A 227,560-nucleotide genomic window follows, 5' to 3' on the forward strand; every position below is an offset into this window, starting at 1 on the left:
CCGCCCTCGTCAGTGAGTGGGCTTATAATCCTCACACACCGAAACAGTCAACACCACCAATCCAACTTTTTTGACATTTTTGTAACAGGTTGATTCGGCAGCGAATTTTATACGCCGACATTATCCACAGGTGCCTTTCCGAGGCGAGATCCCCGGAAAATCTTTTACCGGGCGATAAAAAACCGAATGGAGCAGCGCCCAAAAAGGCCGAAAGACCACGAAAAAACAGTCTCTTGGTCAATTTTATGGTTAACGCAGGATAAATGAAGCCCCTGTGTCCGCTGTCAAACTACCGTCACATCCAATTATCGGGAGAAGCGCGGAACCTAACGCGCTCTTTGGTGTTTTCTTCCCCATTGAAGGAAAGGAGACAGATATGGCCGCCAATACCGACGATCTCAGAACTTCCGTCAGCAAGGACATCGCCGCACTCCAGCAGGAGGTTTCCCGCCTGCAGAAGATGATTTCAGCACAGGGCGCCGAAGCCTATTATGAAGTGCGAGACCGAGCCGGCAAGGCTTACGAAGATGCGCTCCCGCGTGCCAAGAGCGCCGTTGCGCAGATCAGGGCAGAAGGAGCCGCAGTCGCAGGCACGGCTCGCGAACACCCCGCGGCAACGACGACTGCACTTCTGATCGCCGGCGCGATCGGCTTCCTGGCAGGTTATATGTTGTCGGGCGCCTCCCAGCCTGAGCCGCGTCACTGGTGGCGTTGAACCACAAGCTTCCGCTCCTGTATTTACGCATCCTGCAGATCCAATTTTTGCAGGATGCGTAGACACTTATGTCTTAGAAAAACCAATTTTTAGTGTGATCGATAGGAGTATAAAAATGAAGGGAGGACATTATGGACAACAAGAGAGAGAAGCTGATCGTTGAAGTCAGCGTCGACGCCAGCGATGGACGTCGCGCAGTCGGCATCATGAACATGCGCCAGGCGCTCGATCTGCCCGAAATGCCGAGCCTCTCCTATACTCATCCGGACCCTGCCAAGGCTGCAGCCGGCATTATGATGAACCGGCAGGAACTCGCCGGTTTCATGGCCTGCGCTTGAGGCGTTAGAAAAACTCTCCTACCCACTACGCTTTTCCCAAAGCGTCGATGGTTTGTTTTGGCATCCGACCCCCCTACTCCCCAGAATTTCGAGCACCATTGCTGGCATCCATGCGTCGTTCATGCAAAGAACGGTTCTCGCAATCGCATCAGGGATAGCGAAGTGAAAGGCCGGCGATCACCGCAAAAGACACCCGAACGCAGCAGACCCCAGGCCGAACCGGCCGGCAAGCGGGTCACGCTTCCACGTGCGCTCTCCAAACTTGGCTATTGTTCCCGCACCCAGGCAGAACGACTGATCGCGGAGGGCCGCGTCAAGGTCGGTGATCGCATCGTCACGGATCCATCGGCGTGGGTCGATCTTTCGACCGCTCTTATAAAGGTCGATAGCAAAGAGATCGTCGCCGAGACCCGGATCTACCTGATGCTCAACAAACCACGCGGCCTTGTGACCACTCGTCATGATCCGGAAGGCCGCCCGACCGTCTATGACTGCCTGGCCGATTTCGATGTTCCGCATCTCTCTCCCGTCGGTCGGCTCGACAAGGCGAGCGAGGGGTTGCTGCTTTTTACGAACGACACGGAATTCGCCCAGGCACTGCTCGATCCAATCACCCACGTCTCGAAATCCTATCATGTGCAGATAGACCGGATCGCCGATGACGACATGCTGGCGGCAATGATGACAGGTCTTCGGCATGACGGCGAACTGCTGCGCGCTACCGCTGCCCGCAGGCTGCGCGAGGGCGATCGCAATTCCTGGATCGAAGTGGAATTGCAGGAGGGTCGCAACCGGCAGATCCGCCGGATGCTGGAAGCGCTCGATATCGCCTGCCTGCGGCTCGTGCGTGTCGCGATCGGTGGGCTGGGACTTGGCGACCTGCCGAAGGGATCGGTCAGGGCCTTGACTGAATCCGAGCTGAAGGACCTTCGCCGGAAGCTCGGTAACGGCAAGGCAATACGGGATTGAGAATGAACGAGATGAAGCCTCATGATTTCTGGCAGGAGATCCATCCGCCGGGCAGCTTTGAAACAGGCGGCGATTTCACCTCATTCTTTATAGCGGAATTGGAGGATGGCAGGCAATTGCGGCTGCCGATCCGGGTACTCTCTGATGGTGAACACGCGCTGGCCTCGCTGATTGTCAATCAGGCAAGCTTTGCAGTATTGGACGCGCTCGCCGAAAACCTTGCAGCAAAGATAGAACCATCAGGCATCGATGTGGTTGCCGGTCTGCCGACACTTGGCCTGACACTCGCGGCGGCTGTCGCGCAGAAGCTCGGCCACAGCCGCTATGTGCCACTCGGCACCTCCCGCAAATTCTGGTATCGCGACGAACTGTCAGTCTCACTCTCATCGATCACCACGCCGGAACAACAGAAACGGCTCTATATAGATCCGCGCATGCTGCCTCTCCTGGAAGGACGCCGTGTCGCGCTGATCGATGACGTCATATCGAGCGGAACTTCGATCGTCGCAGGCCTTGATCTGCTCGGGAGCTGCAACGTCGAACCCATCGTCATTGGTGCGGCCATGCTGCAATCGGACCGCTGGCGTGCCAAGCTCGACGCCGCAGCCCCGCAATGGCAGGCGCGCACGAAAGGCGTTTTCACCACGCCCATCCTGGAGCGGACAGCCGAAGGAAAATGGCGCAGACCTGCCTGAGCGGCATCGAGCTCACATGTGAAGACCGATCATTCTTTCGTCTGAACGGGCTATACAGCACGAGACGAAGAGCTACATTCGGCGTGTGATCGAAGACAGGAACCGCCGATGACGCTTGAGCAAGCAGCCCTCCTGATCCTGCTGGTGGCAATGCTCTTCCTGTTCTCCCTCGACCGCCTGCGCATGGAAGTTATCTCGATCGGCGGATTGCTTGCTGGATACGTGCTCGGTCTTTATCCCGCCGATGGCATCTTTGCCGGTTTCGCAAACCCTGTCGTCATCACCGTGGTCGAAATCCTCCTGATCGTCCAGGTACTGGCGCGCACCAAACTCTTTGACAGGCTCGCCGAGCGCTTCGTGGCATCAGGTTTCTCGCATTTCGGGGTCATCACAGCTGTGTCCGCGCTGACCGGCATCATCTCTGTCTTCATGAACAACATCGGCGCCTTTGCGATCACCTTGCCATTGGCGCTCCGGCTCAGCACGCTCATGAGCATTCCGCGCCGGCAGTTCGTGATGCCGATCTCCTTCGCCGCCCTTCTCGGCGGTCTTGTCTCTTTGATCGGCACTCCCGCCAATCTTCTCGTCAGCGACGCGCTTGAAAAAGCCACCGGCAAGGGTTTCCGCTTCTTCGACTTCGCCTATGTCGGGCTGCCGGTCGCCATAGCAGGCATCATGCTGATCGCGCTGATCGTGCAGCGGTTGTTTGCAGAGCCGGACGAGACCGCGGAAACGCCAACTCCACCGATCCGCCGCATTGTCGTCGAACGCAGCATCCCCGAACATTCCTCGCTTATCGGCGCGACACTGGCCCAATGTCCCGAGCGCTTCGGCATCCAGCCGCACGCCCTGATCCGCGGCGGGACTTTCGTCTTTGGACCGCTCGAACAATCTGTCATCCAGCCAGGCGATATCCTGCTGGCACAGGGCGCGGATTCGGCCTTCGCGGATCTGGCCGCCTCGCAGGCGCTTGTGCCAGACGCCCATCCACACGGACTGCAGCCGGATTTCACAAGCATCGAAGCCGTCGTCATGCCGGAAAGCACTGTCGTCGGCTCGCGCATCGCATCGCTGGAAGTCTTCCGCAATCGCGGGGTCACTGTTTCAGCATTGTCGATGCGGTCTCCTCGCATCGAGGGGCGTTTTGCGGATCTGCAGCTTTCGATCGGCGACATATTGGTACTGGATGGCCCGAAAGCGGCGGTCGCGGAAGCGCTTGAGGAGTGCGAATGCCTTCCGCTTGCCTCAACAGCGCCTCCTCCTGCCTCAACAGCCTCGTGGCGACCCTTTGCTATTTTTGCCTGCGGCGTTGCTGCCTCCGCTTTGGGTCTACGCCCCGACATCGCTCTTGCCTTCGTGCTCCTGGCACTTGCTCTCCCCGGCTATTTGAACATTCGCCATGCGATGGCGGATCTCAACTGGCCGATCATCATCATGTTGGCGGCAATGATTCCGATCGGTCAGGCAGTTGCCACGACAGGCATGGCCGAGACCATTGCAACCTGGCTGAGCCTTGTATTCCCCATCGTAAATCCATTGTGGGGCATCGCACTCGTTCTGTTTCTAGCCATGGCGCTGACGCCCTTCGTCAACAACGCGACGGTGGCGATCGTGCTTACACCAATTGCGCTGGAATTTGCGCGCGCCGGTGAGCAACCACCGCAGGCCTACCTGATCGCGGTGGCAGCTGGAGCATCGCAGGATTTCCTCACCCCCTTCGGCCACCACAACAATACTTTGTCGATGAGCATCGGCAGCTACCGCTTCCGCGATTTCCAACGCGCCGGCTGGCCGCTGACCCTCGCTGGCTATATACTCACACTCATTCTCATCACCGTCTTCTGGCTTTGAACGAGCCTTTGCTTGACTTCCACAGCAATGAAACTAGAGCAGGGTCAGAGCATGCGGCGCAAAAGTGTGGAGCGGTTTTGCGATAACGACATGCGTAAAACAAAGACCTGAAGCGTGCGAAGCGGACCCTAATGATCGCGGCACGCTTTAGTCTCAGCCGATAGAAGGATAACCAGGCGTCGTGCGTATTCTCTCCGAAGCCCATTTCCCGGAACTGCCGAACTACTACCGCGGCAAGGTGCGTGAGAATTACGATCTTCCGGATGGCCGACGCATCATCATCAGCACCGATCGGCTGAGCGCTTTCGATCGCATCCTGACCTGCATTCCCTACAAGGGACAGGTGCTGACCGAGACAGCCCGATACTGGTTCGAGGCAACGAAGGACATCTGCCCCAATCACGTCCTCGACTATCCCGACCCGAATGTCGTCATCGGCAAACGGCTCGATATCCTTCCGGTCGAGATCGTCGTACGTGGCTATCTCGCCGGTACGACAGGCACTTCGATCCTGACACTTTATAAGAAGGGCGAGCGCGAGATGTATGGGATGCGCCTGCCCGACGGCATGCGCGACAATCAGATCCTTCCCGAGCCGGTCATCACGCCGACCAGCAAGGAATTCGACGGGGGCCATGACGAGCCGCTCACCCCGGCAGAGATTGTCAGCCGCGGATTGCTGACCAAGGAACAGTGGGAAACGCTGTCGAAATATGCGCTGGCGCTTTTTGCCCGTGGCCAGGAGATGGCGGCAAAGCGTGGCCTCATCCTCGTCGACACCAAATATGAATTCGGTACCGATAAGGACGGCAACATCATTCTCGCCGACGAGATCCACACGCCCGACAGCAGCCGCTATTGGGTGGCGGAAACCTATCCTATCGCTTTCGAAGCGGGCAAGCGGCCGGAAAGCTTCGACAAGGACTTCGTCCGCGCCTGGGTCGCCGAACGCTGCGACCCCTACAAGGATGCGATTCCGGAAATTCCTCTCGAGTTGATCGAGCAGACGTCGGCCGTCTATATCAAAGCCTATGAATGGATCACCGGGGAACGCTTCGTACCCGACGACCGTGGCGAAACGCCCGCGGCACGTGTCCGGGCAAATCTCGCGCCCTATTTTCCCTGAACCTTTGAAGCCGGAGTTGCAGGCCTGTTGCAGGCTTGCAACCAATCGCGCTAGCATCGGAAAAAAGGGGTGCCGGGCCAAGCCCGGCGGGGGACAGATGGCACGCAGGCCCAGACGCAAGGCCGAAGAGACCAGGGAGGATATCCTCTCGATGGCGGATACGCTGTTTCGCCAGCGCGGCTTCGTCGCAGTTTCCATCGCCGATATCGCCTCGTCGCTGCACATGTCGCCAGCCAATGTCTTCAAGCATTTTCATTCGAAGGCGGTGCTCGTCGATGCGATCGCCGAGCGTCATCTCGGCAATGCGACCGAGCGCTTCGCCGCCGTTGACACCAGCCTGCCGCCGAAAGAGCAGTTGCTAAGCTTCGTCCTGCGCCTGCTCGACAGCCATCTGCGGGATATCCAGCAGAACCCTTACATTTTCGAGATGGTGATCTCGACGATCGATGCCAAGCTCGATGCCGGCCAGCGCTATCGCGAACGGATAGAACAGAAGCTCGGCGAGATCATTCGTGAAGGCGTCGCCGAAGGCAACTACCATTGCGACAATACGGACATGGCAGCGCGCACCGTTGCAGATGTTCTGGCCTGTGTTCTGCATCCCATTCTCATTGCCAAGGACGACAAGAACACGCTTGTGCACCGTGCGGAAAAAATCGTGTGTTTCGTGGATGCCGCACTGCAAAATAAACCTTGCTAAGTGACGATTGCTGAATTACGTCACTTCATAAAGCTTTTCTTAATATCGGATAACGGCACCTGTTACCGGATCAATCACCACGTTTATATAGAGCGGCGCCTCCAAGGGCCGGCGATTGAACCGCTACTGCCAACCGCACAGGAAATTCAGCATGACCAGGCGCGCCCTCATCGTAACCTCGACCCTCTTGCTTGCTATCGGTCTCGCCGCCTGCAACGAGGGCGGCAGCAAGCCCGCTGGCAATCCAGGCGCGGGCGGTGCTGCCCAGCAGGCTGCCCCGGTTGGTGTGGTCACGCTGAAAAAGGATACCTATCCGATTACCACGATTCTGCCCGGCCGCGCCGAGGCCTTCCAGGTGGCTGATATCCGCCCGCAGGTAAGCGGCATCATCCGTGAAATCGCGTTCAAGGAAGGCGGAGAAGTCAAGAAGGGCGATCTGCTCTACCAGATCGACGACGCCGCCTACCGCGCAACCGTTGAGCAGGCCCAGGCCGCGATTTCCAAAGCCGAGGCCGGCGTGCCAAGCGCCCAGAGCAATTTCGACCGCTACCAGCGGCTGGTCGGCAGCGGCGCAACGCAGATCGAATTCGAAACCGCCCGAACAGCCCTTGCACAAGCGAATGCAGAAGTCGAAGCCGCAAAGGCGGCGTTGACCGCAGCGCAGATCGATCTCGATCATACGAAGATCACAGCCCCCTTCGACGGCGTCATCGACCAGACCGCCTACAACATCGGCAACGTCGTTGCGGCCAACCAGACGACCGCGCTGACCACCATCCGCCAGCTCGATCCGATCTACATTTCGCTGACGGAATCGAGCACCAACCTGCTGAAATTGCGCGATGCGATCGCTGCCGGCGACGTCAAGGGCGAGGACAACAATGTCGCGTTCCGCCTGATCCTCGAAGACGGCCGCGAGTATAATCAGAAGGGCAAGCTCGACATGTCGAAGCAGGTTGTCAGCGAAACGACCGGTACCTTCATCATCCGTGTAGTTTTCCCGAACCCCGACCGCGTCGTCCTGCCCGGCATGTACGTACGCGCCACAGTCGAACTCGGTAACGAAACCGGGTATTCCCTGCCGCAGCTTGCCACCACCCGTGACGCCAACGGCCGTTTGACCGCGCAGTTCATTTCCGCCGAGGGCAAAGTTGAGACCCGCGTGTTCGAGAATGCCTCGCCTTCCAACAATTCCTGGCTCGTGACCCAGGGCGTGAAGGATGGCGACCAGCTCATCGTCAGCGGTCTGCAGTCGATTGTATCAGGCATGCCGGTAAAACCGGTTCCAATGAAGATCAATGACAACGGCGTGGTTGTCCCTGCCGATCAGCCCGTGGCCGGAGGCGAACAGAAGCCCGCAGCAAAGTAATGCGCAGGCACTCCCGTATCGTCACCGTCCCAGCCGTACAGGAATAACCGATGGCCAAGTTTTTCATCCGACGACCGATCTTTGCCTGGGTCATTGCGATCACCATCATGCTCGCAGGTCTGCTCGCGATCTTCACCCTGTCGATCTCGCAATACCCTGATATTGCGCCGACAACGGTCCGCATCAACACCAGCTATCGCGGCGCGAGCGCCGAAACGGTCGAAAAATCGGTGACCACCATCATCGAAGACGGCATGACTGGTCTCGACGACCTCACTTACATGACCTCGACCTCGTCGACAGGCTCGGCCAGCATTTCGCTGACCTTCGGGACCAGCATCAATCCTGACATCGCGCAGGTACAGGTTCAGAACAAGCTGCAGCTCGTCCAGTCGCAGTTGCCTGGCGACGTCATCGATGCCGGGATCAGCGTCACGCGCTCCACGTCGAGCATTCTTCTCGTCGGCTCGCTGGTCTCGACAGATGGCAAACGCACCTCCGTTGACCTCGGCAACATCATGTCGACCTCGATCGAGGACCAGATCCAGCGCCTGGAAGGCGTAGGCAGCATCAACGTATTTGGCTCCGGCTACGCCATGCGTGTCTGGCTCGACCCGTTCAAACTGCAGAAGTTTCAGCTCACACCAGGCGACGTGACCTCGGCTATCCAGGCCCAGAATACGCAGGTCTCCGTCGGCTCGCTTGGCGCCCAGCCTGCCGTCCCGGGCCAGCAGATCAACGTCACCATCACGGCACAGAGCCAGCTTACCACGGTCGCGGATTTCGAGCACATCATCCTGAAGGTCGAAAAGGACGGTTCTACAGTCCGCCTGAGCGATGTCGCCCGCGTCGAAATCGGGCAGGAGAGCTATGGCGGCAGCTCGCGCTATAATGGTCTGCCGTCGTCTGGTTTCGCCGTCAACCTTGCAATTGGCGCGAACGCCATCGATACCGCCGCCCGTGTCCGCACCGCACTCGAAACGATCGGTCGTGGCCTGCCGGAAGGCGTCGAGATCACCTATCCCTACGACACGACCCCCTTCGTCGAGCTGTCGATCGAGAAGGTCGTGCACACACTGATCGAGGCGATCGTGCTCGTCTTCGTGGTGCTGCTCATCTTCCTGCAGAACCTGCGCGCGACGTTGATCCCGACCATTGCCGTACCCGTCGTGCTTCTCGGCACGTTCGGCGTCCTTGCGGCAACAGGCTATTCGATCAATACGCTGACGATGTTCGCCATGGTGCTGGCAATCGGCCTTCTCGTCGACGACGCCATCGTCGTCGTGGAAAACGTCGAGCGCATCATGTCGGAGGAAAAGCTCTCGCCACTTGAAGCGACCGAGAAGTCGATGGGTGAAATTACCGGCGCCATCGTCGGCATCGCTCTCGTGCTGACCGCCGTTTTCATTCCCATGGCATTCTTCGGTGGCTCGACCGGCATCATCTATCGCCAGTTCTCCATCACCATCGTTTCGGCCATGCTGCTTTCGGCCCTCGTCGCCATCGTGCTGACGCCGGCGCTCTGCGCCACGATGCTGAAGCCGGTCAACGAGCACAAGAAGCATCGCATCGGCGATTGGTTCAACCGCAACTTCACCCGCTCGACCAACGGCTATGTCCGCACCATCGGCTACCTCTTGAAGCGACCGATCCGCGTCATGCTGGTATTCCTGCTGGTCGGCGCCGGCTGCGCCTATCTCTTCGCGCGTCTCCCGAGTTCGTTCCTTCCGCAAGAAGACCAGGGCGTGCTTTTGACCATCGTCACCACGCCCCCTGGCTCGACCACGCAGCAGACGCAGGCTGTCGTTGAAAAAGTCGAAAAATACTTCCGCGAAAACGAGAAGGATGCGGTGGATTCCGTATTCGGCGCGCTCGGCTTCGGCTTTAACGGTTCCGGCCAGAACAGCGCCATCGTCTTCACCAAGCTCAAGGATTTCTCACTGCGCACCGATCACAATCTCAGTGCTCAGTCGGTGGTCAACCGGGCTCTCAAGAACTTCTTCACGATCCGCGAGGCGCAGGTCTTCGCGCTGCTGCCGCCGGCGATCCAGGGTCTTGGCGTCTCGAGCGGCTTCTCCATGTATCTGGTGGACACCGGCGGCCATGGCAATCAAGCCCTGACGGCTGCATCCAAGCGGCTCATCCAGATGGCCGGCGCCACCGGCAAGGTCGTCGCGCTGCGCTCGAACAACAAGGAAGTCGAGCCGCAGATGAAAATCCTGATCGATCAGGAGAAGATCGGCGCCATGGGTGTCGACCTCGCCTCGGTCAACTCCATGCTGTCGATCATCTTCACTGGCCGCGACGTCAACGACTTCACGCTGAACGGCGAAATCAAGCCGGTCTACGTGCAGGGCGACGCTCCCTTCCGCATGCAGCCGACCGATCTGAACCACTGGTATGCCCGCAACAACGCCGGCGAGATGGTGCCGTTCTCCGCCTTCACGACAACCCAATGGGTCGATGGCGCGCCCTCGCTCGCCCGGTTCAATGCTGTCAGCGCCATCCCGCTCGACGGTGCGGCAGCCCCTGGCGTCTCATCGGGTGAAGCCATGAACGAGATGGAAGCCCTGACCGAACAGCTCGGCGGCGGCTACACGGTCGCCTGGCAGGGCATCTCCTATCAGGAGCGGCTCTCGGGCTCGCAGGCCCCGATGCTTTACGCGATTTCGGTTCTCGTCGTCTTCCTCTGCCTGGCTGCCCTCTACGAGAGCTGGTCGATCCCGTTCTCGGTCATCATGGCCGTGCCGGTCGGCGTGCTCGGCGCACTTGCCGCAGCAACGCTCTTCGGGCAGGCGAACGACGTCTATTTCAAGGTGGGCCTGCTCACGACCATCGGCCTTGCCGCCAAGAACGCGATTTTGATCGTGGAATTCGCGAAGGACCGGACGGAGACGGGCTTGGGGCTCTTCGAGGCGACGCTGGAAGCAGCAAGGCTGCGCCTGCGCCCGATCATCATGACATCTCTGGCTTTCATTCTCGGCGTCGTGCCTTTGGCCATCGCTACGGGCGCGGGTTCCGCTGCCCAGAACGCGATCGGTATCGGCGTGCTCGGAGGGATGCTTTCGGCGACGGTACTCGGCATTTTCTTCGTGCCCTCCTTCTTCGTCGTGATCCGCCGCATCTTTGCCACACGGCAAAAAAATGAGGCGGGAGTGTGATATAAATGCACTGTGAGAAAGCTTTCCGGATTGCTACATTGCGCGCGGACTGCTTCGGCATGTGTTTAGCGTAAGGATCGAGGCGCGTCGGGCCGATAGTGAAGCATGACGCTTCGGACAAGAATTGACTTGCTCGAGTTACAGGATGAAATGCATGGTATCTCTTCGTTATGCCACACCGGCGCTATTGTTATTGCTGTCGGGCTGTGTAGTAGGCCCTGATCACGTACCTCCGGAAATGGCGCTTCCTGGAAAATTCAGTGAAGGTGGCAAAAAGAGCATCGGCGACGTCGCTACCACGGCCTGGTGGACCGCCTATAACGACCGCAAACTCGACAGCCTTGTCCAGACCGGCCTTAGCCAGAACCTGACGATCCAACAGGCGCTCGAGCGCATCAATTCCGCATCCGCCAACGTGACCATCGCTGGCGCCGGTTCATTGCCTGCTCTCGATGTTGGCGCTTCTCACACCGTCAGCGGCGAGACCGGCGAGTTGCGTACCCAGTTCAACACCCGCAACACCAGCGCCGGACAGCTTTCCCTGTCCTGGCTGCTCGACATGTTCGGTCTTTTCAGGCGCAGCAAGGAAAGCGCCCTCGCCTCTCTTGATTCCGCCTATGCGGGTGCGGACATCGCCAAGCTGTCCTACATCCAGAACCTTGTTTCAACCTATATTGACCTGCGCTTCTTCCAGCAGCGCCTGGCGCTTTCGAAAGCCAACCTGAAGTCCCGTCAGGAAACCTACGACCTGACCAAGTTCCAGCTCGACGCAGGTGCGGCCTCCCGCCTCGACGTCGTCCAGGCTGAAGGTCTCGTCCAGTCGACACTCGCAGAAATCCCCGGTCTCGAAACCAACATCCGCGTTTCGGCCCATCAAATCGCCACCCTCCTCGGCCAGCCGGCCGGTTCGATGGTCGATGAACTGTTGCGTGGCTCCGGCCAGCCGACTTTCCGCGGCGGCATCAATTCCGGCGTTCCAGCCGACCTGATCCGCAACCGCCCGGACATTCGCCAGGCCGAGCGTAACCTCGCCGCTGCCACCGCCCAGATCGGTGTGTCCGAAGCTCAGCTCTACCCGTCGATCTCGCTGTCCGGTTCGATCTCGCCGAGCTACATCAACCAGCGCGGCATCCACGGCGGCCTGTCGGCATGGTCCTTCGGCCCGACCTTGAACCTGCCGATCCTCGACGGCGGCAGTCTGCGCGCCAATGTCGACGTCTCCAAGTCCAACGCCGTCGCATCCTACCTCGCTTGGAAGCAGACCGTTCTGACGGCAATCCAGCAGGTCGAGGATGCCCTTTCGGCCGTTCGCCGTGACGCCCAGACGGTTGACGCCTTGCGCGCCCAGGTCAGGACGACCCAGGAAACCCTTGAGCTCTCGACGGCATCCTATAAGGACGGCGCTTCCTCGCTGCTCGACGTTCTCGACGCCCAGCGTCAGGTCTCTCTCGCTCAGGCAAGCCTCGCGGCTGCCGTTCAGCAGATGGCAAAGGATTACGCTGCGCTCAACATCGCAACCGGCGGCGGCTTCGCGCCGACTGGCAAGACCACCGGTCCGGCACCGGTCAAGGCTGCCAAGGGCAGCTAAGGTCCTCGCATAGCGTCATTCCGAAGCCCCGTGGTCTCCGCGGGGCTTTTTCTTTGCCTGAATATCTGCCGGAACAGATAATATGCGCACAGGAAGGATTTGGATTCGACAAGCCGTAGTCGCTACGCTATGCAGTTGATTAAACGATTAAGCGCGGCGCTTCAAACAATGGCCTCACAACGCCCGGGACCCAATCTCAGCAGGATAGCAACGTCGCTCGGCGTCTCCGTTGCCACGGTCTCCAATGCGCTCTCCGGCAAAGGCCGGGTTTCCGACGCACTGATCGAAAGAATTCGCACGCATGCCGCCGAACTCGGCTATGTGCCGAGCCAAGCCGGCAGAGCTCTGCGTACTGGCCGGAGCGGCGTGCTAGGCCTTGTCTTGCCCGATATTGCCAATCCCCTCTTTCCGAAGATCGCCCAGGCCATCGAATATGCCGCATCCGTAGCAGGCTACGGCGTGCTGATTGCCGACTCCCGCGGCGATATCACGGCCCAGACGGAAGCGATCAACCGGCTGGTGGAACGTGGCGTCGACGGCATGGTGGTCGTGCCTCGCCGCGCCACCCGCATTTCCGCCGCGAGCTGCCCGGTCGCGGTCATCGATACCGCCTCCACACCGGGCAATACGGTCGCCGCCGATCACTGGCAGGGCGGAAAGGAAATTGCCGCCCACCTCGCGGGCCTCGGCCACAAGCAGATCCTCATCATCGGCAATAATCACGAGTCCAATGTCCAGAACGACAGAGCCGGCGGCATCAGGGCTGGATTGCAGCATGGCATGCGCTCCGAAACACTCTGGATCGAGCGGCTGGAAAACGAGACGGGCGCCGGTTGCAGGCTGGGGCTTGCGGAAAAGGCGCGTCAGGGCTTCACGGCATTTGCGGCCCTTTCCGACCTGCAGGCTCTGCGTGCGCTGACTGAACTGCAGCAGGACGGCATCAGCGTGCCCGCCGATGTCAGCGTCACAGGCTTCGACGATCTCATATGGTCGCCTGTCGTCACCCCGTCGCTGACGACCGTGAGGATGGACATGGACACTATCGCCGAAATTGCCGTTTCGGCACTGGTCGACAGAATAAACGATAGTGGCACACGGGAGGGCGTGCTGGTTACGGCGGACACCGAACGCGTGCCCATGCAGCTGATCATCCGCCAGTCATCCGGGCTCGTGAACCCGGCACCAAAAACCTCAGAGATGGAGAACCTGTAGAATGAAAAAAGCTCTTGTTGCATCAGTGGCGCTAGTTGCGCTTTTCCCTCTCGGTGCAGCGGCACAGGAACGCACGCTGACCATTTCCGTCTATGCCTTTGCGCAGGACGATTACAAGACGATCGTCTATGACCCCTTCGAAGCCAAGTGCGGCTGCAAGCTCGTTGTCGAAACCGGCAACAGCGTCGAGCGCCTCGCCAAGATGGAAGCCAACAAGGCCAATCCGGTCGTCGATCTTGCTGCCGTCTCCATGGCCGATGGCCTTGCGGCTTCCCGCGCCGGCCTGATCGACAAGATCGATACCTCCAAGCTTGAAAATTTCTCCAGGCTCTACGATGTCGCCAAGGATCCGAACGGTGATGGCATGAGCGTCGGCTACACTTTCTATGCCACCTCCATTGCCTACCGCTCGGACAAGATGAAGATCGAGTCCTGGGCCGATCTCCTGAAGCCGGAATATGTCGGTCACGTCGCCTTCCCGAACGTTACGACCAACCAGGGCCCGCCGGCGCTCTACATGCTTGGTCTCGCACTCGGCAAGGACACGCCTGATCTCAAGGCGCCGATCGAAGCGCTCGGCGAAAAGAAGGACGAGATCGTTACCTTCTATGAAAAGTCTTCCCAGCTCGTGCAGCTGATGCAGCAGGAGGAGATCTGGGCCGCTCCGATCGGCCGTTTCTCCTGGGCAGGCTTCACCAAGCTCGACCTTCCCGTTGCCTGGGCAACGCCGAAGGAAGGCCAGACCGGCGGCATGAACGTGTTGGTCATGACCAAGGGTTCGAAGAACCAGGATCTCGCACTGCAGTTCATGGACTTCTGGCTCTCGACCGACGTCCAGACCAAGCTCGCCGAAAAGCTCATCGACAGCCCGGCGAACAAGGAGGTCAAGGTCTCCGACAAGGTCGCCAACAACATCACCTATGGCGAAGACACCGCCAAGAACCTGAAGCTGATCCCGTCCGCAGCCGCACTCGACAACCGCAATGGCTGGCTGAAGGAATGGAACGAAAAGGTCGGCCAGTAAGCCTCCGCTGACATCGGTCCCGGCACCCACCGGGACCGCCCTTCCCCGCTCGAAAGGCGTCTCATGTTCCAGAACCGAGCAGAAGCCCTGGCGCTTGCCCTGCCGGCCGCGATCTTCGCTGCCGTAGTCTTTCTGCTGCCCGTCGCGATCCTGCTGTCCGAAGGCTTTCGCAGCGACGGCGCGTGGACGCTCACCGCCTATACGGATTTCTTCTCGCAAACGCTGAACCGCACCGTTTTCTTCCGCACCTTCCGGCTCGGTCTGGAAGTGACGGCGGTGTCGGCCGTCATCGGTTATGCCGCCGCCTTTGCAATCGTCAATCTTCCGCCGAAGGGCAAGGGCCGCATGATCGGGCTCGTCACTCTGCCGCTGATGATCTCGCCGGTTGCGCGCACCTATGCCTGGATTGTCATTCTCGGCCGCACTGGCATCGTCAATGAAGCGATCACCGGCCTGGGCCTGAGCGCAGAGCCGCTGCGCCTGCTCTTCACTGAGACTGCCGTCTTTATCGGCCTCCTGCAGCTTTTCCTTCCGCTGATGATCCTGTCGCTCATCAGCGCACTCGAGAACATGCCGAAGGATGCCATTCCGGCCGCCCGCGTGCTCGGCGCCAACTGGTTCCAGGTCTTCTGGAAGGTCATTCTGCCGCTCACCAGGGAAGGCCTCGTCGTCGGCGGCACGCTGGTCTTCACCGGCTCGCTGACGGCCTATATCACGCCCGCCATTCTCGGCGGCTCCAAGGTGCTGATGCTGGAGACGCTGATGTACCAGCAGGTTTCCGTCGCCAATAATTTTGTTTCGGCGAGTGTCATCGCCTTCATCCTGATCGTCATGAGCTTTGCCGCCAATATCCTGCTGAAACGCTTTGCGACCGCGAGGAACCGCCGATGAGCATCCGCCTCCTTTCGCCTGTCGTGCTGTTCCTGCTGTTGGTCTTCCTGATCGGCCCCTTTCTGATCATCATCGCGGCTTCGCTTTCCGCCGGCGACACGCTGGCTTTCCCGCCGCAGGGCCTGTCGCTGCGCTGGGTTGCCAAGGTCTTCACCATCGACAGCTTCCGCGACAGCTTTGCCATGTCGATGTTCCTGGCGGTCTTCGGGACGCTGGCAGCCCTCATCCTCGGCATTCCCGCCGCCTATGCGCTAGCGCGCTATCGGCTGCCGGGTTCGGAAACGGTCAGAACCGTCGTCTCGCTGCCGATCATCGTGCCAGGCATCATCGTCGGCCTGGCGCTGCTGCGCTATCTGGTCGTACCTTTCGGGTTCAACATCACACTGGCGCTGTTCTTCGCTCATACCGCCCTGGTGCTGCCCTATGCCGTGCGTGTCGTGTCCGCAAGCCTCGGCAACCTGCGCTCCGATATCGAGGAAGCGGCCGTCCTGCTCGGTTCCTCACGGCTCGGCGCCTTCTTCCGCGTCGTGATGCCGAATATCCGCGGCGGCATTCTGGCTGCCTTCATCCTCGGCTTCGTCACCAGCTTCAATCAGGTTCCGGTCTCCCTCTTCCTCTCCGGCCCCGGCGTGCGCACGCTGCCGATCGACATGCTGGGCTACATGGAAACCACCTACGACCCCTCCATTGCGGCGCTGTCGGCGCTGCTCGCCTTCCTTTCGATCGGCATCGTCTTCCTCGCCGAACGCTTCCTGGGATTCTCTCGCTATGTCTGATGCCTACCTTCAACTCGACAAGCTGACGCTGGCCTATGGCGATACGGTCGCGGTGAAGAACCTCGACCTATCGATCGCCAGGGGCGAGTTGGTGGCGCTTCTCGGCCCTTCCGGCTGCGGCAAGACGACGACGATGCGCGCCATCGCCGGCCTGCTGAATCCGGCCTCCGGCCGCATCAATCTCGATGGAGCCGATATCACCCGCGTCTCCGCCAACAAACGCGCTGTCGGCCTCGTCTTCCAGTCCTACGCGCTTTTCCCGCATCTGACCGTCTACGAAAACGTCGCCTTCGGACTGCGGCTGAAGGGCCTTCGTGGTGATGATCTGGACGGCAAGGTCAATGCCGGCATCAAATCCGTCGGCCTTGCAAAATTCACAGGCCGCAAACCGGGCGAGCTCTCCGGCGGCCAGCAGCAACGTGTGGCGCTCGCGCGCTCCATGGTCATGGAGCCAAAGGTGCTGCTGCTCGACGAGCCGCTTTCCAACCTCGACGCCCGCCTGCGCCTCGAAATGCGCGCCGAGTTGCAGCGTGTCCAGAAGGAGACGGGCGTGACGATGATCTTCGTCACCCACGACCAGGCGGAAGCGCTTGCCCTTGCCGATCGCATCATCGTCATGCTGAACGGCGGCATCGAGCAGATCGGCACGCCCGAAGAGATCTACAACAGACCTGTTTCTTCCTTCGTTGCCGATTTCGTCGGCTTCGAGAATGTCTTTGCGCTGAAGGACGGAAAGCTCGCGACGCCTAGTGGCGCAGTCGCCCTTTCGACCGTAGCGCCCGACGGTGCGGCGGGCCTGGCCTGGCGGCCGCGTGCGGTGATCCTTGGTTCTGGTCCTTTCCAGGGCACCGTGCGCGGCACGTCCTTTGCCGGCAACAGCCGTGAATATCTGCTGGACAGCTCGCTCGGCCCGATCAAGGCCGAAGTGGACGCAGCCCTGCCGCAACACGAACTCGGCAGCACGATCGCCTTCGACCTGCCGGTCGCGGCTTCCGCAAGCCTCAAGCGTTTCGGGTGAGATCATGGGCGTCTGGATCGACACGGACATGGGGTTCGACGATATCGCCGCCATCATGGTGGTGACGAACGCCGAACTCGACATTGACGGCGTCTCGCTGGTCTTCGGCAATACGCCGCTGTCGCAGGTGTGCACCAATGCGGCGGGAGCCGCCAAGGCTTTCGGGTGGACGTTCCCAATCCATATCGGCCGCGAGATGCCCGTTCTCGGCAAGCTCGAGACGGCACAGGCGGTGCTCGGCGAGAGCGGTATCCCGACAACGGGCAGGCACCTGCCGCCGGCCCCGAGCCTGCCGGACAGCGACGCCTTTATCGCCCTTTGCCGCTGGCTTGAACTGGAAGGCCCTCATCGTATCCTGGCGCTCGGGCCGCTGACGAATATCGCCGCACTGGCGCTCGCCCGCCCCGATCTCGCCGCCCGCATCACTGAACTCGTCTGGATGGGCGGCGGCGTCACCACCGGCAACCACACCGCCTCGGCGGAATTCAATGCGCTCGCCGACCCCGAAGCACTGGCAATCGTCATCGCCCACAATCTGCCGCTGCGCATGGTCGATCTCGACCTTTGCCGCAAGGTTCTGGCAAAACCTGAGGACGCCGATCCGGTCCGTACCGCCGGTGGTGTCAATGCCGAGTTGATCGCCGATATGTTTGCCGGCTACATCAGGATCGGCACCAGCCGCGGCCGTCCTGCCATGGCGATCTACGATCCCTCTGCCGCCGTCGCCTTCGTCGCTCCGCAGGTGGTGAGCTTTCGCCATGCCCGCATCGATGCAGAACTGCAGGGGCAATATACGCGCGGTCGCACCGTCGTTGAAACCCGCGCCACTCATGCAACGTTCAACGCTGAGTTCGCCGCTGACATCGATGCCGATATGGCACGTGTCATGATTCTCGCCGCCCTGGTCAATGAGGCCCGCAAATGACTGCAAACCCGCGCCAGGAACCCGCCGATCTCAACGAACCGGCACTACGCGCCCGCGCCGTGGCGGCTGCGCGCGGCGACAGTGCCTTCGATATGCTTGTCACCGGCGGCCGCATCCTCGATGCCGTCACCGGCCTGATCCGTGAGGCTGATATCGGACTCGTCGGTGCGATGATCGCAAGTGTTCATGCACCGGCAAGCCGCACCGATGCCGCGAAAGTGCTCGATGCAACGGGCGCCATCATCTCTCCCGGCCTCATCGATACGCATATGCATATCGAAAGCTCGATGGTTACGCCGGCTGAATATGCCAAAGCTGTGTTGCCGCGCGGCGTGACGACGATCGTCTGGGATCCGCATGAATTCGGCAATGTCCATGGCCTGGACGGCGTGCGCTGGGCGATCGAAGCCTCACGCAATCTGCCGCTGCGCATGATCCTGCTTGCCCCTTCTTGCGTGCCGTCAGCACCCGGACTTGAGCTGGCAGGAGCAGACTTCGACGCCTCTGTTATCGCCGAGCTGCTGCGCTCACCGGCAATCGGCGGCGTGGCAGAGGTCATGAACATGCGGGGCGTCATCGACGGCGATCCGCGCATGACCGATATCGTCAATGCAGGTCTTGCCTCCGGCAAGCTCGTCTGCGGCCATGCCCGCGGGCTTGACGGTGCCGACCTCAACGCCTTCATGGCAGCCGGCATCACCTCCGATCACGAGCTGACATCGGGCGCCGATCTGCTGCAGAAGCTGGCCGCCGGCATGACGATCGAGCTGCGCGGCTCGCACGATCATCTGCTGGAGGAATTCGTCGAGGCATTGAACGACATCGGCCACCTTCCGCCGACGATCACGCTCTGTACCGATGATGTCTTTCCCGACGAACTCTATCAGAATGGCGGCCTTGATGACGTCCTGCGCCGCCTCGTCCGCTACGGCATGCGCCCGGAATGGGCACTGCGCGCCGCCACCTTCAACGCCGCACAGCGCATGAAGCGTACCGACCTCGGGCTCATCGCACCCGGTCGCCGCGCCGATCTCGTACTATTCGAGGACATGACCGATTTTACCGCCCGCGCCGTCATCGCCGGCGGTCGGCTGGTTGCCGAGAACGGCGCGGTCAAGGATCCGATCCAACCGCTCGATGCCACACCGCTCATGCATTCGGTCAAGCTCGCAGCGCTTGCCGAAGACGACTTCCGCATTCCCGCCAACGGCACCAAACTCCGCCTTGCGACGATCGACCGTCCGCGTTTTACGCAATGGGGCGAAGCAGTTGCCGATGTCCGCGACGGCTTCGTTGTGCCGCCGGCCGGCAGCGCCATGATAGCAGTTGCACATCGTCACGGGTTGGCTGACGGCAAGCCCCGCGTCGGCTTTCTGACCGGCTGGGGCGAGTGGCGTGGCGCCTTCTGTACCACCGTCTCGCACGACAGCCATAACCTCACCGTCTTCGGCGGAAATGCGCAAGATATGGCGATTGCGGCAAACGCTGTCATCGAAGCCGGCGGCGGCATGGCCGTCGCAAAGGACGGCCGCATCGAAGCACTGCTGCCCCTGCCGCTCTCCGGCCTCGTAACCGATGCCTCCCTGCAGGTAACCGCCGAAGGCTTCGCCGGCATCCGCAAGGCCATGGAGAAAATCGTCGACTGGCAGCCGCCCTACCTGGTCTTCAAGGCGTGCTTCGGGGCCACGCTTGCCTGCAATATCGGCCCCCACCAGACCGACCGCGGCATTGCCGATGTCACCACTGGCAAGGTACTGGAAAACCCAATTCTGGAAACCTTCTGAGGCGACCTACGCCTCAGCCTTGAGCTCTCGCTCCACCAGTGACACCCAGTAAGCCACACCATATCCCAGCGCCTCGTCGTTGAAGTCGTAGGCCGTATTGTGATGCAGTGCTCCATCGACGGCCGGGCCATTGCCGAGCCAGACATAACAGCCGGGCGCATTTTGTCCGAAGAAAGCGAAATCATCCCCGGCAGTCGACGGCGGAAAGCTGGTACGCACCTTTTCGCCGAACACTGCCTGTGCGGCACCAAGCGCTCGCGCCGCCGCATCCGCATCATTGACGACCGGCGGAATGCGGCGCTCGAATTCATAATCTGCCAAAATGCCGAACATGGCGGCCGTGCCGCGCGCCAGACGGCCGATTTCGGCCTCAAGCTGATCGCGTACTTCGGGCGCATAAGCCCGCGCCGTCCCGCCGATCTCGACAATGTCGGGGATGACGTTCAAGGCCTTCGGGTTGCCGGCCTGGACCGAGCAGGCGCTGACGACGGCTGGCTGAAGCGGATCGACGACGCGCCCGACGATGGTTTGTAGCGACGACAGGAAGGTGCCGGCAGCGGTAATCGGGTCGCGGCCGAGATGCGGCTTTGCGCCATGGGTGCCTGTCCCACGGAAGCGGACGCGCCAGCTGTCCGAAGACGCAAGCTGCGGCCCCTCGACAACGGCAATTTCATCGACCGCGAGCCCCGGCATATTGTGCAGCCCATAGATGGCATCGCAGGGAAACTGCTTGAACAACCCCTCCTCTACCATGCGCTTCGCACCGCCACGGCCCTCTTCGGCCGGTTGGAAGATGAAATGGACAATTCCGGAAAAACCGCGCGCTTCAGCCAGATGCCGTGCCGCGCCAAGCAGCATTACCGTATGCCCGTCATGACCGCAGGCATGCATCTTGCCCGGCACGGTCGACTTGTAAGGGCGATCCGACGTCTCCGGCATGGCGAGCGCATCCATGTCTGCTCTCAGCCCGATCGTGCGCTTGCCATTGCCGATCTGCAGCGTTCCGACGACACCGGTTCCACCGAGGCCGCGGTGCACTTGGATACCCGCCTCTTTGAGGAGCTTGGCAACGATATCGCTGGTGCGCTCCTCCTCGAATCCCAGCTCGGGATGGGCATGCAGATCGCGGCGAAGGGTGGTGAGAAAAGGCAGATCGTTGCTGATCCGGGCGGGGATGCTCATGAGCCTGGATATCCTGTCAAGCGAAACGGGCGCCCGACGGCGCCCGCATCAGATCGTTCTTTTTTCAACAAACGGACCGTCAGCGCAAGCCCTCATGCCTCTTCGACGAAGACCTCTTCGCGCTTGCGCTTGACGCTCGGCAGGAAGACGATGATCAGCACCGCCACCGCAATCGTCAGCAGGATGGCGCTGATCGGCCGTGTGACGAAGGTCGTCGCGTCGCCGCGCGACAGGATCATGGCGCGCCGCAGGTTTTCCTCGAGCAGCGGCCCGAGCACGAAGCCGAGCAGCAACGGCGCCGGCTCGCAGCGGAGTTTTGCGAGCACGTAGCCGATGAGGCCGAAGAAGGCGACGGCATATAGGTCGTAAACGTTGGAATTGACGCTGTAGACCCCGATCGAGCAGAAGGCCATGATGATGGGGAAGAGCACGTAATACGGCACCGTCAGCAGCTTCACCCACAGGCCGATCAGGGGCAGGTTGAGGATGACGAGCATCAGGTTGCCGATCCACATGGAAGCGATGATGCCCCAGAACAGCGCCGGCTGTTCCGTCGCCACGTTCGGTCCCGGCACGATGCCCTGGATGATCATCGCGCCGACCATCAGCGCCATGACAGGGTTTGCCGGAATGCCGAGCGTCAAGAGCGGAATGAACGAGGTCTGCGCGCCCGCATTGTTGGCCGATTCCGGCCCAGCGACGCCCGCAACCGCTCCGTGACCAAATTCCTCCGGTTTCTTGGAAACGCGCTTTTCAACTGTATAGGAAGCGAAAGAAGCGAGGATTGCCCCGCCACCCGGCAGGATGCCAAGCGCCGAGCCGATCACCGTGCCGCGAATGATCGGCGCGATCATCTCCTTGAATTCTTCCTTGGATGGCAACAGCCCCGAGACTTTTGCCATCAGCACGGTGCGGGTCTTCTCCCCTTCCAGATTGCGCAGGATTTCCGCAATGCCGAAGACACCGACAGCAAGCGCCACGAAGTTCAGTCCGTCGGCATATTCGCGAATGCCGAGCGTGAAGCGCGGCGTGCCGGTATAGATATCCGTGCCAACGAGACCGAGCAGCAGCCCGAGCGCCACCATCGCCAGCGCCTTGACGACCGAGCCATGCGCAAGTGCGATGGAAGAAACGAGGCCGACGATCATCAGCGAGAAATATTCCGCCGAGCCGAATTGCAGCGCGATCGCGGTCAGCGGTGGCGCGAAAACCGCCACGAGAAAGGTCGAGACCGAGCCGGCGAAGAAGGAGCCGAGCGCGGCAATTGCGAGCGCCGCGCCGGCCCTGCCCTTCCGCGCCATCTGATAGCCATCGATGGCAGTCACGGCAGAAGAGGATTCGCCCGGCATGTTGATGAGGATCGCCGTCGTCGAGCCGCCGTATTGGGCACCATAATAGATACCGGCCAGCATGATGAGCGAGGAGACCGGCTCAAGCTGGAAGGTGATGGGCAGCAGCATGGCGATCGTTGCCGTCGCACCAATGCCTGGGAGCACGCCGATCAGCGTGCCGAGCAGCACACCGATCAGGCAGAAAAGCAGATTTTCCGGGCTTGCCGCCGTGTAGAAGCCGAGAGCGAGATTGCTGAAAAGTTCCATACCCGCCTCCTAGAACCGAACCCAAGGGCCGAAACGTTCGAAAGGCAGCCCGAGCGCATAGCTGAAGACCGCAACCGAAAAGATCGTCAGCAGCAGCGAAAGAACCAGCGCTAACAGCACATTCATGCGACTGGACGCAAAGCAAGCGATGAAGGCCGTCAGGAAAATTGCCGGAGCAAAACCGAGCCCACGCACCGTCAATCCGAAGAAGACCGGTGCCGGCAGGATGAAGAGCATACCGCGCCAGGCGAATGGTTCGATCGGCTCACCCTGAACCCGCACGGCCTGAACGAGAATGACAAGGCCGAGCAGGACGAGAATGCCCGAGAGAACAAGTGGGAAATAACCCGGGCCCATGCGCAACGCCGTACCGAGATCGAGGTCCAGCGACTGATAGGCAAAGAAGGCACCGGTTGCGGCGAGCAATGCGCCGCAGATGACATTGGTGGTGTCGAAACTGAGGGATTTCATAGTGTCTCCTGGTGTTGGAGATGGAGCGTCGCCGCTGATATCGGACTGCGCAAACACCCTCCTCCCGGCCGGGAGGAGGGTGCGAATGTCGCAGTCAGGCTCAGTCCGCGTATTCGCCGGCTGCTTCGATGACAGGCTTCCAGCGGGCGATTTCGCTCTCGAGCTTCGCCTTCAGTGCAGCCGGCGTTGCTTCGGCGTCCGAAGAGGGAGCCGTGCCGAGTTCGGCGAAGCGGGCAGCGACGTTCGGATCCTTCAGCGCGACCTGCAACGACTTCGACAGGCGCTCGTTGATTTCAGCCGGCGTACCCTTCGGCGTATAGATGCCGTGCCAGATGCCGACTTCGAAGCCCGGCAGGCCGGCTTCGACAGCGGTCGGAATGTCCTTGAGCACATCGAGGCGAGCCGGCGAGGTCACGGCATAGGCCTTGATCGTGCCGCCCTTGATCTGCTTCGTCGTATTGGTCGTCTGGTCGCACATGATATCGACCTGGCCGCCGAGAAGATCGGTCATCGCCGGGCCGGTTCCCTTGTAGGGAACGGTCGTCAGTGGCGTCTGGATGGCACTCATGAACATCATGCCGCAAAGGTGGGATGCGGCGCCGATACCGGCATTGGCGACGGTGACCTTGTCCTTGTTCGCCTTCACATAATCGATCAGGCTCTTGAGATCGGCCGGTTCGAAATCCTTGCGGGCAACGATCGTCATCGGAACATCGGTGACGAGACCGACATAGTCGAACGCTCCAAGCGTATCGTAGGCAAGCTTGCGGTAAAGTGTGGCGCTTGTCGCCATGCCGATGTGATGCAGCAGGATCGTATAGCCATCGGGATCGGCATCGGCAACGCGGCCGGCGCCGAGCGTGCCACCGGCGCCGCCGACATTTTCGACGACGATCTGCTGGCCAAGATCCTTCGACATGGATTCAGCAACGAGGCGCGCAACAGTATCTGTCGGGCCGCCGGCGGCGAAAGGGACAACCATGGTGATTGTGCGCTCAGGATAGGTCTGGGCCGAAGCGGCATACGAAAGAAGCGAAACGGCAGCGGCGGCAGTGGCGCCGAGCATAGCCTTCAGGATTTTCATCGTTTTCCTCCCTGATGAAAATAGGTTCGTCCCGCCGGCGCATCCTCCGCACCGGCCCGGATGACCCATTTGCAGGCCGTGAAGCTGCGCCTGCAATTGCGGCGCGCAGCGACGAATGACGATTTTGCGCTAGTGCGCCGCACCATGGGTCGATTTGGAAACAAATGATTAAAGCGATGGGTGGAAATCCACCCATCGCTTGCCGCTCACCGGTTCGGGGGCAGAACGACCTCGCCCGTTTCGAGCAGCGATTTGAGGTTGGAGAGAATTTGTGGCCACCCGCCAGAGACCGCGCCGATGAACGTGGAGCCCTCGACCGGCATCGAATGCGTCAGCGTCAGCCTTACCGCCTCACCGACCGGCTCGAGTTCGATCACACATTCGGAAAATCCTTCTGCCTTGAGCTCCGGCCTGAACTCGTTATGCCACTTCAGGACGAGCCGCTTGGGCGGATCGAATTCAAGGATTTCGCCTGTATCGGTGACAGTTCCGTCGGAATAGCGCATCTGCCAGGCAGAACCGGCTTTCCAATCGGTTTCGAACTGCACCCCGAGCCAGAATTTCTTCATGAATTCCGTCGTCGTTAGGGCCGACCAGAGCTGATCCGGTGTGGTGCGGATATGGGTAACGTAGTTGAATGCGCTGCCTGCCATGATGATACTCCCTTTTGGCCAAGGCTTGGTCACACCCTCGCCGGCAGGCTGGACGTCTCATTCGTCCTTGCTGCCTTCGAGGCTCTTCTTGAGATCGGAGAGCGCCTCTAATGCACGGCGCTCGAATTTGCTGATCCAGCGGTCCGCGATCTCGTTGATCGGAACCGGATTGATGTAATGCAGCTTCTCGCGCCCCTGCCGGCGCGTGGAGACGAGGTTTGCTTCTTCGAGAATGCCGAGATGCTTCGTCACTGCCTGACGCGTCATCTCCAGCCCTTCACACAATTCGCCGAGCGTCTGGCCGTTGCGCGCATGTAGGCGATCCAGCAGCCGTCGCCGGCTGCCATCCGCCAGAGCTCGAAAAACCGCATCTTCATCCATCTAGATATGTAACCATTTGGTTGCCTATTGCAGTCTTATAGGCAACCAAATGGTTGCCTGTCAAGATAGGAATCACGAAAGACACCTAAACAGGCGCGTTCAGGATCAAGTCTTCACGGGATCAAAGCTCGCGGCGCATCTCGCCGGCCATCTCATTGGCCAGAAGCTTCTTGTCGAGGCCGTATTTCTGCATCTTCTCGTAAAGCGTCTTGCGCGAAATGCCGAGCGATTCATAGACCGGCCTCAGGCTGCCGTTATGCGCGACAAGCGCGCTGGCGATGACGCCGCGCTCGAATTCCGCCACACGCTCGGCAAGTCCCGCAGCTTCAGCCGGCCTGCCGCCGCCATCAAGTCCGAGCACAAAGCGGTCAGCGGCGTTGCGCAATTCACGGACATTGCCTGGCCAGTCACGCTGGGCGACATCCGAAATCACATCCGGCGGCACGGCCATGTCGTCTTTGCCATAACGCGCGGCCGCCTCCCTGACGAGTTGCATGAAGAGCAGCGGAACATCGGCCCGGCGTTGCGAAAGCGACGGCACATGAATGGTCGCAACGTTCAGGCGGTAGAGGAGGTCGGCGCGGAATCGGCCGCAAGCGACTTCCGCTTCCAGATCGACCTTGCTTGTGGCGATGAACCGCACGTCGAGCGGTACGGTTTCATTCGATCCGAGGCGGGAAATCATTCTCTCCTGCAGCACGCGGAGGAACTTCGCCTGCAGATCGAACGGCATGGAGCCGATCTCGTCAAGCAGTATGGTGCCGCCCCGCCCATGCTCGAACTTGCCGTAACGTGGACGCACAGCCCCCGGAAAGGCGCCGGCCTCGTGCCCGAAGAGCTCGCTTTCGATCAGGTTTGCCGGAAGTGCTGCACAGTTGATGGCGATAAAGGGCCGGCTGGCCCGTGCGCTGATATCGTGCATCGCGCGTGCCACAACTTCCTTGCCGACGCCGGTGTCGCCGACCACAAGCGTATCGGCGTCACTCGCCCCGATCGCACGGATACGGTAGCGCAGATCGACCATGATCTGCGTTCGCCCCGGCAGCCTTGCCTCGATATCGTCGCGCTTGCCCGCAACGGCCTTGAGCAACCGGTTCTCCAGCACAAGACTGCGCCGCTCCATGGCACGGCGGATGACGCCGGCGAGCATCTGCGGCGTGAACGGCTTCTCGATGAAGTCATAGGCGCCCTCGCGCATCGCCTTCACGGCAAGCTGCACATCGCCGTGGCCGGTGACGAGAATGACGGGCACCTCGGTATCGAGTTCACGGATCTTCTGCATCAACGTCATGCCGTCCATGCCCGGCATGCGGATATCGGTCACGACGACACCGGGAAAACTGTAGCCGATCAGTTCCAGCACATGATCCGCATTGGAGAAGGTTTCGACGTTGAAGCCCGAAAGTTCCAGTGCCTGTGCCGTCGAGCGGCGCAACTCCTCCTCGTCATCGACGAGCAATATCTTCTGTTCGTTCATTCAGCCGCCTCCGGCATTGAGCCCGCCGCAGCCGAAAGCTCGATGCGAAACACGGCCCCGCCCTCCGGATGGTTGGAGACCGTCAGGCTGCCACCGAAATCCTTGATGATGTTGTAGGAGATGGAGAGCCCGAGGCCGAGCCCCTTGCCGACGCCCTTGGTCGTGAAGAACGGATCGAAGATGCGCTCGGCAATCGCTGCCGGCACACCAGGTCCATGATCGCGAACGGTCAACACCACCTTGCCCGCCTCCTCGATAGCCGAAACCTCTATGCAACGGTTTTCCAGCCCCTCGACGGCATCCGCAGCATTCGAAATCACGTTGACCAACACCTGCTGCAGACGCACCGAGCCGGCCTTGACCACTGGCGGCCGGGCTCCAAGATGCAGCCGCAGATCGGCATCCGCGGCCTTGAGCCGCCAGGCGATGATCTCCAGGGTGTCGCGGATCGCCTCGTCGAGCGGCACGGGGCCGAGCTTCTCATTGGGTTTGCGTGCAAAATTGCGCAGGTGCCGGCTGATCGAAGCCATACGGTCGATCAGCCCGCCGATACGCTGGATATTGTCCTGTGCCTCCTCCGTGCGCCCGCGCTCCAGCAGCACGGCGGCACTGTCGGTATAGGTCTTGGCGGCGGCGAGCGGCTGGTTGAACTCATGCGAAAGCGCCGCCGACATCTGACCGAGGCCGGCAAGTTTCCCGGCCTGGATAAGGTCGGCCTGTGTCTGGCGCAGCTGCTGCTCGGTCAGGCGTCGCTCGGCAATCTCTTCCTCAATGCGGCTGTTGACGCGGGCAAGATCCGCCGTGCGTTCCTCGACACGCCGTTCCAGCTGGTTTCGCGCCTCGGCCTGCAGCTGTAGCCGCTCCGCAAGACGCATCCGGCGCTGCCGAAGAATGGCAAATGTCAGAGCAGCAATGCAGAGAATGAGGAAGATGACAACGAGTGCGGTTCGGGCCTGCGCACGGATGGAACTCGTGTCCATGAGCACGTTTACAGTCCAGTCTTCAGCCGGCATGTAGTGCGAAAGAACGAGATATTCGCTTTGACCGCGATCGCTCGCCAACGTCATCAGATCATGCTCTTCGAATCGATGGCGGATAACCGGCAGTTCGACGAGCCGCGCATTGGCATAGCGCCGCGAGGCCTCGGTGCGTGCCACCCGATCCGAACTCAGCGGCAGGATCGCCCCATAGAGCCAGTCCGGACTATCGGACATGAAGATGATGCCCTCGGGGTCGGAGACGAAGATGCGATATTCACCGCCGCTCCAGGAGGATTCGATGACGTCGATATCAACCTTGAACACGATGACGCCGCGGATCTCGCCATCCACCCGGATCGGCGAGGAGAAATAATAGCCGCGCTTCAGCGAGGTTGTACCAAGGGCATAGAAACGGGCCTGATGCCCGCCGATCGCCTCCTGGAAATAGGGACGGTAGCTGAAATTCTCGCCGACGAAACTGCCCGGGCCATCATAATTGCTGGCGGCGATCGTCTCCCCATCCGGTCGCACCACGTAGATATCGGAGGATTTCAGCAGCCCGTTGATTTCCTTGAGGTAGAGATTGGCGTTGTCCCGTAGAGGACGGTCGTCCGGCCGGCTCACCAGCTCCTTGATATCGTCGTGGTCGGCAATCAGTGCCGGCAGGGCTTCGTAACGGCTGAGATGTCCACTCAGCGCCGAGACAGCGAGCCGGAGCGCCGTACCCGCCTGTGCTGAGGCTTCACCCATATAGGCGCGTGTAGCGACGGCGCTCCCATAATAGAAGAAAGCGAAAATCAGTAGGGGTGCGGCGCAAAGCGCCGCAATGATACGATTGCGCGAAGACAGGGTCTCGCTCCTCCCTTTCCGCCTCCGCTCCCCGTGGAGGCATACCCGGCGGCTTCAACTGTAATGAGCGCGGTGGAGATTTCCAAGAGGTGCCGAAACTTGACACATGTCAGATGCGCATGTCTGATTGCCGCGCCGCAAGGAGACCGCCATGAGCGACGACCAGATTCCCGAAGACAGCAAGCTCACCACCTCCAAACGCCGCTGGGCTGCGGAGGGAAAATTCCTGACCGGCCGTATCAGCCGCCCGGGAACGGAGCGCCTGCCGCCGGGCCAGCATCTGGTCAAGAACTGGCCGGTGCTCGACCTCGGCCAGCAGCCGATCGTTTCCGTCGATAGCTGGAAGCTGGAAGTTCGCGGACTGGTCGAGACGCCGCTCGATCTTTCCTGGGCCGCCTTCCAGGCACTGGAACAAAGCACGATGGTCTCCGACATCCATTGTGTGACGACATGGTCGCGCTACGACAACAAGTGGAAGGGTGTTTCGACCCGGGACCTGCTCGATCTCGCAATGCCGAAGGCGGAAGCCGGTTACGTCATGCTGACAAGCTACGACGGCTATACGACCAACCTGCCGCTTTCCGATTTCGCCGCCGAGGATGCCATTCTCGCCACATCATGGGAGGGTCAGCCGCTTACGCGTGACCACGGCGGACCGATGCGTCTCGTCGTGCCGCATCTCTATTTCTGGAAAAGCGCCAAATGGCTGCGCCGCATCGATCTGCTGCCAGCAGACAAGGCCGGCTTCTGGGAAAAGAACGGCTACCATATGTACGGTGATCCGTGGCGCGAGCAGCGCTATTCCGAGGACTGAGCCCGAAGATGCCGTCTCAGAACAAAGAACCCCGCGACGAGGATCATTGCAAATCCGGTGAGCGAGGCCATGCTCGCCGGATGAAGTGGAATTTCGCTCCAGCGCGGGCGCACGACATCAGCCGTGTTGAAACCCTCACCGCTGAAGCGGCAGGTCACCAGCGAGAGCCCGCGCCTGATCATATCGACATCGACGGCCGACGCGATTTCACCAGCCGCCATAGCCTCCTGAGGCATGCCGCGCATGGCGAGCAGCACCGCCTTGGTCGCTGCCAGGTAGGCATGGGCACATTCGTTGAACGGGCTTTCCTCATCCGTAACGCTGCCCGGCATCCGGCCCCAGAGACAGTAGGAATACTGGATTTCCGCATAGTTCAGCACACGCCGAAATGGCTCGCTTGTATCCACCGCCCGTGAGGCGAGATCCATGATACGGCTGCGATAGCCGGAGATAACCGCCATCTCGCCATGCGAGATCTCGGGCACCGGCAGGCCGGAATGGCTGCCCTCGCCACTGGGGCCATGCGCGAATGCACCGCCCGCAGTGAGCATGGCAAGGCCGAAACAAAAGGCGCGCAACACGTTCTTCATAAAGGGTCTAACTCCGAGCACAAGCCGCTGGCTCGCGAGGAAAGAGGGAGCAGCAAGTCCCCTCTATCGCACCTTATCGATAGGCGGGGCGCAACCCGCTCTTCGCTCCGAGACGCTTCTCAGCCAGCGCGCCGAAAGCAAGACCGAGCACCAACCAGAGGATCATATGCATGCCGAGCGTGGTCATGCGGAAGCGCCATAGAACCGTCGCCGAGAAATTCTCCGGCACTTCATTGATTGGCGGCAGCAGATATTCCACCAGACCGATGAACACGACGAAGAGAACACCCGCAACGATCGCCCCATTCCATGAGCCGTAACGTGCCGCCAGACTGCGGGCAATTGCGACGGCCGCGACCAGCGAAGCAATCGAAACGACGATCATCAGGAAGAACAGCTCGGTGCGCACGCCGATCGTATCCGAGCTGCCGACGGCCGGCGGATTGGCCGGATACTTGATGGCCGGAACGATAACGATGGCGACGAAAGCAGCTGCGGCGATAACGGCTGACGTGCCGCGTGCCGAGAGGCTGCTGAAGCGGCCATGCACGAAGGCGAAGACAAGCGCAAACAGCCCGCCGACGGCAACGCCATAGGCCATGACGCCGACAAGAAGCCCAGGCCCTGCCTGGATGGCGCGACTGACGATTTCAGGCTCGGCAGCGGTACCGGCAGCCTGCGCCGTCGCTTCTTCGAAGGCAATCGCCGCATCGACAAGCGGTTCGCCGAAAAGGCGCGCAAAGGCGAAAATGAGGATGCCGGCAATCGCGCCCGCGATCATGCCGCGAAGCAGAAGATTTCCAACCATGTGAGACACTCCCCTAAAGCATGTCGCGCAAAAGCGTTCATCGGCTTTGCGATGACGGCATGCAAGAAAACAAAAATCTATAACGTATCGGGCGGATCCGGAAGATCGCGACGCGCTTTAGTGGCAGGGGAAGCCGAGAAGGTGGCGAGCATCATGAACGAATTCATGCACATACATGCCGTTGAAGAGCGCCATCGCACCCTCTTCGGTGCCGACGAAATAGATGGCAATCAACATCAGCAGGCCGCCGAAGATCCCCCAGGGCATGATCTGGCCAAGCGGAATCGGTGCGGGGGCTGCGACGGGCGCAAAAGTGGTGTCAGACATGTATTCCTCCTGGAATGACGCGTTCAGTCGAAGATCTTGCGTGCGGTAAGGTCTGACTTCCAACGCGAAGAATTTCGACACGTTGGTCACAGTGGCGCGACCGCGCCGGACTTTCACCGGCTTCCAAACCCGCAACGTCACGGTTATATCTGTTCGTCAAAGATACTGTCAACGAAACTTCATATGCGGGCGGCGGTCATCCCGCCCTATATCCGGAGGGCGCCGAGCAACGTGACCACCCGCCTCACATGGATCTGCCACGGTGCAACGGCGGCAAATCGCACCGCTTCGTTTCCCACGGACGAACCGCTGGAGGAACAGGCGCTGAGCACCGCCATGTTGCCGGCGCCTGGGCGGGCGGACAGGGTATTCGCGAGCCCGGCGCTGCGCGCCCTGCAGACGGCGCAAATGCTGGGCTTCGACGCGACCCGTGCCCCTTCGCTCAGGGATTGCGACTACGGACGCTGGACCGGCAAGCCGCTCATGAGCCTTCACTCCGAAGAACCGGAAAACCTTGCTCTCTGGATGTCTGATCCCGAGGCTTCTCCTCATGAGGGTGAGAGCCTGGAACAGCTTTGCAAGCGCGTAGCCGGCTGGATGAACGAGGAAATGCCGCTCGGCGGCCATGTCGTTGCGGTCACCCACGCAACCGTTATCCGCGCTGCGATCCTGGACGTGCTGAAGGCGCCCTTCGCCTCCTTCTGGACCATCGATGTCCAGCCGCTGGGCATGGTGCGCATGACGCATGACGGTCGCCGCTGGTCACTGCGTTTCTGAACAATCCTCGTAAATTAGTCCAGCCTTACACAAGCAAACACAGTCATACATGTTGAACCCGGAGTTCCGGGCTCTACGTCCTTCCCCGAGGAGACGAAAAATGACCTATGACTGGAGTGGGGAGCGCACGCGGCGTATTCGCATCGTGCGTGTCGCAACTGTTGTCGCCGTTCTCGTCGGCATCATGATCAGCGTACCATTGCTGATCAATGTCGCCTGAACTGTCAGAGTACGTCAAAGGCGAGCGTGCTAAGGCTGCTCGCCTTTCTCTTTGCCGGTTTATTGCGGGATCTGGATGACCGCGAAGAACAGGCCGAGTTGGCGGATCGCGTGAGCGAAATTGTCGTAATCGACCGGCTTGGTAATGTAGACATTGGCGCCGAGATCGTAGCAGCGCTGGATTTCACGCTCATCGTCGGTCGTCGTCAGGATCACCACCGGCAGACGCTTGGTATGCTCGTTGCCCTTGATCTTCTCGAGAATATCGATGCCCGACATATCCGGCAGGTTCAGGTCAAGCAGAACGAGAAGATAGCGGTCGCGGCTCACTTCGCCGCTGCGATCCGCTCCGAGAATAAAATCGAGAGCGCTGGTGCCGTTGGTAAACGGGACGATCTCGTTGTTGACGCCTGCGCGGCGCACGTTCTTCTCGATGAGACGGGCATGCCCCTCATCGTCCTCGATCATGACGATGGTGACTTCTTTGCCGGTAGCTTTCATGTTTCTGCCTTTATAATCGTGCTGAGGTCTGCCGGCAGTACGAGTGTAAATGTACTTCCGACACCTTCGGCCGAATCGACCGTAACATCGCCTCCCAAATTTCGTATTAACGAGCGCACATAGGCAAGCCCGATGCCCTCACCCGCCTGGTCCTGCTCGCCGGCACGTCGGAAAAGCTCGAATACCCGCTCCAGATCCGCCTTTCCAATACCGCGGCCATTGTCTTTGATGTCGACCTGGACACGCCCTTTGCCTGCCGGCACCACCCTCACCCGCAAGTCGAGCGGCCGGGCCGGTGAACGATATTTTACTGCGTTGTCGAAGATATTGCCGAAAATCTGGTCGAGCGAGAAGCGGTCCGTCACAAGCGAAGGCACGCGCACGTCGATTTCCACCGTTCCATCGGAAGCGGCGATCTGATGCTGGACGCTCGCGGCCGCCGTTTCGAGCGACGCTTTGAGATCGATGCGCTCCGGAGCAAGCTTGCGCCGGCCGTCTCGCGAAATCTTCAGGATGGCATTGATCAGCGAGTCCATCTTGCGCGTGGAGGAGCGGATGAAATTCATTGCCTCCGGTAGGTCTTCTTGCACCGCAAGCCGCGCCTCCCTGATTTCCTCTTCGCTCGGCGCTCTGTCATCTGCAACAACATAAGCGGTTACCGCCTTCAGGCTGGTTTCCAGTTCGCTCAGAAAGCCCATGATGTTGACGAGCGGCGCGCGGAGATCGTGCGTGACGATATAAGCGAAACGCTGGATTTCCTGGTTCGCCCGCATAAGATCTTCGGTGCGCTCGCTCACGCGCTCTTCCAGCCCGACATTGAGCACTTCGAGCTCCCTCTGCGCCCGCGAAAGTTCTCGCACGTGCTGGACGATGATGAGGATGGCGCCACCGACGACGATGACAATGGCAATTGCGCCGCCAACCGTGACCCATTGCAGATTGGCGGCCCCATTCAATTGTTCCGTAACGACAACCCGCAGCCGATCGTCTGTCGAAGCGATGAGACCGGTGAGCGTCGAGCGTGCCACCGCCATTGCTGCATTGCCGGCATCGCCGCGGACGATGGCAAGTGCATCCGCCATCTGCCCTTGCGAGGCGAGCGTAATGGTCGATGAAAGCTCCTTGAGCTTGGCGTCGATCGCATTATCAAGAGAAGCCATGCTTCCGCTGTAGCGCAAGGCATCATTGGTGGCTTCCCGCAACCGCTGGCGCCGCTCCGAGAGACTTTCAATCGCTGCATTGTAGGGATCGAGGTATTTCCGGTCCAGCGTCAGCAGAAAGCCGCGCTGGCCGGTCTCGGCGTCCTGCAGCGTCGATAGCAGATCGGCGGCCGCGCTGCGCACCTGACGTATCTGCGCCACCTCATCGGAATAGACGCTGTTTTCACGAACAAGCCAGAGCGAGGTCCCGACAATCAACGTCAGGATCAACACACCGAGCGCAAGCATGATCAGCGCGGAGCGCACGAAAGGGGCATTTGAGGAGGGCATGAAGAGCGATCTTTGAGCTTCTGGTTCTGAAGTACCTGTGACCGAAAAACGCCCTGCGATCAAGCTGATGATCACAGGGCGCCTTCTGCCGGTGCGGCCATGAATGGGCAGATCAGTGCTTGCTGCCCTTGGGGATTGCGGTGTTGGTGACCGAGACTGGATCGCTGGCGGGGAAAGTGCCTTCCAGCCCTTCGTCAAGCTGCTCTTCCATCGTTCCCTGATCACCCGCCGCACGGGCAGTCCGGAGCACGCTGGGGCGAGTGTCCTCGTCGCGGATCTTCGCCGTAGCAAAACGGCTCATCACTTCCCTCGCCTTTTCGACCGCGTTCAACCGGTTCAATTGCTGCCCGCGGTCGTTCTTGATCTGCACGGAGACGACCTCGCCGCCGTCGCCCACGAACTCGACCGTGAAACCGCCCTTGCCGCCATAGGCGGGTATGACTTGAGTGCCGACAAGTTGCATGAGATTGTCCTCTCTCGTGGATGGTCCCGGTCAACGGCTTGGAAGCAACATTGGTTCCGTTCAGGGCGACCGGATGTAGTCGACTTTCAGCTCCAGCCGCAGCCGCACGATCGGAGAGCGGTCACTGTTCTGCACTTCGATGCCCAGCGATCCGCCCGGCCATTGCGGCAAGCCGTCGAGCGCCATTTCCGCCAGCACATGCTTTGCCTCCTCCACGGCGGCGAATAGGTCGGCAAATTCGAATGGCAGGTCTCCGGGTACCGTGCCGTCATTGTCTATAGTCTTGAAATAGAAGAGAGACATCCGCTTGCATCCGTTGCGAAAGCATAAAGCGGCAAGCGGTCAAAGGTTTCAACAAGCAGTAAATTTGGCATCCAGCTTCGTATCTCGAAAGCGTTTTCCCGGCACGAAATGTAGCCTCATTGTCCGCGGATTCGCCGCCGGCTGCTGGCAGAGCCCCGACAATTCGCCTTCAGGTTTCAATAAACATTTCAGAATTTGATGATATTTCCGGCGCCGGGTGGAGATGGAGAAACGGATGCTGGAGTTCTTCAGGAGCAGGGCGGGAAGGCAATGCCTGACGATCATGGCGCTTGGTGCGGCGTTGTGGATTTCGGGTGCCCTGCTTGATGTCGATAGCTGGCTCGTCACCTTCATGAGCCGTTTCGAAAATTACGGTGCAGACAAGTTTGTGCTCGCTCTCGGCATCGCCGGCGGAATGAGCTTCATCTATTCCGTGTTGCGCATCGCCGACCTTCGCAAGGAGATGCAGCTTCGCGATGCCGCCCAGGCGCGCGCCGACTGGACTGCCACCCATGATCATCTGACGAAGCTTCCGAACCGTTACGCCTTCGAGCGCAAGATTTTGCCGAAGCTCTCCGATACACAGGGCAATATTCCAGAAGAATCCAACAGCAATGTCACGATCTTCTCCGTCGACCTCGACGGCTTCAAGAAGGTCAACGATCTTGTCGGCCATAAGGGCGGCGACGTCTTGCTGGTGGAAGTGTCCAAGCGCATCTGTGCACTTGGCAATGCCGATTGCGTCTATCGTTTCGGCGGCGATGAATTCATCATCATTGCCCTCGGCCTTACGGCAGCCCGCGAGGAATGGTTCGCCAAAGTGCTGATCCAGGCGGTTACCCGCCCGATCCTGATCGATGGCTTTGCTGTCGAGGTCGGTGCCAGCGTCGGCTACGATCGCTGGAACGAGGGCGCCGAACCCTTGGAGGATGCTGCCCATCGCGCCGATCTTGCCATGTACGAGGCGAAATCGCGCGGCCCTAACCACAGCCTGATCTTTGAACCATCCATGCAGGACAGGGTGACGGAACGCGCATCGCTGGAAACAAAACTGCGCGGAGCCATTCAAAGCAAGGCCATCAAGATCCACTACCAGCCGCTGATCGACCTTAGAAGCGGCAGGCTCTGCGGCTTCGAGGCGCTTGCGCGGTGGACCGATGAAGACGGCATGAACATCCCGCCGCCTGTCTTCATTGGCATTGCCGAAGAAACCGGCATGATCACCGAACTGTTCGAAAACCTCCTGACCCAGGCATGTCACGATGCACTGGACTGGCCCGACCATGTCAGGCTGTCCTTCAATGTTTCGCCGGTGCAGATGGAAGACAAGCTGCTTACCTCGCGCATTCTCAAGGTGCTGACGGCAAGTCGTCTGCCGGCAAAACGGCTCGAGGTGGAAATTACCGAAAACGCGCTGATCCAGGATCCGGCGATCGCTGCCCATATTCTCGATGAACTGCACGAGGCAGGTGTGCAGATCGCACTCGACGACTTCGGCACGGGCTATTCGAGCCTCGCGCAGCTCGCCCGCTACCGCTTCGACAAAATCAAGATCGACAAGAGCTTCATCGCAACCTGCCGCGAGGACGAAAAGCAGGACAAGATCGTCCGTGCCATGCTCGCACTCGGCAGGAGCCTCAACATCAAGACAACGGCGGAAGGCATCGAGGAGCACGTCCAGCTCGCGTATCTGCTTCAACTCGGCTGCGATATCGGCCAGGGCTATCTCTTCGGCAAGGCGATGCCCGCCGCAGAGGCGGGCATCTTTATCGAAAGTCAAAATGCTGGTCTGGCCTCTACGGCCTGACCAGGCTCAGACCTAGAAAAGCTGACGCAGGATCACGAACAGCAGGAAGGCGATCGCGATTGAGGCCGGCAGCGTCAGCACCCAGGCCATGATCATATTGCGCACGGTCGACCATTGCAGGCCCGACCCATTCGCAGCCATCGTGCCGGCAACGCCCGACGACAGCACATGCGTGGTCGAAACCGGCAGGCCGAGATGGTCCGCCGAGGCGATCGTCACCATGGCGACGACTTCCGCAGCAGCACCCTGTCCGTAGGTTAGATGCGTCTTGCCGATCTTTTCGCCAACGGTGACGACGATGCGCTTCCAGCCGACCATCGTGCCAAGGCCGAGAGCCAGCGCCACCGCGACCTTCACCCACAGCGGAATGAACTTCGTCGCATTGTCGACCGAGGCATGATAGGCGGTGACCGCCTTCAGATCGGTCGCGTCCATCGGCAGCAGCTTCTGCTTGTCGATGAGCTTCAGCGCCTCGCCGATCAGATAGATGTCGTTGCGGATGTTGCCGACAAGATTTGTCGGAACGGCTTCCAGCGTCGGGAAGGCAGCCACTTCAGCGCTTGTCTGATGGATATATTCCTGCAGCGCCGGCGTGGTCGCATCCGTCCAGACCTTGTTCTTGACGGCATTGCTGATCTCGGCCTTGTAATCGCCAACAGTCACACCCGGCTTCACATACTTGCCGAGTGCCGTTTCCACCTGTGCCGAAGCCGACTTGTAGGCTTCGAGATAGTTGACGTCAGGCGTGCGGTTCAGCGCGAAGGCGGTCGGCACGAGACCGATGAGGATGAGCATGATGAGGCCCATGCCCTTCTGGCCGTCATTCGAGCCGTGGGCAAAGCTGACGCCCGTGCAGGTGAAGATCAGGATGGCGCGGATCCACAACGGCGGCGGCTGGTTGCCCTTCGGTTCTTGATAGAGTTCGGGCTTGCGCACGAGGAATTTCAGGACCAGCAGCAGAATGGCGGAGAGACCGAAGCCGATGACCGGCGAGATCAGCAGCGACAGACCGATATTCGTCGCCTGCGACCAGTCCACACCACTGGTAGCGGACCCTGCCGGCGCCAGGAACTGGTTGGCGAGGCCGACGCCGATGATTGAGCCGACCAGCGTGTGCGAACTCGATGACGGCAGGCCGAGATACCAGGTGCCGAGGTTCCAGAGGATCGCCGCGATCAACAGTGCAAAGACCATCGCAAGACCGGACCCGGAACCGACCTGCAGGATGAGCTCGACCGGCAGCAGCGCCAGAATGCCGAAAGCGACGGCGCCGGTCGACGTCAGAACGCCGAGGAAATTGAAGAAACCCGACCAGATGACGGCAAACTCCGCCGGCATGGAGCGCGTGTAGATGACGGTTGCCACCGCATTCGCAGTATCGTGAAAACCGTTGACGAACTCGAAGCCGAGCGCGATCAACAGCGCAAGACCGAGAAGTAACCAGGGAACGGCAACTGCGGCAGTCAGATCACGGGCGAGGGCATAGGCGACATATCCGAGACCGCAAACAACAACGAGCCCGAACACCGGCAGAAACCATTTGCCGGAGGAGTTCGAGTGATGCAGCGGATGGGAAGCGTCGCTATGGCTGGGGGCAATATCGGCCATGGCATAGTTCCTTGTTCCATTTGCAAATTTGCCATTTGTTAATAAATCCGTCGCGTGAAACTCTCATGACGCGGCGATCCGCGCTTGGTCTTGGTCTGGCCCGAAATCGACAACCGAAAATCGCCTGCCCGAAAGGCAAGAGGCTTCCCACTCGGCGCAATGACGCTAAGTTCGCTCAACGTCACGCTTGCCGGGGAGCATCAAGCAACATGCCATCAACCGATCTTCTCCTGACATTCAATGCCGGCTCCTCGACGGTGAAGATCGGCATTTTCGCCATCGAGGATGCGAGGGTGCGGCGGATCGGCAAGGGCGTAATCGATTTTCGCGCCGCGCCGCTGGCCTTCAGCCTGACCGAAGGCCCGAAGACTTTCGACATGCCCCTGAAAGCCGCGCTGACCGACGATCTGCATTCCGTCATCGACGAGACGTTCGAGCTGTTGGCGGACCACTTCGATATCGCCGCTGTCCGTGCGGCAGGCCACCGCGTCGTCCATGGCGGCGACCGCTTTACCGAAGCGATATCGCTCGACGATGCCGCAATCGACGCGATCGACGCACTGATCCCGCTCGCTCCCCTTCACCAGCCGCAGGCGCTACGCTTCATTCGCGCGCTCAGGCACTTGAGGCCGCATCTTGCCCAGACGGCCTCCTTCGATACCGCTTTTCACGCCACTCAGGCCGATCTCGTCCGCCGCTTCGCCATCCCTCGTGCACTTCATGAGGAAGGCATCAAGCGCTACGGTTTTCACGGTCTCTCCTACAAGTTCATTGCCGGTGAAGTGAGCCGCAGGTTGTCGACCAAACCGAGGATCGCCGCCGCCCATCTCGGCAGCGGTGCAAGCCTCTGCGCATTGGAAAAAGGTGTCAGCCGCGACTGCAGCATGGGCTTTTCGACGCTCGACGGCATTCCGATGGCGACACGGCCCGGCTGGCTCGACCCCGGCGTGATCCTGCATCTCCTGCAGCAGAAGAAGCTGTCTGCCGAACAGGTGGAGGATATGCTCTATCATCGCGCCGGCCTGCTCGGCGTCTCCGACATCAATGCCGATACGCGCGATCTTCTCGAGGACGGCCGTCCAGAGGCCCGAGAGGCGCTCGACCTTTTCACGTTGCGCATCGCCGGCGAAATCGGCCGCATGTCTGTGACGCTCGGCGGGCTCGACGCCATCGTCTTTACCGCTGGCATCGGCGAGCACCAGCCCCAGATTCGCGCCGCCGTCCTCCAGCGTCTCGCCTGGCTCGGCGTTACGGTTGATGACAAGGCAAACAGCGCCAACGGCTTCACAATCACGACACCCGCAAGCCGCATAACGGCGCATGTCATTGCCACGGACGAGGAACAGATCATCGCACAGGAGGCGCTCGCAATAGTTCGCTCCGGCTGATCCAGATCAAAGGCACGCGGGCGCTAGCAGCTAGAATTGACGTTGAACAAGTTTAAATGGGAGAATCCATGGAAAAGCATGTCTCGACTCCAGCAGTTCTGTCCGACGCCGAACTCGCTCTCATCGACCGCTACTGGCGCGCAGCCAATTATCTCTCGGTCGGGCAGATCTATCTCCTCTCCAATCCTCTCCTGCGCCAGCCCCTGGAACCAGAACATATCAAGCCCCGCCTGCTCGGCCACTGGGGTACGACGCCAGGTCTCAATTTCATCTATGCACATCTGAACCGCGTTATCTGCGCCCGCGATCTCGACATCATCTATATGTGCGGCCCCGGTCACGGCGGACCGGGCATGGTCGCCAATACCTATCTCGAAGGCATCTACAGCGAGATCTATCCCCATATCGCCGAGACCGAGGATGGCATGCGCAAGCTCTTCCGTCAGTTCTCCTTCCCCGGCGGCATCCCGAGCCACGCAGCACCGGAAACGCCGGGCTCCATTCATGAGGGCGGCGAACTCGGTTATGCACTCGTTCACGCGTATGGCGCCGCCTTCGATAATCCCGATCTGGTCGTCGCCTGCGTTATCGGTGATGGTGAGGCCGAAACCGGCCCGCTTGCAGCAAGCTGGCACTCCAACAAATTCCTGAATCCTGCCCGCGACGGCGCTGTTCTGCCGATCCTGCACCTGAACGGCTACAAGATTGCCAACCCGACCATCCTCGGCCGTGCGAGTGACGATGACCTGGCACATTTGTTCGAGGGCTATGGCTATGAGCCCTTCTTCGTCGAAGGCCATGAGCCTGCAAAGATGCATCAGCAGATGGCGGCAACCTTCGAGAAAGTCTTCGATCGTATCCGCGCCATTCAGAAACAAGCCCGTGACGGTAAGGCGCCACAGGCCTGCCCGCGCTGGCCAATGATCGTACTGCGCAGCCCCAAGGGCTGGACCGGACCGAAAGAGGTGGACGGTAAGAAAGTCGAAGGTTTCTGGCGCGCCCATCAGGTGCCGGTCTCCAATTGCCGCGACGACGACGGGCACCGGAAAATCCTCGAAGACTGGATGCGCAGCTATCATCCGGAAGACCTCTTCGATACTTCCGGTAGACTGAAGCCGGAATTGCGGGCACTCGCCCCGTCAGGCCAGCGTCGCATGGGCGCCAACCCGCACGCCAATGGCGGTATTCTGCGCAAGGAGCTGAATGCTCCCGATATCCGCGCCTATGAAGTAAAAGTGGAAAAGCGCGGTGATAGCATGGTGCAATCCACCGAAATCCTCGGACACTACCTGCGTGACACGCTGAAACTCAACGAAGCCAATGCGAATTTCCGCATCTTCGGCCCTGACGAAACGGAATCGAACCGCCTCGGCAGCGTCTTCGAAGTCACCGATCGTGTATGGATGGAAGAAATCGAACCTTATGACGTCAGCCTCTCCAGGGACGGCCGTGTCATGGAAGTGCTGAGCGAGCATCTTTGCCAGGGATGGCTGGAGGGCTACCTGCTGACCGGCCGGCACGGCCTGTTCTCCTGCTACGAGGCCTTCATCCACATCATAGATTCCATGTTCAACCAGCACGCCAAATGGCTGAAGGTCACCCGCGAACTGGAGTGGAGAAAGCCGATTTCCTCGCTGAACTATCTGCTGACCTCCCATGTCTGGAGGCAGGATCACAACGGCTTTTCGCATCAGGACCCCGGCTTCGTCGACCTCGTCGCCAACAAGAAGGCCGACATCGTCCGTATCTACCTGCCGCCGGATGCCAACACCCTGCTCTGGGTCGGCGACCATTGCCTGAAAACCTATGACCGCATCAACGTCATCGTCGCTGGCAAGCAGCCGGAGCCACAATGGCTGACGATGGACGAGGCGGTAAAACACTGCGAGACCGGCATCGGCATCTGGGATTGGGCAAGTCATGAAGACGATACGGTGGCGCCCGACGTCATCATGGCCTGCGCCGGCGACGTCCCGACCATGGAGACGCTCGCCGCCGTCGATCTGCTGCACCAGCATATTCCGGAGCTTAAGATCCGCACCGTCAACGTCGTAGACCTGCTCGCTCTGCAATCAAAGGATCAGCATCCACACGGCCTGACGGACGAAGCCTTCGACGCGATCTTTACGTCGGACAGGCCGGTGATCTTCGCCTATCACGGTTATCCCTATCTCATCCATCGGCTGACCTATAAGCGCACCAACCATCGCAATATCCATGTGCGCGGTTTCATCGAGGAAGGCACGACCACCACGCCGTTCGACATGACGGTGCTCAACGAACTTGACCGCTTCCACCTTGCCATCGAGGCGATCGAACGTGTGCCGGGCCTGAAGGAGAAAGTGCCAGAAGCGCTGGAGAGCCTGCGAGCCAAGCTCGTCGAGCACCATGCCTATGTCCGGGAATATGGTGAGGACATGCCCTACGTGCGCAACTGGAAATGGCCCGCAGCCTGAGACGAGGTCAGCGGATATGAAGAGGGCCGCGCGGAAACCGCGCAGCCCTTCCCCAGCCGTTGAGCAAGATCACAATTTACTGTCCGTTCTGCGTACCGCTCGGCGTCGTCACGCCCGTCGGACCACCGCCGCTGCCGTCAGGTGTCGGATCGCGGTCTGTGGCTTCCGGCGGCTTGATGGAGCCGGTTGCCGGATTATTGTCGAACGTGCCCTGGCCCGAGGGCTGTGCGTTGATCGGGTCCTGGGTCGTCGATGCGGTCGAAGCCGGTTCATTGGTCGAACCTGGCCAGATGGCAAAACTTGCCGCAGCAATCAGAATGACCAGAATGCCGGCGGCGAGCACGCCCCAGAGCGAGACGCTACGCCGCTCATCGGCAAGCGTTTTTTCCTCTTCATAGGAGGCCTGCCCGAGTGGCATGCCGGTGTTCTCATCCACAATTCGGTTCTTTTCGTCTCCATATTGGGTCATCTCTTGATCCTCCAATCTGTAACGTAGAAACCAAATCGGCGGGAAGTTGTTCCATCGAGCCGGTTTTCTCGATCCGAGCGGCCCGCGATAGACATTTGTTTTCTTGACTGGCCGGCACTTGCCCGACATCATCCATGACGTCAAATCAGGAGTGATCCATGGCATTCGACGGCCGCCTTCTTTCCGGTGTCAGCACGCTTGCCGCGGTGGTCGAAAGTGGCAGCTTCGTCAAAGCGGCGGACGCGCTCGGCCTTTCGGCCTCCGGCGTCAGCCGTGCGATATCGAGGCTGGAGGCACGTGTCGGTGTGCGCCTGCTCGACCGCACCACCCGGTCGGTGAGACTGACGGATGAAGGCGCACGCTTCTACGAACAGGTCGCTCCGCATCTGGATGGCATCGAAGAAGCCGCCACACGTGCCTCCGGCGCCTTGTCGACCGTCCGCGGGCGCCTGCGTGTCGATGTCGATCCAATCTTTTCCCGCATGGTGCTGGCGCCACACCTGAAGCAGTTTATGACCCACTATCCGGCGCTGGAACTCGAATTGATAACCCGCGACCTGATGAGCGATCTTGTCGCCGACGGTATCGATCTCGCCATTCGCTTCGGCCAGCAGGCGAGTTCCTCGCGCATCGCCCGCAAGCTGATGGAAACCCGTGTATTGACGGTCGCAACCCCTGCCTATCTCGCTGAACACGGCACACCAAAGACACCTGCCGAAATCGCCGGCCACCTCTGCATTCAGTTTCGCGATCCGCTGACGGGCCGAACCTTCGGCTGGGAACTGCACAGGGGCAAGAAGATCGTGCCGCTCGACGCCCGTGGTCCGCTTCTGATGAGTGATGCCGGCACCATGCTTGATGCCTGCCTCGCGGGCGCCGGCATCGCCCAGGTTCTCGCCCTCAGCGTCAAGGATCTGCTTGCAGAGGGACGTCTTGTCGAACTCTATCCGGACTGGCCGGGCGAGACTTTCCCGCTTTATGCCGTCCATCCATCCCGGCATCACGTGCCGGCCAAGGTCAACGCTTTTATCGAATTCTGCCTCGAAGTTATCAGCCGTTAGATGCGCGACCTCGAAAGTTGGTGACAACCTTCTGCCCCATATTCCGCACCTCCCGCGACCTACGCTATGAAATTCCCCGACCGGAAACACCGCCGAGGAAAGCCATGAAGGGTTTCGCCGCCAACCTCACTGCCTCCCGCCTGGAGGAAATGCTTGCCTTCTATATGGCCCCGGAGGCTGGCAGCCGCGAAGAAGCCGGCGAGCGCCGTGAAAACAGCGGATCATCCGCAAAGAAGGCCGATTACGTTGCCGAGCGCTCAGCACCCCTTCCCGCGCTGACGGAAAACTGAGTCTCTACTTTACGACCAGAACCGGAATACCGGCCTCGGACAGCACCTCGGACGTCTGGCTGCCGAGCATGAGCCGCGAGATCCCCCGACGGCCATGCGAAGAAATCACGATCAGGCCGCAGCCCTGCTCTGCCGCCGTTTCCAGGATTGCAGCGGCCGGCGACAGGTGCACCTTGCTGACAAAGTCGGCGATGACGCCGGCATTCCTGGCCTTTTCGCCGATGATCTTTTCCAGGTCCTCGATTTCTTTCCGGCGGCCCTCGTTATAGCTGTCCATCGCTTCCGCTTGCACGATCCCCTGCAGCGCAAAACCGGTCAGCGGCACGATGACGCTGATGACCGTCACGGGAAGGTTGAGCGCCTTGGCAAGCGCAAGACCATGATCGACACCCCGGGCGGAAAGTTCCGAACCGTCGGTGGGCAGCAATATGCGATTGTACATGAGAGATCCGTTCTGCTGGCTGAATTCAAATAAGGCAGGAATTCAACCACAATCGTAATCCCGCGCCTTGACGCAGGTCAACGCCGGACTGAGACGGCGGATTTCTAAAGCACCTCACTCAATTCCAGAGGAAGTCCTCGCTTTCAATACGGGAAGCAAGCTTGAGCGTGCCGTCTGGCTGAACGACATAACGCTCGAATTGCCGAAGGCCGAAGTCGCCGAGGAAAGTATGTTTGATCACGGTGCCGGGCTTGTAGGGCGAATGAATAACCTTGCCGCCATAAGTCAGACTACCGGGAATAGGCTGATCCTCCGTCGTCGTACTACAACCGGCGGCGAGGAGAAGCATTGCGACAATAGCGTATTTCATGGTGTATCCCCGGGCAACGATATGCCGTGAGGCACCATTATACCGGTTACGCAACCCGTGCGCATCGACTGTTTTCTGTCGTTGATAAAGATGGTAGCGGGGGGCGGAATTGAACCGCCGACCTCAGGGTTATGAATCCTGCGCTCTCACCAACTGAGCTACCCAGCCATTATTCAAACGAGCCTTTCGCGAAGCGCTCAGCCCGTCGGATGAGCGGCTTATTAAGAGCGTAGCAGCTTTGTGTCAAGCATATGATGGAGAAAAAGGCCGTGCCGCCGCATCGCCTTTCCCCGGGAATTTTACGCGGCCGCCGGCTGGCTCAAAAGCGCCTTCAGCGAGGCCTCTGCATCGGGCTCGCGCTCGGAACGTTCGATGAAGCCGCCGCCGAAGACTCGGGCGTCGTCGCCGGGGGCCGAATAGAGCGCACAGGCCTGGCCCGGCGCAATACCCGCTTCGCCGACCGTCAGGTCGACATAGGTGCCGCTCGCATCCATGTGCAGCACAGCCGGCGCCGGTGCGCGGGTCGAGCGAACCTTGGCATAGCAGGCAAAGCCTTCGCCTGACGTTGCGACCTGAAGCGTCTCGTCGCCCAGCCAGTTGACATCGCGCAGATAGACGCGGTGCGTCTCGAGCGCCTCCTTGGGGCCGACAATGACGCGGCGCGAGCGGGCGTCGAGATAGACGACATAGAGCGGCTCGCCGGTAGCAATGCCGATGCCGCGCCGCTGGCCGATCGTGTAATGCAGGATGCCCTCGTGCTGGCCGAGGATGCGGCCGTCGAGATGGACGATATCGCCGGCCAAAGCCGAATTCGGCTTCAGCTTGGTGATGATGTCGGAATATTTGCCCTGCGGCACGAAACAGATGTCCTGGCTGTCGGCCTTCTTGGCGACGACGAGGCCCATATCTTCGGCCAGCCGACGGGTCTCTGCCTTCGGAAGCCCACCAAGGGGAAAACGCAGATAGTCGATCTGTTCCTGTGTCGTCGCAAAGAGGAAATAGCTCTGGTCGCGATCGGCATCGGCCGGCCGGTAGAGCGCGCGGCGGCCGGGATTGCAGGACGACGGATTTGGACGCGAGCGGATATAATGGCCGGTCGCCAGCGCGTCGGCGCCGAGCTCCTTGGCAGTCGCCAGGAGGTCGGCGAACTTGACGGTCTGGTTGCAGGCAACGCAGGGGATCGGCGTCTCGCCGGCGACATAGCTTTCCGCAAAGGGATTGATGACGGTTTCGCGGAATCGCTTCTCGTAGTCGAGCACGTAATGCGGAATACCGAGCGTTTCGCAGACACGGCGAGCATCGTCGATATCCTGGCCCGCGCAGCAGGAGCCGGCGCGGTGGACCGCAGCGCCATGGTCGTATAGCTGCAGCGTAATACCCAGAACATCATATCCCTGGCGTTTGAGAAGCCCGGCCACGACGGAACTGTCAACGCCGCCAGACATGGCGACGACGACACGGGTGTCTTCCGGCTTCTTGTCAAAATCCAGTGTGTTCACGGGTGCTGCCAAATTCTGTGCTGTTTCGATCCGCCTTTCTCACGTCGGAATATGGCGGATTTCCTGTATTTCCGGCGGGATCGGCCGCCAGCCTGCATGGGCGACGGATATAGAAACTATTGGGCTCCGACGCAAGACCCGGCTTTTCCGGCGCTTCCGATGGCGTCATGCGCGGGTCATGCATTGCAGCTATTCGCAATCAACCTTTGATAGACCGCATTTCATCCCGTAGATGAAACGACCCACCTCTTTAAGATTCGGATAAATGACAGCCGCCTCCACCACGCTTCGTGGCGTCCTAGTCGCATTCGCGGCCTATGCCGTCTTTGCCTTCAGCGATGCATCCATCAAGGCCCTGCACGGTACAGTTCCTTCCTTCCAGGTCGCCTTCACAGGCGCGATCCTCAGCATTGCCGCGCTGCCTTTCATCAAGGGACCGAGCGATTCATGGCTGGACATTTTCAGGACGACGAACCGGCCGCTCTGGATGGTGCGCTTTGCCGCGGGCGCGATCGGCGCGATCGCCTCTATCATTACCTTCACCAAGCTGCCGATGGCCGAGGCCTTCTGCCTGCTCTTCCTGCTTCCCTCCTTCGTCACCATTCTCTCGGTCATCTTCCTGAAAGAGGATGTGCGCTGGCAGCGCTGGGCGGCCGTCATCGTCGGTTTTCTGGGTGTGCTCGTGGTTCTGAGGCCCGGTTTCCGCGAGCTGTCGATTGGCCATCTGGCGGCGACGATCGGCGCGATCAGCGCTGCCATCGCCATCGTTATCCTGCGCAAGCTCGGTCCGGCCGAAAAACGCCTCTCGCTGTTTGGCGCCTCGCTGCTGGGCACCCTTGTCGTCAGCGGCTTGCTCATGCTTTCTGAGGTGGTGGCACCAAGCCCGCAGCAATGGCTGTTTCTCGCAAGCTACGGCCTGCTGGGGGCCGCCGGCAACGTCATGCTGATGACAGCAGCAAGGCTTGCTCCGGCAACCCTGGTGGCGACGCCGCAATATAGCCAGATGATCTGGGCGATTGCCTTCGGCTATCTTTTCTTCAATGACAGCGTCGATCTGCCGATGGCTTTCGGCATCGTGCTCATCATCTGCTCCGGTCTGCTGACACTGATCCGCGAACGCAAGCGCCGTGTGCCCCTGCCAGCCGCCGTCGCTTCGGGCGATGCACAGTCGCCGATCGCCACGACACCGGTAGAAGGCGATGCGGGAGCGCCGAAGCGGTAGATCTATTCCGCCGCTTCTCGCCGATCTCGCACCGGCGGTTCGTTCATGACAGCGCGCATGCGCGGCAAGGCTGCCGGATATTCGCGCTGGATGAAATCGATCAGCTTCTCGCGCACTTCGCAGCGCAGATCGAAGGTGCGGCCGGAATTCGATGCCGAGACGAGAATGCGGATTTCCATCACAGCCTCGCGGAAATCCGTCACAGCAATGTTGACGACACGGCGATCCCATAGCGGCGAGCCCTTCGCGATCTCCTCGACCTTCCTGCGGATCACTTCCAGCGGCACGCTGTAATCCAGATAGATCATGACGGTGCCGATCAGCGCCGAGCTTTCGCGCGTCCAGTTCTGGAACGGGTTCTCGATGAAATAGCTGAGCGGCAGGATCAATCGTCGCCAGTCCCACAATTGCACGACGACGTAAGTGGAGGTGATCTCTTCCACCTTGCCCCATTCTCCTTCGACCAAAAGTGCGTCGTCGATGCGGATTGGCTGGGTGATGGCAAGCTGGATGCCGGCAAACAGGTTTTTCAGCACTGGCTGCAGCGCAAGGCCGATGACGATACCGGCCACGCCGGCAGACGCGAGCAGACTGACGCCATATTGCCGAACGGCATCGAAGGTCATCATGCAGGCCGATATTGCCACCACGACGATGAGGAGATCGGCAATACGCTCCACGATGCGCGTCTGCGTCACATGCTTGCGTGCCAGAAGATTGTCCTCGGCATCGAGCTTGAAGCGTCGGAGGTAGACCGTCATCCAGATATGCTTGACGATCTTCGCCATCCAGGCGACGAGCACGATGAAGAAGATCAAGAGGATATGGCGCACGGTCGCCGACTGCAGATCCGTCAGCGGCGCAATTGTCGCGCCGAAGGAAAGTGCTGCCACCAGCATGGCAAGCCGCACGACCCGTTTCAGGCGCGAGACGAGCGAGCGCCATAGTAGATCCTTGCCCTCGATCAGCCGTGTCAGCAGCCGGAAGAGGAGGCGATGCGCAAAGAGCGTGACCGATATGACCACTGCAAAGATGATGGCGCTTGCAAGCCAGTCCGGCAGCCAGATGCCTTCTGCGCGAATATCGTCGAGGAATTCCGTCATGCGCTCGCAATTAGGGTGCGATGCAGCATGGGAAAGGGAAAGCCATCAAAAAAGACGCAGCCGAAGCTGCGCCTTCAGGTAAGAGGTGGGTGCTATCGGCTCATGTGCCGATCAATTTGTTGCAGGCAAGTGCGATGCCCGGATTGGCGATGATGGCCGTCACGATCGCCAGACCGATCATCGAGAACGTGTATCGTTTCATCTGCATCCTCCTTCTCCAGCCCCGTGGGAGAGTATGCAATGCTGACCAGAATTCTCAAAATAACGAATGATTGAGGCAGTTACATCAGCGCCGGGCTATCAGCTCTCCAGGCTCGGATCGACGAAGAGAGAGCCATTATAGGCGCCGCGGCTCGTGCGGACGACAACGACAACCCAGACAGCAGCAAGGGCTACGACCAGAACCTCCCCGAACACGGTCAGCGCCGGCAATGGGAAAATACTGGAAAGCCGCAGCGTCGCGACGGCATAGACGCCGATCGGGAAAGTATAACCCCACCAGCCGAGATTGAAGGGCAAGCCCTGCCGCAGGTGGTTGAAGGTGATGGCGACCGCCAGGCCGAGCCACCACAGGCCATAGCCCCAAAGCAGGAGAGCACCAAGCAAAGCCGCACCCGAAATTGCCGGAGCTAGCGGACCGAGGCCGCCGGCGACAAGAGCCTGCGCGCCATTGGCAGAAAACAGTGCAAGACCAAGCGCTCCCGTGCCAACGGGGCCTAGGGCCAGAAAGCTCGTCGCTGCCATGCTGGCCGGCGGCAGTTTATGCAGAGCCATCCGCAGAAAGAGGATGACGAGAATGCCGAGCGCCAAAGGCACCGAACAGGACCAGAGCATGAAGCTTACAAAAAGCACCGGAAGCTGCGCGCCTTCGGCAAGATGCGGCAACAATAATCCGCCGCTTGCAGCGGCGACCTCGGAGGCAACGATCGGCAACAGCCAGATGGCGCTCATATGCTCGATTGCATGCTGCTGCCGCGTGAACATGACCAACGGAATGGCAAGGCCCGCCAGAACCGCGAGCGCCGCATCAGCCCACCACAGATGCGCAGCGATGGTAACAGCAGCATCGCCGAACAGGGATGGCCCGAAGATCAGGAAGCCGTTGACGATGGTCGCAAGCCCCATGGGAATGCAGCCAAAGAACATCGAGACGACGGGATGATCGAAGGCCCTGAGCGCAGCACCGGGATGCATTAGCCACTTGCCGGCGTAAACAGAGGTCAGCACTGCAAACAAGGCGATATTTGCATGCCAAAGCGCCTCGCCTGCCGTATGCAGCGCCGGCACGCCGGGAAACTGGGCGAGACAAACAGCAAGAATGCCGGTCCCCATTGTCGTTGCAAACCAGTTGGGCGTGAAGTGGCGCAGAATCCGCCCCCGGGTATGAACGGTCGGCACGGACTGAGAAAACTGAAGGACGGTCATGGCGAATTCCTTTCGTTGACCGCTTTCATATCGCCGCAAAATAATCGCTTCCAACGATTTATCTTTGTCATTCCATTCGATAAAATCGAATAATCGATGGAGGCAACATGACATTGGAACAGCTGAGAATATTCACCGAAGTGGCAGCGCGACAGCACATCACGAAAGCAGCTGCCCATCTGAACATGACCCAGTCGGCCGTCAGCGCGGCGATCACAGCCTTGGAGACAAGACATGGAGTGACACTTTTTGACCGCGTCGGCCGCTCGATCGTTTTGAACAGGACCGGCCAATTGTTTCTGAAGGAAGCGCAGGCCGTCCTCGCCAGTGCCAGAGCAGCGGAAACAGCACTTATGGACCTCTCAGGGCTGATGCACGGCGAACTGTCACTCATGGCGAGCCAGACGATCGGCGGTTATTGGCTCTCGCCACGGCTTGCCGCATTCCGGCGAAACTATCCGGGTATCGAGCTGACGATACGCGTCGGCAACACTGCCGAAGTGTCGGATGCCGTTACACATGGCGAGGTGGAACTCGGCCTCATCGAGTGGCCAAACGAACGGCGGGGCATATCCGCAAGGCAAGTTGCACTGGACGAGATGATCGTCGTCGTTGCTCCAGATCACCCTTGGGCGGACGGCAGACCACTGAGCCCGACCGATTTTCCTCAAGCGCAGTGGGTCTTGCGCGAACGGGGCTCGGGCACCCGCCTTGCCTTCGAAAGCCTTTTGCAAAAAGCCGGTCTCGATATCGATGCGCTTGATGTGGCGATGGTCCTTCCGGAGAACGAACCACTCGTCGGTATTGTCGAAGCCGGCATCGGCGCGACGCTGATGTCGCGCAGCGTCGTTGCGATGAAGCTGGAAAACGGGTTGCTCACCGAGGTGAACATCCCGCCTTTGCCCCGCCCCTTCTTCCTGCTGCGGCACGAGGAGCGCTATCGCAGCAAGGCGGCAGATGCTTTTGACGCAATGATCTCAGGCTGATGCTTTCTTCAACTGACGGCCGTAAATCAGCGCCTCGGCCTCATGCTCAGGCATGGGTCTGCCGAGAAGATATCCCTGCACTTCACCGAAACCTTCGGCCCTGAGCTTTTTAAGCTGTTCCTCGGTTTCGATACCCTCGGCAAGTGTAACCGCGTTGAAGCCGGAGCCGATACCGGCGACGGCCCGCACGATGGCAAGATTGCCGGGGTCGGTCTCTATGCCGGAAACGAAGCTGCGATCGAGCTTGATCTTGTCGAAGGGGAAAGCGCGCAAGTAGCTGAGTGAAGAATAGCCCGTGCCGAAATCGTCGATCGCGATACGAACGCCGAGTTCCTTCAGCGCCCGAAGCAGCGGCAGGCTCTGTACCACGTCAGCCAGGAAGACGGATTCGGTGATCTCGATTTCCAGCCGCTCGGGGCGAAGTCCGGTCTCATCGAGTGCGCCGACAATGCTGGAGAACAGGCTTGCGTGGCGAAACTGGCTAACGGAGAGATTGACCGCAATCTTCAGATGGTCCGGCCATGTGACAGCTACGCGGCACGCCTCGCGCAGGACCCAGTCTCCGATCGGAACGATAAGCCCCGTCTCTTCGGCAAGCGGAATGAATTCCATCGGCGCCACAATGCCACGCACCGGATGCCTCCAGCGGATCAGCGCCTCGAAGCCGCCGATGCCGTCATCCTCGAGCTGGACGATGGGCTGGTAGTAAAGCTCGAACTGTCCGTATTCCAGCGCGTCGCGCAATTCGCCAGTCAAATGATGCCGGCGCTCTGCCTCGAGCCGCATGGCAGGCTCATAGAAGCGGTAGGTTGAGCGCCCGCTTTCCTTGGCGGCATAAAGCGCGAGGTCGGCATGGCGCATCAGCACATCGGCTTCGCCGGCATCGACTGGTGCCAACGCAATGCCGATGCTGCAGGTGACATGCTCCCGTGCGCCGTCGAGATCGAAGGCTTTCGCAAGCGACTTGAGCAGCAGATCGGCAAAACGCTCTGCCCGGCCGGCTTCGACAAGCTGCAGCACGACTGCGAATTCGTCACCGCCGAGACGCGCAACCAGGTCGCCTTCATCGGCCAGCGCCAGCAGACGCTCCGCCACCTGGCACAGCAGAGCATCGCCAGCGGCATGGCCCTTGCTGTCATTGATCGTCTTGAAATGGTCGACATCGATGTAGAGCAGCGCCACCGGCTTTTCGGTGGAAGCGGCAATGGTTTGCTTGCGGATATGCTTGGAGAAGGCGGCGCGGTTCGGCAGGCGCGTCAGCGAGTCATGCGTGGCAAGATGTGCAAGCTTAGCCTCCACCGCACGCTCTTCGGTCACATCGTGAGAAATGCCGAGCAGATAGCGCGGCTCCTTGCCCTCTGGCGCCGGCAGCGCGCGCTTCACGGTGCGAAGGATTCGCTTGCCGCCATCGGCCCGCTCCATCGTCTCCTCGAAGCTGATCGTCGTACCGGCGGCGAACGCCTCGTGATCCTGCTCGCGGAAGACGACAGTCTGCTCAAAGGGGAAGAAATCCCGATCCACCCGTCCAACCACGTCTCCGGCACGAAAGCCCATGATATCGCCGCACGCCTCGTTCAGCAGGATGTAGCGGCCATCCTCTTCCATATCCTTCACGAAGACGCCGACCGGCAGGTTGTCGACGATGCTGTCCAGCAGCGAGCGTGCACTGGTTATCTGGCGCTGTGCGGCATTGACCTCGGTACGATCTTGCACGATCGCCAGGATTGCAGCCTTTCCTTCGAAACGTACTTCCCGGCCGTATGTCAGAACCTCGATGGCTTCGCCATTGGCCTTCAGATGTGTCCAGCGCTCGGCCCTCTCCATGTCGGTACGCTCATGGATGGCGCTAAGCATCCGCTCCCGTTCGGCAGCCGGGCGGATATCGAGCACGGTCATGCCTTCATAGTCCTCTGCGCTGTAGCCATAGAGCACGAGCGCCGCGTCATTGACGATCCGGAAGCGCAGCGTATCCGGATCGTAGACCCACATAGGAGAGGGATGCGTGGCAAACAGCGAACGGAAATCATCAACAAGAGCTTCGGGCTGCCCGGAATTCGTCTGAAACGATGCCATCGAGAAATTCACGCGAAATTAGAACCAATATCGGAAGTGGTGTAGCCGAGAAAACTAAATAAAATCACAATCATAAGAGGCCTAAACTTTGAGCGCACGCATGCAAAATAAGCAGCGAGAGTTTTCAAAAGCCACCGTTTCGCGGCGCGGTTGAAAGTCCTGACAATTGGCTGTGCCAAAGGCCGAACGCATGCGTAACTGTCCGGCGGAACCAAATCATTTTCAGGGCGTTATTTCTGGTTGAAAATACAACCCATCTGGATGGAGGCGATGATGGGCACATCCGCAATGACAGATCACGATAAAATCCGGGAATGGATCGAAGCCCGCGGCGGCCATCCCGCCCGGATGAAAAGTGGCTTGGTCGGTGTTGATTTCGGCAGGCTGGAAAGCACTGTCGAAAATATTTCCTGGGACGAGTTCTTCAGGGTTTTCGACGCGAGCAGAGATACCTTCCTGCATCACGACGCGAAGATCACCCGCCACTAACCGCGGGTCACCAACGACACGCGCTGGACCAAATAAAAAACCGGCACGGAGACCGGGCCGGTTTTTCATGTCTTTCCTTGGGAGGAAAACTCAGTCGACGTTGAAGGCCAACAGCTTTGCCTGGCGGATCGCCGAATTGGCGGTCAACTGGCCCAGCACGAGGTCGTCAACCGCGCCGTCGACATAGAGCAGAGCAATAGCGTCGCCGCCCTGCTTGTCGCGGCCGAGCTGGAAGTTGGCGATGTTGACGCCGGCAGCACCAAGCGTCGTGCCGATGAAGCCGATCATGCCGGGAACGTCGGTATTGGTGATGTAGATCATGTGGCTGCCGACATCGGCGTCGAGGTTGATGCCCTTGATCTGGATGAAGCGTGGCTTGCCGTCGGAGAAGACCGTGCCGGCGATCGAACGCGTCATGGATTCCGTCGTCACCGTCAGCTTGATATAGCCGTCGAAGACACCCGACTTGTCGCGCTTGACCTCGGAGAGGATGATGCCCTTTTCCTTGATCATGACTGGCGCCGAAACCATGTTGACGTCGGCCACTTGCGAGCGGATCAGGCCGGCGAGGACCGCGGAGGTCAGCGCGCGGGTGTTCATGTTGGCCGTGACGCCGTCGTAAAGGATCTCGATTTCCTTGATCGGCTCTTCCGTGACCTGGCCGACGAAGGCGCCGAGAACATCAGCGAGCCTGATGAACGGCTTCAGGATCGGCGCCTCTTCGGCGGTGATCGACGGCATGTTGATGGCGTTCGAAACCGCACCCCTGACGAGGTAATCGGCCATCTGCTCGGCCACCTGCAGAGCGACGTTCTCCTGCGCTTCCGTGGTCGATGCGCCGAGATGCGGCGTGCAGACGACGTTCGGCAGGCCGAAGAGCGGGCTTTCCTTGGCGGGCTCGACTTCGAACACGTCGAAAGCAGCACCCGCAACATGGCCGGACTTGATCGCATCGGCAAGAGCCGCCTCAACGACGAGACCGCCGCGCGCGCAGTTGATGATCCGAACACCGGGCTTGGTCTTGGCGAGCGCTTCTTTGTTCAGGATGCCGCGCGTCTTGTCCGTCATCGGCACGTGCAGCGTGATGAAATCAGCCTGGGCGAGCAACTCGTCGAGCTCGACCTTGGTGACGCCCATTTCCTCGGCGCGCTCCTTGGAAAGGAACGGGTCATAGGCGATGACGTGCATCTTCAAGCCGATGGCACGAGCGCAGACGATGGAGCCGATATTGCCGGCACCGATGACGCCAAGCGTCTTGCCGGTGATCTCGACACCCATGAACTTCGACTTTTCCCATTTGCCGGCCTGCGTCGAGGTGTCGGCGGCCGGAAGTTGGCGCGCAACCGCAAACATCAGGGCGATTGCGTGTTCGGCAGTCGTGATCGAGTTGCCGAACGGCGTGTTCATGACGATGATACCGCGGCGCGATGCAGCAGGGATATCGACGTTGTCGACACCGATACCGGCGCGGCCCACGACCTTGAGGTTCTTGGCGGCTTCGATGATCTTCTCGGTCACCTTGGTGGCGGAACGGATGGCCAGGCCATCATAATTGCCGATGACTTCGAACAGCTTGTCCTTGTCCTTGCCGAGCTGCGGCTGGAAATCGACTTCGACGCCGCGATCACGAAAGATCTGGACGGCGGTTTCCGACAGTTCGTCGGATACGAGAACGCGAGGTGCCATTTGGGCCTCCTTCAAAGAGTTCAGCGATAAACTTGAATTGGGAATGCGGGGCTCCGCCATCAGGCGGAGCCGGATGCGATCACATCAGGCAACAGCCTGGGAAAGCGAAGCCTTCTGCGTCGCAAAAGCCCAGGAAAGCCAGGGCATCAGCTTCTGCATGTCGGCGGTCTCGATTGTGGCGCCAGCCCAGATGCGCAGGCCGGACGGAGCATCGCGGTAAGCGCCGATGTCATAAGCGACGCCTTCCTTCTCGAGGAGAGCGACGAGGCCCTTGGCAAAGTTCGCCTGGCCATCGGCATCCAGAGCGGCAACGTCCTTGTCGACGATCTTCAGGCAGATCGAGGTGTTGGATTCGATTTCCGGCTTGACGGCCAGGTTGGCGATCCAGTCGTTGGCAGCGACGAAATCTGCGATCGTCTTCGCATTCGCATCGGCGCGGCCGATCAAGGCCTTGAGGCCACCGAGCTGCTTGGCCCAGAGAAGCGCATCGATATAATCCTCGACGCAAAGCATCGAGGGCGTGTTGATCGTTTCGCCCTGGAAAATACCCTCAATGAGCTTACCACCAGACGTCAGGCGGAAGATCTTCGGCAGCGGCCATGCCGGCTGATAGGAGACCAGCCGTTCGACGGCACGCGGCGACAGGATGAGAATGCCATGCGCACCCTCACCGCCCAGAACCTTCTGCCAGGAGAAGGTGACGACATCGAGCTTTGCAAAATCGAGGTTCTGCGCGAAGGCGGCCGAGGTCGCATCGCAGATCGTCAGACCCTTACGGCTAGCGGGAATGAAATCGGCGTTCGGAACGCGCACGCCAGAGGTCGTTCCGTTCCAGGTGAAGACCACGTCACGGTCGAAATCGACGGTGGAAAGGTCAGGAAGTTCGCCGTAACCGGCTTCGATCTTGCGAACATCCTTAAGCTTCAGCTGCTTGACGACATCGGTAACCCAGCCGGCACCGAAGCTCTCCCAGGCGACCATGTCGACGCCGCGCTCGCCGAGCAGCGACCAGAGCGCCATTTCGACGGCGCCGGTGTCAGAAGCCGGAACGATGCCGATGCGGTAATCCGCGGGCACTTCCAGAATTTCGCGGGTGAGATCGATCGCCTGCTTCAGCTTGACCTTGCCGACTTTCGCACGGTGCGAACGGCCAAGGGCCGCATCGGAAAGAGCTTCGAGCGTCCAACCAGGACGTTTCGCGCAGGGGCCAGAAGAAAAATGAGTATTTTGCGGACGCACGTCCGGCTTTGCGGTATTTGCCATATTGCTACCCTTCCAGATAGATGGCTCCTCGTTGGGGAGGAGTGTCCCGCCGCCGTGTTTATGGGCGAAGCCCGTCATAGTCAAGCGAGTGATGTCGTTTCTGGAGGCTATTTTGCCGCAGCAGCGATCACATTTCCGGTTATGCTGCGCCGCTCGCCGCGCGACCGGCTACGTTGAAGACATTGCTGCCAATGCGGCGCGCCATCTCAATATGCACGGCACCAGTGCCTGCATCCGAGTCGAGAAGCAGTTCCGAAGTCATCACAGGAGCTCCGCAATAGTCGAAAATTCCATGATCGATCTGCGTCCTGATGGCGCTGAAATAGCCGTGCCGCTCATAGGTGCGCGCATCCGCACCGCCAATACCAACGAGATGGACGGAGAGATGTCCAAGCTTTTTCGCAACCTTGCCGGATATGTCGTCGTAGGCCCAGCCATTGGCAAAAACACGATCGATCCAGCCCTTCATCAAGGCAGGCATGGACCACCAATAGACAGGGTAGACCAACACAAGCGCATCGGCGCGATCGATCCTTGCCTGCTCGACGGCGACATCGGCAGGTGCCTCGGCTTTCCGGCGATGAGCCGCGATATCGGCTTCGTTGAATCTCGGATCGAAAGCCTCTTCCGTCAGGTCCGCAGTTTCGAAGGAGTTACCGGCATCGAACATCGTTATGCCTTCGGCTATCCCTGCGGCAATGGCATGACTGAGAGAGTCGGAATCGGGATGGGCGAGAACGATCAGTGCATGCATGTCGGAGCTCCTGATTGCGATTGCGGGCAAAGCGGATCGCTTATATACTTTTCGTAAGCTACCTTTAGTAAGTTACTTTTCGTAGGTTACAATGTCAAGCGCCGACAACGACCCCGACCACGCCCTTCCCCGCCCGCGTCGCCGGCTTTCGAGAGAAGACCGTCATCGCCAACTCCTGGATGTCTCGTGGCGATTGATCAGGGAAGAAGGCACAGAGGCGCTGACGCTGGGACGACTGGCCGAGCAAGCCGGCGTCGCCAAGCCTGTCGTCTATGATCATTTCGGCACCCGGCCGCGACTGCTTGCGGAACTCTACCGTGAATTCGATGATCGGCAGACGGCGCTGATGGATACTGCGTTGCGCGAAAGCGGGCCGGCGCTGAGCGACAAGGCCAAGGTCATGGCGGCTTCGTATATTGATTGCGTTCTCACGCAGGGGCGTGAAATTCCCGACGTCATTGCCGCTCTGGCAAGTTCACCGGAGCTGGAAAAGGTCAAGCACGAGTGCCAGGTGGTTTTCATGAACCAGTGCAGATCCGTACTTGCTCCTTTCGTCGGCGCAGGGACGATCGCCGCAGCCAGCCTTTGGGCGATGCTGGGCGCTGCCGAAACTCTCTCCTATGCTGCGGCAACCGGCGAGATCACTGCCAGACAGGCTGAAAGCGAACTTTTCGAAATCATTCTGGCAATGGTGGCCAGAAACGTCAGCTGAAACGAAAAAGCCGCCCTTGCGGACGGCTTTCGATAATTCTTGAAATATTGGCCTTACTTGTAGACTGGCTGCTGCAGCGGAATTGCCGGCGGCTCATAGGCGACCGGCTGGGCGCAGCCGCCGAAGAGGTAACGAGCACCGACGCGGGCTTCGTGGACGTTGACGCCACGGTCGCGGCCCGGGCCGCCGTTTTCGTTATAACCGAACATGTTGCCGCCATTGATATGCAGATAGCGGTAACCGACATCGGCCTTGACGTTGCAGGTCACGTCGATCGACGCACCGGCCATGAGGGCGTAGCTGAAGCGCCAGCCACCACGACCGCCATGATCGACTTCGTCATCGCAACCGCTGCCGTCATCGGCGCAGGCGACATTATGAAGATCCTTCCACTTGACGTAGGAACCACCGATACCGGCGCCGACATAGGGCGTGAAGTAGGCGTAGGTGCCGAGATCGACGTAAGCGTTGGCGAGCAGTGTATAGGCCGTCATCGACGATACATCTGTAGACGTACATGCAACCACGCAGGCACCGAAGGCAGCGCCGCCACCAACCGTCGAACCGCGGAAGTCCGACTTTGTGAGGTAGTCAAAGGTCAAATCAGTGCGCAGATAGTTGTTGATCTGATAACCGACACCACCGCCGATCATCCAGGCATCGTCGAGGTCGGCGTCATCGAAATCCGCTTCCAGAGCATTGCTTCCCTGGAAGAACGTCGCACCACGAAGATCGGTAAAGGCATAACCGATATCACCGCGCAGATACCAGCCGGTCGATTCGGTCACCGCGACTTCCGGCGGCTGTTCCGGGACGGGTTCGACCGGAGCAAGATCGGCAGAATAGGCATTCGACGCGATCAACAGCGCGGCGAAGATACCGGACAAAGTTCGTTTCATGGATTCACTCCAGTCGGTTGCGTCGGCGCAGGCCGCCAAAACGGATATGCTTTTTATGGATAATGAATCGGAAACGTTAAAAGCTGCTTAACCATAAGAAGTAATGTGAATATTCGGCGCAGAACGCATCTCGAAAAGTAAATGCCGGCCATCTGCCTGTTTCGACTTCCTGGATCGGAAGGATGCTGAACTAAAACCCCCGCGACCTTCATATTCACGAACGGCAGATGCGCAAAGACCAGCCAAACGCATCACCCATGTTCTTCCGGCATTGAACCCACTAAGACAGATCGAAGATTTTCCCGCAGGATCAGCCAGCAAATGCAGAACAACAGGCAAGCCGCCGACATCATTCCCGACCTCTATGAGCGACACGCTAAGCTCTGGGATAGCAGTCGCGGCAAAACTCTTTTTGAACGAAACTGGCTTGATCGCTTCACAGCACTGATTCCGCAAGGCGGGTCGATCGTCGATATCGGATGCGGTTCCGGCGAACCCCTCGCGCGGCATTTCATCGAAAACGGCTATGCCGTGACCGGCATCGATTCGTCACCGAGCCTGATCGACATGTGCAGGGCGCGCTTTCCAAACGCCGACTGGCAGGTTGCGGACATGCGCCATCTTTCGCTTGGCAGAAATTTCGATGGGCTCATCGCCTGGGACAGCTTCTTCCACCTGACTTTCGAAGGCCAGCGGCGCATGTTCGCGCTGTTTCGCGCGCATTCGAAACCGGGGACGGCGCTGATGTTCACCAGCGGTCCCGCGCATGGCGAAGCGATGGGCGTCTTCGTCGGCGAGCCCCTTTATCACAGCAGCCTCGGCCCGGACGAATATCGGACGCTGCTTGCGGAACACGGCTTTGAGATTGTCGCCCATAAGGCTGAAGACCCGGCCTGCGGCAACCACACGGTCTGGCTGGCTCAACAGCAATAGAACCGCTGCAAACAGACCGGCGGCAACAAAAAAGCCGGCAACGAGGCCGGCTTCTAGCTTTTCCTGCGGCGTCGCTTTCAGGCGGCGTTGCGCACGCTCGAAATCGTGCCGATCAGATCGTTGACGATACGCTCGATCTGCGCGCGGTCGTCGCCTTCCGCCATGACGCGGATCAGCGGCTCGGTGCCGGAGGGGCGGATGACGAGGCGGCCGTTCTTGGAAAGCTCGGCCTCCGCATCGGCAATTGCCTTGACCACCTGCAGATCCTCCAGCGGTTTGCCGCCGGAAATGCGTACATTGCGCAGAAGCTGCGGCACCGGCTCGAACCGGCGGCAGACTTCGCTGACCGTCTTGCCGGTGCGCTTGACCGCGGCAAGGATCTGCAACGCAGCAACGAGACCGTCACCGGTCGTGCCATAGTCGGAAAGCACGATGTGGCCGGACTGCTCGCCGCCGACATTGTAATTGTGCTGACGCATATGCTCGACGACATAGCGGTCGCCGACCTTCGTTCGGGCAAGGCCGAGACCCTTGTCCCCGAGGAAGCGCTCGAGGCCGAGATTGGACATGACGGTCGCAACAATGCCGCTGCCGCGCAGCTGCTGGCTCTCGGCCCAGCTTTCGGCGATGACGGCCATCAACTGATCGCCATCGACGATCGAGCCGTTCTCATCAACGATGATGACACGGTCCGCATCGCCGTCGAGCGCAATGCCGATATCGGCGCGCACTTCGTCAACCTTCTTCTGCAGGGCGACCGGGTTGGTAGAGCCGCAGTTCAGGTTGATGTTCGTGCCGTTCGGATCGTTGCCGATCGTCACCACGTCGGCGCCGAGCTCCCAGAGAACGGCAGGCGCGACCTTGTAGGCTGCACCGTTGGCGCAGTCGACGGCTACGCGCAGACCCTGCAAGGTCACATCGCGCGGCAAGGTGCGTTTGACGTGCTCGAGATAGCGGTAGATATCGCCATCGACGCGCTTGGCTCGGCCGATTTCTTCGGCCTTGGCGAGCTGTCCCGATAGATCCTTGTCGAGCAAGTCCTCGATTTGCGCTTCGATATCATCGGAGAGCTTATAACCATCAGGACCGAAAAGCTTGATACCATTATCCTGGAACGGATTGTGCGAGGCCGAAATCATCACGCCGATATCGCAGCGCAACGAGCGCGTCAGCATGGCAACCGCTGGCGTCGGGATAGGACCGAGCAGGAAGACGTCCAATCCAGCCGCGGTGAAGCCGGCCACGAGGGCGTTCTCCAGCATGTATCCCGAGAGGCGCGTGTCCTTGCCGATCACCACACGATGACGGTGGGCGCCATTGCGAAAAATCGTCCCTGCAGCAATGCCGACCCGCATTGCAAGGTCCGGTGTCATGGGGAAGATGTTGGCTTCGCCTCGAATGCCGTCCGTCCCAAAATAGCGTCTTTTCATATGCACTCCTGCGCTTTCCGCGCGCCGTAGAAGCTCATGCATTCCTCAAGCAAGAACCTGGATCCAAAGATTGGTGTTGGACCTGAAACCTTGATCCAAGTTCGTCTTTAGTCAGCGGAATGCCACAAAACCGCGTACCCGGCACGTAAATTACCAAGAAAACTGATTATATCCTGTTACTAATATTAAAAGGGCCGGATTCCCTGTGGAAATCCGGCCCTTTAGGAAAAATCCTGTTCAATGTCAGTGGGGCTGCGGTTCCAGCCCGCCCTCGGGTTCATCACCCTTGGATGCCGGGCGCACACCGGCCTTCGGAACAGCCGAACCGCGGCTCGGAGGCGAATCATCGCCAAGATCGCGCGCCGGCTTTTCGCCACGGATGAGCGCCTTGATCTCTTCGCCGGTCAGCGTCTCGTATTCGAGCAAGCCTTCGGCAAGAGCCACGAACTCGTCGTGCTTTTCCGTCAGGATGTCCCTGGCCTGACGATAGGCCTGGTCGATCAGACGGCGCACTTCGTTGTCGATCTTCTGCGCGGTCGCTTCAGAAACGTTCTTCGACTGCGAAACCGAATGCCCCAGGAAGACCTCCTGCTGGTTTTCGCCATAGGCAACCTGGCCGAGCTCGTCCGAGAAGCCCCACTGGGTCACCATCGCACGGGCAAGCTTGGTCGCCTGCTCGATGTCGGACGAAGCACCAGACGTGATGTTCTCCTTGCCGAACGTCAGTTCTTCGGCAACGCGACCGCCCATCATGATGCACAGGCGCGAGATCATCCACTTGTAGCTCATCGAGTAGCGGTCGCCCTCGGGAAGCTGCATGACCATGCCAAGTGCACGGCCGCGCGGAATGATCGTTGCCTTGTGCAGCGGATCGGCGACGGCGACGTTCAACGCGGTAATCGCGTGACCGGCCTCGTGATAGGCGGTAAGCTTCTTTTCCGCCTCGGTCATGGCCGAAGAGCGGCGCTCGGCGCCCATCATGATCTTGTCCTTGGCGTCTTCGAATTCCTGCATGGTGACGACACGCTTGTTACGGCGCGCAGCCATCAGGGCAGCTTCGTTGACGAGGTTCATCAGGTCGGCACCGGAGAAACCGGGCGTACCGCGAGCCAGAACCTTGAGATCGACATTCGGCGCCAGCGGAACATTGCGGGCATGAACCTTGAGGATACGCTCACGGCCGACGATGTCTGGGTTCGGAACGACGACCTGGCGGTCGAAACGGCCCGGACGCAAGAGTGCCGGATCGAGAACGTCGGGACGGTTGGTCGCAGCGATCAGGATGATGCCTTCATTGGCTTCGAAGCCGTCCATCTCGACGAGAAGCTGGTTCAGCGTCTGTTCGCGTTCATCGTTACCGCCGCCGAGACCGGCGCCACGATGGCGACCGACAGCATCGATTTCGTCGATGAAGATGATGCAGGGCGCATTCTTCTTGGCCTGCTCGAACATGTCGCGGACGCGGCTTGCACCGACACCGACAAACATTTCAACGAAGTCAGAACCGGAAATGGTGAAGAACGGAACATTGGCTTCGCCGGCGACAGAGCGGGCAAGCAAGGTCTTACCAGTACCCGGAGGGCCGACGAGCAGCACGCCGCGCGGGATCTTGCCGCCTAGACGCTGGAACTTCTGCGGGTCGCGCAGGAATTCGACGATTTCTTCCAGGTCCTGCTTGGCTTCGTCAACACCAGCGACGTCATCAAAGGTTACACGACCATGCGCTTCGGTCAGAAGCTTGGCCTTGGACTTGCCGAAGCCCATCGCGCCGCGCGAACCACCCTGCATCTGCCGCATGAAGAACAGCCAGACGCCGAGGATCAGGAGCATCGGCAGCAACGTTCCCAAATAGCTCAGGAAGCCGGAGGAACCATCGGTTTCCGGGCGCGCAGTGACGGCGACATTCTTCGATTGCAGGCGATCCAGCAGACTATCGTCGATAACGGGCGAATAGGTCTGGAAGGTATTGTTGTTTTCCAGATATGTTCCGGTCAGCCTGTTGCCGGTGACCACGACATCCTTCACGCGACCCGCATCGACCTCACGCAGGAACTGCGAATAAGGGACTTCACGCGAACCCGTCTGCGCCGGAGCCGTCTGGAACATACTGAAGAGGGCGATCAGCAGAAGCGCTATGATCGCCCACAAGGCGAAATTACGTAAGTTAGGGTTCATTGAACTCCCCAGCACTGGAACGGTCGCCTCATGGCGGCCGTCATATTTGGTCTCTAACATAGGGTTGCGCCAAGCCATTGCCAAGGCGATCCACTCTGTCAGATCGTTTTTCCGTCAATACTTCTTAAAGGCGGCTCCGCATAGGGCGCCCTCGAGAAAACTGCCGAAAGCCTGTCGGCAAAGGTGAAGTCAAATCGTGTCAAAAAGCGGTCGAAGGGGGCAAAATGAGGCGTCACCTCGACCAACCTGCCAATTTCCGCCGATAGAGGCACGTTGTGGGCCGATAAGGCCGGCGCTGAAGCCGTGGCTCGCTTCCATGCAGCCTTGGGAAACCGTGTGGAACTGCCTTCGTCGATGTCGATGGCGTGAGCCGCATCGACATGAATGACGTCTGTCGACCCATTGCGAACAAAAAACCGCCCATCCCAGACCCCGGTCTCTCCTGGCTGAAGCTTGAGGGGCAGGATCCCCCGGCTCTCTCGCGCCAGATAAAGCCCGTCACGCCTGAGATCGAATACCACCCTGCCAACGGTCATTCGCCCCGGCTTGCCATTGGCGGCGAATGCAAGAAGCCGCTCCATCTGCACCCTCCCCGGCACGAATGGCTGGCCACCGAAAACTGCCGTCAGACGGCCGAGTGCATAGTCGAAAACGGCAGGATCTTGCCTCAATCCGTCGGGTATCACCTGTCCGAGCAAGCCGCCATGAAGCCGGAAATAGCTGTCCAGCCATTTAACTCCGCTGGACGAATAAGCCAGCCTCCGTTGCGCAGCAGTGTCGACGTCCGTTTCTGCGACCATGTTCAGCGAAAGTTGTCGGCGCGTCTGCACGCGCTCGTATTTCATATCCTCGTTGCTGGGATCGTCTATCCAGTGCACGCCGCGCGTGCTGAGAAAGCGACGGATATCGGCCCGGCTGGAGAAGAGAAGCGGCCGCAGGATCCAGAAGCGCCGGTCAAAGAGCACAGCATCCGCAATGCCGGTCGAAAGTTGCTCGGTTCGCTTGCCCCGCATCTGCAGCGTTTCGCGTTGATCGTCGGCTGTATGTCCGGTGACGATGAGATCGGCTCCAAGCGCTTCCGCCGCCTCGGCCAGCAGGCCGTAGCGCGCCTCACGTGCGGCTGCCATGATGCCGGTCTTCGGTTTTTCGCCTTGCCAGACCACGGTGTTGTGCGGAATGCCAAGTGACCCACAGAGGGCTGCGACGTCGCGCGCCTCATCTGCAGATCCGCTACGCAACGCATGATCGACGGTGGCGGCACAAAGGGATATTCGAGCATTGGGTGTGGCCTTCAGCGCCTCGAAGAGCAGAAGAAGCAGGCCAGTAGAATCGCTGCCCCCTGAGATCGCGACAAGAATGCGCGCGGGCGTCTTCAGCGAAGTGAGGAAACGGCCAATTGCCGCTTCGGGAGACATCAGGTCCTCCGGAAACAAGCCGGAAGACCTTAGCAGGCGAGACGCTTCTGTTCGCTCGCGACCTTGTTTATTACGGCGCGGGACGCCTTCGGGTACCGCTTGCTGACTTCGCGGAGCGTCGCACAGGCAGTATCGGTATTGTCGAGTGCGGCAAGCGACATGCCGAGCTTCAGCAGCATCTCAGGCGCCTTTTCCGATGTGCCATATTTCTGATGGGCGTTCAGGAAGGTCTTCGCAGATTCGTTGAACTTGCCCTGCGAATAAAGCGCCTCGCCGAGCCAGAAATTGGCATCCGCAGCCCGCGAGCTGTTCGGATAACGGGAAATATACTGCGTAAATTCCTGCTCAGCCGTGCCATAGTCGCCGGAAAGCACATGGCCATAGGCAGCCCTGTACTGATCGCCCTCGCTGCCGAGCGAAGCAGTCTGCTGCGGCGCCCCGGCATCCGGCAGCGGCGCGGAACCGACAGTCGCATTCTTGTTCATGGTATTGCCCATAGGATTGCCGTTCTGGTCGAAATCCATGGAGCCGAGCTCACGCGGCGGCTGGCCGAGGCCTTCATTGGCGGGTACGTCGGTGGAGGGAGCCGTTTCGGCTCCCTGTGGGGCTTGAATGACCTTGGCGATATCGTCGCCCCCACCTGATGCCGGAGGAGCAACGTCTGCTTCACTCTTCTTCACCGGCGTCTTGGCCGCACCGCCACCACTTGCACCGCCGCCCGTCTTTTCAAGCTGCTGGAAGCGGAATTCATTGTCTTCCTGCTGCTTGCGGATCGTCTCCTGCATCTGGAGGAGCTGAAAGCTCATTTCCTCGATACGGCCGTTCAGCTGCCGCATCTGGTCTTCCATCTGCTGGATGCGGACTTCCGCTCCGCTGCTCTGCACGTTGACGACCGGCGCTGCCGGCTGGCTCTGTTCTGCGGATTGGCCGCCGATGTGCAAGCCGAAGAACGAAGCGGAATACGCCGCTCGTTCGCTCCCGGTCACGGCCGCAAGGCACAGCATGCCTGCGACGACTAGTTTCTTCATTTGTATCGTCCTGTCCCAGTGATTCTTCGCGCCCCGATGGCACGAACAGGAGATTTTTCCAATTGCTTTCAAAAAGCAACGGAGTCTGGCCAAAGTGTGGTCAAAAAGAAAAGGCGGCCCGCAAGAGGCCGCCTCGTCAAATTCCGGCTTTGGCCGTGAATTACATGCCTGCGCCACCGAGAACGGTGACCGCACGGCGGTTCTGCGACCAGCAGGAAATATCATCGCAGACAGCAACCGGACGTTCCTTGCCGTAGGAGATCGTCTTCAGGCGCTGGGCCGGAACGCCGCGCGAGGCGAGATAATCCTTGGTGGCTGCAGCGCGGCGAGCGCCGAGAGCAAGGTTATATTCGCGCGTACCACGTTCGTCGGCATGACCTTCGACCGTAACCTGGTAGTTCGGATAACGACCGAGCCACTGTGCCTGACGGTCGAGCGTCTGGGCAGCATCGGCGCGGATCGACGTGGAGTCGGTGTCGAAAAAGATGCGGTCGCCGACATTGACCGTGAAGTCCTGAGCGGAGCCCGGCGTTGCTGCGCCGGCACCGAGGCCGAGTTCACCGGCGCTGTTCGGCACGCCATTCTTCTTGTTGGCGCAGCTCGCAAGAGCGAGCCCGGCAACAAGTGCGATCATGACGGGGTTGCGGGCGAAATTCTGCATGCGGCTCATTGCCGGGGTGTGAATTCGGCTCATGGCCGGGTCTCCTTGCGACTTCAATCAGGGTTTCCGGACAGTAACCGCACTCGGTTAACCGGCCATCAAAGATTATGGTTAACGATTCGTTGATTTGTCCCTGCATCGCCCATTTTCAGGACTTTGCGGCGACATGAAGGCGAATTTCCGCTCGTCCACTACTCAAGAAGCGGCGACCAGGCCGGGTCCGAACCATAGGCCGGCGTCTTGATCGCCTGCTCATTGTAGCCCGTCAGATCGATCGAATAGAGCTGCGGGCCGCCCGCACCTGCTGCCTGACGGAAGAACATTATGACGCGACCATTCGGCGCCCAGGTCGGACCTTCATTGTGGAAACCCGTGGTGAGGATACGTTCACCCGAACCATCCGGCTTCATGACGCCGATCGAGAATTTGCCGCCCGACTGCTTGGTGAAAGCGATCAGATCGCCGCGTGGCGACCAGACCGGTGTCGAGTACCTGCCGTCACCGAAGGAGATTCGGGTCTGGCCCGAACCATCGGCATTCATGACGTAGATCTGCGACTGTCCGCCGCGGTCACTTTCGAAGGCGATGCGATTGCCGTCGGGCGAATAGGAGGGCGAAGTGTCGATCGCGGCCGTCGATGTCAGGCGGGTCGTCGTACGCGAACGCAGATCCATCGTGTAGATGTTCGAGTTGCCTTCCTGCTGCAGGCTCATGATGACCTTCTGGCCATCGGGAGAGAAGCGCGGCGAGAAGGTCATGCCCGGGAAGTTGCCGACCACTTCGCGCTGCCCGGTTTCGAGCTGCAGCAGATAGACGCGCGGCTGCTGGTTTGCGAAGGACATGTAGGTCACTTCCTGCCGGCTTGGCGAGAAGCGCGGCGTCAGAACGAGGTCGCTGCCGTCAGTCAGCATGCGCACGTTGAAGCCATCCTGGTCCATGATGGCAAGCTGGCGCTTGCGCTGTTGCTTGGTGCCGGATTCCGAAACGAAAACGACACGGGTATCGAAATACCCCTCTTCGCCGGTGATCTGCTTGTAGATCGCATCTGCGATGATGTGGGCGACACGACGCCAATTCTCCGGCTGCGTGTAGAACTGCTGGCCAGTCATCTGCTGACCGGCGAACGTGTCCCACAGACGGAACTCGGCGCGAAGACGGCCATCCGCCTCCTGGGTAACGCGACCGGTGACCAATGCCTGAGCATTGATGACCTTCCAGTCCTCGAAACGCGGCGAGGCGTCCGGATTGGAAATCTTCTCGATGAAGGCGGATTTGTTAATGGGCGCAAACAAACCGGAGCGCTGGAGATCGGCAGCGATGACCTGCGAGACTTGCGCACCCATATCGCCCTGAAGGAAATCCGTCACGGCAATCGGCAGCGGCTGGATGTTACCCTTGTTGATGTTGATCTCGACACGCGCAGTCGCTGGAGTCGTGAAGGCGGCGACTCCAACTAGGCCGGCAACGACCATCAGGGCGCGAATGAGGGAACACTTGACCATATCAAACAAGCCTTTCAGCATCTTATTGGGTAAGAGCGCTGGTGTCGAAGTTGAAAGCAACTTCCTTCCAGACATCGTATTTATCTTTCGGAAGCATCGTAAAAGGAGCTGCGCGACGAACCGCGCGAAGGGCGGCATCAGTAAGACTTTTCTGCGCACGCTCACTGCCACCGGTGACCTGCACATCAGGGTTGCCTACGACGTGCCCGTCTCTGGCTAGCTTTATGTGGATCATTAAACGCACGCTGCCGATGTCTTTCAGGCGGCTGTCGACAATGAATTGACGTTGGATCGCGTTTACCACCGCCTTAGTTTCAGCCACGCTGAGAACCAGCGAATTTGCGTTGCTGTTTCGGCGATTAGCCGTCTCCGCACTTGCATTGAAGGGAAATGCGAGGCCAAGGATCAACCCTGTCAGCAGCGCGTATATCCCGAAAACCTTCGCGAAATGGAACAGGTTCTTCGACACTTAAATCCCCAAATCGCTGGCATCGAAGTTGAGAACCATCTCGTTCCAGCCGTTTTCTCCCTCATATTTGTCCGCCGGCAAATTTTTGAGAGGGGATGATTTCATGACAGCGCGGTAGACGCTGCTCTTGAGCGCTTGACGTGTTGAATCTGGCCCGCCCGTCGCAATGACCTCTGGATCGCCAACAACGTTACCGGCCTGATCAAGCTGAACACGAACCTGAAGACGAACCTCGCTGGCGCCAGCCAATCCGGAAACAACCGTCCAGTTACCGGAGATTTGACCGCGCACAGCATCAATCTCGCTCTGACTAAGCGAAGTGACGCCGTTGCTCTTCTTTGCGCCTAACGATGCCTCTTGCGTCGAGCGTTTGGCGCCACCGGCGGAAGGGTCGGTCTTGTTCAGCAACGCCGAAATCTCGTCGGCATTGAAGTCGCTCTTCATCGAGGAAGCCGATTTCGCCACTTCCTGCTTCTTGTCAGCCTTCTTCTTGTCCGTCGGCGCTTCCGCGGCTTTCGGCTGGTCCGGGGTCTTCTCCGGCGGCTTTTCGGCCGGCTTCTGCTCCGGCGGCTTCACCTGCGGCTTGACGACAGGCGTCGGCACCTTGTCTGGCAATGCTTCCGCATCCGGCTTTGGCGGCTCTTCAGGCTTCGCCTGCTCTTCCGGCGGCTTCTCCACGGGCTTCGGCGGCGTCACGTCCACCGGCTTGGTCTGGGGAATGGAAGCAACCTCCTTCGGCTGCTCGACGTCAGTCTCTTCCTTGTTGACTTCCTTGACATCGTTCGGCTTGGGATCGATCTGCGGCTGCGGCTTGTCGCTCGAATTGGCGGCGGCAGCCTCGCTGTTGCTCGGCTTTGCGTTCGGAAGGGGCGGCGTCTTCAGATCGACATTGTTGTCACCGGCATTTTCCGCCGGCTGTGGGATCGGTGGCCGCGTCGTCGGCACGGGCGCGGAAGTCTCCTTCTTCGGAGCCTTCTTATCGCCCTGCTGCATCTGCGTGATGGATTCCACCGGCACGAGGTCGACCGGCATTGCCTCGAAATCCTCCACCTTGAAGGATTCCGGAGCGCCCAGCGACACCAGCGCCCAGGTAAGCACCAGCCCGTGCAGAACCGCAGATGTGACGACGCTGGTTTTCATCTTAAGCGTTACTGGTCCTTCTTCTGCTGCGTCACGAGGCCGATGTTCTTGAAGCCTGCGCCCTGGATACGGGCCATGACGTCGGCAATCACGCCGTAGGGCGCAGTCGCATCGCCGCGCACGAAGATGCGCTCGTTGTAACCGGTGGTGGCGATCGCCTCGAGTTTTGCAGCAATCTCTTCAGCCGGGATCGGCGTTTCCTGCAGATAGACTTCACCGCTGTTCTTGACCGAGATCGTGATCGGCTGCGTCTCGGAATTCAGTGCCTTGGCCTGCGTTTCCGGCAGATCGATCGGAACACCAACCGTCATCATCGGGGCCGCCACCATGAAGATGATGAGCAGCACGAGCATGACGTCGACGAGCGGCGTCACGTTGATTTCGGAGATAACTCCCTTGTTGCGGCCACCGCGGCGGCGGCGTCCGCCGCCTCCTCCGCTATTGCCGCCTACAGCCATACCCATGGTCGTCTACTCCGTTACTGCGCAGCCTGGCGCGGCTGCAGCTTCTCGTCGATCTGGCGCGAAAGGATGGCGGAGAATTCATCCGCAAAACCTTCCATGCGACCCGAGAGCTTGCCGGCGTCGGCGGAGAACTTGTTGTAGGCGATAACCGCCGGGATAGCGGCGACGAGACCGATGGCGGTTGCGAGGAGCGCTTCCGCGATACCGGGTGCCACGACCGCAAGGTTGGTCGACTTCGAACCGGCGATGGCCTGGAACGAGGTCATGATACCGACGACCGTACCGAACAGGCCGATGAAGGGACCAGCCGAACCGATCGTCGCAAGCGAGCCGAGGCGCGCCGAGAGATATTCGGATTCACGGGCGAGCGTCACGTCCATGGCGCGGTCGATACGCATTTGCAGACCGATCGGCGAACGCGCGCCGCGCTCGAAGGACTTCTTCCATTCGCGCATCGCCGCGACAAAGATCGCCGCCAGGCCCGTATTGTTGCGCTCGGAAAGCGTCCGGTAGAGTTCTTCCAGCGACTGGCCCGACCAGAAGACCTGCTCGAACTTGTCGAACTGGCGACGGGCACGGCCGTAAGCCAGGTATTTGTCGATGACGATAGCCCAGGTCCACACCGAAGCGGCGATAAGGCCGAGCATGACCAGCTTGACGACGATGCCGGCCTGCATGAAAAGCGACCAGAGGCTGACGTCGGTCGTGGCTGCTGCCAATCCTACTTGTTCCATAGATCCAAAATCCCCGAATCCAAACGCCCGGCGCTTGACCGGGCGGCACGAAGTGATCACGCAAGAATGTCTGGCGGCCGCCGCCCAAAGCCCTGGTCAAGCTTCCAAGCTCTTCATCCGCCTTCTTGCCGTCAAATTTGGTCAAAGGAAGGCGTGCGTCGCACAAACTCCGACTCCACGAGTAAGACACCATTATGGTTAATAGATCGTTAGTGCCAGACTATGACAGCAGGAATATCGCGGGAGATTTTGTTCCTGGATTAACTTGACCGGTACATTGTCCGGTTGCCGAACACAGCGCTATCTTGCAGCGCGGAAATTCCTTCACATAAAATTCAAGTTTTTACAAGCCCTCGATTCGGCCAGTTGGGGGCCGCAAAAATCGCAGGCACGCATCGGTCTTTTCAGGTCTCGGGAATAAGCATCTGTCTGGCCAGCGCCTCCGGCAACCGGCGCGGCCGGCCCTTGGCGTTGATGACGGCAATGATGACCTTGGCGGCTATCAGCAGCGTGTCATCACGACGGATTTCCTGGTTGAGCACCATCTTGGCGCCGCCGGCTTTCTCGGTATGGGTCAGCACGGTCAGAATGTCATCCATGCGGGCGGGGGTCTTGAAGTCGATCTCCATCCGATGAACGACGAAAACGAGCCCTTCCTCATCGGCATTGACGAGTTCACGCTGCTCGACACCGAGACACCGCAGATAGTCGGTGCGACCGCGTTCGAGAAAATGGAGATAACGGGCGTGATAGACCAGACCGGAGAAATCCGTATCTTCGTAGTAGACCCGCTGGACGAGTCGATGACCCGCCTCGACGAGTTCGCCGGAAATAGAAAAGCCGTGTTCCGCCATAATTTTCTCCAAACTTTCCGGCCCTCTTTGACGCAACATCTCTCGACAGGCAAGCATTGAACAATTGTCATATTTCCTAACTATCCCCGTTAGGAAGCAACCGATGAGGAGCCAGTGGAATGAAGATTGCGGTGATGGGCGGAGACGGTTTCATCGGTTGGCCAACCTCACTGCATCTCTCCGATGCCGGCCATGATGTTCACATCCTCGATAATCTCTCCCGCCGTTGGATCGATACGGAACTCGGTGTCCAGTCGCTGACCCCGATGGACTCGATACAAGAGCGCACGCGCATCTGGCATGCAGAAACCGGCCGCCGCATCCATTTCAATCTGATCGACCTTGCCCGCGACTATGAGCTGCTCAAGAAGTGGCTCGCGGAAAACCGGCCCGATGCGATCATCCATTTCGCCGAACAGCGCGCCGCCCCCTACTCGATGAAAAGCGACCGCCACAAGAATTACACTGTTAACAACAATGTCAGCGTCACGCACAATCTCCTGAATGCGTTGGTCGAGCTGCAGCTCGATGCGCATCTCGTCCACCTGGGCACCATGGGGGTCTATGGCTATTCGACAGTCGGCGCAGCCATTCCAGAAGGTTATCTTCCCGTCGGCATCGAAACGATGGATGGCGAAACGGCTTCCCAGGAAATTCTCTATCCGTCCAATCCCGGCTCGATCTACCACATGACGAAGTGCCTGGATCAGCTGCTTTTCCAGTTCTATGCCAAGAATGATGGTCTCAGGATCACGGATCTGCATCAAGGCATCGTCTGGGGCACGCATACCGAACAGACGCGCCGCCATCCGCAGCTCATCAACCGCTTCGATTATGATGGTGACTACGGCACAGTGCTGAACCGCTTCCTCATTCAGGCCGCCATCGGCTATCCGCTGACGGTCCACGGCACCGGAGGCCAGACGCGCGCCTTCATCCATATTCAGGATTCCGTGCGCTGCATCGAGCTGGCGCTGAAGAACCCGCCTGCCCGTGGCTCGCGGGTCGAGATCTTCAACCAGATGACCGAGACCCATCGTGTGCGCGATCTCGCCGAGATGATCGCCAGGATGAGCGGCTCCGAAATCGTCTGGTTGCCGAATCCGCGCAAGGAAGCTGCGGAGAATGATCTGGTCGTCAAGAACGACAAGTTTCTGGGCCTTGGCCTCAACCCGATCACCCTGCAGACCGGCCTGCTGGACGAGATCGTCGACGTCGCCAAGAAATTCGCCTACCGCGTCGACCGCTCCCGCGTCCCGGCCGTCTCCGCCTGGACGAAGGATATCGCCGCGACGATCAATCACGACCCGGAAGGCAAGCGGCTGAAGTCCGTATCATGAGGGGCGCTTTCTCCGCGAAGCAACGGCCCCGCAGGAGCGAAGCCGTTCAGGAAAGCACCCTGCATTCATGACTTCTGCACCTCACTTCGCTTATGTCAGTCTCGTCACCAACGCCGATTACGCCATGGGCGCGACAGCGCTGGCAAAGTCGCTGCGCCGCACTGGCACGGAAGCCGCAATCGTCATCCTGCATACGGGCGGTGTCGATGCGGCTGCCCTCTCATCGCTGGACGCTCTCGGCTGCCGGTTGATCGAAGTCGAGCATCTGCCGCTGTCGGATGCCTTCAACGAGCGCCATGCACGCGGCAATCTCCACGCCGCAGCGCCTTTCACCAAAGGCCGCAAGCCGGCCTTTCATTCGCCGCTCGACAATTTTTGCAAGCTGCGCCTCTGGCAGCTTGTCGAATACGAGCGCTGCGTCTTCATCGATGCCGACGCGATCGTGCTGAAGAACGTCGACAAGCTCTTCGCCTACCCGGAATTCTCCGCGGCGCCCAATGTCTATGAGAGCCTCGCCGACTTCCGTCGCATGAACTCAGGCGTCTTCGTTGCCCGTCCGTCAGAAGAGACATTCAGGAGAATGCTGGAGCTTCTGGATCAGCCCGAGATCTTTTGGCGGCGCACCGATCAGACCTTTCTCGAAACCTTCTTTCCCGATTGGCACGGCCTGCCGGTCTATTTCAACATGCTGCAATATGTCTGGTTCACGATGCCGGCCCTGTGGGATTGGAAGAGCATTTCAATCCTGCACTATCAGTATGAAAAACCTTGGGAAAAGGATCATCCGAAGGCGGCGGAGCTACAACCCTTGATCGATTTGTGGCATTGTTTCCACACTGACAGCCACGTGCCGGAGATTGCATCCCTGGCCAATCCGGATGAGGCGGCATGAAAGTACTGGTATCAGGCGGAACGGGCCTTGTCGGACGTTATATCGTCGAAGAGCTGCTTTCCGCTGGATATCAGGTGATTATCGGCGGACGGCGCGCGCCGCTTCCCCAGGCGTTCTCCCGTCCGGTTGATTTTGCCCCGCTTTCGCTCGATCCGGACGAAGACGATATCGGCGCCTTCGATGATGCCTATTTCTTCGTGCATGCCGCCTTCAGCCACCTCGACGGAAAATATCGCGGCGGCGAAGGCAATGACCCGAAGACATTTCGACGCCTGAACCTCGACGGCACCGTAAAGCTCTTCGAAGAGGCAAAGCGTGCGGGCACCCGCCGCTGTATCTTCATCTCCACCCGTGCGGCCTATGGCGAACAAGCACCGGGTACCGAGCTTTTCGAGACCATGCCCGCCACACCGGAAACTCTTTACGGACAGGTCAAGCTCGACGCGGAGCGGGCGCTCGCCCATCTTTCCGGACCGGGCTTTGCGGGAGCAAGCCTGCGGGTAACCGGCGTTTACGGTGATAATTCTCCAGGCAAATGGGATCGACTGATCGATGACTGTCTGAGTGGCCGGCCTGTTTTACCACGCGCGGGAACCGAAGTGCATGGTCGCGATCTCGGCCGTGCCGTGCGGCTGATGCTGGAAACAGAAAGCGCCCGGATCTCCGGCGAAATCTTCAACGTCTCCGATATCGCTATCGATACGAGGGATGTTCTTGCACAGATCCGGCATCACGCCGAGTGTCCCTTCCCGCTGCCCGAGGCAGCGGACAAGGCAGGCCTTTGCGTCATGAATACGGACAAGATCCGCGCGCTCGGCTGGAAGCCCGGGGGCACGCCCCTTTTCGAGCAGACAATGCGGCAATTGGCCGAGAAACAAACGGTTCCGCGGCCCAGTTCCACGCAAGTCTGATCTGGCAAAGTGCGCCCCAAATGTAATCGGGGGTATATTATGCAGCTCGCAACCGTTTCGGCGTCCATTCTTCTGCGTGGCACCCAGCCGGCACAATCCGGCGTTTCGTCCACGAGTGATGAGCCCGATGCCGGCGTATTGAAGATCCAGCGGCAGTCGCTGGCGCTGGAGCAGGCGCGCAATTCGCTGGCTAGCTCCGCCGACGATGCGAAAAGCCGCGCCCAGCGCAAGCTTGAGGAAGCCAAGCAGGAGCTTCAGGCGCTGAAAACGGCCGGCTTCCCGCCTGAAGTGATTGCGCGACTTGCCGCTGAACTCGCGCGCAAGGTCGGCGCGGCGGCCTCCGAATTCGCCTCAGCCGTTGCAACCGGCGGCTCGTCCGCACCAAGTGCTGCGACCGGCGCGGCAGCCACATCAGCTTCCGCCGCCACCACGACTGATACCACCACGACGGGCACCACCGCGAGTGCAACGGCCGGCGCTGTTGCAAGCGACGCAACGGCTTCTACCGAGACACCGCAGGATGCCGCGACGACCGCTGAAGCAGCCGAAGACGGCACGAACACTGCGGAAATGGATGGCGCTGCTCATGCCCGCAAAGCCTATCAGGAAACCGTCGATGACGGTCCGAAATCATCGACAATTTCCGCCGATGACCGCCAGACGATGGAAGAATTCAAATCCATCGTCCGAGAACTGAAACAGATCCTCGAAAAGGCCATGCGCGATCTGCGCGAGAAGAACCGCGATACTGCCGCCGAAGGTGCGATCGGGGCAGCGCAATCAGCTGTGACCGGCCTGTCGGCTGCGGTACCCACGGCGGCCATTCCTTCAAGCATCGTCGTCTAAGCCTTCGGCGCCGCCGTCTGAGGCAGAAAATGGATCGTTACCTGGTTGACGACCAGCACAAGGCAGGCGGCAAAGACAGTTGCAAATAGCCGGTCCAGCAGTGCTGAGGTCGGCAGGGCATGATCGGCGGTTCCCATCGCCATCATCATCAGCGGCGTCATCACGATCGAATAAGCCAGATAATTCCTGACCCGCAGGAAGGGCCTGGCGCCGCCGAGCACGGCGACGACGAGCACATCAGCCCAGCTAGGCAAGGTTAGAAACGACAGCAACCCCGCGCAGCAGACACCGAAGATAACGCCGATCACTCTTTGCGTCGTCTTCAGCGGTAAACGTTCCGGCCGCCGCTCGATCAACAACACCAACGCCAGTGCCGCCCAGTGAACGTCATGATCGGGAAAGAACAGGTGGATGAGCGAAACGGCGCCCAGGCAGGAAACCAGCCGGACGGGATATTGCCAGCCTGCCGGCTCCCCCAAAGAGCGCCGTAGCCTGTTGAATCTCTGTCTGACGGTTGGTTTGCGTTCATCTTCAACCTGCTCTACCGCATGACCGCGGACATGCGCGACGACCAGGGCCATAGCCAAGTGGAGGACAACAGCGAAAAGCGCCCCACCAATGACAACGGCAAAGATGAGCAACGGATCTGCTGTCGTGGTGGAGACGATGCCACCAACCATCACGAGATAGAAGACATAGCGCATCGAAGCCGCGACCATCGCCCGATCGAACCCGCCGAGGACGCCGGCAAGCCCCGCGATCAGCAACAGGGCGATCTGCAACGCCCCGCCCAACCGCGCGAGTGCACAGGCAAGCCCGGCTGCAAGCATCAAAACCAGCAATGCAGCCCCTGCGCTCGCAGCTTGCGTCCTCAGTCTACCGTGCGCTACCGTTCCGCTCATCGCCATGCCACCGATCAGGCCGAGCCCCGTATGATGGCCTCTCGCGGCAAGCAGAGCCGGAACGGCCATGGCGAGCGCCGAAACGGTGATTTCGATCGCCGTCACTTCCTTTTCAGTCGACCAGCGAAAGGCTCCGGCAAAGTGATTGAGTGTCTTTTCCATCAACCGTCTCTCGAACCAGGGATTGGGCTCGAGCAATATAATACGCAGTGCGTACTATATGTCCAGTAGCAACGACACCCCCGCGACACTCATCCTGCGTTCGGTCCTGCTGCTCGGCCGCCGCCTGCGCGCCGCGCGGTCCGAAAGTCCGCACAGCCTGTCGACCATCGCAATTCTTGGCACTCTTCATCGGTTGGGACCTATGCCCGCCTGGCGTCTCGCGCTCGAGGAGCGCTTGCAACCGCAATCGGTCACCCGCATCATTGCCGCTCTTGAGCGTGACGGACTGATCAGCCGCATGCGGAACGAAGCTGACCGCCGCGAGATCGAATTGTCGATCACCCCTCATGGCCGCAACATACTATCGGAGGACATAGGCATTCGCCGCGCCTGGCTGGAAAAAGCGATGGACGAACGCCTGACTTCACAAGAGCGCAAGACGCTCATCGACGCATCGGAGATTATGCTGAAGCTCGCCTACGCCCATCCCGAGGACGAGGCGCAATCAGGCGAGGAATAGACCCTTTTCACCTGTCGCCACCAGCTGCAAGCAGTTATGTTCGCTGGATAACGAGACCGGATTTGAGATGACGCCCAGGGAATTGAAGGCTCAATTGCGCACCGAACGTCTGGCGGCCCGCGACGCCATTCCGAAGGATCTTCGCGCAGCCAAAAGCCTCGATATGGCAGCCCATGCCGGCGATGCGGTTGCTTTTGCCCGCGGCACCATCATCTCCGGTTTTCTGCCGATCCGTTCGGAAGCCGATCTACAGCCGCTGATGGCACGGTGGCGCGGTCGTGGCGCCCGCCTCTGCGTGCCCGCAATCATCGACAGGCAGACCATTGTCTTTCGCGAGCTTATCCATGGCGCGGCGCTGATCGGCACCGGCTTCGGCACAGTCGGGCCAGGGGAAGATGCTGCTATACTCGACCCGGAAATCATGCTCGTACCACTGTCGGCCTTCGATTCCCGCGGCCACCGCATCGGCTACGGTGCCGGCCATTATGACCGTGCAATCGACCGTCTCAGGCAAAAAGACCTTTCCCCGAAGCTGATCGGCATTGCATTTGACTGCCAGGAAGTGGCAGAGGTACCCGCTGAGCCGCATGACATAAGCCTGGATGCCATCCTGACGGAAAGCGGTCTGCGCCATTTTACCTCACGGATTGGATAGGGAATGCGACTGCTATTTCTGGGTGACATGGTCGGTAAGACGGGACGCACGGCGGTCTGGGATCGTCTGCCCGGTCTGGTGTCCGACCTGAAGCTGGACTTCGTCATCGTCAACGGCGAAAACGCCGCCGGCGGCTTCGGCATCACCGAAGACATCTTTTTGGAAACGATTAATGCCGGCGCCGATGTGGTGACAACCGGCAATCACGTTTGGGACCAGAAGGATGCCGTTGCATTCGCGGGCCGCCATGACCAGTTCCTGCGTCCGGCGAACTACCCGCAGGGTACGCCCGGCCGCGGTTCCGGCCTCTTTTATGCGCGCAACGGCGCGCGCGTGCTCGTCGCCAACATCATGGGACGCGTCTTCATGCATCCCGAGCTTGACGATCCCTTCAAGGCGGCAGAAACGATCCTCGCCGCCTGCCCGCTGAAAGAGCAGGCTGACGCCATCATCTTCGATTTTCATGCGGAGGCGACAAGCGAAAAGCAGTGCTTCGGCCATTTCGTCGACGGCCGTGCCAGCTTCGTCGTCGGCACTCATACCCATGTGCCGACCGCCGACGCACAGATCCTGAACGGTGGCACTGCCTATATGTCCGATGCCGGAATGTGCGGCGATTACGACTCCTCGCTCGGCATGGACAAGGAAGAGCCGCTGAACCGCTTCATCTCCAAGATGCCGAAGGGCCGCATGGAAGCCGCCACTGGTCCCGCCACCATCTGCGGCGTCGGCGTGGAAATCTCGGACGCGACGGGGCTTGCGGAAAAGATCGCTCCGCTGCGCCTTGGTCCGCGGCTTGCCGAAACGATCCCCGAATTCTGGCGCTAGCGCCTCGCAACACGCAATTGTGAGCTTATCCCGTCTGGACCGCTGTGACAGCATGCCGCATCCTCTCGGCGTCGTGAAAGCGCCGGAGGGGTGGCATGAAGCCGCGTTGTCTTGTCCTCGCTATCGCATGTCTTGCAATTTTCACCGTGCCTAACCTTGCCGCAGCCCAGCAAGATCGAGGACCGGTCAGCCAGTGCCAGGCAATCGCTCAGAATATTCCTGAGGCCACTTTCGCGAGTTTCTCCGGCGTGGCGCCGGTAATCCATGCAGTTACCGAGGGTGAAGATGTCAAGTTCACCTATCTCGGCCATTCAACCTTCGAAATCGAGACTCCGGGAGGCATCGTCATCGCCACGGACTACAATGGTTGGTACAGGCCGGCCGTCACACCCGACGTCGTCACCATGAACAAGGCGCACTCGACGCATTTCACCTTGACGCCGGATCCCGGCATCAAGCACGTGCTGCACGGGTGGAGCGACATCCCCGGCGAAAAAGCCAGGATTAGCCTCGTCGTCGGTGACGCCTATATCCGCAATGTGACGACGGATATCCGTTTCAGCTATGGGTTGGGCGGATCACAGCTGGACGGCAATTCAATCTTCATCTTCGAAATCGCCGGCCTCTGTATCGGCCACCTCGGCCATCTGCATTACGAACTGACCGATACTCACTATACGGAAATCGGCCGGCTCGACGTGGTCATGGTGCCGGTCGATGGCGGTCTGACCATGGGAGCCGATAGCATGAGCCGCGTCATCAAGCGGCTGCGCTCGTCGCTGATCCTGCCGATGCACCGTCGCGGCCCGCCGGTCAATGCCTTCATCTCGATGTTCGGCACTGGGTTCGACGTCAATTATGCGCCCGACAACAGCATTACAGTTTCGCTGCGCACGCTCCCGAAAAAGCCGCTGATCTACGTGATGAAGGACGTGCAGTAAAAAGGCCCGGATCGTGCTCGGGCCTTCCCCTTGTCTCACGCAAATTGCAGATGCCGCTTGATGCCGACGTCAGGCATCTTCTCCTCGTCGAAATTGGCCTTGGCAATTTCCCAGCCAAATTTCAGCTTGCTGCCAGTCGAAACCCAGATCTCGGCATCATCGACATGCATGGACAGCATCGTCAGCTTCGGATCCTTCTTGCCCCCTTCATACCAGGCGGCCACGACCGAGTTCCAGAATTCCTCGATTTTCGCAGGATCGGGACGCACGTCGATGACCCCCGACAGGCAGGCATGATAATCGTGGTTCTTGCCGATGACGCAGAAATGCGCGCGGCTGCCCGGTTTGATCATCTGCACGAGTTCGGCATCTGTCTTGGTATAGAACCAGATCGTATTGGTTGTCGGATCAACGTTGGGTGCCATCGGCTGCATATGCATGTCGACGCCTGAAAGGCCGAGCATGCCGGCGTGGATGTCGTTGATCTGGTCCCAGAGCTGACGTGCCGGTTGTTCACGGGCTTCGCTGAAGCTTGCCATAGCCGTTCCTTTCCTGCTGGCGTTGTCGGTTGAAAACGTCATCTCCCCGGCTTTGTTCCGGCGAGAGCCATACCGGCTACGCGGGAGCGAAGGACTGCTTTTTCCTTGAATATCGCCCTTTCCGATCTTATAAGGCGGCCCATTCCGAACAATGAGACGTGAACAGGGGTGCCATGGCTGGCCATTCACAGTTTAAAAACATCATGCACCGCAAGGGCCGTCAGGATTCCGTGCGGTCGAAAATGTTCTCCAAGCTCGCGCGCGAAATCACCGTTGCCGCCAAGGCCGGCCTGCCCGACCCGACAATGAACGCCCGCCTGCGCCTGGCGATCCAGAACGCCAAGGCCCAGTCGATGCCGAAGGACAATATCGATCGCGCCATCAAGAAGGCATCCGGCGCCGATACCGAGAACTATGACGAAGTCCGTTATGAGGGCTACGGCCCGGGCGGCACGGCGATCATCGTCGAGGCACTGACCGACAACCGCAACCGCACCGCCTCCAACGTCCGCTCGGTCTTCACCAAGGCTGGCGGCGCACTCGGCGAAACCGGGTCGGTTTCCTTCTCCTTCGATCATGTCGGCGAGATCACTTACAAGCTATCCGCCGGCGATGCCGACAAGGTCATGGAAGCCGCAATCGAAGCCGGAGCCGACGATGTCGAGACGGACGAGGACGGCCATTACATCACGACCGGCTTCGAAGCGCTCGGCGAAGTCGCCAAGGCGCTCGAAGCCTCGCTCGGTGAAGCCGAGACTGTAAAGGCCATCTGGCGCGCCCAGAACAATGTGCCGGTCGATGAAGAAAGAGCCCAGTCCCTTCTGAAGCTCATTGACTCGCTGGAAGATGACGATGACGTGCAGAATGTCTACTCGAACTTCGAAGTCTCGGAAGAAGTTCTGGCCAAGCTCTCAGCTTAAAGCCATCCACGATATGGAATCGAAAAACCCGGCCATTCCGCCGGGTTTTTGTTTGCAAGGATGCCCTGGCGTCTACGCTGCGGCCCGCATGAAATTGCCGAGCCCGGCAAAGAGCTCCACTGATTTCAAACGCGCCTCGATATCATGGATCGGCATGGAGATGATGACCTCATCCGCTTGCGTTTCCTTGAGGAATTCATTGAGCTGGGCCTCTGCCGTGGCTGGCGAGCCGACGACGGCGTAGCGCAGTGTGTGTTCCACGTTCATCTTTTCCATCGGCGACCAGAAGGCGTCCATGTCTTTGACCGGCCGCGGGAAAGGACCACGCACATTGCGCCTGAGATTGACGAATTGCTGCTGCGCCGAAGTGAAGTGGTACCGCGCTTCCTCGTCCGTCTCGGAAACAGCGCCCATGACACCGACCATCACATAGGGCTTGTCGAGTTCGGACGAGGGCTGGAACCGGTCGCGATAGATCGCGATAGCATCAAGCAGCATGTCAGGCGCAAAATGCGAAGCAAATGCGAAGGGGAGGCCTAGCATGGCCGCGAGCTGGGCGCTGTAGAGGCTGGAGCCGAGCAGCCAGATCGGGATGTGTGAATCATTGCCGGGTACGGCAAGGATCGCCTGGTTTTCGATCGGTGTACCGAGAAGCTGCTGTAGCTCGACGACATCATTGGGAAAACTGTTTGCACCGGCGTCGAGGTTGCGCCGCAGCGCCTGCGCCGTGCGCATGTCCGTTCCCGGCGCGCGGCCGAGGCCGAGATCAACCCGGCCGGGAAACAAGGCTTCCAGCGTACCGAACTGTTCGGCAATGACGAGCGGCGCATGGTTCGGCAGCATGACGCCGCCTGAACCGATGCGGATGGTCTTCGTCACAGCACCGATCTGCCCGAGAATGACCGAGGTTGCAGCACTCGCGACGCCGGGCATGCCGTGATGTTCGGCCATCCAGAAACGCGTATAGCCGAACTCCTCCGCCTTCTGTGCCATGCGCTTCGACGCCGCAAAGGATTGGCCGATGGTCGTGCCGTCTGCCACGGGGGAAAGATCGAGAATGGAAAAGGGAACCATGGAAACCTGCCGCGCAAATTTGGGGTGCGGTCTATGTAGGTTCGCCGTGGCTCTATTCCAAATCGCAGCGCCAATAAAAGCTGCCGCGAAAACTATCCGTCATTCGCCGAAAGCCGGAGAGAATTTCAGCGCACCTGATGGTGGCGATCCCCTGAAGACGATCCGCTGGACGTAGCGCGTATCAAGATCGCCATAGGTCAACTTTCCATCGCTCTCGAAACCGACACCCCGATAGACTGCAGGGTTGCCGATCAGGGCGCAGCCTGTCACATGACGCTCCCTCAGGAGATCGAGCCCGTTCAGGATCAACTCTCTGCCAATCCCCCGCCGCTGCCGCTCCGGCTTTACCGAAATCGGCCCGAGCCCATACCATCCATCCTTGATGTCACCGATTGTGACCGGCGAGAAGGCGACGTGGCCGATGATCTGCCCGCCTTCTTCGGCGACGAGAGATAATGTGAGATCACCCGATGCACGAAGATCCCGTATGATTTGCGCTTCGGTATTATTGCTGTAGGGCATCGGTTCGAACGCCACCCAGGTCAGCTCATGAATGGCATCCGCATCCTCGAGTTTTTCAAGCCGGATCAGCATGACACGATCATGCCCGCTTGCGCTGCAGATGCATGTCGGTGCTATGCTGCTGATATCCTTCGCCAAGCGTAAAGTTGCCGAGCTGGCGGTCCATCTCCACGGCCTCGGTTGCCAGGCGATGGATTGCAGCCGTTGTCTCCTCGACCATCGCCGCATTCTGCTGGGTCATGGAATCGAGCTCGGCGACCGAGCTGTTGATCTGCCGTAGGGTATCGGCCTCTTCACGAGTGGATTCCATGATTTCGTTGATCTGGCCGTCGATGGATTCGACATGACCACCGATGCCCGCGAGCGCAACGCCGGCCCTCTCGACGAGCGCCACGCCGCTTTCAACTTCATGCGTGGATTTCTGCAACAGGCTGGAGATTTCCTTGGCAGCGCTCGAAGAGCGTTGCGCCAATTCGCGTACTTCCATGGCGACGACCGCAAAACCCTTGCCGCTTTCGCCGGCGCGTGCCGCCTCGACGCCGGCATTCAGTGCCAGCAGATTGGTCTGGAAGGCGATATCGTCGATGACGGAAATGATGGTGTTGATCTGCCGCGACGACGCCTGGATCGCTTCCATCGCTGCAATCGTCTCGCGCATGATCTGGCTGGAGCCGACTGTCTCCTTCTTGGCGTCGCGCGCGATACGCGCCGCCTGCTCGGCGCGCTCGATCTGCACGCGCACAGACTGTGTGATGGCGCTGATCGCGTTTGCCGTCTCGGTGATCGAGCTTGCCTGACGCTCCGTGCGGCCGGCCAGTTCATCGGCACCGGTGCGCATCTCTTCGGAGCCGGCACGGACGGCCATGGAATTGCCGCCGATCGCCGTCATCGTTTCGTTGAGTGTCGCCAGCGCCTCGTTGAAGTTCACGCGCAGGCTTTCGAGCTCGCTCGGGAAGCGGGTTTCGATCTGGTAGGCGAGATCGCCGCTTGCCAGATGATGAAGCCCCTCGTCGAGTGCCGTGACGACATCCTGCAGACTGCGGGCCTCCGCCTCGCGCTGGGCCAGATTCTGTTGGCGCTCGCTTTCGGCCCGCATGCGCGTTTGCTCGCTCGCAGCTTCGAGCTGGCGGCCTTCGATCAGCGACTGCTTGAAACGAGCAAGCGCCTTCGCCATCGTGCCGATCTCATCCTTGCGGTTCTGGCTGCCAATCTCGACTTCGAGCTTGCCGTCAGCGACTTCGCTGGTCACGCCGGCAAGACGGGCAAGTGGTGAGAACAGGAAGTTGGTGATGAGCCCCGTGGCAATAGCCATGACAACGAGAACACCGATGCCGATCCAGGTCAGCAGGGTGGCGATCTCGATCGAGCCAGCGTTCAATTCGCTGAGCAGCACGCTTTCGACGACGAGGAAACGATCGCCGCGATAGTCGACGCCGCGCACATAGGCGCGTGCTGTTCCATCGGTGCGATCGAAGTCTGCGACTGTCATCGCCGAGCTCGCAAGCGCATCCTTGATGAATGTGAACGGCGCGGTATCGAGCGTCGCTAGCCGGCCGGATGCATTGAGACCAACTGCCGAACCGTCAGCCGAAATGATCGCCGCCTGCGCCGTACTGCCTGACACAATGCCCTTCGCGAGGATGCCAGTGACGACATCGTCGCGTACCTTGAAGAGCATCAATCCCTTCGCCTGGCCGAGCTTGACGATCGGCACCGCATAGAAGATCGCCGACTTGCCGCTTCCTGCGTCGACGCGCAGACCGGAGAAGGCCGTCGGCGCAGAATCATCAGTGGCCTTTGCGGTATTCTCGATCGCCCTGGCATAGGCGATACCTGCACCGGTCGACTTCCAGGCATCCGACTTCAGGTTTTCAGCGAAGTCGTCATTCTTCTTGTAAGAATAGAGCACGGTGCCGTCGAGATCGACGATCAGGAGGTCGCTGAACGCCGTGTCGGCGAGATCGCGCGCCACTTCGCTCTGCGTCTTTTCATGGTTCGAATAATAGAAACCGCTCGGCCCCTCCGGCTTGGCAAGCTTTTCGCGCTGGTCGGCCGGGTTCGGGTTGTTGGTGATAAAGACTTTCTTCAGCTCCCCGCGGGCATCGCCCGAGCTTTTCTCGATCGTCTTCCAGCCGCTCTTCAGGCTGGTGATCGCCATCTGCAGCGCTTCGATGCGCGCAATGGAGGTCGCCTGGTTCTCGAGCTGCACAAGCTGATCCTGCAGCATATCGCCGCGGAAAATCAGTACGCTCTCCTTGGCCTTCAGCGCCTGCTCGTCGGAAACGCGGCTGCTGGCGAAATAGGCGAGGATATTGATCACAGCGACCGAAAGCGTGGTCAGCAGAATGAAGGTGGCTATCACCTTGAAGGACAGGGACTGAAATCTCTGAGCCATGAAAAACGAACCCTTCCGGAACGGCGCCGCCGGCGGGTGTATCGTCGAGATATCACCCGCCGGTTGAACTGCAAACAGACCATCGGAGGCCTTAAGCTTTGCAAAAGCCGGCCCCTCTCACATTTGATGGATCAGAATTCGTGCATCCGGTTTAATTCGCGGTAAATGCCGCCTGAAAACACGCCATGTTTTCGCTTTGTTCACATATCGATGGCACTTATTCAGCCGTCGCTATAGGGTGAGCCATGCAAAACACGATTCGCATCATCGGTATTGATCCCGGTCTTCGCCGCACCGGATGGGGCATCATCGATACGCTCGGCAATTCGCTGCGCTTCGTTGCCTCGGGAACCGTCACCTCGGATGGCGACATGGACCTGGCTTCGCGGCTCTGCCAGCTGCATGATGGGCTTGCCGACGTTGTCCATTCCTACAAGCCGGAAGAGGCTGCCGTCGAACAGACCTTCGTCAACAAGGACGCCGTCGCCACGTTGAAGCTCGGCCAGGCACGTGGCATCGCCATGCTGGTGCCGGCCCGTGCCGGTCTGCCGGTGTCGGAATATGCGCCGAACGCCGTCAAGAAGACCGTCATAGGCGTCGGTCACGGCGAGAAGCAGCAGATCCACATGATGCTGAAGATCTTGATGCCGAAGGCCGAATTCAAGGGCAATGACGCCGCCGACGCATTGGCGATTGCGATCTGCCATGCTCATCACCGCGGTGCAAACCGCATGCGCCAGGTGGTCGCCAGCGCTTCTGCAACTCATCCCTGACGGAACAAGATCATGATCGGCAAGCTGAAGGGCACCATAGACGAGATCGGCGATGACTATGTGCTCGTCGATGTGCACGGCGTCTGTTACGTCGCCTTTTGCTCGGCACGCACGCTCTCGAAACTCGGCTCCGTCGGAGAGGCCTGCGTGCTTTTTATCGAGACCTATGTACGTGAAGATCAGTTGAAGCTCTTCGGCTTCCAGACCCAGCTCGAACGCGAATGGTTCAACCTGCTCCAGAGCGTGCAGGGCGTCGGCGCGAAAGTGGCGCTCGCCGTACTTTCGACGCTCACACCATCAGAGCTTGCCAATGCCATCGCCCTGCAGGACAAGACTGCCGTTTCGCGTGCTCAGGGCGTCGGCCCCAAGGTCGCGATCCGCATCGTCACCGAACTTAAGAACAAGGCGCCCGCCTTTGCCGGCGAGGCGATCAATATCGGTCTCAAGCAGGAGATCGGCGAAGGCGTGGCCGCAGCCCCCGTTGCCGATGCCGTTTCGGCCCTGACCAATCTTGGCTATTCCCGTGATCAGGCAGCCAATGCGGTTGCCGCCGCCATGAAGACGGCCGGAGAGGATGCCGATAGCGCCAAGCTGATCCGCCTCGGCCTGCGGGAACTCTCCCGCTGATGGCCTCGCGGGGTGTCAATGCGGGCCGCTTGGTGTATGGACTTGAGCAAGCTTCTAACGGAAATACTCAATGACTGATGCCCGCCTGATAGCGCCGGAAAAGCGTGGCGAAGACCTGGATACAACGCTACGTCCGCAGTCTCTGGACGAGTTTACCGGCCAGGCGGAGGCACGCGCCAATCTCAAGATCTTCATCGAAGCGGCCAAAAACCGCGGCGAAGCGCTGGACCATGTTCTCTTCGTCGGCCCGCCCGGCCTCGGCAAGACGACACTGGCGCAGATCATGGCGAAGGAACTCGGCGTCAATTTCCGCTCGACCTCCGGCCCGGTTATCGCCAAGGCCGGCGACCTCGCCGCATTGCTGACCAATCTCGAAGAGCGTGATGTGCTCTTCATCGACGAAATCCATCGCCTCAACCCTGCGGTCGAGGAAATCCTTTATCCGGCGATGGAAGATTTCCAGCTCGACCTCATCATCGGCGAAGGCCCTGCCGCCCGCTCGGTCAAGATCGACTTGTCGAAATTCACGCTCGTCGCCGCCACCACCCGCCTTGGCCTGCTGACGACACCGCTGCGCGACCGTTTCGGCATTCCCGTGCGTCTCTCCTTCTATACGGTGGAGGAATTGGAATTGATCGTTCGCCGTGGCGCCCGCCTGATGGGCCTTGGCATGACCGATGACGGCGCCCGCGAAATCGCAAGGCGTGCGCGCGGGACACCGCGCATCGCCGGCCGCCTGCTCCGCCGCGTGCGCGACTTTGCCGAAGTCGCAGGGGCCGAAGCTGTCACCCGCGAGATCGCCGATGAGGCACTGACCCGCCTGCTGGTCGACAATATGGGTCTCGACCAGCTCGACAAGCGCTACCTCAACATGATCGCCGTCAATTTCGGCGGCGGCCCGGTCGGCATCGAAACCATTGCGGCCGGTCTCTCCGAGCCGCGTGATGCGATCGAGGACATCATCGAGCCCTACATGATCCAGCAGGGTTTCATACAGCGCACACCGCGTGGCCGCGTTCTGACCGCAATCGCGTGGAAACATCTCGGCATGCAGCCGCCAAAGGATATGGAGGCTGCGCAATTCGGGCTGTTCCGGGAGGACGATTGATTGATCAGCCGGCGCGGCTTTCTCAAACTGATGGGTGGCGGCGTCGCCAGCCTTATGGCACTCGGCGGATATGCATTCGCCTATGAACCGCTGGCCCGGCCGGCGATTTCCCGTTATACGCTTACCCCGCCAGGATGGACGCCGGGCCTAAAGCTGCGGCTCGTCGCGCTTGCCGATCTCCATGCCTGCGAACCTTGGATGTCTGCCGCCCGCATCGCGTCGATTTGCGCCTATGCTAACGAGCTTGGCGGCGATATCACGCTCCTGCTCGGTGACTACGCGGCTGGCATGAACATGGTGACGCGCTACGTCCATTCCAGTGAGTGGTCGAAGGCGCTGGCTACGCTCAAGGCCCCGCTCGGCGTGCATGCGATCATGGGCAACCACGATTGGTGGGAAGACAGGACCGCGCAGAAGAATGGCGGAGGCGATACGTTCGGACATAGAGCGCTGGCCAACGCAGGTATCCCCGTCTACAGCAATCGTGCCGTCAGGCTGGAAAAGGAAGGGCACGCGTTCTGGCTGGCGGGTCTGGAGGATCAGCTGGCGCTCCTGCCTGGCAGGAAATGGGGCCGCAGCCGGATGCAGGGGCTCGACGATCTCGACGGGACGCTCGCACAGATTTCCGACGACGCGCCCGTTATCCTGATGGCCCACGAGCCCGATATATTTCCACGTGTACCCGAACGGGTATCGCTCACTCTGTCTGGCCACACGCATGGTGGGCAGATCCGCCTTCTCGGCTATTCGCCGGTCGTGCCCTCACGTTATGGCGATCGTTATGCCTATGGCCATATTGTGGAGGATGGTCGAAACATCATCGTTTCCGGCGGGCTCGGCTGCTCCGTTGCGCCGGTGCGCTTCGGCATTCCGCCGGAGATAGTGGTCATTGACCTCGGATAATATCATGGCCAAGAGAACTGTCGTTCGCCTCAATGCAGGCAGCCAGCGCTTCAACTACCGGATCGCCGGGCTCGGATTTCGCGATGGACACGTCCTTGTCCATCGCGCCGTTCACGAACCTTTCTGGACCTTTCCCGGCGGCCGCGCCGAGATCGGAGAAACCTCTGAGGAAACGCTGAAGCGGGAGATGATGGAGGAACTCGGCGTCGAAGTGACCGTCAGTCGTCTCCTCTGGACCGTCGAGAATTTCTTCCATTACGAGGGCCGTGACTGGCATGAGCTCGGATTCTACTATCTCATGGAAATCCCGCGGGAATTTCCCTTCCGTACGCATGAGATTATTCATCGGGTGGAGGATGGCGACAATCATCTAGAATTCAAATGGGTGCCCGCAACATTCCAAGGTCTGACCGCGCTCGATATTCCGCCCTATTTCATCGCGGGCGAGATCGAAAACCTGCCCGCCTCGCCTCGTCATCTGGTGTGGCGCGACGGCGATCTCGATGACGAGGATTAGAGCACTTCGTGTTTTCGGAAAACCGGAAGCGCTTCAAGGAGGAGATGCGATGTCGAGTTTCGACCCCTGCCGCATGTTTCGAAAGCTCGCCTACAACAATGCCCTGGCAAACAGCCGGCTTCTTGCCGCCTGCGCGACCCTTGAACCCGGCGAATTCGAAGCCACGCGCACAAGCTTTTTCCCGTCGATCAAATCGACGCTGAACCACACGCTTACAGTCGACTGGTTCTATGTCGATGGGCTGGAAGGGGGAACCCTCGGCCTTCGCGCCTTCGACATTGAAGAACCCTTCAATGACCTGCCATCGCTCTCTAAAGAGCAGGCGAAGGTCGACCGGCGCCTAGTTGCAGTCTGCGAAAGACTGACACCCGAGAAGCTTACTTCGACCATCGAGCTTCAGCGCGACGGACGCATTCAGCGAGAACGCATGGAAGATGTGCTGAGCCACCTCTTTCAACATCAGACCCACCATCGCGGACAGGTACATGCCATGCTGGCAGGCAGCAGTGTCGCTCCGCCGCAGCTCGACGAATTCATCGTCGACGACGACGCGAGGTTCCGGGGCGGCGAAGTTGCCGCCCTCGGCTGGAGTGAACAGATGCTGATGCGTTAGCCCTTGAGGCGCGCCTTCAGGCCATCGATGATCGTCTTGGTCAGAAGATCGTAATTTTCGTCAAAGTGATGATCGCCAGGCAGCTCGATCACCTCGCCGCCGACATCCTTGACAGCCGGGCAGGCCACATCATCGTCGTCATCCTTGCCGTAGATGCATTGGACGAGTTTCGGATTGGCGCCCTTGAGATCCTTGATGGGATCGCCGCCGGCCCCTTCGGTCTTCTGGCCGAGCCAGCCCATGACGGAAATGACGTAATCGACCTGGTGCGACAGAGACAGAAGCGAAATCTGCGCTACCGCCCTCTTCTCCTCGGGTTTCAGAAGCTGATAAGTGGCTGGCACGATATCCGCGCCGAAGGAATAGCCGATCAGCAGGACGTGCTTGACCTTCCATTGCTTGCGGTAGAATTCGATGATGCGCGAGAGATCGTCGGCCGTTTCCTGCGGTTTACGCTCGGTCCAGAAATAGCGCAGCGAGTCGATGCCGACGACGGGAATACCCTCTTTCTGAAGCATCCCCCCGACTTCCTTGTCGATGTCACGCCAACCGCCGTCGCCGGAATAGATAACGGCCATCGTATCAAGGTTCGGCTTGGCCTCGAGAACCGCAAGCGGCAGGCCGAGCGGATTGTCGAAGGCACCCGAAGCCGTCACCAGATCATCGAGCGTATCGGCAAAGACGGTTTGTGCATCGTCAGTGGAGTCACGGATTTCGATCGCATCATGCGCCTTTTTCAGATCCTCCACATGAGCACGGCCATCCTTGTCGGCAGCAGGCGTGAACGTGGCGATGATCGGATCCGGCAGGCTACCATCGGTCAGTCCATAGACGCTGCGGTCACCGACGACCTTTTTCTGGGCCGGTGTGCAGAGTTCCTTGCTCAACGGAATGCCGGCATGCGGGTCGACGACAAATGTCTGGCCGATCGTTGCATCGGGCGTCTGTGCGGCAATGGCAAGCGCCAGCGCACCGCCCTCGCCAATGCCGGCGACTATCGGCAGGTGATAGGGGCTGTTGCCTGCGGCGCGTTGTACCTGCTGGCTAAGCGATTCAATATCGGAAACCGTGTAGATGCAGCCGTCGTTAAGGCTGACGTCGTAGCGGTTCAGCGCTTCCATATAGGACGGGAAATCGACGCCGATGACGACGGAACCCTGCGAAACCAGACGGTCTGCCTCAGTCTTCTCACTGTCACCCCAGCCGGCGGCATCGGAAATCAGAAAGACCGCGCCCTTCACCTCGCCCTGCGGCAGGAAGATATGCGGCGAAGGAATAAGCCCCGTCTCGAAGCTCTGGGTGGTCTCGTCCGCAGCATAAGACGGTGCGGCCGCGAACATGCTGACGCATGCCGCAGCAAACAGGTATTTTTTCATCATTTTCTCACTACCCCTTTCAATCCGCCGCCAATCAGCAATGTCGCATCCATCAATGCGATCATCGGATTGCCCCCTCCGGACACCGCAAGATAGCGCGGTTGCCAGTGCGGATGAAACTTGGATTTGAAGGCACGAAGCCCCTTGAAGTTGTAGAAGCGCTCGCCGTGTTCGAAGACCGTACCGCCGATACGGTCCCAGACAGGCGCTACCTCCCGTTTCGACATGCCGGAGAGAGGCGCCATGCCAAGGTTAAAATGCGTAAAGCCCTGAGCGCGCAGATACTCCATGATCTGCACGAACAGGAAGTCCATTGCCCCTTTCGGCGCATCGGGCGAGAAGCGCATCAGGTCGATCGTCCCCTCCTCTCTCGCCGTGGTGACCAGGATATTGGCAAAGGCAACGATTCGGCCGTCCTTCTTGAGAACTCCGACCGGTTGAGACATCACATAATCAGGATCGAAGGCACCGAGCGAGAAACCTTTCTCCTTGGCATTGTGGTGCTCGAGCCACGCGTTGGAAACGGCCGACAGATCGTCGATGACGGCAGGGATATCAACGGGCTCGATAACGGCGAATTCCAGCCCGTCGCGCTGGGCGCGGCTTGCGGTCTGGCGCAGGTTCGCCCATTTGCCGCCCTTCATTTCGAAGGTGCGCAGATCAGCGACCGCCAGTTCACCCAGCTTGAAGGCGCGCAAGCCGGCATCGGCGCAATGCGAAAGCAGCGCCGGCGAGATCTGGTAGAACACAGCGCGGCATCCCGCAGCGCGCGCCGCTTCCACGAAACGCCAGACCAGTTCCGGCACGGCATGACGGTCACCGATCGGATCAAACAGTGCGATCCATGAACGCCCCTGCCGGCCATACATGATGAAAGCGTCGCCCTTTTCCGAGAACATGATGGACTTGTCGCCCATGCGCACGAGGTTGGCGTCCGCACTATCCTGCTTCCCGACGATCTCGACGGCACGGCGAACCGCTTCCTCGTCCGCCGGCTCCGGTTTGAAGGCCGCAGGCCGCAACAGGCTGAAAACGGCAATGGCCGAGGAAATGATGGAGATGCCGAGCACCGCACGCAGGCCGCGCGGCGCTTCTGCGGCAAATTCAAACTGCCACCAGAGCTCGTTGCTGTATTCCACATCGCGATAGACGAAGAGCAGGATGACGACAGCTCCGACAATGATCACGGCAATCGCCGTCAGCCAGGATGTCGTCATCGCCTGGTTGAGAAGCGAAGCATGACGGGTGAAAAGTCGGCGACTGACAAAGAGGCCGAAAACCAGGAAGGCCAGGACAGCCGCTTCGACAAGCGCAATCGCTTTCAGCAGCGAAAGCGTCAGGGCAGCAACGGCGGAAAATACCGCCACCCACCACGCACCATCGAGCCGCTGACCAAGGCCGCGGGCCGCAACGACAAGCGCAAGCCCGAGCAGGCTGGAGAGGAAATGCGCACCTTCGACAATTGGCAGCGGCAGATAGTTGGAGAGAAATTCGAGGTTCTGATCGGGCGTCGGCGTCACGCTGGAAAAGATCAGCATGACGCCCAGAAGCAGCGCCAGTGCCGAAAGAAGCTGCGGCATCAGCCGCCCGCCGATACGCCGCACGCTGGATGCCGCAGGATGATCCACGAAGCGGCGAAGCTCGGTCGCCGACACCGCAAGGATGGCGATCAGCAGCGGCAAGACGTGATAGATCAGGCGATAAAGAACCAGTGAGCCGAGAACGGCATCGATGTTCACCGCGCTGCCGAGCGAGGCGATGATGACAGTTTCAAAAACGCCAAGACCCGCCGGCACGTGGCTCAGCACGCCAAGCCCGACGGCAATCGCGTAGACCGCCAGAAACACCGGCCAACCGATCGCCGTTTGAGGCAGGAGCACGTAGAGCACCGAGGCGGAAGCCGCGATATCGAATGCGGTCACCAGGAACTGGCGCGACCAGGTGCGCGAATCCGGCAGGCGAAGCGCGATCGAACCGATTTCGATCACCCTGCCCTCGCGACCGACAATCATGAGAGAGCCGAGGATCGCCAGGATGACCGCTGCGACGATCCGAAGCCACAGGCCGCTGACATTGATCAGCGGCGCGATCTCATCGGCAATAACGAGAAGCGCGATTGCAGCCACAGCCGCAAGGCCGAGGCCGAAAGACAACGTCACGAAAGCAATGATCCGGCCGATATCCTCAGGCGAAATCCCAAGCCTCGTATAGGCACGGTAACGGATCGCCCCGCCTGACAATGCACCGAAACCGGCAGTATTGCCGACCGCATAGGCGCTGAAGGCGGTGAGCGCGACATGCGGAAAAGGCAGCCGCTTGCCGATATAGTCGATGGCGTTGAGATCGTAGAAAACGAGTGCCAGAAAGCTCAGGGCCGTGAAGAGCAAGGCGAGCAGGATCGAGCTCGGCCGGGTTGCCGCGAGGGCCTCGACGACGTCGTCATAGCGCACCTCATCGGTCAACTGCATGATCGCGTAGCCGACAAGGCAAAAAATGAGGAGCGTGGCAAGAGCCGTCAGAGGCGTGCGATAGCGCCGGAAAACCGCGCCGACGGAAAAACCCTCTTCCGTCTCTGAATTCTCTTCCAACTTGCCGTGACCCGACATTTATTACCTGCTGCAATTGCCAATTTGGCGGGAATCTCTTCCGAGAGACGTAACATACGCAACATGCAAGCTCTATGAACCATGTTGCGGCTACCCACACCCGCGCACTTGCCGCCTCCTTCATCCCCAATTGGGGCAAATTTGCGCAGCGCACAGGCGTGATCGCATTGCAATTTCGTAAGCTCTGCCTTGCATTGGAAGGTCAGGCCGCCGGTTCGCCCCCGGCATGGGCTTGTGCCGCGTAACGCGCCGCAGCGACACTAGCATCAATGTCGCGCTCGCCGGCGACCTGCACCGTCGGAACGGCGAATTCGATGCCGTTTTCCTTGAAGGCATTGCGGATCATCGCCAGCGCATTGCGGCGGATGACGAACTGCTCGCCTGGCTTTGTCATCATCGAGAGCCGGATCTCGATTGCGAATTCGCCGAACTGTTCGACACCCTTCATCTTCAAAGTTTCGATGATATTCGGACCCCACTCCGGGTTATCGAGAAGTTGCTGGCCGATCTGCTTGATGATCTTCTTCGTCTTCACGAGGTCCGTATCATAAGTGACATTCAGGCTGATCTTGTCGATCGTCCAGTCGCGGTTGAGGTTTTTGACGGCCCCGAGTTCGCCGAAAGGCACCGTGGTCAGCGGCCCGCGGTGATGGCGGAGTTTGACGGAACGCAGGCTGAAGGCCTCGACCACGCCCTTGTGGCTGCCGCTTTCGATATATTCACCGACACGAAAAGCATCGTCCCACAGATAGAACATGCCACTGATGACATCCTTGACGATCGTCTGCGCGCCGAAACCAACCGCAACGCCAACAACACCGGCACCCGCAATCAATGGCCCGATCTCAATGCCGAGACCTGAGAGCACCATGAGAACGGCGATCACGACGATGACGACGGCAAGGATGTTACGGAAGATCGGCAGGAGCGTCTGCAGACGGGCACGCTTGACTTTTTCCTCATCGCTGACCGTACCGTCAGCGGGTGAATCCAGAAGCTTGCCGTCGATATAGGCCTTCACCAGATGCCAGAGCAGATCGGCCGCAAGCAGGATGACAATGCCGCCGATCGTGCCGCGCGCCACCCGGTCGATCATCGTCTCGTTTGACGTCATCATCGCAGCGGTTTCGACGCCGAGCATGCGTCCGAGCCAGATCGCGGCAAGGGCGATGATCAGAGCCCTTACGCCGCGATCGAGCAAAACGGTCGCGATATGGCGCTTGGCAAGGAAACCCGCTTCGGCCTGGTGGAAGGATTTGACTGCGAGCGTCGAGACGGCAAGCACCCGTGGCAACAGCATGAGATAGATGCAGACCCAGAGAAGCCAATCGAAGCTCAGGACCCAGATGCCCCAGAGCAGGGCGAAATAGAGGGTCAACAACCAGGTAGCCGCATGACTGCGCCGCGTTTCATTGCCCGGTCGCGACCAGACCGCTTCCGTAGCGATCAGGAATAGGCCGATACCAAGCACATAGCCGACCAGATAGCGTGTAGCCATCGAATAGCCGAGCGGTTCCATCGATTGGAGAACGGCCCAGCCGAAGACGAAATAGATGACGAACAGAATGCAGCGACGAAACCAGAATCGTGCGACGGCCGGATCAACCGCAACCGTCTCTCCCTCGCCGCGCGGCAGGGTGACAAGATCGACGATGACACCGCCGATGGAAACAGCGAAGCGCTGCACGACGACAGCGACCGCAATGGCAATCGCGATATTCAGGCTGATCGGCGGCCAGTTGAAGCTGATCAACGCAAGCCCGGTGGCAAGGCCGAAGACAATGGCCGGAATGACGCGCGCAGCAAGCCGCGTGCCCGTCATTTGCGCCGCCCGCTCCCGCCTTTCGCGCACGGCCCGTCGCACCAGGATTTCGACGACAAAACCGGTGATGAGGATAGCCAGAAATTGTGCGGCCATACGCAGCGAACCCGCGGCTCCCAACTCACCCCAGAAGAGCGATGAGGCCCGCGTGATTTCGGATGGCAATGTCATCGCAGCACCCGAGACCATCGCGATATGCCGGCGGGCGTGCTGGAGGCGGCCCGACAATATCGACATTTCCTCGTTATTGTCGGTCGAGGCTGCAGGCGCCGCCATTTGCGTCGCCATCCATTGCTTGACCTCCGGCGTCTGCATCAGCTCCATCATCTGCCGCACCTGGGCAGGCGGGGCGACGTCGTTGGAAGCTGCCGGCGTCGTTTGTGCGGAAACGGCGCCGAAAAGAGAAAACAGCATCATGATGCTGCAGATGCCGATCGCAGAAATTCGCCGCATGCCCGCCTCCGGTGTTACAGGTCAGGCTTTTATGCAAGTGCCACGACGGAAAAGCCAGACGAACAAACGGTCTAGCTGAATACCGGCAAAAAGAAAGCCGCCTGCCTTTCGGCCGGCGGCTGACGTGAGAGAAATGCGCTTGCTTTACTTATGTGGTTTCTCGGCATGACCGCCGAAGCCGGCACGCATGGCCGAAAGCACCTTGTTGGCGAATTCGTCCTGGTCGCGCGAGGAGAAGCGGCCGTGAAGCGCAGCGCTGAGTACCGGCGTCGGCACGCTTTCATCGATCGCCGCCATGATCGTCCAGCGGCCCTCGCCGGAGTCCGAAACGCGGCCGGCATATTGAGTAAGCACCGGGTCCTTGTGCAGCGCATCGGCCGTCAGATCGAGCAGCCACGAGGTGATGACGCTGCCGCGGCGCCAGACTTCCGCAACTTCCGGCAGATTGAAATCGTACTGGTAGAATTCCGGATGGGAGAGCGGAGCCGTCTCGGCATCGGCCTCATGCGTCAGGGCGCCGACATTGGCGTGCTTCAGGATGTTGAGGCCTTCGGCATAAGCGGCCATCAGACCGTATTCGATGCCGTTATGGACCATCTTGACGAAGTGGCCTGCGCCATGCGGGCCGCAATGAAGGAAGCCCTGCTCGGCGGTGCTGAGAGCTGCGGCTTCCGGCGTGCGGTTCGGTGAGTTTTCCGCCGTGCCCGCACCTGGCGCCAGCGCTGCGAAGATGGGCGTCAGATGCTGCACGATGCCCTTCTCGCCACCGATCATCAGGCAATAGCCGCGCTCGAGGCCGAACACGCCGCCGCTGGTGCCGACGTCGACATAGTGGATGCCCTTGGTGATGAGTTCGGCGCCGCGGCGGATGTCGTCATGATAGTAGGAGTTGCCGCCGTCGATCAGGATATCGCCGTCATGGAGCAGCGGAACGATCGTGGCGATAACTTTGTCGGTGATCGCAGCCGGCAGCATTAGCCAGACTGCACGTGGACGGGCAAGCTTCGAAACGAATTCTTCGAGCGAGCCACTGCCCTCGGCACCGAGCCCAACAAGATCGGCGACGCTTTCCGGCTTGGCGTCATAGACCACACATTCGTGGCCGCCCCGCATCAAGCGCTGGACCATGTAATTGCCCATACGGCCCAAACCTACCATGCCAAGCTGCATCTGAAATCTCCTGGGATTTAATCGATATGATTCCGGAAACTAGCACCGGCATCGTGACAGGCAAGCGAAGTCTCTGTCACAAAGGCGAGTGCGTCTGCTACACCTTGCGCGGGGCTATGCCTTCCGCAGGTAGCAATCTGCCGCCTTTGGAGCGCAATTCCAACCCTCCAACAGAGATATAGCCGCCTCATCGGCGGCTACATGATCCAGCTCGGCATTGGTTTCAGCTGCATCGCCCTAATTGCGGCTGGTCTCCCGTACCAGATGGACGATGCCTGTGGGGTTGAGGATCCAGCCACCGCGAAGATTGGGTGGCAGTGGCTCGATGGGATCGCAGCGCGGGACACCGGCCTTTTCCAGATACTCTGCAGCACGCTCGAAATCCGGAGTCATGAATTCCAGCCAGAGCTCGGCCTGGCTCATGGTCGCCACCCGGTCGATCCAAAGCCGGATCGGCCCAAGCTCGAAGGAAACATCGTCTCCTGCAATTTCTTTCAGCTTCACGATGTCACGATAAAAGGAAACGGTGGCTTCATACTGATGCGGCGGAACCTTCATCGCGACGTCGACGCCGCCATAGATCAAATCGTTCATGACGCTTCCCCTCAACCTTCCTGCGCCTTGGCCTGCTCACCCCGCATCTCGCTGAGGAACATGCCTTCGCGCAGATTGATGCCGTATTCGACAAAGGCCTTCATGCAGCAGAACATCTGCGTCCAGCCCTCGAGATTCTGGTAGGTTCCGCGCCGCCCCGGCTCATCCTCACGCCAGCCATCCTCGGCGATGGTCACCATCGTGCCACCGTCATCAAGCGGCTTGAAATTCATCTCTACGAGGGTCTTGTAAGCCTTCTTCTCCTCGTCCGTGGCGCCATCCCATCGCAGCACGATCTTGCTGTCGGGCACAAGCTCGACCACCTCCACCGGCACGTCTTTCCACCAGGTCACCGTCGTGCCCTCAACCAGGGGCGCGCTCGCCCCGCCCACGGTGGTGAAGTAGCTCGAGAGTTTCTTTGGATTGACGACAGCATCGAAAACATCAGCCACCGGGCGGCCGATGCGGCCCGAGACGCGAATATTGAGGGACATGCGACTTCCTCCTCTTCTCCATTGTGCCTGATCCAATTATGTTATAAAAACATAACATGTCAAGTGAATCGGACGATGACCCCATTTTCAAGGCGCTGGCGCATCGCCGCCGCCGCGATATTCTCGATCTTCTGAAGGAAGAACCGCGCACGACGGGTGCGCTTTGCGAAGCATTCCCGGAGATGGATCGCTGCACGGTAATGCAGCATCTGAAGGTGCTGGAGGAAGCCGATCTGGTGATTGCCAGGAAGGAGGGCCGAGAGCGCTGGAACCATCTGAACAGCCTGCCGATCAAACAGATTCACGACCGCTGGATCAGCGCCTATGCAGGCCATGCACTGTCGATTCTCGACCGGCTGAAGAGCGACCTCGAGGGTCCGTCGCACTAGCTTGCTGCGGCAACTAGAGGGAGAGAGGAACCATGCCGATATCCGGATCTGCCATCCGTCGCATGCGCCAACTGCGTAAGATGAAGCAGGAACATCTGGCGGAATTGCTTGGTGTCAATCAGGCAACCGTCTCCCGCTTGGAGCGCGGCATCCTGCCAGTCACCGTCGCTCAGGCAACACGGCTGGAAAGCATCTTCACAAACAAATCATCCTCCGCCGATGCCGCGTTGAAACGTCTCGTCGAACATTCCCGGAGCAAGGTTCATCTTATCTGCGACCGCACCCACCGGCTTCTCGCAGCCTCCAGTGTACGGCAGAGCGAATGGCGCCTGCCGCTCTCCGATCTCATGGACAGGTCTTTGCTCTCCTATGCGTCGCAGGAAATCGTGAAGACAGAGGGCGAACTCGCCGGCCTCGGCTGGCATGAAGGCCAAATGAATTCGCTGACACTGGAGACGGGCGCAAACGATAATCCGCACCTGCCCATCGTGGCCGGGCAGGTATTGTGGGAGCGCATCTTCCTGGCTGACGGCAGCGCCGCACGATTGGTTACGACACTCGACTGAGCCTGCAGATTTGCTGCATTCCGCTGCATAAATTATACGTTGTCCCGCGAGAGCGGCCTTTGTTAGCGTCCGTCACCAACTGTCCGGAGACGCAGAATGACAATACTGGTGACGGGAAGCACAGGCCATCTGGGCGAAGCGCTGATGCGCACCTTGACGGATCAAGGCCGTCAGGTCCGCGGCATCGATATCAAACCCTCGCCTTTTACCGATATGACCGGATCGATTACCGATCCCGATTTCATCCGCCGTGCGATGACAGGCATCACCGCCATTATCCACGCCGCCACGCTGCACAAGCCGCATGTCGGAACACACGCCAACAAGGATTTCATCGACACCAACGTCGCAGGCACGATGAACCTTCTCGAGCAGGCAGTCGCGGTAGGCGCAACAAGCTTCGTTTTCACCAGCACCACCAGCGCTTTCGGAGCGGCCCTGCGCCCGGCCGCAGGCGAACCGGCCGCTTGGGTCACCGAAGATGTTCTGCCCGTTGCCCGAAATATCTATGGCGTTACGAAGGTCGCAGCCGAAGGCATCTGCGAGCTCTTCGCGCGCACCATGTCACTGCCCCTCATCGTTCTGAGGACCTCGCGATTCTTCCCGGAAGATGACGACGATCTCGATATTCGCAACCGCTATTCCGCCGAAAATGCACAGGCCAACGAGTTGCTTTATCGGCGCGTCGATATCGAGGATGTGGTCGACGCCCATTTGCTGGCACTGGAAAGAGCGCCGTCCATCGGCTTCGGTCGTTATATCATTTCAGCGACGGCCCCCTTCACCGAAGCCGATCTTGCCGACCTGCGTCGTGATGCGGTCGCGACGGTGGAGCGCCTTTTCCCCGACATGGCCGCACTTTACGCGGCGCACGGATGGACGATGTTTCCGAACTTCGACCGTGTCTATGTCAATGCGCTGGCCCGGCAGGAGCTCGGCTGGCACCCGAAGTACGACTTTCGGCACGTGCTCGATTGCCTGCGCGACGGCAGGGAATGGAGAAGTCCGCTCGCTCTTCGCGTCGGCACAAAGGGTTACCACGCCCAGATTTTCGAGGATGGGCCTTACCCGCTCCAGCGCCGCTGATACGGACCGCGAGGCAGGCCGTATGCACAAGAAGAACCGGGGATAATTGCAGACATCGCCGATCTGCCCAAGCTTTAGCCGATAGAGAAACGGGCGCCGAAGCGCCCGTTCTCAAGCTGCCTTATCCCAGGCGGGAGCCAACCCTTCCGGGCTGACGATGCGACCATCGGGGTTCGCCAGCGCATGGATTGCAGACATCTCTTCGGAAGAGAGTTCGAAATCGAAGATCGCCGCATTCTCCCGCGCGCGCTGTTCCGAGACTGTCTTGGAAAGCGCGATCATATCCTGCTGCACGATCCAGCGCAGTACAATCTGCGCTATCGACCTGCCATGCTTGGCGGCAATCGTCTTGAGCGTTGCATCCTCGAACACCTTGCCGTCAGCCATGGCGTAATAGGCCGTCACCGACATATCGAACTGCTTTGCAGCGTGCAGCACCGGCGTTTGATCGATATAGGGATGATACTCCACCTGGTTCGTCACGACTGGCAGACTGCTGAGCTTGACGGCCTCCCGCATCAGATCAGTATTGAAGTTCGACACGCCGATATGGCGCACCTTGCCCGCCTTCGCCACTTCGTTCAGCGCGCCGATCTGCTCGGCGAGCGGTACGGCCTGGTTCGGCCAATGAAGCAGCAGAAGGTCGACATAATCAGTCTTCAACTTCTTCAGGCTCTCGTCGACCGACGCAAGGAAGGCACCGCGCTTGTAGTTCTCGACCCAGACCTTGGTCGTCAGGAAGATATCGCCGCGAGCGACGCCGGAGCGGCGAATGCCTTCGCCGACCTCGGCCTCGTTGCCGTAGATCTGCGCGGTGTCGATGTGGCGATAGCCATTGACGAGCACGCGGGAGACCATGCGTTCGGCGTCGGGTCCCGGCACGCGGAACGTGCCAAAGCCGAGGGCCGGGATGGAGGCGCCATTGGCGCTGACGAATTTCATGCTGTTTCCTTTCAAGTCGGAGAGATCAGGCCGCGCTGCAGGCAGCGGCAGCATTCGGGATGGAGCGGCGGTCGAGCGCACCGCTCCTGATGGTGAGGCCTAGGGCAACGGTGACGAGCGCGGCGGCAACGAAAGGCGTGGCGCCCAGCCCGAAGCGGGATTCGACGACCAGACCGCCGATCCAGGCACCCATGGCGATGCCGAGGTTGAAGGCGGCGATATTGAGCGCCGAGGCAACATCGACGGCGTTCGGCTGCAGCTGGCGTGCAAGCTGCACGACATAGAGCTGCAGGCCGGGCACATTGGCGAAGGACAGGAAGCCGAGGATCGCAAGCGTCGGGATCGTCAGCCAGGGCGAGACAGCTGTGAAGCCGAAGAGCACCAGCACGAGTGCCTGGGCGATGAACAGGAAGGTCAGAGCCTTGACCGGATCACGGTTGGAGATGCGCCCGCCGACGACGTTGCCGACGGCAATCGCCACGCCATAGAGCATCAGGATCAGGCCGACGGCCGAGGAGGCAAAACCGGTAACTTGTTCGAGGATCGGCGCGAGGAAGGTGAAGGCAACAAAGGTACCGCCATAACCGAGTGCCGTCATGGCATAAACGAGAAGCAGCCGCCCCGTGGCAAGTACGCGGATCTGTTCGCCGATGCTGGCCGGCGGGGCCTTCTTGAGGTTCGAGGGCAGCAGGAAGGCAATGGCTGCGAAGGCAACGACACCGAGACCGGCAACGGCAGCAAAGGTGGTGCGCCAGCCGAAAGTCTGGCCAATGAACGTGCCGAGCGGAACGCCGGTGACGATCGCAACCGTCAGGCCCATGAACATCATCGCAATAGCCGACGCCCTTCGGTTCTCCGGCACAAGATCGGCAGCGATGGTGGAACCGACGGAAAAGAAGACGCCGTGCGCAAAGGCCGAGACGACGCGGGCAATCAGCAGCACTTCATAACCGGGGCTGAGCGCCGCGATGATGTGACCGATGATAAAGAGCGCCATCAGCCCAAGCATGAGCGGCTTGCGCTCGATCCGTCCGGTCAACGCCGTCAGGATCGGTGCGCCGAAGGTAACGCCCAGCGCATAGACGCTGACGATGAGGCCGGCGAGCGGCAGGGTGATGTGAAGGTCGGTGGCAACCGTCGGCAGCAGGCCGACGATGACGAATTCCGTCGTGCCGATCGCGTAAGCCGCAATCGTCAATGCAAAGAGAGCGAGTGGCATGAGAGTGACCCGATGATTGGTTCTTGTTCGGGTCGGAATATGGGCGTGGCGCACTTCCTCGATAATTGCCTATAATAGCTCAACAGTTGTGAATTGAATTCAAGATAGGAAACGGATGGATAACCGCATCGGCGAGATGGATGTCTTCGTGCAGGTGGCCGAACTGCAAAGCTTCTCGGCCGCTGGCCGCAAGCTCAAGCTTTCGCCCTCCGCCGTCAGCAAGCTCGTCACCCGGCTCGAGGACCGTCTCGGCACGCGTCTTCTGGTGCGCACGACCCGCGCCCTGCAACTGACGCCAGAGGGCGAAATCTATCTCGAACGCTCCCGACGCATCCTCGCCGACATCGAGGAAACGGAACGCGCCGTCGCAGCAGGCGGCACGACGGTGGCTCGAGGACGCCTGCGCGTGAGCACCTCGGTCGCCTTTGGCGTTCGCTACATAGTGCCGCTGGTGCCCGATTTCCTGAAGCTTTATCCCGAGGTCGACCTCGACCTCGCGCTCAGCGATGGCATTATAGATATCATCGGCGAACGCGCCGATATCGCCATCCGTTCGGGCGCCTTGCGCGATTCCTCACTGAAGGCGCGCAAGCTCCTCGAAAGCCGCCGGGTTATCGTTGCCTCACCCGGCTATCTGAAACGGCAAGGCATCCCGGAAAGCCCTGAGGATCTCGATCGTCACAACTGCCTGACCTTCAGCTTCCGCTCAACCTCGGAGGAATGGCCATTCCGCAATCCCGAAAATGGCGGTCGCTTCTCGAGAACCGTCTTTGGCAACCTCGAAACCAACAACGGACCAACGGCTCGCAGCCTTTGCCTCGCCGGCCTTGGCCTCGCTCGTGTGGGTCAGTTCCATGTACAGCCGGATATCGATGCCGGAACGCTGGTGGCTGTATTGGAAACCTATAATCCTGAAGATATCGAACTCATTCACGCCGTGTATCCCGGTCACGAACATCTTGCCGCACGTATCCGGGCCTTCATCGATTTCCTGGTCGAGAACATTCATTGAGGAAGACCTCCGTCATTCCCCTGTCACGGCTCAACGATAGCGAGCGCTCCATGCCGATAGAAATCCATCCGCCGCGCCAAAGCTGGGCCGACGACTTCGCAAGTTTGAAGCGGGCGATCCGGCGCGCAGCACCCGCCGGTGCCGTAATCCATCACATCGGCTCCACGGCCGTGCCCGGACTTGTCGCAAAGGATATCATCGACATCCAGGTGAGTGTCGATGCTCTTGAACTGGCCGATAGAACAGCGTTCGAACGCGAGGGGTTCGAGAGCCGCTCGATCGTAACCGATCACTGTCCACCAGGTCTCGATCTGGCAGATGGCGAGCTGAGAAAGCTGTATTTCAAAAGCAGGGGCCGGCCCGCGAATATCCATGTTCGTGAAAGGGGCCGCTTCAATCAGCGCTATCCGCTTTTATGCCGGGATTTCCTGCGCGCTCATCCGACGGCGGCAGCAGCCTACGAGCTGATCAAGCAACGCCTCGCCGGCTTTTTCCCTGACAATGCCGAAGCCTATTACGATATCAAGGATCCGGTTTTCGATATCATCATGGAGGGCGCCTACGACTGGGCAAAGCTCACCGGCTGGAGTGAACCACCAGGCGACTGAAAGCGGGACTTGTCGGGAAATATCAGCGCCGGCCAAGAAGAACCCGCCGACGAGAGATAAAGCGCGATCCACACAACCGGTGGAAACTTTCGATCCTGGGCGCCTACGAAAGTAGGTGGGCGCCGTATGTCCAGACCCACGAGCCCGGACAGGGACAGCTCCCTAAGGATCGGGTATGGCCCCGAGGATTCATTGTTCCTGTCGAGAAGCACAGACCGCGTGAGCGAATATAGGGACATTTGCAGCACCGCACCAGTGGGGCAGCACCGCTCTCCCAAATTAATTAAGCTCGGCCGGCGTACGGCCGTTCAGCTTGTCGGCAATGCCCTGAATACGGCTCGTGACCTCCGAAAGCGCCACTGCAATGCCTTCTTCCGTGCGAGCGGTGGCGGCAATTACCGTGTCCCGGTTGCTGCGGAGCGACTCCAACTCCGATTCCAGCCCGGCAACGCGTCGCGTCAGCTCCGAGATCTCGTCCATCACCATGATGCCGGCCATGACGGTGATCCTGAGATCGCCGATTTCGCCGAACTGACCCTTGAGATGGCCGACATAACGGTCGAAACGAACTGCGAGGTCGGTCAGATGATCTTCCTGCCCCTCTTCGCAGGCCATGCGATAGGCCTTGCCGTCGATCGTAACCGTTACCTGCGCCATGTCATCATGTCCTCTTAGCGGTCAAGAACCGCGCGGATCGTTTCCATCGCCGTCACCAGACGCCGCGAAACCTCGCGATTGACCTCTTCCAGCCGGTTCGCGCGGAATTCGGCCTGGTCGAGCTCCTGGGCAAGGCGAGAGCGGTCGGCATGCACGCGGCGGACTTCGCCTTCGATCTCGCCCTGCTCACGCTGGCGCTCGATGCGCATGTCGACAGCATTCTCGAGGCCCGAGATTGCCTGTTTGAGCTCCGTAAGCGCAGCTTCGATGATGTTGCCATTAGGCGTCATGTCTTTTCCGGTTCCCCGCACAAGACCCGCGAATCGGCCTCTGTCGCCGACCCTGTATTTTCAAGAGGATATGCAGCTAGGCTGGAGCGCGTCAATAAAGCCCCTCGGCTACCCCCTGCCCTATTCTGTGGATGAGCGATTTACACAAGCCTGCCACACAAGATTCGTCTTTTGTAAAACTTGACGGTCAAATGTCAAAAATCGTCGCACCCGGCCTCCAAACGGCTTCCATTTTGTTGACTTGGCCGTTCCAACTGGTATGTCTCGACCGCTCTCATTGATGGTCTTGGCAGGCTCGAGGCCATCCTCAAACCCGGAACTAGCGGAAAAGCCATGACCTCACGCGAACAAAACGACCGGATGGCGAATGCGATCCGTTTCCTCTCCATGGATGCTGTCGAAAAGGCGAATTCCGGCCACCCGGGCATGCCGATGGGCATGGCGGATGTGGCAACTGTCCTCTTTACCAAATATCTCCGCTTCGATCCCCAGAAGCCGCACTGGCCGAACCGCGACCGCTTTGTTCTCTCTGCCGGTCATGGCTCGATGCTGCTCTACTCGCTTCTCTATTTGACCGGCTATCCGGACATGTCGGTCGAGGACTTGAAGCAGTTCCGTCAGCTCGGCTCCAAGACCGCCGGCCATCCGGAATATGGCCATGCCACCGGCATCGAAACGACCACTGGCCCGCTCGGCCAGGGCATTGCCAATGCCGTCGGCATGGCGATCGCCGAGCGCAAGCTGCGCGACGAGTTCGGTCCGGAATTGCAGGACCACTACACTTACGTCATCAATGGCGACGGCTGCCTGATGGAAGGCATCAGCCACGAAGCGATCGCGCTTGCCGGCCACCTGAAGCTCAACAAGCTGATCCTCTTCTGGGACAACAACTCGATCACCATCGACGGCGCCGTTTCCCTGTCCGACTCGACCGATCAGGTCGCTCGCTTCAAGGCCGTTCACTGGAACACGATCGAGATCGACGGTCACGACCAGGCCGCCATCGCCGATGCGATCGAAGCCGCCCACAAGTCCGACCGCCCGACCTTCATTGCCTGCAAGACTGTCATCGGCTTCGGTGCCCCGAACAAGCAGGGCACCCACAAGGTACACGGCAACCCGCTCGGCGCCGACGAAATCGCCGCCACCCGCAAGGCGCTGAACTGGGAATACGAGCCCTTCGTCGTTCCCTCCGACGTCCTCGACGCATGGCGCGCCGCCGGCACCCGCTCTGACAATATCGTCAAGGCATGGGAAGAAACGCTGTCCAAGTCGCCGGCCAAGGCCGAGTTCACCCGTCGTTTTGCCGGTGACCTGCCCGAAGGCTTCGACAGGGCTATCGACGACTACAAGAAGAAGCTTGCCGAAACCAAGCCGACGATCGCTTCCCGCAAGGCATCCGAAGATGCGCTCGAAGTCATCAACGGCTTCGTGCCGGAAACGCTCGGCGGCTCCGCTGACCTGACGCCGTCGAACAATACCAAGACCAGCCAGATGCATTCGATCACGCCGACGGATTTCGCCGGCCGCTATATGCACTGGGGCATCCGTGAGCACGGCATGGCCTCTGCCATGAACGGCATCGCACTCCATGGCGGTCTTATTCCTTACGGCGGCGGCTTCATGATCTTCTCGGATTATTGCCGCCCACCGATCCGTCTCGCCTCGCTCATGGGCATCCGTGTCATCCACGTCCTCACCCATGACTCGATCGGCGTCGGCGAGGACGGCCCGACGCACCAGCCTGTCGAACAGATCGCCGGCCTGCGTGCGGTGCCGAACCTGCGTGTCTTCCGCCCGGCCGACGCAGTCGAGACCGCGGAATGCTGGCAGATTGCCATGAAGAGCAAGGACCATCCGTCCGCTCTGGCCCTGACCCGTCAAAACCTGACGACCGTCCGCACCGAGTATAATCAGAAGAACCTCTGCGAACTCGGCGCCTACACGCTCGCCGGCAACGCCGATGCCAAGGTCACGATCTTCGCCTCCGGTTCGGAAGTGGAACTCGCCGTTGCCGCCCGTGCAACGCTTGAAGGCAAGGGTGTCAGCACCCGCGTCGTTTCCGTTCCCTGCACGGAACTCTTCTTCGATCAGCCGGAGGCTTACCGCAAGGAAATCCTCGGCAACTCGCCGGTCAAGATCGCCGTCGAAGCCGCCGTTCGCGAAGGCTGGGATGCCTTTATCGGTCCGGAAGGCACCTTCGTCGGCATGAAGGGCTTCGGCGCGTCCGGCCCGGCCAAGAAGGTGTTCGAGCATTTCGGCATCACGGCTGACGCCGTCGTCGCAGCAGCAGAAGCCAAGCTTTAAGGGAGTGCCTTCGGGCGCTTCCTCATCTATTATCCGCAATCCCAATCTCTAGGGAGTGAATGAACATGACAGTCAAGGTTGCCATCAACGGTTTCGGTCGTATCGGCCGCAACGTTCTTCGCGCCATCGTCGAATCCGGCCGTACGGACATCGAAGTCGTCGCCATCAACGACCTCGGCCCGGTCGAGACCAACGCCCACCTGCTGCGTTACGACTCCATCCACGGTAAGTTCCCGGCCGAAGTGAAGGTCGAAGGCGACACGATCGTCGTCGGCGGCGGCAAGCCTATCAAGGTCACCGCGATCAAGGATCCGGCAACCCTTCCCCACAGGGAATTGGGTGTCGACATCGCGATGGAATGCACGGGCATCTTCACCGCCCGCGACAAGGCCGCGGCTCATCTGACGGCTGGTGCCAAGCGCGTCATCGTTTCGGCTCCTGCCGACGGCGCTGACCTGACCGTCGTCTTCGGCGTCAACCATGACCAGCTCACCAAGGAGCATCTGGTCATCTCCAACGCCTCCTGCACCACCAACTGCCTGGTGCCGGTCGTGAAGATTCTCGACGACGCCGTCGGCATCGACCACGGCTTCATGACCACTATCCACTCCTACACCGGCGACCAGCCGACGCTCGATACGATGCACAAGGATCTGTATCGCGCCCGCGCTGCTGCCCTCTCGATGATCCCGACCTCGACGGGTGCTGCCAAGGCCGTCGGCCTCGTTCTGCCGCACCTCAAGGGCAAGCTCGACGGCACCTCGATCCGCGTTCCGACCCCGAACGTTTCGGTCGTCGATTTCAAGTTCGTTGCCAAGAAGGCCACCACGGTCGGCGAAATCAACGAAGCGATCAAGGCTGCCGCAAACGGCAAGCTGAAGGGCATCCTCGGCTACACCGATGAGCCGCTCGTTTCCCGTGACTTCAACCACGACAGCCACTCCTCGATCTTCGCGACCGACCAGACGAAGGTCATGGAAGGCAACTTCGTGCGCGTCCTGTCCTGGTACGACAACGAGTGGGGCTTCTCCAGCCGCATGTCCGACACGGCTGTTGCCTTCGCCAAGCTCATCTAAGCGTCAGGCATCAAGATCAGGAAGCGGCTCGGGAAACCGGGCCGTTTTCATTTTGGGCGATCGATCAGGAGATGGAAGAGCATGGCGCAACTGACTATTCGCAACGCGACTGTTGATGACGCCGCCGAACTCTGCGGGCTCATCAATGAGATCATCGAAGCGGGCGGCACGACTGCCCTCGAGGATCGCTTTTCGCCCGAACTTTTGGCCGACTGGTTCATATCCGGCGAATTCGCCCTCATCTGCCATGTGGCGCAGGCAGGGTCTGGCCTCGCCGGCTTTCAGTTCCTCAGCCGTTACGGCGATTTGCCGAAGAGGTGGTCCGATATCGGAACTTTCGCGCGCCTGAACCCGAAGATCCCAGGCGTCGGCACTGCCCTGTTTGCCGCAACACGCTCTGCAGCCAAGGAACGCAATATCGAAATCATCAACGCAACCATCCGCGCCGACAACATTGGCGGGCTGGCCTACTACGAGAAGATGGGGTTCAGTACCTATAACACGCTGAAGAAAGTGCCGCTCAAGGACGGTACGCCCATGGACCGAATTCAGAAGCAATTTCAGGTGACGAAAAATGGAAGCGGCCTCTAACGGTCTCATCAACAAAAAGTGTGACGCTCCCTCTGCCTGCCCTGCTCTCGCCTGATTTCCTCATACATTCTTTATAGAGACTTTTTCCAATAGCATTCTTTTCTGGCCCTCACCCCAAGGGCCGTCCAGCAGCATGACGCAGCAATGCAGCCGAGGTTAAGCCGCAAGGCCTACCCTTCTGCTGTTTTTTGCCGTTTACTGAAAGATCGTGCTGGACGTTGGGGGATGGGCGGGGGCGGCTGCGGGATGGCGTGACGAAGCGAAAGGGGTAGGGATGGAAGCGTTTTATATCGTGGTGCTGGTTGCGACGGCGCTCGTGCTTCTTGCGGCCTTCTCGAGCCTGCTTGCGTTCCGCTTCGGCGCTCCTCTCCTGTTGCTGTTTCTGATGATCGGGCTTGCCGCCGGCGTCGATGGTCTCGGCATCGAATTCAGCAACAACTACCTCGCCTATATTCTGGGCTCCATCGCGCTTGCGATTATCCTTTTCGATTCCGGCTTCGGTACACCGATGCAGGCCTTCCGGATTGCCGCGATACCGTCATTGACACTGGCATCGGTAGGCGTGCTCTTGACTGCCGGACTCTTCGCCTTCGCCGCTCGCTGGCTGCTGCATTTCAGCTGGCTGGAAGGCATGCTGCTTGGCTCAATTGTCGCCTCTACCGATGCTGCAGCCGTCTTCTTCCTGCTGCGCATCGGTGGCATCAACATCCGAGACAAGGTGCGCTCCACGCTGGAGGTCGAATCCGGCACCAACGACCCGATGGCGATCTTCCTGACCATCGCCCTGGTCGAGGTTCTCGCCAGCGGCGAACGTTACGCAGGCATCAATATCGGCATGCTTGCCATGTTCATTCAGCAGATGGGCCTTGGCGTCATACTCGGCCTGCTCGGCGGCATGATGATCGTGCTGATCGCCGGGCGGCTGGAAACGGATCGCGGCCTCACGCCAATCTTCGTGCTGGCGCTCGCCTTGCTCGTCTTCTCCTTCACCGGCGCGGTTGGCGGCAGTGGCTTCCTCGCCGTCTATGTCGCTGGCATCTATGCCGGAAACCGAAAGATGCAGGCGATCGGCACCATCAGGCGCTTTCAGGACGGCATGACCTGGCTTGCCCAGATCATTATGTTCCTTGTGCTCGGCCTGTTGGCGACGCCTTCGCAATTCCCTGTCATCATCGTGCCGGCGATCCTGCTCGCTCTCTTCCTGATCTTCGTCGCCCGGCCGCTCGCCGTCTGGCTGTCGCTGCTGCCCTTCGATTATACGCAGCAGGAAATCGGCTTTGTCGCCTGGGTCGGTCTGCGCGGCGCAGTCTCAATCCTGCTTGCCATCATGCCGATCCTCGGCGGCCTGCAGCACAGCCAGATCTACTTCAACACCGCCTTCATCATCGTGCTCGTCTCGCTCCTCGTGCAGGGCTGGACAATCAAGCCGGTCGCCAAGCGCCTCGGCCTCATCATTCCGCCGCGCATCGGCGCGGTCGACAAAGTCGAGGTCGACCTGCCAGGCGCGGCCAATCACGAGTTGCTTTCCTATCGCGTCGTCAAGGACAGCCCGGTTCTGCGTGGCGAGCGCATTCCGCGCTGGGCGGCACCCTCGCTTGTGATCCGCGACGGCAAGTCGATGCGCTACCAATATGCCGGTCGCTTGAGGGAAAACGATCTCGTCTACCTCTTCATCGCTCCCAGCTATTCGCGCCTGCTCGACCGGCTCTTCGCCAGCCGTGCACCTGTTGATGAGGACGACGCGGAATTTTTTGGCGCCTTCGCACTGTCGCCGGCTCGCCCTGCCGCCGATCTCGATGCCGCTTATGGTCCGGGCCTGCTCAATGAATCCGAGAAGGGTTTGACGATCGCCGAACTGATGAAACAGCGCCTCGGCGGCAAGGCGGATTATGCCGATCGCGTCCGTCTAGGCTCGCTCATTCTCATCGTCCGCGACCTCGACGATCAGGATCACATCACCTCTGTCGGCATGTCATTGGAGGCCGTGGAGCCCGCCATAACATTGCCGATCTTCATCAATCTGCGCGAAATTATCCAGCGTACCCGCGACCGTATGAAAGGCCGCAAAAGGCATGAGGTGACGGCTGCGGAAAGTGCTGCCGGACGTGACGAAACCCCACGCTAAAACGGCCGCCGACTGCCTTGCGTCTCCTTCGATCCTTGCTATGGTCGGCGCAACTTTCGCAACCACGAACGGATCCTTCCATGGCAGCTTTCAAGACCCTCGACGACCTCAACGATATCGCCGGCAAGCGTGTTCTCGTCCGCGTCGACCTCAACGTCCCGGTCAAGGACGGCAAGGTTACGGACACGACCCGCATCGAGCGCGTCGCGCCGACGATCCTTGAACTGTCGAAAAAGGGAGCGAAGGTCATCCTGCTCGCCCATTTCGGTCGCCCGAAGGACGGCCCCTCGGCAGAATTATCGCTTTCTCTGATTGCTCCGTCCGTCGAGGCGGTGCTCGACCATGCCGTGCTGACGGCGTCCGACTGCATCGGCCAAGCAGCCGCTTCCGCCGTCGCGAAGATGAACAATGGCGATATCCTGCTTCTGGAAAACACCCGCTTCCACAAGGGAGAGGAAAAGAACGATCCTGAATTCACAAAGGCGCTCGCCGCAAACGGCGATATCTATGTGAACGACGCCTTCTCCGCTGCTCACCGCGCCCACTCCTCCACCGAAGGCCTTGCCCATCACCTGCCGGCCTATGCGGGGCGCACGATGCAGGCAGAACTCGAGGCGCTCGAAAAAGGCCTCGGCAACCCGATCCGTCCGGTCGTCGCCATCGTCGGTGGCGCCAAGGTCTCGACCAAGATCGACCTTCTTATGAACCTCGTGAAGAAGGTCGACGCGCTCGTGATCGGCGGCGGCATGGCCAACACCTTCATCGCCGCCCGAGGCACCAATGTCGGCAAGTCGCTCTGCGAACATGACCTCGCCGATACCGCCAAGCAGATCATGATCGAAGCCGCCACGGCCGGCTGCGCGATCGTTCTGCCGGAAGACGGGGTTATCGCCCGCGAATTCAAGGCAGGAGCGGCCAATGAGATCGTCTCGATCGAAGCCATCCCCGGTGACGCCATGGTCCTCGATGTCGGTCCAAAGTCGGTCGAAGCCGTCAAGGCCTGGATCGAGCGCGCCACGACGCTCGTCTGGAACGGTCCGCTCGGCGCCTTCGAAATCGAGCCTTTCGACGCAGCGACCGTCGCCGCTGCGAAATATGCCGCCGAGCGCACCAAGGCCGGCAAGCTCACGTCAGTTGCAGGCGGCGGCGATACGGTCTCGGCGCTGAACCATGCCGGCGTTGCCGAAGAATTTACCTATGTTTCGACGGCAGGCGGCGCCTTCCTCGAATGGATGGAAGGCAAGGAACTGCCGGGCGTGGCCGTTCTCTCTCGGTAACGGCCGATTGGCGATAAGCCGATTCGGCAGATATTCCAGCAGGATAGGCCGCGGGAATGAACGCTTCCGCGGTCTTTTGCTCAAGAAGAGGAAAAATTCCCGAACTTTCAAACGATTGAAATCATTTCAATCGTTTCAATGACTTAGCGCTCCCATTTTTCTCGCTATAAACTTCTGTTATCCGAGTTCTATATTGTCAATTCTACCGGGTTTCATTGTGGAGAGAACGAGATGAGCGAACGACTGGAAGACATTGCAGTAAAGATGGTTGCTGGCGGTCGGGGCCTGCTTGCCGCCGATGAATCGACCTCCACCATCAAGAAGCGTTTCGATGCGATCAATCTTGAATCGACCGAAACCAGCCGACGCGATTATCGCGAGATGCTCTTCCGCTCGGAAGACGCAATGAAGAAGTACATTTCCGGCGTCATCCTCTACGAGGAAACCCTGTATCAGAAAGCCGCTGACGGCACGTCTTTCGTCGACATCATCAAGGCTGCCGACAGCATTCCGGGCATTAAGGTCGATATCGGCGCCAAGCCGATGGCAAAATATCCGGGTGAAACCGTCACCGAAGGCCTTGATGGCCTCGCAGACCGGCTTGCCAGATATTATGAGGCCGGCGCCCGCTTCGCCAAGTGGCGCGGCGTCATCGCCATCTCGCAGACCCTGCCGAGCCGTGGTTCCGTGCGCGCCAACGCCCAGGCGCTGGCTCGCTATGCCGCGCTCTGCCAGGAAGCCAAGATCGTACCGATCGTCGAGCCGGAATGCCTGATGGACGGAAAGCCGGGCGACCACAATATCGACCGTTGCGCCGAAGTGACCGAATCCACGCTGCGCATCGTGTTCGAGGAACTTGCTGATGCCCGTGTCAGCCTCGAGGGCATGATCCTGAAACCGAACATGGTCATTGACGGCAAGAATGCCCGCAAGGCCTCGGTTGCGGAAGTGGCGGAGCGCACCGTCCAGGTGTTGAAGCGCACGGTTCCGTCATCCGTTCCGGGGATCGCCTTCCTCTCCGGCGGCCAGACCACGGAAGAAGCGACAGCCCATCTCTCCGCCATCAACTCCGGTTATGAGCTGCCCTGGTTTGTCACCTTCTCCTATGGCCGTGCTCTGCAGGACAGTGCACTCAAGGCCTGGAACGGCAAGCAGGAAAACGTCGCTGCCGGCCAGCGCGAATTCGCACACCGCGCCGAGATGAACAGCCTCGCCGCCAAGGGCAACTGGAAGGCCGAACTCGAAAAGGCCGCATGAGCCTTTTGGATGCTTGAGAAAACAGACAGGCGGCGAGCATCCTCGCCGCCTGTCTTTGTTCTTGCCAGTCGCGAAGCCGATTTGTCATGGCGACAAGATAGTCCTTCGCAGCAACAACGAGCCTCGATAATCATGGTGCCACCATTGTTGGAGCCGCCATGAACAGCTTGTCCTACCTCACCGTCGACGTCTTCACCTCCACCCGCTATGAGGGCAATCCGCTCGCGGTCATGAGCGACGCCAGGGGCATCAGCGATGCGGCAATGCAAAAGATTGCCGCCGAGTTCGGCTATTCCGAAGTAACCTTCGTGCTGCCGCCCGAGAACCCCGAAAACACCGCAAAAGTTCGCATCTTCACGCCGACAATGGAGGTGCCGTTCGCGGGGCATCCCAATGTCGGCACTGCCTATGTTCTCGGCCAGCAGAACGAAATCTTCGGTCGCGCCATTGGCGATAGGCTGCGGTTCGAGGAAAAGGCCGGCCTCGTGGAAGTCACCCTGCAGCGCCGTGAAGGCCGAGTCACCGGAGCAACCATCCGTGCTCCACGGCCGCTTGAAATAGGCGACAGAATATCCGAGACCGTCATTGCCGATTGCGTCTCCCTTGATCCCTCCTCGATCCGCAAGAACAAGCATGCCCCAGTCTTTGCCTCGGTGGGACTGAACTTCGCCATCGCAGAACTCGAGAGTCTCGAGGCTCTGGCCGCGGCAAGTCCCAATCTGAACGGCTTCCAGGCGGCGGCTAGGGGCGTGGCCGGCAGCCATGACTTTTCGCTCTTCCTCTATGTACGTCCCGCCGCTACCCCCTGGAACATCCGCGCCCGCATGTTCGCGCCGCTGGACAACGTCATTGAAGATCCGGCGACCGGAAGCGCATCAGCCGCCCTCTCCGCCTATCTCGTCTCGCTGCTGCCGGAGGCGGACGTCAGCCAGCACGTGACGATCGAACAGGGCGTCGAAATGGGCCGGCGCAGCATCATCGAACTCGATGTCGTCAAGACGGTCGGCACGGTCACTGACGTGACGATCTCGGGAAGCTGCGTGCCGATGATGAAAGGCGAGATCATCCTGCAGGACTGACCCCGCCTATTGCACCAGGAAATCACGCGCCAGCAAGGCCACCGCCCAGATGGCAAAGGCAATCAGCGCGATCTTCCAGAAATCCATCCGGCGGCGCAGCCCCGGATAGCCGAGCGGCTTGATGATCTGGATTGCCATGGCAAGGATGAGTAGCAACGCTATCAGCTTTGTCATGGCTTTATTTTTTCCATTTATCAGAATGTCACAGGACGGACATTTTTTCACGCGAACACAGGAATATCTACACGCCGTAAAGGCATTCCGGGACACAATCAACACTCTTATGGACTGGGCAGATTAACGTCGCGCCTTATGTCTTTTTCGAAGCGAACACGCCGAGTCTGGGGATATGACAAGAAATCTGCTGTCCGTCGCTGCGCTGCTCTTTGGCACGCTCTTCCTTTTCATGGGCAACGGACTGCAGGGCATTCTGCTTCCTGTGCGCGGAAACCTCGAAGGTTATGCCACGACCACGCTCGGTCTGCTCGGGACCTCCTGGGCAGCAGGTTTTGTTATTGGCTGCCTGGTTGCACCGAAGATGGTGCGTCGCGTCGGCCATGTACGCGCGTTCTCCGGCTTTATCGCCATCATCGCCATCATCGCGCTTGTCAGCGGCATCATCATCGATCCGGTCTGGTGGGTCATCCTGCGTGCCGTCACCGGTTTCTCCACTGCCGGGACTTCGATGATCATCGAAAGCTGGCTGAACGAACGGGCGAACAATGAGAGCCGCGGCGCGATCTTCTCGCTCTATATCGGCATCACCCTCCTTGGCGTCGTGGGCGGCCAGATGATGATCCCGCTCGAAGACGTGCGCACGCCCGTACTCTTCATGATCTGCGGCATCTTCTACTGCATCGCCATGCTGCCGACGACGCTGTCGACCGCAGCCTCACCGCAGCCGCTGAAAGCAGTCAAACTCGATCTGCCTGCGCTCTATCGCAATTCGCCGGTTTCCTGTCTCGGCATCCTGCTGGTCGGCATTGCCAATGGCGCCTATGGTACGCTCGGTGCCGTCTTCGGTGCGGGTGCGGGTCTTTCCGACACTTCGATTGCAGTGATGATGAGCACCACCATCTTTGCCGGCGCGGTGATGCAGCTTCCGGCCGGACGCCTGTCAGATCGTATCGACCGTCGCTACGTCCTGGCAGCCATGTCAGCCATCGCGGCGCTCGCCGGGCTCCTGATCTTCCTCCTGCATCCGTCCTCCCCAGCCTTCCTGATCGGCCTCGTCATCCTCTACGGTGCGGTCGCCAATACGCTCTATCCGATCGCTGTCGCCCATGCGAACGACTTTGCCTCATCGGAGGATTTCGTAAAGGTTTCCGGCGGCCTGCTGCTGCTCTACGGCATTGGCACCGTTATCGGGCCGACGATCGGAGGTCCGGTCATGTCAGTCGTCAGCCCGCATGCACTCTTCCTGGTGACAGCGCTCGCCCATCTCCTGATCACCGGCTATGCCATCCTCAGAAGCCGCATTCGTGCAGCCATTCCGGCGAGCGACCGCGATGCCTATACGACGATCCCAACAGCAACATCTCCGACGCTCACGCCGCAAAGCATGTCGCTTGCCGATCGCAGTTCCAACAAGTCTCCCGAAAGTGGCGATCCTGCTGTAAAGTTCGGCTGACGGACTGAGGCATGTCGCGCGAAAAATGCGCAGCGATTTTGCGATAGCGACACGCTTGCAACAGAGACTTGAAGCGTGGGGCGAAATCCTAGGGATCGCCACACGGTTCGCAGGAGGAGCGACAATGAGCTTGATGGATGACGATAGGCCGCAGAAGAAGACAGTGCACGAGATCGGCTCCGATCTCTCCATGCTTTCGGTCGACGAGTTGAGAGCGCGCGTGGAACTTTTGAAGACCGAGATCGCACGGCTCGAGGCCGAGGCCGCAAAGAAGGCTTCCGGCCGATTGGCCGCCGAAAATCTTTTCCGGTCATAAGACTGTAAGCGAGCAAATATTGCTTCGTATTTACTTTCGTTAAGTCTTAAATCGGGACGACATTAATAAAAAATTAAGCTTTATAAGGTATTACTGTTGCTGTTCAGATTCTTCTGGACCTCAGACAGTTTTCCAAGCGGTGAATTGGTCTGATTTTTCTCCCTGTTTTACCTTGAGAGCCGCTTTTGCGGCTCTTCTTTTTGCGCTGCCCTAGACCTTTCCACGAAACTGTGGAGATTAACCTTTTCTTAAGAAACGGCTTGCGCATCTAGGTTAAAGATACCATCTTGAAATCACGAAGACCGGCTTGGGAAACTTTTTCCGGGAACCCGGCGTTACCTGATAGTAGATGCGTGCAACAGGGATTCTTTAGATGTCGGAACTTGGATTGAATACAATCAGTTTTGCTGGCCGCGCTGCCGCATCCTCGCAGTTCAAGACGCTGTATGCAGAGGGCATGTCGCTGGTCGAAGAAACCGCATCCTATCTCGACGGCCAGGGCCGCGCAGCCTCCAAGGTGCTGCCGCGCATGGCCTCGGTCCTTTATGCGGCTGAATCAATGCGCCTCACGACCCGCCTGATGCAGATGGCTTCCTGGCTGCTGCTGCAGCGCGCCGTCAACAATGGCGAAATGTCCCGCGATCAGGTCCTGGCCGAGAAAAACAAGGTCCGGCTCGATGGCTTCAACGTCGATCGCAATGCTCCGGGCTGGGGCGACCTGCCGGAATCCTTCCGCGATCTCGTGGAGCGCTCGCTTCGCCTGCAGAACCGCATCGCCCTGCTCGACCGTGAAATCTACCGCCCGGCAGAAGCTGCGATCGTTCCCGATAATCAGAACAGCGTCCAGGCCCAGCTTTCCCTGCTGCAGACGGCCTTCGGCAACAACTGATCTGACATCATAGAATTCACGAAACCGGCTGCGGCGACGCGGCCGGTTTTTTATTTGCTCGCCGGCAAGACCCCAAAACAAAAAGCCCGGCACAAGGCCGGGCTTTTGAATAATCCGCAAAGCGGAAGCGAATTAGAGGCCGAGGCCGCCGAAACGCTTGTTGAACTTCGAAACACGGCCGCCGCGGTCCATGAGCTGCTGGTTGCCGCCAGTCCAGGCCGGGTGCGACTTGGAGTCGATTTCGAGGTTCATGACAGCGCCTTCCGAACCCCAGGTCGAGCGGGTTTCGTACTCGGTGCCATCGGTCATGACTACCTTGATGGTATGGTAGTCGGGATGGATGCCTTCCTTCATGACAATCTTCCTGCGATGCCGAGGTCCAATTTGCCGCAGACAGTTGCGGCGGAAGAACCGATTGAATAAATGAAGCCGCAGTCGTGAAGGCTACGGCTTCCCATTAGGATGCGGTGCCTATACATGAAGGGCGCCGGGATAACAAGGGCCAAGGAGCCGCAATACGCGGTCTTTGAGGGCGATCGGAGACAATTTGGCAGAGCAGGCAGAAGTTGGGGAGAAGAGGTCGCGTTCGCTGAAGCCGCTCGGCAGGTTGACACCTTATGTGGCACGCTACCGTGGCATGGTGGCCGGTGCCCTGATTTCGCTGGCGCTGGCGGCCGTGACTTCGCTTGCCATACCGCTCGCCGTGCGCCGCATGATCGACCACGGCTTCACGCAGGCCGACGGCACCTTCATCAATAGCTATTTCGCCATGATGATGATCATGGCCATCGTGCTCGCGATTGCCAGCGCTCTACGCTACTATTTCGTCATCACCATTGGGGAGCGCATCGTTTCGGATCTGCGCCGCGATGTCTTCTCGCATGTCACGCGACTGTCGCCCTCTTTCTTCGACGTCAACCAGTCGGGCGAGATCGTCTCGCGGCTGACGGCCGATACCACGCAGATCAAATCCGCCGTCGGCGCCACTGCTTCCGTGGCGCTTCGCAACCTGATCCTTTGTATCGGCGCGCTGGGCATGATGATCGTCACCTCGCCAAAGCTTTCCAGCCTCGTCATCGTCGCGATCCCCGTCATCGTCTTTCCGCTTGTTGCCGGCGGCCGTTCGGTGCGCAAGCGCTCCCGCGCCGCACAGGATACGCTGGCAGAAGCTTCCGCCTTCGCCAATGAGACGATCGCCGCAACCCGCACCGTGCAGGCCTTCAACGCCGAAACGATTGCAGCGGACCGCTACGGCTCGGCTGTGGAATCCGCCTATCAGGCCGCACGTTCCGCCGTTTCCTCCCGCGCGCTGCTGACGGGCATCGCCATCACCCTCATTTTCGGCAGCGTGGTCGCCGTTCTCTGGTTTGGCGCCCACAGCGTCCTCGCCGGTACACTTTCGGCCGGCACGCTCGGCCAGTTCCTGCTCTATGCGGTCATCGCAGCCGGCTCGCTCGGTGCACTGTCGGAAGTCTGGGGCGAGCTTTCGCAGGCAGCCGGTGCCGCTGACCGCCTGACCGAGCTTCTCGATGAAGTCTCGCCGATCGCCGCCCCCGCAAACCCGCAGCCACTCCCCTCGCCCGCCCAAGGCCGCGTGGAATTTGACGGCGTGCATTTCGCCTATCCATCCCGTCCCGGCAGGTCAGCTCTGCATGGCTTGGATTTCACGGTTCTGCCGGGCGAAACGGTTGCGATCGTCGGCCCATCCGGCGCCGGCAAGAGCACCGTCTTTTCGCTCTTGCTCCGCTTCTACGATCCGCAACAGGGCAGCGTGAAGATCGATGGCGTCGACGCCTGCCAGGCCGATCCGGACGCCTTGCGCCAGCGCATAGCCATCGTGCCACAGGATGTGACCATCTTCGCCTCCTCGATCCACGATAATATCGCTTTTGGCGTTCATGGCGCGACGCGCGAGCAGGTTCGCGCAGCGGCAATCGCCGCGCAGGCCGATGAATTCATCAACCGACTGGAAAAGTCTTATGAGACGCAGGTCGGCGAACGCGGTGTCACACTGTCCGGCGGCCAGCGCCAGCGCATCGCCATTGCCCGCGCGATCCTGAAAAATGCACCGATCCTTCTGCTGGACGAGGCGACTTCGGCGCTTGATGCAGAGAGCGAAACGCTTGTGCAGAGAGCGCTTGACGGGCTTATGCATGGCCGCACCACTGTTGTCATCGCCCACCGTCTCGCCACTGTTCTCAAGGCCGACCGCATTCTCGTCATGGATCAGGGACGTGTCGTAGAGGAGGGCACGCATCAGAGCCTGATCCGAAACGGCGGCATCTATGCGAAACTCGCCCGCCTGCAATTCGATGCGGCCAACGAGGATGTGCTGGCAGCCGCCAAATAGCTGCCTCATACCCCCATCGCGACTAAAGTCTGATCGCGACAGCCTTCCCACTCGGTTGCCTTTGCTGGAACCTGCCCTAACCTTCCCATGCCCAAGGTAGGGGTCTTTGCTGTTGAAATCGGTGGGAGGAGATTCGAATGGCGCTTTCTGATATTGTCAGTCGCATAAGTGTGGCACTTGGACTTGGCCTGATCGCAGCCGCGACTGGTACGGCCGCATCAGCCCAGACTTTTCCCGATCGTTCCATAACCATGGTCGTGCCGTTCGCCGCCGGAGGCTCGACCGATGTCGTCGCGCGTATCGTCGCGCAGAAAATGTCCGAAGATCTCGGCCAGCAGGTCATCGTGCAGAATGTTGCGGGAGCCGGCGGCAATCTCGGCGCTGATAGCGTCGCGCGCGCCGCGCCGGATGGCTATACGATCCTGATGGGCACCGTCGCGACCCACGCCCTCAATCCGCTGATCCTGAAATCGACGCCCTATGATGCCGAGAAGGATTTCGCGCCGGTTTCATTGCTCGTGGTTGTTCCCAATGTCCTGGTGGTCAATCCGGAGCTGCCCGCAAAGAATGTGCAGGAGCTGATTGCGCTCCTGAAAGCCGATCCGGACAAATACAGTTACGCTTCATCCGGTAACGGCACGCCGCTGCATCTTTCCGGCGAACTTTTTAAAAGCATGGCGGGCGTCGACATGCAGCATATCCCCTACAAGGGTGCGGGGCCCGCATTGAACGACGTCATCGGCAATCAGGTACCGATCATGTTCGACAACCTGCCCTCGTCGTCGAGCCACATCAAGGCCGGTACGCTCCGGGCACTCGCCGTCACGACCGCCGAACGCGCGCCATCCTTCCCTGATATCCCGACTATCGCGGAATCCGGCATTCCAGGATACGAGACCTATACGTGGAACGCACTCTTTGCGCCGGCCAACACACCGGCCGATGTGATTACTCGCCTCAACGCCTCCGCCAACAAGGCGCTGACCGATCCGGCCGTCGCCGGGCGGATGAAGGAATTTAGTGCAACCATCGTCGGCTCGACACCGGAGGAACTCGGCGCCCATGTGAAGGCCGAGCTTGCGAAATGGAAACCGGTCGTCGACGGCGCCCATATCCAGATGGAATGATCTTCGCGAAAGGGACAGCATGCGGCCAGCCCTTCTCTCGCGCCCGATCCAACCGGCGGCAATTGCACGCCATACAATGGAATTCTAATTAAGGTGGTGGAAAAGCTCACAATTCTGGGCTAGCCTTCTGAAAGCTGATGCACGATTTCAGCTTACCAGGAGGGATCCATGTACAGATTTGAAGTTTACAAGGATAAGGCCGGTGAATTCCGCTTCCGCTTCAAGGCGTCGAACGGCGAGACCATGTTCTCGTCCGAAGGCTACAAGGCGAAAGCATCCGCGGTGAACGCCATCGAATCCATCAAGAAGAATTCGCCCGGCGCGGAAGTGGTGGATCAGACAAAGGCGGACGCTTGACCGGAAGCGGAGGCGGCATCAGTCGCCTCCAGCACTTCCCGCTCAGCGCATTTTTCGCACCCATTTCGGTGTGATCGATTTTTTCGGCTGCAATGTCGAAATGAAGACGACTGAGACCTCATTGTTTCGGAACGGCTCGAAGCCGCGCCACCGAAGGATTGCAGCTTGGGCATATTCGGCCTTACATGCTGCTTGCCCGGTTAAACCCATCAGAGGATCAGGAGTTTCCGATGCAATACGCACTTATCATCCGTGAATCTGCAGAAGACTTTGTCCGCCGCAACGACCCCGCCTATCGCGATGGCTGGACGGCCTACACCAAGGCCCTGGTGCAGGCAGGGATCTTGACCGCCGGCGCCGGCCTGACCCCGCCTGAGACCGGCACGATCGTACGTCGGAAAGGCGAGGACCATGATGTGCAGGATGGTCCCTATCCGGAAGGCAAGGAACAGCTTGGCGGCTTCTACGTAATCGAGGTACCAGATCTCGATGCCGCGCTCGAATGGGCCACGCGCGTGCCCGTCTCCGAATGGGGTTCGGTGGAAGTACGGCCGCGGCTGCAATTCGCGTGAGGCCGTTGTGACATCAGATGCGGGCCGTGTCGCCGAAAGGGTGGCACGGCAATCCTATGGCAAGCTCATCGCCTTTCTTGCCGCTCGCTCCCGCGATGTTCCGGCAGCGGAGGATGCCTTGTCTGATGCGCTGGCGGCTGCGTTGCGGGTCTGGCCCGAGCGCGGTATTCCCGACAATCCCGAGGGCTGGCTGCTCACCGCAGCCCGCCGCAACCTCATTCAGGCTGCCCGTCACCGAACCGTACACGATAATGCCAGCGAAACGATCGCGCTGGCCATCGAGGAAGCCGAGGAGCGCTTGAACGATGCACGAAACGCAGACTTTTCCGATGAGCGGCTGAAGCTGCTTTTTGCCTGTACACATCCGGCGATCGATCGGTCCGTTCACACGCCGCTGATGCTTCAGACGGTGCTCGGCATTGACGCGAAGACAATCGCACAAGCCTTCGTAATCTCGCCGGATGCCATGAGCCAGCGCCTGGTGCGGGCCAAGATCAAGATCCGCGACGCCGGCATTCCCTTCGCCATCCCTGAGCGGCAGATCCTGACGGATCGGCTGGCGGGCGTACTCTCGGCAATCTATGCCGCCTATGGGCTCGGCTGGGACGGGCTCGATGGCGAGGAAGACAATCGCACCGGTTTGACCGGCGAGGCGATCTGGCTTGGCCGCGCTCTCATGACGATGCTGCCTGAGCAGCCGGAGGTTATCGGGCTCCTCTCATTGATGCTTTATTGCGAGGCGAGAAGGCGCGCACGGCGTGATGCCGATGGCACCTACATACCCCTTGAGGAGCAGGATACCGGTCTCTGGAACGAAATCATGCTGGCGGAAGCCGATACTTTGCTGCGCAAGGCGGGCACCCTCGACCGTTTCGGTCCGTTCCAGTGCCAGGCGGCGATCCAGTCCGTCCACGCCACGCGTCGCCGGACGGGCACGACGGATTGGAAGGCGCTCATTACCCTCTACCGGGCGCTCATCGAGATGAAACCGACACTGGGCTCAAAGGTCAGTCATGCCGCCGTCATCGGCAGGGTCGATGGCGCGGCTCCGGCCATCGCCCTGTTGGACGGGCTGGAACGACGGGGCGTCACCAGCTACCAGCCTTACTGGGCCGTGCGGGGACATCTGTTGGCAGACCTCGGTGAAAGCGACGCCGCGGCAGAAGCCTACAGGATGGCGATCGGCCTCAGCGACAGTCCCGCCGTCCGCACCTTCCTCGCTGGCAAGCTTCAAGCCGTTATTTCTCGGTCAGCTTGAGTTCGATACGACGGTTGGTGGCACGCGCCTCCGGCGTATCGCCCGGTGCGATCGGCTGGAATTCGCCAAAACCTGCCGCAACGAGCCGGTCTGCGGGCACACCCTGCGCGATCAGGAACTTCACGACCGAAATCGCGCGGGCGGATGAAAGCTCCCAGTTGTCCCGGTAACGACCTGAGCCTGAGAGCGCGACATTGTCCGTATGGCCATCGACGCGCAGCACCCAGTTGATTTCAGGCGGAATTTCCTTGGCAAGGTCAAGCAGCGCGGCGGCAAGCTTTGCCATTTCCGTCTGGCCATCCGGATTGAGGTCGGCGCCGCCGGATGGAAACAGGACTTCAGATTGGAAGACGAAACGGTCGCCGACGACACGGATGTTCTCGCGATCCGACAGGATTTCGCGCAGACGTCCGAAGAAGTCCGACCGGTAGCGGTTGAGCTCCTGCACGCGCGCAGCCAGCGCCACGTTCAGGCGGCGTCCGAGATCGGCGATCTTTGTCTGCGACGTCTGATCCTTCTCTTCGGAAGCCTGCAGTGCAGCCTCGACAGCTGCGATCTGGCTGCGCAATGCCGCAATCTGCTGGTTGAGGAGCTCGACCTGACTGAGGGCACGGTCGCTCACCTGCTTCTGCTCATCAAGCTGCTGCGTCAGCGTTCCAATCTGCTGCTTTGCCGCATCCTGCCCGCCAGCACCAGCGCTGAGTAACGCCTGTAACCGCGTTCGCTCGCCCTCGGCACTCGCAAGTGACGCCTGCAGATTGGCGACGGAATCCTGAAGGTCCTGATTGCTGCCCTTTTCCAGCGCCAGCAACTGCGTGAGCTCGTTGATCTGGCTGTTCAGACGCGTCAGCACTTCGTCCCGACCGCTGATTTCGCGACTGAGAATGAACTGGCCGACAACGAATACCGTGAGAATGAACATGATGGCGATGAGCAGCGTCGAAAGCGCATCGACGAAGCCCGGCCAGTAGTCCACCGCGCGTTGGTGGCGACGGTTGCGGCCAAGAGGCATGGCTTACTTGCCCTCGCTCTTTTCGACCTGGCCGGATCGTTCCCGCGCTCTGTCGCTGCCGCGGTCATGCACGCCAATGCGCTCGGCCAACCGGTCGAGCGTACGCCGCATCGCCTTCGCTTCGTCCTGCTGCACTTCGATCCAGTCGCGCAGCATCTGCTGCTCGTTGCGCATATTCTTGACGAGGCCCTGGATGCCTTCGGCAAGGCTTGCCATGGCGGCAACCGACCGTTGGCTCGTGGGGCCACCGTCTTCGGCAACCTTGCGCAGATATTCCGAAAGCGCCTTCATATCTTCCGACGAGCCAGCGGAGACGCCATCGAGCGCCGGCACCGGAATATCCGAGCCGACATCGGTAACAGAGGAGAGCCAGTTCTCCAGCTCCGTATAGAAACGGTTCTGTGCACGCCCGGCCTGCAGATCGAGGAAACCGAGGATCAGCGAACCCGAAAGACCGAGCAGCGAGGACGAGAAGGCCTGGCCCATGCCGGACAGTGGCGTCGCGAGCCCCTCTTTAAGCGTCGAGAGTACATCGCCCGTGCCGTTCGAACCAGCATCGAGAGACTGGATGACCGAGCTGATCGAGCCGATCGTGCCGATAAGACCCCAGAAGGTACCGAGCAGGCCGAGGAAGACGAGCAGGCCGATCAGATAGCGCGAGACGTCGCGCGATTCGTCGAGACGGTTGGCAATGGAATCCAGAATGGAGCGCAACGCCGTGGTCGACAATGCAACACCCGACTTGCGGTTGCCGATCAGCGCCCTCATCGGCGCGAGCAGCCGCGGATTGCGGTTCACCTTCTCGACGCTGCCTGCGGCGCGGAAGGAATTGAACCAGCGCACTTCCGGACGAAGCGACAGCACGTGATTGAAAACGAGAATGATTCCAACGGCAAGAACGCCGAGGATGAGGCCGTTGAGGCCCGGATTGTGCATGAAGGCGGTTTGGGTCTGGCGGAACAGGATCGCTGCTATGAAGCCGACGATGATAAGGAACAACACCATCGTCCAGAAGAACGACATGGGACTGGAGAGTTTGTAGGCGTAGCCACCGGCCGTCTTCTCAGTGGAGCCGAACTCGGCCGCATTCACATTTTCCATAGGTTCCTCGGCCTCCGGATTCATTGCAGCCGGAGACTAGATCAACATTGTGCCGAATTGAAGTATGCACCGCGGAAAAGCGGGACTTTACAACAGCCTGTTTCCGATACCCGTCAGCGGGTCGGAACCGGTCGCTTGACGACTTCCATCAGCGCCTTCTGGATATGCTCGTTGCCGGCGATGATCGAGCCCGTTTCCAGGATCGAGGCGCCGCCATCCCAGTCGGTCGCAAAACCGCCGGCTTCGCGGATGAGCAGAATGCCGGCTGCCATGTCCCAGGGCGACAGTGCCGTTTCCCAGAAGCCGTCGAAACGGCCGGCGGCCACATAGGCAAGATCGAGCGAGACTGCACCCATGCGGCGAATGCCGGCGACTTCGCCCATGACGTGGCGGAGTTCGATCAGGAACTTGCCGTGATTGCCACGGCCGAGATGCGGCACGCCGCAACCGATGACACTGTCGGAAAGCACCCGGCGGGAGGCGACGCGCAGGCGGCGGTCATTGAGGAACGCGCCGCCGCCACGCTCTGCCGTGTAGAGCTCGTCCGTCGCTGGATTGAAGACCACACCCGCGACGATCTCGCTGTTGCGCTCGAGCGCGATGGAAACGGCAAAGGCCGGGATACCATGCAGGAAGTTGGTGGTGCCGTCGAGCGGGTCGACGATCCAGCGGTGCGCACCGTCGGTGCCCTTGATCTCTTCGCTCTCCTCGCCAAGGAAGCCATAGGTCGGACGAGCCTTGAGAAGCTCCTCCTTGACGATCTTCTCTGCCTTGCGGTCGGCATTCGAGACGAAGTCGCCCGGCCCCTTCACCGATACCTGCAGGTTCTGCACTTCCCCGAAATCACGCCCCAGCGACTTGCCTGCCTTGATGGCAGCCTGAACCATGACATTGAGAAGAGCTGAACGGGCCATGTGGGCATTTTCCTTGGATAATACGGGACGCGCTGTCAGGGGCGGGATATGTCCCTGAACGCCGAAAGCGACAGCGCTGCATAGATTGGCGGCCTCAAGACCACAAAATCAGGAAAATTTCAAGGGGAATGCCGCATGGCGGGGTTGCAACACCAAAGGATAGTTCCCAAATTATTCTGGACAGATCAGTCTGGAAAGATTATTGAGGCGTCATGGCAAGGCATAAGGAATTCGATCGCGACACAGCGCTCAAGGCGGCCATCACCGTGTTCACCGAACACGGCTACGAGGGCACCTCGACGGATGCGTTGCTGTCGGCCATGAAGATCAGCCGGCAAAGCATGTACGATACTTTCGGCGACAAGCGCGGCCTCTATCTGGCAGCGCTCGACCGCTACAATACCGATAGCGTCTCCCAACTCGTGGCCGACCTGGGCCGCGCTGCGACACCATTGGAAGCCTTGGAGGAGACGCTCATCGCCTTTGCCTCCCGCCCCGAGACCGAAGCCGGCCGTGGCTGCCTCGGCGTCAGCGCCGTATGCGAATTCGGACGGACGGACAGTGAAATCTCCGATCTGACCGACCAGGCATCCCGCCGGCTTTCATCCGCCGTGAAGACGATCCTTGAGGAAGGAAAGAAACGGGGCGAGGTCGCAGATGAAGTCGATACCACCGATGCCGTGCAGTTCCTTGGCTCGACCCTCTCAGGCATGAAGGTCAGCGCGCGCAACGGTGCCTCCCCTGAAGCGCTCCGCGGTATAGCCCGTCTCGCCATTCGAAGCCTCCGCTAAAACCGGAAGTCCAAACTCGATTCCGCACGCCCAATTCTAGACTAAACAATCCAGAAAGAAAGGAACTACAATGTCCCAACCACTTGCCGGCAAGATCGCCCTCGTAACCGGTGGCTCGCGTGGTATCGGTGCCGCAATCGTCCGCCGTCTCAGCAGCGACGGCGCGACCGTTGCCTTCACCTATTCCGCCTCCGTCGATAAGGCGAAGGCCATCGTCGCCGAAATCGAGGCGAAGGGCGCGAAAGCACTGGCCATCAAGGCTGACAGCGCCGATCCGAAAGCCGTCCAGAACGCGGTCGATCAGACCGTCTCGGCATTCGGCGGCATCGATATTCTCGTCAATAGCGCGGGAATTCTCATGCTGAATTCAGTAGAGAATTTCCCCCTCGAAGACTTCGACCGCATGTTCGCAGTCAATGTCCGCGCCGTCTTCGCGGGCACGCAGGCAGCCGTGCGCCACATGAAAGCGGGCGGACGCGTCATCACCATCGGCAGCATTGTCGCCGACCGCAGCGGTTTTCCGACCTCGTCGGTCTATGCCATGACCAAGGGGGCGGTAGCTGCCATGACACGTGGCCTTGCCCGCGATCTCGGCCCGCGCGGTATTACCGTGAACAATATCCAGCCAGGCCCGACGGCGACGGACATGAACTCGGACGCGACCGGCCATGAGCGACTGAAGCAGTTGATGGCGCTCGGCCGCATCGGCGAGGATAAGGAAATCGCCAGCTTCGCCGCCTATCTCGCGAGCCCGGAAGCGTCCTTCATCACCGGCGCCAGCCTGACGATCGATGGCGGATATCTCGCCTGATTCCGCAAGAGCGGCGGCGCGATGCGCCGCCGCTCCAGCATTCAGTTCGGAATTCAAGACTTCTGCTGTGTGATCAGCACTTCACGGGCGATCTGGTCGAGCGGCAGGATGCGGTCGACGCCGCCCTTGGCGATCGCTTCCTTCGGCATGCCGAAGACGACCGAACTCGCCTCGTCCTGGGCAACGGTGTAGGCGCCGGCCTGATGCATTTCCAGCATGCCGCGCGCACCATCGTCCCCCATTCCCGTCATGATGATGCCCATCGCGTTCGACCCCGCAGAACGGGCAGCGGAACGGAACAGCACATCAACGGACGGACGGTGGCGGGAAACCAGCGGGCCGGGCTTGACTGATACGTAATAGCGCGCGCCCTGCCGCTCCAGCAGCATGTGCTTGTCGCCCGGCGCGATCAGCACGTGACCGCGCAACACCGGATCGCCATCGACTGCCTCCTTGACCTCGACTTCACAGAGACCGTTCAGACGTTTGGCGAATGCTGCGGTGAACTTCTCCGGCATGTGCTGGACGATGACCATGCCCGGCGCATTGGCCGGCAGCGCTTCAAGAAATTCGCGCAGGGCTTCCGTTCCGCCAGTGGAAGCACCGACGCAGACGACCATTTCAGTTGTCTTCGCCATTGCCCGACCGCTTGGCGGCGGCAGCATCGCATCGGCCGTCAGCTTCTTGGCCGGCCCTTCCGCCGAGGCCGAGCGGACGCTTCCGGCAGTACGGCGCGTATTGGCAAGCCGCGCATGCGAAGCGCTCTTGACCACTTCGCGGATGCGCATGGCATCGTCCGCCAGGCTATCCGCCGCTCCGATCTTCGATTTCAGGATGATATCGACGGCACCCGCCTCAAGCGCCTGCAGCAGAGTTTCCGAACCCGCTTCCGTCAGCGAGGAGCACATGACGACCGGAATCGGTCGTTGCGACATGAGCTTTCGCAGGAAGGTGATGCCATCCATGCGCGGCATCTCGACATCGAGGGTGATGACGTCAGGGATCTCTTCCTGGATCTTGCGCGCCGCCATGAATGGATCGGATGCGACGGCCATGACTTCGATCTCCGGGTCTTCTTCCAGAACCCGTGTCAGCGTCTGCCTGACGCTGGCGGAATCGTCGATGATGAGGACGCGGACTTTTTTGGCCATAGGACCCTCTCAGATGCGCTGGAACACCGTGTTCGAAACCTGCTTCAGGGGAAGGTCGAAGCCGGTGATCGATTCCGAGTGACCGATAAACATGTAACCGCCTTTCGCCAGGCAGCCGCAGAGACGGGTGAGCACACCGGCCTGCGTCTGCTTGTCGAAGTAGATCAGCACGTTGCGGCAAAAGATCAGGTGCATCATGTCACCGACGGGATATTTCTCATCCATCAGGTTCATGCGGGCGAAGCCGACACGGCTGCGCAGCTTCGGCGAGATACGAACTTCACGGCGGCCCTGCTGCTTGGCAACCATAACATATTTCTTCTGCAGGTCGCGCGGCACCGGGGCGACCAGATCTTCGGCATAAATACCCCGGCGCGCGGTCTGCAGGACATCGGTGGAGAGATCCGTCGCCAGCACATTGTAGGACACATCGCTGCGGCCCTCGGCGAATTCGGCCAGCACCATTGCCATCGTGTAGGGTTCGGCACCGGTCGAGCACGCAGAACTCCATGTGCGGATCGTGCGCAGGCCGCTGTCGGCAAGCGTCGGCAGGGCGACGGTCTGCATATATTCGAAATGCTTGGCTTCCCGGAAGAAGTCGGTCTTGTTGGTCGTTACGACATCGATCAGGTAGATGGTCTCCTGATCGAGGCCCCCCTCGTTGAACAGGAAATCGCAATAATCGTCGAAGCTCGCATGCCGCGTGGCGCGCAGGCGCCGGCGCAGCCGACCCTCCAGCATCGTCAGCTTCGTCGGCGGCATCTTGATGCCGCTATAGTCGTAGATGAACCGCGCCAGCTTGTCGAAATTACGCTTGCTGATCCTGTCGCCCGGCAACTGGGCTTCTACCGCTGCCATACTCATAACACGCAACACTCCGGGTAGTCTTGAGGGCCTCAGGCGGCCGATTGCAGGACAGAGGCGTCCTCGCGCGACAGAAGCCGGGCAAGGTCGACGATGACAACGAAGCCGTTCTCACGGCGCACCACGCCTGCAATGTAATCCGATCGCCAGCGTACGCCGATATCGGGCGCAGCTTCGATCTGGTCGCGGCGGAACGGCGTCACTTCGAAAACGCGGTCGGCAACGAGGCCGAGCGTCAGAAGGCGATTTTCCATGGGAACATCCAGAACCAGCACACGCGTATGCGGCGTCGGCACCGTCTTCGACATGCCGAGCTTCAGGCGCAGGTCGATCGTCGGAACGCCTTGGCCGCGCACATCGCGCAGACCGAGCAGATAGTCGGGACCGTTCGGAATCTTGAACGCTTCGGCGTAGTCGAGGATTTCGCGCACCACCTCCACCGGAACGGCGAAGATCTCCTCGCCGAGGCTGAAGGTCACGAATTGAGCTTCCAGAGATGTTGTCGCCATGATCAACCGCTTTCCTTGGATTCGGGCGGCCCCATTATCGGGGACGCCTGTTAATATATTGGAAGGACCTGATACTCAGGCGCTTTCCTTGAACTCGGCATCCCCCTCGTCGGGACCGCCCATCGACATGTCCAGAGCAAAGCCCTTGGCGCGTGCCTGCTGGGCAGAAACCGTGTTGGCGGGCGCGGCCTTCTTGGCGACCGGCTTGCGGGCCGCAGCCGGAGCCGGCGTGCGAACCGTGACCTTGGCAGCCGGAGCGTGCGACAGGCGGTTGCCGGCCATGTCGACCTTGAAGAAGGCGATCGAGGCCTGCAGTTCCTCAGCCTGGGTCGCCAGTTCTTCCGACGTTGCCGACATCTCTTCGGAGGCACCGGCATTCTGCTGGGTCACCTTGTCGAGCTGCTGGATTGCTTCGTTGATCTGGGCTGCGCCAATATCCTGCTCGCGGCAGGCTGCACTGATCTCGGAGACCAGTTCGGCCGTCTTGCGGATATCCGGAACCAGGCGGCCGAGCATGTCGCCGGCCTCCTGCGCGGACTTGACCGTATCGCCGGACATCGCACTGATTTCAGCGGCGGCCGACTGGCTGCGCTCCGCGAGCTTGCGCACTTCCGAAGCGACGACCGCAAAACCCTTGCCATGTTCGCCGGCACGCGCGGCTTCGACGGCAGCGTTTAGAGCAAGCAGGTCGGTCTGACGGGCAATTTCCTGAACGATGCCGATCTTCTCGGCAATCGTGCGCATGGCTTGAACAGCGCGTGAGACCGCTTCACCCGACAGTTCAGCATCCTTGGCCGACTGGCGGGCGATCTTCTCCGTCTGGGCAGCGTTATCGGCATTCTGCTTGATGTTGGAGGCCATCTCCTCCATCGAAGCGGAAGCCTCTTCAGCCGAAGCTGCCTGTTCGGTCGCACCCTGCGACACCTGTTCGGAGCTCGCCGAAAGCTCCTGGCTGCCGGACGAGACGTTTTCGGCCGCAGCAATCGCGTCGGCAACAACACCGCGCAGACGTTCGACCATCTGCTCCAGAGCAATGCCCAGCGTATCCTTCTCCGACAGGGGCTTCGGAGAAACCGTAAGGTCGCCGTTCGAGATCTGGTTGGCAATCTGCGCCGTGTTACGCAGGTTGCCGGTCATCCTCGACATGGAATTGACCAGGTCGCGAATTTCGTCGTTGCTCTTGTGATCGATATTCTGTTCGAGGTCACCAATGCTGACGGCATCTGCAAGCTGAACGGCGCGTTTCAGGCCGCGCGAGATGTTGAGCAGGATCCAGATCGCAGCAGCCGAGGATACGACGATCAGGCCGATCGTCATCAAGATGAGCATGTTGCGTGACTGCGCGTATTGTTCGTTGGTGGCCGCGTCGGTCTCGCCGACATTGCCCGTCACCGTATCGTTCAGCTTCGAGAGGATGGCGAGAAGCTGGTTCGTAACCTGCTGGCCTTCGCCCATCGAAATAGCGCCGGCCTGCGTGTTGGATTCATTGGTATTCTGCCTGGCGAGATCGGCAACACGGTCCTGCAGGGACGTCCATTTGCCGTAGAGATCGCCGAATTCGCTCATGCTGTTGCGGATATCCGGATCAGGCGATGCAGCAAGACGCGCCTGCAGTGTCTTGATCTGATCGCGGCTCTGGGAGATTTCGTCGACGTAGCCGGTGATCTTCGTCGGATCCGTGTTGATGATCGCGTCCTTTTCGGAACGGATCGAGCGCATCACCGCATCGGAGAGATCACCGGAGTCACGCAGGTTGGCGACCGGGCCGGCAACCATGACCGAGATGTCGTCATTGAGCGACGAGAGATTGTAGATCGAAAGACCGGCCATTGCGCAGGTCAGGAGAACGATAAAACTGAACACCAGGCTCAGTTTGAGTTTGATCGTGAAGCGCATTCCAAGACCCCTTCAGGACTGCTGCGGATATCCCGCGAAATGACACATTGTGCCGCCGTAAAAACGCTTCATGCGTTGCCGGCTGGGCCGGTGTGTCCCGACGCGTCCATGCGCCGGCCATAACGGGGCCGCTGTTGCTGCGGCCCCGACGTCTGTCCGCGGGGAAGCGCCTAAGCACTTTCCCGGAAATCATCGTCAGTCGTGTCCGGTCCGCCCATGGACATATCGAGAGCAAAGCCTTTGGCGCGGGCCTGCTGAGCAACAACGCCGTTGGCGGAAGCTGCCTTACGGGCTGCAGACGGCGCCGGGCTGCGCGTAGTCACCTTGGCGGCTGGTACGCGGCCCTGGCGGCCACTCGCCGCCATTGCCTTGCCACCTGCCGTATCCACCTTGAAGAAGGCGATGGAGGTCTGCAGTTCCTCGGCCTGGGCGGCGAGCTCTTCCGACGTCGCAGACATCTGCTCGGAAGCGCCGGCATTCTGCTGGGTTACCTTGTCGAGCTGCTGGATCGCCTCGTTGATCTGCGACGCACCGACATCCTGCTCGCGGCATGCCGAACTGATCTCCGCCACGAGTTCCGCGGTCTTTCTGATATCAGGCACCAGGCGGCCGAGCATATCGCCAGCCTCCTGGGCGGCCGTGACGGTATCGCTCGACATGGCGCTGATTTCCGCTGCTGCCGACTGGCTGCGTTCGGCAAGCTTTCGAACTTCGGAAGCGACGACCGCAAAGCCCTTGCCATGTTCACCGGCACGGGCGGCCTCGACTGCAGCATTGAGGGCGAGAAGATCGGTCTGGCGAGCGATTTCCTGAACGATGCTGATCTTCTGGGCGATCGTGCGCATGGCCTCGACGGCGCGGGAAACGGCGCTCCCGCTCATCTCGGCATCCTTGGCGGATTGACGCGCGATCTTTTCCGTCTGGGCGGCATTGTCAGCGTTCTGTTTGATGTTGGCGGCCATCTCCTCCATTGAGGAGGAGGCTTCCTCGGCCGCAGAGGCCTGCTCGGTGGCGCCCTGCGACACCTGCTCCGAACTCGCCGAAAGCTCCTGGCTGCCGGCCGAAACATTTTCGGCGGCCGCAATTGCATCAGCGACGACGTCGCGCAGGCGCTCCACCATCTGTTCCAGCGCGGTGCCGAGCGTATCCTTGGCCGAGAGCGCCTTCGGAGAGACTGTCAGGTCGCCCCCAGCAATCTGCGTGGCAATTTCGGCTGTGGCGCGAAGGTTGGCGACCATGCTTTGCATCGCGATGCCAAGCGTATCCTTGGCTGAAAGGGGCTTGACCTCGACCGAGAGATCGCCTTCTGCGATCTGGTTGGCAATATCGGCGGTGGCGCGCAGGTTGTTCACCATGCCGAGCATGGCAATGCCGAGCGTATCCTTGTCAGAGAGCGGTTTCGGCGTAACGCTGAGGTCACCATTCGAGATCTCGTTTGCGATGCCCGCGGTATTGCGCAGATTATCCGTCATGACGTTGATCGTGTTCACCAGATCCTTGATCTCGTCATTGCTCTTGATCTCGACCTTCTGGTTCAGATCACCAATGGCGACGGCGTTGGCGACATTCATGATCTTGCGCAGACCGCTGCTGATGCCGAGCGCGATCCACAGCGCGGCAGCGAAAGCGATGACGGAAGCGCCGATGGCAATGCCGATCAGCAGGTTTCTGGTGTTGCCGTAGAGGGTTTCCGTATCGTCGTCGGCCTGGGTCATCGCCTTCTGCTGATGCGTGACAAGCGCGGTGAAGACGTCTTCCAGCTCCGTGACGATGGCGCGAACCTCACCACCGGAATAAGCCGTGGCCCCTGCCCTGTCGCCGCTTTCGTGGATCAAGGCGACTTTGTTGGAACCATCAACGAAACGTTTGCTCAGCTCGATCAGCCTGTCCCATGTCGGCTTGCTATCAGCCGTTGCGATCTGCTGGCCGCCTGTCGCGAAGGCGAGCATTTCATCCATGCTTCTTGCCGAGTTTTCGTAGTGTTTCTTGGCCGTTTCAGGATCCATTTCCAGAAGGGCGTTCTTCTGCCACCTGATGGCATCGAGCTCGGCAGCTTTGGCTTCCAGAGCCAGCTCCAGGCTTTTTGAAGGGCCTGCGATCAGGTTGCCAACGGCATCGTTCAGCGAACTGAGGCTGATAATTCCAAAGACTGCACTACCCATTAGCAGCAGTATGACGAAGCCGAATGCGGCCGCGAGCTTGAGCTTGATCGTGATGCGCATCGCAATACCCCTATTTGAAAGCGACGGAATAAGTGTGGACCGGTGGTTTCCTTGGCGCGGCATCACGCAGCAAAAACATTCCGGCAGGCGAAAACGGTTATCGAAGAAATTGCGATCTTGCCTCCGGCGTTCCTGGGCACCGAAAGCCTGTGTCAGGGGCCGAATGCCGAGCCCCTGACGGCATCAACGTGGCAAGCGCTCAGGCACTTTCCCTGAACTCTGCATCCCCCTCGTCGGGACCACCCATCGACATGTCCAGGGCAAAGCCCTTGGCGCGTGCCTGCTGGGCAGAAACCGTGTTGGCGGGCGCGGCCTTCTTGGCGACCGGCTTGCGGGCTGCAGCCGGAACCGGCGTGCGAACCGTGACCTTGGCAGCAGGAGCGTGCGATAGACGGTTGCCGGCCATGTCGACCTTGAAGAAGGCGATCGAGGCCTGCAGTTCCTCAGCCTGGGTCGCCAGTTCTTCCGACGTTGCCGACATCTCTTCGGAGGCACCGGCATTCTGCTGGGTCACCTTGTCGAGCTGCTGGATTGCTTCGTTGATCTGGGCTGCGCCGATATCCTGCTCGCGGCAGGCCGCGCTGATTTCCGAAACCAGCTCCGCGGTCTTGCGGATATCCGGAACCAGACGGCCGAGCATGTCGCCGGCTTCCTGCGCGGCCTTCACCGTGTCGCTGGACATGGAGGAAATCTCAGCGGCAGCCGACTGGCTGCGCTCCGCGAGCTTGCGCACTTCCGAGGCGACGACCGCAAAACCCTTGCCATGTTCGCCGGCGCGAGCAGCCTCGACGGCGGCGTTTAGAGCAAGCAGGTCGGTTTGACGGGCAATTTCCTGGACGATACCGATTTTCTCGGCAATCGTGCGCATGGCCGCAACAGCGCGGTTGACGGCATCGCCAGAAGTCTCGGCATCCTTGGCGGACTGGCGAGCAATCTTCTCCGTCTGGGCCGCGTTATCGGCGTTCTGTTTGATATTGGCTGCCATCTCTTCCATCGAGGCGGAAGCCTCTTCAGCGGAAGCTGCCTGTTCGGTCGCACCCTGCGAGACCTGTTCGGAACTGGATGATAGTTCCTGGCTGCCCGACGAAACGTTTTCGGCCGCGGCGATAGCGTCGGCGACGACACCGCGCAGACGTTCGACCATCTGTTCGAGCGCAACGCCCAGAACATCCTTGTCGGAAAGCGGCTTCGGGGAAACCGTCAGGTCGCCATTCGAAATCTGACCGGCGATGTGCGCGGTTGCACGCAGATTGGCGATCATATCTTCCATCGCGATACCGAGCGCGTCCTTATCCGAAAGCCGCTTCGCATCGATCGAAAGATCGCCCGCAGCGATGGCATTCGCCACGTCGGCCGTGGAGCGCAGATTGGCTGTCATCACATTCATCGTCGTGACGAGATCCTTGATCTCATCATTGGTGCGCACGTTGATCGTCTGGTTGAGGTCGCCGATGGCAACCGCATTGGCCGCGCTGCGCACTTTGGAAAGACCGGTGATGATGTTGATCGCGATCCAGAGAGCCGCAACGATCGAGAGCACCACGCCGACGCCGGCAATGATCATCAGCGTCGTAAAGGTGCTGCGGAATGCTGCGTCGGCGCTTTCGTCACCTTCGCTGATCGAGGCGCGCGTCAGGCCAGCCAGGGATTCCGTCAGCGCGTCAAGCTTTTCCGAAGCGACATCGCCGTCCGTCTGGTTTACCTCGATTGCGCGGTCGCGCTGGCCATTGAGCGCCAGCTCACGGATGTTATCGTTGAGCTTCGTGTAGTCCAACCAGAAGGCGCTAATCGCTTCCCACTTTTCCTTGAAGCCGTCGCCAGCGCTTTCCTGACCTTCCTTCAGAGCCTGTTCGAATGCTTTGCGCTGCGCTTCCATCTCCGAAACGGCCTGCTGCGTTCTCTGAGGCGTCGTCGCAAGCAGAAGGTCGCTTTCCGCGACATTGAGCGAGTCGAAAGCTCTCGCGAGGTTGGATGCATAGCCGTCCTGGCGAACCGGACCGGTCAGCAGTTCATCTTGCATGGAAGCGACGAGGCTGACGCCACGCATGCCGAAGCCTGCGCAGCAGAGGGTGACGGCAATGAGAAGCCCGAAGGCGATGGCTAACTTTGCCTTGATCGTGAAGCGCATTTGAATACTTCCTTGAAGTAGATCGACAGAGCTGGGGGCATTGCGCGACGTCCGGGCATGGATCGTCATTCTGCCGCTTATGACGGCATGCATGCAGAATATTCGGTTGCAGGAGATCATTGCCGCTCATTCCGCGTGCCCGTCGTCACGGACCCTGCCGGAAATTACGATCGGCTTGCAAAACCGCAGCGCGTCTGACTGCGGAAGGTCCCATCTTGCGGAAGGGAAATCCGATGCTCCGCCTGCCTGTTTAACCTGGCAGGCGGACATCTGCCGATCGATACCGACGCATACACACGTCGGGTCTTCAGTAAGCCGCGGGCAAGAAGTCCGCGGCGATGCTCATATCGGCGAAGCGCTTAAGCGCTTTCGCGGAAATCGTCGTCACCGGCGTCCGGACCGCCCATCGACATATCCAGGGCAAAGCCCTTGGCACGCGCCTGCTGGGAAGCAACGGTATTGCCGTGATTATGCGTATGCGTCGCCGGAGCCGGCTTGCGTGGAGTGGCGGCGGCCGGAGCCTTCACCACCTTTGCAGAAGTCTTTGCGGCGGTCTTCCGTACACCAGCGCGGGTCGCGCCTGCCGTATCAACCTTGAAGAAGGCGATCGAAGCCTGCAGTTCCTCGGCCTGAGCAGCAAGCTCCTCCGAAGTGGCCGACATCTCTTCCGAAGCACCGGCATTCTGTTGGGTCACCTTGTCGAGCTGCTGGATTGCTTCGTTGATCTGTGAGGCACCGATATCCTGTTCGCGGCAGGCAGCACTGATTTCGGAGACCAGTTCGGCCGTCTTGCGGATGTCCGGCACCAGGCGGCCGAGCATTTCGCCGGCGTCGCGGGCAGCCTTGACCGTGTCGCTCGACATGGAGGAAATCTCCGCGGCGGCCGACTGGCTGCGTTCGGCAAGCTTGCGCACTTCCGAAGCGACGACCGCAAAGCCCTTGCCGTGTTCGCCGGCACGTGCGGCTTCGACGGCGGCATTCAGGGCGAGCAGATCGGTCTGGCGGGCGATTTCCTGAACGATGCCGATCTTCTCGGCAATCGTGCGCATCGCATCGACGGCGCGGTTGACGGCGTCGCCGGAAGCTTCCGCGTCCTTGGCGGATTGGCGGGCGATCTTCTCGGTCTGCGCGGCATTATCGGCATTCTGCTTGATGTTCGCAGCCATCTGCTCCATCGAAGCGGAGGCCTCTTCAGCGGAAGCCGCCTGTTCGGTCGCACCCTGCGAGACCTGCTCGGAGCTGGCCGACAGTTCCTGGCTGCCCGAAGAGACATTGTCGGCGGCAGACAGTGCATCGGCGACGACACCGCGAAGGCGTTCGATCATGACGTTGACGTTGCCGAGCAGTTCGCCGATCTCGTCATGCGTGGTGATTTCGGCCATCTTGGTCAGGTCGCCTTCGGCAACTTCACGGACAACAGTGTTGGCGCGGTTGAGACCCTTGCTGATGGTATTTGCGATCCAGAACGCCGTGAGGACAGCGATCAGCAACGCTGCGGCGGCAACCGCGATCATCATCGTGCGTGTCGTGCCGTACTGCTGCTCGGCGCTGTCGTCTGCATCCTGCATGCGCTGTTTTTCGAGCGCCAGAATTTCGTCGAGCGTGGCGTCTATATCGTTGGCCGCCTGGCGAGCCGTCGTGACCGAGATATTGTTGGCGCCGTCCATATTGCCGGCCTTGATGAAATCTCGGATCTGGTCGTCGGCCTGATTGAATGTCGCGGAGAGTTGGGCAACGCGCTCCCAACGCGCCTTGCCTTCCTCGGTGGCGAGTTTCGTCACGGCAGCGAATGCATCGGCGAAGTCCTTGCGGGCCTTGGCGCCCTTTTCGATGGCGCCGGAAGCGTCATCGGCGTTGCGTGCAGTCAGAAGGTTCTTCTGCTGGCGGATGGCTTCAAGCTGGGCGATATTGATCTGTTGCGCCAGGTCGAGGCGCGCAGCAGGACCGGCAAGAAGGTTGCCGATCGTATCGTTCAGCGAGCCGAGGCTGAAGATGCCGTAGGCGGCCGTGCCTATCAGCATGAAAATGATAAAGGTGAACGCTGTCACCAGCTTTGTCTTGATCGTCAATCGCATCGTCTTAACCCCTCAGTGATTGGCCTCCGGCTAGTTGACGGCCCCCGCCGTCTCATGCCTCGATGAGAAAATCGCCTGCAAATTCGGGAGGATGATGAACTCACCACCCCTCTTGACCAGGCAGTTGATATAATCCGCGCGCCACCGCATACCCACGCTCGGCGGCGGCTCGCTGGCGTTTTTCGTCAGCGTCGTCACCTCGTTCACCTTGTCAGTACGGATACCGACGAGTGTCTGCTCCCCCTGCAGATCGACCTCGATGACGATGATGCGGCTGTCTATTGTCGCTTCCGAAGCCTCCATCCCGAAGGCGAGGCGAAGATCGGCAAGCGGAATGACCTTGCCGCGGAAGTTGATGACGCTGGCGACGAAAGGCTGGGCGCCAGGTACCGCAGTCTCGGGAAGCAGATCCAGGATTTCCTGTACGATGACTGCTTCCAGAGCGAAGGTTTCGCCATTGAGATCGAAGGTCAGAACCTCGACTTCCTCAGCGTAATTCCAGTGCTTGTCGAATTTTTCGGCTGTTGCTGTGCTCATCCTGCCACGCGCAATTGCGCCTCCTGTTGCTGACCCGCGGCAACGAGATGCCCGACGTCAAGAATGAGAGCGACGCTGCCGTCGCCGAGAATGGTGGCGCCGGAGAAGGTCGCCACGTCGTTGTGCAGTTTCGACATCGACTTGATGACCGTCTGGTGGTCGCCGATGATCTGGTCGACCACCAGACCGACACGTTCGGTGCCCGTCGAGATGACGACCACTTTCTGGTGGACGTCCGGCTTGGTGCCTGTGCGGAAGAGATCGCGAAGCCTGAGGAACGGAACCAGGCTGTCGCGCAGCGAGATGAAGGAGCGGCCGCGCGAGCGGAGATCTTCTTCCAGCGACAGTTCGAGGCATTCCTCGACCGCCGAGAGCGGGATGACGTAGCGACCGGAACCCACTCGCACCAGCAGACCGTCGATGATGGCGAGCGTCAGCGGAATGCGGAGAGAAACTTCCGAGCCTTGCCCGGGCAGGCTGACGATATCGATCGTGCCGCGCAGCGCCTCGACCGTCTTCTTGACGACGTCCATGCCGACACCGCGACCGGACAGATTGGTGATCGCCGCTGCGGTCGAGAAGCCCGGAGCGAAGATGAGCTGCAGCAACTCCTGATCGGAAAGCGGCTGGCCGGGCGCGATGAGGCCGGAGGATTCCGCTTTGGCGCGAACGCGGTCACGGTTGATGCCACGGCCGTCATCCTTGATGGAGATGATGACCTCGCCGCCAGACTGGTGGGCAGCAAGCGTCACCGTGCCGGCTTCGGTCTTGCCGGCGCCAAGGCGCTCGGCCGGCGGCTCGAGACCGTGGTCTATCGAATTGCGGACGAGGTGGACCAGCGGATCGGCCAGACGCTCGATGACGGTCTTGTCGACTTCGGTGGTCTCACCTTCGGTAACGAGCTCGATCACCTTGCCGGTTTCGCGGGCGAGATCGTGGACGAGACGGCGGAAGCGCGAGAAGAGCGTCCCGACCGGCACCATGCGCAACACCATCATCGTGTCGCGCAGCTCGCCGGAGAGACGTTCGATTTCTTCCGAAACCGAGCGTAGCGCTATATCCGAGCTGGAGCTTGCCAGCTGACTAAGGCGCGACTGGGCAATGACGAGCTCGCCGACACGGTCCATCAGTTCGTCCAGGCGTTCGGCCGGAACGCGGACGTTTTCCTGCGCTTTCGCCTGGGCTGCCGCCTGAACAGGAGCTGCCGCCTCGCGCTTCACCGGAACCGCCTCGACGGGGCGGAATTCCGGAGCAGCGGCGGGCACTGGAGCGACAGCTGCTGCGGCAGCTGCGGCAGGAGTTAGGTCTTTCTTTGCTTCGGCCGTTGCGGTCTGCGGACCGGCGATTTCCTGAACATCGAGCTCCATGTCATCCATGACGAAGATAAAGACGTCGTCGATGGCGGAACGGTCCTGTTCGCTCGTCAGAACGACGTCCCAGGAAACGTGAAGCTCTGTCGGGACCAGATCGTTGAGTAGCGGAATGCCCGATCTGTTTGCGCGGACGGTACATTCGCCAAGATCGCGCAATTCATCCAGAAGGCCGAGCGGGTTGGTGCCGTTGGCCATGGAATTCGCCGGAAGGCTGAAACGGATGCGCCACGTCGTTTTCTTCTTGACGGGAGCGGCGACGACAGGTGCTGCAGCCACAGGCACTGTGGCCTCTTTGGCCTCCGCCTTGCCGCCGACCGCTGCCTGGAGCTGGGCAAGCAGCTTGTGACCGGTATCACCATGATCGGCATCGGGTTGCTCGACAAGGGCGCGCATATGATCCTGCGCCGCAAGAACGGCGGCGACGAGCTCGGCGGTTGCCGGCACCTCGCCCTTGCGAACACGGTCGAAGGCCGTTTCGCAATGATGCGTGAAAGCCGCAAGCGCCTCGAAGCCAAACATGGCACCCGAACCCTTCAACGTATGAAGGCCGCGGAAGACAGCGTCGACGAGATCCCTGTTTTCGAGGTCGTGATTAAGGTCGAGAAGGCCGGCTTCGATCGCCTCGAGGCATTCGGCCGCTTCGGTTCGGAAGACTGCGACTGGATCAAGCGAGCTCATCTGCCGAGAACCTTCTTCACGATCTTAACGAGATTTTCCGGATCGAACGGCTTGGTGAGCCAGCCGGTGGCACCGGCGGCCTTGGCACGGGCCTTGAGGTCCGCGTCGGATTCCGTCGTCAGGAAGATGATCGGCACGCCGGCCTGGGCGGGCAGCTTGCGCAGTTCCTCGATCATCGTCAGCCCATCCATGACGGGCATGTTGAGGTCGGTGACGATCAGGTCGAAATTGCCGCTCTTGGCGGTTGCCAGACCCTCGGCGCCATTGACGGCTTCGGTGACGGTGTAACCTGCATTGGTCAGCGTGACCTTGGTGGTCAGCCGGATGCTGGCGGAATCGTCGACGGTCAGGATGTTTGCGCTCATAATGTCACCTCTTTATGCAACCAGAACTTCTGGTCTTCTTGATCGAAGACTTCCATAAATCCGGCGCGTTCAAGAACCTTGAGAAGCGAACCGCTGGCCGGAGCTGAAAGGGTAAAAGTCTTGCCTTCGGCCTTGGCCTGACGACGGGCAGATTCGATGAGCTGAAGAAAACTCAGATCCGCCTCCGCGTTTTCGGGAAGATTTACGGCAATACTATTATTGTCGCGAAAACGATCAATAATATTCGCATATACTTCCGAAGCATTACGAATGCTCAGAGCTTCCGGAAGGGATATAGATTCGAAATATTTTGCCTGAGTATCCAATGCAGCCTCCATGGTCGGAGAAATACTTAACGACCATAAAAGGACTCTCATGACAGGCTTAACAGCGCGTAAACAGCGGTTGTAGGAAAGTGCAATTGGCGCGAGTCCCGACTCCCTGAATTCTTATCCGGGATAATTTATACTGAAGCTTTCTCATATTATGAAATAACCTGAAAAAACAATATTTTAGACAACACTTTATAGGAAGCTTATAAAATCTTGCCGAATAGTTTTATGGGTTGTTAATCACAACGTTTACGAGTCTGCGGCGTTTACCTGCCGTTTCCATCCTGCCCGTAAAAATAGAGTCAAATTGCCTGTGTTCATAAGTAAAGGTACAAATGTGACAAACGCGACGGCATCGGCACAGACTGCATATTTGGCATCAGGTTCGGATATCAGCCAGACCCTGGAGTCGGCCCGCGCCCAGGTGGAGGAACGCTTCCTCGAAGGTGGTACAGTCCTGCTTTCAGTGATGGATGTCCTCAATCGTCTGTTGACGTCACTGGACCAGATCACCAAGGCGCTGGACAACAATGAGGCGAGTGACACCAGCGCCGATCTCAATGCGACCGTCCAGAACCTGATCGAGCTTCCGGGCTCTGAGGAAAAACGCCAGCAGGCTCTGACGGCACTTGCCCAGACCGGCTCGGAACTGCACCGGCATGTCGCTGATATGCAGGAGACGATGCGCTACCTGCGCACCTTCGCAGTGACGGTAAAGATAACGGGTGCGGGCCTTGCCGAATTTGCAGGCTTCGCTCAGGAAATCCTTGAGCGCATCTATTCGGGAACTGACGAAGTCAACCGCTTCGCCACCCATCTCGACAGCCTGCAGAAGGAGGTCAAGCTCGCCCTCTCCTTCGGCAACAATCTTTCCAAGAGCTACGCCGACACCGTTCCGGCAGTCGCCAGGGCGCTGAAGGATGACGCAAAGAAGATTGCCGACCACCGCCAGAGCCTCGGCACCATCGCCCGCGATGTAGGCGCAATCGCCCGCGGCGTGCAGGGCAAGGTCGCCTCCACTCTTTCGGCGCTGCAGATCGGCGATATCACTCGCCAGCGCATCGAACATGTGCAGAGCACCTTCTCGCTGCTCGAGGATTTCCTCGCAAGCGAAGACGGCGCCAAGCTCAATGCCGATGGACGCAAGCGCCTGCAGAACGTCATTCATCACCTGACAGCCGCGCAGATGGCTGAGATGTGCACTGACTTTCAGCGGGATTCCCGTAATGTCGTAAAGACCATCGCAAGCTTCAGCCAGGATACGCAGGAAATTCTGAGATTGCGCGACCAGATGAGCGGTCAAAGCGACGGCAGCGGTGGGAACTTCATGCGCGCGCTGGAATCGAGCGTCTCCGCCGCTCACGAGATCGTCAAGCAGGTCGATGTGGCAAGCCGTCAAGCCGACCAGGTCAGCCAGTCGACGATCGGCACCGCCGCAACGCTTCTGCAGTCCATCGAGGCGATCCGCGCGGTCAAGATCGATATCCATTACATGGCGCTGAATACCAACCTGCGCTGCAGCCGTCTCGGCGAAGAAGGCAAGTCGATCAACGTCGTCACCGCCGAATTGCGCATTTTTGCCGGCAAGCTGGATGATTCAGCCGATGCCATCGTCAATGGCCTGCCTGCGCTCGAAGCCTCGGCAGGGCGCGTTGCCCCCGCCGCCGGCTCCAGGAACGGCGGCCTTGCCGAAAGCCTCACCTCGGCCGTCGGCACGATCCGCTCCGCGGCCAACCTGATGGAAGACGAACTCAAAGTCCTTGCCGAACATGGCCGCGAGGTCGCGACCAAGATCAACCTGCTGATCGGCAAACTCGATTTCCAGCATGATCTCGGTGACGTGCTTGCCCGCTGCGCCGACGTGCTGGAAACCGTGGCCGGCGACCAGATCGCCGATATTTCCGACATTGCCGAAGCAATTGGCCCGCTCGACCGCAAGATCTTCAAGCTCTACACGATGGTTCAGGAACGCAATGTCCATCGCAACATCATTCCCGCCAACGAGGAAACAACAACAATGGCGCCTGCCGAGCCCGCCAAAGCCCAGAGCGACGAGGACTTGTTCGAGGACGCCCTCTTTTAGAAAGGCCGCAGCTCAATTGATGCGGCGGAACTTGTTCGCCGCTTCGATCGCCGCCTTCTGCTGGTCGTCTTCGATGCCGAGATAGAAATCCTCAAGCGAGGGATCGCTCAGTCCTGCACGCCGTGACAGGACGTACCACTTGGCCGCCTCGACCGGATCGGGCGCCGTGCCGATTGCATTGACGTAAAGATGAGCGAGCTTGTTCTGCGCAGCGACATTGCCCCGGTTGGCCGCAAGCTTCATCCATTCGAAGCCGCGCACGTAATCCTTCGGCCCACCGACGCCGTTGATCAGCCAGATACCCATGTCGAGCTGAGCCGTATCGAAGCCCGCCCGCGCCGCGCGCGCCATCCATTCGCGTGCCAGTTGCTTCTTGTCTTCAGGCAGGTCGGGCACCTGCTGGTAGATCTGCGCTACCGCATATTGCGCGTCTGCGATGCCCTGCTCTGCTGCCTTTTCATAATAAGGCAGGGCAAGCTTCAATCCCTTGTCCCCGGGATTGTCGGCTACGAGCGTTTGGCCCCAGTTGAATTCGGCTGACGAATTTCCGCCATCGGCCGCCTTGCGCATATATTCGTCGGCCTTCGCCTTGTCTCGCGTGACATTGTTGCCCTCCATCAGGAGCAACGCATATTTGAACATGGCGGTCGGATCGCCGCCCTCTGCCGCTTTGCCATACCAGAAGGCAGCGTTTTTCATGTCCCGCTTGACACCGAGGCCCTGCGACAGGATTTCGGCGATCAGCGTCTGGGCCGCCGGATCGCCGAGCTGTGCCCGTGGCAGCGCCTTGTCCATGGCGGTCAGATAGTAGCCACGCTGATAGGCGCCGAACGCTTCGTCGATCGCACCCGTATATGGCTTTTCAGGTGGCAGATCGGGCAGCTTCGCACCCATGCGATCGAAAACCCCGACGCCGTCAGACGGCTCAATACCCTGCGGGGGCTGCGGTCGGTCCGTACGGAATGTCTGGCTTGGCGTTGGCGAGCGCTCGGTAACGGTTTCATTCGCCTGTGCCTGCGCAAACTCCGTCCGAGCCGCCAATAAGGCGGCTATACAAAAGAGAGCGCATCTCGAAAAGCGGGCGGGGATCGGCATAAGCGCGATATCAATCCTCAAACCGTGGCGCTTTTTCGTCAAGCAGGGCATTGATCTGAGCCACGATCGAGGGCGCCTGAGCCGGCTCGGCGAATACGCCCATGCGCATCGCCACGAACTCGGCCCCGGTCTGCGCAACGGCGAGGGCGGAAGCCGGATCAGTGCCGCCCATGACGATGCACGGGATTTCGATCATCGACGCCCACCACTCGGCAAGCGCCAGGTTCTTCGGATGCGCCTCCGGCTTGATGTCGCCGTCGAGCTTGCCGAAGAAGATGTAATCCGGCCGCTCCTCGCCGACTTCCAGCGCCGTATGCCGGTCGGCGGCATTCCCGCCGCCGACGATCAGCTTGTCCGCATAACGATCGATTGCATCGGCAATCTCGCTTGCCGGTCCGGTGATGTGCAGGCCATCGGCCTTCGCGCGACCGACGACGCGGCTGTCGCCGGCAATCAGCGCCGCGGCACCCGCACCCTGAATAATGGGAACGAGCTTTTCCGCATGCTTCTGGAAGGCGCCGTCGTCAAGAGCGTATTGCGGCAGGATAACGGACGCGACATCACCGCCTTTCAGCGCATCGGCGACGATTTTCGCCCGCTCATCGGCATCGGCGATATCGGGCAGAACGAGAACAAGGCGGCAGCGGTTTTCCGGTTCGGTCATGAAGTCTTTCCATCTGCGGCGGTTTTTCCCGCTCTATGGCGGATCCGCACTCGTTTTGAGTGAGTAATTCCGATAGAGGGGGCTTGCAAGGGGAGGAACTTCAAAAGCATGCCGCAAGATCTGTCATTCTACTACGCAGCAATCCCGGCTGTCATTCTCGTCGGGCTTGCTAAAGGCGGGATGGGCGACGCTTTGTCGTTGATCGGCCTTCCCTTTCTCGCCCTCGTCGTCGCTCCCGTGGAAGCCGCCGCGATCCTCCTTCCCATCCTCGTCTTCATGGACATGATCTCGCTGGCGATCTGGCGCCAGCATGGCGACTGGACGACGCTGAAGATCATGCTGCCCGGCGCTATTCTCGGCATCACCTTCGGCTGGGCGACCTCCGCTCTCGTGCCAGGCAGCGTATTGCGCGTTCTCATCGGTGCCGTCACGGTGGCCTTCTGCCTGCGTTACTTCTGGAATAATTTCGGCCCCGGCAAGGGGATAGTCATCCCACCGCGTCCCCAACGCCCGATACTGGCAAGCCTCTGGGGCACGTTTTCCGGCTATGGCAGCTTCGTCGCCCATGCAGGCGGCGCGCCATTCCAGATTTATGCCCTGCCGCTCAAGCTGCCGCCACGCGAATTCACCGGCACCAGCGTACGCTTCTTCGCCATTCTGAACGCCATAAAGCTTGTTCCTTATTTCGCGCTCGGCCAACTCGACACCCGCAATCTTCTGACCTCAGCCACGCTTGTGCCCTTCGCTCCGCTGGCGACAATGGCCGGCGCATGGTGTGTACGTCGCATGAAGCCGCAGATATTCTACCCTTTTATGTATGCTATGGCGCTGATCGCTGCCTTCCTGATCTTGCGCGAAGGCGTGCTTGGATAGGGTTGCATTCCGTTGCGATGCACAATTTCCTTGCTGGAAAGGCCCGTTTGACGTAGCTTTTTGACATGTCGAACACGGACCCCTTCTCTGCGATTGCCGATCCGAACCGGCGGTTCTTGCTGGAGGAATTGCGGCGCGCTCCAAAGACGGTCAATGAGCTTGCCGAGGGTCTGCCGATCAGCCGCCCCGCCGTGTCGCAGCACCTGAAGGCACTGCTCGAAAGCAACCTTGTCTCCGTGACCTCGGAAGGAACGAGGCGCATCTACACGGTCAACAACCGTGGTTTCGACAAGCTCAATCTCTGGCTGGATCAGTTCTGGGCCTGAAGGCGCCCTCTTCTCGCAAAAACGCCAGCCCGATGCCGCATGCAAGGGACTGGCGCTCGATTTCGGTTATTCACCGGGTCTTGCTTGATAGTCGAGAAGATTGGGGAATTTCACCTTTTCTTTCACAAGACTAATGTCCGGCGATAGCCTGGAAAGATCAATGGACGGATGACTTGAGACGCTCGATCTCGTCCTTGATGCGCAGCTTGCGGCGCTTGCATTCGGCAAGTTCAGTATCGGAAATAGAGGGAGATGTTCTCAGGGCATGCAACTCCTCCTCGAGAGCGACATGCTTTTTCTGGAGCGATTCAAGATGAGCTTGAACAGTCATTTGACCCTTCCTTCCTCTTACCCTTCCCCAGCCATCCATTGCCAGGGATCCAAGGTGTCAACCAGCGGACTGTGACACATTTTTGAAGGCTTGTCGAAGGCCAAAAGATGAAGACTAAGCGGCAAATTCATGATCAACACTAACTTCCCGTTACCTCTATTTGGTGATAGGAGCTTGCGGAAATTATCGGCAGACCGGACAAGGTCCGAAGACGATTATGGGGAATGCAAATGGCCGATCAGGAACAGGCGGAAATCAGGCTCATGGCGGCGCGTCTGCGTCAGGAGCACGAGGATTACGACGCCGCGATCAACGCCATGATTGAGACGGGCTGCGACGCCCTCCGCATCCAGCGCATGAAGAAGAAGAAGCTGGTCATCAAGGACAAGCTCTCCAAGCTGGAAGACCAGATCATCCCTGACATCATCGCCTGAAGGAACGATTGTGACGATAACAGACAGACCGCCAGTCGCCATCATCATGGGCAGCCAGTCCGACTGGGAGACCATGAAGAATGCTGCCGATACGCTGGAGGCGCTGGAAATCGAGTATGATGCACGCATCATCTCTGCTCATCGTACACCTGACCGGCTCGTGACGTTCGCCAAGGGCGCGCGCGCCGAGGGCTTCAAGATCATCATCGCGGGCGCTGGCGGCGCGGCTCACCTTCCGGGCATGACAGCATCCATGACGCCGCTGCCGGTTTTCGGTGTGCCTGTGCAGTCCAAGACCATGTCCGGCCAGGACAGCCTGTTGTCCATCGTCCAGATGCCGGGCGGCATCCCCGTCGGCACGCTTGCCATCGGCAAGGCCGGCGCGATCAATGCGGCCCTTCTTGCCGCTGCCGTACTCGCCCTTTCCGACGAGGAGATCGCCGAGCGCCTCGACGAATGGCGCGAGCGCCAGAGCGCCTCCGTCGCCGAATATCCGATGGACGATCTCTGATGGTAAGGACGATAGGCATTATCGGCGGCGGCCAGCTCGGCCGCATGCTTGCCATGGCCGCAGCACGGCTGAATTTCCGCACGGTGATATTGGAACCGCAGGCCGATAGCCCCGCCGCGCAGCTCGCCAACAGCCAGATCACCGCCGCCTATGACGACCCTTCAGCGCTCGCCGAACTGGCGGGGCTCTGCGACGTCGTCACCTACGAATTCGAGAACGTGCCCGTCGCCGCTGCCGAAACTCTGGCAAAGAGCGTGCCGGTCTACCCGCCCCCAAAGGCGCTGGAAGCTGCTCAGGACCGGCTGGTCGAAAAGCGCTTCATCAACGGTTGCAACATTCCGACAGCCCGTTTCCACGCCATCGACAGCCAGGCCGATCTCGAGCAGGCACTGAAGGATTTCGGCGGCCAGGGCGTATTGAAGACCCGGCGCCTGGGCTATGACGGCAAGGGCCAGAAGGTGTTCCGCTCGCCGGCCGACAATCCTGAGGGCGCCTATGCGGAGCTTGGCTCTGTGCCGCTCATCCTCGAAAGCTTCATCGCCTTCGAACGCGAGGTCTCGATCATCGCAGCGCGCGCTACCGACGGTACCGTGCTCTGCTTCGACCCGGCCGAAAACGTCCACCGCAACGGCATCCTGCATACTTCGACAATTCCGGCGACAATCTCCGCCACCACCGCCGAGGCGGCGCGCAAGGCGGCCGAACAAATTCTGAGCGCGCTCGACTATGTCGGCGTCATCGGCATCGAGTTCTTCGTGCTTGCCGATGGCAGCCTCGTCGCGAACGAGATGGCACCGCGCGTCCACAATTCCGGCCATTGGACGGAAGCGGCCTGCATGGTCTCGCAATTCGAGCAACATATCCGTGCCGTGGCCGGCTTGCCTCTCGGCAACCCGCGCCGCCACTCCAATTGCGTGATGCAGAACCTGATTGGCGACGATATCCTCGCTGTTCCGGACTGGTTGAAACGCGACGATACGCTGGTGCATCTCTACGGCAAGACAGAGTCGCGCCCTGGCCGGAAGATGGGCCATGTGACGACGCTGACGGGCAAAGCCTCCTGAACTGGCGTCCCCCAGCGCCTGAAACCCACGGAAAAAAGCCTTCACGTGGTTGACACAGGGCAGAGGTCGGGTTATCTGCTCCCCCACCTAAAGAGCGCGCCCAGCCGGCGCGCTTTTGATTGTTAAAAGACACGGGCGAATGTGAATTCCCCCAGAAACATCGCGGATCAGAAAAATGAAGATCAAGAATTCGCTCAAGTCGCTCAAGGCGCGTCATCGTGACAACCGTCTCGTTCGCCGTAAGGGCCGCATCTACATCATCAACAAGCAGAACCCGCGCTACAAGGCTCGCCAGGGCTGATTGTACGCGTATCCGGTTGCGTGCCCACGGGCGCGCATATCGGTGGGTCGCTTCGGTGATCACGTCAAATTTGTTTGATCTTCAGCAGTGGCGGGCTAATATGTCCGCCATGCGCTTTTTTGCTATGACCTCAGCGGCGCTGCCGCTTGCCCTCATCCTGTTTGCTCCTGCCCTTCCTGCTGTCGCACAGCAGAAGGATGTTATTGTCGAACAGCCTGATAATGCCGATTCGTCGCCGAAGCAGCGTCTCGACCAACTCTATGGTCAATTGAAACGCGAGCGCGATCCCGAAAAGGCAAGCAGCATCGCCAATCAGATCCGCATGGAATGGAACGATTCCAACAGCGCGACGATCAATCTCCTGATGCAATGGGCCGACAAGGCGATCGAAGACAAGCGTAATCCCGCAGCGCTCGATTTTCTCGATGAAGCCATCGCGCTTAAACCGACCTATGCCGAAAGCTGGAACCGTCGTGCAACGCTGAACTTCGTGCTCGGCAACTATCGCAAGTCGATGGCCGACATCGAACAGGTGCTGAAGCTCGAGCCCCGTCATTTCGGCGCCCTCTCAGGCATGGCGGCCATCCTCGCTACCACAGGCAATGACGAGATTACACTCAAGGCCTGGGAGCGTGTTCTGGACGTCTATCCTGCGGATCGTGCCGCACAGGAGCAGGTCAATACGCTCTCGGAAAAGCTTGCCGGCAACCGCACGTGACAGATCCGGCATGGGCTTGACCGCGTAAGAAGACGCACAATCTTAGCTTGATGATATCGTCACTGTGCAGTTGAAGCTATGCTTGCCGAAGTCTCCGCCCTCCTCGCTCCCATTGCCGCCGCCATCGGCTATTCCTCCTACAAGGCCCGTCAATTCGAGCATGCCTATCCCAATATCGGAGAACTGACCGATATTGGCGGCTATCGCATGAACGCAGTGCATGTTCCGCGCCCGGATGCCGCCGATCTTCCGCCCCTGGTGTTCATTCACGGTGCAAGCGGCAATCTACTGGACCAGATCGGCGCTTTTCGCGAACCACTGGAGGGCCGCGCCGAGATGCTCTTCGTCGATCGACCCGGTCACGGCTACTCCGAGCGGGGCGGGCCGGAAAACGCGCTGCCATCGGGCCAGGCCGACGCCATTGCCAAACTGATGGAAAAGCGTGGGATTGAAAAGGCGGTTATCGTCGGCCATTCCTTCGGCGGCGCGATCGCTGCGGCCTTCGGCGTGCGCCATCCCGAAAAGACAGCCGGCCTGCTGTTTCTGGCACCTGCCTCCCATCCATGGCCCGGCGGCATCGACTGGTATTACCATGTCGCGACAACACCCGTTATCGGCTGGCTCTTCAATCATGCAGTCGTCGTCCCCCTCGGCCTACGGCGGCTGGAGCGCGGCACGCTGAATGTCTTCCGCCCCAATCCCCGGCCCCTTGACTACGTCGCCAGAACCGGACCGTCGCTGGTGTTGCGACCGCGCGCCTTTTACAACAACGCCACCGACTTCAAACGGCTTCATGAATATCTGACGGCCAATGCGCCGCACTATTCCGAGATCTCAGCGCCATCAGTCATCATCACCGGCGACCAGGACGAGATCGTCTGGGAACATCTTCATTCGCGTGGCCTGGCGCGGGATATCAGCGGATCGGAACTCGTTACCGTCAGAGGCGTCGGCCACAAGCCTGACTATCTTGCGACCGACGTTGCCATTGCTGCCATCGAGAAGATTGCCGGCCAGCCGCGCGACCTTGCGGCGATAGCCCGCAAGGCGGAGGAGAGGCTTGCCGGCTCTTCCGTCGATCAGACGGTCGGAACGGTGCCACCGTCGATCGTATATTCCGCACCATGAATGGAGGCGGCACGTGGCGAGGCGAGGAAAGCCACGAGTTCAGCCACCTCTTCCGGACGGCCCGGCCGGCCGATCGGTATGCCGCCAAGCGAATCCATCAACAGCCTGCGGCCGCCGTCCTCGTCGGTGCCGGCCTCTGCAGCAATGCGCTGAATCAGGGCGGTCGCAGCCGTGGTTTCGATGAAACCGGGTGCAACGACATTCACCCGAACGCCCTTCGACCCGACCTCCTTGGATAATCCCTTGCTGTAATTCGACAATCCGGCCTTGGCGGCGGCATAAGCAAGCGTGGCTTCATAGAGCGGCAGCCGTCTCTGGATCGAGGAAATATGGATGATGACGCCGTGGCCACGTTCGATCATGCCGGGCAGGAATGTCCTGTCGAGCCGTACCGGCGCGAGCAGATTGGCATTGATATCCGCCTGCCAGTGCGCATCCGTCAGAGCCGCAAAACCGCCACTCGGCGCAGACGAACCACCGACATTATTCACGAGGATATCGAGGCCACCGAAAGCCTCCGCCACGCTCGAGGCGACGGCGTTGACGCCCTCCGCCGTGCTGATATCAGCCTGGACGAACAGCGCAGGCGCCTGGCCTTCCGGAAGGGGCGAGCGCGCAGTCGTCGCCACCCTCGCGCCAGCTGCTGAAAGCCGCCGCACAATCGCCTCGCCCATACCCTTCGTGCCGCCGGTGACAAGAACACGCTTGCCGTTGAATTCGTTCGGATCGAACGGAAAAGCCGCTTCAGCCGTCATGCATCGATCTCCAGATGGGTAATGGCGCCGCCGGCAAGCGTGAAGCGGTAACGCAAGGTGACCGGACTGCCGGGAAAATTACCGGTCACCAATGCAGCCACGACCGGCTTGTCGGCTTCGCCGGAGATCTTCCTCGGGTCGACCGTCACGCCATATTTGCGTGTCGTCTCCTCCATCCATTCGCGGATTTCAGCCCGACCACGCCTGTCCTCGCCCTCGTCGCGCACGCCGGCATCGGCAGCAAAACAGGCAAGCATGCCGTCTATATCTTTCTGGTTCTCCGCCGCGTAATAGGCCGCCAGCGGCTTCGGAAGCTCTATGCTCATTCGCAAACTCCTCTTCGGTTGCTTCCCGAAAAGAATGGGCATAGGCTTTCCAGATGACAAGAACCTACAAAAAAGTCAGGTACTTACCTGAAAGTAAGGTACTGCGATGACACCCTATTCAGCCGCATCAGGCGTCGAAAATGTGCTGAAGATCCTGGAAGGACGCTGGAAGCTCATCATTCTCTTCCACCTCTTCGGCGGCAAGGTGCTCCGCTTCTCCGATCTGGAGCGCGCCATTCCCGCCATCTCCCAGAAGATGCTCATCCAGCAACTGCGCCAGATGGAAAACGATGGCATCGTGCTGCGCATCGTCCATCATCAGGTTCCGCCGAAGGTGGAGTATCGCCTGACCGATTGGGGCCAGGCCCTTTGTCCCGCTTTGGACGCCCTGTTGAAGTGGGCGGCGCTGAAGGACAAGGACCTGACCGGCATGGTTTTCGCACCGGAAGAAACAGCCGGCGGGACGGCCTGACGCGCTCAAGCCGCGAGGTGAATTCCACCGTCGCAGGTTAGAACATGACCGCTCATGAAACCGTTCGAAACCAGGAAGGCGACTGCCCTGGCGACATCGACTGGCTCGCCGATACGGCCAACCGGCGTGCGCCCGGCAAACTCGCGGAAGACGGCCTGACGCTGTTCTGCAGGCAGAAAATCCCACCACGGCGTATCGACCACGCCAGGCGAAACGCCATTCACGCGTAGTGGCTTCAACTCGCCGGCGAGCACCCGCACCATCGCCTCGATCCCGGCGTTGATGGCGGCAAGGCCTGCGGTTCCCGGCATCGCGGCCTGCGCACTGACGGCGGACACGAACGTGATGCTGCCGGCTGGCCGCAGGAAGGGCAAAGCCGTCTGTGCCGCCGCCGCATGCGGGATAAGCTTGGTCTGGAAGCCGGCCAGCAGGTCTGCCATGTCGAGCGTGGCAAAGGGACCAGCCCCATGGCCGCTGCCGAGCGCCAGCACGAGATGATCGAAGGATCCGAGGCGCTCGAAAGCCTGCTTCATCGCGGTGGTATTTCGGGCATCGATAGCGACCGTTCCGACCTCGCCGGAAAGATGGTCGGCCGCTGCCTTGAGCCTCGCCTCATCGCGGGCAGCGATGGTGACGTGAAACCCTTGTTCGAGAAGCAGTTCGGCAGAGGCAAGGCCGATGCCCGAAGAGCCACCGATAATGACGGCATGCTGCAATGACATGAGAATACTCCTTTGGATGATCGAACTTCCGGCTGTCGTTGCCGGCAGCGGTTTCATCTTGAAGTCTCCGAAAATCGCAAACAGGCCTGATTTTATCCTGGTATCGATACTGATATGATTGCTTCCATGGATCAGAAGCTGGACACGTTCGAAGCCCGCCGCCGCGAGTTCGCGGCCTTCCTGCGTTCCCGTCGTGAGCGTCTGCGCCCTGCCGATGTCGGCCTGCCTGACGGGTTCCGCCGTCGCACGCCGGGACTTAGGCGCGAAGAGCTCGCCATGATCGCCGGTGTCGGCACGACCTGGTATACCTGGCTGGAACAGGGACGCGACATCCGCCCCTCCCCGCAGGTTCTGAATGCACTGGCAGACGCGCTTCGTCTTGATGACGCCGAACGCCAGCACCTCTTCACGCTGAACAGCCGCCAATCGCCGCAGCAGTTTTCCTCAGCCCCGGAACTCGTCGACGAGCCGCTTCGCCGGATATTGGACAACCTGACCCATCAGCCCGCCTACGTGCTGGGTCGCCGCTGGGATGTGCTGGCCTGGAACCGCGCGGCAGACTTGTTGTTCGGCGGTTATGACCGGCTTGGCCCGGACGAACGCAACACCATGCACCGGCTTTTTGCCGATGATTTTCATCGCAGCTTGCTGGTCGACTGGGAGGCGGTTGCCCGCGTTTCGCTTGCCATGTTCCGTGCCGACAGCGCCCGTTATGCCGGCGATCCCGACTTCGAGCGGCTCATCACCCTGCTGAAGCAGCAAAGTCCGGAATTCCGCGCCTGGTGGCCGCGCCATGAGATCGTCGCCCCGCTCACCGGCATCAAACGTGTGAATCATCCGCTAAAGGGCCTGATGGCCTTCGAACATACAGGCCTTGCGCTGATGACCCAGCCGGACATGAAGCTGATCGTCTATACGCCTCTCGACGAGCACGACACAAACAGGAAACTCGCCGAGCTTCTCGCCTGATCATTGTCTGCTGCCGAAGTGACGCCATATCTTCCCCATCGCCGTCCTTCGAGGGGAAATTCATGGACCGCCGTCCCAGACAATCCATCAGCATTCTCGCCGCCATCTCGCTTTGCCTCGCGCCCCTGCCGGCTCTCGCGGCCTCCCCGGCACCTGTCGAAGCCGAGCACGGCATGGTCGTGACTGCCCAGCATCTGGCAACCGATGTCGGCGTCGACGTGCTGAAAAGCGGCGGCAACGCCGTCGATGCCGCAGTCGCCGTCGGTTATGCGCTGGCGGTCGTCTATCCGACAGCCGGCAATCTCGGCGGCGGTGGTTTCATGACGATCCGGATGAAGGATGGGAAAACGACTTTCCTTGATTTCCGCGAACGCGCACCGCTCGCCGCCACCAAGTCCATGTATCTCGATGCCAAGGGCGATATCGTGCCGCGCGCCAGTCTCGACGGCTATCTGGCCGTCGGAACCCCGGGTTCGGTCATGGGCTTCGAAACGGCTCGCGAGAAATATGGTACCAGGAAGCGTGAGGAGCTGATCGCCCCGGCCTTGAAATATGCGAAGGAGGGTTTCACCCTGGAACAGGGCGATGCAGCCTCTTTCGCGACTGGCGCAAAACGGCTCGCCAAGGATGACGAGGCAGCAAAAATCTTCCTGAAAGCCGGTGGCAGCCCCTATGTGTCCGGTGAGAAACTGGTGCAGCCCGATCTCGCCGCCGTCCTGCAATCGATCTCGGAGAAAGGCCCCGACGCCTTCTACAAGGGCGCACCGGCTGAGGCGATCGTCAAGGCCAGCCAGGCCAAGGGCGGCATCCTCGCCAAGGAGGATTTCGAGCAGTACAAGGTGCGGGAACTGAAGCCGATCGAATGCAATTATCGCGGCTATGACATCATTTCCTCGCCGCCACCCTCCTCCGGCGGCGTCATCATCTGCGAGATCTTGAACGTCCTCGAAGGCTATCCGCTCTCTTATCTCGGCTACGGATCGGCCGAGGCCGTGCACATCATGGTCGAGGCCATGCGCTATGCTTATGTAGACCGCAACGCCGCACTCGGCGACCCTGACTTCATCGACAATCCCGTCTCCAAACTGCTGGACAGAAGTTATGCCGCGTCAATTCGTGCCAAGATCGATCCGTATCGGGCAGGCACGTCCGCCAACCTGAAGCCGCTCGGCGGCAAGGAAAGCACCGAGACGACGCATTATTCAGTCATCGATGACGAGGGCAATGCGGTCGCGGTGACCTATACGCTGAACGGCTCCTTCGGCGCTGGCGTCGTCGCACCCGGCACCGGCGTGCTGCTCAACAACGAGATGGATGACTTTACTTCCAAGCCGGGCGTGCCGAACCTTTACGGCCTCGTCCAGGGTGAGGCCAATGCCATCGCCCCCAAGAAGACGCCGCTCTCCTCCATGAGCCCGACCATCGTCACCAAGGACGGCAAGCCCTTCATGGTGATCGGAAGCCCCGGCGGCTCCCGCATCATCACCATCACACTGGAAGCAATCATCAATGTCGTGGATTTCGGAATGGACATCAGCCAGGCGGTCAATGCTCCGCGCATTCATCACCAGTGGCAGCCGGACACGGTCTACCTGGAACCCTACGCCCTATCACCGGATACCGAAAAGGCGCTGGCCGCCATGGGCTACAAGTTCGATGGCGGCAATAATACGCCCGTCTGGGGTCAGGCGGCCGGTATTCTCGTTGGCGGCAAGAGCCTTGCGGCGATCGAGAAGGGCGGCGGCGCCCGTTACAACGGCGCTATGGACAGTCGCGCAACCGAAGGCTCCGCCAACGGTTATTGAGCAGGCGCCTCAGCGGATTCTCACCCGAACGAAATCGCCGTCGATCTCGACATGCGGTTTTACGCCCGGCACACTTGGCTGCCGGGCATCGACCCAGGAGGCCTGCGCCGCCACAGTGTAGTCGACCGGCACATTGTCTCCGAAGCCGAGATAGGCATCGAGCGCGCGAGCCCGGATCGACACGTTTTCGTCCGCTTCGACCTTGTCGAAGTCGAGGGAAGCCCTCACGGCATCCCCGCGGATATCAATGCCGCTGGCATGACCGTCGAGCGTGACGTCGGCCGCCTTTCCGGCGATGGCAAGCTCGGAAAAATGACCAATAAGCCTCGCGCTGAAGGCGCTCTGATCGATCCGGAGAGCGGCCCCGGCAGGCACATTGGCATTGATCTCGATCACACAGTCGGATGGATCCAGCCAGGACGATGCAGCGATATCGATATGCAGCACCGTACCATGAACCCGCATGTCGCTATTGTCGCGGCAATCGGCAAAGTACCAGCTCGAATACCAGGACGAGAACCAGCCCGTCCGTCGCCCGCTGAGCGATGCGCCATAGGGCTGGTCGCTTCGCGTGGTGATGTTGATCGAGCTGGCGTCACCACTGATGGCGACCGCACGCACGCCGGAAAGATCGGGAATTGCTGTGGTCGATACCTTGTCGGGCAGAGCGGAAGCGGTAGCTGCCAGAAGCACCGGCATCACAAGAAGAATGGTCATCGAAATCCGTCCATGAATGAAGCCCTCCCGTCGAGGACAGTTTCAGGATGTTTTCTCAGGCTCTATTTCGAGACCTCGATCGCGATCCGGGTCGACCGCGAACGCAATCGGGTTCACTCTGAGACCATTCTTCCATTGTTGCAGTCCGGATATCGCCGATGATCTTCGTTCCCCTGCCCTTCGTCGTGGCTCTGCTGCTTGCCATCGTGTTTGTCCGCATGCTGCGGCAGGGAGACGGATCACTCGCCGAAAGGCGGCCTTTCCTGCTGCTGATCGGCTTCTACACCCTGCAGTCCATAGTGATCGGTATCCGCTGGGGTTACGACGTCATCGAGATCATGCCGATCCAATCGTTGATCGCGACAACGATTGCGGCGCTTGCCTGGGTCTGCTTCAAGGGGCTGACCGAGGAAGAGCAGCCCATTCTTTCCCGTTTCTGGCCGCACCTTCTGCCGACTGCGACAATCGCCATCTTCATAGCTCTCTACCCGGAACCGATCAGCCTCGCCATTATTCTGATCTTCTTCGGCTATGGCGCCGCACTGCTCTGGCTTGCCCGGCATGGCCCGGATGCGCTCGTCGCCTCCAGGCTCGATGGTGCAGTGTTTTCTTATCGCTCGCTGCAGATCACCGGCTTCGCCCTCATCGCCTCTGCTCTCACCGATGTCATCATCAGCTTCGATTTCACCAGGACAGGCGGCATCCATGCAGGCGCCATCGTCGCACTCGGCAACGTCATCGCGCTCCTGATCCTCGGCACGGCCGCTTCCGTGGCAAGCAGCGGCAGCGCGGTCGAAGCGATATCAGTGGAGCCACCTCCACCACCACCGGCAACAGAGGAAGACGAAGCGGTCGCTGCGGCACTCGACACATTGATGCGCGCGCGCCAGCTCTACCGCGATCCCGAACTCAACCTGACCCGCATCGCTCGCAAAATGAACCTGCCAGCCCGGCGCGTCTCCACGGCCGTCAACCGCATCCACGGCATGAGCGTCTCGCAATATGTGAACGACTTCCGCATCCGCGCCGCCTGCGAGCAGCTGGTCGGCACCGATCATCCGATAACGCAGGTGATGTTCGACTCCGGCTTCATCAGCAAGTCCAATTTCAATCGCGAATTCGCGCGCATGAACGGCGAAAACCCGACACAATTCAGAAAGCGGCGCGTCCCGCGGGAATCGGGTGGCACGGCGTCCAATGTCATATTCATGTCACCGTGACAAAGTCGCCGTTCACAAGCAAAGATGCGCGCTCTATGCATGAGCGGCATTAAAGCAGAAGAGATTCCCATGGCCTCCATTGAAATGATCGTTGCCGCCAGGGCCCGCCTGCGCGGACATGCGCGGCGCACGCCGCTTCTCTCCTCCCCCTTCCTGGATGAAATCGCCGGCCGACGGCTATTCGTGAAGGCCGAATGCCTGCAGCATTCCGGCTCCTTCAAGTTCCGTGGCGGCTGGTCTGCCGTCTCGGGCATCGATCCGGAACTGCGCAAGAAGGGCGTCATCGCCTTCTCCTCCGGCAACCATGCCCAGGGTGTGGCACTTGCCGCCCGCATGCACGGCATCCCCAGCGTCATCATCATGCCGAGTGACGCGCCCAGGCTGAAGATCGCCAACACCCGCGCCTTCGGTGCCGAAGTGGTGCTCTACGATCGCGCCAATGAAGATCGCGACGAGATCGGCGCGAAGCTATCATCCGAGCGAGGCCTGACGCTCATCAAGCCCTTCGACGAGCCGCTGGTTATTGCAGGCCAGGGTACGACCGGGCTGGAGATCGCCGAGCAGACGGAAGAGGAAGGCGTCAAGAACGCCGAAGTCCTCGTTCCCTGTGGTGGTGGCGGTCTGAGTTCGGGCATCGCCCTCGCGTTGGAAGCAAGTGCGCCGGGCTTCCGTGTCCGTCCCTGCGAACCGGAAAATTTCGACGACACCACCCGCTCGCTTGCATCAGGCAAGATCGAGCGCAACGCTGCAATGACCGGCTCGATCTGCGATGCGATCATCACGCCGCAGCCCGGCAACATCACCTTCCCGATCCTGAAGCGTCTGGCCGGACAGGGTATCGTCGTGACGGATGACGAGGCTTTACGCGCTGTCGCCCTCGCCTTCAACCGTCTCAAGATCGTCGTTGAGCCGGGCGGGGCTGTTGCACTGGCTGCAGCCCTCTTTCACGGCGACCAGCTGGACAGCGATACGGCTGTCGTCGTCACCTCGGGCGGCAATATCGACGCCGATGTGTTCACCACTGCACTGGAGCGCTTCGGCTAACGCTCGACAACGCTCTCGAAGACCCTGATCGCGATCGGTGACGACCTCGATCATGATCGGGGTCTCCTCGGCACCAAAAAGCAGCAAAACCTCCCCGTGCCGCCATGTGGCGTTCATCGTTCCGAGGTTTTCATGATACATCTTCTCATCCTGCTGCTAGCGGCATGGCTTCTTGCCGCCGATATGCCGGCACATGAAGCCAATGCCGTCGGCCTCTCCTTTCTATCGGTCCCCGTTGCCGAGCGGCACGGCATCATGGACATCACGCTTTGGTATCCGGCCACAAAAGGCGGTACTCCCGTTCTGGTCGGCGACAGCCCGCTTTTCAAAGGCGAGATCGCCCGGCAGGACGCACCTAAAGCTGCCGGCAGTCATCCCTTGATCCTGCTTTCTCATGGCGGCCTGAAATCCGGTCCATTCATTGGCGCCTGGATGGCATCGCGCCTCGCTTCGAAGGGCTTCGTGGTGGCAATGATGCGACAGCCGGATCCGCATACGATGACGAGCCAGGAGAGCATCCGCGAGATATGGCTGCGGCCTGCCGATCTCTCCGCTGCCCTGACGGCAATCGAAAGGGACGACACGCTGTCCGGCGGGATAGACCGCAACCGCATCGGCGTTCTGGGCTTTCTGGTCGGCGGAACATCCGCGCTTTCGATTGCAGGCGGCAACCTCGACCCGGAAAGCTTTGCGCGCTCCTGCGACCCCGGTGGCACCGGTATCGACTGTGTCGAGTTCGCCACCGCCGGCATCGATCTCCATTCCGTCGACAGGCAGAAACTCACCCGCTCTCATCTCGACCCACGGGTGAAGGCAGCCGTTGTTATCGATCCTGAATTCGGCGCCAGTTTCACACCCGAAAGCCTCGCGCAGATATCGATCCCGGTGCGGCTCATCAATCTCGGCACACCGAAAACCGTCTGGCCGGGGCTGCGCGCATCGGATCTGAAAAGCGCAATATCCGGTGCACGCTACGATCTGATTGTGAACGCTTTGCAATACAGCGCCTTCAGCGAGTGCAAGCCGGCAGGCGCCTCTATTCTTCGCGAGGAAGGTGAAGAACCTCTCTGCCAGGATCCCGAAGGAACAAACCGCGCGGCTATCCACGACAGTCTCGCGGAGATGGTGGCGGCAGCCTTCCGCAGCGATCTCCCGCAATAGAAAAAATGTCCGCAGCACCTGCTGCGGACATTGGCGTTCTCTATTCTTGCTCTCAGGCAACCTTGTAGCGCGGAGCCGGCACCGAACGCGACAGGTTCGGCATCAGCGCCTGACGGGCCTGCTCATAAGCAGCGAGCAGGCCGGCATCTTCAAGCGCCGGGATCGTTGCAAATTCACCCTCGGCAAGACCTGCCAGCGACGCGTCGACCATGTTTTCGGCGGACATGACGATTTCGCCTGGCAGATGCTCGACCGGCGTGCCGGCAATGCCCCAGAATTCGGTGGCCGTGGCGCCCGGCAGCACGGCCTGAACGCGGATATTCTTGTCGGCAAGCTCATGCTTCAGCGACTGGCTGAAGGCGAGTACAAAGGCTTTCGTGCCGCCGTAGACACCATTCAGGATTTCAGGCGCGATCGCGACGATCGAGGCAATATTGATGATGGTGCCCCCACCGCGAGCAACGAGGCCGGGCACAGCCGCATAAGTCAGCCGCATCACCGCGCTCACGTTGATATCGACCATTTCCTGCATCTTGTCGACGTCGGAGCCCAGCAGCGGTGCGGTGCCGCCGAAGCCGGCATTGTTAACGAGCATGGTGATGCTCTGGTCTTCCTTCAGTACCTTCTCGACTTTTGCGAGATCTTCCTTCTTGCCGAGATCGGCAGACAGCGTCTCGACCGTGCGGCCCGTTTCATCGGCCAGCCGATTTGCCAGCGTCTTCAGCCGCTCGCCATTGCGGGCGACGAGGATGAGATTGTAGCCCTGCCTTGCCAGACGATGTGCGTAGATTGCGCCGATGCCCGAGGATGCGCCGGTGACCAGTGCGGTACCCTTGTCTTCATGTGCCATGATCGTTTCTCCATTTTGTACGCCGGCCCGATGCCTTGCGCTTGAGGAGAGTTTTACGCCCGATTGTCTGCGTCCTAAATGTCATATATACCACTTTTTAGGACATCCACTTTTCAGGACATGATGACCATGCAGCAAATCGGTTTCCTGCTCTTTCCCGGCTTTCAGATCATGAGCCTCGCTGCCGCCTCGGCCTTCGAATTCACCAATCTCGAGATCGGCGAAAAGGTCTACGACATCCGTTATCTCTCGGAGACCGGCGGCCCCATCGCCAATTCTCTCGGCATGATCGTCGAGACAGAGGCTTTCGGCGATCCCGCTTTCGACACGCTGATCGTTACGGGTGCACCCGACATCAAGCTTCCCAACGAGGCGGAAGCAAAATTCATTCGCGCCGCGCTTGCCGCCACCCGTCGCCTCGCATCGATCTGCACCGGTGCTTTCCTGCTCGCCGATGCCGGCATTCTCGACGGCCGCCGCGCCACGACCCATTGGTACCTCGCCCGTGACCTGCAAAGCCGCTACCCGGCAATCCGAATGGAAGAAGACCGCATCTACATCATCGACGGCTCCGTCTGGACCTCTGCCGGCATGACCGCCGGCGTCGACCTGGCGCTCGCCATGGTCGAGAAGGATCACGGGCTGGAGATCGCCCGCGCCGTTGCCCGCAAGCTCGTCGTCTATCACCGTCGCGCCGGCGGCCAGTCGCAATTTTCAGCCCTTCTGGAACTGGAGCCGAAATCCGACCGCATCCAGAAGGCGCTTGCCCATGCGCGCAGCAATCTGAAAGCGACGCTCTCCGTCGAAGAACTGGCCGAAGCCGCACATCTCAGCCCCCGCCAGTTCAGCCGCGCCTTCCGCGCCGAAACGGGTCAGTCGCCGGCCAAGGCTGTCGAGAACCTGCGGCTGGAAGCGGCCCGCCTGATGATGGAACAGGGCCGCCATCCGATAGATACCGTCGCCCGCGAAACCGGCTTTGCCGATCGTGAACGCATGCGCCGCGCTTTCCTGCGCGCCTTCGGTCAACCGCCGCAAGCAATCCGCAGGGCCGCGCAGCAGGAACTGCAAGCGTGATGCACCCGGCAGGGCCGGATGCATCGTCTCTGGCTTATCCCTCCTGAAGCGCTTGGCGGATGGCGATTTCGACAGGCGAATAGTCGCCATCATCACGCACAAGCCTTAGCGGCTCGGAAGGTGCGAGGCCCGGCTGCGCCATGAAGCGCGGTTCCTCGCCGCGGTGCATCTGTGCTGCATGGATGAGGAACGGATGGCACAGATAGACCGTACCCGCTTGCCCCGTCGCCAGAGCAAGCGGCCTGTCCTCCCCCACATGCTCCAGCCACAGATGCGCCATGCCGGCCTCACCAGCCGGCTCCAGTAGCCTTGCGATATCCTTGTGCGACCCGACCCGGATACGCGTCGGCGCGTCTTCCTCGCCGACATCCGAGAACAGGAAGAGCATCAGGAGCGCCCGTCCGCGTGAGTTGATATTCACCCGCCAGGCGGAAAAATCCCGCTGCTCGTCGGGATTTCCGTCCTCTCCCGAAAAGCTCAGGTCCACATGCCAGCCGGCATCGCCGGGATCGTCCGGATGTGGAAAGCGGACCGGGAAGCTGCCAAGACCGCTCCGCGGCTCCCAGCGCCCCTTGCCGACGAGCTGATCGAAAGCAGAATGCAGCACGGGCATGTTGACCGCCGTCTCGAACGGCCCGCCGCCATAGCCGGCAAGCCGGACGACCGGCCGCACCCAGGTTTTCGGATCATGGGGATCGAAGGGAATATCCCGCCACATGATGGCACGGGCTTCTTCGGCTACGTCGCGGGGAAAAGCAGCATCGATCCGTACGAAGCCGTCCTCGATGAATTGCTCGATCTGCGCCGCGCTGAGCGCTGGCGGGTAATCGGTGGATGTCATGAAAAATCTCTCTATCGCCAGACCCTGCCGGCACCATTCATTCGCCTGATGCAGGGTGGTTACAGTCCACGGCAACGCTCCAGCCAACCGGCTGGTGAAGCGGCCGCATCTCCTTTGCCAATGGCAGAGCCTTAGAGGCTCAAGAAGAAGACCGTAGCGATGTTGAGAGTGATCATTTTCATAGCGAAGAAAAGCTAGCGGCTTCCGCGGGGAGGGTCAACACCTCACCCGGCTCGCCTCAATCCCTTTTCCTGATCGGAGGGTGTAGAAACATCCCGTACTGCGTCATGCACCGATTGCAGCACCAACTCCGCCAGTCGCGCCGTTGCAGCATCCGGCTCCGCCTCTGCGCGATGCAAAACCAGCCCGAGTTTCGGCAACTCCGGCAGGCCCGCTTCACCGGGCGCCAGCATCCGCACCTTGGCGGGCAGCCCGATGGGCGTGCGCACCGTAATGCCCAAACCCGCGGCAGTCGCTGCCCAGAGGCCACCAAGGCTCGGACTGATAAAGGACAGGCGCCAGGAAATGCTGGCCTCGTCCAGCACCTTCGTCGCGGCGTTCCTAAGCAGGCACGGAGCTTCGAGCGAGGCGAGCGGCATCGGCTCGCCGCTTCCAGTCGCCCATGCCGGCAGGCCATTCGCCGGGCCGATCCAGCGCATAGGTACGTCGGCAATATGCTCGCAATGCGCGGTAAAGGTGCCGGTGCTCCAGGCGAGTGCAAGATCGAGCTTACCCGTCGTCACCCGTTCGAGAAGCTCGGCATTGCGCACCACGCGGGCCTCGATCCGCACCTTCGGGTGCGCCCGGGCGAAGCGTCCGAGCACTTCAGGCAGCAAGTTCTCGCCGAAGTCTTCCTGCAGGCCGAGCCGCACCCAGCCTTCCAGCTCGACACTCTGCACCGCGGCGACTGCCTCGTCGTTCAGATCGAGCAATCGCCTGGCATAGGCAAGCATCGTCTCTCCGGCTTCTGTCAGCGCCAATCCACGCCCGGATCTGCGGAAAATCGGTGTAGCGGCTTGCTCCTCCAGCTTCTTGAGTTGCGCACTAACCGCCGAGGTCGAGCGCCCCAGCCGGTCCGCCGCCCTGGCGAAATTGCCGAGATCCATGCCGGTCGCGAAGGTCCTCAGCACGTCCAGGTCGAATGTTATCCGCCGCATCACACAATCCCGATTTTCAGGATGATCAATTCATAAAATTCTGATTTTTCGCACCATGGTGTCGTGGCATGCTTCTCCTGTCAAGACAAAGAACAAGGAGGCATCAATGCCATTCGCTCGTATCTCTCTTCTGAAGGGCAAATCGCCGGACTACCTGCGCGCCCTTTCGGACAGCATCCATCAGGCCATGGTCGAGACCTTCAATGTGCCGCCGGCCGATCGCTTCCAGATCATCCACCAGCATGAACCGGGTGAACTGATCTTCGATCGCAATTACCTTGCCGGTCCGCGCTCCGATGATTTCGTGCTGATTTCGATCACGACCGGCAAGCCGCGCACGACGGAAATGCGCAAGGCTCTCTTCCGCCGAACCGTTGAACTATTGCATCACTCCCCCGGCTTGCGCCCGGAAGATGTCATGATCGTCATCTCCACCAGCGAACCGGACGAATGGTCCTTCGGCGACGGCCTGGCGCAGATGGCCGAGCCCGGATGGGAAGCGCGTGCCAGGGGAGTCCCGGCATGAGCACGGGCAACCCGAAGACGATGACGGTCCGCCGTCCCGGCGGTGCCGTCCGTTCTCCCGAAGGCATTGCCAATAGGTCCTTCTGGGTTGAAATGCTGCTCGAAAGCGAGATCGACGGAGAGAATACCGCCATGCGCGCAACGCTTGATCCCGGCACGGTCACCCACTGGCATACGCATCCCCGCGGCCAGCTTCTTTACGTCCTCTCGGGTGTCGGTCTCGTGCAGCGGAAGGGCGAACCTGCCGAGGAGGTCAGAACCGGTGACGCAATATGGTTCGCCGCCGATGAGCTTCATTGGCATGGCGCGTCAGCCGACAGTCCCTTCAGCTATCTCAGCATCCAGGGATTTGAGAACGGACGTTTCGTCGACTGGCACGACAATGGGGAACCGCAACCATGATAGCCATGCAATATTCCTTCACCCTCCCAGCAGATTACGACATGGAGATCATCGATCGCCGCATACGCGACAAAGGCCCGGCGATGAATGGCTTCCCACAGCTCGGTTTCAAGGCCTTTCTCAGTGCTCGTCAGGGGGAATACGGCAGTCGGGAAAACCTGTACGCACCTTTTTATCTCTGGGATCAGCCGGAAGGCGCCAGCAGCTTCATCTGCGGGCCGGGCTTTGCCGCACTGAGCGACGCCTTCGGCCGGCCGCGGATTCGCCATTGGATCGTCTGGCATGCTCATGTCTCACCCGACCTTGCCGCCGCCCGCTTTGCTGACAGCGAACATCTCGCGATCGAACCGCATGCTTCTCTATCCGACCTGCGACAGCAGGAGGTTGACCTGGCAAAACAAGCCACCCGCGACAGCCACGCGCTTGCCTGTATCGTCGCCTTCGATCCGTATGATTGGGCGACGGTGCGTTTCGGGCTCCACGCAGAAGCTCCGCCTGCCTCGAACACCAACCAGATCTATCGCGTCGGCCACCTCGCCCGGGGCTGAGGCAGCACAGGCAAATTCGCAAAACAAAAAAGCGCCCCTCTTTCGAGGAGCGCTTTTTTTTCAGACTTGAAAGCGATCAGATGCCGCTCTGGCCGTCGGAACCGATATAGGCGATGCGCAACATGTTGGTCGCGCCCGGTGTGCCGAGCGGTACGCCGGCAGAGATGATGATGCGATCGCCCGGCTTGCCGAAGCCTTCCGAAGCGACGATACGGCAGGCGCGGTTGACCATGTCATCGAGGTCGGTCGCGTCATGCGTCACGACGCAGTGCATGCCCCAAACAACGGAGAGGCGACGGGCCGTCTTGATGATCGGCGACAGCGCAATGATCGGAACCTGCGGGCGCTCGCGCGAAGCGCGCAGACCCGTCGTACCGGACGAGGTGTAACAGACGATAGCCGACAGCTTCAGCGTCTCGGCAATCTGACGGGCGGCAAGCGAGATGGCATCCGCACCGGTTGCTTCTGGCTGGGCGCGCTGCGCATAGATGATGCCCGAATAGTGCGGATCCTTCTCGACCGTGCTCGCAATCGAGGCCATCATCGAGACGGCTTCAACCGGATAAGCACCGGAAGCCGATTCGGCCGAAAGCATGATCGCATCGGCGCCTTCGAAGACGGCGATGGAAACGTCGGAGACTTCGGCACGGGTCGGAACCGGCGAAGAAATCATCGATTCCAGCATCTGCGTGGCAACAACCACCGGCTTGCCGGAACGGCGGCAGGCGCGGATGAGCTGCTTCTGGATGCCGGGGACGGCTTCGAGCGGCATTTCGACGCCAAGGTCGCCGCGGGCGACCATCAGGGCGTCGGAAAGCTCGATGATTTCCTCGATACGCTCCAGAGCCTGCGGCTTTTCGATCTTCGACATGATGCCGACGCGACCGCGGGCGATCTTGCGGACCTCGGCGAGGTCGTCGGGGCGCTGAACGAAGGAGAGCGCCACCCAGTCGACATCGTCGGTTGCCAGAACAGCATCGAGATCGACACGGTCCTTGTCGGTCAGCGCGCCGACGCCGAGCAGTGTGTCCGGCAGGCTGACGCCTTTGCGGTCGGAAATGCTGGTACCAGCGATAACCGTGGTGACGATGCTCTTGCCGTCGCACTTTTCAGCGCGCAGTGCCAGCTTGCCATCATCAATCAGCAGGCGATGGCCCGGCTGCACGGCTTCGAGAATTTCGGGATGCGGCAGGAAAACGCGGGTGTTGTCACCGGGAGTGTCGTTGTTATCGAGCGTAAAGGTCTGGCCAGGCTTCAGCTCCACTTTCACATCGGCAAACTTGCCGACGCGCAGCTTCGGGCCCTGGAGGTCAGCCAGAATGCCGATCGGCCGGCCCGAACGGGCCTCGACGGCGCGGATACGCTGCACGAGTGTGCGCATCACATCATGGCTTGCATGGCTCATGTTGATGCGGAAAATATCCGCACCGGCCTGGTGCAGCTTCTCGATCATCGATTCCTCGGAAGAGGCGGGTCCGAGGGTGGCGAGGATTTTAACTTTGCGGTTACGCTTCATCAATTCTGGCTTTCTTGCGTCCCTGGGGTGTCGGAGAGTTGAACCATCCAGCTTCCCTGGCGGCCCGTATCGTATTCCTTGAATCCCATTTTCTGATAACCCCGAGCATAGCAGTCCTGCACGCCCGCGATCTTGAATTCGTTTTCCGCTACGCACATCTGCACATCACCCGTCCATCGGCCTCCCCGGGCGGCATCTTCTGCGTAGAGGTAATAATAACGCGACTGTAATTCTCCCTCGATCAGCGTGGCGCAGGTCGTTGCTGGCACCTGCCACCAACCTTCTGTGACCCAACCTTCCTTCGCCCGGTATCCGATCGCAACGCCAACCAGATTTTGCGTGCCGTTGCATACACGGAAATCCGCGCGCGCGGCATCTGCAATGAAGAACGGCGAGACGGCTGCAAGAGCGAACAATGCGAGACGAACCATCGGTCCGGACCGCGTGAGGAAACTTGGCGCAGCTTGGATCAACACGGCTCCCAAATAGCTCCACGGTTATTCGTTATCCGTGTCTTCTTGCGCCGCCGTCAAGCGAAAGTCAACGCAATGCTAATCGATTATATTTCCTTTCATAACCGCCTATCGGGCGCATCTTGTCGCGCCGGCCCGCCCATCGCGCTTGAACCGGCCGAACGCGCATGCGATCACTGAGCGAAGACGCGAAATGACAATCGGCAATTTCCTGATGGACCACTTCCAATCCTTCGAAACCCTACCCGGTCAACATGACAAAGGCATGGTGATCCTCGGCGATCATGCCATGAACCGCCTGCCGGAACCCTATGGCCAGCTCGGCCTGCCGGAAAGCGCCTTCTCCAGGCACATCGCTTACGACATCGGCATTGAGGGCCTTGCCCGCAAGCTGTGCGCACGACTGGGCGTGCCGGGCGTGCTCGGCGGCTTTTCGCGCCTGCTGATCGACCCCAACAGGGGTGAGGATGACCCGACCCTGATCATGAAAATCTCCGACGGCGCCATCATCTCCGGCAACCATCCGATATCCGAAGAGGAGTGGAACTACCGGATCGAAACCTTCCACAGGCCCTATCACAATGCCGTGTCGGAGACGATCGACAGGGCGGCGAACGCGACCGGAAAGGCGCCGCTGGTCCTGTCCCTCCACTCCTTCACGCCCGCCTGGAAGGGTGTTCCCCGCCCCTGGCATGCAGCAGTGCTCTGGGACAACGACCACCGCGCCGTCGCCCCGTTGCTTGAAAAGCTGCGGGCCGATCCCGATCTCGTCATCGGCGACAACGAGCCCTATGACGGCGCCCTGAAGGGCGACACTATGTATCGTCATTGCATGATAACGGGCATTCCGCACGCGCTTCTGGAAGTGCGTCAGGACCTCATCAGCGATGAGGCCGGCATCGAGGAATGGGCGGTGCGCCTGGCCGCGATCTTTGCGGAGATGAACGCCGATCCGGCCCTTCATGCATACAGCGTGCACGCGTCACGCACCGGCCCCTATTGAGTGAAAGGACCTGACCATGACCACACTCAGCAAAGAACAGCAGACGGAATTCGAAGCGGCCGCCTTCCGCCGGCTCGTTGCGCATCTTCGCGAACGAACCGACGTGCAGAACATCGATCTCATGAATCTCGCCGGCTTCTGCCGCAACTGCCTGTCCAACTGGTATCGCGAGGCTGCGGAAGCCGAAGGCGTTCCCATGACGAAAGGCGAATCGCGCGAGATTGTCTACGGCATGCCCTATGAAGATTGGAAGAACCTTCACCAGTCCGAAGCATCGCCTGTGCAAAAGGCAGCTTTTGAGGTGAACAACCCGCACAAATAGGCCATACGGTCTCAAAGCGCCTTGACGCTGGCGACACTTCGCGGCAGTCACTGGCAACCCGATGCATATCCCGAAATCAGGAGAACACGATGTCTGATGCACATGGCGTCGCTCGCGATCAGCTTCGCGCTTTTGTCGAGCGTATCGAACGCCTGGAAGAAGAAAAGAAGACCATCGCCGACGACATCAAGGACGTCTATGGCGAAGCCAAGGGCATGGGCTTCGACACCAAGATCCTCAAGAAGGTCGTTGCGCTGCGCAAGAAGGACGAGCAGGAACGCATGGAAGAGGATGCAATCCTCGATACCTATCTGCATGCGCTCGGCATGATCGAGTCTCCGCCGGAAGGCTGAGGGCGATCCAGCCATATTTTCAGAGAGCCGCCTTCATGGCGGCTTTTCTTTTGGCTCCTTCAAACGCCAGCGCATTTTCGCCCTGCCGCTGCCCTAAAACAAAAAGCCGCCGGAGACGATCCAGCGGCTTCTGTTATTTCAAGATCTAGCGGATCAGCGCGTATTGAATTTACGCACTTCCATGAAGTTGACAGCCGTACCACTGAAGCGGCCAGGATCGATCGAAGCAGTCTTCTGGAAGCCTTCGGCATAGACCGAGGTTGGCTGAGCGCGCAGCTCCTGGCTGACGAAGCGCGGAGCCTGCACCTTCTTGGACGCCATTTCGAGGCGCGCATTGGTCAGAGCCCACTGCGAGATCATCTTCTGCGTCAGCTTCGGTTCCGTGCGAACGGTCTGCCGGCTTTCATCGGCGGCCACCGCTTCCTGCTTCGTCGGACGACCGCCCTTGGTGGGCAGGCCCTGTGCGACCGGGTTCTCGACGGCAACAGGCTTTGGCGCCGCGACAGGAGCAGCAAAGTTTGCTGACTTCGTCATCGGAGCAAGTGCTGCAAGCTGCAGCGGCGGCTTGTCGAGTGCCGGCGGGTTCTTCGGGGCGGCAGCATTGATTGCCTGCTCCACGGTCTGTGGCTCGGAAGACGCGTTCATAGCGACCTCAGCAGCGCCACTCTGATCCTGCTGTTTTGCCAGCGCCGCCGCCATGGCGGGCGAAAGCGTATCCTGATCGGCTTCGTCTTCACCCGCTTCAGGATCGGCATCCTGTGCAGCAAGCAGGTTTTCGGCAACGGCCGGACGTTCGGCTGGCATCGGAACGCCTGTCGACATCAGGTTCGGATCGACAGAGGCGAGTTCGGCGTCACCCGGGGAACGGCGCTGCCCAAGGAGCGACGGAACCGGAATGCTGTAACCACTGAGATCGGCGAAATGCTCAGGCTCTTGCGGCTGGCCGGCCGGCATCGCGGCAAGGGCCTGCTGGGCAGCATTACCTGCGGACGGCGGCACCAGTGCATTGGCAACCTCGTTGCCGGCAAGCTGGTTGCTGAAGGCCGGACGAACCTGCGGCACCGGTGCATTCACGCTTGCGACTTCGGTCTGTTGCTGAGGTTCATCAGCTGCCGGGACTGCCTCAGGCTTCGGCGGCGTTGCCTTGGCGACGGCCACCGGCGTGCTGTCCTCCGAATTATCCTCTTCCTCGTCGGCGCCACCGCCGAAGAGGTAGGCAAACAGCGTCTTCTGCTTGCGAGGTTCGTCATCGGAAACGGAAGCGCCGGCGCTAGCCATCATGATCTGGCTGCCGTTCGCCACGCGGCGCTTGTAATCGGCCATTGCCTGCTGGTAGCCCGGCAGCGGCTTGCCATCGGCAGGAATATGAATGGTATTGCCGTCGGGGAAGAGCCTGACCAGCTCGTCACGGCTCATGCGCGGCCAGGCGCGAACGCCACCGACATCCATATGGACGAAAGGCGAACCGGACTTCGGATAGAAGCCGACGCCGCCGACCTGCATCTTCATGCCGATACCGCGCAGCGTGGCGAGCTTCACGTCGGGAATGAAGAAATCCATAGCCTTGCCGAGCATATGCTGGCTCTTCTCGGCGACGCCGGAATTGCGCGAACGTCCACGCAGCATCTCGTTGGTGCCGGGAGAGCGGAAACCGCAGACGACGTTGATGTAATCCCTGGAGCCGGACTGGCGGTAAACTTCCCAGATGAGGTCGAAGAGGCGCGGGTCCATCTTCGTCGGCTGATTCTTGCGCCAGTCGCGAAGGAAGCGGTTGAGCTGCTCAAGACCCTTGGGGTCGAACTTGCCGTTTCGCTTGTAGGTAATGACTGCCTTTTCACCGGTATGGATGAAATAGAGCTTCAAGCTGCGGGTATCGCCTGCAGCCTGAGACGGTGTGCTTACGAATAGAGGTGAGGAAACCGCGAGCGCAAGAAGGGCGGCCGCTGCCGTCCTAACTGCCCTTCCGCCAATCTTGGCGCACAAGCGCCAACTCAAGCGCGAAAGCTTGGTATTCCCATTCAAATTCGGCAACTCGATCCCCGTCAGACAGTCAATGTCCCGTGCTGTCTCAAATGGCTGTCAATTGCGGTCACACGATGGCAAAAATGCCACACATGATCAACCTTTTCTTTACATAGTGAACGAGCCGCTAACAAGTGGTTTATGGATGGTAACGAAATATGGTTGCCCCATTCTTAATAAAAAGGCGCTTATGCCGCATCTTTCTGAGGATTGTCGGGGTCAATGCCGTAGTCCTTGAGCTTTCTATAAAGTGTGGATCGCCCGATACCTAGCTTTCTTGCCACTTGACTCATTTGCCCTCGGTAGAACTTCAGGGCAAAACGAATCAATTCTTCCTCGACATCGGCAAGACGCCGAACGTCACCAGATGGATTGACACTCGATATTGCGTTGTCGGAAGCGTCAGTCCCGCGGCGCATCGTGTCGGCGACGGATTCCGCCGGATAATCCTCGGGAAATTCTGCGTCCGGATCGAGGTGCGAATTGTCGGCAACGAGCGCCAGGTGATCCACGACCTCGTAATTTGGAAGCTGGGCGGCGATCTGCGGGAAATCCGCTTCAGTCAGTTCCGGACCCTCGGCAAGCACGACAGCCCGGAAGATCGCGTTTTCGAGCTGGCGGATATTGCCAGGCCAGTCATAGGCGGTCAGCAGTGCCAGCGCGCCGGCATTGACCGTCATGCGCCGGCCGTTCTTCTGCTCGCTTGAGAAGCGTTCGGCAAAGACGCGCACCAGATGCGGAATGTCCTCCTTGCGCTTGCGCAGCGCCGGAATGGTGATCGGGAAGACGTTCAGGCGATAGTAGAGGTCTTCGCGGAAGTGGCCGTTCTTGACCTCTTCGATCAGATCCTTGTTCGTCGCCGAGATGAGGCGAACATTCACCTTGTGTGCAGTGCGCGCACCCACGGTCTCGATCTCGCCCTGTTGAACGGCGCGCAGAAGCTTCACCTGCACCTCGAGCGGCAGGTCGCCGATCTCGTCGAGGAAGATGGTGCCGCCGTCGGCTTCCATGAACTTGCCGATATGCTTTTCGGTCGCGCCGGTAAACGCACCCTTCTCGTGACCGAAGAGGATGCTTTCGACGAGATTGTGCGGAATGGCGCCGCAATTGACCGTCACGAACGGCTTGCTGGCGCGATCGCCGCCCGACTGGATGGCGCGTGCCACCAACTCCTTGCCGACGCCTGATTCGCCTTCGAGAACGACCGGAATGTTGGACTGCGAGGCGCGCTGCGCCAGATCGATCACGCGGATCATCGCCGGGCTTGCCGAAACGATATCATCGAAGCCGACGGAACCCGAGCGCGAACGGCGGCCGGCGCGGGCTTTCACCTCGCGGTGGTCGAGCTTCATGGCATTGGAGATCGACGTATTGATGCGTTCCGGAGAGACCGGTTTGACGACGAAATCGAAGGCACCGGCGCGCATGGCCTGCACGACCGTTTCGATGCCGCCCTGCCCCGTCTGTACGATGACCGGGATCTGCGTGCCGAAATCATGCAGAGCTTCGAGAAATTCGAGGCCGGTCATTTCCGGCATCATCAGGTCGAGCACGATGACATTGAAAAGGGCGGGATCACGCTTCACCATCTCCAGCCCGATGCGGCCGTTCTCGGCCTGATGCACCACATGGCCGCTACGCTCGATCGCGTTCTTGAGCAGACGGCGCTGCACGGGATCGTCCTCGACCACGAGGATCTGCCCTGCCCCTTTGAGCTCATTGTAACCGGTCATTGTCGCCTCACTTCATGCGAAACCATGAAGCGCACTCTGACAGAAAGGCTTGAACATCCTGTTTTGAGAAACAATTGCATTTTAACTGTTATGACCGGCCGTTTTCGTGCCGTAACAGGGCCTTTTTCGCGCCGAAAAACCCTTGCTGACAGGCGTTACGACGCTTAGACAGTCAGACCTGTCATAAAAGAGGAAGAGGAACCGCCCCATGAGACATATGCTTGCGCATGCCGATCTTCACCTTTCGGCAACGGCTCCCGCTGCAGCATCGGACCCGGCTCTGGGCGAGCTTCCCTCTTGGCGGCTGCAGGATCTCTACCCCTCGGCCACCTCCACCGCCTTCGTTGCCGATATGGAAAAGGCCGGCAAGGCCGCTTCCGCTTTCGAAGACAAATGGAAGGGCAAACTTGCCGAAGCAGCCGCGAAGAAGGGCGAGGAAGGCATCGGCCAGGCGCTGAAGGAATATGAGGCGCTCGACGATATCATGGGCCGCCTCGGCTCCTTCGCCGGCCTTACCTATTTCTCCGATACGTCCAACCCGGCAAACGGCAAGCTTTACGGCGACGTCCAGGCCAAGCTTACCGACTATTCCGGCCGCTTGCTGTTCTTCGCTCTCGAACTCAACCGCATCGACGATGCGGCGATCGATGCCTGCATGGCGAACGATCCGCTTGCCGGCCATTACCGCCCCTGGCTGGTCGACCTGCGCAAGGACAAGCCCTACCAGCTCGAAGACCAGCTTGAGCAACTCTTCCTCGAAAAGTCGATGACATCAGCTGCCGCCTTCAACCGTCTCTTCGATGAGACGATGGCGGAACTGCGCTTCGAGATCGACGGCGAGAAGCTGCCGCTGGAAGTGGCGCTGAACATGCTGCAGGAAAAGGATCCGGAAGTGCGCCGCAAGGCGGCAATGGCGCTCGCCGAAACCTTCAAGACCAACATCCGCATCTTTACGCTCATCACCAATACGCTCGCCAAGGACAAGGATATCGCCGATCGCTGGCGCGGCTTCGAAGACATTGCCGACAGCCGCCACCTGGCGAACCGCGTCGAGCGCGAAGTAGTCGATGCGCTTGCAGCCGCCGTCAAGGAAGCCTATCCGCGCCTCTCGCATCGCTACTACAAGATGAAGGCGAAATGGCTCGGCATGGAGCAGATGAACTTCTGGGATCGCAATGCGCCGCTTCCGGAAACCTCTGGTGCTGTCATTTCCTGGACCGAAGCCAGGGACACAGTGCTGTCCGCCTATGGGAATTTCGCGCCAGAAATGGCTGAAATCGCCAAGCGCTTCTTTGACGAACAATGGATCGACGCCCCCGTTCGCCCCGGCAAGGCGCCCGGTGCCTTTGCTCATCCGACCGTTCCGTCGGCCCATCCGTATGTACTCGTCAACTATATGGGCAAGCCGCGCGATGTGATGACGCTCGCCCACGAACTCGGCCACGGCGTTCATCAGGTTCTTGCCGGCGCGCAAGGCGCCCTCATGTGCCAGACGCCACTGACGCTCGCCGAAACAGCTTCCGTCTTCGGCGAGATGCTGACCTTCCGCGCGCTGCTCGAACGCACGAGCGACAAGCGCGAGCGCAAGGCCATGCTTGCCCAGAAGGTCGAGGACATGATCAACACGGTCGTACGCCAGATCGCCTTCTACGAGTTCGAGCGCAAGGTCCACACCGCCCGCAAGGCCGGTGAATTGACCGCCGACGATATCGGCGAACTCTGGCTTTCCGTCCAGTCGGAAAGCCTCGGCCCGGCGATCAAGATTTCCGAAGGTTATGAGACCTACTGGGCCTATATCCCCCACTTCATCCACTCGCCCTTCTATGTCTACGCCTATGCCTTCGGCGACTGCCTGGTGAACTCGCTCTATGCCGTCTATCAGAAGGCCGAGAAGGGCTTTCAGGACAAGTATTTCGACATGCTGAAGGCCGGCGGCACCAAGCATCATTCCGAACTGCTGAAGCCCTTTGGCCTGGATGCGACGGATCCTTCCTTCTGGAGCAAGGGCCTGTCGATGATCGAAGGCTTGATCGACGAACTTGAGGCACTGGACAAGGCATAAGACCGCCGAAACCTGCAGTTTCGCTGGAAAAGGCAATGGCAGCCTCTGAACCTTTCATCCTGTTCCGGGACGACACGACCGGCGAAGTCATGCTCTTCGCCGGTCCGACCAGCATGATCATCGCCCGCACGAAGGCGGAATTCCTGCCGGCGCTCAAGCGGATGGAAGAGGCGCGACAGGCAGGCAAATGGCTTGCCGGCTATATCGCTTACGAAGCCGGTCATCTCTTCGAAGAAAAGCTTGCTCCCTTCGCTGAGGACAACCGCAAGACACCGCTGCTGGTGTTCGGCGTCTTCGATGCTCCTCAGCCGGACGGTCATCCTCTCGCAAGGCCGCGGCAGCGGCACGAAAACGAGGAATTCCTGACCGCACCGAGGGCCGGCTGGAATTTCGATATATATAAAGAGCGTTTCGACCGCCTGCACCGGCATCTGCGCCTCGGCGATATCTATCAGGCCAACCTGACCATGCCGATCGTGGCCCGCTGGAGCGGCGATCCGCTGGCCGCCTTCTGGTCGCTGATCGATCGCCAGCCCGTGAAATATGGCGCGTTTGCCGATCTCGGCGGCCCCATCATTCTTTCCCGTTCACCGGAGCTGTTTTTCCGCACCGACGAAGATGGCTGGATCGAGACGCATCCGATGAAAGGTACGGCCAAACGCGGCGCGACACCGGCCGAAGATGCCGAAATCGTTGAAGCGATGAGGGCCGATATCAAGACGCAAGCGGAAAACCGCATGATCGTCGACCTCTTGCGCAACGATATCTCGCGCATCACCGAAGTCGGCACGCTGGACGTTCCAAAACTCTTCGAAATCGAGACCTATCCGACCGTCCACCAGATGGTCAGCCACGTTCAGGCGAAGCTCCTGCCCGATCTTTCCATCCGCGACATCTTTGCCGCCCTTTTTCCCTGCGGCTCGATAACAGGTGCGCCGAAGATCCGCGCCATGGAGATCCTACACGACCTTGAGGGCGGTCCACGCGATGCCTATTGCGGCACAATTGGCATGATCTCGCCCGGCGGCGCGATGCGCTTTTCAGTCGCCATCCGTACCATGACGCTGTTTGACGGCGGCAAAGCAGTCTTCAATGTCGGCGGCGGCATCGTCTTCGATTCCACAGCTGAAGCCGAATATGAGGAATGCCTGCTCAAGGCCCGCTTTGCCGTCGGCGACCAATGGATTGGCCGATGACAGGTTTTTCGCTGATCGAAACCCTGCGCTGGCAACCGGACGAAGGCTTCATTCGCCTCCGTCTTCATCTCGCCCGCCTCTCCCGCTCCGCCCGTCGCATCGGTTTTCCCGAGCCGATGGACGTGGTCGCGAAGCTGGAAGCGGCGGTAATCGAAGAAAAGGGACCTCGCCGTATCAGGCTGACTTTCGATCGAGAGGGTCGGATCGACGTTACCACCGCCCCCTTCACGCCACTGCCGCAAGATACAATCTGGAAACTCCGTCTCGCCGGCACACGTCTCAATTCCACTGACAAGCTGCTGCGCATCAAGACCACACGCCGTGCTGTGTATGAAGCGGCGCGTGCCGAGTTCCTGCAGCAGCAGGCGGATGAAGTCATCATGCTCAACGAGCGGCAGGAAGTATGCGAGGGAACCATCACTTCCGTCTTCCTTGATGACGGCTCCGGCATCCTCAGGACTCCGCCGATCTCCTGCGGCCTGCTCGCCGGTGTGTTGCGCACCGAACTCATCTGCCAGCGCAAGGCCCGCGTCGGCCGCATCACGCCCGACGAGTTGGACGAAGGTACGCTTTTCGTTGGAAATTCGTTGCGCGGGCTGATCCGCGCCTCGCTGCAAAAGGACTGACCATGCTGATCCTCGCCCTGACCTATGTGAAGCCGAACGAAGAGGCCGACAAGCATATGGAGCCGCATATGGCCTGGGTGAAGGAGGGATATGCCAGGGGCTGGTTCCTCGCCTCCGGCCGCAAGGTGCCCCGCACCGGCGGCGTCATTCTCGCCGTTGGCGAGCGTGCGGAGATCGAAGGCTACGTTGCGGCCGATCCCTTCACCATCCACGGTGTTGCCGAATATGACATAATGGAAGTCGCGCTGACGACAGTGACGGAAGGACTGGAGGCTCTCAAGCGCTGAGTAGCAAACCGCACGCCAATCGTCAGGCTCGAAAAGGAACGGCGATGAAACGTCCGACCTGCACGTCCCCAACCTATACACCTTACGACGGCTCGGCCCGACCCTTCACGATCGGCCTGATGCCGCTCGATATCGCCCGCTGGATCGAGCCTGACGACGATCTCGAACGTTATATCAAGGAAAAGACGCGTCTGGCGGATGATTGCTTCGACGCCGTCTTCGTCGCAGAGGATGGGACGGAAGCTGCCCAGCAGGAGGCGCTGGATATTCTCCTCGCTCACCTTGCCGATCAGCATCCCGGAATGCTCCAGCCTGACGCTTCCAATCTGCCGCCGCTCTTCAAGGCCGGTTCGCTCATCCAGGACGATCTCGTCCTGATGCGCCGCAAGGCTGATGGCTGGCATCTCGTCGCCGCCCATGTCGCCTTTCCCTCCTCATGGTCGCTGCGCGAGAAATTCGGACGGCCGATGCATGAAATCCACGCCGATGTGCCGGGCTTCGGCGAAGGCACCCGCAATGCAACACTGATTACTCGCATCTTCGACAGCCTGCAGATCGCCCAGCCGGTCGAGCGGCTGAACTGGTCGGTCAACGCCACCGCCGATCTCTTCCTCCCCGTCTCGAAACATCGCCGGCCACCCTATGCCGAGGCCTTCACACTTGAAGAGCGCTTCGTCCGCGTCGAACGCCAGACCCTTCGCAAGCTGCCTGTGTCGGGCGACATTCTCTTCACCATCCGCATCTATATCGATCCGATCGCCGTCATCGCCCGCCATCCGCAGGCGCAAAAGCTCGCATCAAGCTTTGCCGATCAGCTGGAGGCGCTCGACGACCGGCAGACGGCCTACAAAGGGCTGAGCCTGCAACGGACGGAACTCGTGCGGAAATTGCGCGCGGTTTGCAGCGCCGATATTTGACCTTTGCGGGGGGAACACTCTTTATTGTGACGCCATTTTGTGGTTAGAGCCGGTCACCTCGCGAGCTTCGCGGCATCTTCACATGAATTCTTTAGGCTGAAGGCCTTCCTTCCCTTCCAACAGGAGAAAAGAATGACGGAACAGAACTATCCGGTATATGGCGAAATTACCGGTCCGATCGTCATGATCGGCTTTGGCTCAATCGGCCGCGGCACGCTGCCCCTGATCGAGCGCCACTTCAAATTCGACAAGAGCCGGATGGTTGTCATCGACCCGCGCACGGACGATGCCCACATTCTGGAAAAGCATGGCGTCAAACACATCCAGGCGCATGTGACGAAGGACAACTACAAGGAGCTGCTGAAGCCGCTCCTGACTGAAGGCGAAGGCCAGGGTTTCTGCGTCAACCTCTCGGTAGATACCTCCTCGCTCGATATCATCAAGCTCTGCCGCAAGCTCGACGTGCTCTATATCGATACCGTCGTCGAGCCCTGGCTCGGCTTCTATTTCGACAAGGACATGAAGAACGAAGACCGCACCAACTATGCGCTTCGCGAAACCGTTCGCAAGGAAAAGGCCAAGAACCCCGGCGGCACGACTGCCGTTTCCACCTGCGGCGCAAACCCGGGCATGGTCTCCTGGTTCGTCAAGCAGGGGCTTTTGAACCTTGCGCGTGACATGGGCCTGAAGTTCGACGAGCCGGGCCAGGACGACCGCGAAGAATGGGCGAAGCTCATGAAGAAGGTCGGCGTCAAGGGCGTCCACATCGCCGAACGCGACACTCAGCGCACCATTCATCCGAAGCCGCTCAACGTCTTCTGGAACACCTGGTCCGTCGAAGGCTTCATCTCTGAAGGTCTGCAGCCGGCAGAACTTGGCTGGGGCACCCATGAAAATTGGATGCCGAAGAACGCCAAGAAGCACAAGAAGGGCAACAAGGCCGCCATCTACCTCGAGCAGCCCGGCGCCAACACCCGCGTTCGCACCTGGTGCCCGACGCCCGGCCCGCAATACGGCTTCCTCGTCACCCATAACGAGTCAATCTCGATCGCCGACTTCTTCACGGTCAGGGACAAGGACGGCGACGTTACCTATCGTCCGACCTGCCACTACGCCTACCATCCGGCCAACGACGCGGTTCTGTCGCTGCATGAGATGTTCGGCAATGGCGGCAAGGCACAGCCGGTTCTCCACGTTCTCGACGAGAACGAGCTGGTCGACGGCGTCGACGAGCTCGGCGTCCTGCTCTACGGCCATGACAAGAACGCCTACTGGTACGGTTCGCGCCTGTCGCTGGAAGAGACCCGCCGTATCGCGCCCTATCAGAATGCAACCGGCCTCCAGGTAACCTCTGCCGTTCTCGCGGGCATGGTTTGGGCGATCGAAAATCCCAAGGCCGGCATCGTCGAAGCCGACGAGATGGATTACAAGCGCTGCCTCGAAGTGCAGTTGCCCTATCTCGGCCCGGTCGAAGGTCACTACACCGACTGGACCCCGCTCGACGGCCGCCCGGGCCTGTTCCCGGAAGACATCGACACCAAGGATCCGTGGCAGTTCAAGAACATCCTGGTTCGCTGAACCCTGCCATACGTCTTCGAAGATGCCCGCTGTCAGGCGGGCATTTTTGTAACGCCTGCTGTCTAAATGCCGGCCAACCTCCGTCGAAGGCTTGCCTTCGTGGAAGGCCCGCGCCATGTTTTTGGCGGACTGTCGCGGATAGTTTCCGCCTAGATTCGCCGGGAGAAGCCCTATGAAAGTCAGAACTGGTCTCGTTCTTGCGGTTGCATCGGCAGCCCTTGCTGCCTGTGTTTCCTCCGGCCCACGCCCCCTTCCCGTCGCATCGGCACCCGCTCCTGCCGGTGTCGAGGGCACCTGGGCCGATCCGAACGGGATCGTCTCCACCTTCCAGTCCGGCACCTTCACGACGCGCACGACAGACAGCAACCAGCTTCTGGCCTCGGGCACCTATACCAATAAGTCGCCGACGCTGGTGGAAATCAACATGACCTCGCTTGTTCGCAACACCCAGTCGAAGGTCAATTGCGCGCTCGTCACGACGAGCCAGCTGAACTGCACCTCGGATGCCGGCGCACAGTTCGTCCTGAGCCGCCGCAGCTAAAACAGCAGATAGGGCGAAGGCCAGGCGCCATGCGAGCTTTCGCCGGTTACCTCGTCCTGTTGCTCGCAACGCCGCTTGCCGCACTTGCGGTCATTTTGCCGGCTAATGTCTATCGTGCCCAAGGCATCGCCGCCCCAGATTGCGACGGTCCGCTGCAGGTTCTGATCTTTGCCCTGCCGGCTGTCCTGATCTACGGTGCAGGCGCGTTCGTCGCCTATCGGGCCCGCCGACGCGTTCACCGCATTCTTTCCCTTCTTTGCTTGATCGTTGCGCTCGCCACGTTTTCGAATATTGCAGCGGCCACACAGGAACTCTACCGAAACGCTGCAGCCGGCGATTGCGCAGGGTAACCGGCCGGCGTTTTTTGCCTGGCTCCCCTTGGAAAGCCGCTCCCCTGGTCCAGCTTTCCCTTGCGGCTGTCCATCGTCTGATGGAACATCCGCCAGCCGGGAAACCGCCCCGGTGGATTATGGAAGGGGCTGGCGAGGATCAGGGGGATCTTCGCCCCTAATCAGGAGAACAGGGATGACGAAGTCTTTCAGCTTCGGTCTTTTGACCGCGTCTATTCTGGCGCTGAGTACGAGCGCCGCATTTGCGGATTACGAACTTAATATTCTTCATATCAACGATTTCCACTCGCGCATCGAATCGATCAACAAGTTCGATTCCACCTGCTCTGCCGAGGAAGAGGGCAAGAATGAGTGCTTCGGTGGTGCCGCGCGCCTCAAGACAGCGATCGACCAGCGCCGCCAGGCTTTGACGGGCAAAAACACGCTGCTGCTCAACGCCGGCGACAATTTCCAGGGCTCGCTGTTTTACACGACCTACAAGGGCGCAGCCGAAGCCGAGATGCTGAACATGATGAAGTTCGACGCGATGACCGTCGGCAATCATGAATTCGACGACAGCGAAGATGGGCTCGCGACCTTCCTCGACAAGGTGCAGTTCCCCGTCGTCACGGCAAACGTCAAGGCAAGTGCTGCCTCCAAGATCGGCGACCGTGTCAAGCCTTCGCTCGTTCTTGATGTCGGCGGCCAGAAGGTCGGCATCGTCGGCGCTGTCACCAACGACACGCCCGAGCTCTCCTCCCCCGGCCCGAATGTGACCATTGCCGACGACGTCCAGAGCATTACGGCTGAAGTTCAGAAGCTGAAGAGCGAAGGCGTCAACAAGATCATTGCGCTTACCCATGTCGGCTACCCGCGCGATCTCGCCATGATCGCCAAGATCCCTGATGTCGACGTGGTCGTCGGCGGTCATTCGCACAGCCTGCTGTCGAACACGGATCCGAAAGCCGAGGGCCCCTATCCGACGATGGTCGACAATCCCGGCGGCTACAAGGTGCCGGTGGTGCAGGCCGCCTCCTACAGCAAATATCTCGGCGATCTCGTCGTCAATTTCGATGATAACGGCGTCGTCAAGGAAGCCAAGGGCGACCCCATCCTGATCGATTCCTCCTTCACGCCCGACTCGGCCGTCGCGGCACGCATTGTCGAACTGGCAAAGCCGATCGAAGAGCTGCGCAAGAAGGTGATCGGATCCTCGGAAGGCCCGATCGAGGGCGACCGCAAGGTCTGCCGCGTCAAGGAATGCTCGATGGGCAACCTGGTCGCCGATGCCATACTTGACCGCAGCAGGAACCAGGGCGTGACCATTGCCATCCAGAATGGCGGCGGCCTGCGTGCCTCCATCGACGGCGGCGACGTCACCCAGGGCGAAGTCATCACCGTGCTGCCCTTCCAGAATACGCTCGCAACCTTCCAGCTGACCGGTGCCGATATCGTCAAGGCGCTCGAAAATGGCGTCAGTCAGATTGACCAGGGCGCCGGCAGGTTCCCGCAGGTCGCCGGCCTGAAATTCACCTTCGACCAGTCGAAGCCGGTCGGCAGCCGCGTCAGCGACGTGCTGGTCAAGGACGGCGACAATTTCGTGCCGATCGACAATGCCAAGACCTATGGCGTCGCCACCAACAACTTCATGCGCGCCGGCGGCGATGGCTATGTCGCCTTCAAGGACGGCCAGAATGCCTATGACTTCGGTCCGGATCTGGCCGATGTGACGGCCGATTATATCGCCGCACACTCGCCCTATAAGCCCTACACGGACGGCCGCATCACTGAAATTGCGCAGGCTGCTCCCTCCACGGAGGCTCCGGCAGCTTCGGCTCCCGCTGCTCCTGCACCCTCGGCTCCGGCGCCTGCTGCGCCGGCTCCATCTGCAGAACCCCCACCAGCCCCTGCCACTCCCGCTCCGGCAGCCTCCACAGCCGCGGCACCCTCGACCCACGTCATCGCTGCCGGCGATACGTTCTGGGATCTCGCCAAAACCTTCTACGGCGACGGTGCCGAATGGCGCAAATTGTCGGAAGCCAATGGCAGCCCGAACCCGCGCCATTTGCGGATCGGCGAGGAAATCCAGGTTCCCGCCAAGTAAGACGATTTGTCCCGATCATGAGAGCCGGTCCGGGGTTCCCCGGGCCGGCTTTTCTTCTTATAGGGTGAACCGTGAGCGGCCGGCTGCGTATGAGCCGGCGAGGCACGAAAGCGCGTTGGGGCCAGAATGACAGATACTTCACTCCGCCCGGCGGATCATCCCGCCGTCAAATTCGGCAAGGTCGGCGTCCTGCTGGTCAATCTCGGCACGCCTGACGGCACCGATTACACATCCATGCGCCGCTACCTGCGCGAATTCCTGACCGACAAACGCGTCATCGAGTGGTCGCCCTGGAAGTGGTATCCGATCCTGTTCGGCATCGTACTCAACACGCGCCCGCAGAAAGTTGGCAAGGCCTATGAGACGATCTGGAACAAGGAGCTGAATGAAAGCTGGCTGCGCACCTATACCCGCAATCAGTCGGACTTCATGGCTGAACGCCTGAAGGACCTGCCAAACGTCAAAGTCGATTGGGCGATGCGCTACGGCACCCCTTCGATCCCCTCGCGCATCGAAGCGCTGAAGGATGAAGGCTGCGACCGCATCCTGCTCTTCCCGCTTTATCCGCAATATGCGGCCGCCACTACCGCAACCGTCAATGACAAGGCCTTCCAGAAGCTGCTCACCATGCGCTGGCAGCCGGCATTGCGCACGGTTCCTGACTACCATGACGACGAGACCTATATCGAAGCCCTGGCAAAATCCGTCGAGCAGCATCTCGCTACCCTCGACTGGAAACCGGAGATGCTTCTCGCCTCCTTCCACGGCATCCCGCTCTCCTATTTCCAGCAAGGCGATCCCTACTACTGCCAGTGTCAGAAAACGGGGCGCCTGCTGCGCGAGCGTCTGGGGCTCACCAAGGAGAACTTCATGGTCACCTTCCAGTCCCGTTTCGGGCCGGAAGAATGGCTGCAGCCCTATACCGACAAGACCGTCGAGAAGCTGGCGCAGGACGGTGTCAAACGCATCGCCGTCATGAACCCCGGCTTCGTTTCCGACTGTCTGGAAACACTGGAAGAGATCGCGGAACAGGCCGCCCATTCTTTCAAGCACAATGGCGGCGAGCAGTTCGCACATATTCCCTGCCTGAACGACGGTGAAGACGGCATGCAGGTGCTGGAAAAAGTCGTGCGCCGCGAGCTGCTCGGCTGGGCTTGATCCCTGCGGCGCCAGATTTTCTGGCGCTTGCAATAGATAAAAGCGCCCTGCGCCCCAGATCTAAAGAATGGCCAGCAGGCGATTGCAATCGCGTCGCAGACACGACTGCATCCCGCACATTCACAGCCTCGTGCCTTATTGATCTGGACGCATTTGATGACTTCGGGTTTGAGAAAATTGATTGTCTTCGCCTGCTTGCTCGTTATCGCAGGGGGCGGTTATTTCGTTTGGGAGCGTTATCAGCGGATCTCTGCCAGCACCCATCCGAAAGGCATCGTCGGGCAGGTCGCGTGTCAACTCCGCCTCCGCGATATCAAAACCAGCAATCTGAGGCCGGACGATCAACCGTTTCTCACCAATTGCCTCATGGGCGGCTACATCACCAAGAGCGACCTTGACGACGTCGGCCTATCACCCTGATTTGACAGGCGCAGCCGTCATTCCTTCCTTGCAAATATCGTGCTAACTCACCACGTCAGTTAGGTGGGCTTAGGGAGGAATACATGCTGCTGGGCGGTTTCGATATCGTCGTGATCGTATTGGTGATTTTCGTCATCATGGTGCTCTTTGCGGGTATCAAGACGGTTCCGCAGGGCTATCGCTATACGATCGAGCGTTTCGGCCGCTACACACGCACGCTGGAACCGGGCCTCAACCTGATCACCCCTTTCATTGAGCGTGTCGGCGCCAGGATGAACGTGATGGAACAGGTGCTGAGCGTGCCAACCCAGGAGGTGATTACCAAGGACAATGCTTCGGTCTCAGCCGATGCCGTGTCCTTCTACCAGGTGCTGAATGCCGCTCAGGCCGCCTATCAGGTCTCCAATCTGGAAAATGCAATCCTGAACCTCACCATGACCAACATTCGCTCCGTCATGGGCTCGATGGACCTCGACGAACTGCTCTCCAATCGCGATGCAATCAACGACCGGCTGCTGCGTGTTGTTGACGAAGCTGTGCATCCCTGGGGCATCAAGGTTACCCGCGTTGAGATCAAGGACATCCAGCCGCCGCGCGATCTCGTTGACGCGATGGCCCGGCAGATGAAAGCCGAGCGCGAGAAGCGTGCTCAGGTGCTGGAAGCCGAAGGTTCGCGCAACGCGCAGATTCTGCGAGCCGAGGGCGCCAAGCAATCCGCCATCCTCGAGGCCGAAGGCCAGCGCGAAGCCGCCTTCCGCAACGCTGAAGCCCGTGAGCGCCTGGCCGAGGCCGAGGCCAAGGCGACGCGCATGGTCTCCGAAGCTATCGCCGTTGGCGACGTACAGGCGATCAACTATTTCGTTGCACAGAAATATACGGAAGCGCTGGCATCGATCGGCCAGGCGAACAATGCCAAGGTCGTGCTGATGCCGATGGAGGCTTCCTCCATTCTCGGTTCGCTTGCCGGTATCGGTTCGATCGCCCGCGAAGTCTTTGGCGACGGCAACAATCCGCCGCCGCCACGCCCGCGTCCTGGTCCGGTGCGTTCGACGCCTCCGGTCGCCCCACCTCCGCCCAGTCCCTTCAATCCCAGTTCGGAGCGATGAGCGATGTTGGCGAAGATCGTCGGCGAACTTGGACCGTGGAGCTGGTGGGTGGCAGGTCTCGTGCTGCTCGCCGCCGAAATGGTCGTGCCCGGCTTTTTCCTCGTCTGGATCGGGCTTGCGGCACTTGCCGTCGGCGTTCTGTCGCTTCTCTTCTGGGATGCCGCCTTCTGGGTCTGGGAACTTCAGGCGATCCTCTTCGCCATCCTGGCGGTCGCTGCAACATTTATTGGAAGGCGGCTGACTTTGCGTAACGACAGGACGGACGAGCCGTTCCTCAATCAGCGCGGCGCGAGCCTTGTTGGTCGTACCGCGACACTACACGAACCGATCCGCGAAGGCCGCGGCCGCATTCGTCTCGACGACACGATGTGGCAGGTCATGGGGCCGAATCTTCCGGCCGGAACACAGGTCAGGGTCGTTTCCAGCAGCGGCCGCGACCTGACGGTGGAACCGACCTGATCAGGCGACTCCGATCCGCAAGAGATCGTGGAAATGAACGAGCCCGATCGGCCGTTGATCGTCGTCGACGACGATAAGCGCACCGATCTTATATTGTTCGAGCAGCGCCATGGCCGCAGTCGCCAGGATCGTCGGCCTCACAGTCTTCGGCGCCTGCGTCATGATGTCGTCGACTATCAGCTCTGCGAGATTGCGGTTGAGATTGCGGGACATGTCACCATCCGTGACGATGCCGCAAAGCCGGCCCTCCGCATCCAGAACGCCGACACAGCCGAAATGCTTGTGCGACAGCACCCTGATTGCGTCAGGCACGGACGTGCCCTTGGAGACGAGCGGCAGGCGGTCACCGGTATGCATGACGTCGGCGACATGCATCAGGCTGGCACCCAGCTTGCCGCCGGGATGGAAGACATGGAAGTCCGTAGCAGTGAAGCCGCGCGCGTCCAGAAGCGCGATCGCGAGGGCATCGCCGAGCGCGAGCTGCATCATTGTCGACGTGGTCGGCGCCAGCCCGTTGGGGCAGGCCTCTTCCTCATTGGGAATTAACAGAGCAATATCTGCAGCAGTCGCCAGCGAGGACCGCGGGCTGCAGGTCATGGCGATCAGCGGAATGGAAAAACGGCGCGTGTAGGAAATGATGCTTTTCAGCTCCGCGCTCTCGCCGCCCTTCGAGATTGCGAGCACAACGTCGTCGCCGGCAATCATGCCCAGGTCGCCGTGATTGGCTTCCGCCGCATGCACGAAAAAGGCTGGCGTACCCGTTGAAGCGAAGGTGGCAGCAATCTTCGTGCCGATATGGCCGCTCTTGCCGACGCCGGTCACGATCACGCGGCCGGTATTCTCGCCAATCACCTCGACCGCTCGGGTAAAGGGTCCGGCCAGCCCATCATCGAAAGCACGCTCGAGTGCTTCCAGGGCGCGCCTTTCAATGCTGACGGTGCGCTTACCCGACTCCAGAACGCTGTTTTCGACGAGTTTTACCGCTCTTCTGATCATGGCAATGCGTTAGACCTTTTCACTTTACCTGTCCACCCGACAATCTTTCCCATGTATGAACGCACCGCCTGCGCGGCAACGAATGATTAACCACAAGGCTTTACGCTTGGGTAAGACTTCGAAGCATTTCAGGCGCGGATTGAATGGGCCAGGGAAAACAGACGAGCAGTGTGACGCCGCTCCGCGCCATGAGCCGTGCCGTCTCCATCACGGCTATCGGCTTGCTGCTCGTGCCCTCAGCTTTCGCGCAGCAGATCACGTCACAGCAACAATCGGCAGGCACGGCAAATTCCCGCACCACGGCCACGTCAGCCACGCAGCGCAGCGGCGCGGGCAACGCGGCGCCGGACGGCGGTGGCGCGGGCGATGATACGACCACCCCTGCCAACACCTCGGCACAGGCACAGGACGCAGACAGCGCAATAGCACTCACAAGATCCCCGCTGCCCGACGACGAGATCACCGGTTCGATCCTGGACGAGGATATGCGCAGGCTGAACACTCGCGAGCCCCGCCTCGACGAGACACAGGCACGCAAGGTATCTGAGAGCGTCTCGACCGAGCAGACGCCGGGGATCCCGCTCGGCAGCTTTGTACTGCGCCCGAGCGTCACGCAAACGATCAACACCGAAACCACGAAGGATGGCGGCACGAAAAAAAGCCGCGGTTTTCTCGAAACCGACATGGGCGCGACGCTGACCTCCGACTGGAGCCGGCATCAGCTGACCGTGACCTCCGAAGGAGCCTGGCAGCAGAACATCAGCGGCGAGGGTGAAGAACAGCCATCCTTCAAGATCGATGGCGACCTGCGGTTGGACCTGACGCGCGACACCGTCGGCCACATCACCGGCGGCTATAATTTCTACCGCGAAGACACGGATGATCCGGATGCGATCACCAACGCGGATCAGCAATCCGATGTACAGGAGTTTACCGGCGGCGCGTCCATCGAGCACGACTTCGGCATCTTGCGCGGAACCGCCGCTCTCGCACTCTCCCGCTCGATCTATTCGGACGCCGAGCTTTCGAACGGTACGACAGTTTCGATGAGCGACCGCAACGAGACTACGGGGACCGTGCGCGGCCGCATCGGCTATGAACTGTCGCCCGCCCTCATTCCGTTTATCGAAGCGTCTATCGGCAAGACGAATTACGATGAACGCACCGATTCATCTGGTTACCGGCGTTCGGGAGACAGCTACGGCGGCAAGGGCGGCGTGCAGGTCGATATGGGCGAAAAACTCAAGGGCGAGGTCGCAGTCGGTTATGCGACGGCGGATTTCGACGACAGCCGCCTGAAATCGATCGACACGGCAACACTCGATGCAAGCCTGCTCTGGTCGCCGATCCGCGGAACGAATGTCAATCTCGATCTGCAGACCAGCATCCAGCCGTCGACGGCGGCCGGCGAAAGCGGCTATGTCTCGCATCAGCTGACGACAACGGTCGATCATCAGCTGCGCGACAATCTGGTAACGACGGTTATCGGTGGGGTGACGCTACGCGACTATCCAAGCGGTAGCACGATAAGCGACGAGACGGTTTACACCGCCTCGACTGGTCTTATCTGGAATATTAACCGATACCTCGATTTCACCAGCACGCTTGGCTACGAGCTGACGACCCGTAAGGAAGGCGACGACTCGCAGCAATGGCGAGCCGGCGTCGGTCTCAAATTGAAGCGCTGAACAACCTTACCTCAGGCGGGCGAGCAGGTTCTTGAAACCGTCTTCGACGGTCGGGCGGATATCCGCGCGCTCAAGAGCAAAAGCAACGTTGGCGAGGATGAAACCGTCCTTTGCGCCGCAATCGTATGTCTCGCCCTTGAAGTGGTAGCCGGCGAAATCCTGTTCCTTCAGCAGTTTCAGCATGCCGTCGGTGAGCTGGATTTCGTTGCCGGCGCCGCGCTCCTGGGTCTCCAGGATCTTGAAAATTTCCGGCTGCAGGATGTAACGGCCGTTGATGAAGAAGTTGGACGGAGCCGTACCCTTGGCCGGCTTCTCGACCATGCCGGTGATGCGGAAACCTTCGCCGACGGATTCGCCAACGCCGACGATACCGTATTTGTGTGCCTGGTCGGGAGCGCATTCCTCGACGGCGATGATGTTGCCGCCGCTATGCTCATAGAGATCGATCATGCCCTTCATGCAGCCTTTTTGATCCTTCATGATCATGTCGGGCAGAAGCAGGGCGAAAGGCTCGTCGCCGATGATCTCGCGGGCGCACCAGACGGCGTGGCCGAGGCCGAGCGGCTCCTGCTGACGGGTAAAGCTCACCGTGCCTGCCTTGGGAAGCTGCTGCTGCAGGAGGGTGATTTCCGCCTTCTTGGCGCGCTCCTTGAGCGTCTGCTCAAGTTCGAAATGAATATCGAAGTAATCTTCGATGACATGTTTGTTACGACCAGTAACAAAAACCAGATGTTCAATGCCCGCTTCAAGTGCTTCGTCGACGACATACTGAATGATTGGCTTGTCGACGACAGTCAGCATTTCCTTCGGAACCGCTTTTGTGGCTGGAAGGAATCGCGTTCCCAGGCCTGCAACCGGAAATACTGCCTTACGAACTTTCTTATTCAGAGCCACACCGACCTCCTGTTTTGACTATACCGCTTTTAATTCAACGCTATATCGATTTGAACTAGTATAGAATTGCTACCGTTTTGCAAATGGTGACTGGACCGGCCGCCCATGGTAAAGAATTTGTTGACTCCGTTCCTGTAATTTCAGCGTAGGACGGGCATGACGTACCGCCCAGGCTAAAACTGAAGATGACGGATACGACTGCCGATGACCCAAAAATATATAAACTCCCTTCGTGGTCTTGCTCTCGCCCTCGTTGTCGCCACAGCGACCGGACTGGCCCCCAATAACGCAAAAGCGGATGCCCGGTTCCAGAAGTGGATCGCGGACTTCTACCAAACTGCCGCGCAGAGTGGCATCAGTAAGGCAACCTATCAGAAAGCCTTTTCGGGGGTAAGCGAGCCTGACCCGACAGTACTGGAAAAGGCGACCTATCAGCCTGAATTCACATCCAAAATCTGGGACTACGTCGATTCCCGCGTCAATCCCTATACTGTGGAAATCGGCCGCAAGATGGCCGCCAAGTATGGCAAGACGCTGGATCAGATCCAGCGCCAATTCGGTGTCGACAAATCGATTCTGCTCGCCATCTGGTCGATGGAATCAAATTACGGCGCAGTTCTCGCTAAGGATGAGCGCCTTCACTATGTGCCGCGCGCATTGGCAACGCTTGCCTATGCCGACCCCAAGCGTGCCAAATTTGCCAAGAAGCAGTTGATCGCTGCGCTGAAGATCCTGCAGAACGGCGACGTGCCCGCCAAGCAAATGACCGGGTCGTGGGCCGGCGCCATGGGCCACACCCAGTTCATACCGACAAGCTATCTTCTCTACGCCGTCGATGCCGATGGCAACGGCCATCGCGACATCTGGAATTCGGTGCCCGATGCGCTGGCGACTTCGGCCAACCTTCTCATGAAGAACGGCTGGGACACCGGCAGGACCTGGGGCTACGAGGTTGCGGTGCCGGCATCCGCCGCCCAGCAGACCGGCAAGACGCGTACACTCGCCCAATGGGCGGCCCTCGGCCTGAAGCGTCCGAATGGCAAGCCTTTCAAGGACGGCGATACCCGCGCCATGCTCAAGATGCCGGCGGGTGCGGATGGCCCGGGCTTCCTGATGACGGCGAACTTCTTCACCATCAAGAACTACAATGCCTCCGATAGCTACGCTCTTGCCGTCGGCCTTCTCGCAGACCAGATCGCCGGCTTTGGCGGCATGCAGCAGCGATGGCCGCGTCCCCAAGGTGCGCTGGACATCACCGAGAAGTTCGAATTGCAAACGCGCCTGAAGACGCTTGGCTATTATAGCGGCGATGTCGACGGCAATTTCGGATCCGGCTCCAAGGCAGCCATCGCCGCCGTTCAGGAGCGCATCGGCATGCAGCCGGATGGTGAGCCATCGCTCTCGCTTCTCGATGCACTGCGCCGTTAAAGCGCCGCACGTTCAGACACGTGAAGGGCGCCTTAACTCCTTGAATTTACGCATCGTGCATTCCGGGAATCGATAGTGATTTTCGAGCCGATGCTGTAGAAGCGGGGAAAGCCTGACCTAAATAATACGGGTAGAGTGGACGGAAAGCTGCTGCCTATGCAAAATGCCCGGCAGATGCGGAACTGCCCGATGACAAGAAAAATTAACCGGACCCGATGGATTCGTGGGCTTGCGCTCGCCGCAGCCGCGTTGTCCCTTTGCCTGGGTTCGATGCTGCCGGCCCATTACGCCGAAGCGCAGGAGCTTCGTTATCAGCGCCGCTCCATCCTCGATTTCTTTCTCGGCCGCCGTTACATCGACGAGAATCCACAGCCCGAAATGCGTGACCAGCCGCGGCGGCAACAGCAGCCCCGCAGGCGCCCGCCTGCGCAGAAGGCCGTGACACCAATGCGCACGGCGCCGGTCCCGCCCAGCCAACCCGTGGTCCAAAAGCTCGACAACGCCCAGAAAATTCTGGTCGTTGGCGACTTTCTGGCCGGCGGGCTGGGTGACGGCCTCACCGCCGCTTTCGAAACCTCGCCCGGTGTCGTGGTAGAAGCCCGCAGCAACGTCTCGTCTGGCCTCGTTCGCGACGACTACTACAATTGGCCCGGCGAATTGCCGAAAATGATCGACGAGCTGAAACCGGCTATGGTCGTCGTCATGATCGGCGCCAACGATCGCCAGCAGATGGTGACGGATGCCGGCAAGGAAAAGTTCCGCACCGATGGCTGGTTCAGCGAATATCAGCGCCGCGTGCTAGCCTTCGGCAAGGAGGTAACGAGCCGCAAGATTCCGCTGCTCTGGGTCGGACTTCCCGCCTTCGAATCCGATTCGATGACCGCTGACGCCGTGCAGATGAACCAGCTCTACCGCAATCAACTCGAAAGTATCGGTGGCGAATTCGTCGATATCTGGGACGGCTTCGTGGACGAGAATGGCAAGTTCATCGTCACCGGTTCCGATGTCAACGGCCAGCAGGTGCGCTTGCGCACGACCGATGGCATCAATCTGACGCAGGCAGGTCGCCGCAAGCTGGCCTTCTACGTGGAAAAGCCCGCTCGCCGCCTTCTTGGCACTCAGGCGAGCCCCGATCTCGTGCGCCTCGATCCCGGCAACCTGCCGGCGCTGACGCTGCCCAACAATCCGGTTGAACACACGCAGCCGATCAGCCTGTCCGACCCGAACCTCGATGGCGGAGCGGAACTGCTCGGCGCCAGCAAGATACCGCCGGTGACGCTGACGAAATCGCCGCGCGATCTCTTGGTCGAACAGGGGGAAATGGCCCCGGCGCCGGCGGGGCGTATAGACGATTACCGCATGCCGACGCTGAAGACGACGGCGGAAATCTCCGTGAAATAGCAAAGGGCCGCTTGAGCGGCCCTTATTGACATTCGGGACTTACTTGGCTGCCGCCTGCGGCCAGGTCAGATAGTCGAAGTTCGAGCCGATCTGGCCGAAATAGGCGTTGCTGTTGTCGAGCTGATCCACGTAGTGATTACCCTGCTTGACGAAGGACGCATCATCGCCGCGCTTCAGATGCGCGTTGAGGAAATCGTTCCAGCCGCTGGCGTCGATATCGGAGCCGGGCTTGCTGTCTGTATTCGCTTCATCCGGATTTTCGACATCCCAGGCGGTGATGGAAACGCCCTGCGTCGGATCGGAGACCGTCAGCGTACCATTTTCAAGAGCAGCCAGCATGTCATGCGCCGTACCACCAGTCCCTTCCTGCTGGGCCGCCTCTTCAAGCTGCTTTTTAAGCATGGCCATGAAGGAAGAACTCGTCACATCGGTACTTTCGCCCGACGTATCGGTCGTCTCCTCGGCCTGATCGTTCTGCGTCGAGAGCGTATCGAGCAGGCTTGCCAGCGCATTGTTGGAAAGTAGCGACGACGTGTCGGGATCGAGACCGTAGCTGCTGAGAATGCTGGCAGCGCTGGAGGGTTCGGTGGCACTCTGACTGCTGTCGCTGTCGGAACCGCGCAGGTTCTTCAGGGCATATTGGGCTGAGACCAGCCGCGTACTATCGATTGCGGAAACCATGGTTTTTCCTTTGATATGGTCCGCAGCAACCTTGTCCCTGCGCCACGGCCAACAGTAAACGCCTCACGACTGAGCGGACGGGGCATGTCCGGCCAGTCGTCGCGGGCCGGTTCGGGCCTGCGCACGCAAGAATCCTGCGGTTCGGGAATTGCATGGAGCTTGCCGGAGGCCGCGGCGCGTCAACCGGTCGCACCACGAAAAACTCCGCCGGAATACGGCGGAGTTTTATCGCTCGACGAATTATTCGAAGAGGATCAGCTCGGCAGGACGGTGGAGCCCATCAGTGCCTCGTCGATCGCGCGTGCCGCCTGGCGGCCTTCGCGGATCGCCCAGACCACCAGCGATTGGCCGCGGCGCACGTCACCGGCCGTCCAGAGCTTGTCGACCGAGGTCTTGTAGTCACGATCGTTGGCAACGACGTTGGTCGATCCGCGCTTGTCGACATTGAGCGTCAGCTTGCCGTCGAGTTCCTTCAAAACGCTGTCGTTGAACGGACCGCTGAAGCCGATGGCGATAAAGGCAAGATCCGCCTTGATGACAAAATCCGTACCCGGAACCGGGCGGCGGCGCTCATCGACTTCGCAGCACTTCACACCGGTCAGCACGCCGTCTTCACCGACGAATTCGAGCGTCGCGACCTGGAATTCGCGGATCGCGCCTTCGGCCTGCGAAGAGGAGGTGCGCATCTTCGTGGCCCAGAACGGCCAGACGGCGAGCTTGTCTTCCTTCTCCGGCGGCTGCGGCCGAATGTCGAGCTGGGTCACCTTGACAGCCCCCTGACGGAAGGCCGTGCCGACGCAGTCCGACGCCGTGTCACCACCTCCGACGACCACGATATGCTTGGCGCCGGCCAGGATCGGGTCGGACGGCCAGCCGGTGCTGTCGATATTCTCGCGACCGACACGCTTGTTCTGCTGAACGAGATACGGCATCGCATCGTGAACACCGGCGAGATCGGTGCCGGGAATACCGGCTGCGCGCGGCGTCTCGGAGCCGCCGCAGTAAAGCACGGCATCATAATCGGCGAGCAACTGTTCGACCTTGACGTCGACGCCGACATTGACGCCGCAATGGAAGGTGACGCCCTCTCCCTTCATCTGCTCGACGCGGCGATCGATGAAGTTCTTTTCCATCTTGAAGTCCGGAATGCCGTAGCGCAGCAGACCGCCCGGCTTCGTCTCACGCTCGTAGAGATGCACGTCATGACCGGCGCGGCCGAGCTGCTGGGCAGCAGCCATGCCTGCGGGGCCGGAACCGATGATCGCGACCTTCTTGCCGGTATGGATCGTTGCCGGCTGCGGGCGGATGAAGCCGAGCTCGTAAGCCTTGTCGGCAATCGCCTGCTCGACCGTCTTGATGGCAACAGGCGCGTCCTCGAGGTTCAGCGTACAGGCCTCTTCACAGGGAGCGGGGCAGACGCGACCTGTGAATTCCGGGAAGTTGTTGGTCGAATGCAGGTTCTGGATCGCCGCTTCCCAGTTGTTGTTGTAGACGAGGTCGTTCCAGTCCGGAATCTGGTTGTGAACCGGGCAGCCGGTCGGGCCGTGGCAGTAGGGGATGCCACAGTCCATGCAGCGCGCTGCCTGTTTCTGCACTTCCGGGTCCGACATCGGGATCGTGAATTCGCGGAAATGACGGATGCGATCCGACGCCGGCTGATACTTCGCCACCTGCCGGTCGATTTCCAGAAAACCTGTAACCTTACCCATATTTTCGTCCCTTACCCTCATGACCGCCTCGCCCGCGGCCAGTTGTCTGTTCAGCCTCGATCGCGGAGGCAGGTTGTTTGTCTTGACCGTCATCAGAACATATCCCTTGTCGCCATCCACGCGGTTGCGCAAGCTTCGGGCTTGCGGCTGATCGTCGTTGAGTCATTGAGATATTTCGGTCATCCGCCACGCGCGCTTTGGAGCGTGGCGGATTGTTCGGTGCAATTATTCGGCAGCGATGCCCATCCGGCTGCGTTCCATTTCCTCAAGGGCGCGCCGGTACTCGACGGGCATGACCTTGCGGAATTTCGGGCGGTAGTCGGCCCAGTGCTCAAGGATTTCCTTGGCGCGGGTGGAGCCCGTATAGTGCAGATGGTTGGAGATCAACTGGTAGAGGCGCTCCTCGTCGTGGCGCGTCATGTCACCAGAGACGTCGACTCGTCCCTTGTGCATGAGGTCGCCTCCGTGATGGTGCAGCTTCTCCAGCATGTCATCCTCTTCCGGAACCGGCTCGAGCTCGACCATGGCCATGTTGCAGCGGCTGGCGAAATCGCCGGTCTCGTCGAGAACATAGGCCACGCCGCCGGACATGCCGGCCGCGAAGTTGCGGCCCGTTGCGCCGAGCACGACGACCACGCCACCCGTCATATACTCGCAGCCGTGGTCGCCCACGCCTTCAACGACGGTGATCGCACCGGAGTTGCGAACTGCGAAACGCTCGCCCGCGACACCACGGAAGTAGCACTCGCCTTCGGTCGCCCCGTAAAGAACGGTATTACCGACGATGATCGAGTTTTCAGCGACGATCCTCGAATTGTCAGGCGGGCGGATAATGATCTTGCCGCCCGAGAGACCCTTGCCGACATAGTCGTTACCGTCGCCGATCAGGTTGAAGGTGACGCCGCGTGCCAGGAACGCGCCGAAGCTCTGCCCGGCGGTACCTTTCAGGGTGACGTTGATCGTATCTTCCTTCAGCCCACGATGGTTATAACGCTTGGCGACCTCGCCCGAGAGCATTGCACCGGCCGAACGATCGACGTTCTTGATATCGACTTCGAAGGCGACGGGCGTCTTCGATGCCAGTGCCGGCTCGGCGGCCGCAATCATCTTGCGGTCGAGAATGTCGTCGATCGGGTGCTTCTGGCGTGTTGTCCAGTAGGTCTCTTCCTTCGGTGCATCGACCTTGTGGAAGATCTTGGCGAAGTCGAGCCCCTTGGCCTTCCAGTGCGCCAGCATCTCATCCTTCTCGAGCAGTTCCGAAGCACCGATGATATCATCGAGCCTGGTGAAGCCGAGGGAGGCGAGAATTTCGCGCACTTCGTTGGCGACGAAGAAGAAGTAGTTGATGACATGCTCGGGAGTGCCCTTGAAGCGCTTGCGCAGGACGGGATCCTGCGTCGCCACGCCGACCGGACAGGTGTTGAGATGGCACTTGCGCATCATGATGCAGCCGGCAGCAATCAGCGGAGCCGTCGCAAAGCCGAATTCGTCGGCGCCGAGCAGCGCGCCGACGACGACGTCACGGCCGGTCTTCAGACCACCATCGACCTGCAGGGCAACACGCGAGCGCAGCCCGTTCAGCACCAGAGTCTGCTGTGTTTCGGCAAGGCCGATTTCCCAGGGCGAACCGGCATGCTTCAGCGAAGTGAGCGGTGATGCACCTGTACCGCCGTCGAAACCGGCGACCGTGATGTGGTCGGCACGGGCCTTGGCAACACCGGCGGCAACCGTGCCGACGCCGACTTCCGAGACGAGCTTGACCGATACATCCGAGGTCGGATTGACGTTCTTCAGGTCGTAGATCAGCTGCGCCAGATCTTCGATCGAGTAGATGTCATGGTGCGGTGGCGGCGAAATCAGGCCGACGCCCGGCGTCGAGTGACGGGTCTTGGCAACGACCGCATCGACCTTGTGGCCGGGCAACTGGCCGCCTTCACCGGGCTTGGCGCCCTGCGCGACCTTGATCTGCAGCACATCGGCATTGACCAGATATTCCGTCGTCACGCCGAAACGGCCGGAGGCGATCTGCTTGATCGCCGAGCGCTCGGGGTTCGACGAACCACTCGGCAGCGGCATGTAACGGTCGCTCTCTTCACCGCCTTCGCCGGTGTTCGACTTGCCGCCGATCCGGTTCATGGCGATTGCCAGCGTCGTATGCGCCTCGCGGCTGATCGAGCCGAAGGACATGGCACCCGTCGAGAAGCGCTTGACGATATCGACCGCGGGCTCAACGCTGTCGAGCGAGACCGGCGTGCGGCCGAGTGCCTCGGCGCTCTTGATCTTGAAGAGGCCGCGGATCGTGTTCATGCGCAGTGCCGAGGTGTTCACCATCTCGGAGAATTCGCGGTAACGATCCTCGGCATTGCCGCGCACCGCATGCTGCAGGGCAGCCACGGCATCCGGCGTCCAGGCATGGCTTTCGCCGCGCATACGGTAGGCATATTCGCCGCCGATATCGAGGTTGCTCGCCAGGATCGGATCGCGGCCGAAGGCAGACTTGTGACGGATGACCGTCTCGTTGGCGATTTCTTCCAGACCGACGCCTTCGATCGTCGTTGCCGTACCGAAGAAATACTTGTCGACGAATTCCGACTGCAGGCCGATCGCATCGAAGATCTGCCCGCCGCAATAGGACTGATAGGTCGAGATGCCCATCTTGGACATGACCTTCAGGATGCCCTTACCGACAGCCTTGATATAGCGATAGACGACTTCGTTGGCGTCGACTTCCTTCGGGAATTCACCCTTGGCATGCATGTCGAGCAGCGTGTCGAAAGCGAGATAGGGGTTGATCGCTTCCGCGCCGTAACCGGCCAGCAGGCAGAAATGATGCACTTCGCGCGGCTCGCCGGTCTCGACGACGAGACCAACCGACGTGCGCAGCCCCTTGCGGATCAGGTGATGGTGGACGGCAGCAGTCGCCAGCAGCGCCGGGATCGCGATACGATCCGGACCGATCTGGCGGTCGGAGAGCACGATGATGTTATAGCCGCCCTTGACGGCCGCTTCCGCACGCTCGCACAGACGGTCGAGCATTTCCGGCATGCCTTCGGCGCCACGCTCGACATCATAGGTGAAGTCGAGCGTCTTGGTGTCGAAACGGTCTTCCGTGTGACCGATGGAGCGGATCTTTTCGAGATCGCCATTGGTCAGGATCGGCTGGCGTACTTCCAGTCGCTTGGCATTCGCCATGCCTTCATGGTCGAGAATGTTCGGACGCGGACCGATGAAGGAAACGAGGCTCATGACCAGTTCTTCGCGGATCGGGTCGATCGGCGGGTTCGTCACCTGCGCGAAGTTCTGCTTGAAATAGGTGTAAAGCAGCTTCGACTTCTCGGACATGGCCGAGATCGGCGTATCCGTGCCCATCGAGCCGATCGCTTCCTGACCCGTCGTCGCCATCGGCGACATCAGGATCTTGGTGTCCTCGGTCGTGTAACCGAAGGCCTGCTGGCGATCGAGCAGTGAGACGTCTCGGCGAAGCGCGCGCGGCTCGACCGGCTTCAGGTCTTCCAGAATGAGCTGCGTGCGGTTGAGCCAGCTGCGATAGGGATGTGCGTTGGCAAGCTGCGCCTTCACCTCGTCATCGGAGATGATCCGGCCCTCCTCCATATCGATCAGCAGCATCTTGCCAGGCTGCAGACGCCACTTCTGGATGATGCTCTCTTCGGGAACCGGCAGAGTGCCGGCTTCCGATGCCAGGATGACGCGGTCGTCATCGGTGACGAGATAGCGTGCCGGACGCAGGCCGTTACGGTCGAGCGTCGCACCGATCTGCTTGCCATCGGTGAAGGCAACGGCAGCCGGCCCGTCCCACGGCTCCATCAGCGCGGCATGATACTCGTAGAATGCCTTGCGTTCGGGCGACATGGACTGATTACCCGCCCATGCTTCCGGGATCAGCATCATGACGGCATGCGATAGCGAATAGCCGCCGCGCAGAAGGAATTCGAGCGCGTTATCGAAACAGGCCGTATCCGACTGGCCTTCATAGGAGATCGGCCAGAGCTTGGAAATGTCCTCGCCGAAGAGCGGCGAGGAAACCGAAGCCTGTCGTGCCGCCATCCAGTTGACATTGCCGCGCAGCGTGTTGATTTCGCCGTTATGGGCGACCATGCGATAGGGGTGCGCGAGCTTCCACGACGGGAAGGTGTTGGTCGAGAAGCGTTGATGCACGAGGGCGACCGCGCTTTCGAAACGCGGGTCCGCCAGGTCCTTGTAATAGGCGCCGACCTGATAGGCCAGGAACATGCCCTTGTAGACGACGGTCGTGCTGGACAGCGACACCGGATAGAAGTGGCTCTCCTCACCGTCGAACTCGTCATAGATCCGGTTGGAAATGACCTTGCGAAGCGTGAAGAGCCGGCGCTCGAATTCGTCGTTCGTCGCGGCATCCTTGCCGGCGCCGATGAAGACCTGCACGTGATGCGGCTCGGTCGCTGCAATCGCCGGCGCCTTTGACAGAGATGAATTGTCGACCGGTACGTCACGGAAGCCGATAAGGACCTGACCTTCTTCGGCGATAACGTCCTTGATCACCTTCTTGAAGTGTTCGATCTGCTTTTCGTCGCGCGGCATGAAGATATGGCCGACGCCATATTCGCCGGCCTTCGGCAGGGTAATGCCCTGCTTGGCCATTTCCTCGCGGAAGAAGCGGTCGGGAATCTGCACCAGAATGCCGGCACCATCGCCCATCAGCGGATCGGCGCCGACGGCACCGCGATGCGTCAGGTTCTCGAGAATGAAGAGACCGTCCTTGACGATCTGATGCGACTTCTGCCCTTTCATATGCGCAACGAAGCCGACGCCGCAGGCATCGTGCTCATTGCGCGGATCGTAAAGCCCCTGTTTCTTCGGCAGACCGGAGGCGGATTTACGCGTATTGGCCATTGCGCGCGCGTCTGCTGCTGCGAACTGGTCAATATGCGTGGATGGCGTCATCTTCGTCATCGTCTTTCCTCCTGTCGAAGCCCGCGGGGCTGCGGGCGGCTTTTCGTCGCGCACCGCACCTTTAAGATAGGTCCGGCGCGTGACAGCGCTGTTGCATCATGAAGATCCGGTCGCAGACATCTGCTTTCAGGGAAAGCAAACCGTCGCGTTCCGCGCCTGCCATTCGCTTCCGTGCGCCGCCATATGGAAGGCTCAGCGCTCGAAAGAACTATAGCTTGAAAGCCGGTCTGTTCCAGGGCTTTCGGGCGCCTCTTCGGCCGTGAAGACCAAAATAGGACAGCAACCCTGTCCTAGTTCGTCCATTCAATGCCAGAAACAATTCCTCTTCGCAAGAGCGCCATCTTAAAAAAACGTCAATTTGCGACGGAAGATTGCCAGATCAACCAAAATGGCGACATAAAATTACCTTCCAACTTATCATTTTGTTTATTGATTGCGCAGTTCAATTTTTGTGATGCATCCAGGTTTCCGCCCTTGATCCTGTGAAGCTTTGGCGTAGTGTCCACTCCCGAAACTCCCTCCCCATCATTTTCAGCGGTTTTCTCTATGATTTTTGCTTCTGACAACTGGGCTGGCGCCCATAAATCCATTGCCGAACGCCTGCTCGCCGAATCCACCGGTTTTGCCGCCGCTTACGGCAACAGCGATCTCGACAAGCGAGTGGAAGCCCGCTTTTCAGAAATCTTCGAGCGCGACGTTTCCGTCTTCTTCGTTGCGACCGGCACCGCTGCCAACTCCCTGGCGCTGGCGAGCGTCCAGCGCCCTGGCGGGATCACCTTCTGCCATTCGGAAGCCCATGTGATCGAGGATGAATGCGGCGCCCCCGAATTCTTCTCCGGCTCCGCCCGCCTCATGGCCGTCGACGGCGAAGCCGGCAAGATCGATCCGACCAAGCTCTCGGCAAAGATCGCGCACTTCCCGGAGAATGCCCTTCGTCATGGCCGCGCCACCGCTGTGACCATCACCCAATCCACCGAAATCGGTACCGTCTATTCGCTGCCGGAAATCGGCGAGATTTCCACGATCGCCAAGAAGCGAGGACTACCCCTGCACATGGACGGCGCGCGCTTTGCCAATGCGCTCGTTGCATTGAAGGCAACACCTGCCGAAATGACCTGGAAGCGCGGCGTCGATATGCTCTCCTTCGGCGGCACGAAGAATGGTTGCTGGTGTGCGGAAGCGATCGTCTTCTTCAATCCGGAACAGGCGAAGGAAATGCATTTCATCCGCAAGCGCGCTGCCCAGCACTTCTCCAAGTCGCGTTTCATCTCCGCCCAGTTCGACGCCTATTTCGAAAACGGCCTCTGGCTTGATCTCGCCCGACACTCCAATGGCATGGCCGACGGTTTGCGCGCCGGCATCGGCGCGAGCAATTCGGCCCGGCTCGCCTGGCCGACCGCCTCTAACGAAGTTTTCGCGGTCATTCAGAAATCGGCGGCAAAAACGGCTGAGAGCAAGGGTGCAAAATTCTACGAGTGGCCGATCCCTGCCGGGATGCCGGATCTCGTTTCGGAGGGCGAAACTCTTGTCCGTCTCGTCACCAGCTTTGCAACGACCGAAGCCGATGTCGATGGCTTCCTCAAATGCCTGGCCGCCTGATTTCGCAAATGCCGGATTCGCGAAGGAAAATCCCGCCGTCGCCGGCGGGATTTCTGATTGAGGATCTTCAGGCCGACCGCAAGCCTCTGACCTTCTTCAGAATATCGTCCGAAAGAGCCGCCACGAGCGCCTGATCGGCTCCCTTCCGCGGCACCAGTACGAACTCGACATCCTCCAGCACCGGCAGCCGGGCCGGCGAGATTTCCTTCAACCCCGAGGGCGCCATGCTGCGCGGCTGCACGAGCACTCCCATTCCGGCGCGTGCTGCTGCCGTCAGTCCGCTGAGGCTGCCGCAGGTGCAGACGATCCGCCAGTCCACGCCCTGCCGACCGAGCGCTTCCAGCGCAATGGCGCGCGTCACACTCGGCGGCGGGAAAGCGATCAAGGGCAGTGGACCGGATGCGAGCACATGCTCTGGATCACGCGCCAGCCACACCAGCGGCTCCCGGTACACGAGCTTTCCGTGCTCATCGCCGAGCCTTCGCTTGGCAAGCACGAGATCGATCGCCCCTGCATCCTGCATTTCATAGAGCACGCCGGAAAGCGCCACCGTCAGTTCCATATCGACGGAAGGATGCGAGCGTACGAAATCTTCCAGCACCGCCGGCAAGCGGCTCGTCACAAAATCCTCGGAAACGCCAAGCCGCAGCCGCCCACGCAGGCTGCCGCTCTTGAACAGCGACTGCACCTGCCCCTCGATCGACAGCATCGCCCGCGCATGCGTCAGCAAGGCTTCGCCATCGCCGGTCAGCACGACCTTGTGCGTATCACGCTCCAGCAGCCGGCGCCCGAGTGACGTTTCCAGCCTCTGGATATGCTGGCTGACCGTCGACTGCCCAAGCCCAAGCCTTTCGGCGGCCAGAGTAAAGCTGCCCATCTGCTCGACGGTGACGAAACTGCGTAGCTGTGAGAGATCCAGCATCGGTGAAATCCAGATTTGTAATAACTGTTATTCCTTGCATCCTGTATCATAATGAGCGACAGAACAATGACTCTTTAAGTTAGGCGAGACAGCCATGCGGCGCTTTCTACCCGATACGTTCACCATCCTGCTCGTTTGCACCGTCATCCTCGCGTCGATCTTCCCCGCGAGCGGCACCTTTGCCGGCTGGTTCGGGGTAGCGACCGATTTTGCCATTGCGCTGCTGTTCTTCCTGCACGGCGCACGCCTCTCGCGTGATGTCGTCGTTGCCGGTCTGCTGCACTGGCGCCTGCACCTCATGATCCTGCTGACTACCTTCGGCCTCTTCCCGATCTTCGGGCTGGCGATAGGCTTCATCCCGGATTCGATCCTGCCTCAGCCGCTTTATCTCGGCATCCTCTTCCTTTGCGTGCTGCCGTCGACGGTGCAGTCCTCGATCGCCTTCACATCGATGGCCGGCGGAAACGTCCCCGCGGCGATCTGCTCGGCGTCGGCCTCGAACATCTTCGGCATGTTCCTGACGCCGCTGCTTGTCGGCCTGCTCTTCTCGGTCGGCGGCCATGGCGGCTTTTCCTTCGACGCACTGGAACAGATCCTGCTGCAATTGCTGGCTCCCTTCGTTGTCGGCCAGATCCTGCAGCCCTGGATCGGCGAGTGGATCCGCTCCAAGAAGAAAATCCTGATGCCCGTCGACCGCGGCTCCATCCTGATGGTTGTCTACCTGGCTTTCTCGACGGCCGTCGTCGAAGGTCTATGGCACACCTTTTCGATCGCCGATATCGCCGCCGTCATCATCGCCGATATGCTGCTACTGGCGCTCGTCCTCGTCATCACCATGCACGGCAGCCGCTGGTTGGGCTTCAACAAGGCGGACGAGATCACCATCACCTTCTGCGGCTCGAAGAAGAGCCTTGCAAGCGGTGTTCCAATGGCAAACGTCATCTTTGCCGGCCAATCGATCGGCGCGATCGTCCTGCCGCTGATGCTCTTTCACCAGATCCAGCTGATGGTCTGCGCCGTCATCGCCCAGAAATATGCCGCTGCCGCAGCGCGCCGCACATCGGAAAAAAAGCTTGAAGAAGCGACAAGCCCGGCCTGACCAGGTGAGACGGCTTCAAAACAAAAACGGCGCCCTTTTGGGCGCCGTTTCGGTCTGATCCGGTTGAAAGCGGATTAGCTGTTGACGACCTGTGCTTCGATCGACTTCGGAGCCTCGACCGGCTCAGCGGCAATAGCGATCTTGCGGGGCTTCAGAGCCTCGGGGATGCTGCGCAGAAGGTCGATATGCAAGAGGCCGTTCTTCAGCGAAGCGGCGGTCACTTCGACATGGTCGGCAAGCTGGAAGCGGCGCTCGAAAGCGCGCTTTGCAATGCCGCGGTAGAGATACTCGCCGCCATCGGCATTTTCTTCGCGCTTTTCACCCTTCACGGTGAGCGCGTGGGCATGCGATTCAATGGCGAGTTCGGTTTCGTCAAAGCCGGCAACGGCCATGGTGATGCGATAGGTGTTCTCACCGGTCCGTTCGATATTGTAAGGCGGATAGGTCGGAACCTGGTCCGGCTGGGAAAGGCTGTCGAGCATCGTGAACAGACGGTCGAAGCCAACGGTGGAACGATAAAGGGGAGAGAAGTCTACGTGACGCATGATGTCCTCCTAGGGAAGCGACGTGTTGCGATAGCATGTCCGTGAAACCCCATTCTTGGCGGCTCCGGGACGATTGCGCGGACCCTTCTGGCGTCCGCAAAGTTCAGATGGGGATGGCCTTCATGGACTTCAAGCCCTCTTCAAAACGCTGGGATTTCTGCGTGAACCCTGCATGAACGGCAGGTTCGGAGAAGGTTCAGCCGCCTCTCACTAGAGATAGGCGCATCGGGTGACACTGGCCCGACGGCTGAAGTGTATCGTCCCTTCTTCTTCAGCCTCAATTCGGCCGGCCAAGAGCTCCCTCAGCTCCGCCGGCCACTTTTCTTCAAGCATAGAGCTCTGCGAGTCGATCCGGCGGATCGATATCGAGACAATCCAGCTGCAGATGGTCGAGCCGATTGATTGGCGGGCGCCGAAATTGACAGGCCGATGGAGGACCCAAATCGTGACCGGCCTCCCGGCGCCCCAATCTTCAGTCATGCACGTGCGGATAACCGGCTTCATGCCGGGACAAATCGTTCGTTCGCACTAACTTTAGCGTGTCTCAGCTTTCGCCGAGCTTGTCGCATGGAGAAATCTCGTTCCATTATACTTCGCTTATATTAAGCGGTAATTTCGCCATTGATTTTCCCAATCCCTGCGGTATCCCCTAGTAAATCTCTCACGCGAAGAAACACTGGCCATGGAACAGGTGCTTTACTCAACTCCAGACAATCCGGCGCCGGAGAACCGCACCGAAGGTTTTTTCGAGACCCACGACGGCCATAGGTTGCGTTATGCCGTCTTCCGGTCGCAAACACCCGCAGCCCATGGAACGGTGGTGCTTCTGCATGGCCGTAGCGAATGTATCGAGAAGTATTTCGAAACGATCCGCGACCTCACTTCCAAGGGTCTCTGGGTCGCGACCTACGACCTGCGCGGCCAGGGCGGCTCACCACGGCTGATCAAGAAGCGCAATCACGGCCACCTCCGCCGCTTTTCCGACTACGAGCGCGACCTCGACACCTTCCTCGAGAAGGTCGTGCTGCCGGATACAAGGCTGCCCTTCTACATGCTCGCCCATTCGACCGGCGGACTGATCGCGCTTTCTGCCGCACCTTATCTTTCGACGCGTATCGAACGCATGGTACTGTCCGCCCCTTTCCTCGGCCTTATAGGCCAGGCCGCTTCCGAGGGGATGATCCGCGCGGTGTCGGCGACGCTCAGCACGATCGGCCTTGGTGCCTTGCCGCTCGGCAAGATGAAAGAATTGCAGTTCCCCGATAACCCTCTGACATCGGATGAAACGCGTTTCGAGCGAAACGCGGCGATCGCAAGGGCTCACCCGGAACTTGCTCTGGGAGCGCCGACTGCCCGCTGGATGCACGAATGCATGAAAGCGATCGACCGGGTGACCCAGCCCTATCATCTCTTCTCGATCACGATCCCCTCTGTCGTCATCGCACCGACGCGCGACGGCCTGGTGCCCTATACGGCGCAAGAGCGGCTTTCGCGCTATTTCCGTGCCGGCCAACTCGTGCCGATCAATGGCGCCCGACACGAGGTATTCCAGGAAAGAGATATGTACCGCGCCGCCGCGCTGGCAGCGCTCCACGCCTTCATTCCAGGCAGCGATGCTGAGGCGACCGAGGATGTGGCTGCGATCGGCGCATGAGCCTCAGCGCTGCAGAATCTCGACGGCTTCTTCATAAACCGCCCTGCTGCCGGCAGCGATGATCGAACCGCCATTTTCCGGCCGCCCGCCATCCCAGGTGGTCATGATGCCGCCGGCACCCTCGATGACAGGAATGATGCCGCCGACGTCGTAAGGCTTGAGGCTGTTTTCGACAACAAGATCGACATGGCCCGCCGCCAGCAGCGCATAGGCGTAACAATCGCAGCCATAGCGGAAAAGCCGTACCTTGCTTTCGATTTCGCGGTACTTGTCCATCTCCTCGCCGACGAAGAGATGTGGCGATGTTGTGAACAGGATGGCATTGGAAAGAGCACCGCAATCACGCACCTGCAGCCGGCGCTCGCCCTCAGGTCCGCTGTAGGTCGAACCATTCTCGTCGCCGAAATAGCGTTCGCCGGTGAAAGGCTGCTCGATCATGCCAGCAATAGCCCGGCCGTTCTTCTGCAGGCCGATCAGTGTCCCCCAGACAGGAACGCCCGAGATGAATGCGCGCGTGCCGTCGATCGGGTCGATCACCCACACATGCTCGCGATCAAGGCCGACATTGCCGTGCTCTTCGCCGAGAATGCCGTGGTCGGGGAAATGCGCCTCAATCAGCGCGCGGATCGCGGTTTCTGCCGCCCTGTCGCCTTCGGTGACCGGGTCGAAGCCGGAGGACAGCTTGTTGGTGACATTGGTGCCCGAGCGAAAACGCGGCAGGGTTTCCGCCTTCGCAGCTTCGGCAAGACGGTTGAAGAACGAACGGTCAGGAAGCATGGAGAAATCCGTATAGCTGGCGGGAAATGGCGCTTTTCATAGCGAAAAAGCGGTTGAATGCAAATGAAACGGGCAATTTCGGCTTAGCTGCCTAAAGATTTTGCAGTGCAATATAATGCTTGACATTTGTGCAATGCAACAGTAGTTTCCTGATTACAGTCTTCTGACTGTAAATACCCTCCTTGGGTGTTTCCTCCCTAGACTTAGCCGCGCTGACAAGGCGCGGTTTTTTTTGACCTGATTGAGAAATTACTCGGCAGCAAGCGCCCGGTCGCCGGAGAATTTCTCGACGTAGTCGGCCATCTGCCGCATGAACGACGTGATGGCGGTCACAACGATGTCGAAATCGGGCCGCTTCTCCAGCGTGACCTCATCGACATAGATCGAACGATTGACCTCGATCTGCAGCGCATGCAGCCCGCGTGACGGGCGGCCGTAATGTTCGGTGATGAAGCCGCCGGCATAAGGTTTGTTGCGGATCGCGGCAAAACCCATTTCCTCGAGGATGCCGATCGCCGTGCGCGAAAGCTCTGACGAAGCGCTGGTGCCGTAGCGGTCGCCTATGATGAAATCGGGTCGCGCATTGCTGCCGGCAACGCGCACATTGCCAGGCATGGAATGGCAATCGATCAGGACACCAAAGCCAAACTGTACGTGCGTGCGCGCGATCAGCCGCCGCAGCGTCGAATGATAGGGCTTGTAGACGCTTTCGACACGTTCCAGCCCTTCCTGTACGGGCAGCCGGCGCGCATAGATTTCCATATTCTCGGCCACGATGCGCGGAATGGTCCCAAGTCCACCGGCAACCCTCAGCGAATTGATATTCGCATAAGGCGGCAACAGGCCGTCGAACATGCGCGGATCGAGCTCATACGGCTCTCGGTTGACGTCCAGATAAGCGCGCGGGAAGTTCGCAAGCAGGAGTGGCGCGCCGAGGTCCACGGCCGCACCGAACAGTTCATCGACATAATGGTCTTCGGACCGGCGTATCGAGATGCCTTCCAGCCGCGACTGTGCGATGAATTCCGGTGGATAAATACGGCCGCTGTGAGGGGAGTTGTAGACGAAGGGGATGGTCTGCGACACGGGCTCATGCACTTCAAAAAGCTCGTATTCGCGTATTTCCGGCACTTTCTGCCCTCTTTACCATGTCATCAAGTGGCTGTGAGGGCTATGTTGCCAGTTGCCTGCCCTTAAGTCCATACTACATGGAAGGGATAGCGGCCGCGGCTAGGGCGATTTCACCGGTTGTTTACCGGGCGAAGTATAGTGTAGACGGCTGGTATCCCATAAAAAACGTAGTGATCAGCGGTCCGGATTAATGACTCAGAAGATACTTCTCGCCGAAGACGACAATGATATGCGCCGCTTCCTGGTGAAGGCGCTTGAAAAGGCCGGCTACAAGGTCCTTTCCTACGACAACGGCGCTAGCGCTTATGACCGCCTGCGTGAGGAGCCCTTCTCCCTGCTCTTGACCGATATCGTCATGCCGGAAATGGATGGCATCGAACTGGCGCGGCGCGCCACCGAACTCGATCCCGACCTGAAGGTGATGTTCATCACCGGTTTTGCAGCCGTTGCACTGAACCCTGATTCGAAGGCTCCCAAGGATGCGAAGGTCCTTTCCAAGCCTTTCCACCTGCGCGACCTCGTCGAAGAGGTCAACAAGATGCTTGCCGCATAAGGCGTCTTGGCGGATCGTCACAAAACTTCAAAAAAGCCTATTGACGGCTCCGGAGGTTTTGTGGTCTATGCGCCGACATCGGATGGGCGTGTAGCTCAGCGGGAGAGCACTACGTTGACATCGTAGGGGTCACAAGTTCGATCCTTGTCACGCCCACCATCCTAATTCGCTGAAAAGCAAGGCCTTTCGAGAAATCGAAAGGCCTTTTTAGTTTTGGCGCTGTGGCCTTCGCAGGCTCTTCTAAGACCGGTACGAAGTGTCTGCTTGTTCGTGCCGCATTTGCCGAAACTTCCCTGAAAAGTGGCTTGACCAAACGGTTGCAATGTTGCTTCGCTCTCCCTCATTGGGGGTGCACATGAAAATTTTCATCGGATTGATATTGCTGCTGGTGTTGAGCTGGAGCCCGGCTTCCGCAAAAGAAGACATGACGCTCCGCGCGCTCATGGAGAGCAAGGAGACAAGCGTCGTCACGATGCTGATTGGCGGGGCGGGATTGACACTTCGAATGGTGAACACCCACCTCGCAGCTGAGGGCAAGCCCCTCTTATATTGCTCACCGCGGAACGTCACGATTTCGCAAACCGAGTACGTCGAAATCGTGAAGAGATATCTGGAGCGGCACCCGGATATCGGTGAGAAGACGTTCCAGGCTTATCCCTTGGTCCTGCTCAGGTCACTGGAGCAAATGTATCCGTGCTGAGACGATAGAAATCCATCTTCGACGCCAAACCAAATTCGGACACAGAGCCATGCCATGCGCGATAATGGAGCCCGAGGTGTTGATTCGCCTCGTCAGTTCACGGGGTTCGAATCGAAATGAAATTATCTGCGCTTGCCATCGCCGCCTTCTCCACCCTCACTTTTGCCGCTGCAGCGCAGGCGGATGACAATTTTCCGGGTGCGCCCGGCGTCATTGCGCTTGGCGGCAAGTGCCAGAAGCTGGTCGTTGCCAAGTTTGATGCCACGAAGGGCTGCAAGGGAGAGCTGGCAAGTGTGACGCTCGTCAACGGCACGGTCACCTTCATCTTCACCTCTGATGGCAAGCTGTTGGGCTTCCAGGGCGACGGCAAGGGCATCAAGCCCGCATCCAATGGCCAATGCCCGCCTGCCACTCAGCCTCGTCACCACGGGCGTCGGCAACAAGATGACGGGTGAAGTGAAGGTTGCCGGCTTCTGCACCTTCGGCAATCCTTATGCCGGCAAGCCGATGGCCATCGAGTGCACGGCGGAAAGCAAGGATTCGGCCTTCACGGGCAGCTTCCGCACCAACGGCAAGGCGCCGGCACGGAAAAACGGTGGAAAATAGAGAGCGCTGGACTGACGGCCTCAGGCGCACCAGGAGCCCGAGGCAGATCCCGGCTTCCTCGCCAGGCCCTCATTGATAAGACGCGTACCGAAGGAGCGGCCGTCGCGCGAAATGACACGCGGCGCGCCACGGTCATCCACCTTGCCGGCAGCATTCATGTTGAACGGACCGGCGTTCAGCAGCGCGAGCAGACGGGATTTGGCGGCAAAGGCGATCTTCCGTTCGTCTTCACAGCGAGCGCGGTCGACATCCGGGCTCACCATATCAGCGATGATGATCTTCTCACCCTTGTACCAGAAGGTGCCGGCATCGCCGACGCAATTGATATGCTCGCCTTGCCCGCAATATCCAAAGGCGGCCTTGGCGGTTTCCGAAGAGGACGGGGCAACAGGGGAAATAGAGGCCGGCACGATCTTTGCGGTCGGCACTGGAGCCGAGGGGATCGCCGCAGGCGGCACCGGATCGTTCGTCTGCCGCGGCTTGGCGGCAGGTGCTGCGACGGCAACTTGCTTCGGTGCTTCCTTGGGTGCCTGAGGCTTGGCTTCAGCCGCTTCGCGGATAACGGCAGCCGGTTCCTTCCCTAACATCGGGCGGATGGTCTTCCAGTTGTCATAGGCGGCAATGGCGCCCACCGCGGCGATGCCGAGCACCAGCCAGGGCATCGCGCCTCCGGAGGATGAGCTGCTCTTCCTTTTTGCCGGCGCCTTGCGGCGGCCGCGTGTTGCTGTCTTGGCCATCGATCCGATTCCCTTGAACGGGCCGGATTATCGCCGCGCAATCCTTTCCGAAAGGTTGGCAAGGCATCGCCGCGGATCGCTTTCCCAAGCCGAAATTCGCCGGAAACGAAAACGCCCGGCTTGATGGCCGGGCGTCTCGTATAAATTCTGCCTGGGACTCAGCAGCCCTGCGCTGCCGAAGGTGCCGCTGCGGGCGTCTTCGCTGTTTGCCCGCTCGGCTGCACGGATGGCCTCTCGCGCTTGCCAATATCTATCCGGCGCTCCGCCGCATCACGCACGGCCTGCCATTCATATTCGTGCTGGATGAAAATATCGCGCGGCACAAGATTGATCGTCATTCGTGTCTCACCTGTTTGATGGATTGCGGAACTGGTTTTCAGCGGACCGGTTTTGCGACATGAGCATTGTCGCTTTTGATGTCGGGACCGCCCTTTGAAAGATCGCTGCCGGTCACATGCGCCGGCACGTGAATGTCGTGGATAACACCCGGCGTCAGCGTCAGGTCCACATGATGCGGCGGAAGAACCTGCGCCTTCTGCATACGATTGGGTTTCGCCCGCTTGATGCGGTCCGAGGCTTCCGTGCGCCTGTCGGGAACATGGGTCGAATTATGCATCGTCGCCCTCCTTCAAGAATTCTGAGCTGCGTTCGTCGGCTCAGCTAGGTTCTAACGGGTGAGCGCTCGCATGGTTCCAAAGAAATCGGTAACCGTGGCCCAGCCCACGTCTTGACTGGGGCAGCAACTTCACTACCTAGTGAGGCACCCGCACCTCATCCAGACATCGGTTGCGGGGGAACCCTGGTGCCGGGCCCCTCTGGCGAGAGTTTTTACGGCGCTCTCGTGATGTCGGTACCGCCTGCAAATTAGCCGGCGGATTTTTCATCGATGAAAAAGCTCACCATGCCAAACGCGCATGCCCATTGCGGTATGCGTTTTTCTGTTTTCACCTCATCTTCAAAAACGGTTTGCGGCTGCGAGGTGCAGTCATGAGCCAATCCCACAAGTCTTCGCTCGGCTATTTCCGCTGGGCCTTCATCGTCACGGCGCTCGGCCTTGCGCTCGGCGCATTTCTCGGCTGGCAATCGACCGGCACGCTGGGCGGCATGGCAACCGTCTTCTTCATCTGCAGCGTGCTAGCCGTTCTGGAGATCTCGCTCTCCTTCGACAATGCCATCGTCAACGCCAACAAGCTGAAGGAAATGACTCCGGTCTGGCAGCACAGGTTCTTGACCTGGGGCATCATCATCGCCGTCTTCGGCATGCGCATCGTCTTCCCGTTGGCGATCGTCGCCATCGCGGCCCAGATCGGTCCGTGGGAAGCGCTCGTGTTGGCGGCCCGCGAGCCGGCAGAATATGCCCGCATCATGAATGACGCGCATCTGCCGATCGCCGCCTTCGGCGGTACCTTCCTGATGATGGTCGGCCTTACCTACTTCTTCAACCATGAGAAGGAAGTCCACTGGATCGGCTCACTGGAGCGGATCATGGCGCGTTCGGCCGCGATCAAGGGCATCGAGATCGCCTTCGTGCTCCTGCTGATCCTACTCTTCTCCTCTCTCCTGGAGGGTGAAGACGCGACCACCTTCGTCTACTGCGCCATCTACGGTCTCGTGACCTTCCTGGTGGTCGAAGTCATCGGCGGTCTCCTCGACGCATCGCAGCGCGCGATGAGCGAAGCGGCAAAGGGTGGCCTCGGCGCCTTCATCTATCTGGAAGTTCTGGATGCCAGCTTCTCCTTCGATGGCGTCATCGGCGCCTTCGCACTGACGCAGAATCTCTTCATCATCGCCATCGGTCTCGGCATCGGCGCCATGTATGTGCGCTCGATGACGATCATGCTGGTGGAGAAGGGAACGCTTGCCGAATACCGCTACCTGGAACACGGCGCCTTCTACGCGATCCTGATCCTCTCGGTGATCATGTATGTGCAGACCTTGACGCACATACCCGAGGTCATTACCGGCCTTGGCGGCGCTGCCCTCATCGGCATCTCGCTCTGGTCCTCGATCCGCTACAACAGACAGGAGCGACAGAAGGAAGCGCATATGCCCGAACGGGAGCGCCTTCACGCCTGATAAGCAAAAGCCGCTGCGGTCTGGCGCTGCGGCTCGGATAGTCCAAAAACAAAGCCCGCGACCACCGGTTGCGGGCTCATTCATTCAATATCTGATTTGGCATTCAATCTGCGCATTCGGCACGTCTTACCGGATGACACGGCCGAAGCTTACCGGATCGATACCGAGTTCTTGCAGGTCGCGTGCGCGCGGCTTGCGGCCACCTTCGACAGCGGCGCTGACTGCGTTTGCGGCACCAAGCGCTGCAAAGGCGCGGGCCAGGAAACCATTGTGGATCGACTTTCTGAAAGCGGACATCTTCTTTTCCTCTCGCTCTTTCGTTGACCTTTCCTAGATGGGAAAATCCGCATGCACTCACAACGCGCAAGAAATCACCGCTGCCATGCAAAAAGCGCATATTTCTTTCGCCGGCAAATGAAAAACAGTCCGGGAAACGTTACTACAAATCCAATTTTATCATTCGATTTCAATCATATGATTGGAGAGGACAGCGGATTTCAGCCGGAAAAAAATTGTTCAACGCCAAAAGAAAGGCCGGCCATGTTGCCACGGCCGGCCTGAATTAGGGGTCAGGTCGTCTTTTTGTTTTAGTCTTCATTTGCCGCGAGCTGAGAGAGAACCTGGCCGCGGCCACGCAATCTCAGGATCAGCGGGATGAGGAAGGCGGCAGCCGCCACGATCAGCAGGCCGCAGGCGATCGGCGACATGACAAGCGTCGTCACATCGCCCTGGCTGATTGATAGCGCACGGCGAAGCTGCTGCTCGGCCAGCGGCCCGAGAATGAGACCGACGACGGCAGGCGCGATCGGATAGCCGAAGATCCGCATGACATAACCGAGAACGCCAAAGCCGAGCAGCATGCCGAGTTCGAAGACCGAGGGGTTGGCGCCGATCGTGCCGAGCGTGGCAAACAGCAGGATGCCGGCGTAAAGCCACGGTTTCGGGACCGTCAGCAGGCGGACCCAGAGGCCGATCATCGGCAGGTTCAACACCAGCAGCATCGCATTGGCGATGAGCAGGCTGGCGATGAGACCCCAGACGAGCTGTGGGTTGGTGGCAAACAGCAGCGGTCCCGGCTGCAGACCATATTGCTGGAAGCCAGCGAGCATGATCGCCGCCGTCGCCGATGTCGGCAGACCGAGCGTCAGGAGCGGCACCAGAGTGCCGGCAGCCGAAGCATTGTTGGCAGCCTCCGGACCGGCAACGCCTTCAATCGCGCCATGACCGAATTCCTCCGGGTTCTTCGAAAGACGCTTTTCGGTGGCATAGGAAAGGAACGTGCCGATTTCAGCACCGCCCGCCGGCATGGCGCCGATCGGGAAGCCGATGATCGTGCCGCGCAGCCAGGGCTTCCAGGAACGCGCCCAGTCCTGCGCATTCATCCAGAGCGAGCCGCGTACCGCCTCCACCTTGTCTTCGCCGCGCTTCCCCTGGGCGGCGATATAGAGTGTCTCGCCAATCGCGAACATCGCAACGGCAAGCGTCGTCACCTCAATACCGTCGAGCAGATCGGGAATGCCGAAGGACAGGCGAGCCTGACCCGTCTGCTGGTCTATGCCGACCATGGCGAGCGCGAAGCCGATGAAGAGCGAGGTGAGACCGCGCAGTGCCGAATCCCCGAAGGCCGAGGAGACGGTGACGAAGGCAAGCACCATCAGTGCAAAATATTCGCGCGGACCGAAAACCAGTGCCAGTTTGACGATGTAAGGCGCCACGAAAGCAAGGCCCAGCGTGGCGATAAGGCCGGCGACGAACGAGCCGATGGCCGCTGTCGCCAGCGCAGGTCCGCCGCGCCCTGCTCGCGCCATCTTGTTGCCTTCGAGCGCGGTGACGATCGAGGCGCTTTCACCCGGTGTGTTCAGGAGGATCGACGTGGTCGAGCCGCCATACATGCCGCCGTAATAGATACCGGCGAACATGATGAGCGAGCCGCCCGGGTCGAGCTTGTAGGTGGCAGGAAGAAGCAGCGCGACCGTCAGCGCCGGGCCGATTCCCGGCAGCACGCCGACGGCGGTGCCGAGGGTTACGCCGATGAGGGCGTAAAGCAGGTTGATCGGCTGCGCAGCAACCAGAATGCCCTGCCAGAGGAATTCGAATGTGCTCATGGTTTTTTCCCAAGCGGCGGCTCCTGAGGGGGCACAGGACCATCCGCGCAAAAAGCAACGAAACTGAGAGCGCCCGGTGCGAGGCGAGCGCTATCAGAAGAACAGGTGTTCGAGCGGCCCGGCCGGCAGCGAGAGCTGCAGGAGCTGCGAGAAGATCGTCCAGACAATGAAACTCATGATGATGCCGATAGGCAGCGAGAACCAGATCTGGCGCTTGCCGAAACCGCGCGCGGTGAGTGCAAAGAGTACGCCCGTCGCAATCGAGAAACCGGCGGTGCGCAGGAGCAGCATCTGTCCGGCAAGGCCCGCCACAACCCAGATGACTGGCGCCACTTCCTGATGTTCGCGTTCCGGAAAATCGCCGCGCCAGGCTTCGAAAGCCGTCCAGATGCCAAGACAGAAGAGGCCGAGTGCTACGACTTTCGGCACTGTCGACGGTCCGATGCGGTCATACTGCGCGATCGTCTTCAGATGCGAGGCATCCCAGAAGACCACGACGGCGACCACGATGAGGAAAGGGGCAATGATCAGCGCCGCCCAATCGGGGCGGCGCTTCGTTGCCGATGAGGTATCGGCTTCACTCATTGAACGAGACCGATATCTTTGAGAATGCCCGCGGTAGCCGAGACATCCTTTTCGAGCTGCGCCTTGAACTCGTCGCCTGCAAGGTAGGTGTCGGCCCAGCCCTTGGTCTTCAGGGTTTCCTGCCAGGCGGCAGACTTGTGCAGCTTGTCGAAGTCAGCCGCAATCGAGGCGACTTCTTCATCGGTCAGGCCCGGAGCGGCGGCAACCATGCGCCAGTTCTGGATGGAAACGTCGGTACCGGCTTCCTTGAAGGTCGGTGCATCGACGCCGTCGATGCGGGCATCGCTGGAAACGCCGAGCAGACGCAGCGTGCCGGCTTTCACCTGAGATTCGAATTCGCTGTAGCTCGAAATGCCAGCTGTGACCTGGCCGCCGAGGATAGCGGCGAGTGCTTCGCCGCCGCCCGAGAAGGCGACATAGTTGATCTTGGTCGGATCGACTCCGGAAGCTTTGGCGATCAGACCAACGGCGATGTGGTCCGTGCCGCCGGCAGAACCGCCGCCCCAGGAAACGGCGCCGGGATCGGCCTTCAGCTTGGTGACGAGATCGGCGAGCGTCTTGATGTCGGACGCGGCGGGAACGACGACAGCTTCATACTCGCCGGTCAGGCGAGCGATCGGGGTGACATCCTTCAGCGTGACGACCGACTTGTTGGTCAGCAGCGCGCCAACCATGACGTAGCCGCCGACGATCAGAGCGTTCGGATTGCCTGCGCTCTGGCTGCTGAATTGCGCAAGACCGATGGAGCCGCCGGCGCCGGGTACGTTCTGAACCTGAACGCTCTTGGAAATACCTTCCTGCTGCAGCACCGTCTGCAGTGAGCGAGCCGTCTGGTCCCAGCCGCCGCCGGGCGCTGCGGGAGCGATGATGGTGTAATCGGCGGCGTAGGCCGGCAGCGCAATAGCCGCTGCCAAAAGAGTTGCGATGAAAGTGTGCTTCACGATGTGTCCTCCGTACTGCGGCTGAGCGAACCGCCTGTGCTATTTTTTGAAAATGAGGAGAGATCACCGATCGGTGGACGCAATTGTCCTGATAGCGAGCGGAAGTCCTCCCGGAATTCTTCAACTCTCCGCCTCCACGGAGAAGAAGTAGCCCAAGCCATCATATGAAGCTGTCATTTAGCTGACATCCTCGGGATATCCAGTGCGGCAGGACACTTTTTTGCCGCAATTCGGCTACCTTCGCGCGAAAGACGGCAGCACTTACCCAGGGCAGGCATATGACTAGTACATTGTCTGTACTGGACGCCAGCTGGCACATGGCGGATACTTTGGCGCGGGGGACGATCGGAAGGCAAATGGCGGATGATCCTAGGCCGATTGCCATCCCGAGGCACGCTCCGCCTGCGAGCCGACCTGGAGCACTTCAAGAAACCGGTCGAAGGCTGCGCTCAAAACCTGAATTAGGCGAAACCGGCGAACGATCGCGGCAATGGCCCATCCTCGCCGATACGAGGGGAAACATGCCATGCAAACCACAGGACATGCCACAGCTCAACCCGCGCCGGATCTCGCCGCGCTGAAGTCGCGTCAGCAGTCGGCCTGGGCATCCGGAGACTATTCCGTCATCGGCGCCCGGCTGCAGATCGTCGGCGAGAATCTATGCGAGGCCCTCGACCTGCGTTCCGGCGAAAAGGTTCTCGATATTGCTGCCGGCAACGGCAATGCGACGCTTGCTGCTGCGCGTCGCTGGGCCGAGGTGACCTCGACCGACTACGTTCCTGAACTTCTGGAGCGCGGCCGAGAGCGGGCGATAGCAAACGGCCTGGCGGTGAACTTCCAGCAGGCCGACGCGGAAGCATTGCCCTTCAAGGATGCAAGCTTCGATGTCGTCGTCTCCACGTTCGGCGTCATGTTCACGCCGGATCAGGACAAGGCGGCAAAGGAAATGCTGCGAGTCTCCCGGCGCGGCGGGCGCATCGGCATGGCCAACTGGACGCCGGAGAGCTTCATCGGCCAGGTCTTCAAGACGATAGGCAAGCATATTCCGCCCATGCCGGGCGTCAGGTCGCCTGCACTCTGGGGTACGAAGGCCCGGCTGGAGGAAATGTTCGGCGGCCAGGCCGGCATCAAGGCAACGTCGCGGATGTATAATTTCCGCTATCGCTCGCCGGCACACTGGCTGGAGGTTTTCCGCACCTGGTATGGTCCCGTCTACAAGGCTTTCGAGGCTCTGCCGCAGCCGGGAAAGACGGCTCTCGAGGAGGACTTCCTCGCGCTCATCGCACGCTTCAACCGCGCCAAGGATGGCACCATGGTCGTGCCGGCGGAATATCTGGAAGTGGTGATTCACAAAGGCTGATTGCTGCGGTTATGGCAGCATCGATGCGAAAAGGTGAGGTTTGCGGCAAGCGAACTTCGCCCCTTGCCATTACCGGCGCTGCCAAGCGGCGGCACCGGCGAGCGGGTTCCTATTGCGTCCGCAGCACCTCATTCCAGTGCGCAATCAGCCGGGCGCGTTTCACCTGGTCGAGATAGACCATGAGACCGGGGCTGACCGGCACCGGACGCAACTGTGCGCCGAGCAGTTCCTGCAAGGTATTGGCGGTGTTCTCGCCGGCAACTTCCGGGCTGACGGCCGGTATCTGCAACTCGCGCGCCATGATCGTCTGGCCCTCCTTCGACATGAAGAAGGCAAGGTATCGCCGCCCGAGTTCCGGTTCGGCGGCCGCCTGCGGCACCAGGCCGATACGTGACATCACGACCGTATAGTCCTTCGGCAACACGATGCCGACATCAGGATGACGCGAAGCCCAATCGGCCGCATAGGAACCGAGAATATTGTAGCCGAGCACGAAGCGCCCGTCGGCGACCCGCTCGAGGATCGCCGAACTCGTGGAGTAGAGTTTCACGCCGGCCGCGCCCATCGCACCGATCACCGACCAGATGTCGCCGAACTGCTCCTGATCGCGCGCCATGAACAAAAAGCCCACGCCGGAACGTTCGATGTCATAAGTCCCGATCCGTCCATAGACTTCATTGCCCTTGCGCTTGAGGTAATCGACGAATTCTGCTCGCGAGCTCGGGACAGATTCATGAACGAAGCTCGGCTTGTGATAAACGAAGACGGCCGGTTCGAAGGTCAATGCATAGGCCGTGTTGCGCCAGTTCGCCCATTTCGGCCATTGGGCGCTCATCGGCAGATCGCTCACCTGCGCATAGCCGTCATTCGAAAGCTTTACCTGCAGGTCCATTGCAGAGGAGAAGGCGAAGTCCGCCGTCTTGTGACCTGCATCTGTCTCCTTGACGATACGGTCGTATATATCTCCTGTCAGCATGTCCTCATATTTGACCGCCACATCCGGATTGGCGTCCTGAAAGCCGGCGATCATGGGCTGGGCCAGCGGCTCGTCGAGCGAGGAATAGACGGTCAGCACCGGCGCGCCGGCATTGCCCGACCTCGCCGGATAGAAGACCTGATCCGCGACCGCAAAGCCGGGCACCAGGCACAAAAACAGAATAAAAACGCTCCTCATCGAGAAAGAATGCCCGAGCTGGACAGGCCAGACAAGGGGCCGTTTCCAACGGCCATTACCAGGCTTCAAAGCTCACGCTCGAAGAACAGCAGGATCGGCTTCAGATCATCGGGAATGTCGTAATAGGCGTCTCGCTCGCGAAAACCCAGGCGGCGATAGAGCTTCTGGGCAGCGACCTGCCGATGGCCGGTATCGAGCCGCATCATCCGGTAGCCATCCTTCTTGGCCTGGGCAAGGGACGCCTCACAGAGTGCCTGCGCCGCCCCGCTGCCACGTGCCAGATCGGAAACGAAGAGCCGCTTCATCTCCGATACGCCCGGCGCGATCTCATGCTGCATCACGCAGCCGACAATCTCTCCATCCAGCCGCGCCAGGAACATTGCGCCCTGTGGTCTTGCGTGGATCTTCGGCAAATCGGCGAGCATCGCCTCGAATTTTTCCGGGCTGTAGTAAAGTTCGATCTGTGCCCGCTCGTCCGGATAATTGTCGTAGAGCCATTGTCGGAAGGCCCGGCTGAGATGCCGAACAGCATCGATCTCTTCAGGGCCTTCCACCAGTGCGACCGACAGATTCCCCATCTGCAAAGCCTCCCCGAGCTTCTCTCTTGTATTTATCATGACAGGCTGCGCCCCGCCATCGGCATGTCGGCGCATCGAGACTGGTCAACGGCGTCGCAGTGGATCCGGCTCACGACATGTGGAGCGTTTCTTCCCTCGGCAGTTTGCTGCCGCGGCGCGTGAGTTTCTACGCACCACTCTCCATTCACCAATTACCAGAATCGCTGTGACATCGGGCTGCCGTCCCTGATAAACTCCCTCAAAAATTCGAGGGAAACATCCGTTGCGCATCCTGCTGACCGAAGACAATATCGCGCTGGCCGACGGCCTGTCGGCGATCTTGCGTGGTACGGGACATGCCGTGGATGTCGTCCATGACGGAGCCTCGGCCAACGCCGTGATTGCAGCCGAAAATTTCGATCTCGTCATTCTTGACCTGAACCTGCCTGAGATGGACGGGCTCGATGTGCTGCGCGCCATGCGCGCTCGCGGCAGCAGGGCTGCGGTGCTTATCCTGACAGCCCGCGGCTCCCCGGAAGAACGCGTCAAAGGGTTGGATCTCGGCGCTGACGACTACCTTATAAAGCCCTTCGACATTGCCGAATTCGAGGCGCGCGTCCGCGTGCTCCTGCGTCGCCAGGCCGGGCTGCATTCCTCGACCGTCAGCTTCGGGGCGATCTCGCTCGACCTCAACTCCCGCGCTTTTTCGGCCGGTACCACTCCGCTCGATATTCCAGCCCGCGAGCTCGGCCTTCTGGAAATCCTCTTCATGCGTGCTGGCAAGGTCGTCGCCAAGGAAGCAATCATGCAGTCGCTGACCGCTTTCGATGACGACATTTCGTCCAATGCCATCGAGCAATATGTCAGCCGGCTGCGGAAAAGGCTCTCGCCGCACGGCCTGACGGTCAAGACCGCACGCGGCATCGGCTATTACCTCGACAAACTGCCCGAGGCCTCATGACGGCTGCCTATTCGCTCCGGCGCCGACTGCTTTTCTGGCTGCTTGTCTCGACCGCTGTCATCGGCACGCTGGCGCTTGCCGATACCTGGCGCGAGGCCGTGCAGACATCGAATATCGTTTCTGACCGCGTGCTCGCCGGCTCGGCACTGGCGATTGCCGAACGCGTGGTCGTCGCCGAAGACGGCACGCTCGAGGTCGACATTCCCTATGTCGCGCTGGAGATGCTCACCTCGGCAGCGCAGGACCGTGTCTTCTACCGTGTCGACGGCCCGCCCGGAACGTTCATCACCGGATATCAGGCGCTTCCGGTATTGAAGGAAACGCAGGGCGATACCGCCGCCTTCGCCGACGACATCTTCCGTGGCGAGCCGATCCGCGTCGCGACCTTGGGACGATCCGCCTCGACCGGCATCCGCTCCGTGCCGTTCGTTGTCACCGTCGCAGAAACGACCATCGCCCGCCGTCAGCTCGCCCAGGCGATCCTCGTGCGCTCGGCCCTGCGTCTCGCTGTCATGATTGCCGGTGCTGCCGTCATCGTCTGGATCTCTGTCACGGTGGCACTGCGACCGCTCCACAAGCTTGGCGATGCTATCGGCGAACGCAGCCCCGACGACCTGCACCCGATCGAACAATCCGTGCCGAGCGAGGTGCAGCCGCTCGTCGATACCGTCAACTCCTTCATGGTGCGCCTGCAATCGGCCCTCGATGCGCTGCGCAATTTCACCGGCAATGCCAGCCATCAGCTGCGCACGCCGCTTGCCATCATCCGCACGCAGCTTGCCCTCTCCGTTCGCTCCACCTCGCTGGATGAGGCACAGCACGCTGCCCTCAAGGGCGATCAGGCGGTCGCCCATGCCGAGCGTATCCTTGCGCAGCTTCTGCTCATGGCCAAGATCGATGCCGCCACCGCCAAGGAAGCGCTGACAGCCTCGGCCATCGATCTCACCGCCATCGCCCAGGAGATCACCGGCGAGCAGATCCCGCGTGCTGCCGAAGCCGGCATCGATCTCGGCTTCGAGGGTGAAGGCCCTGCCATGATCCGCGCCGAACCGCTGCTGATCGGCGAAATGCTGCGCAATCTTGCGGGCAACGCCATTGCCTATGCCGGCCAGGGCGCAGAAGTGACCGTGCGTATCCTTGAAGATGCCGAGACGGTGCGGCTGGAGGTCGAGGACAACGGCCCGGGCATTCCACCCGAAAAGCTCGAAGCGGTCAGAAAGCGTTTCTCCCGCGGAAATGAATCCGGTGCGCCCGGCGCCGGTCTCGGCCTGCCGATCGTTGAGGAAATCGCCAATCTTTTCAACGCAAGACTGACACTCATCCCCGGCCGCGGCGGCAGGGGCTTGAAGGCGTCGGTGACCTTCAACAGAGCTGCCTGAACGTCATCCCCGCGTTAACCTTTCTGCCTTGCATTCTTTCGCTGCATTGCACACACTGGCCTTGGGAACAGCTAAGCCGATCAACGGCGCGCGGACAAAAAGAGCAATATGTCGATCAAAGCCAGCATCTATCATCTGACCCATTATCAATATGACAAACCGGTCCGCCTCGGCCCACAGATTATCCGCCTGAAGCCCGCCTCGCATTCGAAGACGCGGGTCCTGAGCAATTCGCTGAAGGTCACGCCGGCGAACCATTTCGTGAACCTGCAGCAGGATCCATACGGCAACTACCTCGCCCGCTTCGTCTTCCCCGACCCGGTGACCGAATTCAAGATCGAGGTCGATCTCGTTGCCGACATGACGGTTTACAATCCCTTCGACTTCTTCGTCGAAGAGGAAGCGACGATGTGGCCCTTCGACTATCCGGAAACGATCCGCGAAGACCTGTCGATATACATGAAGCCGGAAGAGCCCGGCCCGCGCCTGAAGGCCCTCCTCGAAACGCTCGACCGCTCGGAGCAGAAGACGGTCGACATGGTCGTCGGCTTGAACATGCGCCTGCAGCAGCAGATCGGCTATGTGATCCGCATGGAAGCCGGCGTCCAGACACCGGAAGAGACGCTCGAGACTGCCAAGGGCTCTTGCCGCGACACGAGCTGGCTGCTCGTCCAGATATTGCGCCACCTCGGCCTCGCCACCCGCTTCGTCTCCGGTTATCTCATCCAGCTGACCCCGGACCTCAAGGCCCTCGATGGGCCATCCGGCACGGAATATGATTTTACCGACCTTCATGCCTGGGCCGAAGTCTATCTTCCCGGCGCCGGCTGGATAGGGCTTGACCCGACCTCGGGCCTCTTGACCGGTGAGAGCCATATCCCGCTTGCCGCCACCCCGCATTTCCGCAATGCCGCGCCGATCTCGGGTGGCTATTTCGGCGAAGCCGAGACCGAATTCGCGTTCGACATGAAGGTTGCCCGCGTCGCCGAGCATCCGCGCATCACCAAGCCCTTTTCCGACGACGCCTGGGACGAACTCAACGAGCTTGGCGAAAAGGTCGACCGCATCCTCGAAGCCGAAGATGTGCGCCTTACCATGGGTGGCGAGCCGACCTTTGTCTCCATCGACGATTTCCAGTCTGATGAATGGAACACCGAAGCCGTCGGCCCGACGAAACGCGAAAAGGCGGATGCCTTGATCCGCCGGCTGCGCACCCGTTTTGCTCCAAATGGCTTCCTGCACTACGGCCAGGGCAAGTGGTATCCGGGCGAAAGCCTGCCGCGCTGGACCTTCTCGCTGTACTGGCGCAAGGATGGCCTGCCGATCTGGTCGAATGACAATCTCGTTGCCACCGAGGGCCGCAACTATCAGGTCAACGAGGATGATGCCGGCCGGCTGCTGACTGCGATTGCCGGCGAACTCGATCTTTCGCCCGACTATGTCACACCGGCCTTCGAAGACCCCGCCGAATGGCTGATCAAGGAAGCGAGCCTACCCGAAAACGTTGATCCTTCGAACTCCAAGCTGGAGAATGCAGAGGAGCGCAGCCGTATCGCCCGCGTCTTCGATCGCGGGCTGACCCGTCCGACCGGCTACGTTCTGCCCGTTCAGGCGTGGAACGCGCGCGCCACCGGTCGCAGCTGGACGAGCGAGAAATGGTCGACACGGCGCGGCCGGATCTTCCTCATGCCGGGCGATAGTCCGGTCGGCTACCGCCTTCCGCTCAACTCCCTCGCCTATATCCCGCCGTCGCAATATCCCTACATCAATCCGCTCGACCCCTTTGTGCAGCGGCCCGAACTACCGGATTTCGTACGAGATAGCGGGAGAGCGTTGCAGGCCGCACACTTCCAGCCTTTCACCGGCCAGCAACCGACCATGCCGCAGTCGGCCAGCGAAATTGGCGGACACATTCGTACCGCCCTTTCCGTCGAGCCGCGCGATGGCCGCCTCTGCGTATTCATGCCACCAACCGAGACGCTCGAAGATTATCTCGATCTCATCGCCTCGACCGAACGCGCCGCCGCCGCTCTCGGCCTTGCCGTCCATATCGAAGGTTATGCGCCGCCACAGGATGAGCGCATCAACGTCATCCGCGTGGCGCCCGATCCTGGCGTCATCGAGGTCAACATTCACCCTTCCTCGACCTGGAAGGAGACGGTGGACATCACCACCGCCATTTACGAGGAAGCGCGAGAGAGCCGCCTCGGCGCCGACAAGTTCATGATCGACGGCCGCCACACCGGCACCGGCGGCGGCAATCACGTCGTCGTCGGCGGCAGCAATCCGAACAACAGTCCGTTCCTGCGCCGTCCGGACCTGCTGAAAAGCCTGGTGTTGCACTGGCAGCGCCATCCGTCGCTCTCTTATCTCTTCTCCGGCCTCTTCATCGGCCCGACCAGCCAGGCGCCACGCATCGACGAAGCCCGTCACGACAGTCTCTACGAACTGGAAATCGCGCTGGCGCAGATCCCCGCTCCCGGACGCGGCCTGCAGCCCCTGCCCTGGCTCGTCGATCGCCTGTTCCGCAACCTGCTGATCGACGTGACCGGAAATACCCATCGCGCCGAAATCTGCATTGACAAGCTCTTCTCCCCCGACGGCCCGACCGGCCGCCTCGGCCTCGTCGAATTTCGTGGCTTCGAAATGCCGCCGAATGCCCGCATGTCGCTCGCCCAGCAATTGCTGGTGCGGGCACTCATCGCCCGCTTCTGGACGAATCCGGCCGAAGGCAGGTTCGTGCGCTGGGGCACGTCACTGCATGACCGTTTCATGCTGCCAAACTATGTCTGGCAGGACTTCCTCGATGTGCTCTCGGACCTTCGTGAAAACGGGTTCGATCTCAGCTCCGACTGGTTTAAGGCTCAACTCGAATTCCGCTTCCCCTTCTGCGGCGAAGTCGAATACGAGGGCTCGAAGCTGGAGTTGCGCCAGGCGCTGGAGCCCTGGCATGTCATGGGCGAACAAGGAGCGGTCGGCGGCACGGTGCGCTACGTCGATTCGTCCGTCGAACGCCTGCAGGTTCGCCTCGAATCCAGCAATGCCTCGCGCTACGCCGTCACCTGCAACGGGCGCATCGTACCGCTGACGCCGACGGGCACATCTGGCGTGTCGATCGCAGGCGTGCGTTTCAAGGCCTGGCAGCCGGCTTCCGGTTTACATCCCGTGCTGCCCGTGAATACGCCTTTGACTTTTGATATTTATGATACATGGTCGAAACGTTCGATTGGCGGCTGCATCTATCACGTTGCCCATCCGGGCGGGCGGAACTATGACACCTTCCCGGTCAACGGCAACGAGGCGGAAGCGCGCCGACTCGCCCGCTTCGAACCGTGGGGACACACGGCGGGCGGTTATATTCCGCGCGCCGAGACGGTCTCGCCTGAATTCCCGCTCACGCTGGATCTGAGGCGACCCGCTGGAATTTGAAGAAACTGGGTCTGATGGGCAAGAAGCCTGCATTGGAATTGAGGGACGAAATCGAGGAACGCGCCGGCGCGGGTGCGGCCTTCGACTATGCTCCCTTGCCCGGCATCGCCGACGAGATGGTGGACAACAGCGGCGCAATCCGCCCGGTCTGGCAGCGTTTCCTCGCCCATCTGAACCTTATGCCGGAAAAGGATCTGGCCGAGCGTTTCGCCCGCGCCGACCGCTACCTGCGTGATGCAGGCGTCTTCTATCGCGCCTACGGCGCCAAAGGCAGCGGCGAGCGCGCCTGGCCGCTCTCACACATTCCGGTTTTGATCGACGAGCGCGAATGGCAGGCTCTTTCGGCGGGCCTTGTGCAGCGCGCCAATCTCCTCGAAGCGATGGTTGCCGATATCTATGGCGACAACAAGCTCGTCGAGGAAGGCATTCTGCCACCCGCGCTCATCGCCGCCAATCCGGAATTTCAGCGGTCTCTGGTTGGCGTAAAGCCGGCGACCGGGCACTATCTGCATTTCTGCGCCTTCGAAATCGGTCGCGGCCCCGACGGCAACTGGTGGGTGCTCGCTGATCGCACGCAGGCGCCATCCGGCGCGGGCTTCGCGCTTGAAAACCGCGTGGCGACCACGCGATCCTTCTCCGACGTTTATGCCGAAACACCAGTTCACCGCCTCGCTTCCTTCTTCGGCGCCTTCCGCGACGCTCTGCAGACGATGAAACATTCGGGCGACGACCGCATCGCGGTTCTGACGCCCGGCCCGGCCAACGAGACTTATTACGAACACGCCTATATCGCCCGCTACCTCGGCTTCATGCTGCTGGAGGGGGAGGACCTGACTGTCGTCAACGGCCGTGTCATGGTTCGCACCGTCGCCGGCCTGAAGCCGATTGGCGTGCTCTGGCGGCGTCTCGATTCTGCCTATGCCGATCCGCTGGAGCTGAACCAGAACTCTCATATCGGCACGCCTGGCCTTGTCGAAGCGTTGCGCGCCGAAACCGTCACGATCGTCAATGCGCTCGGCACCGGTGTTTTGGAAACGCGTGCCCTGCTCGCCTTCATGCCCGCCGTCTGTCGCCAGTTGCTGGGCGAGGATCTTCGCCTGCCCTCCATTGCGACATGGTGGTGCGGCCAGAAGGACGAACGCGATCACGTGGCGGCCAACATCGAAAAGATGGTGATCGGCCCAGCCTATTCCCGTGCCCCCTTCTTCGATGATAGTGGCGAATCCGTTCTCGGCTCGTCGCTGCGCGCCACTGCGAAGACTTCGATCGCGGATTGGCTGACGAGCGACGGTGCAAAACTCGTCGGTCAGGAGGTCGTCACCCTCTCGACGACGCCAGCCTGGGTCAACGGTAAACTGACGCCCCGGCCGATGTCGTTGCGCGTATTCGCCGCCCGTACCCCCAACGGCTGGCAGATCATGCCCGGTGGCTTTGCCCGTATCGGCGCGGGAGACGATGCCGCCGCGATCGCAATGCAATCCGGCGGTGCTGCGGCCGACGTCTGGATCGTCAGCGACAAGCCGGTCGAGCGCCACACGCTCCTGCCCGCCGAAGGCAGCTTCACCCGCAACATGCCGGGCAGCCTGCCGAGCCGTGCCGCCGACAACCTCTTCTGGCTCGGCCGCTATATCGAGCGTGCCGAGGGAGCGCTGCGCATCCTGCGCGCCTGGCACGGACGCTACGCCGAAGCTGCCGACCCCAGCCAACCGCTGCTTGCAGACGTCACGCAATATCTTGCCGCCGTCGATATCGACACGACCGAGCCGGTGCCGGAATCGCTGCTGCGCAATATCGACAGCGCCGTCTATTCGGCGAGCAATATCCGTGACCGCTTCTCGCCGGACGGATGGCTGGCACTGAACGATCTCGCCAAGACTGCCCGCCGCTTCCACTCGACCATCCTGGCCGGCGACGATGCCAGTCATGCGATGACCATCCTGCTGCGCAAGCTCGCAGGCTTTGCCGGTCTCGTACATGAAAACATGTACCGCTTCACCGGCTGGCGCTTTCTCTCGCTTGGCCGATATATTGAACGCGGCCTGCATATGACACGGCTTCTCGGCCACATGTCCGGCCCGGAAGCACCCGATGGCGCGCTCGACATGCTGCTCGAAATCGGCGACAGCGTCATGACACATCGCCGGCGCTACAACGTTAATACTGCCCGGCTGACAGTCACCGATCTTCTGGCGCTCGATCCTCTTAATCCGCGCTCGATCCTCTTCCAGATGAACGAGATCCATCGCGAAGTCGAACAGCTTCCGAACGCCTTTATCAACGGCCAGATGTCGCCCTTCTACCGCGAGGCGATGCGGCTGCATTCCGGTCTGGCTGTCATGACCCCGGAGACGATGAACGGTGATGTCTACCACAGGCTCGAACGCGAGTTGGAACATCTCTCCGATCTCTTGGCGCAGACCTACCTCGGATGACGGCCGTGCTCT

The 227,560-nt window shown here is 60.1% G+C and carries 216 protein-coding genes, 2 tRNA genes, 1 other RNA gene, 2 pseudogenes and 1 riboswitch (1 of these 222 cut by a window edge); of the genes and pseudogenes, 118 read left to right on the plus strand and 103 right to left on the minus strand.

The window, feature by feature from the left end; translation table 11 throughout:
• The first annotated feature begins 376 nt into the window (after positions 1–376).
• The 17 genes from FHT93_RS28125 to FHT93_RS28205 all read left to right on the plus strand — a co-directional run bounded on the left by FHT93_RS28125 (position 377) and on the right by FHT93_RS28205 (position 20,142).
• On the plus strand, positions 377–715 hold the full coding sequence (locus tag FHT93_RS28125; protein ID WP_183850571.1) for a hypothetical protein: 339 nt from the start codon (positions 377–379) through the stop codon (positions 713–715).
• Between the two features lie 131 nt (positions 716–846).
• Positions 847–1,053 (plus strand): hypothetical protein, encoded by a 207-nt coding sequence (locus FHT93_RS28130; protein WP_112546027.1) that lies wholly within the window; start codon positions 847–849, stop codon positions 1,051–1,053.
• 162 nt (positions 1,054–1,215) lie between these two features.
• Complete coding sequence (locus FHT93_RS28135; protein WP_113017245.1) at positions 1,216–2,022, plus strand: pseudouridine synthase; 807 nt, start codon at positions 1,216–1,218, stop codon at positions 2,020–2,022.
• An 11-nt stretch (positions 2,023–2,033) separates the two neighbouring features.
• Complete coding sequence (locus FHT93_RS28140; RefSeq protein ID WP_113017250.1) at positions 2,034–2,717, plus strand: phosphoribosyltransferase; 684 nt, start codon at positions 2,034–2,036, stop codon at positions 2,715–2,717.
• Positions 2,718–2,825: 108 nt separating this feature from the next.
• A complete protein-coding gene (locus FHT93_RS28145) occupies positions 2,826–4,568 on the plus strand; it encodes an SLC13 family permease (protein ID WP_113017244.1) in 1,743 nt (580 codons plus the stop codon).
• Between the two features lie 181 nt (positions 4,569–4,749).
• Positions 4,750–5,694, plus strand: coding sequence for a phosphoribosylaminoimidazolesuccinocarboxamide synthase (locus FHT93_RS28150; protein ID WP_113017243.1), 945 nt, complete (start codon positions 4,750–4,752; stop codon positions 5,692–5,694).
• A 97-nt stretch (positions 5,695–5,791) separates the two neighbouring features.
• Positions 5,792–6,394: a TetR family transcriptional regulator gene (locus tag FHT93_RS28155; protein WP_018115162.1), complete on the plus strand. Its 603-nt coding sequence runs from the start codon at positions 5,792–5,794 to the stop codon at positions 6,392–6,394.
• Between the two features lie 151 nt (positions 6,395–6,545).
• Positions 6,546–7,763: an efflux RND transporter periplasmic adaptor subunit gene (locus FHT93_RS28160; protein ID WP_113017242.1), complete on the plus strand. Its 1,218-nt coding sequence runs from the start codon at positions 6,546–6,548 to the stop codon at positions 7,761–7,763.
• A 50-nt stretch (positions 7,764–7,813) separates the two neighbouring features.
• Positions 7,814–10,924: an efflux RND transporter permease subunit gene (locus tag FHT93_RS28165; protein WP_183850573.1), complete on the plus strand. Its 3,111-nt coding sequence runs from the start codon at positions 7,814–7,816 to the stop codon at positions 10,922–10,924.
• A 154-nt stretch (positions 10,925–11,078) separates the two neighbouring features.
• Positions 11,079–12,512, plus strand: coding sequence for an efflux transporter outer membrane subunit (locus FHT93_RS28170; RefSeq protein ID WP_112972102.1), 1,434 nt, complete (start codon positions 11,079–11,081; stop codon positions 12,510–12,512).
• A 168-nt stretch (positions 12,513–12,680) separates the two neighbouring features.
• Positions 12,681–13,724, plus strand: coding sequence for a LacI family DNA-binding transcriptional regulator (locus FHT93_RS28175; protein WP_113204218.1), 1,044 nt, complete (start codon positions 12,681–12,683; stop codon positions 13,722–13,724).
• A 1-nt stretch (position 13,725) separates the two neighbouring features.
• Entirely contained in the window at positions 13,726–14,748 is a 1,023-nt protein-coding gene (locus FHT93_RS28180; RefSeq protein ID WP_112546033.1) for an ABC transporter substrate-binding protein, read from the plus strand.
• A 63-nt stretch (positions 14,749–14,811) separates the two neighbouring features.
• Positions 14,812–15,639 carry an ABC transporter permease gene (locus FHT93_RS28185; RefSeq protein ID WP_183850575.1) on the plus strand — a complete coding sequence of 276 codons (828 nt, stop codon included), beginning with the start codon at positions 14,812–14,814 and terminating at the stop codon, positions 15,637–15,639.
• On the plus strand, positions 15,636–16,415 hold the full coding sequence (locus tag FHT93_RS28190) for an ABC transporter permease (RefSeq protein ID WP_113204215.1): 780 nt from the start codon (positions 15,636–15,638) through the stop codon (positions 16,413–16,415). Before FHT93_RS28185 ends, FHT93_RS28190 begins: the two co-directional genes overlap by 4 nt.
• On the plus strand, positions 16,408–17,433 hold the full coding sequence (locus tag FHT93_RS28195) for an ABC transporter ATP-binding protein (protein WP_183850577.1): 1,026 nt from the start codon (positions 16,408–16,410) through the stop codon (positions 17,431–17,433). Before FHT93_RS28190 ends, FHT93_RS28195 begins: the two co-directional genes overlap by 8 nt.
• Positions 17,434–17,437: 4 nt before the next feature.
• On the plus strand, positions 17,438–18,358 hold the full coding sequence (locus FHT93_RS28200; protein WP_183850579.1) for a nucleoside hydrolase: 921 nt from the start codon (positions 17,438–17,440) through the stop codon (positions 18,356–18,358).
• On the plus strand, positions 18,355–20,142 hold the full coding sequence (locus tag FHT93_RS28205) for an adenine deaminase (protein WP_183850581.1): 1,788 nt from the start codon (positions 18,355–18,357) through the stop codon (positions 20,140–20,142). The genes FHT93_RS28200 and FHT93_RS28205 overlap by 4 nt, the downstream gene beginning before the upstream one ends.
• Positions 20,143–20,148: 6 nt before the next feature.
• Here the strand turns inward: FHT93_RS28205 and FHT93_RS28210 are convergent, their stop codons facing one another.
• From FHT93_RS28210 to FHT93_RS28245, 8 genes and pseudogenes are all read right to left on the minus strand, one after another.
• Entirely contained in the window at positions 20,149–21,324 is a 1,176-nt protein-coding gene (locus FHT93_RS28210) for a M20 aminoacylase family protein (protein WP_183850583.1), read from the minus strand.
• Positions 21,325–21,416: 92 nt separating this feature from the next.
• Positions 21,417–22,922 carry a tripartite tricarboxylate transporter permease gene (locus tag FHT93_RS28215; RefSeq protein ID WP_112972094.1) on the minus strand — a complete coding sequence of 502 codons (1,506 nt, stop codon included), beginning with the start codon at positions 22,920–22,922 and terminating at the stop codon, positions 21,417–21,419.
• Positions 22,923–22,931: 9 nt separating this feature from the next.
• Positions 22,932–23,393 (minus strand): tripartite tricarboxylate transporter TctB family protein, encoded by a 462-nt coding sequence (locus tag FHT93_RS28220; protein WP_112546041.1) that lies wholly within the window; start codon positions 23,391–23,393, stop codon positions 22,932–22,934.
• Between the two features lie 100 nt (positions 23,394–23,493).
• Positions 23,494–24,477 carry a tripartite tricarboxylate transporter substrate-binding protein gene (locus FHT93_RS28225; protein ID WP_113117458.1) on the minus strand — a complete coding sequence of 328 codons (984 nt, stop codon included), beginning with the start codon at positions 24,475–24,477 and terminating at the stop codon, positions 23,494–23,496.
• Between the two features lie 206 nt (positions 24,478–24,683).
• Positions 24,684–25,130 (minus strand): SRPBCC family protein, encoded by a 447-nt coding sequence (locus tag FHT93_RS28230; protein ID WP_183850585.1) that lies wholly within the window; start codon positions 25,128–25,130, stop codon positions 24,684–24,686.
• A 57-nt stretch (positions 25,131–25,187) separates the two neighbouring features.
• Complete coding sequence (locus FHT93_RS28235) at positions 25,188–25,511, minus strand: metalloregulator ArsR/SmtB family transcription factor (protein WP_037072691.1); 324 nt, start codon at positions 25,509–25,511, stop codon at positions 25,188–25,190.
• A gap of 121 nt (positions 25,512–25,632) precedes the next feature.
• On the minus strand, positions 25,633–26,988 hold the full coding sequence (locus tag FHT93_RS28240; RefSeq protein ID WP_183850587.1) for a sigma-54 dependent transcriptional regulator: 1,356 nt from the start codon (positions 26,986–26,988) through the stop codon (positions 25,633–25,635).
• A pseudogene (locus FHT93_RS28245) lies at positions 26,985–28,860 on the minus strand (sensor histidine kinase). Before FHT93_RS28245 ends, FHT93_RS28240 begins: the two are co-directional and overlap by 4 nt.
• A gap of 108 nt (positions 28,861–28,968) precedes the next feature.
• Between FHT93_RS28245 and FHT93_RS28250 the strand changes: the two are divergent.
• Positions 28,969–29,631 (plus strand): sulfite oxidase-like oxidoreductase, encoded by a 663-nt coding sequence (locus FHT93_RS28250; protein ID WP_113017231.1) that lies wholly within the window; start codon positions 28,969–28,971, stop codon positions 29,629–29,631.
• Here FHT93_RS28250 and FHT93_RS28255 read toward each other — a convergent pair.
• The 3 genes from FHT93_RS28255 to FHT93_RS28265 form a co-directional block, all read right to left on the minus strand.
• Complete coding sequence (locus FHT93_RS28255) at positions 29,616–30,221, minus strand: hypothetical protein (protein ID WP_183850590.1); 606 nt, start codon at positions 30,219–30,221, stop codon at positions 29,616–29,618. The two genes, FHT93_RS28250 and FHT93_RS28255, sit on opposite strands and share 16 nt — an antisense overlap.
• Before the next feature lie 73 nt (positions 30,222–30,294).
• Positions 30,295–31,029 carry a CbtA family protein gene (locus tag FHT93_RS28260; RefSeq protein WP_113117453.1) on the minus strand — a complete coding sequence of 245 codons (735 nt, stop codon included), beginning with the start codon at positions 31,027–31,029 and terminating at the stop codon, positions 30,295–30,297.
• Positions 31,030–31,146: 117 nt separating this feature from the next.
• Positions 31,147–31,356 carry a CbtB-domain containing protein gene (locus tag FHT93_RS28265; protein WP_183850592.1) on the minus strand — a complete coding sequence of 70 codons (210 nt, stop codon included), beginning with the start codon at positions 31,354–31,356 and terminating at the stop codon, positions 31,147–31,149.
• A 50-nt stretch (positions 31,357–31,406) separates the two neighbouring features.
• Positions 31,407–31,481: riboswitch (cobalamin riboswitch) on the minus strand.
• Positions 31,482–31,587: 106 nt separating this feature from the next.
• On the opposite strand from FHT93_RS28265, the gene FHT93_RS28270 reads away from it, so the two are divergent.
• Complete coding sequence (locus tag FHT93_RS28270) at positions 31,588–32,133, plus strand: histidine phosphatase family protein (RefSeq protein ID WP_183850888.1); 546 nt, start codon at positions 31,588–31,590, stop codon at positions 32,131–32,133.
• Between the two features lie 279 nt (positions 32,134–32,412).
• Here the strand turns inward: FHT93_RS28270 and FHT93_RS28275 are convergent, their stop codons facing one another.
• The 4 genes from FHT93_RS28275 to FHT93_RS28290 form a co-directional block, all read right to left on the minus strand.
• Positions 32,413–32,853 carry a response regulator gene (locus FHT93_RS28275; protein ID WP_112546049.1) on the minus strand — a complete coding sequence of 147 codons (441 nt, stop codon included), beginning with the start codon at positions 32,851–32,853 and terminating at the stop codon, positions 32,413–32,415.
• On the minus strand, positions 32,850–34,343 hold the full coding sequence (locus tag FHT93_RS28280; RefSeq protein WP_246781756.1) for a CHASE3 domain-containing protein: 1,494 nt from the start codon (positions 34,341–34,343) through the stop codon (positions 32,850–32,852). The genes FHT93_RS28275 and FHT93_RS28280 overlap by 4 nt, the downstream gene beginning before the upstream one ends.
• A 112-nt stretch (positions 34,344–34,455) precedes the next feature.
• Complete coding sequence (locus tag FHT93_RS28285; RefSeq protein ID WP_113209418.1) at positions 34,456–34,806, minus strand: hypothetical protein; 351 nt, start codon at positions 34,804–34,806, stop codon at positions 34,456–34,458.
• Positions 34,807–34,866: 60 nt separating this feature from the next.
• Positions 34,867–35,109: a hypothetical protein gene (locus tag FHT93_RS28290; RefSeq protein ID WP_183850594.1), complete on the minus strand. Its 243-nt coding sequence runs from the start codon at positions 35,107–35,109 to the stop codon at positions 34,867–34,869.
• 235 nt (positions 35,110–35,344) lie between these two features.
• Here FHT93_RS28290 and FHT93_RS28295 point away from each other — a divergent pair, with 235 nt between their 5' ends.
• Entirely contained in the window at positions 35,345–36,916 is a 1,572-nt protein-coding gene (locus FHT93_RS28295) for an EAL domain-containing protein (RefSeq protein ID WP_183850596.1), read from the plus strand.
• A gap of 12 nt (positions 36,917–36,928) precedes the next feature.
• On the opposite strand, the gene FHT93_RS28300 is transcribed toward FHT93_RS28295, so the two are convergent.
• Positions 36,929–38,524, minus strand: a complete 1,596-nt coding sequence (locus tag FHT93_RS28300) for an inorganic phosphate transporter (protein ID WP_183850598.1) — start codon at positions 38,522–38,524, stop codon at positions 36,929–36,931.
• Between the two features lie 209 nt (positions 38,525–38,733).
• On the opposite strand from FHT93_RS28300, the gene FHT93_RS28305 reads away from it, so the two are divergent.
• Together FHT93_RS28305 and FHT93_RS28310 are read left to right on the plus strand one after the other, a co-directional pair.
• Positions 38,734–39,912, plus strand: coding sequence for an acetate/propionate family kinase (locus FHT93_RS28305; protein WP_183850600.1), 1,179 nt, complete (start codon positions 38,734–38,736; stop codon positions 39,910–39,912).
• A gap of 68 nt (positions 39,913–39,980) precedes the next feature.
• Positions 39,981–42,368, plus strand: coding sequence for a phosphoketolase family protein (locus tag FHT93_RS28310; protein WP_183850602.1), 2,388 nt, complete (start codon positions 39,981–39,983; stop codon positions 42,366–42,368).
• Between the two features lie 76 nt (positions 42,369–42,444).
• Here FHT93_RS28310 and FHT93_RS28315 read toward each other — a convergent pair whose 3' ends face one another.
• Positions 42,445–42,837, minus strand: coding sequence for a hypothetical protein (locus FHT93_RS28315; RefSeq protein ID WP_246715791.1), 393 nt, complete (start codon positions 42,835–42,837; stop codon positions 42,445–42,447).
• 158 nt (positions 42,838–42,995) lie between these two features.
• Here FHT93_RS28315 and FHT93_RS28320 point away from each other — a divergent pair, with 158 nt between their 5' ends.
• Together FHT93_RS28320 and FHT93_RS28325 are read left to right on the plus strand one after the other, a co-directional pair.
• Positions 42,996–43,898 (plus strand): LysR family transcriptional regulator, encoded by a 903-nt coding sequence (locus FHT93_RS28320; protein WP_183850604.1) that lies wholly within the window; start codon positions 42,996–42,998, stop codon positions 43,896–43,898.
• A 104-nt stretch (positions 43,899–44,002) separates the two neighbouring features.
• The gene (locus tag FHT93_RS28325; protein ID WP_183850897.1) at positions 44,003–44,188 is read left to right on the plus strand and encodes a hypothetical protein; all 186 of its coding nucleotides are present in this window, start codon (positions 44,003–44,005) and stop codon (positions 44,186–44,188) included.
• A gap of 4 nt (positions 44,189–44,192) precedes the next feature.
• On the opposite strand, the gene FHT93_RS28330 is transcribed toward FHT93_RS28325, so the two are convergent.
• From FHT93_RS28330 to mnmA, 4 genes are all read right to left on the minus strand, one after another.
• Complete coding sequence (locus tag FHT93_RS28330; RefSeq protein ID WP_112546057.1) at positions 44,193–44,630, minus strand: universal stress protein; 438 nt, start codon at positions 44,628–44,630, stop codon at positions 44,193–44,195.
• 118 nt (positions 44,631–44,748) lie between these two features.
• Positions 44,749–45,000: a hypothetical protein gene (locus tag FHT93_RS28335; protein WP_112972078.1), complete on the minus strand. Its 252-nt coding sequence runs from the start codon at positions 44,998–45,000 to the stop codon at positions 44,749–44,751.
• Between the two features lie 91 nt (positions 45,001–45,091).
• Positions 45,092–45,168, minus strand: a tRNA-Met gene (locus FHT93_RS28340).
• Positions 45,169–45,299: 131 nt separating this feature from the next.
• Positions 45,300–46,499 carry a tRNA 2-thiouridine(34) synthase MnmA gene (mnmA, locus tag FHT93_RS28345; protein ID WP_112972109.1) on the minus strand — a complete coding sequence of 400 codons (1,200 nt, stop codon included), beginning with the start codon at positions 46,497–46,499 and terminating at the stop codon, positions 45,300–45,302.
• 265 nt (positions 46,500–46,764) lie between these two features.
• On the opposite strand from mnmA, the gene FHT93_RS28350 reads away from it, so the two are divergent.
• Positions 46,765–47,721: a DMT family transporter gene (locus tag FHT93_RS28350; protein ID WP_113017218.1), complete on the plus strand. Its 957-nt coding sequence runs from the start codon at positions 46,765–46,767 to the stop codon at positions 47,719–47,721.
• A gap of 2 nt (positions 47,722–47,723) precedes the next feature.
• Here FHT93_RS28350 and FHT93_RS28355 read toward each other — a convergent pair whose 3' ends face one another.
• Both FHT93_RS28355 and FHT93_RS28360 read right to left on the minus strand, forming a co-directional pair.
• The gene (locus tag FHT93_RS28355) at positions 47,724–48,824 is read right to left on the minus strand and encodes a mechanosensitive ion channel family protein (protein WP_183850605.1); all 1,101 of its coding nucleotides are present in this window, start codon (positions 48,822–48,824) and stop codon (positions 47,724–47,726) included.
• Between the two features lie 300 nt (positions 48,825–49,124).
• Positions 49,125–50,249, minus strand: coding sequence for a TDT family transporter (locus FHT93_RS28360; RefSeq protein WP_183850607.1), 1,125 nt, complete (start codon positions 50,247–50,249; stop codon positions 49,125–49,127).
• A 107-nt stretch (positions 50,250–50,356) separates the two neighbouring features.
• Here FHT93_RS28360 and FHT93_RS28365 point away from each other — a divergent pair, with 107 nt between their 5' ends.
• Entirely contained in the window at positions 50,357–51,235 is an 879-nt protein-coding gene (locus FHT93_RS28365; RefSeq protein WP_183850609.1) for a LysR family transcriptional regulator, read from the plus strand.
• On the opposite strand, the gene FHT93_RS28370 is transcribed toward FHT93_RS28365, so the two are convergent.
• Positions 51,227–53,308 (minus strand): bifunctional diguanylate cyclase/phosphodiesterase, encoded by a 2,082-nt coding sequence (locus FHT93_RS28370; RefSeq protein ID WP_183850611.1) that lies wholly within the window; start codon positions 53,306–53,308, stop codon positions 51,227–51,229. The genes FHT93_RS28365 and FHT93_RS28370 overlap by 9 nt on opposite strands.
• Before the next feature lie 261 nt (positions 53,309–53,569).
• Here FHT93_RS28370 and FHT93_RS35735 point away from each other — a divergent pair, with 261 nt between their 5' ends.
• Positions 53,570–53,797, plus strand: a complete 228-nt coding sequence (locus FHT93_RS35735) for a hypothetical protein (protein WP_246781757.1) — start codon at positions 53,570–53,572, stop codon at positions 53,795–53,797.
• A 90-nt stretch (positions 53,798–53,887) separates the two neighbouring features.
• Here FHT93_RS35735 and serA read toward each other — a convergent pair whose 3' ends face one another.
• The 3 genes from serA to FHT93_RS28390 form a co-directional block, all read right to left on the minus strand.
• Complete coding sequence (serA, locus tag FHT93_RS28380; RefSeq protein ID WP_183850615.1) at positions 53,888–55,483, minus strand: phosphoglycerate dehydrogenase; 1,596 nt, start codon at positions 55,481–55,483, stop codon at positions 53,888–53,890.
• 84 nt (positions 55,484–55,567) lie between these two features.
• A complete protein-coding gene (locus FHT93_RS28385) occupies positions 55,568–56,746 on the minus strand; it encodes a phosphoserine transaminase (RefSeq protein WP_113117439.1) in 1,179 nt (392 codons plus the stop codon).
• A 139-nt stretch (positions 56,747–56,885) separates the two neighbouring features.
• Entirely contained in the window at positions 56,886–57,500 is a 615-nt protein-coding gene (locus FHT93_RS28390) for an NAD(P)H-dependent oxidoreductase (RefSeq protein ID WP_183850617.1), read from the minus strand.
• Between the two features lie 91 nt (positions 57,501–57,591).
• Here FHT93_RS28390 and FHT93_RS28395 point away from each other — a divergent pair, with 91 nt between their 5' ends.
• Positions 57,592–58,212: a TetR/AcrR family transcriptional regulator gene (locus FHT93_RS28395; RefSeq protein WP_029869202.1), complete on the plus strand. Its 621-nt coding sequence runs from the start codon at positions 57,592–57,594 to the stop codon at positions 58,210–58,212.
• 53 nt (positions 58,213–58,265) lie between these two features.
• On the opposite strand, the gene FHT93_RS28400 is transcribed toward FHT93_RS28395, so the two are convergent.
• Positions 58,266–59,111: an outer membrane protein gene (locus FHT93_RS28400; RefSeq protein WP_029869203.1), complete on the minus strand. Its 846-nt coding sequence runs from the start codon at positions 59,109–59,111 to the stop codon at positions 58,266–58,268.
• 321 nt (positions 59,112–59,432) lie between these two features.
• On the opposite strand from FHT93_RS28400, the gene FHT93_RS28405 reads away from it, so the two are divergent.
• Complete coding sequence (locus FHT93_RS28405; protein ID WP_183850619.1) at positions 59,433–60,044, plus strand: class I SAM-dependent methyltransferase; 612 nt, start codon at positions 59,433–59,435, stop codon at positions 60,042–60,044.
• 77 nt (positions 60,045–60,121) lie between these two features.
• On the opposite strand, the gene glmM is transcribed toward FHT93_RS28405, so the two are convergent.
• The 11 genes from glmM to ybgC all read right to left on the minus strand — a co-directional run bounded on the left by glmM (position 60,122) and on the right by ybgC (position 71,916).
• Complete coding sequence (gene glmM / locus FHT93_RS28410) at positions 60,122–61,474, minus strand: phosphoglucosamine mutase (RefSeq protein ID WP_183850621.1); 1,353 nt, start codon at positions 61,472–61,474, stop codon at positions 60,122–60,124.
• A 243-nt stretch (positions 61,475–61,717) separates the two neighbouring features.
• Entirely contained in the window at positions 61,718–63,649 is a 1,932-nt protein-coding gene (gene ftsH / locus FHT93_RS28415) for an ATP-dependent zinc metalloprotease FtsH (RefSeq protein ID WP_029869039.1), read from the minus strand.
• A 98-nt stretch (positions 63,650–63,747) separates the two neighbouring features.
• A complete protein-coding gene (gene tilS, locus FHT93_RS28420) occupies positions 63,748–65,064 on the minus strand; it encodes a tRNA lysidine(34) synthetase TilS (RefSeq protein ID WP_183850623.1) in 1,317 nt (438 codons plus the stop codon).
• A 29-nt stretch (positions 65,065–65,093) separates the two neighbouring features.
• Positions 65,094–66,092 carry a tol-pal system protein YbgF gene (gene ybgF, locus FHT93_RS28425; RefSeq protein ID WP_112546070.1) on the minus strand — a complete coding sequence of 333 codons (999 nt, stop codon included), beginning with the start codon at positions 66,090–66,092 and terminating at the stop codon, positions 65,094–65,096.
• A gap of 160 nt (positions 66,093–66,252) precedes the next feature.
• Positions 66,253–66,786, minus strand: a complete 534-nt coding sequence (pal, locus tag FHT93_RS28430; RefSeq protein WP_113117433.1) for a peptidoglycan-associated lipoprotein Pal — start codon at positions 66,784–66,786, stop codon at positions 66,253–66,255.
• A 158-nt stretch (positions 66,787–66,944) separates the two neighbouring features.
• Positions 66,945–68,255 carry a Tol-Pal system beta propeller repeat protein TolB gene (gene tolB / locus FHT93_RS28435; RefSeq protein WP_183850624.1) on the minus strand — a complete coding sequence of 437 codons (1,311 nt, stop codon included), beginning with the start codon at positions 68,253–68,255 and terminating at the stop codon, positions 66,945–66,947.
• A gap of 22 nt (positions 68,256–68,277) precedes the next feature.
• Positions 68,278–68,724, minus strand: a complete 447-nt coding sequence (locus FHT93_RS28440; RefSeq protein WP_183850626.1) for a cell envelope integrity TolA C-terminal domain-containing protein — start codon at positions 68,722–68,724, stop codon at positions 68,278–68,280.
• On the minus strand, positions 68,725–69,864 hold the full coding sequence (locus FHT93_RS28445; protein ID WP_183850628.1) for a hypothetical protein: 1,140 nt from the start codon (positions 69,862–69,864) through the stop codon (positions 68,725–68,727).
• Positions 69,865–69,872: 8 nt separating this feature from the next.
• Positions 69,873–70,328, minus strand: coding sequence for a protein TolR (gene tolR, locus FHT93_RS28450; RefSeq protein WP_007827059.1), 456 nt, complete (start codon positions 70,326–70,328; stop codon positions 69,873–69,875).
• Between the two features lie 14 nt (positions 70,329–70,342).
• Complete coding sequence (gene tolQ, locus FHT93_RS28455; RefSeq protein ID WP_029868707.1) at positions 70,343–71,062, minus strand: protein TolQ; 720 nt, start codon at positions 71,060–71,062, stop codon at positions 70,343–70,345.
• Positions 71,063–71,466: 404 nt separating this feature from the next.
• Positions 71,467–71,916: a tol-pal system-associated acyl-CoA thioesterase gene (ybgC, locus tag FHT93_RS28460; RefSeq protein ID WP_029868708.1), complete on the minus strand. Its 450-nt coding sequence runs from the start codon at positions 71,914–71,916 to the stop codon at positions 71,467–71,469.
• A gap of 119 nt (positions 71,917–72,035) precedes the next feature.
• Between ybgC and FHT93_RS28465 the strand changes: the two genes are divergently transcribed.
• The 4 genes from FHT93_RS28465 (at position 72,036) to FHT93_RS28480 (ending at position 75,905) form a co-directional block, all read left to right on the plus strand.
• Positions 72,036–73,256, plus strand: a complete 1,221-nt coding sequence (locus tag FHT93_RS28465; RefSeq protein ID WP_183850630.1) for an NAD-dependent epimerase/dehydratase family protein — start codon at positions 72,036–72,038, stop codon at positions 73,254–73,256.
• Between the two features lie 67 nt (positions 73,257–73,323).
• Complete coding sequence (locus tag FHT93_RS28470; RefSeq protein WP_112972063.1) at positions 73,324–74,148, plus strand: glycosyltransferase; 825 nt, start codon at positions 73,324–73,326, stop codon at positions 74,146–74,148.
• Positions 74,145–75,059, plus strand: coding sequence for an NAD(P)-dependent oxidoreductase (locus FHT93_RS28475; RefSeq protein WP_183850632.1), 915 nt, complete (start codon positions 74,145–74,147; stop codon positions 75,057–75,059). Before FHT93_RS28470 ends, FHT93_RS28475 begins: the two co-directional genes overlap by 4 nt.
• A gap of 39 nt (positions 75,060–75,098) precedes the next feature.
• On the plus strand, positions 75,099–75,905 hold the full coding sequence (locus FHT93_RS28480) for a hypothetical protein (protein ID WP_113204184.1): 807 nt from the start codon (positions 75,099–75,101) through the stop codon (positions 75,903–75,905).
• On the opposite strand, the gene FHT93_RS28485 is transcribed toward FHT93_RS28480, so the two are convergent.
• Positions 75,902–76,969 carry an FUSC family protein gene (locus tag FHT93_RS28485; RefSeq protein WP_183850634.1) on the minus strand — a complete coding sequence of 356 codons (1,068 nt, stop codon included), beginning with the start codon at positions 76,967–76,969 and terminating at the stop codon, positions 75,902–75,904. The two genes, FHT93_RS28480 and FHT93_RS28485, sit on opposite strands and share 4 nt — an antisense overlap.
• Here FHT93_RS28485 and FHT93_RS28490 point away from each other — a divergent pair.
• The 4 genes from FHT93_RS28490 (at position 76,953) to FHT93_RS28505 (ending at position 79,913) form a co-directional block, all read left to right on the plus strand.
• Positions 76,953–77,489, plus strand: coding sequence for a MarR family transcriptional regulator (locus tag FHT93_RS28490; protein WP_246781758.1), 537 nt, complete (start codon positions 76,953–76,955; stop codon positions 77,487–77,489). The two genes, FHT93_RS28485 and FHT93_RS28490, sit on opposite strands and share 17 nt — an antisense overlap.
• 67 nt (positions 77,490–77,556) lie before the next feature.
• The gene (locus FHT93_RS28495) at positions 77,557–78,144 is read left to right on the plus strand and encodes a 5-formyltetrahydrofolate cyclo-ligase (RefSeq protein ID WP_183850636.1); all 588 of its coding nucleotides are present in this window, start codon (positions 77,557–77,559) and stop codon (positions 78,142–78,144) included.
• Between the two features lie 3 nt (positions 78,145–78,147).
• A complete protein-coding gene (locus tag FHT93_RS28500) occupies positions 78,148–78,972 on the plus strand; it encodes a TIGR00282 family metallophosphoesterase (protein ID WP_007827096.1) in 825 nt (274 codons plus the stop codon).
• Positions 78,973–79,067: 95 nt separating this feature from the next.
• Positions 79,068–79,913 carry an MBL fold metallo-hydrolase gene (locus tag FHT93_RS28505; protein ID WP_183850638.1) on the plus strand — a complete coding sequence of 282 codons (846 nt, stop codon included), beginning with the start codon at positions 79,068–79,070 and terminating at the stop codon, positions 79,911–79,913.
• Between the two features lie 35 nt (positions 79,914–79,948).
• Here the strand turns inward: FHT93_RS28505 and FHT93_RS28510 are convergent, their stop codons facing one another.
• The gene (locus FHT93_RS28510; RefSeq protein WP_112546080.1) at positions 79,949–80,452 is read right to left on the minus strand and encodes a pyridoxamine 5'-phosphate oxidase family protein; all 504 of its coding nucleotides are present in this window, start codon (positions 80,450–80,452) and stop codon (positions 79,949–79,951) included.
• A gap of 173 nt (positions 80,453–80,625) precedes the next feature.
• Here FHT93_RS28510 and FHT93_RS28515 point away from each other — a divergent pair, with 173 nt between their 5' ends.
• Positions 80,626–81,372 carry a YebC/PmpR family DNA-binding transcriptional regulator gene (locus FHT93_RS28515; protein WP_112546081.1) on the plus strand — a complete coding sequence of 249 codons (747 nt, stop codon included), beginning with the start codon at positions 80,626–80,628 and terminating at the stop codon, positions 81,370–81,372.
• Between the two features lie 72 nt (positions 81,373–81,444).
• Here FHT93_RS28515 and FHT93_RS28520 read toward each other — a convergent pair whose 3' ends face one another.
• The 3 genes from FHT93_RS28520 to FHT93_RS28530 form a co-directional block, all read right to left on the minus strand.
• Entirely contained in the window at positions 81,445–82,446 is a 1,002-nt protein-coding gene (locus tag FHT93_RS28520) for an LLM class flavin-dependent oxidoreductase (protein ID WP_112546082.1), read from the minus strand.
• Between the two features lie 99 nt (positions 82,447–82,545).
• On the minus strand, positions 82,546–83,040 hold the full coding sequence (locus FHT93_RS28525; RefSeq protein WP_183850640.1) for an N-acetyltransferase: 495 nt from the start codon (positions 83,038–83,040) through the stop codon (positions 82,546–82,548).
• Positions 83,041–83,047: 7 nt separating this feature from the next.
• A complete protein-coding gene (locus tag FHT93_RS28530) occupies positions 83,048–85,363 on the minus strand; it encodes a methyl-accepting chemotaxis protein (RefSeq protein ID WP_183850642.1) in 2,316 nt (771 codons plus the stop codon).
• Between the two features lie 245 nt (positions 85,364–85,608).
• Here FHT93_RS28530 and ruvC point away from each other — a divergent pair, with 245 nt between their 5' ends.
• From ruvC to FHT93_RS28560, 6 genes are all read left to right on the plus strand, one after another.
• Positions 85,609–86,136: a crossover junction endodeoxyribonuclease RuvC gene (gene ruvC / locus FHT93_RS28535; protein WP_183850644.1), complete on the plus strand. Its 528-nt coding sequence runs from the start codon at positions 85,609–85,611 to the stop codon at positions 86,134–86,136.
• A gap of 12 nt (positions 86,137–86,148) precedes the next feature.
• Entirely contained in the window at positions 86,149–86,763 is a 615-nt protein-coding gene (ruvA, locus tag FHT93_RS28540) for a Holliday junction branch migration protein RuvA (protein WP_113017198.1), read from the plus strand.
• 70 nt (positions 86,764–86,833) lie between these two features.
• Positions 86,834–87,871: a Holliday junction branch migration DNA helicase RuvB gene (gene ruvB, locus FHT93_RS28545; RefSeq protein ID WP_112546086.1), complete on the plus strand. Its 1,038-nt coding sequence runs from the start codon at positions 86,834–86,836 to the stop codon at positions 87,869–87,871.
• Complete coding sequence (locus FHT93_RS28550) at positions 87,872–88,774, plus strand: metallophosphoesterase (RefSeq protein ID WP_183850646.1); 903 nt, start codon at positions 87,872–87,874, stop codon at positions 88,772–88,774.
• A 4-nt stretch (positions 88,775–88,778) separates the two neighbouring features.
• Entirely contained in the window at positions 88,779–89,291 is a 513-nt protein-coding gene (locus FHT93_RS28555; RefSeq protein ID WP_183850648.1) for an NUDIX hydrolase, read from the plus strand.
• A 49-nt stretch (positions 89,292–89,340) separates the two neighbouring features.
• Entirely contained in the window at positions 89,341–89,904 is a 564-nt protein-coding gene (locus FHT93_RS28560) for a DinB family protein (protein WP_183850650.1), read from the plus strand.
• On the opposite strand, the gene FHT93_RS28565 is transcribed toward FHT93_RS28560, so the two are convergent.
• The 6 genes from FHT93_RS28565 to FHT93_RS28590 all read right to left on the minus strand — a co-directional run bounded on the left by FHT93_RS28565 (position 89,901) and on the right by FHT93_RS28590 (position 98,419).
• Complete coding sequence (locus FHT93_RS28565) at positions 89,901–91,283, minus strand: AcvB/VirJ family lysyl-phosphatidylglycerol hydrolase (protein ID WP_112972052.1); 1,383 nt, start codon at positions 91,281–91,283, stop codon at positions 89,901–89,903. The genes FHT93_RS28560 and FHT93_RS28565 overlap by 4 nt on opposite strands.
• A complete protein-coding gene (gene mprF / locus FHT93_RS28570) occupies positions 91,280–93,886 on the minus strand; it encodes a bifunctional lysylphosphatidylglycerol flippase/synthetase MprF (protein ID WP_183850652.1) in 2,607 nt (868 codons plus the stop codon). Before mprF ends, FHT93_RS28565 begins: the two co-directional genes overlap by 4 nt.
• 202 nt (positions 93,887–94,088) lie before the next feature.
• On the minus strand, positions 94,089–96,161 hold the full coding sequence (locus FHT93_RS28575; RefSeq protein WP_183850654.1) for a mechanosensitive ion channel family protein: 2,073 nt from the start codon (positions 96,159–96,161) through the stop codon (positions 94,089–94,091).
• Between the two features lie 144 nt (positions 96,162–96,305).
• On the minus strand, positions 96,306–97,331 hold the full coding sequence (gnd, locus tag FHT93_RS28580) for a phosphogluconate dehydrogenase (NAD(+)-dependent, decarboxylating) (RefSeq protein ID WP_183850659.1): 1,026 nt from the start codon (positions 97,329–97,331) through the stop codon (positions 96,306–96,308).
• Positions 97,332–97,568: 237 nt separating this feature from the next.
• Positions 97,569–97,925: a hypothetical protein gene (locus FHT93_RS28585; RefSeq protein ID WP_183850661.1), complete on the minus strand. Its 357-nt coding sequence runs from the start codon at positions 97,923–97,925 to the stop codon at positions 97,569–97,571.
• 11 nt (positions 97,926–97,936) lie between these two features.
• Positions 97,937–98,419 (minus strand): SRPBCC domain-containing protein, encoded by a 483-nt coding sequence (locus tag FHT93_RS28590; protein ID WP_183850663.1) that lies wholly within the window; start codon positions 98,417–98,419, stop codon positions 97,937–97,939.
• Between the two features lie 56 nt (positions 98,420–98,475).
• Here FHT93_RS28590 and FHT93_RS28595 point away from each other — a divergent pair, with 56 nt between their 5' ends.
• The 3 genes from FHT93_RS28595 to FHT93_RS28605 all read left to right on the plus strand — a co-directional run bounded on the left by FHT93_RS28595 (position 98,476) and on the right by FHT93_RS28605 (position 100,460).
• Complete coding sequence (locus tag FHT93_RS28595; RefSeq protein WP_112545056.1) at positions 98,476–98,808, plus strand: metalloregulator ArsR/SmtB family transcription factor; 333 nt, start codon at positions 98,476–98,478, stop codon at positions 98,806–98,808.
• A gap of 32 nt (positions 98,809–98,840) precedes the next feature.
• Positions 98,841–99,374, plus strand: coding sequence for a helix-turn-helix transcriptional regulator (locus FHT93_RS28600; protein WP_183850665.1), 534 nt, complete (start codon positions 98,841–98,843; stop codon positions 99,372–99,374).
• 96 nt (positions 99,375–99,470) lie between these two features.
• Positions 99,471–100,460, plus strand: coding sequence for an NAD(P)-dependent oxidoreductase (locus tag FHT93_RS28605; RefSeq protein ID WP_183850667.1), 990 nt, complete (start codon positions 99,471–99,473; stop codon positions 100,458–100,460).
• 111 nt (positions 100,461–100,571) lie between these two features.
• Here FHT93_RS28605 and FHT93_RS28610 read toward each other — a convergent pair whose 3' ends face one another.
• Both FHT93_RS28610 and FHT93_RS28615 read right to left on the minus strand, forming a co-directional pair.
• Positions 100,572–101,402 carry an aldo/keto reductase gene (locus FHT93_RS28610; protein WP_183850668.1) on the minus strand — a complete coding sequence of 277 codons (831 nt, stop codon included), beginning with the start codon at positions 101,400–101,402 and terminating at the stop codon, positions 100,572–100,574.
• Between the two features lie 25 nt (positions 101,403–101,427).
• Entirely contained in the window at positions 101,428–102,621 is a 1,194-nt protein-coding gene (locus FHT93_RS28615; protein WP_183850670.1) for an MFS transporter, read from the minus strand.
• A gap of 115 nt (positions 102,622–102,736) precedes the next feature.
• Here FHT93_RS28615 and FHT93_RS28620 point away from each other — a divergent pair, with 115 nt between their 5' ends.
• Positions 102,737–103,633, plus strand: coding sequence for a LysR family transcriptional regulator (locus FHT93_RS28620; RefSeq protein WP_112545052.1), 897 nt, complete (start codon positions 102,737–102,739; stop codon positions 103,631–103,633).
• Positions 103,630–104,241, plus strand: coding sequence for a GrpB family protein (locus FHT93_RS28625; protein WP_246781759.1), 612 nt, complete (start codon positions 103,630–103,632; stop codon positions 104,239–104,241). The genes FHT93_RS28620 and FHT93_RS28625 overlap by 4 nt, the downstream gene beginning before the upstream one ends.
• Positions 104,242–104,302: 61 nt before the next feature.
• Here the strand turns inward: FHT93_RS28625 and ssrS are convergent.
• From ssrS to FHT93_RS28640, 3 genes are all read right to left on the minus strand, one after another.
• Positions 104,303–104,461, minus strand: a non-coding RNA gene (gene ssrS, locus FHT93_RS28630) — 6S RNA.
• Between the two features lie 59 nt (positions 104,462–104,520).
• Positions 104,521–104,898 (minus strand): cell division protein ZapA, encoded by a 378-nt coding sequence (locus FHT93_RS28635; RefSeq protein WP_183850672.1) that lies wholly within the window; start codon positions 104,896–104,898, stop codon positions 104,521–104,523.
• A gap of 14 nt (positions 104,899–104,912) precedes the next feature.
• A complete protein-coding gene (locus FHT93_RS28640) occupies positions 104,913–105,188 on the minus strand; it encodes a DUF4164 domain-containing protein (protein ID WP_112545050.1) in 276 nt (91 codons plus the stop codon).
• A 333-nt stretch (positions 105,189–105,521) separates the two neighbouring features.
• On the opposite strand from FHT93_RS28640, the gene tkt reads away from it, so the two are divergent.
• The 7 genes from tkt (at position 105,522) to FHT93_RS28675 (ending at position 114,900) form a co-directional block, all read left to right on the plus strand.
• Positions 105,522–107,495: a transketolase gene (tkt, locus tag FHT93_RS28645; protein ID WP_113213261.1), complete on the plus strand. Its 1,974-nt coding sequence runs from the start codon at positions 105,522–105,524 to the stop codon at positions 107,493–107,495.
• 65 nt (positions 107,496–107,560) lie between these two features.
• Positions 107,561–108,571: a type I glyceraldehyde-3-phosphate dehydrogenase gene (gene gap, locus FHT93_RS28650; RefSeq protein WP_112545061.1), complete on the plus strand. Its 1,011-nt coding sequence runs from the start codon at positions 107,561–107,563 to the stop codon at positions 108,569–108,571.
• Between the two features lie 81 nt (positions 108,572–108,652).
• Positions 108,653–109,162 carry a GNAT family N-acetyltransferase gene (locus FHT93_RS28655; protein WP_183850673.1) on the plus strand — a complete coding sequence of 170 codons (510 nt, stop codon included), beginning with the start codon at positions 108,653–108,655 and terminating at the stop codon, positions 109,160–109,162.
• Positions 109,163–109,436: 274 nt separating this feature from the next.
• On the plus strand, positions 109,437–111,287 hold the full coding sequence (locus FHT93_RS28660) for a potassium/proton antiporter (protein ID WP_112545047.1): 1,851 nt from the start codon (positions 109,437–109,439) through the stop codon (positions 111,285–111,287).
• A gap of 80 nt (positions 111,288–111,367) precedes the next feature.
• On the plus strand, positions 111,368–112,564 hold the full coding sequence (locus FHT93_RS28665; RefSeq protein ID WP_183850676.1) for a phosphoglycerate kinase: 1,197 nt from the start codon (positions 111,368–111,370) through the stop codon (positions 112,562–112,564).
• A 231-nt stretch (positions 112,565–112,795) separates the two neighbouring features.
• The gene (locus FHT93_RS28670; RefSeq protein ID WP_112545045.1) at positions 112,796–113,821 is read left to right on the plus strand and encodes a class I fructose-bisphosphate aldolase; all 1,026 of its coding nucleotides are present in this window, start codon (positions 112,796–112,798) and stop codon (positions 113,819–113,821) included.
• Positions 113,822–113,979: 158 nt separating this feature from the next.
• Positions 113,980–114,900, plus strand: a complete 921-nt coding sequence (locus tag FHT93_RS28675) for a PhzF family phenazine biosynthesis protein (protein WP_183850678.1) — start codon at positions 113,980–113,982, stop codon at positions 114,898–114,900.
• 6 nt (positions 114,901–114,906) lie between these two features.
• On the opposite strand, the gene FHT93_RS28680 is transcribed toward FHT93_RS28675, so the two are convergent.
• Entirely contained in the window at positions 114,907–115,074 is a 168-nt protein-coding gene (locus FHT93_RS28680) for a hypothetical protein (protein ID WP_183850680.1), read from the minus strand.
• Between the two features lie 175 nt (positions 115,075–115,249).
• Here FHT93_RS28680 and FHT93_RS28685 point away from each other — a divergent pair, with 175 nt between their 5' ends.
• The 3 genes from FHT93_RS28685 to FHT93_RS28695 all read left to right on the plus strand — a co-directional run bounded on the left by FHT93_RS28685 (position 115,250) and on the right by FHT93_RS28695 (position 117,735).
• Entirely contained in the window at positions 115,250–116,530 is a 1,281-nt protein-coding gene (locus FHT93_RS28685; protein ID WP_112968833.1) for an MFS transporter, read from the plus strand.
• A gap of 124 nt (positions 116,531–116,654) precedes the next feature.
• Positions 116,655–116,846: a DUF1192 domain-containing protein gene (locus tag FHT93_RS28690; RefSeq protein ID WP_112545042.1), complete on the plus strand. Its 192-nt coding sequence runs from the start codon at positions 116,655–116,657 to the stop codon at positions 116,844–116,846.
• Between the two features lie 373 nt (positions 116,847–117,219).
• On the plus strand, positions 117,220–117,735 hold the full coding sequence (locus FHT93_RS28695) for a DUF1465 family protein (RefSeq protein ID WP_112545041.1): 516 nt from the start codon (positions 117,220–117,222) through the stop codon (positions 117,733–117,735).
• A gap of 132 nt (positions 117,736–117,867) precedes the next feature.
• Here the strand turns inward: FHT93_RS28695 and rpmE are convergent, their stop codons facing one another.
• Positions 117,868–118,089: a 50S ribosomal protein L31 gene (gene rpmE / locus FHT93_RS28700; RefSeq protein ID WP_112545040.1), complete on the minus strand. Its 222-nt coding sequence runs from the start codon at positions 118,087–118,089 to the stop codon at positions 117,868–117,870.
• 193 nt (positions 118,090–118,282) lie between these two features.
• Between rpmE and FHT93_RS28705 the strand changes: the two genes are divergently transcribed.
• From FHT93_RS28705 to FHT93_RS28725, 5 genes are all read left to right on the plus strand, one after another.
• The gene (locus FHT93_RS28705) at positions 118,283–120,085 is read left to right on the plus strand and encodes an ABC transporter transmembrane domain-containing protein (protein WP_183850682.1); all 1,803 of its coding nucleotides are present in this window, start codon (positions 118,283–118,285) and stop codon (positions 120,083–120,085) included.
• Between the two features lie 137 nt (positions 120,086–120,222).
• Positions 120,223–121,212, plus strand: a complete 990-nt coding sequence (locus FHT93_RS28710) for a tripartite tricarboxylate transporter substrate binding protein (RefSeq protein WP_112545038.1) — start codon at positions 120,223–120,225, stop codon at positions 121,210–121,212.
• A gap of 168 nt (positions 121,213–121,380) precedes the next feature.
• Entirely contained in the window at positions 121,381–121,569 is a 189-nt protein-coding gene (locus FHT93_RS28715) for a YegP family protein (RefSeq protein ID WP_029869175.1), read from the plus strand.
• Positions 121,570–121,799: 230 nt separating this feature from the next.
• Positions 121,800–122,141, plus strand: a complete 342-nt coding sequence (locus FHT93_RS28720; RefSeq protein WP_112545037.1) for a YciI family protein — start codon at positions 121,800–121,802, stop codon at positions 122,139–122,141.
• Between the two features lie 7 nt (positions 122,142–122,148).
• A complete protein-coding gene (locus FHT93_RS28725) occupies positions 122,149–123,399 on the plus strand; it encodes a DUF6596 domain-containing protein (protein ID WP_113015550.1) in 1,251 nt (416 codons plus the stop codon).
• Here FHT93_RS28725 and FHT93_RS28730 read toward each other — a convergent pair.
• The 3 genes from FHT93_RS28730 to FHT93_RS28740 all read right to left on the minus strand — a co-directional run bounded on the left by FHT93_RS28730 (position 123,380) and on the right by FHT93_RS28740 (position 126,426).
• Positions 123,380–124,411 (minus strand): peptidoglycan -binding protein, encoded by a 1,032-nt coding sequence (locus FHT93_RS28730; protein ID WP_183850684.1) that lies wholly within the window; start codon positions 124,409–124,411, stop codon positions 123,380–123,382. The two genes, FHT93_RS28725 and FHT93_RS28730, sit on opposite strands and share 20 nt — an antisense overlap.
• A gap of 3 nt (positions 124,412–124,414) precedes the next feature.
• Positions 124,415–125,512, minus strand: coding sequence for a MotA/TolQ/ExbB proton channel family protein (locus FHT93_RS28735; RefSeq protein ID WP_113015549.1), 1,098 nt, complete (start codon positions 125,510–125,512; stop codon positions 124,415–124,417).
• A gap of 113 nt (positions 125,513–125,625) precedes the next feature.
• On the minus strand, positions 125,626–126,426 hold the full coding sequence (locus tag FHT93_RS28740) for an inositol monophosphatase family protein (protein ID WP_113015548.1): 801 nt from the start codon (positions 126,424–126,426) through the stop codon (positions 125,626–125,628).
• A 212-nt stretch (positions 126,427–126,638) separates the two neighbouring features.
• Here FHT93_RS28740 and FHT93_RS28745 point away from each other — a divergent pair, with 212 nt between their 5' ends.
• Positions 126,639–127,217, plus strand: a complete 579-nt coding sequence (locus tag FHT93_RS28745; protein ID WP_113015547.1) for a TetR/AcrR family transcriptional regulator — start codon at positions 126,639–126,641, stop codon at positions 127,215–127,217.
• Between the two features lie 70 nt (positions 127,218–127,287).
• Complete coding sequence (locus tag FHT93_RS28750; RefSeq protein WP_113015546.1) at positions 127,288–128,028, plus strand: 3-oxoacyl-ACP reductase family protein; 741 nt, start codon at positions 127,288–127,290, stop codon at positions 128,026–128,028.
• Between the two features lie 53 nt (positions 128,029–128,081).
• Here the strand turns inward: FHT93_RS28750 and FHT93_RS28755 are convergent, their stop codons facing one another.
• The 11 genes from FHT93_RS28755 to FHT93_RS28805 form a co-directional block, all read right to left on the minus strand.
• Positions 128,082–129,179 (minus strand): chemotaxis response regulator protein-glutamate methylesterase, encoded by a 1,098-nt coding sequence (locus FHT93_RS28755; RefSeq protein WP_029869061.1) that lies wholly within the window; start codon positions 129,177–129,179, stop codon positions 128,082–128,084.
• 9 nt (positions 129,180–129,188) lie between these two features.
• A complete protein-coding gene (locus FHT93_RS28760) occupies positions 129,189–130,043 on the minus strand; it encodes a CheR family methyltransferase (protein ID WP_112545030.1) in 855 nt (284 codons plus the stop codon).
• 32 nt (positions 130,044–130,075) lie between these two features.
• Positions 130,076–130,552, minus strand: a complete 477-nt coding sequence (locus FHT93_RS28765) for a chemotaxis protein CheW (protein WP_029869063.1) — start codon at positions 130,550–130,552, stop codon at positions 130,076–130,078.
• Positions 130,553–130,627: 75 nt separating this feature from the next.
• Positions 130,628–132,448 carry a methyl-accepting chemotaxis protein gene (locus FHT93_RS28770; protein WP_183850686.1) on the minus strand — a complete coding sequence of 607 codons (1,821 nt, stop codon included), beginning with the start codon at positions 132,446–132,448 and terminating at the stop codon, positions 130,628–130,630.
• 170 nt (positions 132,449–132,618) lie between these two features.
• The gene (locus tag FHT93_RS28775; protein WP_029869070.1) at positions 132,619–134,670 is read right to left on the minus strand and encodes a methyl-accepting chemotaxis protein; all 2,052 of its coding nucleotides are present in this window, start codon (positions 134,668–134,670) and stop codon (positions 132,619–132,621) included.
• Between the two features lie 199 nt (positions 134,671–134,869).
• The gene (locus FHT93_RS28780) at positions 134,870–136,798 is read right to left on the minus strand and encodes a methyl-accepting chemotaxis protein (protein ID WP_183850687.1); all 1,929 of its coding nucleotides are present in this window, start codon (positions 136,796–136,798) and stop codon (positions 134,870–134,872) included.
• Between the two features lie 359 nt (positions 136,799–137,157).
• Entirely contained in the window at positions 137,158–138,873 is a 1,716-nt protein-coding gene (locus tag FHT93_RS28785; protein ID WP_183850689.1) for a methyl-accepting chemotaxis protein, read from the minus strand.
• 30 nt (positions 138,874–138,903) lie between these two features.
• Positions 138,904–139,410 carry a chemotaxis protein CheW gene (locus FHT93_RS28790; protein ID WP_112544062.1) on the minus strand — a complete coding sequence of 169 codons (507 nt, stop codon included), beginning with the start codon at positions 139,408–139,410 and terminating at the stop codon, positions 138,904–138,906.
• Positions 139,407–141,461: a chemotaxis protein CheA gene (locus tag FHT93_RS28795; RefSeq protein WP_113015543.1), complete on the minus strand. Its 2,055-nt coding sequence runs from the start codon at positions 141,459–141,461 to the stop codon at positions 139,407–139,409. The genes FHT93_RS28790 and FHT93_RS28795 overlap by 4 nt, the downstream gene beginning before the upstream one ends.
• Positions 141,458–141,826: a response regulator gene (locus FHT93_RS28800; protein WP_112544064.1), complete on the minus strand. Its 369-nt coding sequence runs from the start codon at positions 141,824–141,826 to the stop codon at positions 141,458–141,460. Before FHT93_RS28800 ends, FHT93_RS28795 begins: the two co-directional genes overlap by 4 nt.
• The gene (locus FHT93_RS28805; protein ID WP_113015573.1) at positions 141,823–142,152 is read right to left on the minus strand and encodes an STAS domain-containing protein; all 330 of its coding nucleotides are present in this window, start codon (positions 142,150–142,152) and stop codon (positions 141,823–141,825) included. Before FHT93_RS28805 ends, FHT93_RS28800 begins: the two co-directional genes overlap by 4 nt.
• Positions 142,153–142,495: 343 nt before the next feature.
• Here FHT93_RS28805 and FHT93_RS28810 point away from each other — a divergent pair, with 343 nt between their 5' ends.
• A complete protein-coding gene (locus tag FHT93_RS28810; RefSeq protein WP_183850691.1) occupies positions 142,496–144,241 on the plus strand; it encodes a chemotaxis protein in 1,746 nt (581 codons plus the stop codon).
• 12 nt (positions 144,242–144,253) lie between these two features.
• Here the strand turns inward: FHT93_RS28810 and FHT93_RS28815 are convergent, their stop codons facing one another.
• A complete protein-coding gene (locus FHT93_RS28815; protein WP_113015541.1) occupies positions 144,254–145,336 on the minus strand; it encodes a tetratricopeptide repeat protein in 1,083 nt (360 codons plus the stop codon).
• A gap of 10 nt (positions 145,337–145,346) precedes the next feature.
• Positions 145,347–146,000, minus strand: coding sequence for a thiamine phosphate synthase (locus tag FHT93_RS28820; RefSeq protein ID WP_183850693.1), 654 nt, complete (start codon positions 145,998–146,000; stop codon positions 145,347–145,349).
• Between the two features lie 108 nt (positions 146,001–146,108).
• Between FHT93_RS28820 and FHT93_RS28825 the strand changes: the two genes are divergently transcribed.
• Positions 146,109–146,873, plus strand: a complete 765-nt coding sequence (locus tag FHT93_RS28825; RefSeq protein WP_113015539.1) for a sulfite exporter TauE/SafE family protein — start codon at positions 146,109–146,111, stop codon at positions 146,871–146,873.
• 65 nt (positions 146,874–146,938) lie between these two features.
• A complete protein-coding gene (locus tag FHT93_RS28830) occupies positions 146,939–147,199 on the plus strand; it encodes a metalloregulator ArsR/SmtB family transcription factor (protein ID WP_029868735.1) in 261 nt (86 codons plus the stop codon).
• 157 nt (positions 147,200–147,356) lie between these two features.
• Here the strand turns inward: FHT93_RS28830 and FHT93_RS28835 are convergent, their stop codons facing one another.
• Positions 147,357–147,530 carry a DUF465 domain-containing protein gene (locus tag FHT93_RS28835; protein WP_007826474.1) on the minus strand — a complete coding sequence of 58 codons (174 nt, stop codon included), beginning with the start codon at positions 147,528–147,530 and terminating at the stop codon, positions 147,357–147,359.
• 230 nt (positions 147,531–147,760) lie between these two features.
• Between FHT93_RS28835 and FHT93_RS28840 the strand changes: the two genes are divergently transcribed.
• From FHT93_RS28840 to FHT93_RS28865, 6 genes are all read left to right on the plus strand, one after another.
• Positions 147,761–147,964 (plus strand): DUF465 domain-containing protein, encoded by a 204-nt coding sequence (locus FHT93_RS28840; protein ID WP_029868736.1) that lies wholly within the window; start codon positions 147,761–147,763, stop codon positions 147,962–147,964.
• A gap of 16 nt (positions 147,965–147,980) precedes the next feature.
• Entirely contained in the window at positions 147,981–148,475 is a 495-nt protein-coding gene (gene purE, locus FHT93_RS28845; RefSeq protein WP_112544476.1) for a 5-(carboxyamino)imidazole ribonucleotide mutase, read from the plus strand.
• Entirely contained in the window at positions 148,472–149,539 is a 1,068-nt protein-coding gene (locus tag FHT93_RS28850) for a 5-(carboxyamino)imidazole ribonucleotide synthase (RefSeq protein WP_183850894.1), read from the plus strand. Before purE ends, FHT93_RS28850 begins: the two co-directional genes overlap by 4 nt.
• Positions 149,540–149,714: 175 nt before the next feature.
• Entirely contained in the window at positions 149,715–149,840 is a 126-nt protein-coding gene (ykgO, locus tag FHT93_RS28855) for a type B 50S ribosomal protein L36 (RefSeq protein WP_007826467.1), read from the plus strand.
• Positions 149,841–149,940: 100 nt separating this feature from the next.
• Positions 149,941–150,558: a hypothetical protein gene (locus tag FHT93_RS28860; RefSeq protein ID WP_112544069.1), complete on the plus strand. Its 618-nt coding sequence runs from the start codon at positions 149,941–149,943 to the stop codon at positions 150,556–150,558.
• A 78-nt stretch (positions 150,559–150,636) separates the two neighbouring features.
• Positions 150,637–151,686 carry an alpha/beta hydrolase gene (locus FHT93_RS28865; RefSeq protein WP_113117295.1) on the plus strand — a complete coding sequence of 350 codons (1,050 nt, stop codon included), beginning with the start codon at positions 150,637–150,639 and terminating at the stop codon, positions 151,684–151,686.
• Here FHT93_RS28865 and FHT93_RS28870 read toward each other — a convergent pair.
• Both FHT93_RS28870 and FHT93_RS28875 read right to left on the minus strand, forming a co-directional pair.
• Positions 151,638–152,441, minus strand: a complete 804-nt coding sequence (locus FHT93_RS28870; RefSeq protein WP_112968817.1) for an SDR family oxidoreductase — start codon at positions 152,439–152,441, stop codon at positions 151,638–151,640. The two genes, FHT93_RS28865 and FHT93_RS28870, sit on opposite strands and share 49 nt — an antisense overlap.
• Positions 152,438–152,767 (minus strand): nuclear transport factor 2 family protein, encoded by a 330-nt coding sequence (locus tag FHT93_RS28875; protein ID WP_183850695.1) that lies wholly within the window; start codon positions 152,765–152,767, stop codon positions 152,438–152,440. The genes FHT93_RS28870 and FHT93_RS28875 overlap by 4 nt, the downstream gene beginning before the upstream one ends.
• A gap of 106 nt (positions 152,768–152,873) precedes the next feature.
• On the opposite strand from FHT93_RS28875, the gene FHT93_RS28880 reads away from it, so the two are divergent.
• Positions 152,874–153,239: a helix-turn-helix domain-containing protein gene (locus FHT93_RS28880; protein WP_029868743.1), complete on the plus strand. Its 366-nt coding sequence runs from the start codon at positions 152,874–152,876 to the stop codon at positions 153,237–153,239.
• A gap of 5 nt (positions 153,240–153,244) precedes the next feature.
• Here FHT93_RS28880 and FHT93_RS28885 read toward each other — a convergent pair whose 3' ends face one another.
• Positions 153,245–153,961, minus strand: coding sequence for an SDR family oxidoreductase (locus FHT93_RS28885; protein ID WP_183850696.1), 717 nt, complete (start codon positions 153,959–153,961; stop codon positions 153,245–153,247).
• A gap of 114 nt (positions 153,962–154,075) precedes the next feature.
• On the opposite strand from FHT93_RS28885, the gene FHT93_RS28890 reads away from it, so the two are divergent.
• Together FHT93_RS28890 and ggt are read left to right on the plus strand one after the other, a co-directional pair.
• Positions 154,076–154,930: a helix-turn-helix transcriptional regulator gene (locus FHT93_RS28890; RefSeq protein ID WP_183850698.1), complete on the plus strand. Its 855-nt coding sequence runs from the start codon at positions 154,076–154,078 to the stop codon at positions 154,928–154,930.
• 62 nt (positions 154,931–154,992) lie between these two features.
• A complete protein-coding gene (gene ggt, locus FHT93_RS28895; RefSeq protein ID WP_112544079.1) occupies positions 154,993–156,735 on the plus strand; it encodes a gamma-glutamyltransferase in 1,743 nt (580 codons plus the stop codon).
• Between the two features lie 9 nt (positions 156,736–156,744).
• Here the strand turns inward: ggt and FHT93_RS28900 are convergent, their stop codons facing one another.
• Positions 156,745–157,452, minus strand: a complete 708-nt coding sequence (locus tag FHT93_RS28900; protein WP_112544081.1) for a hypothetical protein — start codon at positions 157,450–157,452, stop codon at positions 156,745–156,747.
• 158 nt (positions 157,453–157,610) lie between these two features.
• On the opposite strand from FHT93_RS28900, the gene FHT93_RS28905 reads away from it, so the two are divergent.
• From FHT93_RS28905 to FHT93_RS28915, 3 genes are all read left to right on the plus strand, one after another.
• On the plus strand, positions 157,611–158,672 hold the full coding sequence (locus FHT93_RS28905; protein ID WP_112544083.1) for a helix-turn-helix domain-containing protein: 1,062 nt from the start codon (positions 157,611–157,613) through the stop codon (positions 158,670–158,672).
• Positions 158,673–158,741: 69 nt separating this feature from the next.
• Positions 158,742–159,716 (plus strand): threonine/serine dehydratase, encoded by a 975-nt coding sequence (locus FHT93_RS28910; protein WP_113015529.1) that lies wholly within the window; start codon positions 158,742–158,744, stop codon positions 159,714–159,716.
• Between the two features lie 132 nt (positions 159,717–159,848).
• Complete coding sequence (locus FHT93_RS28915; RefSeq protein WP_183850700.1) at positions 159,849–160,877, plus strand: dienelactone hydrolase; 1,029 nt, start codon at positions 159,849–159,851, stop codon at positions 160,875–160,877.
• Between the two features lie 52 nt (positions 160,878–160,929).
• Here the strand turns inward: FHT93_RS28915 and FHT93_RS28920 are convergent, their stop codons facing one another.
• Positions 160,930–161,727 carry an SDR family oxidoreductase gene (locus FHT93_RS28920; protein ID WP_113015527.1) on the minus strand — a complete coding sequence of 266 codons (798 nt, stop codon included), beginning with the start codon at positions 161,725–161,727 and terminating at the stop codon, positions 160,930–160,932.
• Between the two features lie 129 nt (positions 161,728–161,856).
• Between FHT93_RS28920 and FHT93_RS28925 the strand changes: the two genes are divergently transcribed.
• Positions 161,857–162,801, plus strand: coding sequence for a GlxA family transcriptional regulator (locus FHT93_RS28925; protein ID WP_113015571.1), 945 nt, complete (start codon positions 161,857–161,859; stop codon positions 162,799–162,801).
• Positions 162,802–162,835: 34 nt separating this feature from the next.
• Here FHT93_RS28925 and FHT93_RS28930 read toward each other — a convergent pair whose 3' ends face one another.
• Both FHT93_RS28930 and FHT93_RS28935 read right to left on the minus strand, forming a co-directional pair.
• Positions 162,836–163,642, minus strand: coding sequence for a phytanoyl-CoA dioxygenase family protein (locus FHT93_RS28930; protein ID WP_113015526.1), 807 nt, complete (start codon positions 163,640–163,642; stop codon positions 162,836–162,838).
• Between the two features lie 224 nt (positions 163,643–163,866).
• Positions 163,867–164,799, minus strand: a complete 933-nt coding sequence (locus FHT93_RS28935; protein ID WP_183850702.1) for a LysR substrate-binding domain-containing protein — start codon at positions 164,797–164,799, stop codon at positions 163,867–163,869.
• 106 nt (positions 164,800–164,905) lie between these two features.
• Here FHT93_RS28935 and FHT93_RS28940 point away from each other — a divergent pair, with 106 nt between their 5' ends.
• From FHT93_RS28940 to FHT93_RS28950, 3 genes are read left to right on the plus strand one after another with little or no spacing between them, the layout of a single operon-like run.
• A complete protein-coding gene (locus FHT93_RS28940) occupies positions 164,906–165,325 on the plus strand; it encodes a tautomerase family protein (protein ID WP_112968806.1) in 420 nt (139 codons plus the stop codon).
• Positions 165,322–165,726, plus strand: coding sequence for a cupin domain-containing protein (locus FHT93_RS28945; protein WP_113015524.1), 405 nt, complete (start codon positions 165,322–165,324; stop codon positions 165,724–165,726). Before FHT93_RS28940 ends, FHT93_RS28945 begins: the two co-directional genes overlap by 4 nt.
• Positions 165,723–166,274 carry a DUF4865 family protein gene (locus tag FHT93_RS28950; protein ID WP_113015523.1) on the plus strand — a complete coding sequence of 184 codons (552 nt, stop codon included), beginning with the start codon at positions 165,723–165,725 and terminating at the stop codon, positions 166,272–166,274. The genes FHT93_RS28945 and FHT93_RS28950 overlap by 4 nt, the downstream gene beginning before the upstream one ends.
• A gap of 76 nt (positions 166,275–166,350) precedes the next feature.
• Here FHT93_RS28950 and pyk read toward each other — a convergent pair whose 3' ends face one another.
• Together pyk and FHT93_RS28960 are read right to left on the minus strand one after the other, a co-directional pair.
• The gene (gene pyk, locus FHT93_RS28955; protein ID WP_112968803.1) at positions 166,351–167,790 is read right to left on the minus strand and encodes a pyruvate kinase; all 1,440 of its coding nucleotides are present in this window, start codon (positions 167,788–167,790) and stop codon (positions 166,351–166,353) included.
• On the minus strand, positions 167,790–168,221 hold the full coding sequence (locus FHT93_RS28960; RefSeq protein ID WP_246715690.1) for a DUF1036 domain-containing protein: 432 nt from the start codon (positions 168,219–168,221) through the stop codon (positions 167,790–167,792). The genes pyk and FHT93_RS28960 overlap by 1 nt, the downstream gene beginning before the upstream one ends.
• 256 nt (positions 168,222–168,477) lie before the next feature.
• On the opposite strand from FHT93_RS28960, the gene FHT93_RS28965 reads away from it, so the two are divergent.
• The 3 genes from FHT93_RS28965 (at position 168,478) to FHT93_RS28975 (ending at position 169,941) form a co-directional block, all read left to right on the plus strand.
• Positions 168,478–169,266 carry an N-formylglutamate amidohydrolase gene (locus FHT93_RS28965; protein ID WP_113015569.1) on the plus strand — a complete coding sequence of 263 codons (789 nt, stop codon included), beginning with the start codon at positions 168,478–168,480 and terminating at the stop codon, positions 169,264–169,266.
• Between the two features lie 16 nt (positions 169,267–169,282).
• Positions 169,283–169,588 carry a DUF1244 domain-containing protein gene (locus FHT93_RS28970; protein WP_113015522.1) on the plus strand — a complete coding sequence of 102 codons (306 nt, stop codon included), beginning with the start codon at positions 169,283–169,285 and terminating at the stop codon, positions 169,586–169,588.
• Positions 169,589–169,677: 89 nt separating this feature from the next.
• A complete protein-coding gene (locus FHT93_RS28975; protein WP_007822869.1) occupies positions 169,678–169,941 on the plus strand; it encodes a DUF2312 domain-containing protein in 264 nt (87 codons plus the stop codon).
• A gap of 153 nt (positions 169,942–170,094) precedes the next feature.
• Here FHT93_RS28975 and FHT93_RS28980 read toward each other — a convergent pair whose 3' ends face one another.
• Positions 170,095–171,972 (minus strand): DUF882 domain-containing protein, encoded by a 1,878-nt coding sequence (locus FHT93_RS28980; protein ID WP_113015521.1) that lies wholly within the window; start codon positions 171,970–171,972, stop codon positions 170,095–170,097.
• 179 nt (positions 171,973–172,151) lie between these two features.
• Positions 172,152–173,696, minus strand: coding sequence for a sigma-54 dependent transcriptional regulator (locus FHT93_RS28985; protein ID WP_112544106.1), 1,545 nt, complete (start codon positions 173,694–173,696; stop codon positions 172,152–172,154).
• A 208-nt stretch (positions 173,697–173,904) separates the two neighbouring features.
• On the opposite strand from FHT93_RS28985, the gene FHT93_RS28990 reads away from it, so the two are divergent.
• The 13 genes from FHT93_RS28990 (at position 173,905) to FHT93_RS29050 (ending at position 186,479) form a co-directional block, all read left to right on the plus strand.
• A complete protein-coding gene (locus FHT93_RS28990; protein WP_113015520.1) occupies positions 173,905–175,758 on the plus strand; it encodes a M3 family oligoendopeptidase in 1,854 nt (617 codons plus the stop codon).
• Between the two features lie 35 nt (positions 175,759–175,793).
• Complete coding sequence (locus FHT93_RS28995; RefSeq protein WP_183850704.1) at positions 175,794–176,954, plus strand: aminodeoxychorismate synthase component I; 1,161 nt, start codon at positions 175,794–175,796, stop codon at positions 176,952–176,954.
• Positions 176,951–177,580, plus strand: coding sequence for an aminotransferase class IV family protein (locus FHT93_RS29000; protein ID WP_113204629.1), 630 nt, complete (start codon positions 176,951–176,953; stop codon positions 177,578–177,580). The genes FHT93_RS28995 and FHT93_RS29000 overlap by 4 nt, the downstream gene beginning before the upstream one ends.
• Positions 177,581–177,582: 2 nt before the next feature.
• The gene (locus FHT93_RS29005) at positions 177,583–177,867 is read left to right on the plus strand and encodes a YciI family protein (protein ID WP_113204527.1); all 285 of its coding nucleotides are present in this window, start codon (positions 177,583–177,585) and stop codon (positions 177,865–177,867) included.
• Positions 177,868–177,911: 44 nt separating this feature from the next.
• Positions 177,912–178,784: a DUF3445 domain-containing protein gene (locus tag FHT93_RS29010; RefSeq protein WP_113205820.1), complete on the plus strand. Its 873-nt coding sequence runs from the start codon at positions 177,912–177,914 to the stop codon at positions 178,782–178,784.
• A 132-nt stretch (positions 178,785–178,916) separates the two neighbouring features.
• Positions 178,917–180,362 carry a homospermidine synthase gene (locus FHT93_RS29015; RefSeq protein WP_112544118.1) on the plus strand — a complete coding sequence of 482 codons (1,446 nt, stop codon included), beginning with the start codon at positions 178,917–178,919 and terminating at the stop codon, positions 180,360–180,362.
• Between the two features lie 172 nt (positions 180,363–180,534).
• Positions 180,535–180,903 carry an outer membrane lipoprotein Omp10 gene (omp10, locus tag FHT93_RS29020; RefSeq protein WP_112544120.1) on the plus strand — a complete coding sequence of 123 codons (369 nt, stop codon included), beginning with the start codon at positions 180,535–180,537 and terminating at the stop codon, positions 180,901–180,903.
• A 29-nt stretch (positions 180,904–180,932) separates the two neighbouring features.
• Complete coding sequence (locus FHT93_RS29025; protein ID WP_112968795.1) at positions 180,933–181,253, plus strand: hypothetical protein; 321 nt, start codon at positions 180,933–180,935, stop codon at positions 181,251–181,253.
• Between the two features lie 175 nt (positions 181,254–181,428).
• Positions 181,429–183,336 carry a bifunctional metallophosphatase/5'-nucleotidase gene (locus FHT93_RS29030; protein ID WP_183850706.1) on the plus strand — a complete coding sequence of 636 codons (1,908 nt, stop codon included), beginning with the start codon at positions 181,429–181,431 and terminating at the stop codon, positions 183,334–183,336.
• A 126-nt stretch (positions 183,337–183,462) separates the two neighbouring features.
• The gene (gene hemH, locus FHT93_RS29035) at positions 183,463–184,494 is read left to right on the plus strand and encodes a ferrochelatase (protein WP_112544125.1); all 1,032 of its coding nucleotides are present in this window, start codon (positions 183,463–183,465) and stop codon (positions 184,492–184,494) included.
• 156 nt (positions 184,495–184,650) lie between these two features.
• A complete protein-coding gene (locus tag FHT93_RS29040) occupies positions 184,651–184,914 on the plus strand; it encodes a hypothetical protein (protein ID WP_183850708.1) in 264 nt (87 codons plus the stop codon).
• Between the two features lie 83 nt (positions 184,915–184,997).
• Positions 184,998–186,020 (plus strand): SPFH domain-containing protein, encoded by a 1,023-nt coding sequence (locus tag FHT93_RS29045; RefSeq protein WP_112544129.1) that lies wholly within the window; start codon positions 184,998–185,000, stop codon positions 186,018–186,020.
• 3 nt (positions 186,021–186,023) lie between these two features.
• On the plus strand, positions 186,024–186,479 hold the full coding sequence (locus FHT93_RS29050; protein ID WP_112544131.1) for an NfeD family protein: 456 nt from the start codon (positions 186,024–186,026) through the stop codon (positions 186,477–186,479).
• Here the strand turns inward: FHT93_RS29050 and FHT93_RS29055 are convergent, their stop codons facing one another.
• Complete coding sequence (locus FHT93_RS29055) at positions 186,480–187,475, minus strand: KpsF/GutQ family sugar-phosphate isomerase (RefSeq protein WP_112544132.1); 996 nt, start codon at positions 187,473–187,475, stop codon at positions 186,480–186,482.
• A gap of 143 nt (positions 187,476–187,618) precedes the next feature.
• Here FHT93_RS29055 and FHT93_RS29060 point away from each other — a divergent pair, with 143 nt between their 5' ends.
• Positions 187,619–189,163: an outer membrane beta-barrel protein gene (locus FHT93_RS29060; protein ID WP_183850709.1), complete on the plus strand. Its 1,545-nt coding sequence runs from the start codon at positions 187,619–187,621 to the stop codon at positions 189,161–189,163.
• Between the two features lie 6 nt (positions 189,164–189,169).
• On the opposite strand, the gene galU is transcribed toward FHT93_RS29060, so the two are convergent.
• Entirely contained in the window at positions 189,170–190,057 is an 888-nt protein-coding gene (gene galU / locus FHT93_RS29065) for a UTP--glucose-1-phosphate uridylyltransferase GalU (RefSeq protein WP_183850711.1), read from the minus strand.
• 204 nt (positions 190,058–190,261) lie between these two features.
• Between galU and FHT93_RS29070 the strand changes: the two genes are divergently transcribed.
• Positions 190,262–191,485: a lytic murein transglycosylase gene (locus FHT93_RS29070; protein ID WP_112544138.1), complete on the plus strand. Its 1,224-nt coding sequence runs from the start codon at positions 190,262–190,264 to the stop codon at positions 191,483–191,485.
• 189 nt (positions 191,486–191,674) lie between these two features.
• Entirely contained in the window at positions 191,675–192,886 is a 1,212-nt protein-coding gene (locus tag FHT93_RS29075; protein WP_183850713.1) for a DUF459 domain-containing protein, read from the plus strand.
• Between the two features lie 39 nt (positions 192,887–192,925).
• Here FHT93_RS29075 and FHT93_RS29080 read toward each other — a convergent pair whose 3' ends face one another.
• The 3 genes from FHT93_RS29080 to gltB all read right to left on the minus strand — a co-directional run bounded on the left by FHT93_RS29080 (position 192,926) and on the right by gltB (position 200,226).
• Positions 192,926–193,567: a hypothetical protein gene (locus FHT93_RS29080; protein WP_183850715.1), complete on the minus strand. Its 642-nt coding sequence runs from the start codon at positions 193,565–193,567 to the stop codon at positions 192,926–192,928.
• 254 nt (positions 193,568–193,821) lie between these two features.
• Entirely contained in the window at positions 193,822–195,276 is a 1,455-nt protein-coding gene (locus FHT93_RS29085; RefSeq protein WP_112544481.1) for a glutamate synthase subunit beta, read from the minus strand.
• Positions 195,277–195,501: 225 nt separating this feature from the next.
• Entirely contained in the window at positions 195,502–200,226 is a 4,725-nt protein-coding gene (gltB, locus tag FHT93_RS29090) for a glutamate synthase large subunit (protein WP_183850717.1), read from the minus strand.
• A gap of 546 nt (positions 200,227–200,772) precedes the next feature.
• Between gltB and FHT93_RS29095 the strand changes: the two genes are divergently transcribed.
• A complete protein-coding gene (locus tag FHT93_RS29095) occupies positions 200,773–201,825 on the plus strand; it encodes a low specificity L-threonine aldolase (RefSeq protein ID WP_183850719.1) in 1,053 nt (350 codons plus the stop codon).
• A gap of 67 nt (positions 201,826–201,892) precedes the next feature.
• Here the strand turns inward: FHT93_RS29095 and FHT93_RS29100 are convergent, their stop codons facing one another.
• Entirely contained in the window at positions 201,893–202,747 is an 855-nt protein-coding gene (locus FHT93_RS29100) for a LysR family transcriptional regulator (protein WP_112544146.1), read from the minus strand.
• Positions 202,748–202,841: 94 nt separating this feature from the next.
• On the opposite strand from FHT93_RS29100, the gene FHT93_RS29105 reads away from it, so the two are divergent.
• On the plus strand, positions 202,842–203,846 hold the full coding sequence (locus FHT93_RS29105) for a bile acid:sodium symporter family protein (protein ID WP_112544148.1): 1,005 nt from the start codon (positions 202,842–202,844) through the stop codon (positions 203,844–203,846).
• A gap of 74 nt (positions 203,847–203,920) precedes the next feature.
• Here the strand turns inward: FHT93_RS29105 and FHT93_RS29110 are convergent, their stop codons facing one another.
• On the minus strand, positions 203,921–204,391 hold the full coding sequence (locus tag FHT93_RS29110; RefSeq protein ID WP_112544150.1) for an Hsp20 family protein: 471 nt from the start codon (positions 204,389–204,391) through the stop codon (positions 203,921–203,923).
• A 682-nt stretch (positions 204,392–205,073) separates the two neighbouring features.
• Between FHT93_RS29110 and FHT93_RS29115 the strand changes: the two genes are divergently transcribed.
• Entirely contained in the window at positions 205,074–206,045 is a 972-nt protein-coding gene (locus FHT93_RS29115) for an alpha/beta hydrolase (protein WP_183850721.1), read from the plus strand.
• A gap of 3 nt (positions 206,046–206,048) precedes the next feature.
• On the opposite strand, the gene hisN is transcribed toward FHT93_RS29115, so the two are convergent.
• Both hisN and FHT93_RS29125 read right to left on the minus strand, forming a co-directional pair.
• Positions 206,049–206,822, minus strand: a complete 774-nt coding sequence (gene hisN / locus FHT93_RS29120) for a histidinol-phosphatase (RefSeq protein WP_183850723.1) — start codon at positions 206,820–206,822, stop codon at positions 206,049–206,051.
• Positions 206,823–207,071: 249 nt separating this feature from the next.
• Positions 207,072–207,953 (minus strand): N-formylglutamate amidohydrolase, encoded by an 882-nt coding sequence (locus tag FHT93_RS29125; protein ID WP_112544156.1) that lies wholly within the window; start codon positions 207,951–207,953, stop codon positions 207,072–207,074.
• A gap of 190 nt (positions 207,954–208,143) precedes the next feature.
• Here FHT93_RS29125 and cpdR1 point away from each other — a divergent pair, with 190 nt between their 5' ends.
• The 4 genes and pseudogenes from cpdR1 (at position 208,144) to FHT93_RS29145 (ending at position 209,812) form a co-directional block, all read left to right on the plus strand.
• On the plus strand, positions 208,144–208,506 hold the full coding sequence (gene cpdR1, locus FHT93_RS29130; protein ID WP_007527565.1) for a response regulator CpdR1: 363 nt from the start codon (positions 208,144–208,146) through the stop codon (positions 208,504–208,506).
• An 84-nt stretch (positions 208,507–208,590) separates the two neighbouring features.
• Positions 208,591–208,665, plus strand: a tRNA-Val gene (locus FHT93_RS29135).
• A gap of 196 nt (positions 208,666–208,861) precedes the next feature.
• Complete coding sequence (locus tag FHT93_RS29140) at positions 208,862–209,206, plus strand: hypothetical protein (protein ID WP_162710080.1); 345 nt, start codon at positions 208,862–208,864, stop codon at positions 209,204–209,206.
• A gap of 116 nt (positions 209,207–209,322) precedes the next feature.
• Positions 209,323–209,812, plus strand: a pseudogene (locus tag FHT93_RS29145) (hypothetical protein).
• A gap of 20 nt (positions 209,813–209,832) precedes the next feature.
• Here FHT93_RS29145 and FHT93_RS29150 read toward each other — a convergent pair.
• From FHT93_RS29150 to FHT93_RS29160, 3 genes are all read right to left on the minus strand, one after another.
• Complete coding sequence (locus FHT93_RS29150) at positions 209,833–210,549, minus strand: hypothetical protein (RefSeq protein WP_183850725.1); 717 nt, start codon at positions 210,547–210,549, stop codon at positions 209,833–209,835.
• A gap of 158 nt (positions 210,550–210,707) precedes the next feature.
• Positions 210,708–210,887, minus strand: coding sequence for a hypothetical protein (locus FHT93_RS29155; protein ID WP_113015503.1), 180 nt, complete (start codon positions 210,885–210,887; stop codon positions 210,708–210,710).
• A gap of 38 nt (positions 210,888–210,925) precedes the next feature.
• Positions 210,926–211,165 carry a hypothetical protein gene (locus tag FHT93_RS29160; RefSeq protein ID WP_112544165.1) on the minus strand — a complete coding sequence of 80 codons (240 nt, stop codon included), beginning with the start codon at positions 211,163–211,165 and terminating at the stop codon, positions 210,926–210,928.
• Positions 211,166–211,536: 371 nt separating this feature from the next.
• Here FHT93_RS29160 and FHT93_RS29165 point away from each other — a divergent pair, with 371 nt between their 5' ends.
• On the plus strand, positions 211,537–212,625 hold the full coding sequence (locus FHT93_RS29165; RefSeq protein ID WP_113015501.1) for a DUF475 domain-containing protein: 1,089 nt from the start codon (positions 211,537–211,539) through the stop codon (positions 212,623–212,625).
• Positions 212,626–212,751: 126 nt separating this feature from the next.
• On the opposite strand, the gene FHT93_RS29170 is transcribed toward FHT93_RS29165, so the two are convergent.
• The 4 genes from FHT93_RS29170 to FHT93_RS29185 all read right to left on the minus strand — a co-directional run bounded on the left by FHT93_RS29170 (position 212,752) and on the right by FHT93_RS29185 (position 216,256).
• The gene (locus FHT93_RS29170; RefSeq protein WP_007822797.1) at positions 212,752–212,922 is read right to left on the minus strand and encodes a hypothetical protein; all 171 of its coding nucleotides are present in this window, start codon (positions 212,920–212,922) and stop codon (positions 212,752–212,754) included.
• 290 nt (positions 212,923–213,212) lie between these two features.
• On the minus strand, positions 213,213–214,730 hold the full coding sequence (locus tag FHT93_RS29175; protein ID WP_112544168.1) for a tripartite tricarboxylate transporter permease: 1,518 nt from the start codon (positions 214,728–214,730) through the stop codon (positions 213,213–213,215).
• Between the two features lie 93 nt (positions 214,731–214,823).
• Entirely contained in the window at positions 214,824–215,315 is a 492-nt protein-coding gene (locus tag FHT93_RS29180; protein ID WP_112968781.1) for a tripartite tricarboxylate transporter TctB family protein, read from the minus strand.
• On the minus strand, positions 215,312–216,256 hold the full coding sequence (locus FHT93_RS29185) for a tripartite tricarboxylate transporter substrate binding protein (protein ID WP_112544171.1): 945 nt from the start codon (positions 216,254–216,256) through the stop codon (positions 215,312–215,314). Before FHT93_RS29185 ends, FHT93_RS29180 begins: the two co-directional genes overlap by 4 nt.
• A 526-nt stretch (positions 216,257–216,782) precedes the next feature.
• Between FHT93_RS29185 and FHT93_RS29190 the strand changes: the two genes are divergently transcribed.
• Complete coding sequence (locus tag FHT93_RS29190) at positions 216,783–217,616, plus strand: class I SAM-dependent methyltransferase (protein ID WP_183850727.1); 834 nt, start codon at positions 216,783–216,785, stop codon at positions 217,614–217,616.
• Between the two features lie 109 nt (positions 217,617–217,725).
• On the opposite strand, the gene FHT93_RS29195 is transcribed toward FHT93_RS29190, so the two are convergent.
• Positions 217,726–218,790 carry an ABC transporter substrate-binding protein gene (locus FHT93_RS29195; protein ID WP_183850729.1) on the minus strand — a complete coding sequence of 355 codons (1,065 nt, stop codon included), beginning with the start codon at positions 218,788–218,790 and terminating at the stop codon, positions 217,726–217,728.
• A gap of 65 nt (positions 218,791–218,855) precedes the next feature.
• Positions 218,856–219,368, minus strand: a complete 513-nt coding sequence (locus tag FHT93_RS29200) for a GNAT family N-acetyltransferase (protein WP_183850730.1) — start codon at positions 219,366–219,368, stop codon at positions 218,856–218,858.
• A gap of 262 nt (positions 219,369–219,630) precedes the next feature.
• Between FHT93_RS29200 and FHT93_RS29205 the strand changes: the two genes are divergently transcribed.
• From FHT93_RS29205 to FHT93_RS29225, 5 genes are all read left to right on the plus strand, one after another.
• Positions 219,631–220,308 (plus strand): response regulator transcription factor, encoded by a 678-nt coding sequence (locus FHT93_RS29205; RefSeq protein ID WP_113015499.1) that lies wholly within the window; start codon positions 219,631–219,633, stop codon positions 220,306–220,308.
• Positions 220,305–221,687, plus strand: a complete 1,383-nt coding sequence (locus tag FHT93_RS29210) for a sensor histidine kinase (protein ID WP_183850732.1) — start codon at positions 220,305–220,307, stop codon at positions 221,685–221,687. Before FHT93_RS29205 ends, FHT93_RS29210 begins: the two co-directional genes overlap by 4 nt.
• Before the next feature lie 108 nt (positions 221,688–221,795).
• Positions 221,796–225,116, plus strand: coding sequence for a transglutaminase family protein (locus tag FHT93_RS29215; protein ID WP_183850734.1), 3,321 nt, complete (start codon positions 221,796–221,798; stop codon positions 225,114–225,116).
• A gap of 14 nt (positions 225,117–225,130) precedes the next feature.
• Positions 225,131–227,548 carry a circularly permuted type 2 ATP-grasp protein gene (locus FHT93_RS29220; protein ID WP_183850736.1) on the plus strand — a complete coding sequence of 806 codons (2,418 nt, stop codon included), beginning with the start codon at positions 225,131–225,133 and terminating at the stop codon, positions 227,546–227,548.
• Positions 227,545–227,560 carry the beginning of a transglutaminase family protein gene (locus tag FHT93_RS29225; RefSeq protein WP_112968775.1) on the plus strand. 872 nt of this gene lie beyond the right edge of the window, so only the first 16 of its 888 coding nucleotides appear in the window; the start codon lies at positions 227,545–227,547; its stop codon lies beyond the right edge, outside the window. Before FHT93_RS29220 ends, FHT93_RS29225 begins: the two co-directional genes overlap by 4 nt.

It is taken from the genome of Rhizobium sp. BK379 (assembly GCF_014193955.1).
GTDB lineage: Bacteria > Pseudomonadota > Alphaproteobacteria > Rhizobiales > Rhizobiaceae > Rhizobium.

What these genes read in the sequence shown, in the direction of transcription:
- FHT93_RS28960 (WP_246715690.1), bottom strand. Translation starts at nt 168,221, where the DNA reads ATGGTTCGTCTCGCATTGTTCGCTCTTGCAGCCGTCTCGCCGTTCTTC.
- FHT93_RS28385 (WP_113117439.1), bottom strand. Translation starts at nt 56,746, where the DNA reads ATGGCAAATACCGCAAAGCCGGACGTGCGTCCGCAAAATACTCATTTT.
- FHT93_RS28815 (WP_113015541.1), bottom strand. Translation starts at nt 145,336, where the DNA reads ATGCCGATCCCCGCCCGCTTTTCGAGATGCGCTCTCTTTTGTATAGCC.
- FHT93_RS29155 (WP_113015503.1), bottom strand. Translation starts at nt 210,887, where the DNA reads ATGACGATCAATCTTGTGCCGCGCGATATTTTCATCCAGCACGAATAT.
- FHT93_RS28985 (WP_112544106.1), bottom strand. Translation starts at nt 173,696, where the DNA reads ATGACCGGTTACAATGAGCTCAAAGGGGCAGGGCAGATCCTCGTGGTC.
- FHT93_RS28605 (WP_183850667.1), top strand. Translation starts at nt 99,471, where the DNA reads ATGACAATACTGGTGACGGGAAGCACAGGCCATCTGGGCGAAGCGCTG.
- FHT93_RS28555 (WP_183850648.1), top strand. Translation starts at nt 88,779, where the DNA reads ATGGCCAAGAGAACTGTCGTTCGCCTCAATGCAGGCAGCCAGCGCTTC.
- FHT93_RS28465 (WP_183850630.1), top strand. Translation starts at nt 72,036, where the DNA reads ATGAAGATTGCGGTGATGGGCGGAGACGGTTTCATCGGTTGGCCAACC.
- FHT93_RS29080 (WP_183850715.1), bottom strand. Translation starts at nt 193,567, where the DNA reads ATGGTTTCCGCAATCGATAGTACGCGGCTGGTCTCAGCCCAATATGCC.
- FHT93_RS28930 (WP_113015526.1), bottom strand. Translation starts at nt 163,642, where the DNA reads ATGACATCCACCGATTACCCGCCAGCGCTCAGCGCGGCGCAGATCGAG.
- FHT93_RS29110 (WP_112544150.1), bottom strand. Translation starts at nt 204,391, where the DNA reads ATGCGTCACGTAGACTTCTCTCCCCTTTATCGTTCCACCGTTGGCTTC.
- FHT93_RS28595 (WP_112545056.1), top strand. Translation starts at nt 98,476, where the DNA reads ATGTCAAGTGAATCGGACGATGACCCCATTTTCAAGGCGCTGGCGCAT.
- FHT93_RS28665 (WP_183850676.1), top strand. Translation starts at nt 111,368, where the DNA reads ATGGCAGCTTTCAAGACCCTCGACGACCTCAACGATATCGCCGGCAAG.
- FHT93_RS28200 (WP_183850579.1), top strand. Translation starts at nt 17,438, where the DNA reads ATGGGCGTCTGGATCGACACGGACATGGGGTTCGACGATATCGCCGCC.
- FHT93_RS28780 (WP_183850687.1), bottom strand. Translation starts at nt 136,798, where the DNA reads ATGCGCTTCACGATCAAGGCAAAGTTAGCCATCGCCTTCGGGCTTCTC.
- FHT93_RS28885 (WP_183850696.1), bottom strand. Translation starts at nt 153,961, where the DNA reads ATGTCATTGCAGCATGCCGTCATTATCGGTGGCTCTTCGGGCATCGGC.
- FHT93_RS28785 (WP_183850689.1), bottom strand. Translation starts at nt 138,873, where the DNA reads ATGCGATTGACGATCAAGACAAAGCTGGTGACAGCGTTCACCTTTATC.
- FHT93_RS28610 (WP_183850668.1), bottom strand. Translation starts at nt 101,402, where the DNA reads ATGAAATTCGTCAGCGCCAATGGCGCCTCCATCCCGGCCCTCGGCTTT.
- FHT93_RS29005 (WP_113204527.1), top strand. Translation starts at nt 177,583, where the DNA reads ATGCTGATCCTCGCCCTGACCTATGTGAAGCCGAACGAAGAGGCCGAC.
- FHT93_RS28750 (WP_113015546.1), top strand. Translation starts at nt 127,288, where the DNA reads ATGTCCCAACCACTTGCCGGCAAGATCGCCCTCGTAACCGGTGGCTCG.
- omp10 (WP_112544120.1), top strand. Translation starts at nt 180,535, where the DNA reads ATGAAAGTCAGAACTGGTCTCGTTCTTGCGGTTGCATCGGCAGCCCTT.
- FHT93_RS29195 (WP_183850729.1), bottom strand. Translation starts at nt 218,790, where the DNA reads ATGAGGAGCGTTTTTATTCTGTTTTTGTGCCTGGTGCCCGGCTTTGCG.
- pyk (WP_112968803.1), bottom strand. Translation starts at nt 167,790, where the DNA reads ATGAAGCGTAACCGCAAAGTTAAAATCCTCGCCACCCTCGGACCCGCC.
- FHT93_RS28295 (WP_183850596.1), top strand. Translation starts at nt 35,345, where the DNA reads ATGCTGGAGTTCTTCAGGAGCAGGGCGGGAAGGCAATGCCTGACGATC.
- FHT93_RS28310 (WP_183850602.1), top strand. Translation starts at nt 39,981, where the DNA reads ATGGAAAAGCATGTCTCGACTCCAGCAGTTCTGTCCGACGCCGAACTC.
- FHT93_RS28685 (WP_112968833.1), top strand. Translation starts at nt 115,250, where the DNA reads ATGACAAGAAATCTGCTGTCCGTCGCTGCGCTGCTCTTTGGCACGCTC.
- FHT93_RS28185 (WP_183850575.1), top strand. Translation starts at nt 14,812, where the DNA reads ATGTTCCAGAACCGAGCAGAAGCCCTGGCGCTTGCCCTGCCGGCCGCG.
- FHT93_RS28330 (WP_112546057.1), bottom strand. Translation starts at nt 44,630, where the DNA reads ATGTACAATCGCATATTGCTGCCCACCGACGGTTCGGAACTTTCCGCC.
- FHT93_RS28515 (WP_112546081.1), top strand. Translation starts at nt 80,626, where the DNA reads ATGGCTGGCCATTCACAGTTTAAAAACATCATGCACCGCAAGGGCCGT.
- FHT93_RS29220 (WP_183850736.1), top strand. Translation starts at nt 225,131, where the DNA reads ATGGGCAAGAAGCCTGCATTGGAATTGAGGGACGAAATCGAGGAACGC.
- FHT93_RS28820 (WP_183850693.1), bottom strand. Translation starts at nt 146,000, where the DNA reads ATGACCGAACCGGAAAACCGCTGCCGCCTTGTTCTCGTTCTGCCCGAT.
- FHT93_RS28975 (WP_007822869.1), top strand. Translation starts at nt 169,678, where the DNA reads ATGTCTGATGCACATGGCGTCGCTCGCGATCAGCTTCGCGCTTTTGTC.
- FHT93_RS28720 (WP_112545037.1), top strand. Translation starts at nt 121,800, where the DNA reads ATGCAATACGCACTTATCATCCGTGAATCTGCAGAAGACTTTGTCCGC.
- FHT93_RS28130 (WP_112546027.1), top strand. Translation starts at nt 847, where the DNA reads ATGGACAACAAGAGAGAGAAGCTGATCGTTGAAGTCAGCGTCGACGCC.
- ruvB (WP_112546086.1), top strand. Translation starts at nt 86,834, where the DNA reads ATGACTGATGCCCGCCTGATAGCGCCGGAAAAGCGTGGCGAAGACCTG.
- FHT93_RS29115 (WP_183850721.1), top strand. Translation starts at nt 205,074, where the DNA reads ATGGAACAGGTGCTTTACTCAACTCCAGACAATCCGGCGCCGGAGAAC.
- FHT93_RS28275 (WP_112546049.1), bottom strand. Translation starts at nt 32,853, where the DNA reads ATGAAAGCTACCGGCAAAGAAGTCACCATCGTCATGATCGAGGACGAT.
- FHT93_RS29150 (WP_183850725.1), bottom strand. Translation starts at nt 210,549, where the DNA reads ATGGCCAAGACAGCAACACGCGGCCGCCGCAAGGCGCCGGCAAAAAGG.
- FHT93_RS28320 (WP_183850604.1), top strand. Translation starts at nt 42,996, where the DNA reads ATGGCATTCGACGGCCGCCTTCTTTCCGGTGTCAGCACGCTTGCCGCG.
- FHT93_RS28395 (WP_029869202.1), top strand. Translation starts at nt 57,592, where the DNA reads ATGTCAAGCGCCGACAACGACCCCGACCACGCCCTTCCCCGCCCGCGT.
- FHT93_RS29050 (WP_112544131.1), top strand. Translation starts at nt 186,024, where the DNA reads ATGTTGGCGAAGATCGTCGGCGAACTTGGACCGTGGAGCTGGTGGGTG.
- FHT93_RS28865 (WP_113117295.1), top strand. Translation starts at nt 150,637, where the DNA reads ATGCTTGCCGAAGTCTCCGCCCTCCTCGCTCCCATTGCCGCCGCCATC.
- FHT93_RS28875 (WP_183850695.1), bottom strand. Translation starts at nt 152,767, where the DNA reads ATGAGCATAGAGCTTCCGAAGCCGCTGGCGGCCTATTACGCGGCGGAG.
- FHT93_RS28670 (WP_112545045.1), top strand. Translation starts at nt 112,796, where the DNA reads ATGAGCGAACGACTGGAAGACATTGCAGTAAAGATGGTTGCTGGCGGT.
- FHT93_RS28880 (WP_029868743.1), top strand. Translation starts at nt 152,874, where the DNA reads ATGACACCCTATTCAGCCGCATCAGGCGTCGAAAATGTGCTGAAGATC.
- FHT93_RS28505 (WP_183850638.1), top strand. Translation starts at nt 79,068, where the DNA reads ATGAAGCCGCGTTGTCTTGTCCTCGCTATCGCATGTCTTGCAATTTTC.
- FHT93_RS29010 (WP_113205820.1), top strand. Translation starts at nt 177,912, where the DNA reads ATGAAACGTCCGACCTGCACGTCCCCAACCTATACACCTTACGACGGC.
- FHT93_RS28405 (WP_183850619.1), top strand. Translation starts at nt 59,433, where the DNA reads ATGCAGAACAACAGGCAAGCCGCCGACATCATTCCCGACCTCTATGAG.
- FHT93_RS28560 (WP_183850650.1), top strand. Translation starts at nt 89,341, where the DNA reads ATGTCGAGTTTCGACCCCTGCCGCATGTTTCGAAAGCTCGCCTACAAC.
- FHT93_RS28830 (WP_029868735.1), top strand. Translation starts at nt 146,939, where the DNA reads ATGTCGAACACGGACCCCTTCTCTGCGATTGCCGATCCGAACCGGCGG.
- FHT93_RS28775 (WP_029869070.1), bottom strand. Translation starts at nt 134,670, where the DNA reads ATGCGCATCACGATCAAGCTCAAGCTCGCGGCCGCATTCGGCTTCGTC.
- FHT93_RS28145 (WP_113017244.1), top strand. Translation starts at nt 2,826, where the DNA reads ATGACGCTTGAGCAAGCAGCCCTCCTGATCCTGCTGGTGGCAATGCTC.
- FHT93_RS28730 (WP_183850684.1), bottom strand. Translation starts at nt 124,411, where the DNA reads ATGCCTCTTGGCCGCAACCGTCGCCACCAACGCGCGGTGGACTACTGG.
- FHT93_RS29180 (WP_112968781.1), bottom strand. Translation starts at nt 215,315, where the DNA reads ATGAGTGAAGCCGATACCTCATCGGCAACGAAGCGCCGCCCCGATTGG.
- FHT93_RS28585 (WP_183850661.1), bottom strand. Translation starts at nt 97,925, where the DNA reads ATGAACGATTTGATCTATGGCGGCGTCGACGTCGCGATGAAGGTTCCG.
- FHT93_RS35735 (WP_246781757.1), top strand. Translation starts at nt 53,570, where the DNA reads ATGGAGGCGATGATGGGCACATCCGCAATGACAGATCACGATAAAATC.
- FHT93_RS28225 (WP_113117458.1), bottom strand. Translation starts at nt 24,477, where the DNA reads ATGAAAATCCTGAAGGCTATGCTCGGCGCCACTGCCGCCGCTGCCGTT.
- FHT93_RS28765 (WP_029869063.1), bottom strand. Translation starts at nt 130,552, where the DNA reads ATGGCGACAACATCTCTGGAAGCTCAATTCGTGACCTTCAGCCTCGGC.
- FHT93_RS28325 (WP_183850897.1), top strand. Translation starts at nt 44,003, where the DNA reads ATGAAGGGTTTCGCCGCCAACCTCACTGCCTCCCGCCTGGAGGAAATG.
- FHT93_RS28210 (WP_183850583.1), bottom strand. Translation starts at nt 21,324, where the DNA reads ATGAGCATCCCCGCCCGGATCAGCAACGATCTGCCTTTTCTCACCACC.
- FHT93_RS28575 (WP_183850654.1), bottom strand. Translation starts at nt 96,161, where the DNA reads ATGCGGCGAATTTCTGCGATCGGCATCTGCAGCATCATGATGCTGTTT.
- FHT93_RS28695 (WP_112545041.1), top strand. Translation starts at nt 117,220, where the DNA reads ATGTCGGAACTTGGATTGAATACAATCAGTTTTGCTGGCCGCGCTGCC.
- ftsH (WP_029869039.1), bottom strand. Translation starts at nt 63,649, where the DNA reads ATGAACCCTAACTTACGTAATTTCGCCTTGTGGGCGATCATAGCGCTT.
- FHT93_RS28215 (WP_112972094.1), bottom strand. Translation starts at nt 22,922, where the DNA reads ATGGAACTTTTCAGCAATCTCGCTCTCGGCTTCTACACGGCGGCAAGC.
- FHT93_RS28620 (WP_112545052.1), top strand. Translation starts at nt 102,737, where the DNA reads ATGGATAACCGCATCGGCGAGATGGATGTCTTCGTGCAGGTGGCCGAA.
- FHT93_RS28500 (WP_007827096.1), top strand. Translation starts at nt 78,148, where the DNA reads ATGCGACTGCTATTTCTGGGTGACATGGTCGGTAAGACGGGACGCACG.
- FHT93_RS29175 (WP_112544168.1), bottom strand. Translation starts at nt 214,730, where the DNA reads ATGAGCACATTCGAATTCCTCTGGCAGGGCATTCTGGTTGCTGCGCAG.
- FHT93_RS28935 (WP_183850702.1), bottom strand. Translation starts at nt 164,799, where the DNA reads ATGCGGCGGATAACATTCGACCTGGACGTGCTGAGGACCTTCGCGACC.
- FHT93_RS28800 (WP_112544064.1), bottom strand. Translation starts at nt 141,826, where the DNA reads ATGAGCGCAAACATCCTGACCGTCGACGATTCCGCCAGCATCCGGCTG.
- FHT93_RS28755 (WP_029869061.1), bottom strand. Translation starts at nt 129,179, where the DNA reads ATGGCCAAAAAAGTCCGCGTCCTCATCATCGACGATTCCGCCAGCGTC.
- tolR (WP_007827059.1), bottom strand. Translation starts at nt 70,328, where the DNA reads ATGGGTATGGCTGTAGGCGGCAATAGCGGAGGAGGCGGCGGACGCCGC.
- FHT93_RS28675 (WP_183850678.1), top strand. Translation starts at nt 113,980, where the DNA reads ATGAACAGCTTGTCCTACCTCACCGTCGACGTCTTCACCTCCACCCGC.
- FHT93_RS28635 (WP_183850672.1), bottom strand. Translation starts at nt 104,898, where the DNA reads ATGGCGCAGGTAACGGTTACGATCGACGGCAAGGCCTATCGCATGGCC.
- ruvC (WP_183850644.1), top strand. Translation starts at nt 85,609, where the DNA reads ATGCAAAACACGATTCGCATCATCGGTATTGATCCCGGTCTTCGCCGC.
- FHT93_RS28470 (WP_112972063.1), top strand. Translation starts at nt 73,324, where the DNA reads ATGACTTCTGCACCTCACTTCGCTTATGTCAGTCTCGTCACCAACGCC.
- FHT93_RS28360 (WP_183850607.1), bottom strand. Translation starts at nt 50,249, where the DNA reads ATGACCGTCCTTCAGTTTTCTCAGTCCGTGCCGACCGTTCATACCCGG.
- FHT93_RS28205 (WP_183850581.1), top strand. Translation starts at nt 18,355, where the DNA reads ATGACTGCAAACCCGCGCCAGGAACCCGCCGATCTCAACGAACCGGCA.
- FHT93_RS29000 (WP_113204629.1), top strand. Translation starts at nt 176,951, where the DNA reads ATGACAGGTTTTTCGCTGATCGAAACCCTGCGCTGGCAACCGGACGAA.
- FHT93_RS28600 (WP_183850665.1), top strand. Translation starts at nt 98,841, where the DNA reads ATGCCGATATCCGGATCTGCCATCCGTCGCATGCGCCAACTGCGTAAG.
- glmM (WP_183850621.1), bottom strand. Translation starts at nt 61,474, where the DNA reads ATGAAAAGACGCTATTTTGGGACGGACGGCATTCGAGGCGAAGCCAAC.
- FHT93_RS29055 (WP_112544132.1), bottom strand. Translation starts at nt 187,475, where the DNA reads ATGATCAGAAGAGCGGTAAAACTCGTCGAAAACAGCGTTCTGGAGTCG.
- cpdR1 (WP_007527565.1), top strand. Translation starts at nt 208,144, where the DNA reads ATGACTCAGAAGATACTTCTCGCCGAAGACGACAATGATATGCGCCGC.
- FHT93_RS29045 (WP_112544129.1), top strand. Translation starts at nt 184,998, where the DNA reads ATGCTGCTGGGCGGTTTCGATATCGTCGTGATCGTATTGGTGATTTTC.
- FHT93_RS28530 (WP_183850642.1), bottom strand. Translation starts at nt 85,363, where the DNA reads ATGGCTCAGAGATTTCAGTCCCTGTCCTTCAAGGTGATAGCCACCTTC.
- FHT93_RS28180 (WP_112546033.1), top strand. Translation starts at nt 13,726, where the DNA reads ATGAAAAAAGCTCTTGTTGCATCAGTGGCGCTAGTTGCGCTTTTCCCT.
- FHT93_RS29140 (WP_162710080.1), top strand. Translation starts at nt 208,862, where the DNA reads ATGAAAATTTTCATCGGATTGATATTGCTGCTGGTGTTGAGCTGGAGC.
- FHT93_RS28945 (WP_113015524.1), top strand. Translation starts at nt 165,322, where the DNA reads ATGAGCACGGGCAACCCGAAGACGATGACGGTCCGCCGTCCCGGCGGT.
- FHT93_RS28680 (WP_183850680.1), bottom strand. Translation starts at nt 115,074, where the DNA reads ATGACAAAGCTGATAGCGTTGCTACTCATCCTTGCCATGGCAATCCAG.
- FHT93_RS28525 (WP_183850640.1), bottom strand. Translation starts at nt 83,040, where the DNA reads ATGCTGATCCGGCTTGAAAAACTCGAGGATGCGGATGCCATTCATGAG.
- FHT93_RS29070 (WP_112544138.1), top strand. Translation starts at nt 190,262, where the DNA reads ATGACCCAAAAATATATAAACTCCCTTCGTGGTCTTGCTCTCGCCCTC.
- FHT93_RS28905 (WP_112544083.1), top strand. Translation starts at nt 157,611, where the DNA reads ATGATCTTCGTTCCCCTGCCCTTCGTCGTGGCTCTGCTGCTTGCCATC.
- FHT93_RS28195 (WP_183850577.1), top strand. Translation starts at nt 16,408, where the DNA reads ATGTCTGATGCCTACCTTCAACTCGACAAGCTGACGCTGGCCTATGGC.
- FHT93_RS29105 (WP_112544148.1), top strand. Translation starts at nt 202,842, where the DNA reads ATGCGGCGCTTTCTACCCGATACGTTCACCATCCTGCTCGTTTGCACC.
- FHT93_RS28640 (WP_112545050.1), bottom strand. Translation starts at nt 105,188, where the DNA reads ATGACGCCTAATGGCAACATCATCGAAGCTGCGCTTACGGAGCTCAAA.
- FHT93_RS29060 (WP_183850709.1), top strand. Translation starts at nt 187,619, where the DNA reads ATGGGCCAGGGAAAACAGACGAGCAGTGTGACGCCGCTCCGCGCCATG.
- tolB (WP_183850624.1), bottom strand. Translation starts at nt 68,255, where the DNA reads ATGGTCAAGTGTTCCCTCATTCGCGCCCTGATGGTCGTTGCCGGCCTA.
- tkt (WP_113213261.1), top strand. Translation starts at nt 105,522, where the DNA reads ATGACCTCACGCGAACAAAACGACCGGATGGCGAATGCGATCCGTTTC.
- FHT93_RS28265 (WP_183850592.1), bottom strand. Translation starts at nt 31,356, where the DNA reads ATGTCTGACACCACTTTTGCGCCCGTCGCAGCCCCCGCACCGATTCCG.
- rpmE (WP_112545040.1), bottom strand. Translation starts at nt 118,089, where the DNA reads ATGAAGGAAGGCATCCATCCCGACTACCATACCATCAAGGTAGTCATG.
- FHT93_RS28745 (WP_113015547.1), top strand. Translation starts at nt 126,639, where the DNA reads ATGGCAAGGCATAAGGAATTCGATCGCGACACAGCGCTCAAGGCGGCC.
- FHT93_RS29030 (WP_183850706.1), top strand. Translation starts at nt 181,429, where the DNA reads ATGACGAAGTCTTTCAGCTTCGGTCTTTTGACCGCGTCTATTCTGGCG.
- FHT93_RS28315 (WP_246715791.1), bottom strand. Translation starts at nt 42,837, where the DNA reads ATGACCCAATATGGAGACGAAAAGAACCGAATTGTGGATGAGAACACC.
- FHT93_RS28790 (WP_112544062.1), bottom strand. Translation starts at nt 139,410, where the DNA reads ATGAGCACAGCAACAGCCGAAAAATTCGACAAGCACTGGAATTACGCT.
- ruvA (WP_113017198.1), top strand. Translation starts at nt 86,149, where the DNA reads ATGATCGGCAAGCTGAAGGGCACCATAGACGAGATCGGCGATGACTAT.
- hemH (WP_112544125.1), top strand. Translation starts at nt 183,463, where the DNA reads ATGACAGATACTTCACTCCGCCCGGCGGATCATCCCGCCGTCAAATTC.
- FHT93_RS28740 (WP_113015548.1), bottom strand. Translation starts at nt 126,426, where the DNA reads ATGGCCCGTTCAGCTCTTCTCAATGTCATGGTTCAGGCTGCCATCAAG.
- FHT93_RS28190 (WP_113204215.1), top strand. Translation starts at nt 15,636, where the DNA reads ATGAGCATCCGCCTCCTTTCGCCTGTCGTGCTGTTCCTGCTGTTGGTC.
- FHT93_RS28590 (WP_183850663.1), bottom strand. Translation starts at nt 98,419, where the DNA reads ATGTCCCTCAATATTCGCGTCTCGGGCCGCATCGGCCGCCCGGTGGCT.
- FHT93_RS29075 (WP_183850713.1), top strand. Translation starts at nt 191,675, where the DNA reads ATGACAAGAAAAATTAACCGGACCCGATGGATTCGTGGGCTTGCGCTC.
- FHT93_RS28660 (WP_112545047.1), top strand. Translation starts at nt 109,437, where the DNA reads ATGGAAGCGTTTTATATCGTGGTGCTGGTTGCGACGGCGCTCGTGCTT.
- FHT93_RS29190 (WP_183850727.1), top strand. Translation starts at nt 216,783, where the DNA reads ATGCAAACCACAGGACATGCCACAGCTCAACCCGCGCCGGATCTCGCC.
- FHT93_RS28155 (WP_018115162.1), top strand. Translation starts at nt 5,792, where the DNA reads ATGGCACGCAGGCCCAGACGCAAGGCCGAAGAGACCAGGGAGGATATC.
- FHT93_RS28920 (WP_113015527.1), bottom strand. Translation starts at nt 161,727, where the DNA reads ATGGCACATGAAGACAAGGGTACCGCACTGGTCACCGGCGCATCCTCG.
- FHT93_RS28900 (WP_112544081.1), bottom strand. Translation starts at nt 157,452, where the DNA reads ATGACCATTCTTCTTGTGATGCCGGTGCTTCTGGCAGCTACCGCTTCC.
- FHT93_RS28970 (WP_113015522.1), top strand. Translation starts at nt 169,283, where the DNA reads ATGACCACACTCAGCAAAGAACAGCAGACGGAATTCGAAGCGGCCGCC.
- FHT93_RS28255 (WP_183850590.1), bottom strand. Translation starts at nt 30,221, where the DNA reads ATGAAGAACGTGTTGCGCGCCTTTTGTTTCGGCCTTGCCATGCTCACT.
- FHT93_RS28170 (WP_112972102.1), top strand. Translation starts at nt 11,079, where the DNA reads ATGGTATCTCTTCGTTATGCCACACCGGCGCTATTGTTATTGCTGTCG.
- hisN (WP_183850723.1), bottom strand. Translation starts at nt 206,822, where the DNA reads ATGCTTCCTGACCGTTCGTTCTTCAACCGTCTTGCCGAAGCTGCGAAG.
- FHT93_RS29100 (WP_112544146.1), bottom strand. Translation starts at nt 202,747, where the DNA reads ATGCTGGATCTCTCACAGCTACGCAGTTTCGTCACCGTCGAGCAGATG.
- FHT93_RS28475 (WP_183850632.1), top strand. Translation starts at nt 74,145, where the DNA reads ATGAAAGTACTGGTATCAGGCGGAACGGGCCTTGTCGGACGTTATATC.
- FHT93_RS28400 (WP_029869203.1), bottom strand. Translation starts at nt 59,111, where the DNA reads ATGAAACGAACTTTGTCCGGTATCTTCGCCGCGCTGTTGATCGCGTCG.
- FHT93_RS28925 (WP_113015571.1), top strand. Translation starts at nt 161,857, where the DNA reads ATGCAGCAAATCGGTTTCCTGCTCTTTCCCGGCTTTCAGATCATGAGC.
- FHT93_RS28220 (WP_112546041.1), bottom strand. Translation starts at nt 23,393, where the DNA reads ATGAAATCCCTCAGTTTCGACACCACCAATGTCATCTGCGGCGCATTG.
- FHT93_RS28165 (WP_183850573.1), top strand. Translation starts at nt 7,814, where the DNA reads ATGGCCAAGTTTTTCATCCGACGACCGATCTTTGCCTGGGTCATTGCG.
- FHT93_RS28290 (WP_183850594.1), bottom strand. Translation starts at nt 35,109, where the DNA reads ATGTCTCTCTTCTATTTCAAGACTATAGACAATGACGGCACGGTACCC.
- FHT93_RS28175 (WP_113204218.1), top strand. Translation starts at nt 12,681, where the DNA reads ATGGCCTCACAACGCCCGGGACCCAATCTCAGCAGGATAGCAACGTCG.
- FHT93_RS28280 (WP_246781756.1), bottom strand. Translation starts at nt 34,343, where the DNA reads ATGCCCTCCTCAAATGCCCCTTTCGTGCGCTCCGCGCTGATCATGCTT.
- serA (WP_183850615.1), bottom strand. Translation starts at nt 55,483, where the DNA reads ATGGCACCTCGCGTTCTCGTATCCGACGAACTGTCGGAAACCGCCGTC.
- FHT93_RS29215 (WP_183850734.1), top strand. Translation starts at nt 221,796, where the DNA reads ATGTCGATCAAAGCCAGCATCTATCATCTGACCCATTATCAATATGAC.
- FHT93_RS29200 (WP_183850730.1), bottom strand. Translation starts at nt 219,368, where the DNA reads ATGGGGAATCTGTCGGTCGCACTGGTGGAAGGCCCTGAAGAGATCGAT.
- gltB (WP_183850717.1), bottom strand. Translation starts at nt 200,226, where the DNA reads ATGACGAAGATGACGCCATCCACGCATATTGACCAGTTCGCAGCAGCA.
- FHT93_RS28715 (WP_029869175.1), top strand. Translation starts at nt 121,381, where the DNA reads ATGTACAGATTTGAAGTTTACAAGGATAAGGCCGGTGAATTCCGCTTC.
- FHT93_RS28760 (WP_112545030.1), bottom strand. Translation starts at nt 130,043, where the DNA reads ATGAGTATGGCAGCGGTAGAAGCCCAGTTGCCGGGCGACAGGATCAGC.
- FHT93_RS29015 (WP_112544118.1), top strand. Translation starts at nt 178,917, where the DNA reads ATGACGGAACAGAACTATCCGGTATATGGCGAAATTACCGGTCCGATC.
- FHT93_RS28510 (WP_112546080.1), bottom strand. Translation starts at nt 80,452, where the DNA reads ATGGCAAGCTTCAGCGAAGCCCGTGAACAACCGGCACGTCAGCTCTGG.
- ybgF (WP_112546070.1), bottom strand. Translation starts at nt 66,092, where the DNA reads ATGAAGAAACTAGTCGTCGCAGGCATGCTGTGCCTTGCGGCCGTGACC.
- FHT93_RS28250 (WP_113017231.1), top strand. Translation starts at nt 28,969, where the DNA reads ATGAGCGACGACCAGATTCCCGAAGACAGCAAGCTCACCACCTCCAAA.
- FHT93_RS28860 (WP_112544069.1), top strand. Translation starts at nt 149,941, where the DNA reads ATGTCCGCCATGCGCTTTTTTGCTATGACCTCAGCGGCGCTGCCGCTT.
- FHT93_RS28870 (WP_112968817.1), bottom strand. Translation starts at nt 152,441, where the DNA reads ATGACGGCTGAAGCGGCTTTTCCGTTCGATCCGAACGAATTCAACGGC.
- FHT93_RS28240 (WP_183850587.1), bottom strand. Translation starts at nt 26,988, where the DNA reads ATGAACGAACAGAAGATATTGCTCGTCGATGACGAGGAGGAGTTGCGC.
- FHT93_RS29160 (WP_112544165.1), bottom strand. Translation starts at nt 211,165, where the DNA reads ATGCATAATTCGACCCATGTTCCCGACAGGCGCACGGAAGCCTCGGAC.
- ykgO (WP_007826467.1), top strand. Translation starts at nt 149,715, where the DNA reads ATGAAGATCAAGAATTCGCTCAAGTCGCTCAAGGCGCGTCATCGTGAC.
- ybgC (WP_029868708.1), bottom strand. Translation starts at nt 71,916, where the DNA reads ATGGCGGAACACGGCTTTTCTATTTCCGGCGAACTCGTCGAGGCGGGT.
- FHT93_RS28445 (WP_183850628.1), bottom strand. Translation starts at nt 69,864, where the DNA reads ATGAAAACCAGCGTCGTCACATCTGCGGTTCTGCACGGGCTGGTGCTT.
- tilS (WP_183850623.1), bottom strand. Translation starts at nt 65,064, where the DNA reads ATGTCTCCCGAAGCGGCAATTGGCCGTTTCCTCACTTCGCTGAAGACG.
- FHT93_RS28495 (WP_183850636.1), top strand. Translation starts at nt 77,557, where the DNA reads ATGACGCCCAGGGAATTGAAGGCTCAATTGCGCACCGAACGTCTGGCG.
- FHT93_RS29095 (WP_183850719.1), top strand. Translation starts at nt 200,773, where the DNA reads ATGATTTTTGCTTCTGACAACTGGGCTGGCGCCCATAAATCCATTGCC.
- FHT93_RS28995 (WP_183850704.1), top strand. Translation starts at nt 175,794, where the DNA reads ATGGCAGCCTCTGAACCTTTCATCCTGTTCCGGGACGACACGACCGGC.
- FHT93_RS28795 (WP_113015543.1), bottom strand. Translation starts at nt 141,461, where the DNA reads ATGAGCTCGCTTGATCCAGTCGCAGTCTTCCGAACCGAAGCGGCCGAA.
- FHT93_RS28285 (WP_113209418.1), bottom strand. Translation starts at nt 34,806, where the DNA reads ATGCAACTTGTCGGCACTCAAGTCATACCCGCCTATGGCGGCAAGGGC.
- FHT93_RS28615 (WP_183850670.1), bottom strand. Translation starts at nt 102,621, where the DNA reads ATGCCACTCGCTCTCTTTGCATTGACGATTGCGGCTTACGCGATCGGC.
- FHT93_RS28910 (WP_113015529.1), top strand. Translation starts at nt 158,742, where the DNA reads ATGGCCTCCATTGAAATGATCGTTGCCGCCAGGGCCCGCCTGCGCGGA.
- FHT93_RS29025 (WP_112968795.1), top strand. Translation starts at nt 180,933, where the DNA reads ATGCGAGCTTTCGCCGGTTACCTCGTCCTGTTGCTCGCAACGCCGCTT.
- gnd (WP_183850659.1), bottom strand. Translation starts at nt 97,331, where the DNA reads ATGCAGCTTGGCATGGTAGGTTTGGGCCGTATGGGCAATTACATGGTC.
- FHT93_RS28735 (WP_113015549.1), bottom strand. Translation starts at nt 125,512, where the DNA reads ATGGAAAATGTGAATGCGGCCGAGTTCGGCTCCACTGAGAAGACGGCC.
- FHT93_RS28350 (WP_113017218.1), top strand. Translation starts at nt 46,765, where the DNA reads ATGACAGCCGCCTCCACCACGCTTCGTGGCGTCCTAGTCGCATTCGCG.
- FHT93_RS28260 (WP_113117453.1), bottom strand. Translation starts at nt 31,029, where the DNA reads ATGGTTGGAAATCTTCTGCTTCGCGGCATGATCGCGGGCGCGATTGCC.
- FHT93_RS28230 (WP_183850585.1), bottom strand. Translation starts at nt 25,130, where the DNA reads ATGGCAGGCAGCGCATTCAACTACGTTACCCATATCCGCACCACACCG.
- FHT93_RS28125 (WP_183850571.1), top strand. Translation starts at nt 377, where the DNA reads ATGGCCGCCAATACCGACGATCTCAGAACTTCCGTCAGCAAGGACATC.
- FHT93_RS28835 (WP_007826474.1), bottom strand. Translation starts at nt 147,530, where the DNA reads ATGACTGTTCAAGCTCATCTTGAATCGCTCCAGAAAAAGCATGTCGCT.
- FHT93_RS28965 (WP_113015569.1), top strand. Translation starts at nt 168,478, where the DNA reads ATGGACCACTTCCAATCCTTCGAAACCCTACCCGGTCAACATGACAAA.
- FHT93_RS28825 (WP_113015539.1), top strand. Translation starts at nt 146,109, where the DNA reads ATGCCGCAAGATCTGTCATTCTACTACGCAGCAATCCCGGCTGTCATT.
- FHT93_RS28840 (WP_029868736.1), top strand. Translation starts at nt 147,761, where the DNA reads ATGGCCGATCAGGAACAGGCGGAAATCAGGCTCATGGCGGCGCGTCTG.
- FHT93_RS28770 (WP_183850686.1), bottom strand. Translation starts at nt 132,448, where the DNA reads ATGCGCTTCACGATCAAACTCAAACTGAGCCTGGTGTTCAGTTTTATC.
- ggt (WP_112544079.1), top strand. Translation starts at nt 154,993, where the DNA reads ATGGACCGCCGTCCCAGACAATCCATCAGCATTCTCGCCGCCATCTCG.
- FHT93_RS28355 (WP_183850605.1), bottom strand. Translation starts at nt 48,824, where the DNA reads ATGACGGAATTCCTCGACGATATTCGCGCAGAAGGCATCTGGCTGCCG.
- FHT93_RS29210 (WP_183850732.1), top strand. Translation starts at nt 220,305, where the DNA reads ATGACGGCTGCCTATTCGCTCCGGCGCCGACTGCTTTTCTGGCTGCTT.
- tolQ (WP_029868707.1), bottom strand. Translation starts at nt 71,062, where the DNA reads ATGGAACAAGTAGGATTGGCAGCAGCCACGACCGACGTCAGCCTCTGG.
- FHT93_RS28140 (WP_113017250.1), top strand. Translation starts at nt 2,034, where the DNA reads ATGAAGCCTCATGATTTCTGGCAGGAGATCCATCCGCCGGGCAGCTTT.
- FHT93_RS28235 (WP_037072691.1), bottom strand. Translation starts at nt 25,511, where the DNA reads ATGGATGAAGATGCGGTTTTTCGAGCTCTGGCGGATGGCAGCCGGCGA.
- FHT93_RS28940 (WP_112968806.1), top strand. Translation starts at nt 164,906, where the DNA reads ATGCCATTCGCTCGTATCTCTCTTCTGAAGGGCAAATCGCCGGACTAC.
- FHT93_RS29040 (WP_183850708.1), top strand. Translation starts at nt 184,651, where the DNA reads ATGACTTCGGGTTTGAGAAAATTGATTGTCTTCGCCTGCTTGCTCGTT.
- FHT93_RS28890 (WP_183850698.1), top strand. Translation starts at nt 154,076, where the DNA reads ATGATTGCTTCCATGGATCAGAAGCTGGACACGTTCGAAGCCCGCCGC.
- FHT93_RS28390 (WP_183850617.1), bottom strand. Translation starts at nt 57,500, where the DNA reads ATGCATGCACTGATCGTTCTCGCCCATCCCGATTCCGACTCTCTCAGT.
- FHT93_RS28990 (WP_113015520.1), top strand. Translation starts at nt 173,905, where the DNA reads ATGAGACATATGCTTGCGCATGCCGATCTTCACCTTTCGGCAACGGCT.
- mprF (WP_183850652.1), bottom strand. Translation starts at nt 93,886, where the DNA reads ATGTCGGGTCACGGCAAGTTGGAAGAGAATTCAGAGACGGAAGAGGGT.
- FHT93_RS29085 (WP_112544481.1), bottom strand. Translation starts at nt 195,276, where the DNA reads ATGGGTAAGGTTACAGGTTTTCTGGAAATCGACCGGCAGGTGGCGAAG.
- FHT93_RS28480 (WP_113204184.1), top strand. Translation starts at nt 75,099, where the DNA reads ATGCAGCTCGCAACCGTTTCGGCGTCCATTCTTCTGCGTGGCACCCAG.
- FHT93_RS28690 (WP_112545042.1), top strand. Translation starts at nt 116,655, where the DNA reads ATGAGCTTGATGGATGACGATAGGCCGCAGAAGAAGACAGTGCACGAG.
- FHT93_RS29170 (WP_007822797.1), bottom strand. Translation starts at nt 212,922, where the DNA reads ATGTCCGCTTTCAGAAAGTCGATCCACAATGGTTTCCTGGCCCGCGCC.
- pal (WP_113117433.1), bottom strand. Translation starts at nt 66,786, where the DNA reads ATGAGCCGAATTCACACCCCGGCAATGAGCCGCATGCAGAATTTCGCC.
- FHT93_RS28915 (WP_183850700.1), top strand. Translation starts at nt 159,849, where the DNA reads ATGATACATCTTCTCATCCTGCTGCTAGCGGCATGGCTTCTTGCCGCC.
- gap (WP_112545061.1), top strand. Translation starts at nt 107,561, where the DNA reads ATGACAGTCAAGGTTGCCATCAACGGTTTCGGTCGTATCGGCCGCAAC.
- FHT93_RS28565 (WP_112972052.1), bottom strand. Translation starts at nt 91,283, where the DNA reads ATGATGAAAAAATACCTGTTTGCTGCGGCATGCGTCAGCATGTTCGCG.
- FHT93_RS28950 (WP_113015523.1), top strand. Translation starts at nt 165,723, where the DNA reads ATGATAGCCATGCAATATTCCTTCACCCTCCCAGCAGATTACGACATG.
- FHT93_RS28160 (WP_113017242.1), top strand. Translation starts at nt 6,546, where the DNA reads ATGACCAGGCGCGCCCTCATCGTAACCTCGACCCTCTTGCTTGCTATC.
- FHT93_RS28300 (WP_183850598.1), bottom strand. Translation starts at nt 38,524, where the DNA reads ATGGCCGATATTGCCCCCAGCCATAGCGACGCTTCCCATCCGCTGCAT.
- FHT93_RS28305 (WP_183850600.1), top strand. Translation starts at nt 38,734, where the DNA reads ATGCCATCAACCGATCTTCTCCTGACATTCAATGCCGGCTCCTCGACG.
- FHT93_RS28655 (WP_183850673.1), top strand. Translation starts at nt 108,653, where the DNA reads ATGGCGCAACTGACTATTCGCAACGCGACTGTTGATGACGCCGCCGAA.
- FHT93_RS28520 (WP_112546082.1), bottom strand. Translation starts at nt 82,446, where the DNA reads ATGGTTCCCTTTTCCATTCTCGATCTTTCCCCCGTGGCAGACGGCACG.
- FHT93_RS28370 (WP_183850611.1), bottom strand. Translation starts at nt 53,308, where the DNA reads ATGGCATCGTTTCAGACGAATTCCGGGCAGCCCGAAGCTCTTGTTGAT.
- FHT93_RS28335 (WP_112972078.1), bottom strand. Translation starts at nt 45,000, where the DNA reads ATGAAATACGCTATTGTCGCAATGCTTCTCCTCGCCGCCGGTTGTAGT.
- FHT93_RS28485 (WP_183850634.1), bottom strand. Translation starts at nt 76,969, where the DNA reads ATGGAAAAGACACTCAATCACTTTGCCGGAGCCTTTCGCTGGTCGACT.
- FHT93_RS28365 (WP_183850609.1), top strand. Translation starts at nt 50,357, where the DNA reads ATGACATTGGAACAGCTGAGAATATTCACCGAAGTGGCAGCGCGACAG.
- FHT93_RS29165 (WP_113015501.1), top strand. Translation starts at nt 211,537, where the DNA reads ATGAGCCAATCCCACAAGTCTTCGCTCGGCTATTTCCGCTGGGCCTTC.
- FHT93_RS28710 (WP_112545038.1), top strand. Translation starts at nt 120,223, where the DNA reads ATGGCGCTTTCTGATATTGTCAGTCGCATAAGTGTGGCACTTGGACTT.